211 protein-coding genes, 1 other RNA gene and 3 pseudogenes (1 of these 215 cut by a window edge) are annotated in these 230,686 nt (G+C 59.8%); 89 read left to right on the top strand and 126 right to left on the bottom strand.

Annotated features, from left to right (window positions below):
- From AK821_RS09605 to AK821_RS30140, 7 genes and pseudogenes are all read right to left on the bottom strand, one after another.
- Positions 1–225, bottom strand: a pseudogene (locus AK821_RS09605) (putrescine ABC transporter permease PotH); the annotation flags it as partial.
- Entirely contained in the window at positions 222–1,364 is a 1,143-nt protein-coding gene (locus AK821_RS09610; protein WP_038358978.1) for an ABC transporter ATP-binding protein, read from the bottom strand. The pseudogene AK821_RS09605 and the gene AK821_RS09610, both read right to left, overlap by 4 nt.
- Positions 1,365–1,430: 66 nt before the next feature.
- Complete coding sequence (locus AK821_RS09615) at positions 1,431–2,528, bottom strand: polyamine ABC transporter substrate-binding protein (protein ID WP_064389460.1); 1,098 nt, start codon at positions 2,526–2,528, stop codon at positions 1,431–1,433.
- Positions 2,529–2,714: 186 nt separating this feature from the next.
- On the bottom strand, positions 2,715–3,827 hold the full coding sequence (locus tag AK821_RS09620) for a polyamine ABC transporter substrate-binding protein (RefSeq protein WP_064389461.1): 1,113 nt from the start codon (positions 3,825–3,827) through the stop codon (positions 2,715–2,717).
- Positions 3,828–3,998: 171 nt separating this feature from the next.
- The gene (locus tag AK821_RS09625) at positions 3,999–5,363 is read right to left on the bottom strand and encodes an aspartate aminotransferase family protein (protein WP_064389462.1); all 1,365 of its coding nucleotides are present in this window, start codon (positions 5,361–5,363) and stop codon (positions 3,999–4,001) included.
- 57 nt (positions 5,364–5,420) lie between these two features.
- Positions 5,421–6,779 carry a glutamine synthetase family protein gene (locus AK821_RS09630; RefSeq protein ID WP_007913846.1) on the bottom strand — a complete coding sequence of 453 codons (1,359 nt, stop codon included), beginning with the start codon at positions 6,777–6,779 and terminating at the stop codon, positions 5,421–5,423.
- Between the two features lie 95 nt (positions 6,780–6,874).
- Positions 6,875–7,231, bottom strand: a complete 357-nt coding sequence (locus AK821_RS30140) for a glutamine amidotransferase (RefSeq protein WP_152974151.1) — start codon at positions 7,229–7,231, stop codon at positions 6,875–6,877.
- Between the two features lie 278 nt (positions 7,232–7,509).
- On the opposite strand from AK821_RS30140, the gene AK821_RS09635 reads away from it, so the two are divergent.
- Both AK821_RS09635 and AK821_RS09640 read left to right on the top strand, forming a co-directional pair.
- Positions 7,510–8,886 (top strand): glutamine synthetase family protein, encoded by a 1,377-nt coding sequence (locus tag AK821_RS09635; RefSeq protein ID WP_007913842.1) that lies wholly within the window; start codon positions 7,510–7,512, stop codon positions 8,884–8,886.
- Positions 8,887–9,114: 228 nt separating this feature from the next.
- Positions 9,115–9,741: a TetR/AcrR family transcriptional regulator gene (locus AK821_RS09640; protein ID WP_064389463.1), complete on the top strand. Its 627-nt coding sequence runs from the start codon at positions 9,115–9,117 to the stop codon at positions 9,739–9,741.
- A 160-nt stretch (positions 9,742–9,901) separates the two neighbouring features.
- On the opposite strand, the gene AK821_RS09645 is transcribed toward AK821_RS09640, so the two are convergent.
- The 8 genes from AK821_RS09645 to AK821_RS09680 form a co-directional block, all read right to left on the bottom strand.
- On the bottom strand, positions 9,902–10,117 hold the full coding sequence (locus tag AK821_RS09645; protein ID WP_003229256.1) for a TOBE domain-containing protein: 216 nt from the start codon (positions 10,115–10,117) through the stop codon (positions 9,902–9,904).
- 27 nt (positions 10,118–10,144) lie between these two features.
- Positions 10,145–10,951, bottom strand: coding sequence for an aliphatic sulfonates ABC transporter ATP-binding protein (gene ssuB / locus AK821_RS09650; protein WP_007913838.1), 807 nt, complete (start codon positions 10,949–10,951; stop codon positions 10,145–10,147).
- Positions 10,948–11,730: an aliphatic sulfonate ABC transporter permease SsuC gene (gene ssuC, locus AK821_RS09655; RefSeq protein ID WP_003229260.1), complete on the bottom strand. Its 783-nt coding sequence runs from the start codon at positions 11,728–11,730 to the stop codon at positions 10,948–10,950. The genes ssuB and ssuC overlap by 4 nt, the downstream gene beginning before the upstream one ends.
- An 8-nt stretch (positions 11,731–11,738) precedes the next feature.
- Positions 11,739–12,887 carry an FMNH2-dependent alkanesulfonate monooxygenase gene (ssuD, locus tag AK821_RS09660; protein WP_064389464.1) on the bottom strand — a complete coding sequence of 383 codons (1,149 nt, stop codon included), beginning with the start codon at positions 12,885–12,887 and terminating at the stop codon, positions 11,739–11,741.
- Positions 12,888–12,912: 25 nt separating this feature from the next.
- Entirely contained in the window at positions 12,913–13,893 is a 981-nt protein-coding gene (locus AK821_RS09665) for a sulfonate ABC transporter substrate-binding protein (RefSeq protein WP_064389465.1), read from the bottom strand.
- A gap of 90 nt (positions 13,894–13,983) precedes the next feature.
- A complete protein-coding gene (gene ssuE / locus AK821_RS09670) occupies positions 13,984–14,577 on the bottom strand; it encodes an NADPH-dependent FMN reductase (protein WP_064389466.1) in 594 nt (197 codons plus the stop codon).
- 309 nt (positions 14,578–14,886) lie between these two features.
- Positions 14,887–15,525 (bottom strand): peroxiredoxin, encoded by a 639-nt coding sequence (locus AK821_RS09675; protein WP_064389467.1) that lies wholly within the window; start codon positions 15,523–15,525, stop codon positions 14,887–14,889.
- 297 nt (positions 15,526–15,822) lie between these two features.
- On the bottom strand, positions 15,823–17,166 hold the full coding sequence (locus AK821_RS09680; RefSeq protein WP_064389468.1) for an OprD family porin: 1,344 nt from the start codon (positions 17,164–17,166) through the stop codon (positions 15,823–15,825).
- 367 nt (positions 17,167–17,533) lie between these two features.
- On the opposite strand from AK821_RS09680, the gene tauA reads away from it, so the two are divergent.
- Positions 17,534–18,520 carry a taurine ABC transporter substrate-binding protein gene (gene tauA / locus AK821_RS09685; protein WP_064389469.1) on the top strand — a complete coding sequence of 329 codons (987 nt, stop codon included), beginning with the start codon at positions 17,534–17,536 and terminating at the stop codon, positions 18,518–18,520.
- Positions 18,521–18,649: 129 nt separating this feature from the next.
- Here the strand turns inward: tauA and argA are convergent, their stop codons facing one another.
- Complete coding sequence (gene argA, locus AK821_RS09690) at positions 18,650–19,948, bottom strand: amino-acid N-acetyltransferase (protein ID WP_064389470.1); 1,299 nt, start codon at positions 19,946–19,948, stop codon at positions 18,650–18,652.
- Between the two features lie 253 nt (positions 19,949–20,201).
- Positions 20,202–21,347, bottom strand: a complete 1,146-nt coding sequence (gene argE, locus AK821_RS09695) for an acetylornithine deacetylase (protein WP_064389471.1) — start codon at positions 21,345–21,347, stop codon at positions 20,202–20,204.
- Positions 21,348–21,503: 156 nt separating this feature from the next.
- Here argE and AK821_RS09700 point away from each other — a divergent pair, with 156 nt between their 5' ends.
- Positions 21,504–22,874, top strand: coding sequence for a CYTH domain-containing protein (locus tag AK821_RS09700; RefSeq protein ID WP_064389472.1), 1,371 nt, complete (start codon positions 21,504–21,506; stop codon positions 22,872–22,874).
- A gap of 122 nt (positions 22,875–22,996) precedes the next feature.
- Here AK821_RS09700 and AK821_RS09705 read toward each other — a convergent pair whose 3' ends face one another.
- Complete coding sequence (locus AK821_RS09705; RefSeq protein ID WP_064389473.1) at positions 22,997–23,461, bottom strand: Lrp/AsnC family transcriptional regulator; 465 nt, start codon at positions 23,459–23,461, stop codon at positions 22,997–22,999.
- A gap of 126 nt (positions 23,462–23,587) precedes the next feature.
- Here AK821_RS09705 and AK821_RS09710 point away from each other — a divergent pair, with 126 nt between their 5' ends.
- The 3 genes from AK821_RS09710 (at position 23,588) to AK821_RS09720 (ending at position 26,190) form a co-directional block, all read left to right on the top strand.
- The gene (locus AK821_RS09710) at positions 23,588–23,926 is read left to right on the top strand and encodes a hypothetical protein (protein ID WP_064389474.1); all 339 of its coding nucleotides are present in this window, start codon (positions 23,588–23,590) and stop codon (positions 23,924–23,926) included.
- 92 nt (positions 23,927–24,018) lie between these two features.
- Positions 24,019–25,803 carry a GspE/PulE family protein gene (locus AK821_RS09715; protein ID WP_064389475.1) on the top strand — a complete coding sequence of 595 codons (1,785 nt, stop codon included), beginning with the start codon at positions 24,019–24,021 and terminating at the stop codon, positions 25,801–25,803.
- A gap of 66 nt (positions 25,804–25,869) precedes the next feature.
- The gene (locus AK821_RS09720) at positions 25,870–26,190 is read left to right on the top strand and encodes a DUF2388 domain-containing protein (protein WP_171057234.1); all 321 of its coding nucleotides are present in this window, start codon (positions 25,870–25,872) and stop codon (positions 26,188–26,190) included.
- A 189-nt stretch (positions 26,191–26,379) separates the two neighbouring features.
- Here AK821_RS09720 and gcvP read toward each other — a convergent pair whose 3' ends face one another.
- The 10 genes from gcvP to AK821_RS09770 form a co-directional block, all read right to left on the bottom strand.
- A complete protein-coding gene (gcvP, locus tag AK821_RS09725) occupies positions 26,380–29,253 on the bottom strand; it encodes an aminomethyl-transferring glycine dehydrogenase (RefSeq protein ID WP_064389476.1) in 2,874 nt (957 codons plus the stop codon).
- 249 nt (positions 29,254–29,502) lie between these two features.
- On the bottom strand, positions 29,503–29,886 hold the full coding sequence (gcvH, locus tag AK821_RS09730) for a glycine cleavage system protein GcvH (RefSeq protein ID WP_064389477.1): 384 nt from the start codon (positions 29,884–29,886) through the stop codon (positions 29,503–29,505).
- Between the two features lie 50 nt (positions 29,887–29,936).
- On the bottom strand, positions 29,937–31,019 hold the full coding sequence (gcvT, locus tag AK821_RS09735) for a glycine cleavage system aminomethyltransferase GcvT (RefSeq protein ID WP_064389478.1): 1,083 nt from the start codon (positions 31,017–31,019) through the stop codon (positions 29,937–29,939).
- Positions 31,020–31,175: 156 nt separating this feature from the next.
- Complete coding sequence (locus tag AK821_RS09740; RefSeq protein ID WP_064389479.1) at positions 31,176–32,792, bottom strand: ABC transporter permease; 1,617 nt, start codon at positions 32,790–32,792, stop codon at positions 31,176–31,178.
- 164 nt (positions 32,793–32,956) lie between these two features.
- A complete protein-coding gene (locus tag AK821_RS09745; RefSeq protein WP_064389480.1) occupies positions 32,957–33,961 on the bottom strand; it encodes an extracellular solute-binding protein in 1,005 nt (334 codons plus the stop codon).
- A gap of 221 nt (positions 33,962–34,182) precedes the next feature.
- A complete protein-coding gene (locus tag AK821_RS09750; RefSeq protein WP_177330947.1) occupies positions 34,183–35,400 on the bottom strand; it encodes a 2-octaprenyl-3-methyl-6-methoxy-1,4-benzoquinol hydroxylase in 1,218 nt (405 codons plus the stop codon).
- A 9-nt stretch (positions 35,401–35,409) separates the two neighbouring features.
- Entirely contained in the window at positions 35,410–35,895 is a 486-nt protein-coding gene (locus AK821_RS09755) for a DUF4442 domain-containing protein (RefSeq protein WP_064389482.1), read from the bottom strand.
- The gene (gene ubiH / locus AK821_RS09760; RefSeq protein WP_064389483.1) at positions 35,888–37,075 is read right to left on the bottom strand and encodes a 2-octaprenyl-6-methoxyphenyl hydroxylase; all 1,188 of its coding nucleotides are present in this window, start codon (positions 37,073–37,075) and stop codon (positions 35,888–35,890) included. The genes AK821_RS09755 and ubiH overlap by 8 nt, the downstream gene beginning before the upstream one ends.
- On the bottom strand, positions 37,072–38,406 hold the full coding sequence (gene pepP / locus AK821_RS09765) for a Xaa-Pro aminopeptidase (RefSeq protein ID WP_064389484.1): 1,335 nt from the start codon (positions 38,404–38,406) through the stop codon (positions 37,072–37,074). The genes ubiH and pepP overlap by 4 nt, the downstream gene beginning before the upstream one ends.
- 27 nt (positions 38,407–38,433) lie before the next feature.
- Complete coding sequence (locus AK821_RS09770) at positions 38,434–38,994, bottom strand: YecA/YgfB family protein (RefSeq protein WP_007911199.1); 561 nt, start codon at positions 38,992–38,994, stop codon at positions 38,434–38,436.
- A 130-nt stretch (positions 38,995–39,124) separates the two neighbouring features.
- On the opposite strand from AK821_RS09770, the gene AK821_RS09775 reads away from it, so the two are divergent.
- From AK821_RS09775 to AK821_RS09790, 4 genes are all read left to right on the top strand, one after another.
- Positions 39,125–39,334: a TIGR02449 family protein gene (locus tag AK821_RS09775; RefSeq protein WP_007911197.1), complete on the top strand. Its 210-nt coding sequence runs from the start codon at positions 39,125–39,127 to the stop codon at positions 39,332–39,334.
- Complete coding sequence (locus AK821_RS09780; protein WP_034151990.1) at positions 39,331–39,648, top strand: cell division protein ZapA; 318 nt, start codon at positions 39,331–39,333, stop codon at positions 39,646–39,648. The genes AK821_RS09775 and AK821_RS09780 overlap by 4 nt, the downstream gene beginning before the upstream one ends.
- Before the next feature lie 30 nt (positions 39,649–39,678).
- A non-coding RNA gene (gene ssrS / locus AK821_RS09785) (6S RNA) lies at positions 39,679–39,857 on the top strand.
- A gap of 79 nt (positions 39,858–39,936) precedes the next feature.
- Positions 39,937–40,542, top strand: a complete 606-nt coding sequence (locus AK821_RS09790; protein ID WP_064389485.1) for a 5-formyltetrahydrofolate cyclo-ligase — start codon at positions 39,937–39,939, stop codon at positions 40,540–40,542.
- A 36-nt stretch (positions 40,543–40,578) separates the two neighbouring features.
- Here AK821_RS09790 and AK821_RS30905 read toward each other — a convergent pair whose 3' ends face one another.
- Positions 40,579–40,734, bottom strand: coding sequence for a hypothetical protein (locus AK821_RS30905; RefSeq protein ID WP_163005287.1), 156 nt, complete (start codon positions 40,732–40,734; stop codon positions 40,579–40,581).
- Between the two features lie 197 nt (positions 40,735–40,931).
- Here AK821_RS30905 and AK821_RS09795 point away from each other — a divergent pair, with 197 nt between their 5' ends.
- Positions 40,932–41,381 carry an EVE domain-containing protein gene (locus AK821_RS09795; protein WP_064389486.1) on the top strand — a complete coding sequence of 150 codons (450 nt, stop codon included), beginning with the start codon at positions 40,932–40,934 and terminating at the stop codon, positions 41,379–41,381.
- A gap of 93 nt (positions 41,382–41,474) precedes the next feature.
- On the opposite strand, the gene AK821_RS09800 is transcribed toward AK821_RS09795, so the two are convergent.
- Entirely contained in the window at positions 41,475–41,882 is a 408-nt protein-coding gene (locus tag AK821_RS09800; protein ID WP_026000663.1) for a flagellar basal body-associated protein FliL, read from the bottom strand.
- 150 nt (positions 41,883–42,032) lie between these two features.
- Here AK821_RS09800 and AK821_RS09805 point away from each other — a divergent pair, with 150 nt between their 5' ends.
- On the top strand, positions 42,033–43,010 hold the full coding sequence (locus tag AK821_RS09805; protein ID WP_064389487.1) for an NADPH:quinone oxidoreductase family protein: 978 nt from the start codon (positions 42,033–42,035) through the stop codon (positions 43,008–43,010).
- A gap of 18 nt (positions 43,011–43,028) precedes the next feature.
- Here the strand turns inward: AK821_RS09805 and AK821_RS09810 are convergent, their stop codons facing one another.
- On the bottom strand, positions 43,029–43,658 hold the full coding sequence (locus AK821_RS09810; RefSeq protein WP_064389488.1) for a flagellar basal body-associated protein FliL: 630 nt from the start codon (positions 43,656–43,658) through the stop codon (positions 43,029–43,031).
- Between the two features lie 225 nt (positions 43,659–43,883).
- Here AK821_RS09810 and glpT point away from each other — a divergent pair, with 225 nt between their 5' ends.
- Complete coding sequence (gene glpT / locus AK821_RS09815; RefSeq protein ID WP_064389489.1) at positions 43,884–45,233, top strand: glycerol-3-phosphate transporter; 1,350 nt, start codon at positions 43,884–43,886, stop codon at positions 45,231–45,233.
- On the opposite strand, the gene AK821_RS09820 is transcribed toward glpT, so the two are convergent.
- The 7 genes from AK821_RS09820 to AK821_RS09850 form a co-directional block, all read right to left on the bottom strand.
- A complete protein-coding gene (locus tag AK821_RS09820) occupies positions 45,209–45,877 on the bottom strand; it encodes a gamma-glutamylcyclotransferase (protein ID WP_064389490.1) in 669 nt (222 codons plus the stop codon). The genes glpT and AK821_RS09820 overlap by 25 nt on opposite strands.
- A gap of 209 nt (positions 45,878–46,086) precedes the next feature.
- Positions 46,087–47,055 carry a CDP-6-deoxy-delta-3,4-glucoseen reductase gene (locus AK821_RS09825; RefSeq protein WP_064389491.1) on the bottom strand — a complete coding sequence of 323 codons (969 nt, stop codon included), beginning with the start codon at positions 47,053–47,055 and terminating at the stop codon, positions 46,087–46,089.
- Positions 47,055–48,521: a 4-hydroxy-3-polyprenylbenzoate decarboxylase gene (gene ubiD / locus AK821_RS09830; RefSeq protein WP_034151998.1), complete on the bottom strand. Its 1,467-nt coding sequence runs from the start codon at positions 48,519–48,521 to the stop codon at positions 47,055–47,057. The genes AK821_RS09825 and ubiD overlap by 1 nt, the downstream gene beginning before the upstream one ends.
- A 69-nt stretch (positions 48,522–48,590) precedes the next feature.
- Positions 48,591–50,588: an acyltransferase family protein gene (locus tag AK821_RS09835; protein WP_064389492.1), complete on the bottom strand. Its 1,998-nt coding sequence runs from the start codon at positions 50,586–50,588 to the stop codon at positions 48,591–48,593.
- A gap of 196 nt (positions 50,589–50,784) precedes the next feature.
- Entirely contained in the window at positions 50,785–52,044 is a 1,260-nt protein-coding gene (rho, locus tag AK821_RS09840) for a transcription termination factor Rho (RefSeq protein WP_003229334.1), read from the bottom strand.
- A gap of 248 nt (positions 52,045–52,292) precedes the next feature.
- A complete protein-coding gene (gene trxA, locus AK821_RS09845; protein ID WP_064389493.1) occupies positions 52,293–52,622 on the bottom strand; it encodes a thioredoxin TrxA in 330 nt (109 codons plus the stop codon).
- A 120-nt stretch (positions 52,623–52,742) separates the two neighbouring features.
- Entirely contained in the window at positions 52,743–53,450 is a 708-nt protein-coding gene (locus AK821_RS09850; RefSeq protein ID WP_064389494.1) for a FadR/GntR family transcriptional regulator, read from the bottom strand.
- Positions 53,451–53,706: 256 nt separating this feature from the next.
- Here AK821_RS09850 and AK821_RS09855 point away from each other — a divergent pair, with 256 nt between their 5' ends.
- The 5 genes from AK821_RS09855 (at position 53,707) to ppx (ending at position 58,295) form a co-directional block, all read left to right on the top strand.
- Positions 53,707–54,492, top strand: coding sequence for a transporter substrate-binding domain-containing protein (locus AK821_RS09855; RefSeq protein ID WP_064389495.1), 786 nt, complete (start codon positions 53,707–53,709; stop codon positions 54,490–54,492).
- A 21-nt stretch (positions 54,493–54,513) separates the two neighbouring features.
- Entirely contained in the window at positions 54,514–55,188 is a 675-nt protein-coding gene (locus tag AK821_RS09860) for an amino acid ABC transporter permease (protein WP_064389496.1), read from the top strand.
- Positions 55,185–55,835 (top strand): amino acid ABC transporter permease, encoded by a 651-nt coding sequence (locus AK821_RS09865; RefSeq protein ID WP_064389497.1) that lies wholly within the window; start codon positions 55,185–55,187, stop codon positions 55,833–55,835. Before AK821_RS09860 ends, AK821_RS09865 begins: the two co-directional genes overlap by 4 nt.
- A complete protein-coding gene (locus AK821_RS09870) occupies positions 55,822–56,559 on the top strand; it encodes an amino acid ABC transporter ATP-binding protein (protein ID WP_064389498.1) in 738 nt (245 codons plus the stop codon). The genes AK821_RS09865 and AK821_RS09870 overlap by 14 nt, the downstream gene beginning before the upstream one ends.
- Before the next feature lie 233 nt (positions 56,560–56,792).
- On the top strand, positions 56,793–58,295 hold the full coding sequence (gene ppx / locus AK821_RS09875) for an exopolyphosphatase (RefSeq protein WP_064389499.1): 1,503 nt from the start codon (positions 56,793–56,795) through the stop codon (positions 58,293–58,295).
- A gap of 353 nt (positions 58,296–58,648) precedes the next feature.
- Here the strand turns inward: ppx and ppk1 are convergent, their stop codons facing one another.
- Together ppk1 and hemB are read right to left on the bottom strand one after the other, a co-directional pair.
- Entirely contained in the window at positions 58,649–60,874 is a 2,226-nt protein-coding gene (gene ppk1 / locus AK821_RS09880; protein WP_064389500.1) for a polyphosphate kinase 1, read from the bottom strand.
- 18 nt (positions 60,875–60,892) lie between these two features.
- Positions 60,893–61,906, bottom strand: a complete 1,014-nt coding sequence (gene hemB, locus AK821_RS09885) for a porphobilinogen synthase (RefSeq protein WP_064389501.1) — start codon at positions 61,904–61,906, stop codon at positions 60,893–60,895.
- A gap of 207 nt (positions 61,907–62,113) precedes the next feature.
- Between hemB and AK821_RS09890 the strand changes: the two genes are divergently transcribed.
- A complete protein-coding gene (locus AK821_RS09890; protein WP_064389502.1) occupies positions 62,114–62,764 on the top strand; it encodes a DedA family protein in 651 nt (216 codons plus the stop codon).
- Here the strand turns inward: AK821_RS09890 and AK821_RS09895 are convergent.
- Entirely contained in the window at positions 62,745–63,980 is a 1,236-nt protein-coding gene (locus tag AK821_RS09895; protein ID WP_064389503.1) for a sterol desaturase family protein, read from the bottom strand. The two genes, AK821_RS09890 and AK821_RS09895, sit on opposite strands and share 20 nt — an antisense overlap.
- Positions 63,981–64,095: 115 nt before the next feature.
- Here AK821_RS09895 and elbB point away from each other — a divergent pair, with 115 nt between their 5' ends.
- Positions 64,096–64,764: an isoprenoid biosynthesis glyoxalase ElbB gene (elbB, locus tag AK821_RS09900; protein ID WP_038359087.1), complete on the top strand. Its 669-nt coding sequence runs from the start codon at positions 64,096–64,098 to the stop codon at positions 64,762–64,764.
- Positions 64,765–64,881: 117 nt separating this feature from the next.
- Here the strand turns inward: elbB and AK821_RS09905 are convergent, their stop codons facing one another.
- The 3 genes from AK821_RS09905 to AK821_RS09915 all read right to left on the bottom strand — a co-directional run bounded on the left by AK821_RS09905 (position 64,882) and on the right by AK821_RS09915 (position 68,339).
- Positions 64,882–65,337: a YaiI/YqxD family protein gene (locus AK821_RS09905; RefSeq protein WP_064389504.1), complete on the bottom strand. Its 456-nt coding sequence runs from the start codon at positions 65,335–65,337 to the stop codon at positions 64,882–64,884.
- A gap of 131 nt (positions 65,338–65,468) precedes the next feature.
- Positions 65,469–67,364: an FTR1 family protein gene (locus AK821_RS09910; protein ID WP_064389505.1), complete on the bottom strand. Its 1,896-nt coding sequence runs from the start codon at positions 67,362–67,364 to the stop codon at positions 65,469–65,471.
- A 75-nt stretch (positions 67,365–67,439) separates the two neighbouring features.
- A complete protein-coding gene (locus AK821_RS09915; RefSeq protein WP_064389506.1) occupies positions 67,440–68,339 on the bottom strand; it encodes a LysR family transcriptional regulator in 900 nt (299 codons plus the stop codon).
- Between the two features lie 172 nt (positions 68,340–68,511).
- Between AK821_RS09915 and AK821_RS09920 the strand changes: the two genes are divergently transcribed.
- The 4 genes from AK821_RS09920 to AK821_RS09935 all read left to right on the top strand — a co-directional run bounded on the left by AK821_RS09920 (position 68,512) and on the right by AK821_RS09935 (position 71,767).
- Positions 68,512–69,906, top strand: a complete 1,395-nt coding sequence (locus tag AK821_RS09920) for a COG3014 family protein (protein ID WP_064389776.1) — start codon at positions 68,512–68,514, stop codon at positions 69,904–69,906.
- Between the two features lie 110 nt (positions 69,907–70,016).
- Positions 70,017–70,397, top strand: coding sequence for a YcfL family protein (locus AK821_RS09925; RefSeq protein ID WP_064389777.1), 381 nt, complete (start codon positions 70,017–70,019; stop codon positions 70,395–70,397).
- Positions 70,398–70,432: 35 nt separating this feature from the next.
- A complete protein-coding gene (lpoB, locus tag AK821_RS09930; RefSeq protein WP_064389507.1) occupies positions 70,433–71,020 on the top strand; it encodes a penicillin-binding protein activator LpoB in 588 nt (195 codons plus the stop codon).
- A 3-nt stretch (positions 71,021–71,023) separates the two neighbouring features.
- Complete coding sequence (locus AK821_RS09935; protein ID WP_064389508.1) at positions 71,024–71,767, top strand: penicillin-binding protein activator LpoB; 744 nt, start codon at positions 71,024–71,026, stop codon at positions 71,765–71,767.
- A gap of 60 nt (positions 71,768–71,827) precedes the next feature.
- On the opposite strand, the gene rhtB is transcribed toward AK821_RS09935, so the two are convergent.
- The 3 genes from rhtB to AK821_RS09950 all read right to left on the bottom strand — a co-directional run bounded on the left by rhtB (position 71,828) and on the right by AK821_RS09950 (position 75,118).
- Positions 71,828–72,460, bottom strand: coding sequence for a homoserine/homoserine lactone efflux protein (gene rhtB, locus AK821_RS09940; protein ID WP_034152015.1), 633 nt, complete (start codon positions 72,458–72,460; stop codon positions 71,828–71,830).
- A 166-nt stretch (positions 72,461–72,626) separates the two neighbouring features.
- Positions 72,627–73,208: a mechanosensitive ion channel family protein gene (locus AK821_RS09945; protein WP_016985893.1), complete on the bottom strand. Its 582-nt coding sequence runs from the start codon at positions 73,206–73,208 to the stop codon at positions 72,627–72,629.
- Positions 73,208–75,118, bottom strand: coding sequence for an ATP-binding cassette domain-containing protein (locus AK821_RS09950; RefSeq protein ID WP_038359116.1), 1,911 nt, complete (start codon positions 75,116–75,118; stop codon positions 73,208–73,210). The genes AK821_RS09945 and AK821_RS09950 overlap by 1 nt, the downstream gene beginning before the upstream one ends.
- Before the next feature lie 50 nt (positions 75,119–75,168).
- Here AK821_RS09950 and AK821_RS09955 point away from each other — a divergent pair, with 50 nt between their 5' ends.
- A complete protein-coding gene (locus AK821_RS09955; protein ID WP_064389509.1) occupies positions 75,169–75,630 on the top strand; it encodes a TIGR02444 family protein in 462 nt (153 codons plus the stop codon).
- Here AK821_RS09955 and AK821_RS09960 read toward each other — a convergent pair.
- Positions 75,627–76,820 carry an AlgP family protein gene (locus tag AK821_RS09960; RefSeq protein ID WP_064389510.1) on the bottom strand — a complete coding sequence of 398 codons (1,194 nt, stop codon included), beginning with the start codon at positions 76,818–76,820 and terminating at the stop codon, positions 75,627–75,629. The two genes, AK821_RS09955 and AK821_RS09960, sit on opposite strands and share 4 nt — an antisense overlap.
- Before the next feature lie 192 nt (positions 76,821–77,012).
- On the opposite strand from AK821_RS09960, the gene AK821_RS09965 reads away from it, so the two are divergent.
- On the top strand, positions 77,013–77,678 hold the full coding sequence (locus AK821_RS09965; protein WP_064389511.1) for an FKBP-type peptidyl-prolyl cis-trans isomerase: 666 nt from the start codon (positions 77,013–77,015) through the stop codon (positions 77,676–77,678).
- 59 nt (positions 77,679–77,737) lie between these two features.
- On the opposite strand, the gene AK821_RS09970 is transcribed toward AK821_RS09965, so the two are convergent.
- From AK821_RS09970 to AK821_RS31390, 8 genes and pseudogenes are all read right to left on the bottom strand, one after another.
- Complete coding sequence (locus AK821_RS09970; RefSeq protein WP_064389512.1) at positions 77,738–78,196, bottom strand: Rsd/AlgQ family anti-sigma factor; 459 nt, start codon at positions 78,194–78,196, stop codon at positions 77,738–77,740.
- Between the two features lie 183 nt (positions 78,197–78,379).
- Entirely contained in the window at positions 78,380–78,931 is a 552-nt protein-coding gene (locus AK821_RS09975; protein ID WP_064389513.1) for a disulfide bond formation protein B, read from the bottom strand.
- Positions 78,932–79,151: 220 nt separating this feature from the next.
- Positions 79,152–80,390 carry a heme biosynthesis protein HemY gene (locus AK821_RS09980; protein ID WP_064389514.1) on the bottom strand — a complete coding sequence of 413 codons (1,239 nt, stop codon included), beginning with the start codon at positions 80,388–80,390 and terminating at the stop codon, positions 79,152–79,154.
- On the bottom strand, positions 80,387–81,529 hold the full coding sequence (locus AK821_RS09985) for a uroporphyrinogen-III C-methyltransferase (RefSeq protein ID WP_064389515.1): 1,143 nt from the start codon (positions 81,527–81,529) through the stop codon (positions 80,387–80,389). The genes AK821_RS09980 and AK821_RS09985 overlap by 4 nt, the downstream gene beginning before the upstream one ends.
- A 16-nt stretch (positions 81,530–81,545) precedes the next feature.
- Positions 81,546–82,307 carry a uroporphyrinogen-III synthase gene (locus AK821_RS09990; RefSeq protein ID WP_064389516.1) on the bottom strand — a complete coding sequence of 254 codons (762 nt, stop codon included), beginning with the start codon at positions 82,305–82,307 and terminating at the stop codon, positions 81,546–81,548.
- Entirely contained in the window at positions 82,304–83,245 is a 942-nt protein-coding gene (hemC, locus tag AK821_RS09995; protein WP_064389517.1) for a hydroxymethylbilane synthase, read from the bottom strand. The genes AK821_RS09990 and hemC overlap by 4 nt, the downstream gene beginning before the upstream one ends.
- 138 nt (positions 83,246–83,383) lie before the next feature.
- Positions 83,384–84,130 (bottom strand): LytR/AlgR family response regulator transcription factor, encoded by a 747-nt coding sequence (locus AK821_RS10000; protein WP_007911111.1) that lies wholly within the window; start codon positions 84,128–84,130, stop codon positions 83,384–83,386.
- Positions 84,127–84,360: pseudogene (locus AK821_RS31390) on the bottom strand (sensor histidine kinase); the annotation flags it as partial. The gene AK821_RS10000 and the pseudogene AK821_RS31390, both read right to left, overlap by 4 nt.
- 242 nt (positions 84,361–84,602) lie before the next feature.
- Between AK821_RS31390 and argH the strand changes: the two are divergent.
- Positions 84,603–85,997, top strand: coding sequence for an argininosuccinate lyase (argH, locus tag AK821_RS10005; RefSeq protein ID WP_064389518.1), 1,395 nt, complete (start codon positions 84,603–84,605; stop codon positions 85,995–85,997).
- Between the two features lie 107 nt (positions 85,998–86,104).
- Here argH and AK821_RS10010 read toward each other — a convergent pair whose 3' ends face one another.
- Positions 86,105–86,764 (bottom strand): glutathione S-transferase family protein, encoded by a 660-nt coding sequence (locus tag AK821_RS10010; RefSeq protein ID WP_064389519.1) that lies wholly within the window; start codon positions 86,762–86,764, stop codon positions 86,105–86,107.
- Between the two features lie 123 nt (positions 86,765–86,887).
- Here AK821_RS10010 and AK821_RS10015 point away from each other — a divergent pair, with 123 nt between their 5' ends.
- The 3 genes from AK821_RS10015 (at position 86,888) to AK821_RS10025 (ending at position 90,697) form a co-directional block, all read left to right on the top strand.
- A complete protein-coding gene (locus tag AK821_RS10015; protein WP_038359149.1) occupies positions 86,888–87,172 on the top strand; it encodes a hypothetical protein in 285 nt (94 codons plus the stop codon).
- A 253-nt stretch (positions 87,173–87,425) separates the two neighbouring features.
- Positions 87,426–87,671, top strand: a complete 246-nt coding sequence (locus AK821_RS10020) for a TIGR02647 family protein (RefSeq protein WP_008084565.1) — start codon at positions 87,426–87,428, stop codon at positions 87,669–87,671.
- A gap of 182 nt (positions 87,672–87,853) precedes the next feature.
- Entirely contained in the window at positions 87,854–90,697 is a 2,844-nt protein-coding gene (locus AK821_RS10025) for a class I adenylate cyclase (RefSeq protein WP_064389520.1), read from the top strand.
- A gap of 7 nt (positions 90,698–90,704) precedes the next feature.
- Here AK821_RS10025 and rnk read toward each other — a convergent pair whose 3' ends face one another.
- The 3 genes from rnk to cyaY all read right to left on the bottom strand — a co-directional run bounded on the left by rnk (position 90,705) and on the right by cyaY (position 91,904).
- Complete coding sequence (rnk, locus tag AK821_RS10030) at positions 90,705–91,124, bottom strand: nucleoside diphosphate kinase regulator (RefSeq protein WP_053124969.1); 420 nt, start codon at positions 91,122–91,124, stop codon at positions 90,705–90,707.
- A gap of 221 nt (positions 91,125–91,345) precedes the next feature.
- Positions 91,346–91,567, bottom strand: a complete 222-nt coding sequence (locus AK821_RS29420; protein WP_082355427.1) for a DUF1289 domain-containing protein — start codon at positions 91,565–91,567, stop codon at positions 91,346–91,348.
- Positions 91,568–91,571: 4 nt separating this feature from the next.
- On the bottom strand, positions 91,572–91,904 hold the full coding sequence (gene cyaY / locus AK821_RS10035; RefSeq protein WP_007911100.1) for an iron donor protein CyaY: 333 nt from the start codon (positions 91,902–91,904) through the stop codon (positions 91,572–91,574).
- A gap of 328 nt (positions 91,905–92,232) precedes the next feature.
- Here cyaY and lptM point away from each other — a divergent pair, with 328 nt between their 5' ends.
- The 6 genes from lptM to AK821_RS10060 are packed head-to-tail and all read left to right on the top strand — an operon-like array spanning position 92,233 to position 96,839.
- Positions 92,233–92,406 carry an LPS translocon maturation chaperone LptM gene (gene lptM / locus AK821_RS29425; RefSeq protein ID WP_007911098.1) on the top strand — a complete coding sequence of 58 codons (174 nt, stop codon included), beginning with the start codon at positions 92,233–92,235 and terminating at the stop codon, positions 92,404–92,406.
- 9 nt (positions 92,407–92,415) lie between these two features.
- The gene (lysA, locus tag AK821_RS10040) at positions 92,416–93,663 is read left to right on the top strand and encodes a diaminopimelate decarboxylase (RefSeq protein ID WP_064389521.1); all 1,248 of its coding nucleotides are present in this window, start codon (positions 92,416–92,418) and stop codon (positions 93,661–93,663) included.
- Between the two features lie 3 nt (positions 93,664–93,666).
- Complete coding sequence (dapF, locus tag AK821_RS10045) at positions 93,667–94,497, top strand: diaminopimelate epimerase (RefSeq protein ID WP_064389522.1); 831 nt, start codon at positions 93,667–93,669, stop codon at positions 94,495–94,497.
- A 13-nt stretch (positions 94,498–94,510) separates the two neighbouring features.
- Entirely contained in the window at positions 94,511–95,236 is a 726-nt protein-coding gene (locus tag AK821_RS10050; RefSeq protein ID WP_064389523.1) for a DUF484 family protein, read from the top strand.
- Positions 95,237–95,238: 2 nt separating this feature from the next.
- Positions 95,239–96,138: a tyrosine recombinase XerC gene (xerC, locus tag AK821_RS10055; protein ID WP_064389524.1), complete on the top strand. Its 900-nt coding sequence runs from the start codon at positions 95,239–95,241 to the stop codon at positions 96,136–96,138.
- The gene (locus AK821_RS10060) at positions 96,135–96,839 is read left to right on the top strand and encodes an HAD family hydrolase (RefSeq protein ID WP_064389525.1); all 705 of its coding nucleotides are present in this window, start codon (positions 96,135–96,137) and stop codon (positions 96,837–96,839) included. The genes xerC and AK821_RS10060 overlap by 4 nt, the downstream gene beginning before the upstream one ends.
- 196 nt (positions 96,840–97,035) lie before the next feature.
- Here AK821_RS10060 and sutA read toward each other — a convergent pair whose 3' ends face one another.
- The 4 genes from sutA to glnK all read right to left on the bottom strand — a co-directional run bounded on the left by sutA (position 97,036) and on the right by glnK (position 99,821).
- Entirely contained in the window at positions 97,036–97,362 is a 327-nt protein-coding gene (gene sutA / locus AK821_RS10065; protein WP_007920420.1) for a transcriptional regulator SutA, read from the bottom strand.
- A 102-nt stretch (positions 97,363–97,464) separates the two neighbouring features.
- Positions 97,465–97,890, bottom strand: a complete 426-nt coding sequence (locus tag AK821_RS10070; protein ID WP_064389526.1) for a secondary thiamine-phosphate synthase enzyme YjbQ — start codon at positions 97,888–97,890, stop codon at positions 97,465–97,467.
- Positions 97,891–98,106: 216 nt separating this feature from the next.
- Complete coding sequence (locus tag AK821_RS10075; protein WP_064389527.1) at positions 98,107–99,444, bottom strand: ammonium transporter; 1,338 nt, start codon at positions 99,442–99,444, stop codon at positions 98,107–98,109.
- Between the two features lie 38 nt (positions 99,445–99,482).
- On the bottom strand, positions 99,483–99,821 hold the full coding sequence (gene glnK / locus AK821_RS10080) for a P-II family nitrogen regulator (RefSeq protein ID WP_002555808.1): 339 nt from the start codon (positions 99,819–99,821) through the stop codon (positions 99,483–99,485).
- A 413-nt stretch (positions 99,822–100,234) separates the two neighbouring features.
- On the opposite strand from glnK, the gene AK821_RS10085 reads away from it, so the two are divergent.
- On the top strand, positions 100,235–100,495 hold the full coding sequence (locus tag AK821_RS10085; RefSeq protein WP_064389528.1) for an accessory factor UbiK family protein: 261 nt from the start codon (positions 100,235–100,237) through the stop codon (positions 100,493–100,495).
- A 963-nt stretch (positions 100,496–101,458) separates the two neighbouring features.
- Positions 101,459–102,952 carry a YifB family Mg chelatase-like AAA ATPase gene (locus AK821_RS10090; RefSeq protein WP_064389529.1) on the top strand — a complete coding sequence of 498 codons (1,494 nt, stop codon included), beginning with the start codon at positions 101,459–101,461 and terminating at the stop codon, positions 102,950–102,952.
- On the opposite strand, the gene AK821_RS10095 is transcribed toward AK821_RS10090, so the two are convergent.
- Positions 102,949–104,163, bottom strand: coding sequence for an aldose 1-epimerase family protein (locus tag AK821_RS10095; RefSeq protein ID WP_064389530.1), 1,215 nt, complete (start codon positions 104,161–104,163; stop codon positions 102,949–102,951). The two genes, AK821_RS10090 and AK821_RS10095, sit on opposite strands and share 4 nt — an antisense overlap.
- A 267-nt stretch (positions 104,164–104,430) precedes the next feature.
- Between AK821_RS10095 and AK821_RS10100 the strand changes: the two genes are divergently transcribed.
- The 11 genes from AK821_RS10100 to AK821_RS10150 are packed head-to-tail and all read left to right on the top strand — an operon-like array spanning position 104,431 to position 120,820.
- Positions 104,431–105,801, top strand: a complete 1,371-nt coding sequence (locus AK821_RS10100) for an SrfA family protein (RefSeq protein WP_064389531.1) — start codon at positions 104,431–104,433, stop codon at positions 105,799–105,801.
- A gap of 17 nt (positions 105,802–105,818) precedes the next feature.
- Positions 105,819–108,878, top strand: a complete 3,060-nt coding sequence (locus AK821_RS10105) for a virulence factor SrfB (protein WP_064389532.1) — start codon at positions 105,819–105,821, stop codon at positions 108,876–108,878.
- Positions 108,875–111,589: a putative virulence factor gene (locus tag AK821_RS10110; protein ID WP_064389533.1), complete on the top strand. Its 2,715-nt coding sequence runs from the start codon at positions 108,875–108,877 to the stop codon at positions 111,587–111,589. The genes AK821_RS10105 and AK821_RS10110 overlap by 4 nt, the downstream gene beginning before the upstream one ends.
- A gap of 3 nt (positions 111,590–111,592) precedes the next feature.
- Positions 111,593–112,612, top strand: coding sequence for a hypothetical protein (locus AK821_RS10115; protein ID WP_064389534.1), 1,020 nt, complete (start codon positions 111,593–111,595; stop codon positions 112,610–112,612).
- Entirely contained in the window at positions 112,612–114,603 is a 1,992-nt protein-coding gene (locus tag AK821_RS10120) for a vWA domain-containing protein (protein ID WP_177330945.1), read from the top strand. The genes AK821_RS10115 and AK821_RS10120 overlap by 1 nt, the downstream gene beginning before the upstream one ends.
- A gap of 10 nt (positions 114,604–114,613) precedes the next feature.
- On the top strand, positions 114,614–115,330 hold the full coding sequence (locus tag AK821_RS10125; protein WP_064389535.1) for an ABC transporter ATP-binding protein: 717 nt from the start codon (positions 114,614–114,616) through the stop codon (positions 115,328–115,330).
- A complete protein-coding gene (locus AK821_RS10130; protein ID WP_064389536.1) occupies positions 115,314–116,537 on the top strand; it encodes an ABC transporter permease in 1,224 nt (407 codons plus the stop codon). The genes AK821_RS10125 and AK821_RS10130 overlap by 17 nt, the downstream gene beginning before the upstream one ends.
- The gene (locus tag AK821_RS10135) at positions 116,527–118,071 is read left to right on the top strand and encodes an SUMF1/EgtB/PvdO family nonheme iron enzyme (protein WP_064389537.1); all 1,545 of its coding nucleotides are present in this window, start codon (positions 116,527–116,529) and stop codon (positions 118,069–118,071) included. The genes AK821_RS10130 and AK821_RS10135 overlap by 11 nt, the downstream gene beginning before the upstream one ends.
- A gap of 36 nt (positions 118,072–118,107) precedes the next feature.
- The gene (locus AK821_RS10140; RefSeq protein ID WP_064389538.1) at positions 118,108–118,839 is read left to right on the top strand and encodes a hypothetical protein; all 732 of its coding nucleotides are present in this window, start codon (positions 118,108–118,110) and stop codon (positions 118,837–118,839) included.
- Positions 118,840–118,843: 4 nt separating this feature from the next.
- Positions 118,844–119,350, top strand: coding sequence for a hypothetical protein (locus AK821_RS10145; RefSeq protein ID WP_064389539.1), 507 nt, complete (start codon positions 118,844–118,846; stop codon positions 119,348–119,350).
- Between the two features lie 57 nt (positions 119,351–119,407).
- Positions 119,408–120,820: a vWA domain-containing protein gene (locus AK821_RS10150; protein WP_064389540.1), complete on the top strand. Its 1,413-nt coding sequence runs from the start codon at positions 119,408–119,410 to the stop codon at positions 120,818–120,820.
- Between the two features lie 106 nt (positions 120,821–120,926).
- On the opposite strand, the gene AK821_RS10155 is transcribed toward AK821_RS10150, so the two are convergent.
- A complete protein-coding gene (locus AK821_RS10155) occupies positions 120,927–122,903 on the bottom strand; it encodes a methyl-accepting chemotaxis protein (RefSeq protein WP_064389541.1) in 1,977 nt (658 codons plus the stop codon).
- Positions 122,904–123,092: 189 nt separating this feature from the next.
- Positions 123,093–124,013, bottom strand: coding sequence for a LysR substrate-binding domain-containing protein (locus AK821_RS10160; protein ID WP_064389542.1), 921 nt, complete (start codon positions 124,011–124,013; stop codon positions 123,093–123,095).
- Between the two features lie 158 nt (positions 124,014–124,171).
- Between AK821_RS10160 and AK821_RS10165 the strand changes: the two genes are divergently transcribed.
- Positions 124,172–125,569: a NorM family multidrug efflux MATE transporter gene (locus tag AK821_RS10165; RefSeq protein WP_064389543.1), complete on the top strand. Its 1,398-nt coding sequence runs from the start codon at positions 124,172–124,174 to the stop codon at positions 125,567–125,569.
- A 107-nt stretch (positions 125,570–125,676) separates the two neighbouring features.
- Here the strand turns inward: AK821_RS10165 and AK821_RS10170 are convergent, their stop codons facing one another.
- Positions 125,677–127,350 (bottom strand): putative bifunctional diguanylate cyclase/phosphodiesterase, encoded by a 1,674-nt coding sequence (locus AK821_RS10170; RefSeq protein ID WP_064389544.1) that lies wholly within the window; start codon positions 127,348–127,350, stop codon positions 125,677–125,679.
- A 263-nt stretch (positions 127,351–127,613) separates the two neighbouring features.
- On the opposite strand from AK821_RS10170, the gene rep reads away from it, so the two are divergent.
- Together rep and AK821_RS10180 are read left to right on the top strand one after the other, a co-directional pair.
- On the top strand, positions 127,614–129,623 hold the full coding sequence (gene rep, locus AK821_RS10175) for a DNA helicase Rep (RefSeq protein ID WP_064389545.1): 2,010 nt from the start codon (positions 127,614–127,616) through the stop codon (positions 129,621–129,623).
- Between the two features lie 59 nt (positions 129,624–129,682).
- Positions 129,683–130,255, top strand: a complete 573-nt coding sequence (locus AK821_RS10180) for a xanthine phosphoribosyltransferase (RefSeq protein ID WP_034152041.1) — start codon at positions 129,683–129,685, stop codon at positions 130,253–130,255.
- Between the two features lie 128 nt (positions 130,256–130,383).
- Here the strand turns inward: AK821_RS10180 and AK821_RS10185 are convergent, their stop codons facing one another.
- The 6 genes from AK821_RS10185 to dadA form a co-directional block, all read right to left on the bottom strand.
- Positions 130,384–132,306, bottom strand: a complete 1,923-nt coding sequence (locus AK821_RS10185) for an acetyl-CoA hydrolase/transferase C-terminal domain-containing protein (protein ID WP_064389546.1) — start codon at positions 132,304–132,306, stop codon at positions 130,384–130,386.
- Positions 132,307–132,637: 331 nt separating this feature from the next.
- Positions 132,638–133,051: a c-type cytochrome gene (locus AK821_RS10190; protein WP_064389547.1), complete on the bottom strand. Its 414-nt coding sequence runs from the start codon at positions 133,049–133,051 to the stop codon at positions 132,638–132,640.
- Between the two features lie 181 nt (positions 133,052–133,232).
- Positions 133,233–133,781 (bottom strand): cupin domain-containing protein, encoded by a 549-nt coding sequence (locus tag AK821_RS10195; protein ID WP_007920393.1) that lies wholly within the window; start codon positions 133,779–133,781, stop codon positions 133,233–133,235.
- An 88-nt stretch (positions 133,782–133,869) separates the two neighbouring features.
- Entirely contained in the window at positions 133,870–134,943 is a 1,074-nt protein-coding gene (alr, locus tag AK821_RS10200) for an alanine racemase (RefSeq protein WP_064389548.1), read from the bottom strand.
- 94 nt (positions 134,944–135,037) lie between these two features.
- The gene (locus AK821_RS10205) at positions 135,038–135,391 is read right to left on the bottom strand and encodes a RidA family protein (RefSeq protein ID WP_008086784.1); all 354 of its coding nucleotides are present in this window, start codon (positions 135,389–135,391) and stop codon (positions 135,038–135,040) included.
- Entirely contained in the window at positions 135,363–136,667 is a 1,305-nt protein-coding gene (gene dadA / locus AK821_RS10210; protein WP_064389549.1) for a D-amino acid dehydrogenase, read from the bottom strand. The genes AK821_RS10205 and dadA overlap by 29 nt, the downstream gene beginning before the upstream one ends.
- A 156-nt stretch (positions 136,668–136,823) precedes the next feature.
- On the opposite strand from dadA, the gene AK821_RS10215 reads away from it, so the two are divergent.
- Positions 136,824–137,312, top strand: a complete 489-nt coding sequence (locus tag AK821_RS10215; protein WP_003177284.1) for an Lrp/AsnC ligand binding domain-containing protein — start codon at positions 136,824–136,826, stop codon at positions 137,310–137,312.
- A 119-nt stretch (positions 137,313–137,431) separates the two neighbouring features.
- Here AK821_RS10215 and AK821_RS10220 read toward each other — a convergent pair whose 3' ends face one another.
- Positions 137,432–137,785 carry a YkgJ family cysteine cluster protein gene (locus AK821_RS10220; RefSeq protein WP_064389779.1) on the bottom strand — a complete coding sequence of 118 codons (354 nt, stop codon included), beginning with the start codon at positions 137,783–137,785 and terminating at the stop codon, positions 137,432–137,434.
- 148 nt (positions 137,786–137,933) lie between these two features.
- Between AK821_RS10220 and AK821_RS10225 the strand changes: the two genes are divergently transcribed.
- Complete coding sequence (locus tag AK821_RS10225; protein WP_064389550.1) at positions 137,934–139,244, top strand: NAD(P)/FAD-dependent oxidoreductase; 1,311 nt, start codon at positions 137,934–137,936, stop codon at positions 139,242–139,244.
- 116 nt (positions 139,245–139,360) lie between these two features.
- Here the strand turns inward: AK821_RS10225 and AK821_RS10230 are convergent, their stop codons facing one another.
- Positions 139,361–139,606: a DUF1127 domain-containing protein gene (locus AK821_RS10230; protein ID WP_064389551.1), complete on the bottom strand. Its 246-nt coding sequence runs from the start codon at positions 139,604–139,606 to the stop codon at positions 139,361–139,363.
- A 179-nt stretch (positions 139,607–139,785) separates the two neighbouring features.
- Between AK821_RS10230 and AK821_RS10235 the strand changes: the two genes are divergently transcribed.
- Both AK821_RS10235 and AK821_RS10240 read left to right on the top strand, forming a co-directional pair.
- Positions 139,786–141,207 (top strand): aminotransferase-like domain-containing protein, encoded by a 1,422-nt coding sequence (locus tag AK821_RS10235; protein WP_064389552.1) that lies wholly within the window; start codon positions 139,786–139,788, stop codon positions 141,205–141,207.
- A gap of 60 nt (positions 141,208–141,267) precedes the next feature.
- A complete protein-coding gene (locus AK821_RS10240) occupies positions 141,268–142,836 on the top strand; it encodes a phospholipase D family protein (RefSeq protein ID WP_064389553.1) in 1,569 nt (522 codons plus the stop codon).
- Between the two features lie 86 nt (positions 142,837–142,922).
- Here the strand turns inward: AK821_RS10240 and AK821_RS10245 are convergent, their stop codons facing one another.
- Positions 142,923–144,068 carry an MFS transporter gene (locus AK821_RS10245; RefSeq protein WP_064389554.1) on the bottom strand — a complete coding sequence of 382 codons (1,146 nt, stop codon included), beginning with the start codon at positions 144,066–144,068 and terminating at the stop codon, positions 142,923–142,925.
- A gap of 191 nt (positions 144,069–144,259) precedes the next feature.
- Positions 144,260–145,753 carry an aldehyde dehydrogenase gene (locus tag AK821_RS10250; RefSeq protein WP_016985821.1) on the bottom strand — a complete coding sequence of 498 codons (1,494 nt, stop codon included), beginning with the start codon at positions 145,751–145,753 and terminating at the stop codon, positions 144,260–144,262.
- A 239-nt stretch (positions 145,754–145,992) separates the two neighbouring features.
- Between AK821_RS10250 and AK821_RS10255 the strand changes: the two genes are divergently transcribed.
- Positions 145,993–146,355 (top strand): cupin domain-containing protein, encoded by a 363-nt coding sequence (locus AK821_RS10255; RefSeq protein ID WP_064389555.1) that lies wholly within the window; start codon positions 145,993–145,995, stop codon positions 146,353–146,355.
- Positions 146,356–146,535: 180 nt separating this feature from the next.
- Here the strand turns inward: AK821_RS10255 and rpmG are convergent, their stop codons facing one another.
- Positions 146,536–146,691, bottom strand: a complete 156-nt coding sequence (gene rpmG / locus AK821_RS10260; protein WP_003177274.1) for a 50S ribosomal protein L33 — start codon at positions 146,689–146,691, stop codon at positions 146,536–146,538.
- 11 nt (positions 146,692–146,702) lie between these two features.
- Entirely contained in the window at positions 146,703–146,936 is a 234-nt protein-coding gene (rpmB, locus tag AK821_RS10265; RefSeq protein ID WP_007920377.1) for a 50S ribosomal protein L28, read from the bottom strand.
- A 448-nt stretch (positions 146,937–147,384) separates the two neighbouring features.
- Here rpmB and AK821_RS10270 point away from each other — a divergent pair, with 448 nt between their 5' ends.
- Positions 147,385–148,971, top strand: coding sequence for an ABC transporter substrate-binding protein (locus AK821_RS10270; protein WP_064389556.1), 1,587 nt, complete (start codon positions 147,385–147,387; stop codon positions 148,969–148,971).
- Between the two features lie 133 nt (positions 148,972–149,104).
- Here AK821_RS10270 and radC read toward each other — a convergent pair whose 3' ends face one another.
- Positions 149,105–149,779 carry a RadC family protein gene (radC, locus tag AK821_RS10275; RefSeq protein WP_064389557.1) on the bottom strand — a complete coding sequence of 225 codons (675 nt, stop codon included), beginning with the start codon at positions 149,777–149,779 and terminating at the stop codon, positions 149,105–149,107.
- Positions 149,780–149,913: 134 nt separating this feature from the next.
- Between radC and coaBC the strand changes: the two genes are divergently transcribed.
- The 7 genes and pseudogenes from coaBC to AK821_RS10310 all read left to right on the top strand — a co-directional run bounded on the left by coaBC (position 149,914) and on the right by AK821_RS10310 (position 155,588).
- A complete protein-coding gene (coaBC, locus tag AK821_RS10280) occupies positions 149,914–151,122 on the top strand; it encodes a bifunctional phosphopantothenoylcysteine decarboxylase/phosphopantothenate--cysteine ligase CoaBC (RefSeq protein ID WP_064389558.1) in 1,209 nt (402 codons plus the stop codon).
- A 5-nt stretch (positions 151,123–151,127) separates the two neighbouring features.
- Positions 151,128–151,583, top strand: coding sequence for a dUTP diphosphatase (gene dut, locus AK821_RS10285; protein ID WP_016985816.1), 456 nt, complete (start codon positions 151,128–151,130; stop codon positions 151,581–151,583).
- Between the two features lie 324 nt (positions 151,584–151,907).
- Positions 151,908–153,284 (top strand): annotated as a pseudogene (locus AK821_RS10290) (phosphomannomutase/phosphoglucomutase); the annotation flags it as partial.
- 17 nt (positions 153,285–153,301) lie between these two features.
- Positions 153,302–154,207 carry an acetylglutamate kinase gene (gene argB / locus AK821_RS10295; RefSeq protein ID WP_064389560.1) on the top strand — a complete coding sequence of 302 codons (906 nt, stop codon included), beginning with the start codon at positions 153,302–153,304 and terminating at the stop codon, positions 154,205–154,207.
- Between the two features lie 208 nt (positions 154,208–154,415).
- Entirely contained in the window at positions 154,416–154,628 is a 213-nt protein-coding gene (locus tag AK821_RS10300) for a hypothetical protein (RefSeq protein WP_064389561.1), read from the top strand.
- 17 nt (positions 154,629–154,645) lie between these two features.
- Positions 154,646–155,218 (top strand): hypothetical protein, encoded by a 573-nt coding sequence (locus AK821_RS10305; protein ID WP_064389562.1) that lies wholly within the window; start codon positions 154,646–154,648, stop codon positions 155,216–155,218.
- Positions 155,205–155,588: a hypothetical protein gene (locus tag AK821_RS10310; protein ID WP_064389563.1), complete on the top strand. Its 384-nt coding sequence runs from the start codon at positions 155,205–155,207 to the stop codon at positions 155,586–155,588. Before AK821_RS10305 ends, AK821_RS10310 begins: the two co-directional genes overlap by 14 nt.
- 103 nt (positions 155,589–155,691) lie before the next feature.
- Here the strand turns inward: AK821_RS10310 and pyrE are convergent, their stop codons facing one another.
- Complete coding sequence (gene pyrE, locus AK821_RS10315; RefSeq protein WP_008078597.1) at positions 155,692–156,336, bottom strand: orotate phosphoribosyltransferase; 645 nt, start codon at positions 156,334–156,336, stop codon at positions 155,692–155,694.
- An 82-nt stretch (positions 156,337–156,418) separates the two neighbouring features.
- Here pyrE and AK821_RS10320 point away from each other — a divergent pair, with 82 nt between their 5' ends.
- Positions 156,419–157,198, top strand: coding sequence for an exodeoxyribonuclease III (locus AK821_RS10320; RefSeq protein WP_016772543.1), 780 nt, complete (start codon positions 156,419–156,421; stop codon positions 157,196–157,198).
- 80 nt (positions 157,199–157,278) lie between these two features.
- Here the strand turns inward: AK821_RS10320 and gltS are convergent, their stop codons facing one another.
- From gltS to rph, 3 genes are all read right to left on the bottom strand, one after another.
- On the bottom strand, positions 157,279–158,487 hold the full coding sequence (gltS, locus tag AK821_RS10325) for a sodium/glutamate symporter (RefSeq protein ID WP_064389564.1): 1,209 nt from the start codon (positions 158,485–158,487) through the stop codon (positions 157,279–157,281).
- Between the two features lie 378 nt (positions 158,488–158,865).
- On the bottom strand, positions 158,866–159,234 hold the full coding sequence (locus tag AK821_RS10330; RefSeq protein ID WP_064389565.1) for a DUF4870 domain-containing protein: 369 nt from the start codon (positions 159,232–159,234) through the stop codon (positions 158,866–158,868).
- A 28-nt stretch (positions 159,235–159,262) separates the two neighbouring features.
- Positions 159,263–159,985: a ribonuclease PH gene (gene rph, locus AK821_RS10335; protein WP_064389566.1), complete on the bottom strand. Its 723-nt coding sequence runs from the start codon at positions 159,983–159,985 to the stop codon at positions 159,263–159,265.
- Positions 159,986–160,255: 270 nt separating this feature from the next.
- On the opposite strand from rph, the gene AK821_RS10340 reads away from it, so the two are divergent.
- The 6 genes from AK821_RS10340 to AK821_RS10365 all read left to right on the top strand — a co-directional run bounded on the left by AK821_RS10340 (position 160,256) and on the right by AK821_RS10365 (position 165,558).
- Positions 160,256–161,119, top strand: a complete 864-nt coding sequence (locus tag AK821_RS10340; protein WP_064389567.1) for a YicC/YloC family endoribonuclease — start codon at positions 160,256–160,258, stop codon at positions 161,117–161,119.
- 12 nt (positions 161,120–161,131) lie between these two features.
- Positions 161,132–161,752: a guanylate kinase gene (gene gmk / locus AK821_RS10345; RefSeq protein ID WP_053125052.1), complete on the top strand. Its 621-nt coding sequence runs from the start codon at positions 161,132–161,134 to the stop codon at positions 161,750–161,752.
- A 167-nt stretch (positions 161,753–161,919) separates the two neighbouring features.
- Positions 161,920–162,183 carry a DNA-directed RNA polymerase subunit omega gene (gene rpoZ, locus AK821_RS10350; RefSeq protein ID WP_016985812.1) on the top strand — a complete coding sequence of 88 codons (264 nt, stop codon included), beginning with the start codon at positions 161,920–161,922 and terminating at the stop codon, positions 162,181–162,183.
- Between the two features lie 57 nt (positions 162,184–162,240).
- Positions 162,241–164,346, top strand: a complete 2,106-nt coding sequence (spoT, locus tag AK821_RS10355) for a bifunctional GTP diphosphokinase/guanosine-3',5'-bis pyrophosphate 3'-pyrophosphohydrolase (RefSeq protein ID WP_064389568.1) — start codon at positions 162,241–162,243, stop codon at positions 164,344–164,346.
- 24 nt (positions 164,347–164,370) lie between these two features.
- Positions 164,371–164,751 (top strand): RidA family protein, encoded by a 381-nt coding sequence (locus tag AK821_RS10360; protein ID WP_003229509.1) that lies wholly within the window; start codon positions 164,371–164,373, stop codon positions 164,749–164,751.
- A 66-nt stretch (positions 164,752–164,817) separates the two neighbouring features.
- Positions 164,818–165,558, top strand: a complete 741-nt coding sequence (locus AK821_RS10365; RefSeq protein ID WP_064389569.1) for a hypothetical protein — start codon at positions 164,818–164,820, stop codon at positions 165,556–165,558.
- A gap of 139 nt (positions 165,559–165,697) precedes the next feature.
- On the opposite strand, the gene AK821_RS10370 is transcribed toward AK821_RS10365, so the two are convergent.
- The gene (locus AK821_RS10370; protein ID WP_064389570.1) at positions 165,698–166,555 is read right to left on the bottom strand and encodes an SDR family oxidoreductase; all 858 of its coding nucleotides are present in this window, start codon (positions 166,553–166,555) and stop codon (positions 165,698–165,700) included.
- A gap of 189 nt (positions 166,556–166,744) precedes the next feature.
- Between AK821_RS10370 and exbB the strand changes: the two genes are divergently transcribed.
- From exbB to AK821_RS10400, 6 genes are all read left to right on the top strand, one after another.
- Positions 166,745–167,731: a tonB-system energizer ExbB gene (exbB, locus tag AK821_RS10375; RefSeq protein ID WP_064389571.1), complete on the top strand. Its 987-nt coding sequence runs from the start codon at positions 166,745–166,747 to the stop codon at positions 167,729–167,731.
- Between the two features lie 6 nt (positions 167,732–167,737).
- Positions 167,738–168,166: a TonB system transport protein ExbD gene (gene exbD, locus AK821_RS10380; RefSeq protein ID WP_064389572.1), complete on the top strand. Its 429-nt coding sequence runs from the start codon at positions 167,738–167,740 to the stop codon at positions 168,164–168,166.
- A complete protein-coding gene (locus AK821_RS10385; RefSeq protein WP_064389573.1) occupies positions 168,163–168,909 on the top strand; it encodes an energy transducer TonB family protein in 747 nt (248 codons plus the stop codon). Before exbD ends, AK821_RS10385 begins: the two co-directional genes overlap by 4 nt.
- A 183-nt stretch (positions 168,910–169,092) precedes the next feature.
- Positions 169,093–170,022: a hydrogen peroxide-inducible genes activator gene (locus AK821_RS10390; RefSeq protein ID WP_007920331.1), complete on the top strand. Its 930-nt coding sequence runs from the start codon at positions 169,093–169,095 to the stop codon at positions 170,020–170,022.
- 9 nt (positions 170,023–170,031) lie between these two features.
- The gene (gene recG / locus AK821_RS10395) at positions 170,032–172,107 is read left to right on the top strand and encodes an ATP-dependent DNA helicase RecG (RefSeq protein WP_064389574.1); all 2,076 of its coding nucleotides are present in this window, start codon (positions 170,032–170,034) and stop codon (positions 172,105–172,107) included.
- Positions 172,108–172,186: 79 nt separating this feature from the next.
- A complete protein-coding gene (locus AK821_RS10400) occupies positions 172,187–173,587 on the top strand; it encodes an aminoacyl-tRNA deacylase and HDOD domain-containing protein (RefSeq protein WP_016985804.1) in 1,401 nt (466 codons plus the stop codon).
- A 96-nt stretch (positions 173,588–173,683) separates the two neighbouring features.
- Here AK821_RS10400 and AK821_RS10405 read toward each other — a convergent pair whose 3' ends face one another.
- Positions 173,684–174,067, bottom strand: a complete 384-nt coding sequence (locus AK821_RS10405) for a helicase (protein WP_064389575.1) — start codon at positions 174,065–174,067, stop codon at positions 173,684–173,686.
- A 532-nt stretch (positions 174,068–174,599) separates the two neighbouring features.
- On the opposite strand from AK821_RS10405, the gene AK821_RS10410 reads away from it, so the two are divergent.
- A complete protein-coding gene (locus AK821_RS10410) occupies positions 174,600–174,971 on the top strand; it encodes a DUF6124 family protein (protein ID WP_064389576.1) in 372 nt (123 codons plus the stop codon).
- Between the two features lie 162 nt (positions 174,972–175,133).
- Here AK821_RS10410 and AK821_RS10415 read toward each other — a convergent pair whose 3' ends face one another.
- The 27 genes from AK821_RS10415 to tssA form a co-directional block, all read right to left on the bottom strand.
- On the bottom strand, positions 175,134–177,764 hold the full coding sequence (locus tag AK821_RS10415; RefSeq protein WP_064389577.1) for a T6SS phospholipase effector Tle1-like catalytic domain-containing protein: 2,631 nt from the start codon (positions 177,762–177,764) through the stop codon (positions 175,134–175,136).
- On the bottom strand, positions 177,749–178,264 hold the full coding sequence (locus tag AK821_RS29430) for a DUF3304 domain-containing protein (protein ID WP_082355433.1): 516 nt from the start codon (positions 178,262–178,264) through the stop codon (positions 177,749–177,751). Before AK821_RS29430 ends, AK821_RS10415 begins: the two co-directional genes overlap by 16 nt.
- Positions 178,265–178,430: 166 nt before the next feature.
- On the bottom strand, positions 178,431–178,988 hold the full coding sequence (locus AK821_RS29435) for a DUF3304 domain-containing protein (RefSeq protein ID WP_082355428.1): 558 nt from the start codon (positions 178,986–178,988) through the stop codon (positions 178,431–178,433).
- Positions 178,973–179,530: a DUF3304 domain-containing protein gene (locus tag AK821_RS29440; protein WP_082355429.1), complete on the bottom strand. Its 558-nt coding sequence runs from the start codon at positions 179,528–179,530 to the stop codon at positions 178,973–178,975. The genes AK821_RS29435 and AK821_RS29440 overlap by 16 nt, the downstream gene beginning before the upstream one ends.
- Positions 179,515–180,072 (bottom strand): DUF3304 domain-containing protein, encoded by a 558-nt coding sequence (locus AK821_RS29445; RefSeq protein WP_082355430.1) that lies wholly within the window; start codon positions 180,070–180,072, stop codon positions 179,515–179,517. Before AK821_RS29445 ends, AK821_RS29440 begins: the two co-directional genes overlap by 16 nt.
- Positions 180,072–180,878, bottom strand: coding sequence for a DUF4123 domain-containing protein (locus AK821_RS10425; RefSeq protein WP_064389579.1), 807 nt, complete (start codon positions 180,876–180,878; stop codon positions 180,072–180,074). Before AK821_RS10425 ends, AK821_RS29445 begins: the two co-directional genes overlap by 1 nt.
- 11 nt (positions 180,879–180,889) lie before the next feature.
- On the bottom strand, positions 180,890–182,968 hold the full coding sequence (locus tag AK821_RS10430) for a type VI secretion system Vgr family protein (protein ID WP_064389580.1): 2,079 nt from the start codon (positions 182,966–182,968) through the stop codon (positions 180,890–180,892).
- A 28-nt stretch (positions 182,969–182,996) separates the two neighbouring features.
- Positions 182,997–183,998, bottom strand: coding sequence for a serine/threonine-protein kinase (locus AK821_RS10435; protein ID WP_064389581.1), 1,002 nt, complete (start codon positions 183,996–183,998; stop codon positions 182,997–182,999).
- Entirely contained in the window at positions 183,995–184,723 is a 729-nt protein-coding gene (locus AK821_RS10440) for a PP2C family protein-serine/threonine phosphatase (protein WP_064389582.1), read from the bottom strand. Before AK821_RS10440 ends, AK821_RS10435 begins: the two co-directional genes overlap by 4 nt.
- The gene (gene tssM, locus AK821_RS10445; RefSeq protein WP_064389583.1) at positions 184,723–188,262 is read right to left on the bottom strand and encodes a type VI secretion system membrane subunit TssM; all 3,540 of its coding nucleotides are present in this window, start codon (positions 188,260–188,262) and stop codon (positions 184,723–184,725) included. Before tssM ends, AK821_RS10440 begins: the two co-directional genes overlap by 1 nt.
- 13 nt (positions 188,263–188,275) lie before the next feature.
- Positions 188,276–189,151, bottom strand: coding sequence for a type IVB secretion system protein IcmH/DotU (icmH, locus tag AK821_RS10450; protein WP_064389584.1), 876 nt, complete (start codon positions 189,149–189,151; stop codon positions 188,276–188,278).
- Positions 189,152–189,156: 5 nt separating this feature from the next.
- Entirely contained in the window at positions 189,157–190,488 is a 1,332-nt protein-coding gene (gene tssK, locus AK821_RS10455; RefSeq protein ID WP_064389585.1) for a type VI secretion system baseplate subunit TssK, read from the bottom strand.
- Positions 190,489–190,490: 2 nt separating this feature from the next.
- Positions 190,491–190,991, bottom strand: a complete 501-nt coding sequence (gene tssJ, locus AK821_RS10460) for a type VI secretion system lipoprotein TssJ (RefSeq protein ID WP_064389586.1) — start codon at positions 190,989–190,991, stop codon at positions 190,491–190,493.
- A gap of 5 nt (positions 190,992–190,996) precedes the next feature.
- Positions 190,997–192,193: a type VI secretion system-associated FHA domain protein TagH gene (gene tagH, locus AK821_RS10465; protein WP_064389587.1), complete on the bottom strand. Its 1,197-nt coding sequence runs from the start codon at positions 192,191–192,193 to the stop codon at positions 190,997–190,999.
- Positions 192,194–192,211: 18 nt separating this feature from the next.
- Complete coding sequence (locus AK821_RS10470) at positions 192,212–192,352, bottom strand: hypothetical protein (protein WP_003229566.1); 141 nt, start codon at positions 192,350–192,352, stop codon at positions 192,212–192,214.
- Positions 192,353–192,445: 93 nt separating this feature from the next.
- Positions 192,446–193,966 carry a sigma-54 interaction domain-containing protein gene (locus tag AK821_RS10475; protein ID WP_064389588.1) on the bottom strand — a complete coding sequence of 507 codons (1,521 nt, stop codon included), beginning with the start codon at positions 193,964–193,966 and terminating at the stop codon, positions 192,446–192,448.
- A 10-nt stretch (positions 193,967–193,976) separates the two neighbouring features.
- Complete coding sequence (gene tssH / locus AK821_RS10480) at positions 193,977–196,634, bottom strand: type VI secretion system ATPase TssH (RefSeq protein WP_064389589.1); 2,658 nt, start codon at positions 196,632–196,634, stop codon at positions 193,977–193,979.
- Between the two features lie 11 nt (positions 196,635–196,645).
- Complete coding sequence (gene tssG / locus AK821_RS10485) at positions 196,646–197,653, bottom strand: type VI secretion system baseplate subunit TssG (protein WP_064389590.1); 1,008 nt, start codon at positions 197,651–197,653, stop codon at positions 196,646–196,648.
- The gene (gene tssF, locus AK821_RS10490; RefSeq protein ID WP_064389591.1) at positions 197,617–199,404 is read right to left on the bottom strand and encodes a type VI secretion system baseplate subunit TssF; all 1,788 of its coding nucleotides are present in this window, start codon (positions 199,402–199,404) and stop codon (positions 197,617–197,619) included. The genes tssG and tssF overlap by 37 nt, the downstream gene beginning before the upstream one ends.
- A 27-nt stretch (positions 199,405–199,431) precedes the next feature.
- Positions 199,432–199,857: a hypothetical protein gene (locus AK821_RS10495; RefSeq protein WP_236708303.1), complete on the bottom strand. Its 426-nt coding sequence runs from the start codon at positions 199,855–199,857 to the stop codon at positions 199,432–199,434.
- A gap of 83 nt (positions 199,858–199,940) precedes the next feature.
- Entirely contained in the window at positions 199,941–200,297 is a 357-nt protein-coding gene (locus tag AK821_RS10500) for a hypothetical protein (RefSeq protein ID WP_236708304.1), read from the bottom strand.
- Between the two features lie 5 nt (positions 200,298–200,302).
- Positions 200,303–200,956 carry a hypothetical protein gene (locus AK821_RS10505; RefSeq protein ID WP_064389593.1) on the bottom strand — a complete coding sequence of 218 codons (654 nt, stop codon included), beginning with the start codon at positions 200,954–200,956 and terminating at the stop codon, positions 200,303–200,305.
- 1 nt (position 200,957) lies between these two features.
- The gene (locus tag AK821_RS10510) at positions 200,958–201,482 is read right to left on the bottom strand and encodes a PAAR domain-containing protein (protein ID WP_064389594.1); all 525 of its coding nucleotides are present in this window, start codon (positions 201,480–201,482) and stop codon (positions 200,958–200,960) included.
- 11 nt (positions 201,483–201,493) lie between these two features.
- Positions 201,494–201,901, bottom strand: coding sequence for a type VI secretion system baseplate subunit TssE (tssE, locus tag AK821_RS10515; RefSeq protein WP_064389595.1), 408 nt, complete (start codon positions 201,899–201,901; stop codon positions 201,494–201,496).
- 9 nt (positions 201,902–201,910) lie between these two features.
- Complete coding sequence (gene tssC, locus AK821_RS10520; RefSeq protein WP_016772499.1) at positions 201,911–203,386, bottom strand: type VI secretion system contractile sheath large subunit; 1,476 nt, start codon at positions 203,384–203,386, stop codon at positions 201,911–201,913.
- Positions 203,387–203,411: 25 nt separating this feature from the next.
- Complete coding sequence (gene tssB / locus AK821_RS10525) at positions 203,412–203,915, bottom strand: type VI secretion system contractile sheath small subunit (protein ID WP_003229587.1); 504 nt, start codon at positions 203,913–203,915, stop codon at positions 203,412–203,414.
- 32 nt (positions 203,916–203,947) lie between these two features.
- Complete coding sequence (tssA, locus tag AK821_RS10530; protein ID WP_064389596.1) at positions 203,948–205,510, bottom strand: type VI secretion system protein TssA; 1,563 nt, start codon at positions 205,508–205,510, stop codon at positions 203,948–203,950.
- Positions 205,511–206,224: 714 nt separating this feature from the next.
- Between tssA and tssI the strand changes: the two genes are divergently transcribed.
- Genes tssI through AK821_RS30910 form a run of 3 tightly spaced genes read left to right on the top strand, consistent with a single transcriptional unit; the run spans position 206,225 to position 211,329 of the window.
- Positions 206,225–209,572, top strand: coding sequence for a type VI secretion system tip protein TssI/VgrG (tssI, locus tag AK821_RS10535; RefSeq protein ID WP_064389597.1), 3,348 nt, complete (start codon positions 206,225–206,227; stop codon positions 209,570–209,572).
- On the top strand, positions 209,565–210,236 hold the full coding sequence (locus AK821_RS10540; RefSeq protein WP_064389598.1) for a DUF2931 family protein: 672 nt from the start codon (positions 209,565–209,567) through the stop codon (positions 210,234–210,236). The genes tssI and AK821_RS10540 overlap by 8 nt, the downstream gene beginning before the upstream one ends.
- A gap of 13 nt (positions 210,237–210,249) precedes the next feature.
- A complete protein-coding gene (locus tag AK821_RS30910; protein WP_177330944.1) occupies positions 210,250–211,329 on the top strand; it encodes a hypothetical protein in 1,080 nt (359 codons plus the stop codon).
- A gap of 96 nt (positions 211,330–211,425) precedes the next feature.
- Here AK821_RS30910 and AK821_RS10550 read toward each other — a convergent pair whose 3' ends face one another.
- The 3 genes from AK821_RS10550 to AK821_RS10560 all read right to left on the bottom strand — a co-directional run bounded on the left by AK821_RS10550 (position 211,426) and on the right by AK821_RS10560 (position 213,228).
- Positions 211,426–211,701 carry an HU family DNA-binding protein gene (locus tag AK821_RS10550; RefSeq protein ID WP_003213368.1) on the bottom strand — a complete coding sequence of 92 codons (276 nt, stop codon included), beginning with the start codon at positions 211,699–211,701 and terminating at the stop codon, positions 211,426–211,428.
- A gap of 190 nt (positions 211,702–211,891) precedes the next feature.
- A complete protein-coding gene (locus tag AK821_RS10555; protein WP_064389599.1) occupies positions 211,892–213,040 on the bottom strand; it encodes an NAD(P)/FAD-dependent oxidoreductase in 1,149 nt (382 codons plus the stop codon).
- Between the two features lie 20 nt (positions 213,041–213,060).
- On the bottom strand, positions 213,061–213,228 hold the full coding sequence (locus tag AK821_RS10560; RefSeq protein ID WP_007954349.1) for a rubredoxin: 168 nt from the start codon (positions 213,226–213,228) through the stop codon (positions 213,061–213,063).
- Between the two features lie 201 nt (positions 213,229–213,429).
- On the opposite strand from AK821_RS10560, the gene AK821_RS10565 reads away from it, so the two are divergent.
- A complete protein-coding gene (locus AK821_RS10565) occupies positions 213,430–213,990 on the top strand; it encodes a chorismate--pyruvate lyase family protein (protein WP_064389600.1) in 561 nt (186 codons plus the stop codon).
- Positions 213,990–214,880, top strand: a complete 891-nt coding sequence (ubiA, locus tag AK821_RS10570) for a 4-hydroxybenzoate octaprenyltransferase (protein WP_008078760.1) — start codon at positions 213,990–213,992, stop codon at positions 214,878–214,880. The genes AK821_RS10565 and ubiA overlap by 1 nt, the downstream gene beginning before the upstream one ends.
- 112 nt (positions 214,881–214,992) lie before the next feature.
- Here the strand turns inward: ubiA and AK821_RS10575 are convergent, their stop codons facing one another.
- On the bottom strand, positions 214,993–215,376 hold the full coding sequence (locus tag AK821_RS10575) for a COG4315 family predicted lipoprotein (protein WP_064389601.1): 384 nt from the start codon (positions 215,374–215,376) through the stop codon (positions 214,993–214,995).
- Positions 215,377–215,527: 151 nt separating this feature from the next.
- Between AK821_RS10575 and phoB the strand changes: the two genes are divergently transcribed.
- From phoB to AK821_RS10590, 3 genes are all read left to right on the top strand, one after another.
- On the top strand, positions 215,528–216,217 hold the full coding sequence (phoB, locus tag AK821_RS10580; protein WP_007896474.1) for a phosphate regulon transcriptional regulator PhoB: 690 nt from the start codon (positions 215,528–215,530) through the stop codon (positions 216,215–216,217).
- A gap of 137 nt (positions 216,218–216,354) precedes the next feature.
- Entirely contained in the window at positions 216,355–217,641 is a 1,287-nt protein-coding gene (gene phoR / locus AK821_RS10585) for a phosphate regulon sensor histidine kinase PhoR (RefSeq protein WP_236427349.1), read from the top strand.
- A gap of 110 nt (positions 217,642–217,751) precedes the next feature.
- Positions 217,752–219,092, top strand: coding sequence for a hemolysin family protein (locus AK821_RS10590; RefSeq protein ID WP_064389603.1), 1,341 nt, complete (start codon positions 217,752–217,754; stop codon positions 219,090–219,092).
- A 110-nt stretch (positions 219,093–219,202) separates the two neighbouring features.
- Here AK821_RS10590 and AK821_RS10595 read toward each other — a convergent pair whose 3' ends face one another.
- The 8 genes from AK821_RS10595 to AK821_RS10630 all read right to left on the bottom strand — a co-directional run bounded on the left by AK821_RS10595 (position 219,203) and on the right by AK821_RS10630 (position 229,946).
- Positions 219,203–220,099, bottom strand: coding sequence for a peptidoglycan DD-metalloendopeptidase family protein (locus AK821_RS10595; RefSeq protein ID WP_064389604.1), 897 nt, complete (start codon positions 220,097–220,099; stop codon positions 219,203–219,205).
- A 188-nt stretch (positions 220,100–220,287) separates the two neighbouring features.
- Complete coding sequence (locus AK821_RS10600) at positions 220,288–221,244, bottom strand: response regulator (protein WP_064389605.1); 957 nt, start codon at positions 221,242–221,244, stop codon at positions 220,288–220,290.
- A 177-nt stretch (positions 221,245–221,421) separates the two neighbouring features.
- Complete coding sequence (gene phoU, locus AK821_RS10605) at positions 221,422–222,183, bottom strand: phosphate signaling complex protein PhoU (RefSeq protein ID WP_016985766.1); 762 nt, start codon at positions 222,181–222,183, stop codon at positions 221,422–221,424.
- Positions 222,184–222,254: 71 nt separating this feature from the next.
- The gene (gene pstB, locus AK821_RS10610; RefSeq protein ID WP_042561817.1) at positions 222,255–223,088 is read right to left on the bottom strand and encodes a phosphate ABC transporter ATP-binding protein PstB; all 834 of its coding nucleotides are present in this window, start codon (positions 223,086–223,088) and stop codon (positions 222,255–222,257) included.
- 183 nt (positions 223,089–223,271) lie between these two features.
- Positions 223,272–224,942 (bottom strand): phosphate ABC transporter permease PstA, encoded by a 1,671-nt coding sequence (gene pstA, locus AK821_RS10615; RefSeq protein ID WP_038359375.1) that lies wholly within the window; start codon positions 224,940–224,942, stop codon positions 223,272–223,274.
- A gap of 16 nt (positions 224,943–224,958) precedes the next feature.
- The gene (locus tag AK821_RS10620; protein ID WP_064389606.1) at positions 224,959–227,241 is read right to left on the bottom strand and encodes an ABC transporter permease subunit; all 2,283 of its coding nucleotides are present in this window, start codon (positions 227,239–227,241) and stop codon (positions 224,959–224,961) included.
- A gap of 173 nt (positions 227,242–227,414) precedes the next feature.
- Positions 227,415–228,413 (bottom strand): phosphate ABC transporter substrate-binding protein PstS, encoded by a 999-nt coding sequence (locus AK821_RS10625; RefSeq protein WP_007920246.1) that lies wholly within the window; start codon positions 228,411–228,413, stop codon positions 227,415–227,417.
- A gap of 234 nt (positions 228,414–228,647) precedes the next feature.
- Complete coding sequence (locus AK821_RS10630; protein ID WP_064389607.1) at positions 228,648–229,946, bottom strand: MFS transporter; 1,299 nt, start codon at positions 229,944–229,946, stop codon at positions 228,648–228,650.
- 376 nt (positions 229,947–230,322) lie between these two features.
- Between AK821_RS10630 and AK821_RS10635 the strand changes: the two genes are divergently transcribed.
- On the top strand, positions 230,323–230,686 hold the 5' portion of the coding sequence (locus AK821_RS10635; RefSeq protein WP_003229628.1) for an acyl-CoA thioesterase. The gene runs 41 nt beyond the window's last position; only the first 364 of its 405 coding nucleotides appear in the window; its start codon is at positions 230,323–230,325; the stop codon falls past the right edge of the window.

Genomic DNA, 230,686 nt, shown 5'->3' on the forward strand with positions numbered 1-230,686 from the left:
GCGGTGGCCAAGTTGCGGCAGCCGCTGCGACTGCTGCTCGCGGTGCGGGCAGATCTCGGTGTACGGCGGGATGGCCACGTCGGCTTCGGCGAAGCTGATCTTCAGGACGATGAAGAACGGCAGCATGAAGAACAGGAACAGCCAGATGAACGGGACCCCGATGACCAGTTGGCGGCCATTGGGGATTATTCGGTTGATGCGGCGTTTGAATTTGCGCATGTTCATGAGCGAAGTACCACGCCGCTGTCGTCTTCCCACCACACGTAAACCTGATCACCCCAGGTCGGACGCGCGCCACGGCGCTCGGCATTGGCAACGAACGACTGCACCAGTTTGCCGCTCGGCAATTCGACGTAGAACACCGAGTGACCGCCGAGGTAGGCGATGTCGTGGACCTTGCCGCTCGACCAGTTGTATTCGCAGGTCGGTTGGTCGGCGGTGACCAGCAGCTTCTCCGGACGGATCGCGTAGGTTACGGACTTGTCCTGCACCGAGGTGCTGATGCCGTGGCCGACGTAGATCTGCCGGTCGAGGTCCTTGCAGGTGATGGTCGCGTGGCCTTCGGCGTCGTCGATCACTTCGCCTTCGAAGATGTTGACGTTGCCGATGAATTCGCAGACCAGACGGCTGGTCGGGGTTTCGTAGATGTCGATCGGGCTGCCGATCTGGGCGATCCAGCCCAGGTGCATGATCGCGATGCGCTCGGCCATGGTCATGGCCTCTTCCTGGTCGTGGGTCACCATCACGCAGGTCACCCCCACGCGCTCGATGATTTCCACCAGTTCCAGCTGCATCTGCGAACGCAGTTTCTTGTCGAGTGCGCCCATCGGTTCGTCGAGCAGCAGCAGCTTCGGCCGCTTGGCCAGCGAACGCGCCAGTGCCACACGCTGACGCTGACCACCGGACAGTTGATGCGGCTTGCGCTTGGCGTACTGGCTCATCTGCACCAGCTTGAGCATTTCGGCCACTCGCGCATCGACTTCAAACGCCGGAATCTTGTCCTGCTTGAGGCCGAAGGCGATGTTCTGCGCCACGGTCATGTGCGGGAACAAGGCGTACGACTGGAACATCATGTTGATCGGTCGTTCGTACGGCGGCATGTCGGTGATGTCGACGCCGTCGAGGAAAATGCGCCCCTCCGTGGGCCGTTCGAACCCTGCCAGCATCCGCAGCAGAGTGGATTTGCCCGATCCCGAACCGCCGAGCAAGGCGAAAATCTCGCCTTTCTTGATTTCCAGGGACACATCGTCCACGGCAATCGTCTCGTCGAACTTCTTCGTGACCCGGTCGATCTTGACCAACACCTGTTTCGGTGTCTGGTCGCCCTCGAGGGCTTTCTTATAGGCGCCGGAGGCAACTGCCATTTACGAAACTCCCAGATAAAAACAATGCAGTCCGCCCCGCAAGGCGAACCCAGGATAGTGTGTGCCTTACATCCCCGACTTGACCTTGGTCCAGCTGCGGGTCATCAGGCGCTGAATGTTCGGTGGCAACTCGGTCGACACATAAGCCTTGTCGATAACGGCCTGCGGCGGATACACCGACGCATCGGTGCGGATGGATTGTTCCATCAACTTGTCCGAACCCGGGTTGGGGTTGGCATAACCGACGTAATCACTGACCTGAGCGATCACCTCAGGTTTCAGCAGATAGTTGATGAAGGCGTGGGCCTCCTTCACGTTCGACGAATCCTTCGGAATCGCCAGCATGTCGAACCACAATGCGCCGCCCTCTTTCGGCACCGTGTAGGCAATGTTCACGCCCTTCTTGGCTTCGGCTGCGCGGTTCTTCGCCTGGAAGATATCGCCGGAGAAACCGATGGCTACGCAGATGTCGCCGTTGGCCAGATCACCGATGTATTTCGAGGAATGGAAGTAGGTCACGTAAGGACGCACCGCGAGCAACTTGTCAGTGGCCTTTTCGTAGTCCTCGGGGTTGGTGCTGTTGGCATTCAGGCCCAGATAGTTGAGCACGGTCGGCATCATCTCATCCGCTGAATCGAGGAATGCCACGCCACAGCTTTGCAGCTTCTTGATGTTCTCGGGCTCGAACAAAACGCCCCACGAATCGATCTTGTCGACACCCAAAACGGCCTTCACTTTATCGACGTTGTAACCGATGCCGTTGGTTCCCCACAGGTACGGCACGGCGTACAGATTGCCCGGATCGTTCTGCTCCAGACGCTTGAGCAGCGCCGGGTCGAGATTGGAATAATTGGGCAGCTGCGAGCGGTCGAGCTTCTGGAACGCGCCCGCCTTGATCTGCTTGCCGAGGAAGTGGTTCGACGGCACGACCACGTCGTAACCGGTACGCCCGGCCAGCAACTTGCCTTCAAGGGTTTCATTGGAATCAAAGACGTCATAGACCGGTTTGATTCCGGTGGCTTTCTGGAAGTCCGCCAGGGTCGTCTCGCCGATGTAATCGGACCAGTTATAAATATGCACCGTACCGGCGGCCTGGGCTCCGACAGCAATCGTCAGGCCGGCAGTGGCCAGCAGGGCTTTGCGCAAAGAAGAAAAAATAGGCAAGTGGAGGTCCTCTAAATTAGTTGGGCCCAAGTTGCCCCGCGCTGCATGACAGCCATGGCTGCCCGGCAACAAAACCGGCGCGCAACTTACCCTCGAAAAACCGTTCCAGCAAAACTTTCTGTCATTTAATTGTCCCGCTGGCCATCGTCACGGAGACGATGGCCAGCGGTTGCGGCTTCAAACGGCTTATTTGCCGGATTTGATCTTGGTCCAACTGCGAGTGATCAGACGCAAGGTCGCTGCATCCTGATCGCTGATCGCATACAGCTGTTTCTTCACTTCCGCCGAAGGGTAAATGCTCGGATCGCTGGTGATGTCTTTGTCCACCAATGGCGTTGCCGCCTTGTTGCCGTTCGGGAAACGTACGGCGTTGGTGATCTCGGCCATCACTTCCGGCTGCAGCAGATAGTTCATGAACTTGTAAGCGGCTTCGACGTTTTCGGCATCCTTGGGAATGGCGACCATGTCATAGAACGTACCGGCACCTTCCTTCGGAATGGTGTAAGCCAGTTTGACCTTGTCACCGGCCTCCTTGGCGCGGGTCTTGGACTGTTCCAGGTCACCCGAATAACCGACGGCGACGCAGATGTTGCCGTTGGCCAGATCGGAGATGTATTTGGACGAGTGGAAATACGCAACCGATGGGCGAACCTTGAGGAACAGGTCTTCGGCGGCTTTCAGATCAGCCTTGTCCTTGCTGTTGGTCGGCTTGCCCAGGTAGTGCAAGGCCGCCGGAATCATTTCGGTCGGAGCGTCGAGGAAGCTCACGCCGCAGCTTTTGAGTTTTTCGATATTCTCGGGTTTGAACACGATGTCCCAGGAATCGATCTTGTCGATGCCCAGTGCAGCCTTGACCTTCTCCGGGTTGTAGCCAATGCCGATCGAGCCCCACATGTACGGGAAGGCGTGTTTGTTGCCTTGGTCGCTGGCATCGCCAACCGCTTTGAGCAGGTCTTCGTCGAGGTTCTTCCAGTTCGGCAACTTGGACTTGTCCAGTTCCTGATACACGCCAGCCTTGATCTGCTTGGCCAGGAAGTTGTTGGAAGGCACCACCACGTCATACCCGGATTTGCCCGCCAGCAGTTTGGCTTCGAGGGTTTCGTTGCTGTCGAAAACGTCGTAGACGACTTTGATGCCCGACTCTTTCTCGAACTTGGCCACGGTGTCCGGAGCGATGTAGTCCGACCAGTTGTAGACGTGCAACACCTTGTCGTCCGCCTGAACCGCACCCGCCATCATGCCCGCCACGGACAGCGCGAGAAGTGTCTTGCCAGCAAGCTTTTTGCCTAATGCCTTCATGCGTAATGCTCCAAATTTTCTTTTTTTGAACCACTTTGTTCAGCGGCCGAACCCGGGCAACTGGAACCGCGGCTAGTCTGGCAAGATCCGGGGCGGTCTTTCAAGAAAAGACCAGCCTTTCTGACAGCTTTGAGCGAGAGCGCCGCAGCTCCCTCGCTCAGAGCCTAGCACTTAGCCCTGCAACGCACTGAGGGTCAGATCCAGGCATTTGCGTGCCTTTGTAACCAGCTCATCGATCTCCGCTTTGCTGATCACCAGCGGCGGCGCGATGATCATGGTGTCGCCCACAGCGCGCATGATCAGGCCGTTGTCGAAGCAGAACTGGCGGCAGATCATGCCGACGCCCTTGCCTTCGTAACGCTTGCGCGTGGCCTTGTCCTGCACCAGCTCGATCGCGCCCAACAGACCGACCCCGCGAACTTCACCCACCAACGGGTGATCGTTCAGTTCCCGCAGACGTTTCTGCAAATACGGTGCCGTTTCGTTGTGCGCGTTCTCGATAATTTTTTCGTCGCGCAGAATGCGGATGTTTTCCAGACCCCCCGCTGCAGCCACCGGGTGACCGGAGTAGGTGAAGCCGTGGTTGAAATCGCCGCCCTCGTTGAGCACCGCAACAACGGTGTCGCGCACGATCAGGCCACCCATCGGGATGTAACCGGAGGTCAGGCCTTTGGCGATGGTCATCATGTCGGGTTTGAGGTCGTAGAAATCGCTACCGAACCACTCACCGGTACGGCCGAAACCGCAGATCACTTCGTCCGCGACGAACAGGATGTCGTACTTGGCGAGGATTTCCTTGATGCGCGGCCAGTAGGTGTCTGGCGGAATGATCACGCCGCCGGCGCCCTGGATCGGCTCGGCAATAAAGGCACCGACGTTGTCCACGCCGACTTCGAGAATCTTTTCTTCCAGCTGATTGGCTGCCCAGATGCCGAATTCTTCCGGGGACATGTCGCCGCCTTCAGCGAACCAGTACGGCTGCGCGATGTGGACGATGCCCGGGATCGGCAAGTCGCCTTGTTCGTGCATATACGTCATGCCACCGAGGCTCGCGCCGGCCACGGTCGAACCGTGATAACCGTTCTTGCGGCTGATGATGACTTTTTTGTTCGGCTGGCCCTTGATCGCCCAGTAGTGGCGAACCATGCGCAGCATGGTGTCGTTGCCTTCGGAGCCGGAACCGGTGAAGAACACGTGGTTCATGCCTTCTGGCGCGACGTCGGCAATCGACTTGGCCAGTTCCAGCGCCGGCGGGTGCGCGGTCTGGAAGAACAGGTTGTAGTACGGCAGTTCGCGCATCTGTTTGGCGGCCGCGTCGGCCAGCTCATCGCGACCATAACCGATGGCCACACACCACAGACCGGCCATGCCGTCGAGGATCTTGTTGCCTTCGCTGTCCCACAGGTAAACGCCCTTGGCGTTGGTGATGATCCGCGGGCCTTTCTCTTTCAGCTGCTTGAAGTCGCTGAACGGGGCCAGGTGGTGATCATTGCTGAGTGCTTGCCACTCGCGGGTTTGCGGGTTGTTGCTGGTCATGCCAATTCTCCTTGTTATCGGTGAAGGCGCGGCTTTTTGAGGGCCGCGCCTGGCGTATCAGACGGCGAAGAGCAGGTACTCACGCTCCCAGGAACTGATCACGCGCTTGAAGTTTTCATGCTCGGCCCGTTTTACCGCGACGTAGCCAGTGATGAAGGTTTTGCCCAGGTACTTCTCGATGGTCGCGCTGTTTTCCATGCGCTCCAGCGCATCTTCGATGGTCAACGGCAGGCGCAGGTTGCGGCGTTCATAACCACGACCCACCACTGGCGCGCTCGGGTTGAGGCCTTCGACCATGCCGATGTAACCGCAGAGCAGGCTCGCGGCGATCGCCAGGTAGGGGTTGGCGTCAGCGCCCGGCAGGCGGTTCTCGACACGGCGGTTCTGCGGGCCGGCATCCGGTACACGCAGGCCCACGGTGCGGTTTTCTTCGCCCCACTCGACGTTCACCGGTGCCGAGGTGTCCGGCAGGAAGCGGCGGAACGAGTTGACGTTCGGCGCGAACAACGGCAACAGCTCAGGAATCAGCTTCTGCAGGCCACCGATGTGGTGCAGGAACAGCTGGCTCATGGTGCCGTCTTCATTAGAGAAAACGTTTTTGCCGGTCTCGATGTCGATGATGCTCTGGTGCAAGTGCATCGCACTGCCCGGCTCGCCGGTCATCGGCTTGGCCATAAAGGTCGCGGCCACGTCGTGCTTGAGCGCGGCTTCGCGCATGGTGCGTTTGAACACCAGAATCTGGTCGGCCAGCGACAGTGCATCGCCGTGACGGAAGTTGATTTCCATCTGCGCCGTGCCGTCTTCGTGGATCAGCGTGTCGAGGTCCAGTTCCTGCAGTTCGCACCAGTCGTAGACGTCTTCGAACAGCGGATCGAATTCGTTCGCCGCTTCAATCGAGAACGACTGACGACCGATTTCCGGACGGCCCGAGCGGCCAATCGGCGGCTGCAACGGATAGTCAGGGTCGTCGCTGCGCTTGGTCAGGTAAAACTCCATTTCCGGCGCCACGATCGGCTGCCAGCCTTTGTCGGCATAGAGTTTGAGGACTTTCTTGAGGACGTTGCGCGGCGACAGCTCGATCGGGTTGCCTTGCTTGTCGTAGGTGTCGTGGATCACTTGCGCGGTTGGCTCGATGGCCCACGGCACCATGTACACGGCGTTCTGGTCGGGGCGGCAGATCATGTCGATGTCGGCCGGGTCGAGCAGTTCGTAATAGATGTCGTCTTCGACGTAGTCGCCGGTCACGGTCTGCAACAGCACGCTCTCGGGCAGGCGCATGCCTTTTTCGGCGATGAACTTGTTGGTCGGCGAAATCTTGCCCCGGGTGATACCGGTCAAGTCGGCGATCATGCATTCGACTTCTGTGATCTTGTGGTCTTTCAACCAATCGGTGAGCTGGTCGAGGTTGTTACTCATAAATGCCTCTGGGCTGAGTCTCCTGACAGGATGTCAGGCAAAGTTTGACGCTTTGAGCGTCGCGTTAAAGGGGGGCTTGCTCGCGCAGTACCGGCTTACGCCTGGCACCGCGCATAGACAATGAAAGAGGAGCTTACCTGCCCTTTACGCTGGCGTTGCATTTCCTGTGCACACTCAAGGCGTGCAGAATCACGAGCACGGCTGGGCAATCGGCACAGGCTTTGAGGGTTAAAGCGATCTATATTGGAAGGGGACGCCATAAACAGGATGCTTTCCCGTACGTCCAGAATATCGGACGCTGGCGCTTGAACGGCCATGGACGGGAACATCGTCGGCAACTGGCAAGCCATGCTGGCTGCGCTACGGACGGATTTGTCGCCACTGATGTGATAAGCATGCAGACCGGACTGTTGCGAGCAGTCGGTGATGCCGATTAACGGCAGGCGAGACATGAAGCACCCCGGTATTATTGCTGTTATGGGTTTGATCGGAGCTTAGCCTTGTTCATTTTTTTACACAACACCCCCGTAAAAAATACAACACGGCCTGCTCAAGCCCGCGGGTGCACAGTCTTCCAAGGACAAAAAAACGCCCGAAAGTGCCCCATAAATGCCCTCGCAGCGCTTTTTTAGGGCAAAAAAGGCCTCGCTTGACTTCGGCAGGCCGTTCGGGTTGACTGAAACCAGAAAAGATCAATGATTGATATTTTTAACAACAAAGGTGTTGCATCATGTCGGTACCCCCGCGTGCCGTTCAGCTTAACGAAGCGAACGCGTTCCTTAAGGAACATCCTGAGGTTCTGTACGTTGACCTTCTGATTGCGGATATGAATGGTGTGGTGCGCGGCAAGCGCATTGAACGCACCAGCCTCCACAAGGTTTACGAGAAAGGCATCAACCTGCCGGCCTCTCTATTTGCTCTGGATATCAACGGTTCAACGGTGGAAAGCACCGGCCTGGGCCTGGACATCGGCGATGCCGATCGTATCTGCTATCCCATCCCCGATACCCTGTGCAACGAGCCATGGCAGAAGCGCCCGACCGCGCAACTGTTGATGACCATGCACGAACTCGAAGGCGACCCATTCTTCGCCGATCCGCGCGAAGTGCTCCGTCAAGTTGTTGCAAAGTTTGACGAGCTGGGCTTGACCATCTGCGCGGCCTTCGAACTTGAGTTCTACCTGATCGACCAGGAAAACGTGAACGGCCGTCCGCAGCCGCCACGCTCGCCAATCTCCGGTAAACGCCCGCACTCGACTCAGGTCTATCTCATCGACGACCTCGACGAATACGTCGACTGCCTCCAGGACATTCTGGAAGGCGCGAAAGAGCAAGGCATCCCGGCCGACGCCATCGTCAAGGAAAGTGCCCCGGCGCAGTTCGAAGTGAACCTGCACCACGTCGCTGACCCGATCAAGGCGTGCGACTACGCGGTACTGCTCAAGCGCCTGATCAAGAACATCGCTTACGACCATGAGATGGACACCACCTTCATGGCCAAGCCGTACCCGGGCCAGGCAGGTAATGGTCTGCACGTACACATTTCGATTCTGGATAAAGAAGGCAAAAACATTTTTGCCAGCGAGGATCCCGAGCAGAACGCCGCGCTGCGTCACGCGATCGGCGGTGTGCTCGAGACCCTGCCCGCGCAGATGGCTTTCCTCTGCCCGAACGTTAACTCCTACCGTCGTTTCGGCGCACAGTTCTACGTGCCGAACTCGCCGTGCTGGGGCCTGGACAACCGCACCGTGGCGATTCGCGTACCGACCGGCTCGTCCGATGCCGTGCGTATCGAACACCGCGTGGCCGGTGCCGATGCCAACCCGTACCTGCTGATGGCTTCGGTACTGGCCGGCGTGCACCACGGTCTGACCAACAAGATCGAGCCGGGCGCGCCTGTCGAAGGCAACAGCTACGAGCAGAACGAGCAAAGCCTGCCGAACAACCTGCGCGATGCTTTGCGCGAGCTGGACGACAGCGAGGTGATGGCCAAGTACATCGATCCGAAGTACATCGATATCTTCGTCGCCTGCAAGGAAAGCGAGCTGGAGGAGTTTGAACACTCCATCTCCGACCTTGAGTACAACTGGTATCTGCATACCGTTTAAGCGGATTGCAGCTTCAGGAAAAACGCCGTTGGCTGATTCAGCCAACGGCGTTTTTTTATGGCCGCCTGCGGCGGATCGCTGGCAAGCCAGCTCCCACAGGGATTTTCTGCGCACATAAATCCCGGTTCACTGAAGATCACTGTGGGAGCTGGCTTGCCAGCGATGGCGGCCGACAAGACAACACACGACCCGGCTCGTACAATGCCCGCTGCCCCGCAGGAGACTTCCATGACGCGTCCCGCCCCCGTCCGCAAACCCCGTGCCCGCAGCCAGGCGCGCATCGCTTCGCTACTCGACGCCGCACGCACGCTGCTGGCCGCCGAGGGCGTGGCCAGTCTGTCGATCTATAGCGTCGCCGAGCGTGCGCAGATCCCGCCCTCCTCCGTGTACCACTTCTTCGCCAGCGTCCCTGCGTTGCTCGAAGCACTGACGGCGGATGTACACGCCGCGTTCCGCGCTTGCCTGCAAGCACCGATCGATCATGAGGCCCTGCGTGACTGGCGCGATCTGTCGCGACTGGTCGAACAGCGCATGCTGGAGATCTACGATGAAGACGCCGCCGCGCGGCAGTTGATCCTCGCGCAACACGGTTTGACCGAGGTGACCCAGGCTGACCGCCAGCATGACATTGAGCTGGGCGACCTGATGCACAAGCTGTTCGATCATCACTTCGAGTTGCCGAGGCTGCCGGAGGATGTCGATGTGTTTGCCTTGGCGATGGAGCTGGGTGACCGGGTTTATGCGCGTTCGGTGCAGCAGCACGGGCAGATCACGCCGCGCATGGCCGAGGAAGGGATGCGGGTGTTTGATGCCTACATTGGGCTGTATCTGCCGCCGTATCTACCCAAGCGCTGAGCCATGATCGTTCCCACGCTCTGCGTGGGAATGCAGCCCGTGACGCTCCGCGTCACTGGACGCGGAGCGTCCCAAGAGGCATTCCCACGCGGAGCATGGGAACGATCACAAAAAACCCCGGAGGGCTCACGCCCTCCGGGGTTGTTTTTTACTCACCGGCTTACAACTTGGCGATCGACACCTCGGTGGACTTCACAAAGGCGATCACTTCGCTGCCGACCACCAGTTCAAGCTCTTTGACCGAGCGGGTGGTGATCACCGAAGTGACGATGCCCGAAGCGGTCTGCACGTCGATTTCCGACAGCACGTCACCGAGGACGATTTCCTTGATCGAGCCTTTGAACTGGTTACGGACGTTGATGGCTTTGATAGTCATGGCAATGATTCCTGTCGTTTGCTTGAGTTATTGAGCCCAACGCAGTTGCGTAGGCAGTGGTGAAACAGGTTCCGGCGCCGGCGGTTCGCCGGGCAGGGAAAGAACACGGTTAAGCACTTCGGTTTCCAGCGCTGCAAGACGATGCGAACCACGTACCCGTGGGCGCGGCAGTTCCACATGCAGATCAAGGCCGACTTCGCCGTCCTCGATCAGAATCACCCGGTCGGCAATCGCCACCGCTTCGCTGACGTCGTGGGTCACCAGCAGCACGGTGAAGCCGTGTTGCTGCCAGAGACGTTCGATCAGTTGCTGCATTTCAATGCGCGTCAGCGCGTCCAGTGCGCCGAGCGGTTCGTCGAGCAACAGCAGGCGCGGTTGATGGATCAGCGCGCGTGCCAGTGCGACGCGTTGCTTCTGCCCGCCGGACAACGCCGCCGGCCACTCATTGGCGCGATCTGCCAGCCCCACCGCGTCCAGTGCTTCGAGAGCTTTCGGACGCCAGTTGCCTTTAAGGCCGAGGCCGACGTTGTCAATGATCTTCTTCCACGGCAGCAGACGCGCTTCCTGGAACATCAATCGGGTGTCTTCCCGCGCATCGCTGAGCGGCGCAGAACCGGCCAGCAAGTCGCCGCCAGTCGGTTGATCGAGGCCGGCGAGCAAGCGCAGCAAAGTACTTTTGCCGCAACCACTGCGCCCGACCACAGCGACGAATTGCCCCGCCGGAATGTGCAGATCGATGTCACGCAGCACTTGCCGCGCGCCGAAGGTTTTCTGCAGGTTGCGCACGGCCAGCGGTATCCCGCGCAGCAGGCGTGGAGGTTGTTGAGCGGTCATGCTGCACCTCCTTTGGCAACCTGATACGCCGGGTGCCAGCGCAGCCACACACGTTCAAGTCCACGGGCCGCAAGGTCGGCGAGTTTGCCGAGCACCGCGTAAAGCAGGATCGCCAGCACCACCACGTCGGTCTGCAAAAACTCCCGGGCGTTCATCGCCAGATAGCCGATGCCGGAGCTGGCGGAAATGGTTTCAGCGACGATCAGCGTCAACCACATAAAGCCCAGGGCAAAACGCACGCCGACCAGAATCGAAGGCAGCGCGCCCGGCAAAATCACTTGCCAGAACAGGCTGAAACCGGAGAGGCCATAACTGCGCGCCATCTCCACCAACGCCGGATCGACGTTGCGGATGCCGTGATAGGTGTTGAGGTAGATCGGGAACAGCGTGCCCAACGCCACCAGAAAAATCTTCGCCGACTCGTCGATGCCGAACCACAGGATCACCAACGGAATCAGCGCCAGGTGCGGCACGTTGCGGATCATCTGCACCGAGCTGTCGAGCAGGCGTTCGCCCCATTTCGACAGGCCGGTGATGAAACCCAGGACCAGACCGATGCTGCCGCCGATGGTGAAACCGAGTGCCGCGCGCCAGCCGCTGATCGCCAAGTGCGTCCAGATTTCACCGCTGCGCACCAGGCTCACGCCGGCTTCGATCACCGCCACCGGTGCCGGCAGAATCCGTGTCGACAACCAACCCGCCGACACCGACAACTGCCACACCGCCAGCAACAACACCGGCAACGCCCAAGGCGCGAGGCTGTGGATGATTTTCTTCATGGCGCGCCTCAGCTCTGCGACGCGGCTTTGGGAAGAATGTCGTTGGCAACCATCTCGCCGAACGGGCTGACATAACCGGCGCTTTTCGGCAGTTCCGGACGCTCGATGTCGAGGTGCGGGAACAGCAGTTCGGCGACGCGATACGACTCTTCGAGGTGTGGATAACCAGAGAAGATGAAGGTGTCGATGCCAAGATCGGCGTATTCCTTCACGCGCGCTGCCACGGTCGGGCCATCGCCAACCAGCGCCGTACCGGCACCACCGCGTACCAGGCCAACACCGGCCCACAGGTTCGGGCTGACTTCGAGGTTGTCGCGGCTGCCACCGTGCAGCGCGGCCATACGTTGCTGGCCGACCGAATCGAAACGCGCCAGCGAGGCTTGAGCGCGGGCGATGGTGTCGTCGTCCAGGTGCGAGATCAGCCGATCCGCCGCTTGCCACGCTTCAGCGTTGGTTTCGCGAACGATCACGTGCAGTCGAATACCGAAGCGCACGGTGCGGCCGAGCTTGGCGGCTTTGGCGCGCACTTGGGCAATCTTCTCGGCCACCGCGGCTGGCGGCTCGCCCCAGGTCAGGACCATTTCCACTTGTTCGGCGGCCAGATCTTGCGCCGCTTCCGAGGAACCACCGAAGTACAACGGCGGACGCGGCTGCTGGATCGGCGGATAGAGCAATTTCGCGCCCCTCCCCCCGATGGGCCGACCGGCGTAATCGACGGGTTCGCCTTCGAGCACACGACGCCAGAGGCGGGGGAATTCCACCGAGGCCTGATAACGCTCTTCGTGGCTGAGAAACAAACCGTCACCGGCCAATTCTTCCGGGTCACCGCCAGTCACCAGGTTGAACAGCGCACGCCCGCCAGACAGACGATCCAGCGTGGCTGCCTGCCGCGCTGCCACCGTCGGGGAAATGATCCCGGGGCGCAGGGCAACGAGGAATTTCGGGCGCTGGGGCCCCGGGATCAGCGCCGCGGCCACCAGCCACGAGTCGTCACAGGAACGGCCGGTCGGAATCAGCACGCCGCCGAACCCCAGACGATCCGCCGCTTGCGCGACCTGTTGCAGATAACCGTGGTCGACGGCGCGAGCGCCTTCGGCGGTGCCAAGGTAATGGCCGTCGCCGTGGGTAGGCAGGAACCAGAAGATATTGAGGCTCATGGAGTGGTCTCCTTAGGAATTCGAGTTACTGGGCTTGGGTGGCCGAGCTTTGGGCCACAGCGGCCGGTGGTGTCCAGATCACATCCTTGATGCTCAGCGGCTTGGGAATCAGCTTGAGCTGGAAGAACGTGTCAGCGATTTTCTGCTGCGCGGCGACCACTTCCGGGGTCAGGAACAGCGCGCCGTAGCCCTGGCGTTTCACCGAGGTCAGGGTGATGTCCGCCGGCAGGCCGAGCAGTGGCGCGACTTGCTGGGTCACGTCTTCAGGATTGGCTTTCGACCACTCGCCGACCGCACGCACTTCTTCCACGAGAGTCTTGATCACCTGAGGATTTTTCTCTGCGTAAGGCTTGGTCGCGAGATAGAACTGATGGTTGTCGACGATGCCTTTGCCGTCGCGCAGGGTGTGCGCTTGCAGTTGTTTCTCGGCGGCGGCCTGGTACGGATCCCAGATAACCCAGGCGTCGACGCTGCCACGTTCGAACGCAGCGCGGGCGTCGGCCGGCGGCAGGAATACGGTTTGGATGTCGCTGTATTTGAGTCCGGCGTCTTCCAGCGCACGCACCAGCAGGTAGTGGACGTTGGAGCCTTTGTTCAGGGCGACTTTCTTGCCTTTGAGATCGGCTACCGATTTGATCGGCGAGTCTTTCGGCACAAGGATCGCTTCGCTGTTTGGCGCTGGCGGTTCGTAGGCGACGTAAAGCAGATCGGCGCCAGCAGCCTGAGCGAACACCGGCGGGGTTTCGCCGGTAACACCGAAGTCGATGGAGCCGACGTTCAGGCCTTCAAGCAGTTGCGGGCCGCCGGGGAATTCAGTCCATTGCACGTCGACGCCTTGAGCGGCCAGACGTTTTTCCAAAGTGCCCTTGGCTTTGAGCAGCACCAGCGTGCCGTACTTCTGGTAACCGATCCGAAGGGTCTCGGCTTGAGCTTGAGTGATGGCGCCGAAGGTGACAGCCGCAGCAAACAGAGCGACCAGACCACGACGCAAAAATACAGTGCGCATAGCGCTCTCCTTTTTGCTGTTGGGTTTTGGCTGCACCTGCTTAACCGTTAGCGGCTGAGTAAGGTGAAGTACATCAAATGCGGGTGAGGCTTAAATGCTCCAGCGAGCACTCAACAAACGTTCGTTCAACAGACCCGGTTCCAGCGGTTTCGGCCGGCGGGCCATGGCGCCGACAAACTGGTCCAGCGCTTCATGCAGACGCTGCTCCAGCGCTGGTGCCAGTTGTGCTGCGGCACTGCCTTCGCCGTACGCAATCTGGCTGTCCTCGGCGAAAATCCCCTGGAGCATTTCCTGGGCTTTCAACGCCGACAGCACAGGCTTGAGGGCGTAATCGACCACCAGCATGTGGGCGATGCTGCCGCCGGTGGCCATCGGCAAGACAATCTTGTGATTCAGGGCGCGCTCGGGCAGCAGATCCAGCAGCGTTTTCAATGCGCCGGAGAACGACGCTTTGTAAACCGGTGTGGCGATCAACAGGCCGTCGGCGTTTTCAATCTGTTGCAGCAGGTCGAGCACCTTCGGGCTGTCGAAGCGGGCGTGGAGCAGATCTTCGGCCGGGAAATCCCGAATCTGATAACTCACCACTTCCACGCCTTGCGCCTGCAACCAGCGTTGCGAGCGTTCCAGCAGCACCCCGGAACGGGAGCGCAGGCTGGGACTGCCACCGAGTGAGACGACCAGCATTGAGACAATTCCTTAAGCGTTACAGGCGATTCGCGGGTTGCGATCTCGCTTCGATGGGAGTGACCTTACCAGCTGATTTATATATCCATAAATCATATTTATTCATTTGGTTATTCGTTTTGGAGATATGTATTTCAACAAACTGCGGGCGAAAAAAAAGGCCGTCGAAACGGCCTGAAATCCCCTGCATCGTGGTTCCGTGTTGACTGGACTAACGCCTTCGCGAGCAGGCTCACTCCTACATTTGGAATCCGCTCCCCTGTAGGAGTGAGCCTGCTCGCGAAAGCGGTGGTGGCTACACCGCAGATTTCACTTGTTCGGCTGTGGCGTCAGGCGCAGGTACGGCTTCACCGCGCGATAGCCCTTCGGAAAGCGCTGCTTGATCTCATCTTCATCCTTGAGCGAAGGCACAATCACCACCTCTTCACCGTCCTGCCAGTTGGCCGGCGTGGCAACCTTGTAGTTGTCGGTGAGCTGCAGCGAATCGATCACCCGCAAGATCTCGTGGAAGTTGCGCCCGGTGCTCGCCGGGTAAGTAATGGTCAGGCGAACCTTCTTGTTCGGATCGATGACGAACAGCGAACGCACGGTCAGCGTGTCATTGGCGTTCGGGTGGATCAGGTCATACAGATCCGAAACCTTGCGATCGGCATCGGCCAGGATCGGGAAGTTGACGATGGTGTTCTGGGTTTCGTTGATGTCTTCGATCCACTTGTGGTGTGAATCCACCGGGTCGACCGACAAGGCGATGGCTTTGACGCCGCGCTTGGAGAATTCATCTTTGAGTTTGGCGGTGAAGCCCAGCTCGGTGGTGCACACCGGGGTGAAGTCTGCCGGGTGGGAGAACAGCACGCCCCAGCTATCGCCCAGCCACTCGTGAAAACGAATCTTGCCGGCGCTGGAATCCTGTTCGAAGTCGGGGGCGATGTCGCCGAGTCTGAGGCTCATGGTGCTGCTCCTGATGAGGTATTGGAGAACTCAACTGTAGCTCGGGATTTGCCATCATGAAAAAGAATAAATAAATAGATATCTAGATCATAAATGAATATTAAACATCTGTTCACTGGACGCCCGGCGGCATCCCGACGAACATCGGCCGCAAGGTTCGAGAAGGCCTTGAGTTGCTGTAAAGAGGGGAATTTCGGGGAGGGCTTACGGGGGTGAGCCTGACTCGAAAACGCAAAAGCCCCGTCCGGCGCGATGCCGGACGGGGCTTTTTTTACATCAACGAATCGAGACGCGCTATTACAGCAGCGGGATCGAGTAGCTGACGATCAGGCGGTTTTCGTCCTGCGAACGGGTGCTCGGCAGATCGGTGCGCCATACAGCGTTTTTCCACATCAGACCGACGTTCTTGAACGGACCTTCCGGTACGACGTAACCGATGGTGAAGTCGCGTTCCCACTCGGAGCTGTTCGAACCGTTCTCACGACCGTTGGTGCCAACGGTATCGATCGAATCGCCTTTGAGGTAAACCACACCGGCGGTCAGGCCAGGTACGCCAACTTTAGCGAAGTCATACGAGTAGCGAGCCTGCCAGGTTTTTTCGCCGGCACGACCGAACTTCTGGATCTGCATGTCGGTGATGGTGTAGTTCGACGAACCGTCGCCCTGGTTCAGCCAAGGGAAGTCGCTGCTGCCATTGGAAACCTGGTAACCGCCACCGAAGGTGTGGCCTTCAACGGTGTACAGGAACAGGCCGCTGTACAGGTTGTTGTCGACTTCACCGCGACCGTTACGCACGCCGGTGTAGTTACCGGTGCTGTAGTAGGCTGGATCGGTACCGTTTTTGCCGTCATCGGAGCTGTTGAAGTAACGGAAATCGGATTTCAGTACGCCCGGGCCGATTGCCCAGTTGTGAACCAGACCCAGGAAGTGCTGCTTGTAGAAGTCTTCCAGGTTGCCGTAGTAGTACTGGGCAGTCAGGTCTTTGGTGATCTTGTAGTCACCACCGGCGTAGATGAACTTGTTGCTGTCACGGAAACCGGTACCACGGGTGTTTGCACCGCTGATGGACAGGTTTTCGTTGTTGCTGGAGTTACGACCTTTCACAGCTTCGATCTGACCGCCGACCAGAGTCAGGTCCTTGATTTCGCCGGAAGTGATCTGGCCACCCTGCCAGGTTTGTGGCAGCAGACGACCGTCGTTGGTGACGATTACCGGGTTCTTCGGCTGCAGAGTGCCGAGCTTCAGTTCAGTCTGGGAGATCTTGGCTTTGGCAGTCAGACCCAGGCTGGAGAAGTTGTCCACGGCTTTACCGTTGGATTCGCTCGGGAACACAGTGCCGCCGTAAGCGGTACCGCTGTTGCCGTTGGTGCCGCCGCCCGAATCCAGACGCACGCCCAGCAGGCCGATGGCGTCGATACCGAAGCCGACGGTGCCTTGGGTGTAGCCGGAGATGAAACGCAGATCGAAGCCTTGGCCCCACTCTTCGTTCTTGTTCGGGCCAGTGCCGTCGCGGTTGTCGGTGTTGATGTAGAAGTTACGCAGCCCCAGAGTTGCCTTGCTGTCTTCGATGAAACCGGCGGCGCCTGCCTGCTGCGCCAAAACCCCTACGGCCACAGCCAGGGCCAAGGTGGACTTGTTCATGTAAAGCTCCTCTCGTTTCTAATTTTTGTGTTCCTGGTCCCGGGTCTATTGCCCTGGATCCTAAGATGCGCGATTAGCGCCAGACCGTGACCGACAAGTCAATCGTAACTATGTATGTCTACGACCAAGGTCTAATCGCAGTGATTTGGTCCCTGCAGATTACTGATTTCCCGTTAACCAAAAAAAGAATTATTTAATTCTTTTTAATACCATTCGAGTATATGGCCCATTAATGGCCACCTGCAGCGGGATACAGGATATCGGCTACTAAGCTCATTCCTAAATGGTATTTGTTAGCCTTTTTTTAGATCGATTAGCTTTGGCGTATTCAAATCACGTCAAACCCTATCCAAAAGGCGACGCCATCATGGCCAAACGCGCACTATCGAGTCAATTTGTTACAGTTTGTGTATCGGCGATATTTTCTTTTTCCGCACAGGCAGCCAACCTCACCATTGGCTACCAAACCGGTATCGACCCGAGCAAAGTCCCGCAGGCTGACGGTGTCTACGAGAAAACCATTGGCGAGAAGATCGACTGGCGTCGTTTCAACAGCGGCCCGGAAGTTGTGACAGCCATTGCTTCGGGCGACGTGCAGATCGGCAATCTCGGTTCCAGCCCGTTGGCGGCGGCGGCCTCGCGTAATCTGCCGATCGTGGCGTTCATTGTTTCGGCGCAGATCAACGCCGCCGAAGCACTGGTGGTGCGCAATGGCAGCGGCATCAATACCCCGCAGGATCTGGTCGGCAAGACCATCGCCACACCGTTCGTTTCCACCTCCCATTACAGCCTGCTCGGTGCCCTGAAGCATTGGGGTCTGGACGCTTCGAAAGTCAAAGTGGTGAACCTGCAACCCGCAGAGATCGCCGCAGCGTGGAAGCGCGGCGATATTGACGGGGCATTTGTCTGGTCGCCAGCGCTGGGTGAAATTCGCAAGACCGGCAAGACCCTGACCGATGCGGCGCAGGTCGGTCAGTGGGGCGCGCCGACCTTCGAAGTCTGGGTGGCTCGCAAGGATTTTGCCGAGAAGCATCCAGAGGTTGTAGCAAAGTTTGCCAAGGTCACGCTGGACTCGTTTGCTGATTACGCGGCGCACAAAGACAGCTGGACGGCTGACTCGGTGCCTGTACAGAAAATCGCCAAACTGACCGGTGCCAATGCCGCCGACGTGCCGGAATTGCTTGCCGGTTCCGCATTCCCGGATGCCAACGCACAACAAACCACGGCGCTGCTGGACGGCGGCACGGCGAAGGCGATTGGCGAAACGGCAAAGTTTTTGAAGGAACAGGGCAAGGTTGAAACGGTGCTGCCGGACTACTCACCGTACGTAAGCGCGAAGTTCATCACCGAGTAATTGATCGTTCCCGCGCTCTGCGTGGGAATGCAGCCCGGGACGCTCCGCGTCCCATCAAAAGCCGAACGCGGAGCGTCCGTTGAGGCATTCCCACGCAGAGCGTGGGAACGATCGAATGGACCAACTCGGTTAGAGGGTTTTTTCGAAGATCTTCGAGTTACGCTGATAGTTGTACAGCGACGCCCGCGCCGCTGGCAGGCGCTCGACACTGCTTGGCTCGAACCCACGCTCGCGGAACCAGTGCGCAGTACGCGTGGTGAGCACGAACAAGGTTTTCAAGCCCTGCGCCCGTGCACGGGTTTCGATGCGTTCCAGCAGTTCATCGCCGCGACCGCCATGGCGATACTCCGGATTCACCGCCAGGCATGCCAGCTCACCGGCATCGGAATCGGCAATCTGATACAGCGCCGCGCAGGCGATGATCATGCCTTCACGCTCGACCACGCTGAACTGCTCGATCTCGCGCTCCAGCACTTCGCGCGAACGACGCACCAGAATCCCCTGCTCTTCCAGCGGGCTGATCAGGTCGAGCAAGCCGCCGACGTCTTCAATCGCCGCCTCGCGGACCAATTCGAATTGTTCTTGCGCCACCAACGTACCGCCACCGTCACGGGTGAACAGCTCGGTCAGCAGCGCGCCGTCTTCGGCGTAACTGACGATATGGCTGCGCGCCACGCCGCCACGGCAAGCTTCGGCTGCAGCATCGAGCAATTCCGCCTGATAGTTGCTGCCCAAGCGCTGCAAATGCGCCGGCACTTGTTGCGGACGCAGTTCGCGCACCAGTTTGCCGTTCTCGTCGATCAGGCCGAGGTCGGCGCCGAACAGCAGCAGCTTGTCGGCGCCCAGATCGATGGCAGCGCGGGTGGCGACGTCTTCGCAGGCCAGGTTGAAGATCTCACCGGTCGGCGAGTAGCCCAACGGCGACAGCAGCACGATCGAGCGCTCGTCGAGCAAACGGTTGATGCCTTTGCGGTCGACCCGGCGCACTTCGCCGGTGTGGTGATAGTCGACGCCTTCCAGCACGCCGATCGGCCGCGCCGTGACGAGGTTGCCGCTGGCCACGCGCAGACGCGAGCCCTGCATCGGCGACGAGGCCATGTCCATCGACAGCCGCGCTTCGATGGCGATGCGCAGCTGACCAACCGCATCGATCACACATTCCAGCGTAGCGGCATCGGTGATGCGCATGCCGTGGTGGTAATGCGGGGTCAGGCCACGAGCAGCGAGGCGGGTTTCGATCTGCGGGCGCGAACCGTGCACCAGCACCAAACGCACGCCAAGGCTGTGCAGCAGGACGATGTCGTGGACGATGTTGCCGAAATTCGGATGTTCGACGCCGTCGCCGGGCAGCATGACGACGAAGGTGCAGTCGCGGTGGGCATTGATGTAAGGAGATGCGTGGCGAAGCCAATTGACGTATTCGGGCATGAACCTGGGCCTGTAATAAATAGCAGCCTAAAAAGGGGCGAAACGGAAAACTCACAGCGGGCTGATGGTTATCGTCGGAACAGGCTTGGCGACACGCGCGCTCTCCTCATGAATACGGGTTGGATTCCCACTAATTTAACGACTTGCCCCTGTAGGAGCTGCCGCAGGCTCGGGCCGCGATCGGACGATCTTTTGATCTTCTGAAACAAAAGCAAAAGATCGCAGCCTTCGGCAGCTCCTACAAGGGATGCGTTCAATTCTTCAGGCAGTAATGTTCAATCAGTTGCCGTAATAGATGCACGGTAGGCTGCAAACGTGACATTTCAAGGTATTCGCCGGGCTGATGCGCGCAGGCGATGTCGCCGGGGCCGAGCACGATGGTTTCGCAGCCAAGGCGCTGAAGATAGGGCGCTTCGGTGCCAAACGCTACTGCTTCGGCGCTGTGACCGGTGAGCTTTTCGGCGATGCGCACCAGTTCAGCGTCTTCGGCTTGCTCGAACGGCGGCACTTCCGGGAACAATGGTTTGTAGTCGATTTTCACCTGATGCCGCTCGGCCACCGGGTTGAGCTTGCGCAGAATCTCCGCGCGCAGGACTTTCGGGTCCATCCCCGGCAACGGCCGCAGGTCGAATTCCAGCGAGCACTGGCCGCAGATGCGGTTCGGGTTGTCACCGCCATGGATGCAACCGAAGTTCATCGTCGGTTGCGGCACGCTGAACTGCGGATTGTTGAATTCACGCTGCCACAGCAGGCGCAGGCCGCGCAGTTCGCCAATCGCATCGTGCATCGCTTCGAGGGCGCTATGACCCAGGCGCGGATCCGACGAATGGCCGCTCTGCCCGAGAATGTCGATGCGCTCCATCATGATGCCTTTGTGCATGCGGATCGGCTTGAGCCCGGTCGGCTCGCCGATCACCGCCGCACGGCCCAGCGGACGCCCGGCCTCGGCCAGCGCGCGGGCGCCGGACATCGAGCTTTCTTCATCGCAGGTGGCGAGGATCAACAGCGGTTGCTTGAACGGTTGATCGAGCAGCGGCAACACCGCTTCGATGATCAGCGCGAAAAAGCCTTTCATGTCGCAACTGCCCAGGCCGACCCAGCGGCCATCGACTTCGGTGAGCTTCAGCGGGTCGGTCTGCCACAACGCATCGTCGTACGGCACCGTGTCGCTGTGCCCGGCCAGCACCAGCCCGCCGGGGCCGCTGCCGAAACTGGCAAGCAGGTTGAATTTGCCGGGGCTGACCTGCTGGATATCGCAGCTGAAACCCAGATCGCCCAGCCAACCGGCGAGCAAATCGATCACCGCCCGATTGGATTGATCTAGGTTCGGTTGGGTACAGCTGACCGACGGCGCGGCGATCAGCGCCGCGAACTGGTCTTGCATGGACGGCAAAGGCATCGCTGACTCCAACTCCCGATTTGAAGTCCATCATAGAACCATCCGGCGTCAGGAATAAACCGCCGCAGGGCGTAGGACGAATCAGTCCTGTACACTGCACGGCCTTGGCAGCCACATATTCCCCCGGCTGCGCTCCCGATCCTGGATTTTCCGGCCATGCAGAAAGAAACCGAAATCAAACTCCGCGTCAGCCGCGAAACCCTCGCCGCCCTGCGCGAGCACCCGTTACTGAAGAAACGCAACAAAAGTGGCTGGGAACGCCGTGAGTTGATGAACCAGTACTTCGACACGCCCGAGCGCGATCTGGCCCAGGCGAAAGTCGCCCTGCGCCTGCGCAAGGACGGTGACGAAGTGATTCAGACCCTCAAGACCCGTGGCCAGAGCGTCGCCGGTCTGTCCGAGCGTAACGAATACGACTGGAAGTTGCCGAAAGCCAAGCTCGACGTGAAGAAACTCGACGGCGAATGCTGGCCCGAGTCGCTGGCCGAGCTGGACAAGAAAACCCTGAAGCCGATCTTCACCACCGATTTCGTCCGCGAACGCGCCGAAATCGCCTGGGGCCGTGGCAAGACGAAAGTGGTCATCGAAGCCGCGCTGGACCTCGGTCACGTTGTGGTCGGCAAGCAGAAAGAAGAAATCTGCGAGCTGGAACTGGAATTGCGCGAAGGCGAGCCCGCCGCGCTGCTGGAGCTCGCCGCTGAACTGGCTGAAACCCTGGCACTGATGCCGTGCGACATCAGCAAGGCTGAGCGCGGCTATCGTCTGTACGACGCCAACAGCTACTCGCTGAGCCTGCCGGCGCCGGAGTTGACCGCAGAAACCCAGCTCGACGACGCCTTCGCCGCACTGAGCTGGCACTTGCTCGGCAGCAGTCAGCGTCTGGCGGAACAGTATCGTTTCAATGGTCACTGGCGCCTGTTGCTCGACTGGGTCGAGAATCTCGCGGAAATGCGCGCCCTGCTCAGCAGCCTCGGCCAGGCCGCACCGCGTCAGTCGACCCACGACTTGCGCGTTGCTCTGGATGCGTTGCTGGAAGACTGGCGCCCGCTGGTACAGGCCGGTATCGAAGACGAAGACGTGCGCAAAGCTGCCCCAGAGCAGTTCCTCGAAGAACTCGAAGACCCGCGCTGGGGCCTGTTCTCGCTGAACACTTCGCGCTGGTTGCTGGCTCGCACCTGGACCGCCGAGCGCAACGTGCGTGGCAACCGTCAGGGCGGCGCGCAGTTGCACAGCTGGCTCCCGCGCACCTTGGGCGAAGAAGCGACGGCCCTGCAGTTGCAGCGTTATCAGCAGCAGCCGGAAGATCTGGCCGAACAACTGCCGCGTATCGAGCGCATTCAGGTCTGGCTGCATCACGCCCGTAACGTGCTGGAGATCCCGGAAATGGATCGTCTGTACGGTGAACTGAACAAGCTGGCGCAACTGGCCAACGAGCCGACGATCACTGACGAACTGCTCGACGCACGCAAGCAGCAGGCGATTGCGGTTTACCAGAATCGCGCGTGGAAAATGCTCCTGCGCATGTAACACCTCTGTGATGATCGTTCCCATGCTCTGCGTGGGAATGCAGCCCGGGACGCTCCGCGTCCCAAAGCGGACGCAGAGCGTCCATTGAGGCATTCCCACGCGGAGCGTGGGAACGATCAGGGTCAGACCGGGAGACTGGTGGTGGATTTGATCTCCGACAGCGCCACAATCGAATTCACTTCCTGAATCCCCGGCACCAGCGACAGTTTCTCGAAGAAGAACCGTTCATACGCCTCAATGTCCGCCGCGACAATCCGCAACAAAAAATCCACCGCGCCCATCAGCACGTAACACTCCAGCACCTCCGGAAACCCGCGAATCGCTTCGGTGAACTCGGTGAAGTTCGAACGCCCATGCGCGTTGAGTTTGATCTCGGCAAAGATCTGCGTGTTGAGGCCAATCTTCTTGCGATCAAGCAAGGTCACCTGAACGCGAATGATCCCCTCCTCCTTCATCCGCTGAATCCGCCGCCAGCACGGCGATTGCGACAGGCCCACCTGCTCGGCGATCTGTGCGCTGGACAGCGAAGCGTCCTCTTGCAGCAAGGCGAGAATCTTGCGGTCGTAGCTGTCCAGCTCGCTGTGCATATAAAAACCTCTAATGGAATATTCTGCGAATTGATCCAGTCGATCATTCGCCAATAACGCCGATCATAGCCAAGAAATACCCCGCACCTAATGTAAAAATTCCTCCAGAGATTTTGGAGACTCCTCATGCCGCACCTCGAAGCCGTCACCACCACGCCCACCCGCGCCGACGTCTGGAACGTCAGCAACGCCCATTGCCTGGCGCAGTATCAAATCCTCGCCGAGGCTGAGCCGGATCTGCTGGTGCGCGTGCTCAATCTGTTCGCCTTGCAATTCCTTACACCCGAGCAGGTCAACGTGCAGCGGATGGACGACGTGATGTCGATCGACCTGGTCATGGGCGGTTTGAGCTGGCATCGCGCACAAGTGATCGCGGAAAAACTTCGTAACCTGATCAGTGTTTGCTCGGTGAACCTGCAAAACGCCGACAGCGCTTGGGACGCCCCTGCGCAAGCCGCTGGCTGACAAATCCGGCAACGCCTTCGTCGGGTAGTGGCCCAACGGTCAGCGGGGCCGCGACTATCCTTTTGCGCACTGTCGCTCAAAAGGAAGCCCGCATGTCCGTTCAACTCGCCACTCAGGACCGCTGGCTGGAACTCAATGATGTGTTGCGTGAACTGGTCGCCCAAGGCTTTATCGGCCAGGACGCTGCAGAGCAGGCGCTGAATGCTCGCCGCCGCCACGCCGCCCATGGCCAGATGCACCCGCTGGAATTCATCGCCAGCCAGCAGCTCGACGACCTCAGCCGTCCGGGCAAACACCTCGACCTGGAAAGCCTGACCCTGTGGCTGGCGCAGCAGGCCGGCCAGCCGTATTTGCGTATCGACCCGTTGAAAATCAACGTCGCCGCAATCACCCCGCTGATGTCTTACGCCTTCGCGCAACGGCACAGGATTCTCGCGATAGCGGTTGACCGCGATTCGGTGACCGTGGCCAGTGCCCAGCCCTACGTCACCGCTTGGGAAGCCGATCTGACTCACGTGTTGAAACTGCCGATCAAACGGGTTGTGGCCAACCCGGCGGATATCCAGCGTTTCAGCGTCGAGTTTTTCCGCCTGGCAAAATCGGTCAGCGGCGCCAGCAGTGCCGACGCCCAGGGCGGCAACCTCGGCAACTTCGAACAACTGCTTAACCTCGGCGCCAGCGATCAGGAGCCAGATGCCAACGACGCGCACATCGTCAATATCGTCGACTGGCTGTTCCAGTACGCCTTCCAGCAACGCGCCAGCGATATCCACATCGAACCACGGCGCGAGCAAGGCACGGTGCGGTTTCGTATCGACGGCGTGCTGCACAACGTTTATCAATTCCCGCCGCAGGTGACCATGGCGATTGTCAGTCGCCTGAAAAGCCTCGGCCGAATGAATGTCGCCGAGAAGCGCAAACCCCAGGACGGCCGGGTCAAAACCAAGACTCCAGACGGCGGCGAAGTCGAGCTGCGCCTGTCGACGTTGCCCACTGCGTTCGGCGAAAAAATGGTCATGCGGATTTTCGATCCGGACGTGCTGCTCAAGGATTTCGACCAACTGGGTTTCAGCGCCGATGACCTGCGGCGCTGGCAGGACATGACCCGTCAGCCCAACGGCATCATTCTGGTCACCGGGCCAACCGGTTCGGGTAAAACCACCACGCTGTACACCACGCTGAAAAAACTGGCGACGCCAGAAGTGAACCTCTGCACGATCGAAGACCCGATCGAAATGGTCGAGCCGGCGTTCAACCAGATGCAGGTGCAGCACAACATCGACCTGAGCTTCGCCGCCGGCGTGCGTGCGTTGATGCGGCAAGACCCGGACATCATCATGATCGGCGAGATCCGCGACCTCGAAACCGCCGAAATGGCCATTCAGGCCGCGCTCACCGGGCACTTGGTGCTGTCGACTTTGCACACCAACGACGCCCCCAGTGCGATCAGTCGCCTGCTCGAACTCGGCGTACCGCATTACCTGATCAAGGCCACCGTGCTCGGGGTCATGGCTCAGCGTCTGGTGCGCACCCTGTGTCCGTACTGCAAGGCACCGTTGAATCTCGAAGAGCCAGACTGGCAAACCTTGACCCGCCCTTGGCAGGCACCGCTGCCGAGCAATGCGCAACGCGCCATAGGCTGCCTCGAATGCCGCGACACCGGCTATCACGGCCGCGCCGGGGTCTATGAAATCATGCAACTGAGCGACAGCCTCAAGGCGTTCATCACCCCGGACACCGATCTCACGGCAATCCGCCGCCAGGCGTTCAAGGAAGGCATGCGCAGCCTGCGCCTGTCCGGTGCGCAGAAAGTCGCGGCTGGGCTGACGACGGTTGAGGAGGTGCTGCGGGTGACGCCGCAGAGTGAGCTGAAATAGCTCGTCACGGAACTGGATCGGGGGATTGGCAATCCAACGCCACAGTTAACCCCCAGGAGTCATCTCATCATGCGTCTCAAACTTGCTGTCGCCACACTGGCCTTGCTGTCCCTTCCCGTTGGTTCGGCCATGGCGGACAGCTTTTGGCGTAACGTCATCTCGTCCGGTGCCACCACCGGTTCGACCTACCTGACCTTCAAGGATCACAAGCTGATCATCGCTGCCCAGGACGACGCCGGCAGTTTCGTCGCCAGTGACGGCGGCATTCGTGGGCCGTATCTGGAAGCAGCGATGCAGAAAGTCCGCGCCGACAATCCGGGCCTGCAGGCGACGGATATGGAATTGGCCAATGCGATTCTGGCGAAGAACGCCGTGGCTTCCGAGTAAGCCTTTCGCCGAAGCACAAATGCCGCTCATATGAGCGGCATTTTTTTGCCCGGATTTCAGATTCACCACAATCCCTTGTAGGAGTGAGCCTGCTCGCGATAGCGGTGAATCAGTCACCGGAGAATTTGCCTGATACACCGCTATCGCGAGCAGGCTCACTCCTACAGGGGAACTGTGTAAACCTGAGTATCAGCGGTAATCGTCCACCGGGACGCAGGCGCAAAACAGGTTGCGGTCACCGTAAACGTTATCGACCCGATTCACCGCCGGCCAATACTTGTGCGCCTTGGTGTGCGCATCCGGGGTGATGCCTTGCTCGATGCTGTAGGGCCGCTCCCACACGCCGGTGACATCCGCCAAGGTATGCGGCGCGCGTTTCAGCGGGTTGTCTTCGGCCGGCCAATTGCCGTTCTGCACTTCGGTGATTTCTGCACGAATGCTCAACATGGCGCCGATAAACCGGTCCAGTTCAGCCTTCGATTCGCTCTCGGTCGGTTCGACCATCAACGTCCCCGGCACCGGGAAGGACATGGTCGGCGCATGGAAACCGTAATCCATCAAGCGCTTGGCGACGTCCTCCTCACTGATTCCGGTCAGCGCCTTCAATGGCCGCAAATCGAGAATGCATTCATGCGCGACCCGGCCGTTGCGCCCGGTGTACAGCACCGGGAACGCACCGGATAAATGCTGCGCCAGGTAATTCGCCGCGAGAATCGCCACCTCGCTGGCGTCAGCCAATTGCGGCCCCATCATGGCGATGTACATCCAGCTGATCGGCAGAATGCTCGCACTGCCCCACGGCGCCGCACTGACCGCCGTGTTCTGCGCTTGTGGCCCGTCAATCGGCACCACCGGGTGATTGGCCACGAAAGGCGCCAGATGCGCGCGAATACCGATCGGCCCCATGCCCGGGCCGCCACCACCATGGGGAATGCAGAAGGTCTTGTGCAAATTCATGTGCGACACGTCAGCGCCAATGTCCGCCGGCCGCGCCAACCCGACCTGCGCGTTGAGGTTGGCGCCGTCCATGTACACCTGACCGCCATGCTGGTGGATAACGTCGCAGATTTCGCTGATGCCCTCCTCGTACACGCCGTGGGTCGACGGATAGGTTGCCATCAGGCACGACAGTTTTGCCCCGGCCTCCGCTGCCTTGGCTTTCAAGTCATCAAGATCAACGTTGCCGGCCTCGTCGCACTCGACGATCACCACCCGTAACCCGACCATTTGCGCCGAGGCCGGGTTGGTGCCGTGGGCCGACGACGGAATCAGGCACACATCGCGCCCGCCCTGCTGGCGGCTCTCGTGGTATTTGCGAATCGCCAGCAGTCCGGCGTATTCGCCCTGCGCACCGGAATTGGGCTGCATGCAGATCGCATCGAATCCGGTGATCGCGCACAACCAGCGCTCCAGCTCTTCGATCATCAGCGTGTAGCCGACGGCTTGCTCGCGCGGCACGAACGGATGCAGGTTGGCGAATTGCGGCCAGGTGATCGGGATCATTTCGCTGGTGGCGTTGAGTTTCATGGTGCAGGAGCCCAGCGGGATCATCGACTGATTGAGTGCCAGATCCTTGTTTTCCAGTTGTTTGAGGTAGCGCAGCATCTCGGTTTCGCTGTGATGGGCGTTGAAGACCGGATGGCGCAGGTAGGGTGTTTTGCGCTGGAGGCTGTCGGGGATGCCGGAAACAAGCGCTTCAGCATCAAGTTCGTCGACGTTCAATCCATGATCGGCACCGAGCAGCACATCGAACAGCTTGGCCACGGTGCTCTCATCGCACGTCTCATCGAGACTCAGCCCCACTCGACCGCGCCCGAGTACTCTCAGATTGATCTGGGCAGCTTGAGCGCTTTCGATGACCGCCGTTTGCGCACCGCCGACGTCCAGCGTCAGCGTGTCGAAAAACTGCGCATTGAACCGGTTGATGCCTTTTCGCTCAAGTCCCGCCGCCAGAATACAGGTGAGCCGGTGCACCCGCTGAGCGATGCGTTTCAGACCTTCCGGCCCGTGGTATACCGCGTAGAAACTGGCGATATTGGCCAGCAGCACCTGCGCCGTGCAGATGTTCGAATTGGCCTTCTCGCGGCGGATATGTTGCTCGCGGGTTTGCAGGGCCATGCGCAGCGCCACATTGCCCCGGGCGTCCTTCGACACGCCGATGATCCGCCCGGGAATCGCCCGTTTGTATTCCTCACGGCTGGCGAAGAACGCCGCATGCGGGCCGCCGTAGCCCATCGGCACGCCAAAGCGCTGGGACGAACCGAACACTACATCGGCGCCCAGTTCGCCCGGTGGTGTCAGCAACAGCAAACTCAATAAATCGGTCGCGACACAGGCCAGCGCCTGCTGCGCATGCAAGTGATCGATCAACGGCCGCAGATCGCGGATCTCGCCGTGAGTGTCGGGATACTGCAACAACGCACCGAACACCTGATGCTGTTTCAAGTTATCCACAGCGTCGATAATCAGCTCGAAGCCGAAACCTTCCGCGCGGGTCTGCACCACGGAAATGGTTTGCGGATGACAGTTCTCATCGACGAAAAACAGATTGCTCTTCGACTTCGCCACACGCTTGGCCAGCGCCATCGCTTCCGCCGCTGCCGTGGCTTCATCGAGCAGCGAGGCGTTGGCCAACTCCAGACCTGTGAGGTCGATGGTCAGTTGCTGAAAATTCAGCAGCGCTTCGAGCCGGCCCTGGGCGATTTCCGGTTGATAGGGTGTGTACGCGGTGTACCAGCCGGGATTTTCCAGCACATTGCGCAGGATAACGGTCGGGGTGAGGGTGCCGTGGTAGCCCATGCCGATCAGGCTGGTCCAGACCTGATTCTGCTCGGCGTAACCACGCAGCTTGGCCAGTGCGGCTTGTTCATCCAGCGCCGGTGGCAAATCCAGTGCGCGATTGAAGCGAATGCCCGGCGGCACGGTCTGTTCGATCAGTTCGACGCGGCTGCCGAGGCCGAGACTGTCGAGCATCGCTTGTTGCTCGGCGGCATCGGGGCCGAGGTGGCGGCGCAGGAAGGCATCAGGGTCGCGTAACTGGCTCAGGGACGGCAACTGGGACATGACGGGCTCTCTCTTGGCTGGCGCTCGGCGTCAATGCAACACGGTCAAACCAGCATAGCAGCCGATGTGGCAACCCATTTTCAGTGCACCGCATACCCCTGTGGAGTGAGCCTGCTCGCGATAGCGTTCCTTCAGACACCTTAAGGCTGACTGACCCACCGCTATCGCGAGCAGGCTCACTCCTACAGGGGATTGCATCGTGCATGAAAAAGCCCCGACGGGTCGGGGCTTTGCGGTGTTGCTTAATGCTTACTCGCCGATGGCAGCCTTGTAAGCGGCAGCATCCAGCAGCTTGTCCAGCTCGGCCTTGTCGCTTGGCTTGAGCTTGAAGATCCACGCGCCGTACGGGTCGGAGTTCAGCAGTTCCGGGGAGCCACCCAGCTCTTCGTTGACCGCGATGACTTCACCGCTGATCGGCGAATAGATGTCGGACGCGGCTTTCACCGATTCAACCACACCGGCTTGATCTTCAGCGGCGAAGACTTTGCCGACTTCGGTCAGCTCGACGAACACCACGTCGCCCAGCGCTTCCTGCGCGTGATCGCTGATGCCCACGGTGACGGTGCCATCGGCTTCCAGACGTGCCCATTCATGACTTTCGGCAAAACGCAGTTCAGCGGGGATATTGCTCATCTTCGGTGTCCTCGGGAATTGGGTCAGCGGTCATGCCCGCCGGAAAAAGGTTAGATCAAAGTTTTGCCATGGCGTACGAAGGTCGGTTTGACCACCCGTACCGGGTACCACTTGCCACGGATTTCCACTTCGGCGCGGTCGGCAGTAGCCATTGGAACACGCGCCAGGGCAATCGATTTGCTTAGCGTAGGAGAGAAACTACCACTGGTGATCTCCCCTTCGCCAACATCGGCGATGCGAACCACCTGATGGGCGCGCAAAACACCGCGCTCTTCCAGCACCAGACCAACCAGTTTGTGCGCAACCCCGGCGGCTTTTTCCGCCTCAACGGCAGCGCGGCCAATGAACTGGCGCGAGGCCGGTTCCCAGGCAATGCTCCAGGCCATGTTCGAGGCCAGCGGCGAGACGTCTTGATGAATGTCCTGACCGTAAAGGTTCATCCCGGCTTCCACCCGCAGGGTGTCGCGGGCACCGAGGCCGATCGGCGAAATGCCGGCGCCGACCAGGTCGTTGAAGAACCCCGGCGCCTGACTGGCGGGCAGACAGATTTCCAGGCCATCCTCACCGGTGTAGCCGGTACGGGCGATGAACCAGTCGCCGTCGGTGTAGCCTTCGAAGGGTTTGAGGTGCTGGATCAGCGTGGCGCGAGACTGGGTCACCAGTTCGGCAATCTTGTGCCGGGCCTGCGGGCCTTGAATGGCGAGCATCGCCAGCTCGGAGCGCTCGTGCAGTTGCACGTCGTAATCGCCGCGCTGCGCGTTCATCCATGCCAGATCCTGATCGCGGGTGGAGGCGTTGAACACCAGACGATAAGCGTCGTCGAGGCGGTAGACGATCATGTCATCGACGATGCCGCCGCGCTCATTGAGCATGGTGCTGTACAACGCACGCCCGGGGCGGTGCAGGCGGTCGACATCGTTGGCCAGCAAATGCTGCAGCCAGGTTTTGGCCTGGGAGCCGGTGACATCGATCACGGTCATGTGGGATACATCGAATACCCCGCAATCGCGGCGCACTTCGTGGTGCTCCTCGACCTGCGAGCCGTAATGCAGTGGCATGTCCCAACCGCCAAAATCGACCATCTTCGCGCCGAGGGCGAGATGCAGGTCATACAGAGGCGTACGCTGTCCCATGGGTTTCTCCTTCCGGGCGTGGCGAGGGTGCGGACAGCCGCTGCACGGGATGAAAGCCTTGATATACAAGGCTCTCAGCCGATCCCAGCGAACCGGTCTGTCAGACGAACCGCACCGAATGCCGCGCATTGTAGCCGCATGATTGAGGACTGACGACTAAGTGTTTCGGTGCGCCGAGCGGCGGATCAGGCCGATGACCGGCAACAAGCCAACCAGAACCAGGGTCAGCGCCGGCAACGAAGCCCGCGCCCATTCGCCTTCGCTGGTCATTTCAAAGATCCGCACCGCCAGCGTATCCCAGCCAAACGGGCGCATCAGCAGGGTCGCGGGCATTTCCTTGAGCACATCGACGAACACCAGCAACGCCGCGCTTAACGTGCCGGGCAACAACAGTGGCAGATACACTTTGAAAAACAGTCGCGGCCCACTGACACCGAGGCTACGTGCTGCTTCAGGCAAAGATGGCCGTATACGCGCCAGACTATTTTCCAGCGGGCCGTATGCGACCGCGATAAAGCGCACCAGATACGCCATCAGCAACGCCGCCAGACTGCCCAGCAGTAACGGTTTTCCGCTGCCACCGAGCCAGCCGGAAAGCGGGATGACCAGTTCGCGATCCAGATAACTGAAGGCGAGCATGATCGAAACCGCCAGCACCGAGCCCGGCAGGGCGTAACCGAGATTGGCCAGGCCTACGCCGGAGTCGATCGCCGGCGTAGGCGCCAGTCGCCGGGCGAAGGCCAGCAACAACGCGACGCTGACGGTAATCAACGCCGCCATGCCACCCAGATAGAGGGTGTGCAGGATCAGCCCGGCATAGCGCTCATCCAGGTCGAAACGTCCACGCTGCCAGAACCAGACAATCAGTTGCAGCATCGGAATCACGAAGGCGCAGGCGAAGACCAGCCCGCACCAGCTCATCGCTGCGAGCGCCTTGAATCCGCGTAGGTGATACAGCGCTTTCACCCGAGGCCGCTCGTTGCTCGCCCGGTTGGCGCCGCGCGCACGACGTTCGCCATACAGCACCAGCATCACCACCAGCAGCAACAGACTGGCCAGTTGCGCCGCGCTCGACAGGCTGAAGAAGCCGTACCAGGTTTTGTAGATCGCGGTGGTGAAGGTGTCGAAGTTGAACACCGACACCGCACCGAAATCAGCGAGTGTTTCCATCAGCGCCAGCGCCACACCGGCGCCAATGGCCGGGCGTGCCATCGGCAACGCTACGCGCCAGAAGGCTTGCCACGGCGATTGACCGAGCACCCGTGCGGCTTCCATCAAGCCTTTGCCTTGCGCAAGAAACGCAGTACGCGCCAGCAAGTAGACGTAGGGATAGAAAACCAGCACCAGCACGATAATCACCCCGCCAGTGGAGCGCACCCGTGGCAGGCGCAAGCCAGTGCCGAACCATTCCCTGAGCAGGGTTTGCACCGGGCCGGCGAAATCCAGCAGACCGACGAAGACAAAGGCCAGCACATACGCGGGAATGGCGAAGGGCAGCATCAGCGCCCAGTCGAGCCAGCGCCGCCCGGGGAATTCGCAGAGGCTGGTGAGCCAGGCCAGGCTGACGCCGAGCAGCGTCACGCCGACGCCGACGCCGAGTACCAGAGTCAGCGTGTTGCCGAGCAGACGCGGCATCTGGGTTTGCCACAGGTGCGACCAGATTTGTTGGTCGATGGTCTGCCAGGACAGCAGCAGAACGCTCAGCGGCAACAGCACCAGCGCGGCAATGGCGAAGACGATGGGGTACCAGCGGCGTTGGGCGGGGTGGGCCAAGGAAACAGTCTCGTTCAAATGATTGTGCCCACGCTCTGCGTGGGCACACATCCTGTGACGCTCTGCGTCACGCTGTCGGCGGCACGACGCAGAGCGTCGATGGATGCATTCCCACGCAGAGCGTGGGAACGATCAGTGTCGCGTGGCGCAGTATAAACGCCGAGTCAGTTCCAACCCGCCCGATCCATCATCCGGATCGCTTCAGCCTGACGCTTGCCCGCCACTTCAACCGGCAACGTATCGGCAACAAACTTGCCCCACGCCGCCACTTCTTCCGAAGGCGCCACCGCCGGGTTGGCCGGGAACTCCTGGTTCACGTCAGCAAAAATCTTCTGCGCCTCAGGCGTGGTCATCCATTCAACCAGCGCCTTGGCCGCTTCCGGGTGCGGCGCATGCTTGGTCAGGCCGATGCCCGACAGGTTCACGTGCACACCGCGATCGGCCTGGTTCGGCCAGAACAGTTTCACCGGCAGCTCCGGCTTCTGCTTGTGCAGGCGACCGTAGTAGTAAGTGTTGACGATGCCGACGTCGCACTGCCCGGCATTGATCGCTTCGAGCACAGCGACGTCATCGGAGAACACATCAGTGGACAGGTTGTTGACCCAGCCCTTGAGGATTTTTTCGGTCTTCTCGGCGCCATGGACTTCGATCATGGTCGCGGTCAGCGACTGGTTGTAGACCTTCTTCGCCGTGCGCAGACACAGGCGCCCTTCCCAGTTCTTGTCGGCCAGCGCTTCGTAGGTGGTCAGTTCGCCCGGCTTCACGCGTTCGGTGGAGTAAGCGATGGTCCGCGCGCGCAGGCTCAGGCCGGTCCACGCATGGCTGGATGAGCGATATTGCAGAGGAATGTTGGCGTCGATGGTTTTCGAGGTGAACGGCTGGAGGATGCCCATTTGCTCGGCCTGCCAGAGGTTGCCGGCATCCACGGTGAGCAGCAGGTCGGCGGTGGCGCTTTCACCTTCGGCTTTGATGCGCTGCATCAGCGGCGCTTCCTTGTCGGTGATGAACTTGATCTTCACCCCGGTCTTGGCGGTGTAGGCATCGAACACCGGTTTGATCAGCTCATCGATGCGCGACGAGTAAACCACCACCTCATCAGCGGCCTGGGCCGTTGTACTGCCGATCAGGGTCAGGGCCATTGCGGTCAGAAGACGCTTGGGTGCCAACATGGGAGTGGTCTCTCGGTCGGGAAATGTGGGCCAAATGATAAGGACTCACATTTACCACCTCAATCGAACTCTTTTTGAAGGAGTTACCAGATGTTGCACAGTTTGAAAATTGTGGTGCCTGGACAGGCGCCATCGCGAGCAGCCTCACTCCTACATTTGAAATGCGCTCCCCTGTAGGAGTGAGCCTGCTCGCGATGAGGCCATCAGCAGCAACGAAATGATCAAGGTTTGGCGAGGGCCGGAAGATCCCCGGTCAACCCGAGGGCTTCACGCACAAACAGCGCCTTCGCCTCCGGCATCTGCTCCACCAGCTTCAACCCGGCATTGCGCAACCAGCGCACCGGCAACGGATCCGCCTGAAACAGCCGCTCAAACCCTTCCATCGCCGCCATCAGCGCGAGGTTGTGCGGCATGCGCCGACGCTCGTAACGGCTCAGCACCTTCACATCGGCCAAACGCTCACCGCGCTCTGCCGCTTGCAACAGCACTTCGGCCAGCACCGCCGCATCAAGGAAACCAAGGTTCACACCTTGCCCTGCCAACGGGTGAATGGTGTGCGCCGCATCGCCGATCAACGCCAGGCCTTCAGCCACATAACGTTTGGCATGACGCTGACGCAGCGGCACGCACAAGCGCGGATCAGCGCTGATGACTTCGCCGAGACGCCCCTCAAAGGCGCGCTCCAGCTCACGGCAGAAATCCGCTTCCTCCAGCACCATCAAACGCTCGGCTTCACTCGGTGTGGTGGACCAGACGATCGAACACCAATCCTGCTGCCCGTCACGCTCCAGCGGCAGAAACGCCAATGGCCCGTGATCGGTGAAGCGCTGCCACGCGGTCATCTGATGCGGCTTGCTGCTACGCACACTGGTAACGATGGCGTGATGCAGGTAATCCCACTCACGCGTCGCCACGCCAGTCAGGCGTCGCACGGCCGAGTTGGCGCCGTCAGCGGCAATCACCAGCGGTGCGCGCAGCTGACGACCATCGGCCAGCGTCAGCAGCCAGTCATCGCCCGAACGGCGCATCTGTTCCAGCCGCGCATTGGCGAGCATGCCCAGATCGCAATCGTGCAAACGGTCAAGCAAGGCGTCCTGCACCACGCGGTTTTCGACGATGTGGCCAAGCACTTCGGCATGCACGCTGCTCGCCGAAAAATGAATCTGCCCGGTGCCGCTGCCGTCCCACACATGCATGTCGGTGTACGGGCTGCTGCGCCGAGCGGCGATGCCATCCCACACGCCGAGGCGTTCGAGAATCCGCTGGCTGGCCGCTGACAGGGCGCTAACCCGCGGTTCAAAAGCAGCTTCGGCGTCGAACGGTTTGACGCTCAGCGGGCTGCCGTCGAGCAGCAGGACTTCCAGCCCGCTGTCCTGCAACGCCAACGCCAGGGCGCTGCCGACCATTCCGGCTCCGACAATCAGCAGATCTGCGCGCATGTCCATGCTTTAAGCCTGTCTCGCTTGCGGCTTGAGCCGCACGTAAAGGGGTTTACCGACCCGCGCCCCCAGATTGCCGGCGCCGTCATGGATGTCGACCTGCAACTGCGGCAGGGATTTCTCGCCCCTGGCGGCCCGCCGGGGCACCTCGTCGAGCAAGGTCTCGTCGATATTGAAGCGGGCGAACACCGGGCCTTTGCCCGGCGCAATGAAATCGATGTCGGCGGCCTTGTCCCAGACGATGTATTTCGAGCCAAGGTTTTCCATGAGCATCAGCATGAAGAACGGATCGACCATCGAATACAGGCTGCCGCCGAACTGGGTGCCGACGTAGTTGCGGTTGTACCAGCCGAGGCCCATCGACACTTGAACGTCGCGGAAGTCATCGCTGATGTGCCGGACGCGTACACCGGCGCCAAGGTACGGCGGGTAGAACGTCATGACCCAGCGCATCAGTCGCGCCTTGCCAAATTTGGCGGTCAACCACTTAAGCATCCGGACGCGTTCCCAAACCCATGGCCTGACGCGCAAACCAGCGCTTGGCCGGCGGCAACAGGTCGAGACCGAGCAAGCCGATATTACGGCCCAGCGAAACCAGCGGCTGCGTGCTGCCGAACAGGCGCGTGACCTGATCGGAAAAACCGACGGTAAGGTCCTGATCAAGACGCTGACGCTCGCGATACGCCTGCAACGTGGCGAAGTCGCCCAGCGGTTTGTCGCTGGCCAGCAGCGCAGCGGCCAAGGCATCGGCGTCACGTAGCGACAGGTTGAAACCCTGCCCCGCTATCGGGTGCAGGCTATGCGCGGCATTACCGAGCACGGCCAGATGCGAACGCACTTGTTCTTCGGCCTCGACCAGCGTCAATGGATACAAATGCCGCGCACCAACCTGTTTCAGCGCGCCGAGGCGGTAACCGAACACGCCCTGCAATTCGCTGAGGAAATCACGCTCGCTCAAGTCAGCCAAACGCTGCGCGTCCATGCCCAAACGGGTCCAGACCAAGGCGCAGCGGTTTTCCGGCAGCGGCAACAGCGCCATCGGCCCTTCGTCGGTGAAACGCTCGAAAGCCATGCCGTTGTGCGCTTCGCTCGGGGTGATGTTGGCGATCAGCGCGCTCTGGTTGTAAGGACGCTGGCGCACGTTGATGCCCAACTGCTCGCGCAATCCGGAGCGACCGCCATCGGCGAGCACTGCAAGGTCGCATTCGAGGGTGGTTTCATCGTTGAGGGTCAGGCGATAGCCGTCGGGCAACGGTTCCATGCGCGTGACTTCCGCCGGGCAGCGCCAACTGATCACGTCTTTATCGACGTGCTGCCACAAGCAATGGCCGAGCCAAGCGTTTTCCACCACATAACCGAGCGCCGGCACGCCCTCTTCCATCGCCGACAAACGCGCGGTGGAGAAGCGGCCACGGTCGGAGACGTGAATCTGTTTGATCGGTTCGGCACGGCGGGAGATTTCCTGCCACACGCCCAACCGTTGATAAATCTGTCGCGAGCCGAAGGACAGCGCCGACGAACGTGCGTCGTAGCTCGGCTGCCAACTGTCACCGGGGGCGAACGGCTCGATCAGCACGATTTTCCAGCCGCGCGCCTTGGCCCCGGCCTGCAAGGCCAACGCCAGACTGGCGCCGACCAGACCGCCACCGATGATTGCCAGATTGACTCGACTCATGCCGCGTGTGTCCTTGCTTGTGCCATCAGCGCTTCGATGTCGGCGACGGTTTTCGGTACGCCGGTGGTGAGGATTTCACAGCCTGTCTTGGTCACCACCACGTCGTCCTCGATACGCACGCCAATGCCGCGCCATTTCTTCGCGACGTTTTGATTGTCCGGGGCGATGTAGATGCCCGGCTCCACCGTCAGCGCCATGCCGACTTCCAGCACGCGCCATTCGCCGCCGACCTTGTACTCGCCGACGTCGTGAACATCCATGCCCAGCCAGTGGCCGGCGCGGTGCATGTAAAAGGCTTTGTAGGCTTCGCTGGCGATCAACTCGTCGACCTCGCCCTGCAACAAACCGAGTTTCACCAGCCCTGAGGTGATCACCCGGACAGTAGCCTCGTGCGCCTGATTCCAGTGCTTGTTCGGGGCGATTTCGGCGAACGCGGCTTCTTGCGAGGCCAGCACCAATTCGTAGATCGCTTTCTGCTCAGGCGAAAACTTGCCGTTGACCGGCCAAGTGCGGGTGATGTCGCTGGCGTAGCAGTCGATTTCGCAACCGGCGTCGATCAGCACCAGATCGCCATCCTTGAGCAGCGCGTCATTCTGCTGGTAATGCAGGATGCAGCTGTTGCGCCCGGCGGCGACGATCGAACCGTAGGCCGGCATTTTCGCCCCGCCCTTGCGGAATTCGTAATCGAGCTCGGCTTCGAGGCTGTACTCGTAGAGCCCGGCCCGACTGGCCTGCATAGCGCGAATATGCGCCTGCGCCGAGATCCGTGCGGCTTCGCGCATCACCTTCACTTCTGCCGCCGATTTATACAGGCGCATGTCGTGCAGCAGATGATCCAGCGCAACGAATTCGTTCGGCGGCTGGGCACCGAGGTGCGCCTTGGAGCGGATCACGTTGATCCAGTCCATCAGATGCCGGTCGAATTCGGGGTTGCTGCCCATCGCCGAATACACCCGGTCGCGGCCTTCGATCAGGCCCGGGAGAATGTCGTCGATGTCGGTGATCGGGAAGGCGTCGTCGGCGCCGAAGTCGCGGATCGCACCCTCTTGTCCTGCGCGCAAGCCGTCCCACAATTCGCGTTCGGCGTTGCGTTCACGGCAGAACAGCACGTATTCACCATGCTCGCGGCCGGGCATCAAGACGATGACGGCTTGCGGCTCGGGAAACCCGCTGAGGTACTGAAAGTCGCTGTCCTGACGGTAGACGTGCTCGACGTCGCGGTTGCGTATCGCCACCGCGGCGGCCGGCAGGATCGCGATGCTGTTGGGTTCCATCTGCGCCATCAGGGCCTTGCGGCGACGGCTGTATTCCGCTTTGGGGATATGGGTCATGGGCAGATGGCTTTCCCTGGCACGCGATTAATGCAGCGACGGCTTGGCGGCTGGCGGCACGTCGGCTTTCTTGGTTTCCGAGAACAGCAGCAACGGCGCGACGCGCAGGTACTCCATGACTTCCATGTAGTCGGTCTCGCCGTCTTCGGATTCCTCGAGGGCGTCTTGCACCTGGGAAATGGCGGCCAGATCCTGCAACACTTCGGTGGCTTCAGTGCTGAGCATGCTGCTGTCGCGGCAGTTCAGGCCGAAACCGCTGAGGAAGCCCTGGCACCACTCGCCCAGTGCAGCGGCGCGGTCGGCCAGCGGTGCGTCATCGGTCGGCAGCAGCAGAACGACGGTAACGTCGTCGCCGGTCAGCTCGCCTTTGACCATCTCTTGCAGGCCGATCAGGGCGTTGCGGACGTTGTCCTGGATATCGCCTTCGAGCAGTTCGGCGGCGTCGATCAACCAGCCTTCGTTATCGAAGCCGGCACCGGCGCAGCTGCGTCCGAGCAGTACGCCATGCAGTTCGGCAGGCGAGACGTTGTGGCCGCTGGAGGTCAGCAGGGTGGCAAAGGCTTGGTACGGGGAATTCGCAATGGTCATGGGCAGCTAGGCGCCAGACGGCGCTATGTCTAGAATGAAGGCCTTGTATCCTACATCGACAGACTCGCCAAGACTATTAAAGGCTGTCCGCCAGCTATCCCATCAGACAGACTCCAACTCAGTGGACACAATGGAAGACACCGACCTGCAAGCGCTGATGGCCAGACTCGAACTGCTGATTGGTCGAGTCGAGCAACTAAAGAGTCAAAACGCACTCTTACTAGCTCAGGAAAAAACCTGGCGCGAGGAACGCGCTCACCTCATTGAAAAAAACGAAATCGCCCGGCGTAAGGTCGAATCGATGATTTCGCGCCTCAAGGCCCTGGAGCAAGACTCATGAGTTCAAGCAATAGCGTCACCGTGCAGATCCTCGATAAAGAGTATTCGATCATCTGCCCGCAGGAAGAACGCAGCAATCTGGTCAGTGCCGCGCGCTACCTGGATGGCAAGATGCGCGAGATCCGCAGCAGCGGCAAAGTCATCGGCGCCGACCGTATCGCCGTGATGGCCGCGCTGAACATCACCCACGACCTCTTGCACAAAGAAGAGCGCCCGGACATCCAGGCCAGCGGTTCGACCCGTGAACAGGTGCGCGACTTGCTTGATCGTGTCGATCTGGTGCTCGCCGACGATCAGAACACCACCAAGGGCTGATTCGACTGGCCGCTTGCGGTATACTCGCGGCACTCCCTGGGGTGCTTGCCAGTTGACGATGTCCCTGAGCCGATTCGCACTACCCTGGAAGTTGCACGTTGGGCTGGTGTGCATGTCCGCTAGACGGAAAGCCTTAAAGTCTACTGCATCTTCCACCTTGAACTTTCGGGTTCAAGGGCTAAGTTGACAGCGGTTCATCCGGGGAGCCTGATTCGAATCCGATGTCGGTGAAAACCGCCATCGGATTTTTTATGCGTACGTTTTCGTCCAACCTGCCGAAGCCGAACCATGACCGAACCCGCGCTGCTGCCCCGCCCGCAACTCCGCCGCCTGCTGCGCAAGGCACGCCGCGCACTGAGCAAAAGCGAACAACGCCAGGCCGCCAAAGGCCTGTATCGGCAACTGGCGCAAGACCCGCATTTTCGCCGGGCCAAACATATCTCTCTGTATCTGCCCACCGACGGTGAAATCGATCCGCGCCTGCTGCTGCGTGAAGCGCAGCGTCGGGGCAAGGCCACCTATCTGCCGGTGCTCAGCGCCTGGCCGCGTACCAAAATGGTCTTTCAGCGCATCCGCCCCGGCGAGAAACTCCAACCCAACCGCTTCCGGATTCTCGAGCCACGGGCCAATCTGGCGCAGCAACGCAAGGTCTGGGCGCTGGATCTGGTGTTGTTGCCACTGGTGGGTTTTGACGATGTCGGCGGGCGACTGGGGATGGGCGGCGGTTTCTATGATCGCAGCCTGGCGTATCTGGCGCGGCGCAAAAGCTGGCGCAAGCCGACGCTGCTGGGTCTGGCCCATGAATGCCAGAAAGTCGAACGCTTGGCGCAGGCAAGCTGGGATGTACCGTTACAAGGCACGGTCAGCGACAAGGCGTGGTATTTCGCGGGATAGGACGCCGCGCAGAACAGCGGCGTCGAGAATGCAGTTTCAGCGCTTGAACGCGGTCGACTGTTGCACCTGTTGCGCGATTTCAATCGGCGCGTCGGCCTTGTTCGACCAAAGGCTCTGCGCGTAACCGGTAGTCACGACGCCCAGGCCAAACAAAATTACCAAAGTCCATAGTAGATCCGGTTTGCGTTTCATCGATTGCCCCCCTCAAGGCACATCATCACGATGACAGCAGCGGTTTCCGTTCGTAGGCCGTGCAGCAGCGTCAAGCTTTAAAGGCCGGCATTTTGCGACAACGTGAACCTCTGCGCAAACGCTGACGTCAACCGACCGTCGGTTTGTCATAAAATTGCCCGACAACCTGCCCAATGACCGTTTCAGGAGCACACGACATGGCCTATTGGCTGATGAAATCCGAACCCGACGAACTTTCGATCAAAGGTCTGGAAAAGCTCGGCAAAGCGCGCTGGGACGGGGTTCGCAACTATCAGGCGCGCAATTTCCTGCGGGCGATGGCGGTGGGCGATGAGTTCTTTTTCTACCATTCCAGCTGCCCGGAGCCGGGAATTGCCGGGATTGGCAAAATAGTCGAAGCGGCGTACCCGGATCCCACCGCACTGGAGCCGGAGAGTCATTACTTCGATCCCAAGGCTACCCCGGAGAAAAATGCCTGGAGTGCGATTGACGTTGAACACGTCGAGACGTTTGCGCGGGTGTTGAAGCTGGATTATCTGAAGCAGCAGACGGCGCTGGCGCAGATGCCGTTAGTGCAGAAGGGGTCGCGGTTGTCGGTGATGCCGGTCACACCCGAGCAGTGGGCGGCGGTGATTGCCCTGCGCTGACGCGCAAAAAGATCGCAGCCTTCGGCAGCTCCTACAGGGAACCGCATTCCAATGTAGGAGCTGCCGAAGGCTGCGATCTTTTGACTTTAATGCTTATTGAATGATCAGGTTATTGAACAACAGATCTTCAACCACCGGTTTGCCGGTCTCGTCATTCATCACTTGCTGGGTCTGCTTCAGCGCTTCCTGACGCAGCTTCTCTTTACCTTCGATGCTGCCCATCGCCTCGGTGGTCTGCTGCGTGAACAGCGCCACCAGTTGATTGCGGATCAACGGTTCGTTGGCCTTGACCAGTTTGCTCGCCTCTTCGCCGGTCACGCGCAAGGCCACGTCAGCCTTGTAAACCTTGAGCTTCGGCGTGCCATCGAGCCCGTAATTACCCACGAACGGCGGGCTCAGGGTGATATAGCTCACCTTTGGCGCTTCACCTTCTTTGGCTTCTTCGGCCAGCGCTGCCACAGGCAGAGACAGGGCCAGCAACAACATGATCCACGCTTTCACAATTCGCTCCTTTTCCGGTTTGCGGCCTAGCATAACGACCCGCCGCGCAAGCACAAGCTTATGGCTGACTATCAGGGCCGGGCATGCTCGTTGACCCGTTGACTGACACACCTACACTTATCGGCCATCACTCCCAAAGGAATAGCCCTGATGAAAGCCGTGCTGTGCAAAGCCTTCGGCCCTGCCGAATCGCTGGTGCTGGAAGAGGTCGCCAGCCCCGCCCCGAAGAAGAACGAAATCCTGCTGGACGTGCACGCCGCCGGGGTCAACTTCCCGGACACGCTGATCATCGAGGGCAAGTACCAGTTCAAACCGCCCTTCCCGTTCTCGCCAGGTGGCGAAGCGGCTGGCGTGGTGCGCGAAGTCGGGGAAAAGGTCAGCCACCTCAAGGTCGGCGACCGCGTCATGGCCCTGACCGGTTGGGGCAGCTTTGCCGAACAGGTCGCGGTGCCGGGCTATAACGTGCTGCCGATTCCGCCGTCGATGGACTTCAACACTGCCGCCGCCTTCAGCATGACCTACGGCACTTCGATGCACGCGCTCAAGCAGCGCGCCAACCTGCAACCGGGCGAAACCTTGCTGGTGCTCGGCGCATCCGGCGGCGTCGGCTTGGCGGCGGTGGAGATCGGCAAAGCCATGGGCGCCCGCGTGATTGCCGCCGCCAGCAGCGCGGAAAAACTCGCCATAGCCAAAGCTGCCGGCGCCGATGAGCTGATCAACTACAGCGAATCGAACCTCAAGGACGAAATCAAACGCCTCACCGACGGCCAGGGTGCCGACGTGATTTACGATCCGGTCGGCGGTGATCTGTTCGACCAGGCCATCCGCGCCATTGCCTGGAATGGTCGCCTGCTGGTGGTCGGCTTCGCCAGCGGGCGCATCCCGGAACTGCCGGTCAACCTTGCTCTGCTCAAGGGCGCGGCAGTGCTCGGCGTGTTCTGGGGCTCCTTCGCCCAGCGCCAGCCGCAGGACAACGCGGCGAACTTCCAGCAGTTGTTCGGCTGGTTCGCCGAGGGCAAGTTGAAACCGCTGGTGTCGCAGGTCTATCCATTGAGCGATGCGGCGCAGGCGATCAATGATCTTGGGCAGCGCAAGGCTGTGGGTAAGGTTGTGGTCCAGGTTCGCTAATCAAAAGACCAAAACGCTTCAATTGCCGGGCGACCCCGCAACATCGCCCGGCATCAGTTGCTCCTGCACCTTCTCACTACGCGACTCAATCAACTGCCCCTTGTCGTCGAAGTGCAAAACAATCAGCCAGTCATAAACATCCACCGGCCATTTCGGCTGGCCGATCAGTGCCGGGCCGTTGCCGCCGAATGCGGCTATGAGTTTGTTGATATGGCCATGGTGCCAGGCGATCAGCACGGTTTTCGCCTGATTGTCCTTGCGTAGCAGGCTGACCAGTTTGTCGACGTCGTTATTGGCGAATGGCTGTTCGATGGGCAGTTGCAGGCGTTGCGCCAGCGGCATCAGCGTCTGACGGGGACGGATGCTTTGCGCGCTGTCAGCGGTGGCGATCAGGCGTTGCGGGGTCAGTGTTTCGTCGCGCAGTTTCAGCGCAGTGAAATAGTCGGCGTAGGCGGCAGCGCGCTGTTGACCTTGGGCATTGAGCTCTCGGCCCACGTCCGGTTTTTCCGCATGACGGACGATCAGCACGGTGACATTGCGCAGCCCCGATCCGCCAGATCCCTGAGCAAAACTCAGCGCCAGAACCGAAACGGTAACGGCGACCACCATCAGCAATCGGGGCAATAACCTGCGAATCATCGGGGCCATCATTTATCTCTGCGCGATCAGTCGGTGGATTGATCGCGAGTCTAAGACACAACGCCTCGACCACTACAAAAACGCCGCGTTCTTACAGCTGAGCGACAGGTTCGTAAAAGAACGCGCGACTTCCAACATTTTCCGCTATTTGCTCGATGCGAACCGGTGCTATTTTCGGTAACGAAACTGTAACATTCGCATCCGCAGTCAAAACAAGAAATCTGGAGCTCTTGAATGTTTGCTTTCTTTCGTCCTGCCGCACATCAGGCTCCATTGCCTGAAGAAAAAATAGACAGCACGTACCGACGCCTGCGCTGGCAGATCTTCGCCGGTATTTTCATCGGTTACGCGGGTTACTACCTGCTGCGCAAAAACTTCTCCCTGGCCATGCCGTACCTGATCGACGAAGGCTACAGCCGCGGTGATCTGGGTCTGGCGATGTCGGCCATCGCCATCGCGTATGGCTTGTCGAAATTCCTCATGGGCCTGGTGTCCGACCGTTCCAATCCGCGCTTCTTTCTGCCGTTCGGCCTGCTGGTCTCGGCGGGGGTAATGTTCGTGTTCGGTTTCGCGCCTTGGGCGACGTCCAGCGTGACCATGATGTTCATCCTGCTGTTCATCAACGGCTGGGCCCAAGGCATGGGTTGGCCGCCAAGTGGGCGGACCATGGTGCACTGGTGGTCGCAGAAGGAACGGGGCGGCGTGGTGTCCGTGTGGAACGTGGCGCACAACGTCGGCGGCGGCCTGATCGGCCCGTTGTTCCTGATTGGCATGGGCCTGTTCAACGACTGGCACGCCGCCTTCTACGTACCGGCAGCCGTGGCGCTGGGCGTAGCGGTATTTGCGTTCATCACCATGCGCGACACCCCACAATCGGTTGGCCTGCCGCCGATCGAGAAGTACAAGAACGATTACCCGGAAGGCTACGATTCCAGCCACGAAGACGAATTCAGCGCCAAGGAAATCTTCGTCAAATACGTGCTGCGCAACAAAATGCTCTGGTACATCGCGCTGGCCAACGTTTTCGTTTATCTGCTGCGCTACGGCGTGCTGGACTGGGCGCCGACCTACCTGAAGGAAGCCAAGGGTTTCACCGTGGATAAAACCTCGTGGGCCTATTTCTTCTACGAGTGGGCGGGTATTCCGGGCACGCTGCTGTGCGGCTGGATGTCGGACAAGATCTTCCGTGGCAACCGTGGCCTGACCGGCATGGTGTTCATGGCGCTGGTGACCGTTGCGACGCTGGTTTACTGGCTGAATCCGGCCGGCAACCCGATGGTCGACATGATCGCCCTGCTGTCGATCGGCTTCCTGATCTACGGCCCGGTGATGTTGATCGGCTTGCAAGCGCTGGAGCTGGCACCGAAGAAAGCCGCTGGCACTGCTGCGGGTTTCACCGGTCTGTTCGGTTATCTGGGGGGTTCGGTCGCGGCCAGTGCGGCGATGGGCTACACCGTGGACCATTTCGGCTGGGACGGTGGTTTCGTGCTACTGGTGGGCGCTTGCCTGCTGGCGATGGCCTTCCTGGCCCCGACCCTGCGACACAAGAATGTCGCGAGTCAGAGTCGTGAAGCGGTCGCTTGATCGCTTGATGATTTACAGCGCTTGAGCCGCGCCTCCAGATTGCGGTCTGGCATGGCGTGGCTGCGCAGGGCGTGTGCGGTCTGCTCGACATAATCGCGAGTGGTGCCGTAACGCCCGCTGGCGCTTTCGAACACCTGGCTCAGCACGTGATCCGGCAAGTTGCCGGCATAGCTGGGCAGGTGTCGCTCCAACACAAATCCCAAGGCCTGCACCTGGCTACCATCGGCGAGACGGCAGTTGAGCCAGTGTGGCCGATAGGATGGCACCGGCATCTCGCGTTTCCACAGCGCGTACAGCGCAGCGTCGAGATTGTCTTCCGGCAAGCGATAAGCGAAGCCACTGCACGAACCGCCGCGATCCAGACCAAACACCAGCCCCGGCATTTCCGGGGTACCCCGGTGCTCGTGCGACCACAGATACAAGCCGCGATGGTAGCCGTGCACACGTCCGCGCACGCGCTCCACCGCCGAACACTCAGGCCGCCAGATCAACGAACCATAGGCGAACAGCCACACCGGCCCGCCCTTGTGGCGCGCCATGGTCGATTGCATGGAAGCGAGAAGTTGTTCGTGCGTCAGCTGCGGCCCAAGATCGAGCCGCGGAGGGTAATTCAAATTCAGAAAAGCGTTTTCAATGGCGCTCATGGCGAATAGCGTTCAGCTCCCCGCGGGTAAAGAATTACTTAATAGAACGCACCGCTGTAACAATAAGGCACATATGTTTTAAGGCAATTTAAGTGCCATGGCACAGTTCTTAATTGATTGCCTGATTGATATATAACCTAGCGGTATTTATGCAATTACATAAATACCGATCGGCTATATAGAGAGTTATAACGGCTCAAGAGCGCGGCTCAAGAGCGCGGCGCGTAGGCAAATACATCGGCGCGCATTTGATGAGCGTCCATCCCCGCCTCAACCAATGCGTCCAGCGTGCCGTAGACCATCGCCGGCGAGCCGCTGGCGTAGACGTGCAAGGGTTTCAGATCGGGGAAGTCTTCACAGACCGCCTCGTGCAACATGCCGCAGCGCCCTTCCCAGCTGCATTGATCGCTGACGATCTTGTGCAGGAACAGGTTGGGCAACTTCAGCCATTCGTCCCAATGTTCGATTTCATAGAAGTCTTCCGGACGGCGCACGCCCCAGTACAGATGCACGGGATGCTTGAAGCCATTGGCGCGGCAGTGTTCGATCAGCGCGTGAATCTGCCCCATCCCGGTGCCAGCGGCAACCAGTACCAGCGGCCCGTCAGGCAACTCGGCCAGATGGGTGTCGCCGAACGGCAGCTCGACACGCACCATGGCGTTGCGTTGCAGCTGTTCAATCAGGCTCAGTGCACTGGCTTCGCGCGCCAACACGTGGATTTCCAGATCACGCCCGCCGTGCGGTGCCGAGGCCATGGAGAACGCCGACTTTTCGCCGCTCTCGCGTTCGATCATCAAGTATTGTCCAGCGTGATAACGCGGTGGCTTGCCCGCCGGCGCACGCAGGCGCACGCGCCAGGTATCGCCACCGACGTCCCGGCATTCAATGACCTGACACGACAGGCTGCGCACTGGCAGTTCTCCCAGCGCGAGCACGCCATCCCACAGCAGGATGCAGTCTTCCAGCGGCTCGGCTATGCAAGTGTAGAACTCGCCGTGGTCATGCACCTTGCCGGCCTGTTCGACGCGCCCTTCAACCAGCAGCGCCGCACACACGTGACAATTGCCGTTGCGGCAGCTTTGCGGGCATTCGTAGCCCAGGCGCCGCGCACCATCGAGAATCCGCTCACCGGGCTGTATCTCGAGCACTGCTCCGGAGGGCTGCAGGGTTACACGCATCAATCTATTCCTAACTGATTCCAGATGGCATCGATCCGTTGGGTGACGGCGTCGTCCTTGACGATCACACGGCCCCACTCGCGAGTGGTTTCACCCGGCCACTTGTGGGTAGCATCGAGGCCCATTTTCGAACCCAGGCCAGAAATCGGCGAGGCGAAGTCGAGGTAGTCGATCGGCGTGTTATCGATCATCACCGTGTCGCGCTTGGGGTCCATGCGCGTGGTGATGGCCCAGATCACGTCGTTCCAGTCGCGGGCATTGATATCGTCGTCGGTGACGATAACGAACTTGGTGTACATGAACTGTCGCAAAAACGACCAGACACCGAGCATCACGCGCTTGGCATGCCCCGGATACGACTTCTTCATGGTCACGATGGCCATGCGGTACGAGCAGCCTTCCGGCGGCAGGTAGAAGTCAGTGATCTCCGGGAACTGCTTCTGCAGGATCGGCACGAACACTTCGTTCAGCGCTACACCGAGAATCGCCGGTTCATCTGGCGGACGGCCGGTGTAGGTGCTGTGGTAGATCGGCTTGATCCGGTGGGTGATGCGTTCGACGGTGAACACCGGGAAGCTGTCGACTTCGTTGTAGTAGCCAGTGTGGTCGCCGTACGGGCCTTCGTCAGCCATTTCGCCGGGATGGATCACGCCTTCGAGGATGATCTCGGCAGTGGCCGGCACTTGCAGGTCGTTGCCACGGCACTTGACCAGTTCGGTGCGATTACCGCGCAACAGGCCGGCGAAAGCGTATTCGGAGAGGCTGTCCGGCACCGGCGTCACGGCGCCGAGAATGGTCGCCGGATCCGCGCCGAGGGCCACGGACACCGGGAACGGCTGCCCCGGATGCTTCTCGCACCATTCGCGATAGTCCAGCGCGCCGCCACGGTGGCTGAGCCAGCGCATGATCACCTTGTTGCGGCCGATCACTTGCTGACGGTAGATACCGAGGTTCTGGCGTTCCTTGTTCGGGCCTTTGGTGACGGTCAGGCCCCAAGTGATCAGCGGACCGACGTCGCCAGGCCAGCAGGTCTGTACCGGCAGCATCGCCAGGTCGACGTCGTCGCCCTCGATGACCACTTCCTGGCACACCGCATCTTTAACGACTTTCGGCGCCATCGAGATGATCTTGCGGAAGATCGGTAGCTTCGACCACGCATCTTTCAAGCCCTTCGGCGGCTCGGGTTCCTTGAGGAACGCCAGCAGCTTGCCGATTTCGCGCAACTCGCTGACCGACTCGGCGCCCATGCCCATGGCCACCCGTTCAGGCGTGCCGAACAGGTTGCCGAGCACCGGAATGTCGTAGCCGGTTGGCTTCTCGAACAGCAGCGCCGGGCCCTTGGCCCGCAGCGTGCGGTCACACACCTCAGTCATCTCCAGCACCGGCGAGACGGGAATCTGGATGCGTTTCAACTCTCCGCGCTGCTCAAGCTGCTGCACGAAATCCCGAAGATCCTTGAATTTCATTGACGATGGCACCCTCAAAATAGGCGTACATCCTACCTGCTCTGCAGCCCTGTGGCAGCCTGTCGCTGCTTACTTGGCTGCATTCGTCCAGGCCTTGCCGGGGTTTTCCCGGCTCTGCAGGTTGATGAACAACGGTTCCATGATCGGTGCTACCAGCCGCGCGCCAACCTCCGAGAGGTGATTGTCGTCGGTGTACAGCGAGTAGCCCTCGAGTTCGGCGTGACACAGACCGCGCTCATCACACAGCCGTGGTGCCGGGTCGACCACATGCACCGCCGGGTCTTTGCCCAACTCAGCGAACAACTGACTGATGAACACCTGACGTTCGTGGTGGACGGCAACCTGTTGGCCAACGCCCTCGACCGAACGATCCAGCATCGCCAGTCGCGTCAGGCGATACGGCGGGCTGAACGGCTGTAACGGCGCCTCTTTGACCAGCCAGACGCGATGTCCGCTGGCACGTAATTGTGCAACCCGCGCACGCAGGCCATCGGCCAGACGCTGCTCGGCCGCCGCACGATCGTAACGACCGTCGGGAGTTCTCAAGACGTGGCCCAGGTCGCCATTGGCGTCACCATAGATGTACAGACTCCAGCGCGCGACCAGCACCACATCGCTGACGGTTTTCTCTTTCAGCGCCTGCTCGATGCGGCGGTTGAAATGCGCACACACCGGACCATGCTCCAGACCCTCCACCGGAATGCAGCCGGGGGAACTGGCGAGAATCACGCTGACATCGTGAGCCTTCGCACCGTCGTCGAACACCGGAATCAGCGCCGTCGCATGACTGTCGCCCCAGACCATCGCCTGCGCAGGCAGATTGGCAACGCCAAAATGACAGAACAACTTGTCGTCGGGCGTCTTGTCGTCCGCCAGACAGGCCATCAACTCCGGCCGCCAATCGTGACCTCGGGCGTATTGCAGGGCCTGATCAGACAGGCGCCACGGCAAGCCATCGGTCCAGCGCAGGGTTTGTCCGGCCAGCGCCAGCACCAGCACACCCAGAGCACCGGCGAGCAGAATCGGCCGACGACCGGCGAGCAACCGACGCTCGCGGAACGGCGTTTCGATGAATTTCCACGACAGGTAACCCAGCACCAGCGTCAGCAGGATCAGGCCGGCGCTGTCCAGCGCACTGGTCTCTTCGATACTGGCGTAGCTGGAGAATACGAACACCGGCCAGTGCCACAAGTACCAGGAATAGGAGATCAGGCCGAAACCGACCATCACTTTGCTGCTCAGAAATTGACCAACCACCGTCTCGCGATGACCGTTGGCAAAAATCAGCAGCACCACGCCGAGTACCGGCAGCAGCGCCGCCGCACCCGGGAATGGCGTGGCATTGTCGTAGCCGAACACCGCCAGCAGGATCAGGCCCATGCCGAGCAGGCTCAGCCATTGCGCGGCCATTGGTTTCAGGCACCAGGCGTGCTTCGGCGCGACCGCCAGCATGGCCCCGGCCAACAGTTCCCAAGCGCGCATCGGCAGCAGAAAGAAAGCTTTCTCAGGATGGTGACTGACCGCCCAGACGCTCAGGCCGAAGGACACCAGCAGTACGCCAAACAGCGCCAGCCGCCAGTGTTTCAAGCGGCTCGACAGCAAGGTCAGCAACAGCGGGAAGATAATGTAGAACTGCTCTTCAACCGCCAGCGACCAAGTGTGCAACATCGGTTTGAGATCAGAGGCAACGTCGAAATAGCCGTCCTGACGCATGAACAGGATGTTCGAGACGAACAGCACTTGATAGCGCACCGAGCGCCCCAGCTCTTCGTAATCCTTGGGCGCCATCAGGAACCAGCCCACCGCCAGCACCGCAATGATCATCGCAAACAGCGCTGGCAGAATCCGCCGCGCACGGCGTGCCCAGAATTCGACAAAGCTGAAACGCCCAGCCTGACGCTGGTTCCAGATGATCGAGGTGATGAGGTAGCCGGAAATCACGAAGAATACGTCCACGCCGACAAAACCGCCGGTAAACCCCGGGACGCCAAAGTGGAACAGCACCACGGCGATGACCGCGACTGCCCGCAAGCCGTCGATATCCCTTCGATAAGCGAGTGTGCTCATAAATCTTTAATGCCAATCAATTGGTTATTATTTGTACAGCCTGATTCTCTTGTCTGGAAACGGTCACGTACGCTGTTGCCCATTCTGCAAGGCACAGACCTTACCAGATCGCTAACGTCCCATTGCCCGGACAAAATCCACGCAAAAAAATGGCGCCCCCGTGGGGACGCCATTTTTACCGGCTCAGCCTGCGATGTTACTTGCGCTTCATCGACAGGAAGAACTCGTCGTTGGTCTTGGTCGTTTTCAGCTTGTCGACCAGGAACTCGATGGCAGCAACTTCGTCCATCGGGTGCAGCAGCTTGCGCAGAATCCACATGCGCTGCAGCTCGTCGTCAGCCGTCAGCAACTCTTCGCGGCGGGTGCCGGAGCGGTTGATGTTGATGGCCGGGAACACGCGCTTCTCGGCGATCTTGCGATCCAGAGGCAGTTCCATGTTGCCTGTACCCTTGAACTCTTCGTAGATCACTTCGTCCATCTTCGAGCCGGTTTCAACCAGCGCGGTGGCGATAATGGTCAGCGAGCCGCCTTCTTCGATGTTACGTGCCGCACCGAAGAAACGCTTTGGCTTCTCGAGAGCGTGAGCATCGACACCACCGGTCAGTACCTTGCCGGAGCTCGGGATCACGGTGTTGTAGGCACGGGCCAGACGGGTGATGGAGTCGAGCAGGATCACCACGTCTTTCTTGTGTTCGACCAGGCGCTTGGCCTTCTCGATCACCATTTCGGCCACTTGCACGTGACGGGTCGGCGGCTCGTCGAAAGTCGAGGCAACCACTTCGCCGCGCACGGTGCGCTGCATTTCGGTCACTTCTTCCGGACGCTCGTCGATCAGCAGCACGATCAGGTGAACTTCAGGGTTGTTACGTGCGATGTTCGCCGCGATGTTCTGCAGCATGATCGTCTTACCGGCTTTCGGCGGTGCAACGATCAGACCGCGCTGACCTTTGCCGATCGGAGCGCACAGATCGATCACACGACCGGTCAAGTCTTCGGTGGAACCGTTACCGGCTTCCATCTTCATGCGTACGGTCGGGAACAGCGGAGTCAGGTTCTCGAAAAGAATCTTGTTTTTCGCGTTCTCGGGACGATCGAAGTTGATCGTGTCGACCTTGAGCAGGGCGAAATACCGCTCGCCTTCCTTCGGAGGGCGGATCTTGCCAACGATGGTGTCACCGGTGCGCAAGTTGAAGCGGCGGATCTGGCTTGGCGAGACGTAGATGTCGTCCGGGCCAGCCAGGTAGGAAGCGTCAGCGGAGCGCAGGAAGCCGAAGCCGTCCTGGAGAATCTCCAGCACGCCATCACCGGAGATTTCCTCGCCGCTTTTCGCGTGCTTTTTCAGCAGGGAGAAAATCACGTCCTGCTTGCGCGAACGGGCCATATTTTCTATGCCCATCTGTTCGGCCAATTCGAGCAGTTCGGTAATCGGCTTTTGCTTGAGTTCAGTCAGATTCATATAGGAATGACGTAATCATTTATGGAGGGGGGAAATTAAGCTTTTGGCTTAATGAGGCCGCGCCGCGGAGAAGGCGACAGGATCGCGTACTTATTCGAAAAGGAGTGCGTCGGCGACGGCTAGCAGGGGGCAGTGGAGAAACCAGTGCGGGGCCGAATGTACCACCTGAGTTTCAGAGCGTCTAGCCCTGAATACGCAAAAAGCCCCGCAATTTGCGAGGCTTTTTTTCGGGCACTTTACAGCGACGCTTAGATGTTGGCGTCGAGGAAAGCAGCCAGTTGCGACTTCGACAGGGCGCCGACTTTGGTCGCAGCGACATCACCGTTCTTGAACAGCATCAAGGTCGGGATACCACGTACGCCATGCTTGGCCGGGGTTTCCTGGTTCTCGTCGATGTTCAGTTTGGCAACGGTCAGCTTGCCTTTGTAAGTCTCGGCAATCTCGTCCAGAACCGGAGCGATCATTTTGCAAGGACCGCACCATTCAGCCCAGTAATCGACCAGGACAGCGCCTTCGGCCTTGAGGACGTCAACGTCGAAGCTAGCGTCGGTGACGTGTTTGATAAGATCGCTGCTCATGGAATTCTCCAGGTTGTAAGCAAAAAAACGTGGCCCATCATAGCCGCCCTTCCCCTGTTCAGGAAGCCGCAGTTGATTGAGTCTTGCTATGGCACTCGATGAGTCTGGGTATAGCTCAAGTCACGCCGTGGCGGGGGCAATGAAGGAGATTCCAGTGCGCAGGGCCGCGTTGCGCACGTGTTCCTGCATGGCTTTCTGCGCAGCACCCGACGCCCGGCGCGCGAGGGCGCGGAGGATCTTGCGGTGTTCCTGCCAGGTTTCCATGGCGCGTTCGGCACGGATGAACGGTAGTTTCTGGCTTTCCAGGAACATCTCGGCGCTGGCCGTGAGGATGCTCAGCATCGCTTGATTGCCGCTGGCCAGCAGGATCCGTCGGTGGAACTCGAAGTCGAGTTTCGCCGCAGCCTCAAAGTCGCCAGCCTTCAATTGCTCGCGCATGGCCGCGACATTGTCTTCCAGCGCATCCAGATCGAACGTGCTCAAGGTCACCGCAGCCAGTCCTGCGGCAAACCCTTCCAGCGCATAGCGTAATTGAAAGATGTCCAGCGGCGATGCCTGCGCCGCAAACGACCACCCCGGCGCGCTATCGCCGCGCGACAACTCCACTGGCGACTGCACGAACACGCCTTTGCCCGGCTGGATACTGACCACGCCCAGCGCACTCAGCGACGATAGCGCTTCACGCAACGACGCCCGGCTGACGCCCAATTGCAGCGCCAGATCCCGTTGCGACGGCAAGGCATCGCCCGCGCCGAAGCCCTGTTCGCTGATCAGTTTGCGGATCGCTTGCAGCGCCACTTCGGGTACTGCACGGGAAATCGAGTTCATGGTTTTTCAGACGCACCGAGCCAATGTGCGGCTAGTTGTAAAGCTATTCGCCGAGTCCGGCAAGTCGTGCCCCAGCAGGGTTCGGTGTTGCGTACCGATGCGCGATAGCAGTGCGAAAAACAACCTGACTGTTCAGACCAGTAAGACCGAAGAAAGCCGCTGAATCTGCGGCCTGCCGGGATGAAAATCGGCTATTGGCACGGCGCATGCTCTGTCCCAACGCAGAAATCACTTCCCGCCGATCCGGAGATTTGCCATGACCCTGCGTTACCGCGCCCTCCTCGCCGCCCTGTTTTCCAGCCTGTTGCTTAGCCAGATCCCCGCCCACGCCGACGGCCTCGACGACGTGGTCAAACGCGGCACGCTGAAAGTCGCCGTGCCGCAGGACTTCCCGCCATTCGGCTCGGTCGGTCCGGACATGAAGCCCCGCGGTCTGGACATCGACACGGCGAAACTGCTGGCCGACCAGCTCAAGGTCAAACTTGAACTGACCCCGGTCAACAGCACCAACCGAATCCCGTTCCTGACCACCGGCAAGGTCGACCTGGTGATTTCCAGCCTCGGCAAAAACCCTGAGCGCGAAAAAGTCATCGACTTCTCCCGCGCCTACGCCCCGTTCTACCTTGCGGTATTCGGCCCACCAGACGCCGCCATTACCAGCCTCGACGACCTCAAGGGCAAGACCATCAGCGTCACCCGTGGCGCCATCGAGGACATCGAACTGAGCAAAGTCGCCCCCGAAGGCGTGACCATCAAACGCTTCGAAGACAACAACTCGACCATTGCCGCCTACCTCGCCGGCCAAGTCGACCTGATCGCCAGCGGCAACGTGGTCATGGTCGCGATCAGCGAAAAGAACCCGAAACGTGTGCCGGCGCTGAAAGTGAAGCTCAAGGATTCGCCGGTCTACGTCGGCGTCAACAAGAACGAAACGGCGCTGCTGGCCAAGGTCAACGACATTCTGACCACCGCCAAGGCTGACGGCGCACTGGAAAAGAATTCACAGACCTGGCTGAAAGAGCCGCTGCCGGCCGATCTCTGATCGACTGCGCGGGAGACCTTCATGGCTTATCAGTTCGATTTCATGCCGGTGGTGGAAAACACCGACCTGTTGCTGCGCGGGGCGCTGTTTACCCTTGAGCTGACGGCCATTGGCGCGTTGCTTGGGGTGGGCGTCGGGATTGTCGGGGCGTTGGTGCGGGCGTGGAACATCCGCCCGTTCTCGGCAATTTTCGGCGTCTACGTCGAGTTGATCCGCAACACGCCGTTTCTGGTGCAGTTGTTCTTCATCTTCTTCGGCCTGCCGTCGCTGGGCGTGCAGATTTCCGAGTGGCAAGCGGCGGTGCTGGCGATGGTGATCAACCTTGGCGCCTATTCGACCGAGATCATCCGTGCGGGTATTCAAGCAATCCCCCGCGGACAGCTGGAAGCCGCAGCGGCGCTGGCGATGACGCGCTTCGAGGCGTTCCGTCATGTGGTTCTGCTGCCGGCACTGGGCAAGGTCTGGCCGGCGCTGAGTAGTCAGATCATCATCGTCATGCTCGGCTCGGCGGTGTGCTCGCAGATCGCCACCGAAGAACTCAGCTTCGCTGCCAACTTCATTCAGTCGCGCAACTTCCGCGCCTTTGAAACCTACGCGCTGACCACACTGATCTACCTGTGCATGGCACTGCTGATCCGCCAGTTGCTCAACTGGATCGGTCGCCGCTACATCAGTCGAAGCGGGAGCCGCACATGAGCGATTTCACCTTCTGGGACATCCTGCGCAACCTGCTCACCGGCCTGCAATGGACGCTGGCATTGTCACTGGTGGCGTTTATCGGCGGCGGGATCGTCGGGTTGCTGATCCTGATCATGCGCATTTCGAAAAGCCCTGTGCCGAGCAGCATTGCCCGCACCTGGATCGAACTGTTCCAAGGCACGCCGCTGCTGATGCAACTGTTTCTGGTGTTCTTCGGCGTGGCGTTGGCCGGGATCGAAATTTCGCCGTGGATGGCCGCAGCGATTGCCCTGACCTTGTTCACCAGTGCCTATCTGGCGGAGATCTGGCGCGGTTGCGTCGAGTCGATCTCCAATGGCCAGTGGGAGGCATCGGCGAGCCTGGCACTCAATCCTTTGGAGCAACTGCGCTACGTGATCCTGCCGCAAGCGCTGCGCATTGCCGTGGCGCCGACCGTGGGTTTCTCGGTGCAAGTGGTCAAAGGCACCGCCGTGACCTCGATCATCGGCTTCACCGAGCTGACCAAGACCGGCGGCATGCTCGCCAACGCTACGTTTGAACCGTTCATGGTCTACGGCCTCGTCGCCCTCGGCTACTTCCTGCTCTGCTACCCCTTGTCCCTCAGTGCGCGCTACCTGGAAAGGAGACTGCATGCCTCTGCTTAGAATTTCCGCCCTGCATAAATACTACGGCGATCACCACGTGCTAAAAGGCATCGACCTCAGCGTCGAGGAAGGCCAGGTGGTGGCGATCATCGGCCGCAGCGGCTCGGGCAAATCCACCCTGCTGCGCACCCTCAATGGCCTGGAGTCAATCAACGACGGCGTGATCGAAGTCGATGGCGAATACCTCGACGCCGCCCGCGCCGACCTGCGCAGCTTGCGGCAGAAGGTCGGCATGGTCTTTCAGCAGTTCAACCTGTTCCCGCACCTGACCGTGGGTGAAAACGTCATGCTCGCGCCGCAAGTGGTGCAGAAAGTGCCGAAGGCCAAAGCGGCGGAACTGGCTCTCGAGATGCTGGAGCGGGTCGGTCTGGGCGAGAAATTCGATGCCTTCCCGGATCGGCTGTCCGGCGGCCAGCAACAGCGCGTGGCGATTGCCCGGGCACTGGCGATGTCGCCGAAGGTTTTGCTGTGCGACGAGATCACCTCGGCGCTCGACCCGGAACTGGTCAATGAAGTGCTTAGCGTGGTTCGGCAATTGGCCAGGGAAGGCATGACGCTGATCATGGTCACCCACGAAATGCGCTTTGCCCGCGAGGTGGGAGACAAATTGGTGTTCATGCATCATGGCAAGGTGCATGAGGTGGGGGATCCGAAAGTGTTGTTTGCCAACCCGCAGACGGCGGAGCTGGCGAACTTTATTAGCACCGTCGAAGCGACAGCCTGAATCTGCCTCATCCTGATCGTTCCCACGCTCCGCGTGGGAATGCAGCCAGGGACGCTCCGCGTCCCAAAAGCGGACGCAGAGCGTCCGGTGAGGCATTCCCACGCAGAGCGTGGGAACGATCAGGCTGCGGCCTCAAGACTTTCTGCGCTGAATCAACGGTTTGAACCATGCGCGTTGGCGCCAGCGTTTGATCGTGGCACGATGTCGAGGTTATCGACCGAGACCCCCTGACCATGCCGCAATCCCAAGCCAAGAATCTGTCCCTGATCGCCGCAATCGACCTGGGCTCCAACAGCTTTCACATGGTCGTGGCCAAGGCCCAGAACGGCGAAATCCGCATTCTCGAGCGCCTCGGCGAGAAGGTTCAGCTGGCCGCCGGCATCGACGATGAGCGCAAGCTCAACGAAGAATCGATGCAGCGCGGGCTCGATTGCCTCAAGCGCTTTGCCCAACTGATCAACGGTATGCCGCTGGGCGCCGTGCGTATCGTTGGCACCAACGCCTTGCGGGAAGCGCGCAACCGCCTCGAATTCATCCACCGCGCCGAAGAAATCCTCGGCCACCCGGTGGAAGTCATCTCCGGCCGTGAAGAGGCGCGCCTGATCTACCTCGGCGTCTCGCACACCCTCGCCGACACTCCGGGCAAACGCCTGGTGGCCGACATCGGCGGCGGCAGTACCGAATTCATCATCGGCCAGCGCTTCGAGCCGCTGCTGCGCGAAAGCCTGCAAATGGGCTGCGTCAGCTTCACCCAGCGCTATTTCAAGGACGGCAAGATCACCCCGGCCCGCTATGCCCAGGCGTACACGGCGGCGCGGCTGGAGATCATGAGCATCGAACACGCCCTGCACCGGCTGACCTGGGATGAAGCCATCGGCTCCTCGGGCACCATCCGCGCGATCGGCCTGGCGCTGAAGGCCGGCGGCCATGGCACTGGCGAAGTGAACGCCGAAGGTCTGGCCTGGCTCAAGCGTCGCCTGTTCAAGCTCGGTGATGTCGACAAGATCGATTTCGAAGGCATCAAACCGGATCGCCGGACCATTTTCCCGGCGGGCCTGGCGATTCTCGAAGCCATTTTCGATGCCCTCGAGCTGCAACGCATGGATCACTGCGACGGCGCGCTCCGTGAAGGCGTACTTTACGATCTGCTCGGCCGCCATCATCACGAAGACGTGCGCGAACGCACCCTGACCTCGCTGATGGAGCGCTACCACGTCGATCTGGAACAGGCGGCGCGAGTCGAGCGCAAAGCCTTGCACGCGTTTGATCAGGTCGCGGCGGACTGGGAACTGGATGACGGTATCTGGCGCGAACTCCTCGGCTGGGCAGCGAAAGTGCACGAAGTCGGCCTCGACATTGCCCACTATCATTACCACAAGCACGGCGCTTACCTGATCGAGCACTCCGACCTCGCCGGCTTCTCCCGCGAAGACCAACAGATGCTCGCGCTATTGGTGCGCGGCCATCGCCGCAACATTCCCAAGGACAAGTTTGCCGACTTCGGTGATGACGGTGACAAGCTGATTCGCCTGTGCGTGCTGCTGCGCTTTGCGATCCTGTTCCACCACATTCGTGGCACGCAGGCGATGCCGCAGGTGGTGTTGCGCGCGAAGGGCAACAACCTGGATGTGGAATTCCCGGAGAACTGGCTGGATGAGAATCAGCTGACTCAGGCGGATTTCGGTCTCGAAGCGGATTGGCTGACACGGGTGGGCATCGTCCTCACCGTCCACTGATACACCGCAAATCCGCCCTGTAGGAGCTGCCGCAGGCTGCGATCTTTTGATCTTGTTTCTACAGGATCAAGATCAAAAGATCGCAGCCTTCGGCAGCTCCTACAGGTGTGTGGATGACAGGTACAAAAAAGGCGATCCATGGGGATCGCCTTTTTTATTGGGTTTGTTTGAGATGGGGGGCGGGCCTGCCCCCTCACCCCAGCCCACTCCCGAGGTAGAGGGAGCTGATTTGAGGGCTGTTCAAACCTGAGTTCGTCTCGATTTCTCAGGTCGGCGTATAGCGCAAGACACCTCGGTCAGTCCCCTCTCCCTCTGGGAGAGGGTTAGGGTGAGGGGCTTTTGACTTCAAGGCCTCAACTGCTCACCGGCAAGATCGGGCTACCCAAGCGTTCCAGCAACGTCGCCTGCGCGCTGCGCGGGTTCTGGTTGCCGGTTGGCGTGTTGCGGATGTAACGGCCATCCGATTGCAGGCTCCAGCTGTGGGTGTTGTCGGTCAGGTACAGCTCCAGCTCTTTCTTCACGCGGGTCAGCAGTTTCTTGCCTTCGACCGGGAAGCAAGTCTCGACGCGCTTGTCGAGGTTGCGTTCCATCCAGTCGGCGCTGGAGAGGAACATCTGCTCTTCACCGCCATTGAGGAAATAGAACACGCGGGTGTGTTCCAGGAAGCGACCAATGATCGAGCGCACATGAATGTTGTGCGAAACCCCGGCAATCCCCGGGCGCAGACAGCACATGCCGCGCACCACCAGATCGATGCGCACACCGGACTGGCTGGCCTTGTACAGCGCGCGGATGATCTTCGGATCGGTCAGCGAGTTGAACTTGGCGATGATGTGCGCCGGTTTGCCTTCGACGGCGAACTGGGTCTCGCGGGCAATCATGTCGAGCATGCCCTTTTTCAGGGTAAACGGCGCATGCAGCAGCTTTTTCATGCGCAGGGTCTTGCCCATGCCGATCAACTGGCTGAACAGTTTGCCGACGTCTTCGCACAAGGCATCGTCAGAGGTCAGCAAACTGTAGTCGGTGTACAGCTTGGCGTTACCGGCGTGGTAGTTACCGGTGCCGAGGTGCGCGTAGCGGACGATCTCGCCGGCCTCGCGACGCAGGATCAGCATCATCTTGGCGTGGGTCTTGAAGCCGACCACGCCGTAGATCACCACCGCACCGGCCGCCTGCAGACGGCTGGCCAGTTGCAGGTTGGATTCTTCGTCGAACCGCGCGCGCAGCTCGATGACCGCCGTCACTTCCTTGCCGTTACGCGCGGCATCCACCAGCGCATCGACGATCTCGGAGTTGGCGCCGGAGCGGTACAGGGTCTGGCGCACAGCGAGAACGTGCGGGTCTTTTGCGGCTTGGCGCAGCAGGTCGACCACCGGGGTGAACGACTCGAAGGGGTGCAGCAAGAGGATGTCCTGCTTGCTGACCACACTGAAGATGTTTTCGCTGTTCTGCAGCAGTTTCGGAATCTGCGGGGTGAACGGCGTGTATTGCAGCTCCGGGTGGCTGTCCAGGCCGGTGATGCTGAACAGCCGCGTCAGGTTGACCGGGCCGTTGACCTGATACAGCTCGCTCTCGCTCAGGTTGAACTGTTTGAGCAAGTAGTCCGAGAGATGTTTCGGGCAAGTGTCAGCGACTTCCAGACGCACCGCATCACCGTAGCGACGCGAGAACAACTCGCCACGCAGCGCGCGGGCCAGGTCTTCGACATCTTCGGAGTCGAGCGCCAGATCGGCGTTTCGGGTCAGACGGAACTGGTAGCAGCCCTTCACCTTCATGCCCTGGAACAGGTCATCGGCGTGAGCGTGGATCATCGACGACAGGAACACATAGTTGTCGCCCGGGCCGCCGACTTCTTCCGGCACCTTGATGATCCGTGGCAGCAGGCGCGGTGCCGGGATGATCGCCAGACCGGAATCGCGACCGAAGGCGTCGATGCCTTCCAGCTCGACGATGAAGTTCAGGCTCTTGTTCACCAGCAACGGGAACGGGTGCGTCGGGTCGAGGCCGATCGGGGTGATGATCGGCGCAATCTCGTCGCGGAAATAGCGGCGTACCCAGGTCTTGAGTTTGACCGTCCAGTTACGGCGACGGATGAAGCGCACCTGATGTTTTTCCAGCTCCGGCAGCAGAATGTCATTGAGGATTGCGTACTGGCGGTCAACGTGGCCGTGGACCAGCTCGCTGATCCGCGCCAGTGCTTGATGCGGTTGCAGGCCATCGGCACCGGCCTGTTCACGGGCGAAGGTGATCTGTTTTTTCAGGCCGGCCACGCGAATTTCGAAGAATTCATCCAGGTTGCTGGAGAAAATCAGCAGGAATTTCAGCCGCTCCAGCAATGGATAGGACTCGTCCAGTGCTTGTTCCAGCACGCGGATGTTGAACTGCAATTGCGAAAGCTCACGGTGGATATACAGGCTGCTGTCATCCAGACCGGGAATGGCAATCGCCGGCACCGCCACAGCGGTTTCGGCCACCGGCGCGGATGGCGCTGGCTCCAGTTCCGGCGGGGTTTCAGTGATTTGCTCGACCACCGGTTGAGCTTCTTTTACGGCAACTTCAGTGAGTCCTTCGGTATTCATGGAATGTTCCTGGGAGGGCTATTTCTGCTCTCGTAACAATTGAGCGGCACGAACGGCAAAGTAAGTCAGGATGCCATCTGCACCGGCACGTTTAAAGGCGGTCAGTGATTCGAGAATCACCGCTTCGCTCAACCAGCCATTCTGGATCGCTGCCATGTGCATGGCGTATTCGCCACTGACCTGATAGACGAAGGTCGGCACTTTGAAGGCATCTTTTACCCGGAAAAGAATATCCAGATACGGCATGCCGGGTTTGACCATGACCATGTCCGCGCCTTCAGACAAGTCCGCACCGACTTCGTGCAACGCTTCGTCGCTGTTGGCCGGATCCATCTGATAAGAGGCTTTGTTGGCCTTGCCGAGGTTAGAGGCCGAACCCACGGCATCGCGGAACGGCCCGTAGTAGGCGCTGGCGTACTTGGCCGAATAAGCCATGATCCGCACGTTGACGTGGCCAGCGATTTCCAGCGCTTCGCGAATGGCCTGGATGCGACCGTCCATCATGTCCGACGGCGCGACGACCTGGGCGCCGGCTTCAGCATGGGACAAGGCCTGACGGACCAGTGCATCAACGGTGATGTCGTTCTGCACGTAGCCTTCGTCGTCGAGGATGCCGTCCTGACCGTGGGTGGTGAACGGATCGAGCGCAACGTCGGTGATCACCCCCAGCTCCGGAAAGCGCTCACGCAGGGCGCGGGTAGCGCGCTGGGCAATGCCTTCGGGGTTCCACGCTTCGGCAGCGTCGAGGGATTTCAATTCGGCAGGAGTTACCGGGAACAATGCCAGCGCCGGAATCCCCAGCTCGACCCACTTGGCGGCTTCTTCGAGCAGCAAATCGATGCTCAAGCGCTCTACCCCGGGCATCGAGGCCACGGCTTCGCGGCGGTTTTCACCGTCGAGCACGAATACCGGCAGGATCAGATCGTCGACCGTCAGCACATTTTCCCGGACCAGCCGACGCGAAAAATCATCACGGCGATTACGACGCAGGCGCGTTGCAGGGAACAGACGGTTGGCTGGGGTAAAGCTCACGGCAGACTCCTGAGCCCGCGCAAACGGGCGAGCGTGACAGTTATAGACGGCCATTATGACGAACAGATGACAGTTGTGTGAGGTCCGCGACATGTAGCCGCATTCCATTCTCAGTGTAGGAATTGTTCACGTCGAGACACATTTGGACACTTTCATGAATGTGTCCGAAGGGTTAGGCTGCGCGTTCATTTCGCCAGCACCCAGACAATGCTCCAACAATTTCTGCATGACTTTGGCTACTTTGCCTTGTTTCTCGGCACGTTCTTCGAAGGCGAAACCATTCTGGTGCTCGCAGGCTTCCTCGCGTTCCGTGGATACATGGACATCAATATTGTGGTGGTCGTGGCGTTCTTCGGCAGCTATGCCGGCGATCAGCTGTGGTACTTCATGGGGCGCAAGCACGGGCGCAAATTGCTCGCGCGCAAACCACGCTGGCAGATGATGGGCGACCGCGCGCTGGAACACATTCGCAGGCATCCGGATATCTGGGTGCTGAGCTTCCGCTTCGTCTATGGCCTGCGCACGGTGATGCCGGTGGCGATCGGCCTGTCGGGTTATCCGCCGGGACGTTACCTGCTGCTGAACGGCATTGGCGCGGCGATCTGGGCCACCGCGCTGGCCGCTGCGGCTTACCACTTCGGCGCGGTGCTGGAAGGCATGCTCGGCAGTATCAAAAAATATGAGCTGTGGGTGCTCGGTGCGTTGCTGGTGCTGGGCGTCGGCCTGTGGCTGCGTCGGCGCTTCAAGAATGCCCGTCTGGCGAAACAGGTTTACGCCGACGAGCAAGCAGCAAAAGCCTTGCAACTGCAGCAAGCCGAACAGGCAAAAACCGCCGACCCTAAGACGCCAGCCGAATAACGCACTGGCGACTCACGTACAGCCCGCCAACACTGAGCAGGCTGTAACCGAGCAGGCCCGCCCCCATCAGCGGGCTGGCCGGCCAAAGCCCGACCAGCGGCGCCAGCCACAGCAGCGGCACGTTCAACCCCAGCCGCAACAGTTCGACCTTCAGCGCCCACGGGCGATTCTCCAGGGCCACGCCCAACGCAAACACCCCGAAAGCCACCGCGCCCCAGCCGAGTAACAGCGCGGCCGTCGGCAGGCTACGCTCCAGGTTCATCAGATAACTGCCCAGCGCGATGTAGACGCAAAACTGCAGCGCCACATACCACTGCAGGCGCCGCTCGAGCGGCACGTCGAATTTGCGGAATCGAGCCAGATCCGGCTTGCTCATCGGGTACTTCGCCGCCACGTCCGCCGGCCGCCAACCGGTGCGCATGAACCAGATCCGCAGCTTGTCCCACGGGCGCTCGGCCCGGCGTGCGTCATCCCACAATTGCGCATAAAACTGCAGGTTGGCCCACAGCGGATTCCAGCTCGCCAATGGCGTGGTCACACCGAAAATCACCGGTTCGTTATCGTCCTCTTCCTGAAACGTGCCGAACAACCGGTCCCAAAGAATGAACACCCCGCCGTAGTTGCGATCCATGTAGAGAGCGTTCTGTGCATGGTGAGCCCGATGATTGGATGGCGTAACGAAGCACCACTCGAACCAGCCGAGCTTGGGAATGTGCCTGGTGTGCACCCAGAATTGATACAGCAGGTTGAGCGCCGCGACGCTGACAAACACCAGCAGCGGCACGCCAAGCAACGCCATCGGCAGGTAGAAAACCCAGCCGAGCAGAAACCCGGTGCTGGTCTGGCGCAACGCGGTGGAGAGGTTGTACTCCTCGCTCTGGTGATGCACCGAATGCGCGGCCCAGAGGATGTTGCGCTCATGCCCCATGCGGTGCAGCCAGTAATAGCAGAAGTCGTAGAGGACGAACGCAAACACCCAGACCCAGAAGCGGTCCGTCGGCAGCCTGAGCCAGGCCAGATGTTCCAGGGCAAACGCGTACGTGAGCAGCCCGACACCTTTGGTCAGCAACCCGGTGGTGGTCGACAACACACCGGTGCTGATGCTGTTCACCGCGTCCGCCAGGCGATAGTTGCTGACCCCGCGCCAGCGGTCGGCAATCAGTTCAACCGCGATCAACACGAGGAAAAACGGCACCGCATACAGAATGAAGTCCATGACGCGCCCTGAATGAAGTCTTGAGGACTGATCCTAGGTGTAGCCGCCCATTAACCCTATGGCAACGCGCGACAATTTAGTGGACATTTAGCGCCATGAATCTGGAGAGAAAACCATGAGCAAAAAAGTTGCAGTGATCCTGTCCGGCAGTGGCGTATACGACGGCGCCGAGATCCATGAGAGCGTCATCACCCTGCTGCGCCTCGACCAACGCGGCGCCCAGGTGCAGTGCTTCGCCCCGAACATCGCGCAATTGCATGTGATCAACCACCTGACCGGCGAAGAAATGCCCGAGTCGCGCAATGTGCTGGTGGAATCGGCGCGGATTGCCCGTGGCAACATCAAGGACATCCGCGAGGCCGACGTTGACGACTTCGACGCACTGATCGTGCCCGGCGGCTTTGGTGCGGCGAAAAACCTGTCCAACTTTGCCGTCGAAGGCGCTGGCTGCAGCGTGCAGCCTGAAGTGCTGGCGCTGGCGGAGGCATTCGCCGAAGCAGGCAAACCAGTGGGCCTGATGTGCATCTCGCCGGCATTGGCCGCGAAGATCTACGGCCCGGGCGTGACCTGCACCATCGGCAACGATGCCGACACCGCCACGGCGATGAACAAGATGGGCGCGACCCACGAAGATTGCGCGGTGACCGAGATCATTGAAGACAAGGCGCGCAAACTGGTGACGACCCCGGCTTACATGCTGGCGCAGAACATCAGCGAGGCTGCTTCGGGGATCAACAAACTGGTCGACCGAGTATTAGAGCTGACCCACGAAAATGACGCCTGACACGGTCTATTGTAGGAGTGAGCCTGCTCGCGATGGCGGTGTGTCAGGCAACATATCTGTTGAATGATCGACCGCTATCGCGAGCAGGCTCACTCCTACAAGGGATTTGTGTGGGGCTCAGGTGTTGCGGGCCAGGCGCGTGAGGATCCGGTCCAGCGCATTGGCAAACGCCTGCTTTTCGCGGTCGCCAAACGGCGCGGGGCCGCCGCTCATCTGGCCTTGCTCACGCAGGTCGGTGAACAGGTTGCGCACTGCCAGCCGTTCACCCATGTTCTGCGCATCGAACTCCTTGCCGCGCGGGTCGAGCGCCGCCACGCCCTTCTTCACCAGCCGATCGGCCAGCGGGATATCGCTGCAGATCACCAGTTCCCCCGGCACCGCGTGTTCGACCAGATAATCGTCCGCCGCATCCGGCCCGCTCGGCACCACGATCAGCTTGACGATGGCCAGCCCCGGCTTGATCTGCGGCTGCCCGGCCACCATTACCACTTCGAACTGGCGCTTGAGGGCGAACTTCACCACCAGATCCTTCGCCGCCCGAGGGCAAGCGTCGGCATCGATCCATACACGCATTTTTTTACTCCAAAAAATTCGCGAGCAAGTCGAATGTGAGCACCGTCACTCCCACAGGTTACGCGCAAACCCTGTGGGAGTGACGGTGCGACGATTCGACTTGCTCGCGAATGTGAGCGCAGCGAATGCTGTTAAGCGGCTACCCGCCGCTTCTCAGCCACCCAACTACGCCCATACAACACAACAATCGCCACAATCGCCACGGCCTGCGCCGTCAACGAATACGCATCGGCATGAATCCCCAGCCAGTCAAACTCAAAGAACGCCACTGGCCGCGTGCCGAAGATCCCGGCCTCCTGCAACGCCTTCACGCCATGCCCGGCGAACCCCACCGACAATGCGCACAGCAACGCCGCGTTGATGCTGAAGAACAGCGTCAGCGGCAGTTTCGCCGAGCCACGCAGGATCACCCACGCCAGTCCGACCAGCAGCACCAGCGCCGTCGCGCCACCGGCGAGCACCGCGTCATGCCCGGCCGGGCCGGCCTGCAGCCACAGGGTTTCGTAGAACAGGATCACCTCGAACAACTCGCGGTACACCGAGAAGAACGCCAGAATCGCAAAGCCGAAGCGTCCGCCACCGCCGACCAGACTGCTCTTGATGTAATCCTGCCAAGCCGCTGCATGGCGACGGTCGTGCATCCACACGCCAAGCCACAGCACCATCACACTGGCGAACAGCGCCGTCGCGCCTTCCAGCAGCTCACGCTGCGAGCCGCTGACATCGATGACATACGCTGCCAACGCCCAGGTGCCGAGGCCGGCCAACAGCGCCAAACCCCAACCGACGTTGACACTGCGCACCGCCGATTGCTGACCGGTATTGCGCAGGAAGGCAAGGATAGCCGCCAGCACCAGAATCGCTTCCAGGCCTTCGCGCAGCAAAATCAGCAGACCGGAGATGTAGCTGAGCGACCAGCTCAAGCCATCGCTGCCCAACAGGCCGGCGGACTCTTTCAGCTTGGCCTTGGCCGCGTCCAGACGCTGCTCGGCCTGCTCGACGGGCAAACCGTCCTGCAATGACTGCCGGTACGCCATCAACGACTTCTCAGTGTCCTTGCGCACGTTGGCATCGACGTTATCCAGCGAACTCTCGACCAGTTCGAAGCCTTCCAGATACGCCGCCACCGACAGGTCGTAGGCCTGATCGTGCTCGCCGGCGCGGTAGGCGGCAAGGCTCTTGTCCAGTGTCGCTGCGGTGTAGTCGAGCAACTGCGCCGGGCCACGCTTGACCTGCGGCGGTTGCGCCCGTTGTGCACGAAAGGTCGCGGCGGCGGGCATACCTTCGGCGGCCAGCACTTCGGCTGGGGTCTGGCGGGCCAGATCGGCGATGTTGTAGGTCTTCTCGGATTTGGCGGCCGCAGCCTCGGCGCTGAAGCCCGCGATGTAGGTGGCCAGATCCCAACGCTGACGATCATCGAGCTGGTCGGCAAACGCCGGCATGTCAGTGCCTTCGACACCTTGGCCGAGGGTGTTGTAGATCGCATAAAGGCTCAGATGGTCCATCCGCGCAGCGTCACGCAGATTGGCCGGCGCCGGCGTCATGCCCAGGCCTGCCGGGCCGTCGCCGACACCGCTGGCGCCGTGGCACACCGAGCAATTCTGCGCATAGAGCGGCGCGCCACGGGTGGGATCCGGAGTGATGATCGGCGCTTGGCTGACTTCATACGCCACCGCCAGTTGCGCGCCCAGTTGCCGCGCCTGACGGGCGACTTGCGCACCGTCCTGCTTGGCGGTGATGGCAGCGTGCAAGACACTCACGCCCTGTTCCAGCGCGGCTTTTTCAGGATTGCCCGGCATGCCCGCGATCAGGCTTTGCAGCGCTTGGGTGAACTCCAGTTGCTCACGGTATTCGGCATCATCGACGACTGTTCCAGCCTCGACCGTCGGCGGGTAATCCGCGCTGATGTAATCAAGCAGGTGCAGCGCTTGCGGAGCGCCTTCCACGGTATCGGCCAGCAGGTTGAAGCTGCTCAGCGCGCACAGCGGGAACACCAGCCAGGCCAGGAATCGGGACGAGGCAATCATGAACAGTTCTCAAATGGAAATGCGAAGTTACATATTGTTCACTTCGCAGGCGTTTCCCTCAAGCTTTGTCGGCATTCAGCGTAAAGGTGCCGTGAGATTGCGGTAATGCTCAGCCATGAATTCGACGAAAACCTTTACCTTGAGCGCAACGTGGCGGGCGTGGGGATACAGCGCGTAATAGTGCCGCTGGCCGAGGCTGCAATCCGGCAGGATGTGCACCAGACGTCCGCTCAACAAGTCGTCCTGCACCGTAGCCCGGGTGAACGCGGCAATACCGACGCCAGCCAGTGCGGCGGCGTGCAGCGAGCTGATCGAATCGGTTTTGAAGCGACCTTGGGGATTGACTGGTGTGGTTGCGCCATGGGAATCAGTCAGCAACCAATCGCTTCCAGCAGTGAATCCCAGCATCTGATGTTCCGCCAATTCGCGTATCTGTCGCACCAAACCATGCCGAGCCACGTAGGCCGGCGAAGCCACCAGCAGCATCGGCGACACCGTCAGCAATCGCGCCACCAGCGATGAATCCTCCAGCGCCCCGCAAATGCGCAGGGCCACATCGAAGCCCTCGGCAATCAGATCGACAAAACGGTCATCGCAGGACAAATCGACTTCAATTTCGGGATAGCGCTGCTGAAACGCCGGCAACCAGTTGGCCAGTTCCAGCGTACCGATGACCATGGGTGCGCTGATACGCAAAACGCCGCTGGGGCTTTCATGGGCTTGCGCCACGGCGACGGCGGCCTGATCGAGGCGCTCGAGAATGTCCACGCACGCGGCGTAATACTGCTGGCCCGCGGTGGTCAGGCTGAAGCGTCGGGTGTTGCGATTGATCAGCCGCGTGCCGAGTTCAGCTTCCAACTGCTGCAACTGCCGGGAGATGGTCGAGTGCGTGGTGTCGAGCCGTTCGGCAGCGGCGCTGAAACCGTGACACTCGACGATGCAACGGAACGCACGCATGGCCAGCAGTTGATTCATCAGGGCACCGGTTTGAATTGAGCAGCGGGGGCGCAAGCCTAGCTCAACCAGTGCTGGCCTGGCACCTGACAGGCCGCGCAGAAGCTGTGCAAAACAGCCAAGCACATTGCCACCACTGATCCTTATAATGCGCCACATCAGCCCCTTTGCGCCCAAGGAAGAAGCCACCGTCATGCGTCACTGCCTGCTGTTGACTGTGCTGCTCAGCATCGTTGCGCAACTCAACGGATGCGCCGCTTACCGCAATTACGACCTGGAAATGCAGCAAACCACCGATCAACTGATGATGGGCAATGTCGATGCCGCGCTGTACCTGATCGAGTGGAACAACCCGTGGGAATCCAAGGATCTGCTCTATTACTTCGAAAAAGGCGCGGTCCTCAGCCTCGGCAGCTTGCTGCCCGAGAGCCAGATGGCCTGGCGCAGTGCTGACCAGATGATTGCCCAGCGCGAAGACGCCGTGCCTTCCGCACCGATGAAATTCCTCGGTCAATTAGGCCGGGAAATGGGCGTCATGTTGGTCAATGACAAACTGCAGCGCTACGACGGTTATGACTACGAAAAGGTCATGCTGACCACGCAAATGGCCCTCAACCAATTGTCCGTCAACGACTTCGAAGGCGCCCGGACCGACATCAAGAAAACCCACGAGCGCGAAGCACTGATCGCCCGAGCGCGCGAGCACCAGTACGACGAAGCCGAAGAGCTAGCCAAGGCACAGGGCATCAAGGTGCATTACAAGGACCTGCGGGGCTACCCGGTGACCACCCTTGATGCGCCGTCGGTCATCGAATTGAAAAACGGTTACCAGAGTGCGTTCAGCCATTATCTGGCCGGTTTCACCTATGAGGCCTTGGGCGAGCGTGATCTGGCTGCACCGGGCTATCGGCAAGCCATCGAACTGCGCCCCAACGTACCTTTTCTCGAGCAAGCATTGCGCAATCTCGACAAACCGCCGGCGCAGGCTGACGAAAGCGACGTGTTGATCGTGGTGCAAAGTGGCCTGGCCCCTGCCCGCGCCTCGGTCAAAGTACTGATTCCAGTGCAGCTCAATGAAACCCTGGTCATCGAGGCACCGATTTCCTTTCCGGTGATGGTGCCGGACACGGTCACGCCGTCTTTCGACTCGATCAAGGTCGATGCGCGCAAACGCCCCTTGAGCCTCATCAACAGCGTTACCGACATGGCGACGCGCACCTTGCGTGATGACATGCCCGATATCATTGAATCGGCGCGGTTCCGCGCCAATATGGCGGCCGTCGGCCAAGCTTCTTACAACACCCAAAACCCCACCAAGGCCTCACTGGTCGTGACCGAAAAAGATTTATTCGAAGAGGCGGATACCCGCACCTGGCGCACCCTGCCCGATAAGACCCTGGTAGCGCGACTGCGCCTGAAAAAGGGCAACCACACCATCAATGCGCCCAATGCTGCCGGTACGCTGACCGTTCGCATTGATCGTGATCACCAGGTCATCAACCTGCGGGCATTCGGCGACCGGTTATTTATCATCGGCACGGCTTACGTACCGCCGACAGCGGCGGTGTCGGACCTGAAAGGGAAATGACTCAAGTCGTGCGTTGGCGCTTGAAGAAAATCGGGCAGACCGTCAATCTGCCGAGCATCGGCGTGTGCCCCGTCACCCGCCTCGGACAACCTCAAGAACGGAGTCTTTGCATGCGCTTCAAACTCATCGCGGTGGCGGCCTTCGCCTTGCTGACCAGCGGTTGCGCAACGCCTCCACCGTCACCCCCGGCCCCGGGCAGCGCGGCGAGCAAAGTGGTGGCGATGGGCGAGCTGAAGAACATTGCGGTCGGTAACATGCGCGTCGCCCGGGAAAACGGCTTCATGACCGTTGGCGTGCAATTGAACAACACCGACAAGCGCAACAAGACCTTCTATTACCGTTTCGCCTGGCTCAGTGCTGAAGGCTTTCCAGTCGCCGACGATGAAGTCTGGAAACCCCAGTTGATCTACGGCGGACAGAACAGCTTCCTCCAGAGCATCGCTCCCACCCCGAAAGCCGTGGACTTTCGTCTGGAACTCCAGACGCCTTGAACCCGACGCCCTATTTCGTTCCAGAGAGCACTCCCATGTTTGCACGCGTCTCCTGCCTCGCCGTTTTCGCCTTGCTGGTCTCCGGTTGTGTCGACAACTCGCCAACCCTGGGCAGCAGCAATATCAGTTACGGCGACCCCAGAGCGGTTGAAACCGTCACCAACGAGTTCGGCTCCACCGACCTGCAGATGATCGCCGAGTCGATGACTCGCTCGCTGGCCCAGTCCGGGGTTCTGCAGGGCCGTCCGGTGGTTCAGGTCTACGACGTGATGAACAAGACCAGCGAATACATCGACACCCGCGAAATAACCACCAGCATCAAGACTCAGTTGATGAAATCCGGGGTGGCCCGCTTCGCCAGCGACAACACCGCGATGCAAAGCCAGATCGATCAGCTCAAGCTGCAAAACCAGAGCGGCCTGTACAAGAAGAGCACCGTGGCCAAGACTGGCAACATGATCGCCGCCAAATACCGGCTTGAAGGTTCGATCAGCTCGATCGTCAAGCGCAGCAGCGATTACAAGGACGTCTTCTACAAATTCAGCCTGCAACTGATCGATGTCGAAAGCGGTCTGGCCGAATGGATGGACGAAAAAGAAATCCGCAAAACCACGGAGCGTTGATCGATGCGCACATGGATTGGCCTGTTGGCCCTGGCTTGCGCGTTCAGCGTGCAGGCGGCCCCGAAAGTTGCTGTTGCCGACCTGGCGTACGAAGAACGCGTGGAGCAATACATTCACACCATCTCGGCGCAGAGCAATCACCAGGAGAGTTATTACGGCGCCAGCGGCTCGTCCAGCTATGAAGAATACGAGACGCCCAACAGCTACATCCAGCAGACCGAATTGCGCCGGTTCACCGGCGACATCAAAGGCGAAATCCTCCGTACCGGCATGTTCCAGTTGATCCAAGGCAAGCCGTACACGGCGTCGTCCAAGGGCGATGTCTACGACGTGATCAAGCGGATCAAGGCTGGCAGCTACAAGGGCGCCGACTATGTGCTCTTCGGCACGGTGTCCGACATCGACTTCACTCAGGACATGAACGAGCTGGCGAACACCGACAGCTATTCGGCGGTACTGGCCCTGACACTGGTCGCGGACTTCAGCCTGATCAATACCAAGACCTACGAAATCATCTCGGCCTTCACCGCGATGGGTGAAGCGCAGGACACCAAACTGGTGAACAGCCGGGACATCCATGTGTCGCTGAACCGTCCACGGGTAGTCCGTGACGTGTCCAAGGCCTTGGGTGAGGATGTCGCCGGGCAATTGAGCCAGCAGCTCGGCGGTGGCAGTTACGAACCATCGCGCGAGCCGGCTCAGCGCAACAACCTGCCGCCAGATACGGCGCCGGTGATTTTGCGCTGAGTAACTCGCAGGCAATAAAAAGGCGACCTCGGGAGGTCGCCTTTTTTGTGCCTGTGGGGTTTACGCGGCGGCTTTGCGCAACGTCGCCATAAACGCCGCCGCGCCGATGAACAGCCCGGCAAACGTGCGGTTCATGCGTTTCTGCTGCTGCGGTGTGCGCAACAGACGCAAGACCTTCGACGCCAGACCGGTGTAACCGGCCATCACAATCAGGTCGACACAGACCATGGTCACGCCGATCACCACGTACTGAATCAACAGCGGTGCATGCGGGTTGATGAACTGCGGCAGCACCGCGAGCATGAACACCAACGCCTTGGGGTTGCTGATGTTGACCAGAAAGCCACGGAACACCAGCGCCAGCGGCTTGCCGATCGGCCGCACCGCCGCGTCATCGCTCATGTCCATGGGCAGCGCGCGCCATTGCTTGATGGCCAGATACACCAGGTAGGCGACGCCGAACCATTTGATCGCGTGGAAGGCCGTGGCCGAAGCGGTGAGGATCGCGCCAACGCCGGCGCCGACAATCGCAATCTGTACAGCCAGACCGATTTGCAGACCGAGCGCATTCCAGTAGCCGCGCCAGAACCCGTATTGCAGACCGCTGGACATCGACGCAATGGCGCCAGCACCCGGGGAAAGGCTGATCACCCAGCAGGCGGCAAAAAACGCCAGCCATGTTTGAAGCTCCATCGCACACCTCACATCTGAATCGTGACAGACGCTCAAGCTAATGCGGATTGGGCCTAAAAGCAAAAAATCGCAGCCTGCGGCAGCTCCTACATGGGAATGCGATCCTTGTAGGAGCTGCCGCAGGCTCGGGCCGCGATCGGACGATCTTTTGATCTTGCTTTAAGACTTACTTCTCAAACCCGCTGGAAGGAAACACATCCGTCCCGCGCCAACGCCGCACCGAGCGCTGGAAGAACAAGCTGTTCGGCACCTGCACCATCGCGCTGCCAGTCCCCAACTCTTCCGCCTCGATCAACGTGGTGTAGAGCAGATTGATCGCCACCACTCGCCCCTTCACGCCCGGCTTGTCGGTGGTGTCCACCAACTCAACGATATCGCCCAGGCGAAACGGCCCGACCGTGAAGATCAGAATCGCGCAGAGCAAATTCGACAGCACACTCCACATCGCGAAGAACGCGACCGCCGCCACCGCGACGAAACCCGACAACGCCGTCCACAACACCGTGGCCGAGACGCCGAGGCGCTCCAGGACGAAGATCAGCGCACTGCCCATGATCAGCCAGCGCAGCACTCCACGCAGCGGCATCAGCAATTGCGGCGGGAACGGATAGCGCTCACCCAGTCGGGTCAGGCCTTTGGCGACAAAGCGCTGGGTGAGATAGCCGGCCAGCAGGATCAGCAGAATCTGCACCGTAAACCAGATCGGCTCGACCCACACCGCCGGCAGCGGCAGCTTGAACGCTTCCATCAGGACAGCGCCTCCAGCTCCGCCTGCATGCTTTCCAGCACCTCGAGGGCTTCCATCCACGCTTCTTCCAGCTCGCCTTCGCGAACCTTCAGCTTGGCCTGTTCGGCCAGCAGATCACGCAACTCGTTCTTGCGCGCCGGCTCGTAGATGTCGCTGTCGCCGAGGCTGGCATCGACCTTGGCAAGCTTCTCGTGGAGCTTGCCCAGTTCGGCTTCGAGCTTGTCGGCCTCGCGCTTGTGCGGCGCCAGTTGCTGACGCAACGCCGCAGCGGCCTGACGCTGGGCCTTCTTGTCGGTCTTGTCCGGGTTCACCGGAGTATTACTGACAGGGGCATTGCGCTGACGGTATTCCACCAGCCAGCGTGCGTAGTCTTCGAGGTCGCCATCGAACTCCTCGACCTTGCCGTCAGCGACCAGGTAGAAATTGTCGGTGGTGCTCTTGAGCAAGTGCCGATCGTGAGACACCACCAACACTGCGCCGCTGAATTCCTGCAATGCCATGGTCAGCGCCAGGCGCATTTCCAGGTCGAGGTGGTTGGTCGGTTCGTCGAGCAGCAGCAGGTTCGGCCGTTCCCAGGCGATCAGCGCCAAGGCCAGTCGGGCCTTTTCGCCACCGGAGAAATTCAGCACCGGTTCGTCGATGCGTGCGCCACGGAAATCGAAACCACCGAGGAAGTCGCGCAGGGTCTGCTCGCGCTCGGTCGGCGCCAGACGCTGCAAATGCAGCAACGGGCTGGCCTTGGCGTCCAGCGAATCGAGCTGATGCTGAGCGAAGTAACCGACCACGGTGTTCTCGCCACGGGTCAGGCGCCCGCCCAGCGGAGACAGCTCGCCGGCAAGGTTCTTGATCAGGGTCGATTTACCCGCGCCGTTCGGGCCGAGCAGGCCGATCCGCGCACCCGGGGTCAGTTGCAGCTTGACCTTCTCCAGGATGGTTTTGTCGCCGTAACCCAGACGCGCATCGGACAGGTCGATCAGCGGGCTGGAGATCTTGGTCGACTCGCGGAAGACGAAGTCGAACGGCGAGTCGACGTGGGCGGCCGACAGTTCTTCCATCCGCTCCAGGGCCTTGATCCGGCTCTGCGCCTGACGGGCCTTGGTCGCTTGCGCCTTGAAGCGGGCGATGTAGCTTTCCATGTGCGCACGTTGCGCCTGCTGCTTCTCGTAGGCCTGTTGCTGTTGGGCCAGACGCTCGGCTCGGGCGCGTTCGAACGCGGTATAGCCGCCGCGATAGAGGGTGATTTTGCGCTGATCGACATGCGCCACGTGATCGACGACTTCGTCAAGGAAGTCGCGGTCGTGGGAGATCAGCAGCAAGGTGCCCGGGTAGCTTTTCAGCCACTCTTCGAGCCAGATGATCGCGTCGAGGTCCAAGTGGTTGGTCGGCTCGTCGAGCAGCAACAGATCCGACGGGCACATCAGCGCTTGCGCCAGGTTCAGACGCATGCGCCAGCCACCGGAGAAATCCCCGACCTGACGATCCATCTGTTCGTTGGTGAAACCCAGGCCGGCGAGCAACTTGCGCGCCCGCGCATCGGCGGTGTAACCGTCGGCACTGTCGAGTTCCGAGTGCAGGCGGGCCTGAGCGGCACCGTCGTGCGCCGCTTCGGCAGCGGCGAGGTCACGTTGCACCTCGCGTAGACGCAGGTCGCCATCGAGCACATAGTCGACGGCAAGACGCTCGAGCGTCTCGATTTCCTGGCGCATGTGAGCGATGCGCCAGTCAGCCGGCAGGAAGCAATCACCCGAGTCCGGGTGCAGTTCACCCCGAATCAAGGCGAACAGGCTCGATTTGCCGGCGCCGTTGGCACCGATGAGGCCGGCTTTGTGGCCGGCGTGCAGGGTCAGCTCGGCGTCTTCTAGCAGACGTTGCGGGCCACGCTGTAAAGTCAGGTTCTGAAGTCGGATCATAATGGCGGCGGAGTCTACCAGCTTCGCTCACAACTGGCGCGAGTAGCACGATGTCCTCTGACCTGTGGAGCTTTTCCCTTGCCACCTACGCCCGACCGGGCGTGGAAGACGCCTGCCTGCAACTGCAAACGGCGGGCGCCAATGTGTGCCTGCTGCTGTGCGGTTTATGGCTGGAGCAGCGCGCAGTGACTTGCGATGAACAACGCGTTCGCCAGCTTCAGGCGCTGACCGAACCGTGGGATATCGATGTGGTGCAGCCGCTGCGAACACTGCGCATGCAATGGAAATCGCGTGCGGCGGATGATGCGGTGGTGAAAGGCATGCGCGAGCAGATCAAGTCACTCGAGCTGGAAGCTGAGCGAGCATTGCTGTCACGGCTTGAAGGTGTGGCGCAGGAATGGACGCGAAACGACGCAGGTTCGATCACCTGGCTTGAAGGCTTGGCCGGCACTGCAGCCAACCCGAACCGCGACGCGCTGCAAGTGCTGCGCGTCGCGGCGACCGGCACTTAGGAAGCGCTGGTCGGGTTATTGCTGACGCTCGACGCAGCGGCTGGCGATGGCGCAGTCGAAGGGGTCGAGGTAGTCGCGGCTGGAGCAGGTGCCGATGGCGCAGCCGAGGTTGTCGGTGCGGCAGGCTTGGCGGCAGGCGCGGTAGCCGGTTTGGCGGCAGCTGGTTTGGCAGCGGCTGGCTTTTTAACGGCTGGTTTTGCAGCTGGCTTGGCGGCTGGTTTCGCAGCAGCAGGCTTGGCAGCAGCAGTCGCTGGTTTGGCAGCAGCGGCCGGTTTAGCGGCTGGCTTGGCTGCCGGTTTGGCGGCAGCTTTCACGGCTGGTTTTGCAGCCGGTTTTGCAGCAGCTTTGGCTGGCGCTTTTGCAGCAGGTTTGGCTGCAGCTGGTTTAGCGGCAGCGGTTTTAGCAGCAGGTTTTGCAACCGCTTTGGCAGCTGGTTTAGCGGCGGTTTTCGCTGGAGCAGCTTTGGCTGCGGCTGGCTTCGCAGCTGGTTTAGCAGCGGCGGCACGGGTAGCCGGCTTGGCAGCGGCAGTGCGCGCAGCAGGTTTTGCCGCTGTGGTTTTAGCTGCTGGTTTTGCAGCGCTCGCCGCAGCAGGTTTCTTCGCTGCAGGTTTTGCAGCCGCTTTAACAGCTGGTTTTGCAGCGGCTTTCACCGGTACTTTTGCAGCGGGCTTGGCAGCGGTTTTAGCAGCAGCTTTTGCAGCAGGCTTGGCCGCCGCAGTTTTCGCTGGAGCTTTGGCTGCAGCAGGTTTGGCCGCGGCTTTCTTCGCCGGTGCCGCTGCTGGTTTGGCCGAGCGAGTCGACAATACTTTGCCCACGGCTTCTTGAACGCGGCCCACGCCCTGCGCCAGTTTCAGGCTTTCCTGGGCATCGCGCTTGAGTTGCAGGATGTAGCTGCGGGTGTCGGACTGACGATCTTTCAAGGCATCGAGCAGGTCTTCGAGTTCTTTCACTGCGCCCTTGGCTTTGGTCTGTGCCTTGGCTTTACCGGCAGCAGCTGCGTCCTGCAATTTGGTGCGGGATTTGTGCAGTTTTTCCTGCGCCTTGCCGCGTTGCTTTTCCAGTTTGGCGAGCAGTTTTTCAGCATCAGCCAAGGCTTGCGAGCAAGCGTTTTCCAAATGCTCGAGCAAGCTGCCCGAGAGTTGTTGGAGTAAGTGCAACGGAGTATTTACAGGCTTCTTGGTGGCCGACATGGTTTACCTCCTGGCTGACGTGAGTGCGGCTCATACTAGACCTCTGCAGTTACCGCCGCTAGGGCATCTTGACAGTATCGATTGCGTTGCGTTGCACCGAAGTGAAAATGTTCTGCGCGAAGGCAAAAGCAGTTCACCGTTGCAGACGTTCGCGCTGGCATAATCCACCGCATCTCAGGACGGAGAGTGCCCATGTCGCGCTACCTTTTTTTATCCCTCTGCATGGTTTTTTCGGCAGCCCACGCCGACGAAAAAACCACCGCGAATGACGCTCATGATCTGGCCTACAGCCTCGGTGCAAGCCTGGGCGAACGGTTGCGTCAGGAAGTGCCACAATTGCAGATTCAGGCATTGATCGAAGGCTTGCAGCAAGCCTATCAGGGCAAGCCACTGGCACTGAGCGAAGCTCGCATCGAACAGATCCTCGCCGATCACGAGTCGCAGAATGCCGAGCGTTCTTCGCAACCTTCGAGCGACGCCGCGATGGAAAACGAACAGCGTTTTCTCACCACCGAAAAAGCCAAACCGGGTGTGAAGGAATTGGCTGACGGCATCCTGCTGACCGAGCTGGCACCAGGCACCGGGGCCAAGGCCGGCCCGGATGGAAAAGTGCAGGTGTTGTATACAGGTCGCCTGCCTGATGGCACGGTGTTCGATCAAAACACCCAGCCGCAATGGTTCAACCTCGACAGCGTGATTGCCGGTTGGCGCACTGCATTGCAAAACATGCCGGTGGGGGCGAAATGGCGCTTGGTGATTCCTTCGGATCAGGCCTATGGCGCCGACGGTGCCGGTGACCTGATCGCGCCTTTCACGCCGCTGGTGTTCGAGGTGGAATTGCGCGGCGCGACGAGTTGATCAGGCAATAAAAAACGGTGCGCTTTCGGGCGCACCGTTTTTTTTATCAGCGTTCGGGATCAGGCCTGAACCGGATCTTCTTCCTTGTGTGCTGTGTGCAGCACTTCAATCAAACAATCTTCGAGTTCGAAGCGCTCGTGCAGCAGGCCACCGAGCTCTTTGAATTTCTCGGCAACGCATTTGCCTTCATCGCACAGATCGTTGAACGCGAGCAGCTTCTCGGTGATGACATCGATACGCGGATAGATCGTATCGGCAAGTTCAAGGCCGCGCTTGTCGTTGAACGCCTTGGCTTCGCCAGTCAGCTGTTCGTAGATTTCGAAGTGCCCTGCCGAGACGTAATCGACCAGCACGCCGCAGAATTCCTGCAAAGGCTTGCGGCTCTCGGACAGCGACTCAGGCTGCGCACCGAGCTTGTCGTAGGCACCGATCAGATCTTCACGCTCCTGCAACCAGCGGTCGATCAGCAGATGAACTCCACCCCAGCGTTCCTGAGCATTCTGACAACTTTCGAGCATGGCGATCTCTCTTCCCTTGTGGGTCATGCTGCTCTACACCCGCGCCCCTCTTTTGATGTTGGCTTGGGGGTCGGCCGGGCAGAGCGTCATCGAGCAACATAAATCCAATGACACGTGCGGGCCAGATTATGCCCGCACGCCTATGGCTTCAAGGTACGCAGGAGATAAAGTTCATACAAGTGTTTAATCCCTGATCGGCCTGCGGTGCGACGCTTCGCCGCTGAGCGGTTGTTGCAGAGCGTTCCAGACCAGTCGTATCAGTTGGTAAAACGCCAGAATCGACATTGCCACAAAAAACAGCAGACTCCATTCAGGGATGCTCAGGTCGAACAGCGTCCAGGAAATTTCCACACAATCGGCGGTGCCGCTCACCATGCGCAGGACCGCGCACAACCAGGGCATGTTGCTGAAGAATGTCTCGGGAGCAGGCGAACATTCGACCAGTTGTAGCACCGAATCGCTCTGCATCAACACCTGCCGCCAGGCCGCCGCCGTACCTCCGAGGCTCGCGCAAAGCGCAAACACCCAGTAGAGCGAGAGACCGGCACGTCGCGGTCCATGTACCGCCGCCAGACCACAGCAGACGGTCAGCAGTGTCATGCACAGTCGCTGAACCAGGCACAGGCTGCACGGCACCAGCCCAACCGCGTATTCAAGGTAATAGGAAGCTCCCAGGGCGACAGCCCCCGCAGTGAAAGCAATGAAAAACAAGGAGCGTGAGCAGGCCAACGACATGGCTTTTCCGTAACAGTAGAGACAGGCAGTTACGGTAGAGGAAAGCGCGTCGGCCTTTCAAGGCAGGCAGCTGCCGACACTTCACCAGAGGTGTAGGGAAATCCCGACAGGCAAGAGAGGAATTGATGTAGGACGCTGTAGGACTTTGCCTGGGACGCGTCTTGGCGAGGATTTTTCTGTCATCCGGTGCAGGAGGGAGCACGCCCCTCCCCCTGTTATTTCATGCATGAACCGGAACCGGCAATGGCGCGGCCAGAAGACGCTCATCGAGCAGGCCAAGGCCCTCTTGAAACAGTTGATTACTGCGTTCGGTATCGCCGAGCTGTGCAAGCAGGCGTGCCAGCTCTGCACAGGCTTCGGGATTACGCTGTACGCGCAGGCTGCTTTCCAGATAGTCCCGAGCCTTGCCCCACAAACTGGTTTGCAGGCACAGACGTCCCAGGGTCAACAGCAGGCTTGGATCGGCCGGGTGTTCCTTGAGCCAGCCTTCCGCCGTTTGCAACTGGCGCGCCGGATCGCTGCCGCGCACCAGACCATAAAGACGCGCCAGATGACTGTCGTACCTGCGCTTGATAGCGGTTCGCAGCACTTCCTCCGCTTCGACCTGAGCGCCCAGCTGACGTAGCTGTTCCGCATACGCCAACACCAGCGGCGGCTCCTGACGCTGCGCCGAGGTGAGCTGTTCCCATGCGCGCTTGAGCGACTGCAGCCCTACCGTCCCGTCCTCCTCGCGATGCGCCGCCAGCGAAAGGTTCTCACCCCAGGCACGACGCTCCAGTTCAGTCAGTTCTGCTGGCGGCAGGACTTTATCCTTGCGCAGCTCCGGCAACAGACGGATCACCGACGACCACTCACCGCGCTGTTGATGCAAGCGCTGCAACTGACGCAACGTCTGCGCATTGCGCGGGTGGCGCTCATGCATCGCCTGCAGCGTGACCAGCGCACCATCGGTATCACCGCGATCGGTCTGCAACTGCGCATGACTCAAGGCAATCGCCAACTCGGCTTGCGGCTGACGTTCCAGTGCACGCTCCAGCAAGTGATCGCACTCTTCGTAATTACCCTGCTCGTTGGCCGCACGTGCAGCGCCAAGGTAGTACAAAAGCGGTTGGCGCTCGGCTTCAGCTGCGCGAGACAAATGCCGCTGCGCGCTGGCCCAACGGCCTTCCGCCAGATCCAGTTGACCGTGCTCGATGGCCACCTGCACGCGACGACTGCGATTGCGCCGCGACCATGGATTGACCACGCCGCTGGAGGTCATGACCAGTTCGACCAGCGCCTTGATGCCCCAGATCAGCAGCCACAACACCGCGATCACCGCGAGTGTCGCCCACAAGCTCGCTTCATAGCGCAAGCTCTGGTAAGCGATCAACACGTAACCGGAATGCTGCGCCACGGCAAAACCCAACGCCGCCGTCGCCGCGATCACCAGAAACACGATTACATACAGGCGTTTCATGGCGTGGCCTCCTGCGCGGTGTTGGCGGCAGGTTTGGCGAACGGTTTCACCGACTCTTCAGCATTGACGTTACGTCGCTCCAGATATGCCTGCACCGCACTCAGGGTGCCAGCCAGATCCGGGGTATTGACCGTGACCGGTTCCTTGCTCAGCTCGGCGACCTGCTCCAGCATCACTTTGCTTTGCGGGTTGTCCGGATTGAAATTGCCTTTGAGCACATCCCGCGCCTCGGCCAGCGCCTGGGTGTAGACCGGCGCCTGACCATTCAGGGCTGCCCACTGCGCCTGCTCAAGCGCCAGGCTCAAGGCCAGGCGCACCTGACTCAGGCTCTGCCCGGCCAGCAGCGGTCGCACATTCTTGTCAGCGTTGAAATCGATGCGGATGTAGCGCGAAACCTGATCCCACCATTGCGCCCAGCGACTGGCGCCATCGCCATCGGCGGTCAGGCCCAGCAGCGATTCACCACGATCCTTGTACTCCGGCGCCAGCTCGGTGAGGTCGATGACCTGATCGCGCAACGCGCCGAGGCGCAGGAACAGACCGGTGCGATCCGGTTGTGCCGTGCTGCGCAAAGCGACGAGGGTTTTCGCCACTTGCTCGCGAGCGGCAAACGAGCCGGGGTCATTCTGTTCACGAAGGATTTCATCCGCGCCTTGCACCAAGGCCTGTGCGCTGCTGATGTCCTGCAATGCCGAAAGACGCAGGCTGGCCAGACGCAACAAGTGCTCGGCCTCGGCCAGACGCCAGTCCTTGCGGCTGGCCCCCAGCACTGTTTCCAGACGCTGATTGAGGCGCTGCTGATCACCCTGAAGCTGCGTCACCAGACGCTGGCGCTCGGCAAGTTCATCGGCGCCCGGCAACTGCGCGAGGCGCTCGGTCAGACGCTGTTCATTGAGCTTCAGGCTCTGCGCCTGATCGTTCAATGCCTGCACTTCACCGGACTGCTGTTGCGTGTTGGTCTGCAGGTGGCGCCCCTGCCAGACACCCCAGCCCCCGATCGCGACGCCGGCAGCGCCGAGCAACAGGGCGACGATGGCCAGTCCATTGCCTCGGCGCGGCTCTGTGGCCGGCGGTGGGGTTTCAACCTGGGCGTCGATCACAGGCTGGACATCATCTTTAGGCAAGGCTGTTTCGCTCACGTATCCATCCTTTGCATTAGAAAACGGGCTGGGGACGTTCCCGCAGCGCCGTCAGCAAAGCCGCGGCACTCGCGCCGCGGCAATCCACAACTGTTTGAGCCCCGGCGGCACGTGCCAGCTCGGCGACCCTTGGGCTTGGAACAAACAACGGCAACTGCGCAATGCTCGACCAGGCATCGCCGGCCATCTGCTGCAAGTGCTCGAAACCCTGTCCACTGCTGACCACCAGCCCGTTCAAGCGTTCCGCTTCAATCCGCCGCGACAGCTCCTGCGGCGGATAGGCTGGCAGGTCACGTCGATACAATTCCAGATACTCGACACTAGCACCAAGCGCACGCAGGCGCTCGGCGAGTAGCTCGCGACCGCCCTCGCCGCGCAGGATCAATACCTGCGCACCGGGCTGACTGACGGCCTCACGCAGACGCGGTAATTGCAGCAATGCTTCGCTGTCATCGCCGGCGGCCGGGAAGTTCGCGTCCAGACCATGATCGCTAAGAATCTGCGCAGTTGCCGCGCCGACGCTGAACCACGGCATCGCCAGCGAAGACGAATTACCGAGCAGATCCAGCGCAATGCGAGCCGCCGGTTTGCTGACCACGACTACCGCTTTGCAACCCGGCAACCGCGCAATCGCCTGACGGATTTTCGCAGAGACCGGCAGCGGAACAATGTCCAGAAGCGGCAAACAGCTACTGAAAATCCCCTGCTCGGCCAACGTCTGCGCCAGCGCCGCACAGTCCTCCGCAGGGCGCGTCAGCAGCAGGCGCCAACCGGTCACTCGTGACCTGCCTCGCCGTAGACCGCTTTGAGAATATCGGCAGCACCCTGGCGCAACAGGTCTTCGGCAACCTGCACACCGAGCGCTTCGGCCTCGGCGCGTGGTGCCCGGGCTTCTGCGCTGAGCAGCTTGCCACCGCTCGGCTCACCGACCAGACCGCGCAACCACAACTGCTCGCCTTCGAGCACGGCGTAGCAGGCGATCGGCACTTGGCAGCCGCCATTCAAATGTTTGTTGAGGGCACGCTCGGCGGTGACGCGCGACGTGGTATCGGCGTGGTGCAGCGGCGCGAGCAAGGCGTGGATTTCAGTGTCGGCACTGCGGCATTCGATGCCGACCGCGCCCTGACCACCGGCCGGCAGGCTGTCATCGACGCTGATCGCCGAGGTGATGCGATCTTCAAAACCGAGACGGATCAGGCCGGCCGCCGCAAGGATGATCGCGTCGTACTCACCGGCATCGAGCTTGGCCAGACGGGTGTTGACGTTGCCGCGCAGGAAGCGGATCTCAAGATCCGGGCGGCGCGTCAGCAATTGCGCCTGACGACGCAGGCTCGAGGTACCGACGATGGCGCCGGCAGGCAACGCGTCGAGGCTGGCATAGGTATTGGAAACGAAGGCATCGCGCGGGTCTTCACGTTCGCAGATGCAGAACAGACCGAGGCCTTCCGGGAAGTCCATCGGCACGTCTTTCATCGAATGCACGGCGATGTCGGCTTGGTTTTCCAGCAGTGCGGTTTCCAGTTCCTTGACGAACAGGCCCTTGCCGCCGATCTTCGACAATGGCGAATCGAGCAGCTTGTCGCCGCGACTGACCATGGGCACCAGCGTCACCAACAGGCCCGGGTGGGCCGCTTCCAGACGGGCTTTGACGTATTCGGCCTGCCAGAGGGCCAGCGCACTTTTACGGGTGGCGATGCGGATTTCGCGAGAGGACATGGATCAATCCGTACTGAATAGATACGGCGGATAATAACAGCTCAGCCAAATCCACTTTGACTTGAATCAGAGTCGGCGCGGCCTCCCTGGCCTGCAATGCCCGGTGAAAAGAAGTTCGAAGCACCGGAAAATACCGGGCTACAGGCCCTGCATCATTTTGCGCACACCGGCGACATGCCGACGGCTAACGATCAGCGCATCGCCATTGAGCCCTTTGAGGAACAACTGGAAATGCCCCAGCGGCGTACGTTGCAGACGTTCGATGCGGTCGCGGGCGACCAGGGCGTTGCGGTGGATACGCACAAAGCGCTCGCCGAACTCGTCTTCCAGCGCCTTCAGCGGTTCGTCCAGCAGCACTTCACCGGCCTCGTGGCGCAAGGTCACGTATTTATGGTCCGCAATGAAATAGACCACCTGATCCAGCGGGATCAGTTCGATACCTTTGCGGGTGCGGGCGCTGATGTGGCTGCGCGGGCCGGTGCCGCTTTCGGCAGCGGGACGGGTCAGGGCCGAGAGTTGCGCCCGGTTGGGACGTTCAGCCCGTTTCAGGGCGTCATGCAGATGTTCGGTTCGCACGGGTTTCACCACATAGCCCACGGCGCTGGCCTGCAGGGCTTCCACGGCAAATTCATCGGGGCTGGTGCAAAACACCACGGCGGGCGGCGTTTCTCGTTCGCACAGACGGGCAGCAACCTGCAGGCCATCGAGGCCTGGCATGCGGATATCGAGCAGCACGATATCCGGCTTGTGGCTGTCGATCAGTGCCAACGCCTCCTCGCCATTCGTGGCGCTGGGCTCCAGAACTGTATAACCCTCGAGCTCGCTCACCATTCGGCTGAGGCGCTCGCGAGCCAGTGGTTCGTCATCAACGATCAGGACATTCATATTGCGCTGGATTCCTGCGTGAGTCTCGCACAAGGATAGCGTAGACAGGTGAAGTGACGTCCGTCACCGCGATCCACGCTAAGACTAGCCCGAGCGCCAAAAAGTGCCGTACGTCGGCCAGCAATATTTGCCAGTGTCCGGTTCGTACCGCTCGAAGCCCGCCGTTTCTCGCGTTTTTCACGGGGATTGCCGAAGGACAATTGCACCCACCCCCTCTTCTTATAGTCGGCGGTCAGACCTTTGCGCGATCCGCAGTCACGCCGACCCTTATGTCCTACTGTAGACGCTCGTCGGAACGACATTGCTCAATCGAAAAATATCCTTGCGCAAATCCGCCGGGGGCAGCGCCGACTATGGCCGAGCCAATGAGAAAAAAACGTATCGACCGGTGTCAGCGACAGTCCGGGCAACCCTGTTATTATCCGCGCCAGCGTTTCACGCCTTTTTTCTTCAAGCCGATACGAGCGAATTCATGAGCACTGACAAGACCAATCAGTCCTGGGGCGGCCGCTTCAGTGAACCCGTCGACGCCTTCGTCGCCCGCTTCACCGCCTCCGTCACTTTCGACCAGCGCCTGTATCGCCACGACATCATGGGCTCGATCGCCCACGCCACCATGCTGGCCAAGGTCGGCGTGCTGACCGATGCCGAGCGCGACAGCATCATTGATGGCCTGAAGACCATTCAGGGCGAAATCGAGGCCGGCCAGTTCGACTGGCGCATCGATCTCGAAGACGTGCACATGAACATCGAGGCGCGCCTGACCGATCGCATCGGCGTCACCGGCAAGAAGCTGCACACCGGGCGCAGCCGTAACGATCAGGTGGCCACCGACATCCGCCTGTGGCTGCGCGACGAAATCGACCTGATCCTCGCCGAAATCACCCGCCTGCAAAAAGGCCTGCTGGAACAAGCCGAGCGCGAAGCCGCGAGCATCATGCCCGGCTTCACCCACTTGCAGACCGCGCAGCCAGTGACCTTCGGGCACCACATGCTGGCCTGGTTCGAAATGCTCAGCCGCGACTACGAGCGTCTGGTCGACTGCCGCAAGCGCACCAACCGCATGCCACTGGGCAGTGCTGCGCTGGCCGGCACCACCTACCCGATCGACCGCGAATACACCGCGCAACTGCTGGGTTTCGATGCTGTGGGCGGCAACTCGCTGGACAACGTTTCCGATCGCGACTTCGCCATCGAATTCTGCTCGGCCGCGAGCATCGCGATGATGCACTTGTCGCGTTTCTCCGAAGAGCTGGTGCTGTGGACCAGCGCGCAATTCCAGTTCAGCGATCGGCCGGACCGTTTCTGCACCGGCAGCTCGATCATGCCGCAAAAGAAAAACCCTGACGTGCCAGAGCTGGTGCGCGGCAAGACCGGCCGTGTGTTCGGCGCACTGATGGGCCTGCTGACCTTGATGAAGGGCCAACCGCTGGCCTACAACAAGGACAACCAGGAAGACAAAGAGCCGCTGTTCGACGCTGCCGATACGCTGCGCGACTCGCTGCGGGCCTTCGCCGACATGATTCCGGCGATCAAACCGAAGCACGCGATCATGCGTGAAGCAGCGCTACGTGGTTTCTCCACCGCGACCGATCTGGCGGACTATCTGGTGCGTCGTGGCTTGCCGTTCCGTGATTGCCACGAGATCGTTGGCCACGCCGTGAAATACGGCGTGGACACTGGCAAGGATCTGGCCGAGATGAGCCTGGAAGAACTGCGCCAGTTCAGCGACCAGATCGAGCAGGACGTGTTTGCCGTGCTGACCCTGGAAGGCTCGGTGAATGCCCGTGACCATATCGGCGGCACTGCGCCGGCGCAGGTCAAAGCGGCTGTGGTGCGCGGTCAGGCCCTGATCGCTAGCCGCTAACAGCCAAAAGCCAAAAGCATCGCGAGCAGGCTCACTCCTACATTGGAATGCGTTCCCCTGCAGGAGTGAGCCTGCTCGCGATAGCTGCCTTCAACTCACTACAAACCTCACTTCTTGGCAGCGATCATCGCCAAAAACGCCGGCATCGCCGCTTCCTTGTCCGCCGCAATCTTCTGCACATGCGGATTCTGCTCAAGCTTCTCCAGCAATGCTTTCGCCTGCGGCATCTCTGCCAGCAAATCAATCCCGAACAGCTTCTGCCCGACCGCACAGGCCAGCGGTACGCTGTAGAGGAAGTACAAATCGGCAATGCTCAGGCTGTCGCCCGCCACGTACGGGGCGAATTTGCCGTGCCGGCCCAGCGCCGCAAAACCCAGCTGCAATTCAGTCTTGGTCTTTTCCTTGATCGCCTCCGGCAGGCTGATGCCGAAAAATGCTTCGCCATAACAGGCACGCCCCGGCAACTCGATGTACAGCTCGATTTCCTTGGCGATCGCCAGCACCTGCGCGCGCTCGAACGGATCGCTCGGCAGCAGCGGCGTGCCTTTCTGGGTCTGTTCGAGGTATTCGAGAATGATCGCGGTCTCGTTAATGAAACCGGCGTCCACGCCCAGCACCGGTACTTTGCCGCGCGGGCTGATGGCCAGTGATTCCGGGGTCGGTGTCGGGTAGAACGTGACCTCTTCGAACGGCAGGCCTTTTTCCAGCAGCGCCAGTTTGACCATGTTGTAGTAGTTGCTGACTGAGAATCCGTAGAGCTTGAGCATCACATAGCCTCCAGGCCGTGCGGGGTGGGCAGTGCCTGTTTATAGATCGCCGGGGCAAATCCCGCCAGCAGCATCACGCCGCTGAATGCGGGTAAACTGGCGCCTTTCCATGAGGAGCCTGCCATGAGCGAGCCGACAGACATCGACAACGACGAAGAAGAGTTCACCGAGGCTACTTTGATCGAAGCCATCGAGAACCAGATCGAAAGCGACAACCCACCAGCAGCCAAAGCGACTTTCAACAAGCTGACACTGGTGGGTGTGGAGCGCGAAGAGATCCTCAATCTGATGGCGCATGTGCTGGCCTACGAGATTGACGCGATGCTTGATGAAGACCGTGCATTTGATACCGAATGGTACGAAGCGGCGTTGCGTGCATTGCCGGAATTACCGCCAGAAAAGCAGTAAGCCCCGATCCTGTAGGAGTGAGCCTGCTCGCGATAGCGTCCTGTCAGTGAAGACTATGCTGACAGGCACTCCGCTATCGCGAGCAGGCTCACTCTACAATGTTTGTAACGTATCCATCCAGCCAACTCCCGGGCCCCGACTACACTGGAATCCGCCTCAAGACAAAATCCCTGATCTGAGCACTGGACATGCCGCAAAAGCGGGTTCACCTTAGGGGCGCTGTCGTCCAATTCCTAGAAAGTCTGGAGTCCTTATGTCGCTTACCCCTGAGTTGGTTGCCGAACTGGAAGTCCTCGCACTCTTTCCCCTGGACAGTTCCCAGGAAGGTTTGAAAATTCATCAGACCGCTGCCCCGAAACATATTTCTGCCGCCAAACGCCTCTTTGAAAAAGACCTGACCGATCAGCCCGATGGCGGTTATCTGACCAGCCTCGGTCGCGACGCCGCACAAAATGTGCAAACCGTGCTGACCATTCTGAGAGAGCAGGAAACCGCCTGATCCTCCCCGACTTTGCCCACGGGAACTCCTGCCACGGGATTTCCGCGGGCCTGCCCGGTCGCTCGCGATAGAAATCTGACGTCAAAAACAAATTCAGCTTAAAAGTCCCGCTGCGCTAAGGCTAAACTGCCTGACATTCCGAGACCCTCTACGTCCGAGCCTGCGAGCCGGTTTGAGCTGACATGACGCGCACCCACGAAATCCGCCCTGACCTGGACGAAGGTATCGACCGCAAGGTCCTCAGCCAGCTGCGCGCACGCTTTCTCAAACTCAATGAAGGCCGCCTCGGCCGCGCCCTTGAAGGCCTGTCGACACGCCAACAGAGCGTGTTGACGCTGTTGCCGCTGTTCTTCCACGTCAACCATCCGCTGCTGCCGGGTTATGTCTCGGGCAGTACACCGGCCGGAGTGTCCAATTACGAGCCGGACGCCGATGCGCTTGTCGAAGCTCAGCGCCTGACCCGTTCGTTTTCCTACAAGCCGCGCCATGGCAGCAATCCGCCGCGACCGATTCATGGCCTTTTCCTGATGGGCAGCCTTGGCACGCTGGCGCAGGCCGATCAAAGCGACATGGACGTGTGGGTTTGCCACGCGCCAGACCTAGGCGAAAACGAACTCGCCGAACTGAGCAAAAAATGTCAGTTGCTCGAAATCTGGGCGGCCAGCCAAGGTGCCGAAGCGCATTTCTTTCTCATCGACCCGGTGCGCTTCGTCAAAGGCGAACGCGACACCCAGCTCAGCTCGGAAAACTGCGGAACCACTCAGCACTATCTGCTACTGGACGAGTTCTACCGCACGGCGATCTGGCTGGCCGGGCGCACGCCGATCTGGTGGCTGGTGCCGGTCTACGAAGAAACCGCCTACGACCAATACACCCACACGTTGCTGTCGAAGCGTTTTATTCGGGCCGACGAAACCCTCGACCTCGGCCACTTGGCGACGATTCCGCCGGGCGAGTTCATTGGCGCCGGCCTGTGGCAATTGTTCAAGGGCATCGAGTCACCCTACAAATCGGTACTCAAACTGCTGCTGACCGAGGTCTACGCCAGCGAACACCCGCGCGTGCAGTGCCTGAGCCTGCGCTTCAAGAAAGCTGTGTTCGCCAATCAGCTCGATCTCGACGAGCTGGACCCGTACATGGTCGTGTACCGGCGCATCGAGGAATATCTGACTGCGCGCAATGAGCCGGAACGTCTGGAACTGGTGCGCCGCGCGCTGTACCTGAAGGTCAACCGCAAGCTCACCGGCAACAGCCGCACCCAAAGCTGGCAGCGTTCATTGCTGGAAAGGCTGGCCAGTGAATGGCATTGGGATCAGCGCCAACTCGCCCTGCTCGATAGCCGCAGCCAGTGGAAAGTCCGTCAAGTCAGCGCCGAGCGCCGCGCGCTGGTCAACGAACTGAATTACAGCTACCGCTTCCTGACCCAGTTCGCCCGTACCGAGCAGACTGTCAGCCTGATCAACAAGCGCGATCTCAACGTCCTCGGTCGCCGTCTCTACGCTGCGTTCGAACGCAAGGCCGACAAGGTCGAGTTCATCAATCCCGGTATCGCCCCGGATCTGGCTGAAGATACTTTGACCCTGGTGCAGTCGCGCAATAAAAAGGAACCGGGGCAAACTCAGTGGGGCCTCTACAACGGCAGCCTGACCGCGCTGGAGTGGGAACACTTCGCACCGATCAAGCGCAGTCGCGAGCTGCTCGAACTGCTGACCTGGTGCCACCGCAACGGCGTGATCGACAGCAGCACGCGACTGGCTCTGCATCCCGGCAACAGCGACCTGAGCGAGTTCGAGCTGTTCAACCTGCTCGGCAGCCTGCAGCAGTGCATCGCCCTGCCCTTGGCCACCGTGGCCGAAGAGCCGTTGCTGCGGGCCGCCGTGCCGAGTGAAGTGCTGATGCTGGTCAACGTCGGCGTCGACCCGCTCAAGCATCACCGCGACCTGAATATCCTGATGACCACCGAGCGCACTGACTCATTGAGCTACGCCGGTGTGCGCGAAAACCTCGTGCTGACGCTCGATCAGGTCACGCTCAACAGCTGGAACGAGGTGTTGGTCAACCGTTTCGACGGGCCTCACGCTTTGCTCGACTGCCTGCGCGACTACCTCAACAATCTGCCACGCGGACCGTTGCAGCCCTCGCTGAAAGTGCGCTGCTTCTGCCACAACCGCGCGCAATTCATCGCCCGCCGCGTCGAGGAAATCGTCGACACCGCGCAAAACCTGCTGCTCAGTGATTTGAACCACCGCTATTTGATTCAGGTGCAGCAGCACTATCACGTTTTGGAGTTGGTGCCGGGCCAGGTCAACCATGTCGCCCTCGCCACCCTGCCGGCGTTGCTGGATTACCTCGGTGAAGAGCAGCCGCGCTACAGCCCGCTGCATCTGGACCCGATGGCGCTGGAAGAACACGACCTCGCGCTGATCCTGCCGATGGGCCAGCCGGAATGCATTCAGGTGTTCTACCGGATCACCGAGCAGCAGGCCGAGCTGTACGTGCTGGATGAATTCAACGCGCTGTGGCAGCAGCATTTGCCGTACCACGACGAGCAGAGTCTGCTGGTGCCGCTGCAGCGTTTCCTGCAATCGATCCTGTTCCGCCGCGAAGCGGTGCTACCGATGGATGGCAGCGCGGAGGTGCGCCTCGACACTTTGTATTACCAGTTATTGCCTTCCGGCCAAGGGCGCGCACGACGAGTGGAAGTGCGACCAGCACCGCAGACGCCCGTGAACAAGCCGTTCTACGACGTGCAGGCGATCGTCGGCAAAGCCACACCGGGCGAAGTGCAGGTCACTTTGTATTGCAATCAACGGGAATTCAGCGAGCTGGAGCATGGCGACCAGCTGTTCAGCGTGGTCGCCCGGGAGATCGTCGAGCAGCGCCGCGAAAGCGAACGCTATCGCTGCTACATCACCGACCTCGACCTTTCGGGCCTGCTCGGTGATGGGCAGAGCTCAAGCAATCTGTATCTGCGCTACAAGGCTGACCTGGAGCGCGCCCTGAACGAGGCGCTCGAACAGGTCTGAGGCGGGGTTACTCGGGGAAGGCGCCACCGTTGGCCGGCTGCGACTCGACTTCGAGCAGGGTCAGCTTGAGGGTCTTGCCACCTGGAGCCGGCCAGTCGATGTGCTGACCGACTTTCAGGCCCAGCAGTGCGCTGCCGACGGGCGCCAGAATGGAGATCTTGCCTTCATCGGCGTTGGCATCCTTGGGGTAGACCAGCGTCAGGTGGTAATCCTTGCCACTGCCTTCTTCGCGGCAATGCACACGGGAATTCATGGTCACGACATCAGCGGGCACTTCATCGTGGCCGACCACGGTATCGGCGCGGTCCAGCTCGGTTTGCAGCGCAATCACGCCCGGCGCAGCCTGGTCTTTCTCGTTCAGGTTGTCGATCAGGCGCTCCAGACGTTGCACGTCCAGACGGGTAAGGGTGATGGAAGGTGCGGTCATGATCCGGGCAGACTCCTTTCTTCTGCACACAAAAAAAGCAAAACCCCGCCAAAAAAGACGGGGTTTTCACCAGGCCTCGATGGGTTGAGGCGTGTTCGGACACTATCACAGCTCAAAAAATATACAAGTCATCCACCCGGCCACCCCTGTAGGAGCTGCCGCAGGCTGCGATCTTTGCTTCTAAAGATTAAAGATCAAAAGATCGCAGCCTTCGGCAGCTCCTACATTGAGGAGTCGCGTCGGTCTGCGGCCTGAGCGCAGATGACCCGGCGGCGCTCGTCGTCCGCCGAGCGCCATTCGCGTATGTCTTCGACATGGCGGAAGCAGCCGAGGCAGACCTTTTGCTCGTCCAGTCGGCACACGCCGCTGCACGGCGAAGGCACTGCCGCGCTGACATTGCTGTAAAGCGGCTTCGGTGGACGAACGGGAGCGGTATCAGTCACGGAATCACAGACCTTCGAAATCGAATTCGGCGCCGGCCTGTTGCTTGACGATGCGCTCGAGCATTTCGCCCAGTTGCTCTTCGCTCTTGTCGCACATCCAGCGCTCGCTTTCTTCGTCGTAGTCGAAGTGGAAACCACCGGACACCGCCGCCAGCCACAGCTGACGCAGCGGCTCCTGACGGCTGAAGATCAGCTGCGAGCCGTTTTCGAACTTGACGGTGAGCACACCGGCCGAGTTCTCCATGTCGATATCCAGGTCGCTTTCATCAAAGATGTCTTCCAGTTTTTCCTGGGTTTCATCGACCAGATCGTGGAAACGGGCTTCGGACAAACTCATTGCGGCAACCTCAAAAAATGTCTGATCAGGCTCAAGCGCCGAAAGATACGGACGCTGCCGGCCGATTGCAAAGATTAACGACCAAGCACCCTGCCCCACGCCTGACACCCAACCCTTGTAGGAGTGAGGCTGCTCGCGATAGCGGTGTGTCAGTCAACATATATGTATCTGACACTCCGCTATCAGGAGCAGGCTCACTCCTACAGGAGATTGCGGCGGTTCGGGCAGCTTTGGGCAAGCCCCGCCGGACGGGAACCCCCTCGCATAGGCAAGCTGCCGGGTGGCCGGTATACTCCGGCGCAATTAACGCATTTTCAAGGATTTCGCCATGAAGCGCCTGATCTCTTCCCTTGCTGCGCTCGTCGCGGTTGCCTGCCTCGTTTCGGCCTGTGGTCAAAAAGGCCCGCTGTACCTGCCGGATGACGATCAGGACCCGGCCGAGCAAGCCCAGTCTTCGCAGAAGCAACCGTCCAAAGCACACAAGCACGACGTTTACCAATAAGGGATCGCCATGGACGCTTTTAACTACCGTGGCGGGGAACTGTTCGCGGAAGGTGTGGCGCTGTCCGCCATTGCCGATCGCTTCGGCACGCCTACTTATGTTTACTCGCGCGCACACATCGAAGCCCAGTATCTGGCTTACGCCGATGCCTTGGCCGGCATGCCGCACCTGGTCTGCTTTGCGGTCAAAGCCAACTCCAACCTCGGCGTGCTGAATGTCCTGGCCCGTCTCGGCGCCGGTTTCGACATCGTTTCCCGTGGCGAGTTGGAGCGCGTACTGGCTGCTGGCGGCAGCGCTGACAAGATCGTCTTCTCCGGTGTCGGCAAGACCCGTGACGACATGCGTCGCGCACTGGAAGTCGGCGTGCACTGCTTCAACGTCGAATCCACCGACGAGCTGGAACGCCTGCAAGTGGTCGCCGCCGAGCTGGGCGTTCGCGCCCCGGTATCGCTGCGGGTGAACCCGGACGTCGATGCCGGCACCCACCCGTACATTTCCACCGGTCTCAAAGAGAACAAGTTCGGCATCGCCATTGCTGACGCCGAAGACGTGTACGTGCGTGCCGCGCATCTGCCGAACCTGGAAGTGGTTGGCGTCGACTGCCACATCGGTTCGCAACTGACCACGCTGCCACCGTTCCTCGATGCCCTCGACCGTCTGCTGGATCTGGTCGATCGTCTCGGCGATTGCGGCATTCACCTGCGCCACATCGATCTCGGTGGTGGTTTGGGCGTGCGTTATCGCGATGAAGAGCCGCCATTGGCTGCCGATTACATCAAAGCCGTGCGCGAGCGTCTGAACGGTCGTGATCTGGCGCTGGTGTTCGAGCCAGGCCGTTTCATCGTTGCCAACGCCGGCGTGCTGCTGACTCAGGTCGAGTACCTCAAGCACACCGAACACAAAGACTTCGCCATCGTCGACGCAGCGATGAACGACCTGATCCGCCCGGCGCTGTATCAGGCGTGGATGGACGTTACGGCGGTCAAACCGCGTGACACCGCTGCGCGCAAATACGACATCGTTGGCCCGATCTGCGAAACCGGGGACTTCCTCGCCAAGGATCGCGAATTGGCCTTGGCCGAAGGCGATCTGCTGGCCGTGCATTCGGCCGGTGCCTACGGTTTTGTGATGAGCTCCAACTACAACACTCGCGGCCGCGCCGCCGAAGTGCTGGTAGATGGCGATCAGGTTTTTGAAGTGCGCCGCCGCGAAACCGTGGCCGAGCTGTTTGCCGGCGAAAGCCTGCTGCCGGAGTAACCCATGCTGCTGCGTTTTACTAAAATGCACGGCTTGGGCAATGACTTCATGGTTCTCGACCTGGTCAGCCAGCACGCGCATATTCAGCCAAAGCACGCCAAGCAATGGGGCGACCGCCACACCGGCATCGGTTTCGACCAGCTGCTGATCGTCGAGGCGCCGAGCAACCCGGACGTGGATTTCCGTTACCGGATTTTCAACTCCGACGGCTCGGAAGTTGAGCAGTGCGGCAACGGCGCGCGCTGCTTTGCGCGCTTCGTGCTCGACAAGCGTCTGACCGCGAAACGGCAGATCCGCGTCGAGACCAAGGGCGGCATCATCGAACTGGACGTGCGTAACGACGGCCAGATCGGCGTGAACATGGGCGCCCCGCGTCTGGTGCCAGCGGATATTCCGTTCGACGCGCCAGCGCAAGCCATCAGCTACCAGCTGGAAGTCGACGGCACCACGGTCGAACTGGCCGCCGTGTCGATGGGCAACCCTCACGCAGTGCTGCGCGTGCAGGACATCAACAGCGCACCGGTGCATGAACTGGGGCCGAAAATCGAACACCATCCGCGCTTCCCCGCGCGAGTGAATGTTGGTTTTCTCCAGGTCATCGACCGCAACCGCGCGCAACTGCGCGTCTGGGAACGTGGCGCCGGGGAAACCCAGGCCTGCGGCACCGGCGCGTGTGCAGCGGCTGTCGCTGCGATCAGCCAGGGGTGGATGGATTCGCCACTATTGATCGACCTGCCAGGCGGGCGTCTGTCCATTGAATGGGCGGGCCCTGGCCAACCGGTGCTGATGACCGGTCCGGCAGTGCGTGTATACGAAGGACAAGTACGTCTTTGAGTGAGCAGAAACCATGACCGATAAGCCTCAGGTACCCGCCCGACAGTCCGACGAATCAGCGTCCGAGAGCCTGGAGGCGGCAGCGGTTGCCGCATACCTCGAGGCGCATCCGGACTTCTTCGTCGAGCACGAAGAACTGCTGCCTGCACTGCGCATTCCGCACCAGCGTGGCGATACCGTTTCGTTGGTTGAGCGGCAGATGACCATTCTGCGCGACCGCAACATCGAGATGCGTCATCGCCTCTCGCAGTTGATGGACGTCGCCCGCGACAACGATCGCCTGTTCGACAAGACCCGTCGCCTCATTCTTTCCTTGATGGATGCCAGCAGCCTCGAAGACGTGGTGATCAGCGTCGAAGACAGTCTGCGCCAGGACTTTCAGGTGCCTTTTGTCAGCCTGATCCTGCTCGGGGACAACCCGGCGCCGGTCGGTCGTTGGGTGACCCACGCCGACGCCCAAGTCGCTATCGGCGGTCTGCTCACCGAAGGCAAAAGCGTCAGCGGCACCCTGCGCGAGCACGAGCTGGATTTCCTCTTCGGCGAAGAACAGCGCAAGCAGATCGGTTCCACTGCCGTCGTTGCGGTCAGCCATCAGGGTATCCATGGCATTCTGGCAATCGCCAGCCGTGATCCGCAGCACTACAAGAGTTCGGTCGGCACGCTGTTCTTGAGCTACATCGCCGAAGTCATGGGCCGCGTGCTGCCACGGGTCAACAGCTCCCTGCGCTCGGTACGCTGAACATGGAACGACAACTGGACGCTTACTGCGAACATCTGCGCAGTGAGCGGCAGGTGTCGCCGCACACACTGTCGGCCTACCGCCGCGACCTCGATAAAGTCCTCGGCTGGTGCATCAAACAGAACATCGGCAGCTGGGCAGCGCTGGATATTCAGCGTTTGCGCAGCCTGATAGCCCGCTTGCATGCGCAGGGCCAGTCTTCGCGCAGTCTCGCCCGATTGCTTTCGGCGGTGCGCGGGCTCTATCACTATCTGAATCGCGAAGGACTTTGCGACCATGATCCGGCGACCGGTCTGGCGCCGCCGAAAGGCGAGCGCCGCCTGCCGAAAACCCTCGATACCGACCGTGCGCTGCAGTTGCTTGAAGGTGCGGTCGAAGATGATTTTCTCGCACGGCGCGATCAGGCGATTCTGGAATTGTTCTACTCCTCCGGCCTGCGCCTTTCCGAACTGACCGGGCTCAATCTCGATCAGCTCGACCTCGCCGATGGCATGGTTCAAGTCCTCGGCAAGGGCAGCAAGACCCGACTGCTACCGGTGGGCAAAAAGGCCCGCGAAGCGCTCGCACAATGGCTGCCATTGCGGGCCATGACCAATCCGGCGGACGACGCTGTATTCGTCAGCCAGCAAGGTCGACGCCTCGGTCCACGAGCGATTCAGGTGCGGGTCAAACTGGCCGGTGAGCGTGAACTGGGGCAAAACCTGCACCCGCACATGCTGCGGCACTCCTTCGCCAGCCATTTGCTGGAGTCCTCGCAAGATCTGCGCGCCGTGCAGGAATTGCTCGGCCACTCGGACATCAAGACCACGCAGATCTACACCCACCTGGACTTCCAGCACTTGGCGGCGGTCTACGACAGCGCCCATCCACGGGCCAAACGCATGAAAGGCGACGATTCATGAGTATCCAGTTGATCACCTTCGACCTCGACGACACCCTCTGGGACACCGCGCCAGTGATCGTCAGCGCCGAAGCGGTATTGCGCGAATGGCTGAGCGAACATGCGCCGAATCTCGGCGCGGTGCCGGTGGAGCATTTGTGGGCGATTCGTGAGCAAGTGCTGGCCAATGAGCCGGGGCTGAAACATCGGATCAGCGCGCTGCGTCGGCGGGTGTTGTTTCATGCGATGGAAGACGCTGGGTACGCCCATGACGAAGCCACCGACCTGGCAGACAAGGGTTTTGAAGTGTTTCTGCATGCGCGGCATCAGATCGAAGTTTTTCCTGAAGTCGAGCCAGTGCTGGAAATTCTCGCCAATGATTACGCGCTTGGCGTAGTCACCAATGGCAATGCCGATGTGCGGCGATTGGGCCTGGCGGATTACTTCAAGTTTGCGCTGTGTGCGGAAGATATCGGCATCGCCAAGCCGGATGCGCGGTTGTTCCACGAGGCCTTGCAGCGCGGGGGCGCTACAGCCGAAACCGCTGTGCATATCGGCGATCATCCGGGTGATGACATTGCCGGGGCGCAGCAGGCGGGGTTGCGGGCGATCTGGTTTAACCCGGCGGGCAAGGTCTGGGAAGCGGAGCGCTTGCCGGATGCTGAAATCCGTAGCCTGACTGACTTGCCAGCCGTACTCGCGCGCTGGAATGCCCAGCACTGACCCTAAATTCACCTCATCCCCTGTGGGAGCTGGCTTGCCAGCGATGAGGCCAGCACATTCAACATCAATGTTGTCTGACAGGCCGCCATCGCTGGCAAGCCAGCTCCCACAGGGTCTGCCTCGTCTTCAAATGTTTATCCAGGCATGAAAAAGCCCGCAGCGACGGCGGGCTTTTTCAGCAAGCAAGCGGCACGCCTCAGATAGGGCGGCTACCGTACTTGTTGTCCGGCTTCTTCGGAGGATCGGCGACCACATTGGCCTCCACTTCCTGAACCTTGCCGCCGCGAGACAGGAATTCTTCCATGGCCTTGGCCAGGGCGTCGCGCTCCTTGTTCTTGGCTTCAATGCTCGGCAACTCGTCTACCGACACCGCAGCCTTGGCTTTGCCTTTGGCAGCCGGGGCCGGCGTATCGTCGCCGCCATCGTCATCGGCAACGTCTTCCGCTGCCGCTTCCAGGCCTTCCTCGGCCTCGTCTTCGTCGCCTACTTCGAGGTCGTCGTTTTCCAGATCATCGTCGCTCATGTTCTACCTCATGACTTGCGAAAAGCAGATTAGTTATAGACCAGCTTTGGCAACTGTCGAAAGTCGCCGTTAAAAAATCAGTAACCATTGATGACCAACGGTTTACGCCCCATCACCGTGCAAGGTGGCGAGGACTTTTCGAGCACCGCCATGATCACGGTGCTCGCCCAGATAAACGCCTTGCCAGGTCCCCAGTGCCAGACGGCCTGCCGAAACCGGCAGACTGACCTGGCAACCAAGCACGCTGGCCTTGAAGTGCGCCGGGAGGTCGTCCAGGCCTTCGTCGTTATGCTCATAGCCGTCTGTTCCTTGTGGGATCAGACGATTGAAAAATCGTTCGAAGTCGCGACGGACCGCCGGATCGGCGTTCTCGTTGATGGTCAACGACGCCGAGGTATGCTGCAGCCACAAATGCAACAGACCGACCCGGCACTCCCTGAGTTCAGGCAGCCCCGCGAGTAACTCGTCCGTTACCAGATGAAAGCCCCGGGGCCGTGCCCGCAGGGTTATCAGAGTCTGTTGCCACATACAGTTCTCCGCACGTTCGGGGCGCATTCTAGCGCGCTCTGGGAAAAAACAAAGGCCCTAATATTCGCTCAATGATGTAAGCCATTGGCCGGTGAAAAACCGCCGTCGTAAACACGACTAAAGGCGTACGAAAAATCCTTTCAGCTTCTCTCTCAATGACAAATTCCAGACAAAAAAATGCCCGGCGAACCGGGCAAGTTTTTTTGATGCGCGTACTTACAGGTTGTAGCCGCGTTCGTTGTGTTGTGCCAGATCGAGACCGACCGACTCTTCTTCCTCGGTCACACGCAGACCCATCACGGCGTCCAGGACTTTGAGGATGATGAAGGTGACGATCGCGGTGTAGATCACCGTGAAGCCCACGCCTTTGACCTGAATCCACACTTGCGCACCGATATCGGTAACGGTGCCGAAGCCACCCTGAGCGGGAGCTGCAAACACACCGGTCAGAATCGCACCGAGGATACCGCCGATACCGTGCACGCCGAACGCGTCCAGGGAATCGTCATAACCGAGTTTGCGTTTCAGGGTGGTGGCGCAGAAGAAGCACACCACACCTGCGGCCAGACCGATCACCAGTGCGCCCATCGGGCCCACGGTGCCGGCTGCCGGAGTGATCGCCACCAGACCGGCAACCACACCCGAGGCGATGCCCAGTGCGCTTGGCTTGCCGTGGGTGACCCACTCGGCAAACATCCAGCCCAGCGCGGCCGCAGCGGTAGCGATTTGAGTGACCAGCATCGCCATGCCGGCGGTGCCGTTGGCCGCCGCTGCGGAACCGGCGTTGAAGCCGAACCAGCCGACCCACAGCATCGCCGCGCCCATCAGGGTGTAACCGAGGTTGTGCGGAGCCATCGGGGTGGTCGGGAAGCCTTTACGCTTGCCCAACACCAGGCAGGCAATCAGGCCGGCCACACCAGCGTTGATGTGCACCACGGTGCCGCCCGCGAAGTCGAGCACGCCCCAGTCCCACATCAGGCCGCCGTTGCCGGACCAGACCATGTGCGCGATCGGTGCATATACCAGGGTGAACCAGATAGCCATAAAGATCAGCATCGCGGAGAACTTCATCCGCTCGGCGAACGCACCGACGATCAGCGCCGGGGTGATGATCGCGAAGGTCATCTGGAAGGTGATGAACACCGCCTCAGGGAACAACGCCGCAGGACCAGTCAGGCTCGAAGGCGTGACACCGGCGAGGAACGCCTTGCCCATGCCGCCGAAGAACGAGTTGAAATTGACGACGCCCTGCTCCATACCGGTGGTGTCGAACGCAATGCTGTAGCCATAAATGACCCACAGGATGCTGATCAGACCGGTAATGGCGAAGCACTGCATCATCACGGAAAGAATGTTTTTCGAGCGAACCATGCCGCCGTAGAACAGCGCCAGGCCGGGGATGGTCATGAACAGCACAAGTGCCGTCGAGGTGAGCATCCAGGCAGTGTCGCCGGAATTGAGGACCGGGGCCGCCACTTCGTCTGCCGCCATTGCAAGGCTTGGCATTACGATAGACAACAGGGCTCCTAGCCCTGCGAATTTACGCAGAGTCATATTGTTTTCTCCTGGGGCGTTGGGGTTTGTGGCGGCGTTTAAATCGCGTCGGTATCGGTTTCGCCGGTACGGATGCGAATCGCCTGTTCCAGATTGACCACGAAGATCTTGCCGTCACCGATCTTGCCGGTGTTGGCCGCTTTGGTTATCGCCTCGATAACCCGATCCAGATCCTTGTCGTCGATGGCCACGTCGATTTTCACCTTGGGCAGAAAATCGACCACATATTCCGCGCCGCGATACAGCTCGGTGTGACCCTTCTGCCGGCCGAAGCCTTTGACTTCAGTAACGGTAATGCCCTGCACGCCGATTTCGGACAGCGACTCGCGCACGTCGTCCAACTTGAACGGCTTGATGATGGCAGTGACTAGCTTCATGAAACTCTCTCCCGAATTGGTGGACTTGCCCCAGGAAAACAAACCCGACTCAAGTCTAAGCGCAGTGCCTGGCTTTGTAACGCATCGTCGGCCGTACCTGCCCGACTGACGCCAGCTAACCGCTGCCGACGAAACTCCCCGCTCCGTCTGCCGCACTGCATTCGTCACAGCGACTGCATCAGTGCATGGGTCGAAGGTGACTAAGCAGAAACCTTGCCATCTCGCCAAAATCCCCTGATTTCAAGCCCTTGGCCGCTGCTGCAAGCCGTCCCGTGCAAAACGCTATCCGGATACGCACAACAACGGTGCGTCGCCGTCCGTCCGCCTGCGCGAAAAGCGTGCATCCCTGACCGCGAGATTGACTATAGACACTGCGTGATACACTGCCGGCCATTGTTCCCAGGACATCCAACATGCTCGCGCCCAAAGCCTTCCTCGCCGCCCTGAGCGGCCCCGCCTCCCGCCTCTTCAGCGGCGACACCCCTCTGCCGAAAGCCGAAATCGAAAGCCAGTTCAAGATGCTGCTGCAAAGCGCCTTCAGCAAACTCGACCTGGTCAGCCGTGAAGAGTTTGATAGCCAGATGGTTGTGTTGGCGCGCACTCGCGCACGCCTCGAGAGCCTTGAAGCCAAGGTTGCCGAGATGGAAGCGAAGCTGACGCCGCCAGCCGAATAACCCCGCAATTCCCTGTGGGAGCTAGCCTGCTAGCGATTGAAGGTCGGCACGACCTTCCCGTTCTTGGCAAACATTCGAAGTATGTATGTCGAAAGGCCAATAAAACCGCTCCTGCCGAGGCAGGAGCGGTTTCCGTCAGATCAATCCTTACAACGAATTATTCCAACGGTCTCGCAGAATCTCGTACAGGCGAAAAGCCCATAACGCGATACTGACGAGGCGCCACATATGTTTAAGAAACTTAGACATACTTTGGCCCTCCTTGCGTGGGGCCAAACCTCCGATGCACTTTCCGGCGTACGAACACCTTCGGGACTACACACGAGTGTGTCCGCCAAGGCGGCCGGGTGTGGGCTCCCCAAGATCAGCACCGGCACGGGTCTCAAACCGTGTCGAGGAACATGAATTTTTTACGCTCCCGGCCACACTTTGCGAACACTCGATGAGTGGGCATCGTCACGGCGAATGGTATTCGCTGTCCGGCCGTGGCATTTAAACAAGTTGTATCAAGTCGTTATCATGTACCGGCAAACCGATGTCGGTCCTCGAATCTTTTAATCGATTGATTGGCTGAAATTTCAATGATGCTTGCGCCACCGGTCAAATATGCATAATCTCGGGAAACACGAGTGTGTCCGCAAAGGATGCGCAGGCCTTGGCCTCACCGAAGCCTGCATATAAAAAACCGCCTTCTCAAGGCGGTTTTTTTTCGTCTCGATTTTTATGGGGCATGACCCATAATCCACGTTTACCTCACGGAGGCCACTGCGAAGCATCCATGTGAAAGCACCGAACTATTTGCGGAGTGCCTACGCCGACCATGAGCTAGCCAGCTCAAATGTCCGCCTCCGGCAACATCCAGTGAAAGTTTGCCCTTAAAACTGTCCGACCAACGCCCTCTCCCCAGACTACCCTTCAAAAACCCGCAGGAAGCGGCTCCCCGATTCAGCTCAAGGAACGACCATGTCCCTCTCCATCGTCCACAGTCGCGCCCAGATTGGCGTGGAAGCCCCCGCTGTCACCGTCGAAGTCCATCTGGCCAACGGTCTGCCGTCGCTGACCATGGTCGGCCTGCCCGAGGCAGCGGTGAAGGAGAGCAAGGATCGGGTGCGCAGCGCGATCATCAATTCCGGGCTGCAGTTTCCGGCGCGGCGGAGCACTTTGAATCTGGCGCCGGCGGATCTGCCCAAGGATGGCGGGCGGTTTGATCTGGCGATTGCCTTGGGAGTTCTGTCGGCGAGTGTGCAGGTGCCGTGTCTGACGCTGGATGATGTGGAATGTCTGGGAGAGTTGGCATTGTCCGGAGCAGTGCGGCCGGTGCGCGGGGTGCTACCGGCAGCATTGGCGGCGCGCAAGGCGGGGCGTGCGCTGGTGGTGCCGCGAGCGAATGCCGAGGAGGCCTGCCTGGCTTCGGGGTTGAAGGTGTTTGCGGTGGATCATCTGCTCGAGGCGGTGGCGCATTTCAATGGGCATACGCCGGTTGAGCCCTATGTATCCGATGGATTGATGCACGCCAGCAAGCCTTATCCCGACTTGAATGAAGTGCAAGGGCAAGTAGCGGCCAAACGAGCGTTGCTGATTGCTGCTGCGGGTGCCCATAACTTGTTGTTCAGCGGGCCGCCGGGGACGGGTAAGACATTGTTGGCGAGTCGCCTGCCGGGGCTGTTGCCGCCGCTGGCCGAGAGTGAAGCACTGGAGGTGGCGGCGATTCAGTCAGTCGCCAGTGGCGCCCCGCTGACCCATTGGCCGCAGCGCCCCTTCCGTCAACCGCACCACTCGGCATCAGGGCCGGCACTCGTTGGTGGCAGCTCGAAACCACAACCCGGCGAAATCACCCTCGCCCACCATGGTGTGCTGTTTCTCGATGAATTGCCGGAGTTTGATCGCAAGGTTCTGGAGGTTTTAAGGGAGCCTTTGGAGTCGGGATTCATCGTGATCGCCCGGGCCAAGGATCGCGTGCGTTTTCCCGCGCGCTTTCAACTGGTCGCAGCGATGAACCCCTGCCCCTGTGGATATCTGGGCGAGCCGAGCGGCAAATGCTCGTGCACACCGGACATGGTGCAGCGCTATCGCAACAAGCTGTCTGGACCGTTACTGGACCGGATTGATTTGCATCTGACGGTGGCGCGGGAGGCAACGGCATTGAACCCAGCGATTAAGCCCGGCGAGGACAGCGCCAGCGCTGCCGCATTGGTGGCCGAGGCGCGGGAGCGCCAGCAAAAGCGCCAAGGCTGTGCCAATGCGTTTCTCGATCTGCCGGGTTTGAAGCAGTACTGCAAGTTATCCACAGCCGACGAAGCCTGGTTGGAGTCGGCCTGTGAGCGTTTAACGCTATCCCTACGCTCGGCCCATCGCCTGCTCAAGGTCGCCCGGACACTGGCAGACCTTGAGCAAGTCGATGCAATCAAACGCGAACACTTGGCCGAAGCGCTGCAATACCGGCCAGCGACACCTTAATGCTCGGTCAGATCAACCAGCGGCATCTGCCGCACTTCGGTGTCGCGTCCGGCCTGAATTTCGGTCACACGCTTCAAAGCGTTATCCACAGCACCTTTGTCCGCGAGCAGGCTGTAGCTGATCTGGAACTGTTTGTGTTCTTTGGGTGCGATAGTCGGCACCAAACTCAACGGCCGCTGATAACGACGGTTGTAGGAAAAACTGGTCCCTGGTTCAAGACCCGTGACGTAGCCCTGCCCTTGGGTATCGGTGTTTTTCCACAAGGAAAACACCGGCAGCTGTTGAGTATTGAAGCCAACAGAAACACCCAGGCTACCCGCCTTGTTATGCAAAACGGTGAGGGTCTGACCCTTGGCATCCGCGTAGGGCACGACGTTGTAAACCGTCTCGTCGTAATCCTTGGTTGGCCCGCGATACGTCTGCCAGTCGGCCAATTCGGCCTTGGCCTTGTCGTTAAATGGCGAGACCTGTTTGACCGGTGCCGCAAACCGGGCGCCTTGCTCAAGAAACGGCGTACTGAAGTTACTGTGATACAGCGCCTGATATTCCTTCGGATAGTCGCCATTGTTGGTCAGCGAATCGTTCAGCGCGAACGCTGTGCTGCCCGGCACCGTGACCAGTTCGGTCACTACAGAGAAATCGACCTTCTTGAACGCCTGCTCTTTCAGCTCGCCACGCAGGCTGATGGCGTACGGCGGTTTTTCGTCGATGTGCAGGGTGACCTTGCTGGCCGGGATGTTCGCGGCGCGACCGTGCAGGGTCAGCAGCTCACCGTTGTCCATGCCCGGATGGCCGACCCATTCGTAACCACAGCGGGTCACCAGCTCGTTGAAGCCTTCCAGCCAACCCAGACCGCCACGGCCATTGAGCTCGATAAAGGCCGGATTGACCACGTCCTTGACCGGCGAATCCCAGCCCATGCGCACAGCGCCGACCGTGGCCTGCAAGACATTCATGCCGCGGGTCGGCACCACCGAGAGCTTCATCGTGCCGTTATCGATGTCGACAATGCTTACACCCTCCTGTCGACCGCCGTGCAGGGTGCGCAGGGTCACGGAGAAGGCTTTGTCGGTTTTGACGCCCAGTTGCTCGCTGGTAATGGACCAGTTTTGCGCGGGCTTGTCGGTGTCGAGCAGGACGTAATCCCAAGCCATGGCCTGGGAAGCCGCCGCCATCGTAGCGAGGGCAACAGCGAGTTTGAGCGAAGTCATGAGCGTGCCTTTTATTGGATTTGTAGGTTTTTTATAGCGCTGATGAATCGTTTCAGCAAGCGTAAAAAACCCTTATCCATGCCGCCCTTCCGTCACTGGTAAAATAATCCCGAGCGAGGTTGGCATTCTTCAGCTAGCCTCGTTCGGTTTTGGCCTATCGGCTGATTGACGGCGACATCATAATGACATTAAGGTCGCCAGCTAAATGCAGGAGCAAGGCACAGGCAGTTCCGCCTGTCATTGCGCAACGGAACATATGGAGTATGGATGCGCGGGGCACTACTACGCAGCGGTAAGAGCGGTTCATTCACTGCCTTGGGCGAAACAGGCCAACCGGTTTACCGGGCGGCGCTGCAGTTGCGCGAAGCAATTCGCCGCAAGAATCCCGACCTGGTCGATCACCTGGCCATTCCTCAGAGCGATGAACTCGGCAACCAGATCGACTGGTACAGCGGCCTCGACGGTGATGTGATCCCGTGGAGCAGCGCGACCGAAGAAGAGCGCGCGCCTGCCCGTCGCCAACTTGAAGCCTTGAAAACTGCCCTCGAAGAATTGAGCCAGCGTTTCCTCGGCACTGACTCGGACGAGCCGCAGCAAGGCGACAAAGCCGTGTTCGGCAAGTTGCTCAAGCGCGTCATCCATTTCCCCGACGAAAACTTCGTTTATCTGGTGCAAGGCAAACCCGTGCTGACCTTCTGGGGTTTCGAGCACGCCGGCGCCGATCGCAACCGTGATCCGCTGCACTGCCTCTATCAGGTTCCGCCAGTTTTCACCTTGCCTCCCGAAACGCCAGCGCCGGTAGCGGCCCCGATCACGCCGGTGGTTCCGGTCGTGACGCGCCCATGGTGGCGACGCTGGTGGTGGTGGCTGTTGCTGCTGCCGTTACTGTTGCTGCTGTTGTGGCTGTTGCTCGGTTTGCGTGGCTGCGTGCCGATTCCACTGGTGGCCGTCGACTTGCTGCCCGAGGGCGTCGTGCCCGTAGAAAGACAGGTTGAACCACTGCCCGTCGGCACCGCGACCACGCTCAATGGCGTCCCGGTGAACGGCACTGCCGCGAGCATCGACACCGGCGCAGCCGTGCTCGGTACAGAGGGCACACAAGGGGCAGAAGTCCCGGCGCTCGACGGCAACGAACCAGCCGCAGAGAACGCAGGCGTGAGCCAGGATCCGGCGGCCGAAACGCCTGCCAATGCTGCGCAAAACCCGACTGCGCCACCTGCCCCAACACAGGCAGAGGCTGACAAAGCCGCCGCAGCCAAAGCAGGCCCGGCCCTGAGCATTCCGCCCGACGCCGCTGACGGCGCCGCCAATTTCCTCGATGGCCAATACCGCGCCGGCGCTGGCATTCAAGACCGCCGCACCGGCAAACCGCTGCGCCTGGAATACCAGTTCAAGGACGGCAAGGGCGAAGTGACGGTGCATCAGGCCGATGGCTCGAAATGCAGCGGCCCGGTCGCCGCCTCCATGAAGGGCGGCAGCCTCGCCATCGACAGTCAGGGCCAGGCCGTTTGCGGCGATGGCAGCACCTACGACATGCCCAAGGTCAACTGCCGCAAGGGAGCGACTACGGTCGCCGATTGCACTGGCGGTTATGGCAAAGATCAATTCCCCATGTCCATGCGGCAGATGGGCGAATAAGCACGGAATAACGCGAAATGTTGCCTGAAGTCACCCAGTTCGAAGACACCGTCACGCTCGTCAGCGACACCGGCATCCAGTTCATGGATTTCGCCCTGCGCCTGGACCCTCGCAAGGAACCGGCGGGCGAGTTCGCTCAGATGATCAGCGGGCTGGTGTGCCGGGTGATGTACAACGAAGAGAAAGACTTCTACTTCTACGAGCCCGAACCGGAAAAGATCGAGAAGGCCAAACCGGCGTTCAGCCTCGACATGAAAAGCAGCCTCGACCTGCTCAACGGCGTCTGGCTGCCGATCCCGTTTTTCCGCTTCATGCCGCCGCACCGCTTTGACGAAGGTCCGAGCAACTGGTCGCGCATGCGCCTGGTCAAACTCGACTCGCCCGACATCGACGGCAATACCCATCGCCTGACCATGGCCTTCGACAGCCGCGTGATGCCCAAGCGTGACGGCACCGCCTACCTTGCGCCAAACGAAGAAGACATCAGCTCCGGCGTGTCTTTCAAACTGGCGACCAAGGCCAGTGAGACCCGCTGGTTCCTCGCTCAGCCGTGGGTCAACGAATGGTTGCTCGAGCTGTTCAACGAGGGCAACAGCCATCGCTCGCGTGAAGAACTCGACATCGACATTCGCGCCAACCATCACCTGGCGCATTACCTCAACGTGCTGAGCCTGCTGGGCAAGCCGTCAACCGCGATGCAGTCGACGGCGCGGCCGAAAGTCGATATTCCAGAGCTCAAAGTGGTCGCCAACGACAGCAACGGTCAGCCGATCCTGGTCGATCTGGTACTCGACGTCGGCAACTCGCGCACCTGCGGCATCCTCATCGAAAACCACGGTCAGGCCGGCTCTGGGCTCAAGCACAACTACGTGCTGGAACTGCGCGACCTGATCACCCCGGAACACACCTACAACCAGCCGTTCGAAAGCCGTGTCGAATTCGCCCAGGCGAACTTCGGCAAGGACCATTGCTCGGTCAAAAGTGGTCGGCACGACGCATTCCAGTGGGCGACGATCGCCCGCGTCGGTAACGAGGCCGGACGTCTGGCCAGCCGCCGCCGCGGCACCGAAGGCTCGACGGGCCTGTCGAGTCCGAAACGTTATCTGTGGGACGAAAAGGCTTACGCGCCGGGCTGGCGTTTCAACTGCTCGTACGTCAAGACCGACAACGAGCCCTACGCCACTGCCGCGCCGTTTTCACACCTGATCAACGAAACCGGCGAAGCGCTTTACAGCCTCGACGAAGATGACCGTTTGCCGGTGTTCATGCCGCGTTATTCGCGCAGTTCGCTGATGACCTTCATGCTCGCCGAAGTGCTGGCGCAGGCGCTGTCGCAAATCAACAGCCCGGCCCAGCGCTCGCGTCAGGGCCACACTCGCTCGCCGCGTCAGCTCAACAGCATCACCCTGACCGTGCCACCGGGGATGCCCCAAGCCGAGCGCAGCATTCTCAACGAGCGGATGTTGCAGGCCATCGGCCTGGTGTGGAAAAGCCTCGGCTGGCACGCCGGCGAAGAGGATCCACACGAAAAAGAAGGCGTCAGCCCGCGCACGCCGATCCCGAGCATTCGCGTCGAATGGGACGAAGCGTCCTGCGGCCAGTTGGTCTACCTGTACACCGAGGTCAACGAGAACTTCGCTGGTCACCCGGAGGAGTTCTTCGACACCATCGCCCGGCCTGACAAGACCGACCGCGAGCGCATCACGCTGGCGACCATCGATATCGGCGGCGGCACCACCGACCTGGTCATCACCGATTACCGCCTCGACCGCGCCGGCAATACCGGCAGCGGCAGCAACGTGCACATCGTGCCCGAGCAGCGTTTTCGCGACGGTTTCAAAGTGGCCGGTGACGACATTCTGCTCGACGTGATTCAGGACTTCATTCTGCCGAGCTTCGAAAAAGCCCTGCAGAACGCCGGGGTGAAAGCGCCGGACTCGTTGATGTCACGGCTGTGTGGCGACGAATCGGTCAGCGCGCAGGACGTGATCCTGCGCCAGCAACTGAACCTGCAAGTGTTCTCGCCCCTCGGCCTGGCGTTGCTCAAGGCCTACGAACACTACGATCCGCAAGTCCCGCAGGAAGTCACGCCGCAGAGCTATCGGCAGTTGCTCGGCGATCATGCGATCAGCCAGACCGTGCTCGAATACGTGAATGCCGCCGTGCGCCGCGATGTTGGCGGGCAGAGCAATTTCGATCTGTACGAAGCGCAGATCAGCTTCGATCTGCAAAAGCTGCACGCCGCGTTCCTCAACGATCAGATCAACATCACCAAGATCCTCGGTGCACTGTGTGAAGTGGTCGCCCAGTACCCGTGCGACGTCTTGCTGCTGACGGGCCGGCCATCGCGCCTGCCGGGCATTCAGGCGTTTATCCGCAAGGTCTTGCCGCTGCCTCCGGGGCGCATTCTGGCCCTGCAGAATTACCGCACCGGCGGCTGGTACCCGTTCCACAAGAACGGCCGCATCGACGACCCGAAAAGTACCGCATCGGTCGGCGCCATGCTCTGCCTGCTGTGCGCCAACCACAGCGTGCCGAACTTCTACTTCCGCTCTTCGGCGCTGAAACCGTACTCGACGGTCAAGCACATTGGCGTGATCGACCTGAACAATGTGATCAAGGATGCCGACGTGCTGTACCGCGACATCCAGTCAGAAGACTACAAGATCAAGTTGCCGGAAATCGGCGCGGGCGATGACGCCGACACGCCACAGCTGGAAATGCGTGGCGATCTGCGTCTGGGCTTCCGCCAATTGGCGGCTGATCGCTGGTCGGCCTCGCCGTTGTACACCTTGCGTTTCACCAAGACGGGGCGAGAGAAGTTCTCCCGTGCGATCGGTGAAAACGGTAGCGCGCCGCTGCTCAAGGTGCGCTTCGAGGTGAAGAGCGCCGACCAATACACGAAAAAACAGGATCTGGTCAGCGACCGCCTCTCGGTGCGGGCCATCGAATCCAACAGTAGCAACGTCAGCTTCAACCCGCGCAGCGACCTCGAGCTGGAACTCAACACCATGCTCGACGCCGGCCTGAGCGAGACCAAGTACTGGCTCGACAGTGGAAGTGTGAAACGCAAATGAACGACCTGACCCCCGAGCAACGCCAGCTCTCTGCCCAATGGGCTGCGGTTTACGAAGGTGCCGGTCAGGCACTGGACTGGATTGACCAGACGCGCGGCAACGCGCCACGTCTGGACAGCGAAGCCGACAACCTGAACATCCGCCTGCATCGCGCCCGCAACCTGGCCCACAGCCTCGGTCGCGTGGCCTGCACGCCGATGACCATCGGCTTTTTCGGTTTGTCCCAGGCCGGCAAGTCCTACCTGATTTCAGCGTTGGCGGCGGGTCAGAACGGCAAACTGGAGACCGACTACGGTGGCCAGCGCCTGGACTTCATCCGCCACATCAACCCGGTCGGTGGCGGCAAGGAAGCGACCGGTCTGGTGACGCGCTTCAGTCGTCGCGCCACACCGAGCCAGGACCCACAGTTCCCGGTGGAGCTGACGCTGTTCAAGGAAATCGAGCTGGCGAAGATTCTTGCCAACTCCTGGTTCAAGGACTTCGACCTTGAGCGGATTTCCTACGAGATCGACGAAGAACGCATCCAGCGCGTCCTGAAACCTTTCGAAGGCCGCGAAAACGGGCCGCTGCAACCGGGCGTCAACGCCGACGATCTGGTATCGCTGTGGGATTACCTGCGGGACAACTTCCGCAATTCGGTGAAAAAACTCGAACACCTGTACTGGCCGAAAGCCCTGCAACTGGCGCCACGCCTGAATTATCAGGAGCGTGCCGAGCTGTTCGCCATTCTCTGGGGCGAGCAACGCGAGCTGACCCGCGTGTATCAACAACTGTCCGGCGCGCTGCACAAGCTCGGCCTGCCCGAGACCGTGTTCGCGCCGCTGAAAGCCTTGGTGACGTTCGAGAACGACACCTACAGCCAGCGCGACAGCATCATGAACGTCGACATTCTCGAGCGCTTCGGCAGCCCGGCGGATTTGCCGGTCGACGTGCGCCCACAAGTCGGCGGACGCCTGCAAAACAGTCAGGGCATTCCGGTCGCGCAGCTGGCGGCGTTGACCGCCGAGATGACCTTCGGCCTGATCGAGCCGCCGGCGGACGACATCGTCAATCAAGTCGACCTGCTCGACTTCCCCGGTTATCGCGGACGCAAGAAACTCCACGAGATTGCCGACTCCAGCGACCCGGAATCGGCGACCAAGGACAACTCGGTTTCGCAGTTGATTCTGCGCGGCAAGGTCGCCTACCTGTTCGAACGCTACACCGACAATCAGGAAATGAACGCGCTGGTGGTCTGCACCGGCTCGACCAAGCAGAGTGACGTCAACGACGTCGGCCCGGTGCTGACACGCTGGATCGAAAAGACTCAGGGCGCCGATGCCGCTGAGCGCAGCAAACGCGCGACCGGACTGATCTGGGCACTGACCATGCTCGACCTGCGGGTGACCAACTCGCTGAGCCTGACCGCCGATCAATACGACGAGAGCTGGAACGGCATGGTCAAACTGACCATGCTCGAGCGCTTCGGCAGCCTCAACTGGATGAACGACTGGGCTGGCACGCCGTTCCAGAACACCTTCCTGGTGCGCAAACCGCGGATGGACGCGGCGTTTATCGTGCAGGACGCCAGCGGTGCCGAAGCCGGCCTCAACAGTAACTATCAAAGCCGCGTCGAAGCGCTGGGCAGCAGCTTCGCCAGCAACGCGCTGGTGTGCAAACACGTCGCCAATCCGGCCGAAGCCTGGACGGAAATGCTCAAAGATGATGACGGTGGTATCAGTTATTTCAGCAACAGTTTCACCAAAGTGGCCAATATTGAATTCAAGCTGCAACGCATCCGTGAGCAGCTCGACCAATGCCTTGAAGGCCTGACCACTCACGGCCTCAGCACTTGGTATCACGCCGACGGCGACGGCGCGGCGGCGGCCAAGAAAGTCCAGGCGCAGATGATTCTGTCCGGTCTGGGTCGACGCCCGGCGGTGCTCGGCGAGTTGATCGATCAGCTCGACATGAGCAGCGAAGAAGTGCGCGACCTGTACCTCAGCGGCGTCTACGAAACTGACGAAGAGCCGACCGCCAGCGATGAGCCGGTCAGCACCCCGCCGAGCCAGAGCCTGTACGGCAACGACGCCGGTTTCGATTTCGACTTCGGCGGCGACCTCGGGCAGGACAGTGTGCCCGTTAGCAGCAAAACCAGCAGCGCCGCGCCGGAACTGCAAAGCAATGAACACCGCTTTGCCAAAGCGGCGTTCAAAGCCTGGATCGCCCATTTGCGCGAACTCACCACCCGGCAAAGTCTGCTCAACCTGCTGGGTCTGGAAAAAGCGCTGCTCGAGGCCGTGGTCGATGAATTGATCACCGCCGGCTACCGCCATGATTTGCCGGGCCAACTCAGCCGCGCCGTACTCAAACGCGCGCAAAGCGGCGCGCGACGCGATCAACTGGTCGAGCGCCAGGTACTGGAAGTGCAGCGCGTGCTGCGCGATTTCGTTTCCTGGTTTGGCTACATCCAGAAACCTGTGAGCGAGCGCCCGAACAGTCGGGCCGGTGCCAAGGCGCCGCTGTTTTCGTTCTATACCGACATCGGCCCGGGACAAGTTCCGGTGCTGCCGGCACAGCCGTCGAATCAGGCGCAGCTGTTTCTCGGCGACTGGCTCTCGGGCCTGGCCTACATCACGCTGGACAACGCCGGCCATGGTGCCGGTCGCGAAATCACCCCTGAACAGAACGAACGGCTGGGCCAAGTGCTCACCGCTTTCGCAGCGAGATAAGCAATGCCAATTCGTGTCGACCTGCTCGCGTTAGAGCCCAATGCCCCTGGCCGTGCCTGCCTGACCGTAAAAAAATGGACAGGCGCCGAGCAACAGCTGGAGTTTTCCATTCAGCGTAACCAGGACAGTTTCTATCTCCAGGAAGGACAAGTCTGGAGCAACAACCCGTTCTGGTTTCAGGTGGCGCGTTTCGACGTTGCCGCCAGCGGTGAAGCGCTGGAAGCCCAGGTTGGCCCGGAAGTCGTCGACCCGTTGCTGGAAGGTGGCGCCAATTCGCAATTTCGCATTGAACTGCGCGAGCAGGGGCCGGGGCATACCGACGTTGGCGTGGTTCGACCGGGCGTCGGGCTATTGCCTTCCACCGCCGGCGGTGAAACCCGCTCGACTTACGGCGCTGCGCAACTGAGTACGCCGAAAGCTCCGGAACCCGAGATTCCCGAGTTGCCTGAGCTGGTACTGCCTGACCTCGAGGCGCCCGTTGAACCTGAGCCGATTACCCCTGAGCCTCTCTACACCCCGCCGCCAGCACCGGTAAAGAAGAGCAACAAAGGTTTGATCGGTCTGCTCATCGTGCTGTTGCTGCTGATCGCCGCAGCCGTCGGTTTCTGGCTGATGAAACGTGCCCCGGAACCTGCCGCTCCGGCGGTCGCCACGACGCCGCCGGCGAGTGCCGATGCCGCGGCCTGCACCCTGGAAAGCATGAACAGCCTGCCCGAGCTGACGTTCGTCCAGACCTGCATCAAGGCTGCCCCCGACAGCGCCAAGCTGCTGGAGATCATCAACCAGGCCAAGGCCGGCAAACACTGCGGTGTCGCCCAGCGCCTGTACGCCAACCGCGCCCAGGCCGGTGACGCTCTGATCGCCAACGCTTACGCCCACGAATACGATCCGAAGTACCTGAAAGCCAGCGATTGCTTCCCTACAGCGGACAACGCCACCGCTGCTTACTGGTACGAAACGATCCTGACGCAAGATCCGAATAATGCCGAAGCCAAGCAGCGTTTCGAGGAGTTGCAGAAGTGATGCGCACCTCCATGAATCGTTTCCTGCTCAGCGGTGCCGCGCTGCTCGCACTGTGCATCGGCTCGCTGGCCCAGGCCGATGACAAACCGTTGATTCAGGCCGGCAAAAAAACCCTGTTCCAGCGTGTGCTCACCACCCCGGGCTGCAAGATCAGCCCGACGGCGGGCGGTGCGGCCGGCAACGAGCAACCGGTGTTCAGCCGTTTCTACGTCTACGAGCGCGCCCAGGCGAGCAACGCCGAGTGGCTGAAAGTCGGCCCCGACAGTTACGGCAAAACCATCGGCTGGCTGCCCGCCAGTTGCACCACTGACTGGAAAATGCAGCTGACCCTGGCCTTCACCAACCCGGCCAACCGCGACCGACTGCTGTTTTTCAAAGAACGCGCCACGGTCGAAGGTATCCTTGATGCGCCGGATCCGGTGAGCAAAGTCGCCCCACTGCGGGCCACGCTGAAGAAAGGCCAGCAGGCCCCCGGCGTGCTGGCCGAAGAACCTGAATACTTCGTCGACCTGCAAAAGCAGTTCTACCTGCTGCCGGTGCTCAGCGGCGAAGAAGTCATGACCGAAGCGGGTTTCCGCACGCGCCTGCTCAATGTCGCATCGGTCAGCAAAGCCGAGGCAAAAGACACCAAAGGTGTCGCTGCTGGCGGCGCGTCCGGCGGCAAGGAAGCCGAAGACAAGGCCACCAGCCAACTGAAGGAATTCAGTGCGGCGGTGGTGTTTGTCATCGACTCGACGATTTCCATGGACCCGTACATCGACCGCACCCGTGAGGCGATCCGCAAGGTCTATCAGCAGATCGAATCGCAGAACCTCGGCAAACAAGTGAAGTTCGGCCTCGTTGCTTTCCGCTCCAGCACCGATGCGGTGCCGGGCCTGGAATACACCACGAAGATGTATGCCGACCCGACCAAGGTGAAGGACAGCGCGGACTTCCTCGCCAAGGTCGCCGACCTCAAGCAGGCCAAGGTTTCCAGCAGCAGTTTCGACGAAGATGCCTACGCCGGTGTGATGCACAGTATCGACAAGGTCGACTGGAGCCAGTTCGGCGCGCGTTACGTGGTACTGATCACCGATGCCGGCGCCATCGAAGGCGACGACAAACTGTCGAAAACCGGTTTGAGCGCTGCCCAGGTCCGCCTCGAAGCCACCAATCCGGGCGTGGCGATTTACACCCTGCACCTGAAAACGCCGGCGGGGATCAAAGACCACGCCAAAGCCGAAGCGCAGTACCAGAACCTGTCGACGTACCCGGGCACCAGCACCTCGCTTTACTACCCGGTCAACGCTGGCGACATTCAGGAGTTCGGGCGCAAGGTCGACACCCTCGCCGCCGCCATCACCTCACAGGTAAAAGCCGCCTACATGGGCGAAGATGCCATCGGCAGCGCGGCGAACGCCAAGCAGGATCCGGCCGAGAAGAAGATGCTCGACGATGCGGCCCTGATCGGCCACGCCATGCAACTGGCGTATCTGGGCGAGAAGACCAACAGCAAGGCCCCGCCGGTATTCAAGGCGTGGATCACCGACCGCGACCTGATCAAGCAGAACATCCCGACCACCGACGTGCGCGTGCTACTGACCAAATCCCAGCTCAGCGACTTGAGCGATGTGATGAAGCAGATCCTCGACGCGGCCAACGAAGGCCTGATTTCGCCGACGGAAATGTTCGATCGCCTGCGCTCGGTTGCCGCGACCATGGGCGCCGACCCCAATCAGCTCAAACAGAATGGCAATGCCAAACTGGCGGACATGGGTGTGCTCGGCGAGTACCTCGAAGACCTGCCGTACCAGAGCGAAGTGTTGAACCTCGACGAAGAGACCTGGAAGAGCTGGGACGGTCTGGCGCAAGAGAAATTCATCCGCACGCTCAACACCAAACTGCGCCACTACCAGCGCTACAACGCTGACGTCGACCGTTGGGTGGCATTGGCCAAGGACAGCGATGCGCGGGATAACGTGTATCCCGTGCCTCTGGAAATGATGCCCTGACGAGACGCTGATGCTCGATATCAAGAACCTGCTGGTGCGCCGCGGTGCGGGCGCACTGGCGCATCACGTGCGTCTGCCGCAATTGCAGGTCGGTGCCGGGGAAATCCTCGCCATCACCGGCGAGAGTGGCAGCGGCAAAAGCACGCTGCTCGAAGCCATCGGCCTGTTGCTCGCGCCGGTCGAGCTCGAACGCTTTCGCCTGGGCAAAACAACGTCGGCCACACAACCGGCGCAGGACATTGCCCGCCTGCTGGCCAGCGATGATCAGCCCGGACTGGCGGCGGTGCGTTCGCGGGATTTGGGCTTCATTTTGCAAAGTGGCGGCTTGCTGCCGTTCCTGAGTGTGCGCGACAACATCAGCCTGCCACGTCGCTTGCTGGGGATGCGGGCACAAAGCGCCCACATCGACCACGCGGTCGAGGTGCTGCGCCTGCAGGGTTTGCTGGATAAGAAGCCACACGCTTTGTCGATCGGTGAACGTCAGCGAGTCGCCTGCGTGCGCGCGATTGCCCATGAACCGCTGCTGCTGTTGGCGGACGAGCCGACCGCCGCTCTCGATCCGCACAGCGCCCGACGCTTGTTCGAATTGTTGCTGAGCCTGGTCTCGAGCATGGGCTTGAGCGCCCTGGTGGTTTCCCATGATTGGGCGTTGCTCAAGGATTTCGGTTTGCCACGGCTCGGCGCCATCAGCCGTCAGGGAGAGACACTGTTTGAACCGATGGACTGAGCGCCTGCGCTTGCTGACCACACTGGCCCTGCAAGACCTCTGGCACGACCGCAAGGTGTCGCTGTGCATCGCCGCCTCGCTGGTGGCGGTGATTGCGCCGCTGTTGCTGTTGTTCGGGCTCAAGCACGGCGTGGTCAGCCAGTTGCAGGATGAATTACTGCGTGACCCGCGCAATCTTGAAGTGAAGATGCTCAGCAATGGCAACTACGACAGTGCCTGGATCGAGCGCCTGCGCCAGCGTCCGGAAACCGGATTTGCCCTCGGCCAGACGCGCTCGCTGAATACTCAGGCGGACTTGTTTGTCGGCCTGCAAAAGTTTGTCGAAGGCGCGGAAATCATCGCCACCGAACCCGGCGACCCGCAACTGAACCTGCCGCAATTCAACCCGCTCGGCAATCAAGTGATTCTCAGCGCCCGCGCCGCACAACGCTTGCAGGCCAAGGCTGGTGACCGTGTGCAACTGCGGGTGCTGCGTCGGCTGGAAGGCGTCAACGAGCGCGGCGAAATCAGCTTGAGCGTCCTCGCCGTGCTGGATGGCGCACGCTTCGGTCGCGCCGCCGGTTTTGTCGCGCCGCCGCTGCTGCTGGATCTCGAACGCTTTCGCGACGGCTATCAGGTCGCGGCGTTCGGCATCGCCACCGGCAAGCCGCAAGGCAATCTGCAACCGCTGTATGCCCGGGCCCGCGTGTATGCGCGTGACATCGATCAGGTCGCACCGCTGGAGCGCTGGCTCAACGAACAGCACATCGAAACCTCGAGCCGACTGGCCGATATCGACAACGTCAAAGCGATCAACCATGTACTGGGTTTGATCTTCGGCGTGATTGCTTTGGCGGCGCTGATCGGCTGCGTCGCGTCGATGGTCGGGGCCTTTCTCGCCAACATCGACCGCAAGCGCAAAAGCCTCGCGGTACTGCGCCTGCTGGGTTTCAACCGGGCGGCAGTCGGCGGCTTCGTGATCACCCAGGCGCTGCTGCTGAGCCTCGCCGGTTATCTCGGCGGGTTGGGGTTTTACGCCATCGGCAGCCATTTGTTCGACTACTTGCTCGGCAGCAGTCAGGCCACCGGCACGTTCGTTTGCCACATCACTTTCTGGCATGGCCTCGCTGCCCTGCTTCTGACCTTTCTGGTCGCTGCACTGGTGGCCGTGATCGGCGCCGTGCGAGCCATCAGCATCCAACCTGCGGAGAGTCTGCGTGAGCTATAAACGTTTTGGCTTGCTGTTGCCCCTGAGCCTGGGCTACCTGCTCGACGCCTCGGCGGCGGGCTGGGAAGAGAAGTATTACAACCCGATGCCCGAGGCCAGCGACGTCGTCCTGCCGATGCCGTGCGAGGGCTCGATGGTGTTTCGCAAGGTGTTCATTCCGGTCGCCGGGCCGCTCGATGACTACCCGATCAACATCGGTCAGGACGGCGCCGAGTACGGCTATGTCGAACAGACTCGGCCGACCTTCATCGCCGGCAGTTTTACCGGCGGCAAGAGCGATAAATCCCGTTACTACCTGATGGCCAAGTACGAGATGAGTCAGCTGCAATACGCCGCGCTGCCCGAAGAACCCTGCCCCACCGCCGCGACCAAAATGCGCCTGCCGCAAGTCGCCGTGAGCTGGGTGCAAGCCATCGATGCCGCCGACAAGTACAACCTGTGGCTGCGCAAGAACGCCGCCGACAAGTTGCCGAAAGAAGACGGCGTGCTGGGCTTTCTGCGCTTGCCGACCGAGGTCGAGTGGGAGTTCGCCGCCCGTGGCGGACTGGAAGTCGGCGCTGCGGAATTCCGCGACACGCACTATCCGATGCCCGAAGGCATCAACGCCTATGAGTGGTTCGCCGGCGCGCAGTCGTCCAACGGCAAACTGCAACTGACCGGCCTGCAAAAACCCAACCCTCTGGGCTTGCACGACATGCTCGGCAACGTCGACGAGATGATGTTCGAGCCGTTTCGCCTGAACAAACTCGACCGCCAGCACGGCCAGGCTGGCGGTTATGTAGTGCGCGGCGGTAACTACCTGACCGCGCAGGCCGACCTGCGCACTGCGCTGCGCAAGGAACAGCCGTACTACAACGCCGAGGGCCAGGTGAAGAACAAAACCTCCGGTCTGCGTCTGGTGATGGTCTCACCGACCCTCACATCGCGTGAACGCGTCGCCAGTATCGAAAGCAGCTGGAAGAAGCTCGGCACCGGCAGCAAGGAAACCGAATCGGCCGATAAAGGCACGGTGCAATCTCTGAATAATCTGGCCTCGGGCGTCGAAGACAAGGCGCTCAAGGAAAAACTCCAGGCCCTGGAAAACCAGTTGCGTGCGAGCAATCAGCAGCAGGAAGAAACCCGCGATCAGGCAATTCGCGCCAGCCTCAACCTCGGCGCGTTCCTCTGCACCAAGATGCTCGATGACGGCCAGTACGTGGATTTCCTGCAGAAAAACTACAAGCTCAACTGCGAGTCCGCCGACAAGGACGCCAGTTGCGACATGCGCAAGGGCAAGCTCGACGAGCAGAAGGATCGCCTGCACAAACTCAGCCGTTACTACGCCAGCAGCCTGGTGGAATCGGCGACGTTGTATGGCCAGCCGCTGCTTGAAGCACAGGTGCCGGTGATGGAAGAAATCATCACCCGCAACAAACAGCTGCAAGACCTCAAACCTTATTTGCGCACGCACTGGGCCAATCAGAAGACCTTCCTGCAAAAGCAGAAGATCGACACCGACGCCTGGCTCAGCAGCTGCAAAACCGTATCCCAATAACAACGCACCACAACACTGTCATCAAGGAGCTTCACCATGTCGCGCAGCCTCTGGACTCGCTTCAAGCTACAAATCGCTTTCGTTGTCACCGGCAGCCTGCTGCTGACCGGTTGCGCCAATACTGGCAGCTCGATGCTCGGTGGCAGCGACGGTGCTGACCCACGTCTGACCCAAGGCAGTGACGCGCAGTTCTTCAGCAAGTCCGGTTACCAGGCCTGTGCCGTGGGTGCTGGCGTCGGTATCCTCGGTTGCGCGCTGTCCAACAGCAGCAACAAGGCTGTTTGCGCCATCGCCGCCGGTATCACCGCGTGTGGCGTGGCCATGGGCGCCAACTACTATCTGGATCAGCGTCGCAGCGAATACTCCGACACCACGACTCGTCTGGCGAAGATGAACAGCGATGTCGAGCAGGACACGCAAAATGTGGTTGCCCGTACCGCGACCGCGCAACAGGTGATCAACGACGATCAGGCACGCATCGCCCAGATCAAGAAAGACATCGCCAGCAAGAAGGTCGACAAGACCAAGGCCCAGGCGCAAATCGCCGAGATCGATCAGAACATCGCGCGTCTGCGCAAAGACCTCGGCAACATGCGCACCAAGGTCACCGAGTACACCAAAGTGGCTGACGCCGAACGTGCTCAGGGTGCCAGCGCCGAGATGAAGCAGGTGGACGTGAACATCCTGAAAATGAACGAGAAAGTCGCGGCCCTGCAGAAGGAAGTCGACGGTCTCTACAGCCAGCGCTCCGCGATCACTCTGGGCTAAGCACATGACGCTAAAACAGCTGGCGGTCCTGACCGCCATCCTGGCGTTGGGCGGTTGCGCCACCAAGCCGGGCGAATGCGATGCGACCAATCGCGACAGCAGCATGCTGACCAAGATGAACTGTGACTACTCCGGTGGTTACAGCGATCAGGTCAAGCAGAAGGAGCAGGCGCTGACCGAGTCGCGTCAGCAGAACGCGATGTTCCGCCAGGTCTACCAGAACATCCAGGCCCAGCAACTGAACACCAAACTCGATCTGGCCAGCCAGCAGAAATCCCAGGCTGAGCTCAACCAGTCACTGGGCAAGTTGCTGACTTCGCTCAAGGGCCGACGCGGTAATGAAGGCTCGGTGCAGAAGCAGATTGCCGATCTCGAGCAGCAGCTCAAGGCCTCGCAGGCAGCGCCAACCGCCAAGGCTTCACCGGCGGCGCTGGCAGCCAAGCAGGAACAGCTGAAAACGTTGCAGAAGAAGGTCAATCAGTTGCAGTTCAGTCTCGGTTACGAAGAGTAACTGTTCACCCCGCAGGCCTGCCGTCGCCGGCCTGCAGCTTTTTCAGGAATCGTCGTCATGCAGCGGGTCATCAGGGATGCGCACGCCACACCGGAGGGGATGAGTGCGCTGCAGGCCAAAGTCGCCCTCATTCAAAAACACTTTCCGCCGACCACCGCGAGCCTGTTCGCCATCCCCCGGATGGGCAGTGGCGAGGTGCTGGAATGGTGGACCGAACTGGGTGGCCAGCCCACGCCCTATGCCGAGCTCAATGAGGACGCGCAGCGACGCTTGCTGCAAACCTATGAGGTGCGCCAGACCGCCCTCGAACAACTGGCCGACGAATTGCAAAAACGCGGGCAGCCAAGTGTCGCGGATGATCTGCGCAGCCTGCTCGGCAGCCCGGAGCTGGACAAGCTCTACAGCCTCAACGGTGAGCCGCTGGTGGTGCGCTGGAACCAGCGACCGCCGCGTCCGATCGTGCCGCCGGTGGTGCCGCCCGTGCCGTTGGCGCCGGTAGTGCCACCTTCGCGCCGTGGCTGGTGGATCGCCGCTGCCTTACTGGCGCTGTTGTTGCTGCTACTGGCGTTGTGGCTGTGGTGGTTCCTGCACCGTGAACCGGTCGTCGTCGCGGTGCCACCGGCAGCACCGATCGTGGCGCCCGTGGAACAACCGGTAGAGCCGGTGCCCGAGCCTGTCGTGGAGCCGGAACCTGTTCCAGAACCAGAACCCGAGCCGGAACCTGTTCCGGTACCTGAACCCGCACCCGTTGCGCCGCCAAAACCGGTGGTAGTCGCCCCGCCGCCACCGACACTGGACAACTTCGCCTGCCGTAAAAAAGCACCGAATGCGGTGGTCCCGCAATTCGTCGTGGTTCTCGATACATCAGGGTCGATGGAGCTCAACATCAAAGCGGTGAAGGCTGACGAAGACTGGTTTTTTGGCAACAATCTCAACAAGTACATGGACCCCAACCGGACCCTGCAAATCTTCGAGAAGCCGAGCCGCATGAATGTGGCTCAGGATTCGCTGGCAGGAATGATCAACGCGCTGGATCCGAAGATCGATACGCGCCTGATCACCTTCGCCGGTTGCGAAAGCACGCCGGACCAAGGGGTGTTCAAATTCGGCGATCGTCAGCGCCTGATCAACGGGATCCGCGGCCTGGTGCCCAACGAAGGCACACCGTTGGCCGATAGCCTGGCCAAAGCGGCGAGCACCGTGGACGGGCGTAACAATGACGCGGTGATCGTAATGTTTGTCGACGGTGAGGACGGTTGCCAGAAAGACGTCTGCGCAGTGTCCCGACGCATTGCCCAAGAGCAGCCGCGGTTGCGAGTCAACGTGGTGAACATCGGCGCTGGCGGACCTTCGCAGTGCATTGCGAAAAACACCGGAGGCCGGGTTTACTCAAGCACCAACGCGGCCGAACTGGCCAAGCAGTTGAAACTGGCGAGCAAGGAAGTTTCGAGCAACGCCAAATGTAACTGACAGCGTGTAGGAGCTGCGGCACGCTGCGATCTTTTGATCTTGCTTTTCAGAATCAAAAGATCGCAGCCTCGTTGCACTCGTCAGCTCCTACAAGGGCATCGGCGCATCAACGGAAACGATCAACCTCGGAACGCAGATCCGCCGCCAACTTCTCCAGCTCTTTGGCGGTGACTGCAAGGTTCGACACCACCTCACGCTGCTCACTGTTCGCCAAGGCAATGCTCTGCAAGTTGCTGCTGAGCAACGTCGCGGTGCTGCTCTGTTCCTGGGTCGCCGTAGTGATCGCGGCAAACTGCTGACCCGCCGAGCGGCTCTGCTCATCGATGCGTGCCAGCGCCGAGGCAACATTGGCGTTACGCGACAGACCTTCCTGCATCAGCACATTGCCCTGCTCCATGGTGCTGATCGCGTTGCCGGTTTCCTGCTGGATGCTGTGAATCATGCTGGAAATTTCATCGGTCGCCTGACGGGTACGCGAAGCCAGGCTGCGCACTTCATCGGCCACCACAGCGAAGCCGCGACCTTGTTCACCGGCACGTGCCGCTTCAATCGCAGCGTTGAGCGCCAGCAGGTTGGTCTGCTCGGCAATCGAGGTGATAACCCCGACGATACCGCCGATTTCCTGCGACCGCTGGCCGAGGGTGTTGATCACCGTGGCGGTGCTGTTCAGCGCGCCAGCGATTTGCTCCAGCGAGGACGATGCCTCTTCCATCGAGCTGCGGCCAATCTGCGTCTGCTGGGCGTTTTCCTGCGCCAGACGCTGGGTCGCGCCCATGTTGTCGGCAATGTTCAGCGAGGTCGCGCTGAACTCTTCCACCGCACCGGCCATGCTGGTGATTTCGCCAGACTGCTGCTCCATGCCTTCGTAGGCACCGCCGGACAAACCGGACAAGGCTTGAGCACGGCTGTTGACCTCTTCCGACGAGCGACGGATGTGCTCGACCATCGTCGACAAGGCTTGGCTCATCTGGTTGAACGCGCGGGACAGCTGACCGATCTCGTCATTGCTCGACACGTTCAGGCGCACGCTCAGATCACCGGCACCCAAGGCTTCGGCCTGACGTACCAGATCGCTCAGTGGCGCCAGCTTGCTGCGCAGCAACCAGACCACCGAACCGACCGCCAGCAACATCGCCAGCAAGCTGCCAATGGCCAGTTGCGTACCGACGCTCCAGGTCACCGCGCGAATCTCGGCTTTCGGCATGCTCGCCACCACCGACCACGGGCCACCGTCGAACGGCACCGCTACACTGTAGAAATCCTCGGACTTGTCACCCCAGAACTGACCTTTGCCCGGCGATTTCGCCAGATCCTTGATCACTGGAATCGCTTGATCAAGCGCCTGTACACCTGCCGGTGCAACCAGCCATTTGCTCTGCTCATCGAGCAGCGCCAGCGAACCGGTCTGCCCGATGCGGAAACGCTTGAGGTTGTCGAACTGGGCGTTCTGCGCGTCGGTGTAATCGAAACCAACGAACAGCACCGCAATCACCTTGCCGCTGCCGTCGCGCACCGGGGTGTATTGGGTCATGTAGGAACGATCGAACAGCAACGCACGGCCAACATAGCTCTGCCCCGCCATCAACTTCGCGTACGCCGGGTGAGCGTGGTCAAGCAAGGTGCCGATGGCGCGGGTGCCATCCTGTTTGGTCAGCGAGGTGCTGACCCGCACAAAGTCTTCACCACTGCGTACGAACAGCGTGGCGACACCGGCCGTCATCTGCTTGAACTCGTCGACTTCCTTGAAGTTGTTGTTCAGCACTTCGCTGCCCAGATGCAGGCCCGGGGTCTGCGTGCCGGCGACTGTCACCGGCTCACTTGGGTGAATGCTCAAGCCCGCGCTGAAGCGCTTCTCGAACAACCCGCTCAAGCGCTGGGTGCTTTCACGCAGCGTGCCGTGGAAGGTGCTCAGTTGGTCGGCCAGCAGCCGCGCCTCACTGGCCAGATGTTCTTCACGGGTGGCGAGGTTGGCCGAGTCCAGCGAACGCAGGGCGAACACCGTACTGCCACTGATGACTATCGCCAGTATCACAGCGAGCGCGAGGCCCAGCTGCGAGGCGATCCGAGCGCGAGGTTGAGACATGGACAGCTCCTGGCCGAGCTACCGGATCCTCCCTGATCGCAGCCAATGCTCGGAAATTTTTTAATAATGGGGGTGACCTCATGAAACCGGCACGACGGTTCCATCTGCTCGTAGTCGGCGGCAAAGCCGAATACTTGAGCGCATTGCGAGGGTATGGCGTAAGGCCGGCATTGTGGCGGCTCGAACGTTTCAGCTCAAGCGCGTAACCGCCGGCAGCTCCATGGCGCGGACTTCGCCTTGCAGGAAGTCGCTTAGACGGCGCAAACGTTCACCTCCCGGACGGGTCTTTGGCCACACCAGGTAATAATTCAGTCCGCTGGCGACCGCCGTCGGCCACGGCAGACTCAGGCGTCCTTGCGCGACATCCTCGGCAACCATCAACAGATCGCCCATCGACACACCGTAGCCGCGCGCCGCTGCGATCATGCCCAGCTCGAGGGTATCGAACACCTGGCCGCCCTTGAGTGAAACCTGATCGGACAGCCCCATGTGCTCCAGCCAACTGCGCCAGTCACGACGATCCGGGGTCGGATGGAGCAATTCGGTGGACGCCAGCCGGGCCAGATCCCACGGCTGATCATTGAGCAGGTTCGGCGCACCCACCGGGATCAGCTCTTCAGGAAATAACAGGCTGGCCTCCCAGTCGGGTGGAAAATGCCCGTCACTCAGCAGCACCGCGCAATCGAACGGCTCATCGTTGAAGTCCACCGAATCGACATCCATCCAGGCGCTGGTCAGTTGCACTTCGTTGCCTGGTTGCAGGTGGCGGAAACGACTGAGTCGCGCCAGCAACCAACGCATGGTCAGGGTCGACGGCGCTTTCATGCGCAGGATGTCATCTTCAGCGCGCAAGGTATTACAGGCCCGCTCCAGGGCTGCGAAGCCTTCACGGATGCCCGGCAACAGCAAACGGGCCGACTCGGTGAGCTGCAAATGGCGACCGCTGCGGTGAAACAGCTTGCAGGCAAAGTGATCTTCGAGCGTGCGAATGTGCCGACTCACCGCACTCTGGGTGATCGACAACTCCTCGGCCGCACGCGTGAACGAGCTGTGCCGCGCGGCGGCTTCGAATGCACGCAGGGCATACAACGGAGGAAGTCGACGGGACATGCACAAGGCTCCTGCAGCGGGATACAGCGAAATGGACAGTTTCTACTCAGGATGAGTATTACTCATGCGACTCATCCTTTTTATCCCTTTGTGCAATAAATGCCAAACGCCGAGAATCGACGCTCTCCTGCTCCCTCTGAAATCGACTGGTGATGACCATGCAGCATCCTGTGCGTACCGAACTCTGGGCCATTCTGCGGCTGGCAGGGCCGTTGATCGCTTCACAGTTGGCGCACATGCTGATGGTGCTGACTGACACCCTGATGATGGCGCGCCTCAGCCCGGAAGCGTTGGCCGGTGGCGGTCTCGGTGCGGCGAGCTATTCATTTGTGTCGATTTTCTGCATTGGCGTGATTGCGGCTGTCGGCACGCTGGTGGCGATTCGCAAGGGCGCCGGCGACATCATTGGTGCAGCGCGGCTGACCCAAGCCGGTTTGTGGCTGGCGTGGCTGATGGCGTTGGGCGCCGGGTTACTGCTGTGGAACCTGAAACCGGTGTTGCTGCTGTTCGGCCAGACCGAAACCAACGTCAACGCCGCCGGGCAATTCCTCATCGCCCTGCCCTTTGCCCTGCCTGGCTATCTGAGTTTCATGGCTTTGCGCGGCTTCACCAGTGCGATTGGCCGGGCGACGCCGGTGATGGTTATCAGCCTGGCCGGCACGGTGGCCAACTTCCTGCTCAATTACGCGCTGATCACCGGCATGTTCGGTCTGCCGAAAATGGGTCTGACGGGCATCGGACTGGTCACGGCGATCGTCGCCAATTGCATGGCACTCGCGTTGGCGTGGCACATCCGCCGGCACCCGGCGTATGACGCTTATCCGCTGCGCGCGGGCCTGTCACGGCCGAACCGGCAGTACCTGAAAGAGCTGTGGCGCCTCGGCCTGCCAATCGGCGGCACCTACGCGGTGGAAGTCGGTTTGTTCGCATTTGCGGCGTTGTGCATGGGCACCATGGGCAGCACGCAATTGGGCGCGCACCAGATTGCTCTGCAAATCGTTTCGGTGGCGTTCATGGTGCCGGCGGGCATGTCGTATGCGATCACCATGCGTGTCGGCCAGCATTACGGCGCCGGGCAATTGAGCGATGCGCGGATGTCCGGACGGGTCGGGATCGTCTTCGGCGCCGTGGTGATGCTGGGGTTTGCGATGGTGTTCTGGCTGCTGCCGAATCAGTTGGTCGGGTTGTTCCTCGATCACAATGATCCGGCGTTTGCCGAGGTGATTCGTCTGGCGGTGAGCCTGTTGGCAGTGGCGGCATGGTTCGAGTTGTTTGATGGCACGCAGACGATCGCGATGGGCTGCATTCGTGGACTCAAGGATGCGAAGACCACGTTTCTGGTCGGGCTCGCTTGCTATTGGCTGATTGGTGCGCCGGCGGCGTGGTGGATGGCGTTCCATTTGAACTGGGGGCCGACGGGTGTCTGGTGGGGATTGGCGCTGGGTCTGGCGTGCGCGGCGGTGAGTTTGACGCTGGCGTTCGAGTGGAAGATGAAGCGGATGATTCGGCTGGAGCCTGCGCCCTCGAGCCCTTACACAGTCGCCCAGACTGACTGAGATCCCTTGTAGGAGTGAGCCTGCTCGCGATAGCGCTGTATCAGTCAGTGCATGATTATCTGACATACCGCTATCGCGAGCAGGCTCACTCCTACAGGGTTATGCGTTCAACTGACGATTTCCAGGGCTGACTGCTGGCTTGAGCCGAAGGTCAGATATTCAACCAGTTCCGCCAGCGGCAACGGCCGGCTGATCAGATAACCCTGCACCTGATCGCAACCAAAGCCGCGCAGCAGTTCCAGCTGTTCCGGCGTCTCGACCCCCTCCGCCACCACTTCCAGATGCAGGTTGTGCGCGAGATTGATCATCGCGTGCACCAGTTTGCGGTTCTCCTCGCGCTGCTCCATGCCGCCGACAAAGCTCTTGTCGATCTTCAGCAAGGTGATCGGCAAGCTGTTGAGGTGCACGAACGAGGAAAACCCGGTGCCGAAATCATCCAGCGAAAAACGCACACCGAGGCGGCCCAAAGCATCCATGGTCTGCTTGACCAGATCGCTGCGGCGCATCACCGCGGTTTCGGTCAGTTCGAATTCCAGCCACTGCGCTTCAACACCGCGTTCAGCGATCAAGCGGCTGAGGGTCGGCAACAACTGGCTGTCCTGAAACTGCCGGAACGACAGGTTGATCGCCATGTGCAGCGCCGGCAATCCGCGTTCGCGCAGCGCCTGCATATCACGCAGGGCCCGGGAAATCACCCAGTAACCCAACGGCACAATCAGCCCGCTCTGTTCGGCCAACGGCACGAATTCGCTGGGCGGCAGCAAGCCACGCTCGCCATGACGCCAGCGCACCAAGGCCTCGAGGCCGACAATCTGGCCGTCCTCAAGATTCAACCGTGGCTGGTAATGCAGCTCCAGTTCATCGCGACGCAACGCCCGGCGCAGCTCGCTTTCGAGGTCGGCCATGCTCCGTGCATTGCGGTTGATGCGTTCGTTGAAGATATGAAAGGTGCAGCCCTGCGTGCTCTTGGCCTGCTGCATGGCGATGTGCGCATGCCACATCAGCGGGTCGGCCCCGGCCTGTGCGCGAGCATGGGCGATGCCGAGGCTGGAGCCGATCAGCAGGCTTTCGCCATCGACCCAATACGGTTCGGCGAGCGCTTCGGTAATGCGTTCGGCCATCCACTCGGCGCGTTGCGGCGCGCGGCGGGTATCAATCAACAGGGCGAATTCGTCACTGCCCAGCCGCGCCAGTTGATCGCCGGCCTCCAGCTGACTTTTCAACCGTGCGACCACTTGCAGGATCAAGCGATCGCCGGCCTGATGGCCAAGGGCGTCATTGGCATGGCGGAAGTTGTCGAGATCGAGATGGCCGAGGGCCAGGCCACGACCGTCGTTTTCCGCGAGGCGCGCCGCAAGCAAGGTCTGAAAACCCTGTCGGTTGGCGATGCCGGTCAGCGGATCCTGTTCGGCGAGGCGCTGCAGGGTGTTTTCGAGAACGCCGCGTTCGCGCACATGGCGCAGGCAACGGCGCAGCATGCCGGCGTCAAGGGCGTCGAACACCAGCCAGTCACTGACGCCAACCGGCGCGGTGTCCGGTTCGTGTTCCAGCAGCAATACCGTCGGCAGGCTGCAACGACCGGGTGCCGGTTGCAACGCCGGAATCGTCAACAACACCGCGTGGCGGTTGTCTTCGAACAAACTGCTGACCGACTCCCAGCTCGGGGCGCTGATCAGCACCGCCGCGCTGCCCATTGGAGCCAGACACTCACGCAATAACGCTGTCCACGCTGGCTCTTCGGCCAGTAGCAGCAAACGCAAGGGTTCGACAGGCGTAGACAAGCTAGCTCCCTAGACTCTGCAATGATGTGGGCGGGGGCATTATGCCGTTGCTATGACCAATGACCAAATGACAACGGTTATCGAAACGTTATTTTGTGTCACGAATGAGTACATTAGCCGCAAAATCACCGCGCATCCTCCGCGAAAGTAACAAAACCGGCAAATTTGAATCGCGTGGTACGTCACAAGTCGGACAGAGCAGCACAAATCTCTGAGCCTGTTAAAATGCCGGCCCATTTCGTCAACGACTCCCGAATTTTCGTATGTCCCGACTCAATCCCCGGCAGCAAGAAGCCGTGAACTACGTCGGCGGCCCTCTATTGGTGCTCGCCGGTGCTGGCTCCGGCAAGACCAGCGTGATCACGCGCAAAATCGCGCACCTGATCCAGAACTGCGGCATCCGCGCCCAGTACATCGTCGCCATGACCTTTACCAACAAGGCCGCGCGCGAGATGAAAGAGCGGGTCGGCACCTTGCTGCGGGCCGGCGAAGGGCGTGGGCTGACGGTCTGCACCTTCCACAACCTCGGTCTGAACATCATCCGCAAGGAACACGCGCGGCTGGGCTACAAACCCGGTTTCTCGATCTTTGACGAGACCGATGTAAAAGCGCTGATGACCGACATCATGCAGAAGGAATACGCGGGCGAAGACGGCGTCGACGAGATCAAGAACATGATCGGCGCCTGGAAAAACGACCTGATCCTGCCGCCTCAGGCGCTGGATAACGCGCGTAATCCCAAGGAACAGAATGCCGCCATCGTCTACACCCACTATCAGCGCACGCTGAAAGCGTTCAACGCGGTGGACTTCGACGACCTGATCCTGCTGCCGGTAAAACTCTTCGAGGAACATGCCGACATTCTCGAAAAGTGGCAGAACAAGGTGCGTTACCTGCTGGTCGACGAATACCAGGACACCAACGCCAGCCAGTATCTGCTGGTAAAAATGCTCATCGGCAAGCGCAACCAGTTCACCGTGGTAGGCGACGACGACCAGTCGATCTACGCCTGGCGTGGCGCGCGGCCGGAAAACCTGATGTTGCTCAAGGACGACTATCCGTCCTTGAAAGTGGTGATGCTCGAACAGAACTATCGCTCGACCAGTCGCATCCTGCGCTGCGCCAACGTGCTGATCTCGAACAACCCGCACGAATTCGAAAAGCAGCTGTGGAGCGAGATGGGCCACGGCGACGAGATCCGCGTGATCCGCTGCCGCAACGAGGACGCCGAAGCCGAGCGCGTGGCCATGGAAATCCTCAGCCTGCACTTGCGCACCGACCGCCCGTACAGCGATTTTGCGATTCTCTATCGCGGTAACTATCAGGCCAAGCTGATCGAGCTGAAGTTGCAGCATCACCAGGTGCCGTACCGCTTGAGCGGCGGTAACAGCTTCTTCGGCCGCCAGGAAGTGAAAGACCTGATGGCCTACTTCCGCCTGATCGTCAACCCGGATGACGACAATGCCTTCCTGCGGGTGATCAACGTGCCGCGCCGGGAAATCGGCTCGACCACTTTGGAAAAACTCGGCAACTACGCCACCGAACGCAAGATCTCGATGTACGCCGCCACCGACGAAATCGGTCTCGGCGAGCATCTGGACAGCCGCTTCACCGATCGTCTGTCGCGCTTCAAGCGCTTCATGGACAAGGTCCGCGAGCAATGCGCCGGCGAAGACCCGATCTCGGCGCTGCGCAGCATGGTCATGGACATCGACTATGAGAACTGGCTGCGTACCAACAGCTCCAGCGACAAGGCTGCCGACTATCGGATGAGCAACGTCTGGTTCCTGATCGAGGCGTTGAAAAACACCCTCGAGAAGGACGAAGAAGGCGAAATGACCGTCGAGGACGCCATCGGCAAACTGGTCCTGCGCGACATGCTCGAACGTCAGCAGGAAGAGGAAGACGGTGCCGAAGGCGTGCAGATGATGACGCTGCATGCGTCCAAGGGTCTGGAATTTCCTTACGTGTTCATCATGGGCATGGAAGAGGAAATTCTCCCCCACCGCTCCAGCATCGAAGCCGACACCATCGAAGAAGAACGCCGCCTGGCCTATGTGGGCATCACCCGCGCGCGCCAGACCCTGGCCTTCACCTTCGCCGCCAAGCGCAAGCAGTACGGCGAGATCATCGACTGCGCGCCGAGCCGCTTCCTCGATGAGCTGCCGCCGGACGATCTGGCCTGGGAAGGCAACGACGACACACCGACCGAAGTCAAAGTCGTGCGCGGCAACAGCGCATTGGCTGATATACGCGCGATGTTAAAGCGCTAGAATTGACCACTTTTTTTACTAGACCTTCGGCGCACAAAGCGCCAAAAGAGGACAGCTTCATGGAAGCATTGCAGCAGAAAATCCGCGAACAAGGCATCGTGCTTTCCGACCAGGTCCTGAAGGTCGACGCCTTCCTGAACCACCAGATCGACCCGGCCCTGATGAAGCTGATCGGCGACGAATTCGCCTCGCTGTTCAAGGATTCGGGCATCACCAAGATCGTCACCATCGAAGCCTCGGGCATCGCTCCGGCGATCATGACCGGTCTGAACCTCGGCGTGCCGGTGATCTTCGCCCGCAAGCAACAGTCCCTGACCCTGACTGAAAACCTGCTGTCGGCGACCGTTTACTCGTTCACCAAAAAGACCGAAAGCACCGTGGCCATCTCGCCGCGCCACCTGACCAGCAGCGACCGCGTGCTGATCATCGACGACTTTTTGGCCAACGGTAAGGCATCGCAGGCGCTGATCTCGATCATCAAGCAAGCCGGCGCGACCGTTGCCGGTCTGGGCATCGTCATCGAGAAGTCGTTCCAGGGCGGCCGCGCCGAACTGGATTCGCAGGGCTATCGCGTTGAATCGCTGGCCCGGGTGAAATCGCTGACGGGTGGCGTGGTCACCTTCATCGAATAAGCCACACCGCAATACCCCTGTGGGAGCGAGCCTGCTCGCGAATGCTTAGGGTCAGTCGACATCTTGATTGACTGATACACCGCTTTCGCGAGCAGGCTCGCTCCCACAGTGGGTTTTGCGGTGGGCAGTTACTGCGCGGTGGCCTTCAAACCTGTGAGGAGCAGGCGTTGGAACAGGTCTTCTTTCAGGCCTTCCGGGTTTGTCAGTTGCATGCGCTCAAGGTGCTCGGGATATAGCGATGCCTCTGGTGCATCGAGGGCAGCCTTGCCCAGTTCGAGGATCTCGGTGAGTTTGAATTTGCTCTTCAGCCAGTTCAGCGCCCGCAGCAAATCCCGTTCAATCGCGGTGAAATCACAGCCCAGCGGGTACTCCGGAAACAGGTTCGGATGCCGCGCGGCAATCGCCTGCAAACGCTGCGGCGTGTTGTCGGCGAAGCGTGGGTCGAGGCGGAAATCCTTCGGCAGCTTGCCGACTTTTTGCGCTTGTTCGATAAGTCCCTGCTGGAAGCGTGAGTCGCTGATGTTCAGCAGCGACTCGATCACCACGGCGTCGGATTTGCCGCGCAGATCGGCAATGCCGTATTCGGTCACGACGATATCGCGCAGATGCCGTGGGATCGTGCAGTGGCCGTACTCCCAAACGATGTTGGAACTGACATCGCCACCCGACTCGCGCCAGCTGCGCAGAATCAGAATCGAACGGGCATCGTGCAGCGCATGCCCCTGCGCCACGAAGTTGTACTGCCCGCCGACACCGCTGAGCACTCGTCCGTCTTCCAGTTGATCCGCCACACCGGCGCCGAGCAGAGTCATGGTGAACACGGTGTTGATGAACCGCGCATCGAGGCGTTGCAAGCGCTTGAGTTCTTCCTGCCCATACAGCTCGTTGATGTAGCTGATGCGGGTCATGTTGAATTCGAGGCGCTTGCTCTGCGGCAGCTCGCGCAGGCGCTCGTAGAAACTGCGCGGGCCGAGAAAGAACCCGCCGTGCACCGAGATGCCGTCAATCTGCGCGGCCTCGTCGAGGGTGCCGGCGTTGGCCTGTTCCTGGGTCGGCACATCGGGATAAACCTTGCGCCGAATGATCCCGGCATCCGCCAGCACCAGCAGGCCATTGACGAACATTTCGCTGCAACCGTACAGGCCTTTGGCGAACGGGCCGGTGCCGCCCTCACGGTGGATCAGTTGCGCCCATTGGCTAAGGTTGATGTCATCGAGCAACGCCTGATAACCGACGTTATCCGCCTGACGTGCGAGCAGCGCGGCGGTCAGCGCATCGCCCATCGAACCGATACCAATCTGCAACGTGCCGCCGTCGCGCACCAGCGTACTGGCGTGCACACCAATGAAATGATCCTGAAAGCCCACCGGCATGTTCGGCGTAGAAAACAGCGTGCTGCTGTCCTTTGCATCGATCAGCAGGTCGAAGGTGTCGATGTCGACCTCGGCATCGCCGGGCATGTAGGGCAGATCGGTGTGCACCTGGCCAACCAGCAGAATGGTCTCGCCCGCGTCGCGGCGCTTGGCGATCATCGGCAACAGGTCGAGGGTGATGTCCGGGTTGCAGCTCAGGCTCAGTCGATCCGGATGTTCGCTGCTGCTGGCGAGCAACTGCGCCACCAGGTTCAGCCCGGCAGCGTTGATGTCACGGGCGGCATGACTGTAATTGCTGCTGACGTAATCCTGCTGAGCCGGCGCGCTGTTGAGCAGGCTGCCGGGTTGCATGAAGAATTGTTCGATGCGGATGTTCGCGGGCAGGCTGTCGCGGTGCAGGTCGGCGAGGAAATCGAATTCCGGGTAGTCACCGAAGACACGTTCGACGAAGGGTTCGATGAAGCGCTTTTGCAAACCGTCGCCCAGTGCAGGGCGGCCAAGACACAGCGCGGTGTAGATCGTCAGCTGCCGCTCGGGCAGGCCTTTGATCCGCCGGTACAGCGCGTTGACGAAGTGATTGGGTTTGCCCAGGCCAAGCGGCATGCCCATGTGGATATGCGCCGGCAAGCGCGCCAGCACGTCGTCCACTGCTTGTTCGATCGAACACAACTGCACCATCTGAAGCCTCCTGCCCGTTCCGTGAATAGGGGTAGACCGAGCTTGCCTTGAGTTTGCTGCAAAGAACAGCTTCAGATTGCCCTCACCCTAACCCTCTCCCAGAGGTAGAGGGGACTGATTGGGGGTTGCTGTGAAGATACGCCGACGTGAAAGTGATGTGCTGAATCCATAATCGCTAAGGTCTTTCAGGTCGATGTATAACGCCAGACACCGCGGTCGGCCCCCTCTCCCTCCGGGAGAGGGCTGGGCGGGCGGCGTTCCGATGAGGGGCTCTTGAATCGCAGGCACAAAAAAACCGTCCGAAGACGGTTTTTTTCATCAGAAGCGCGGCTTATTTCAGACCGGACATCTTCTCGATCGCGCCCTTCAGGTCAGCATCGGTGCAATCGGCACAGGTGCCTTTTGGCGGCATGGCGTTGATGCCGGTGATGGCCTTGGCCAGGATGCCGTCGAGGCCGCCCTGGTGATCGGCGCGCTCCTTCCAGGCGGCGGTGTCACCGATTTTCGGCGCGCCCAACAGGCCAGAACCATGGCAAGCGTTGCAATGTTTGGCAATGATTGAGTCTGGAGTCTTGGCATCACCGCCGCCGGCAGTCGCAGCCACTTCCATCCCTTTGCATTCCTGCCCTTGGACACACACCTGGCCGACCGGCTCTAGGCGTTTGGCAATGTCGTCATTCGTCGCAGCTTGAGCGCTGACAGCCCAGAGGGCCAGTACGGTTGCTGGTGCAGCCAGCATTTTCATAATTAGATTCACGCGTTCACCCTCAATGGTGGCTATTCACGCCTGCGGCCACGGTTCGCAGGCGGGCGCAAGTATAGCGGGTAGCCCGCCACACTGAAACAACCCCATAGTCGAAGGGGTTATACCGCACGGTAGAAAAACTGTTCGGATGCCTTTGCCATCATGGCTTGGCACCTCTTTGTTAAAAATTCGCCGGCGTGGCTGCGCTGATTAGTCGCGCAGGCGCGTCGAACGGATTACGAAAACGATGCGGCTTGGTACTTTCAAAGTAGTAGCTGTCGCCGGCTTCGAGAATAAAAGTTTCCAGACCCACCACCAGTTCCAGACGACCTTCCACCAGAATCCCGGTTTCCTCGCCTTCATGGGTGAGCATTTCCTCGCCGGTATCTGCGCCCGGCGGATAGATTTCATTGAGGAAGGCGATGGCGCGACTGGGGTGCGCGCGGCCGACCAGTTTCATGGTCACGGCGCCGTCGGAAATGTCGATCAGCTCGTTGGCCTTGTAGACGATCTGGGTCGGGACTTCTTGCAGAATTTCTTCGGAAAAGAACTCGACCATGGACATGGGAATGCCGCCCAGTACCTTTCTCAGCGAACTGATCGAAGGACTGACGCTGTTCTTTTCGATCATCGAAATGGTGCTGTTGGTGACGCCCGCGCGTTTGGCGAGTTCACGCTGGGAAAGCCCTTTGAGCTTGCGGATCGATTGCAGTCGTTCACCGACGTCCAAGGCGCGAGCCTCCTGATGTTGTAAGAATATTGAGCGTTATCATGGCGACAGCGTTCAGTATTTACAACACTTGACCCCCGCAGCAGCCTTAACCCTCGGAATAGAGCCTTGGCACCCGACGCAGGTTGCAGAAGATCTGGTACGGAATCGTGTCGGCCCACTGCGCCACTTCGCTGGCGAGAATGTTTTTGCCCCACAGCTCGACGGTGGAACCGAGGTCGGCTTCCGGCACATCCGTCAGGTCGATGCAGAGCATGTCCATCGACACGCGACCGAGAATGCGACTGCGTTTGCCCGCCACTAATACCGGCGTGCCGGTCGGCGCCTGACGCGGGTAGCCGTCGGCGTAACCCATGGCGACCACGCCGATGCGCATTGGTTTGTCGGTGATGAACTTGGCGCCGTAACCCACCGGTTCGCCGGCCGGCAGCTCACGCACGCAGATGACTTTCGACTCCAGGGTCATCACCGGTTGCAGACGATCGGCAACGGCGTTGGCTTCTTCGAACGGGGTCGCGCCGTACAGCATGATGCCCGGGCGCACCCAGTCGCTGTGAATCTGCGGCCAACCGAGCACGGCCGGCGAGTTGCGCAAGCTGACTTCCGCCGCCAGGCCCTGACGCGCCGTCTCAAACACCGCGACCTGTTCGGCGCTGCTCTGTGCGTGCAGTTCATCGGCGCGGGCGAAGTGGCTCATCAAGACGATTTTCGCCACTTTGCCACTGGCCAGCAGACGCTGATAAGCCGCCGGATAATCCTTCGGATGCAGGCCAACACGGTGCATGCCCGAATCGAGCTTCAACCACACGGTGATCGGCTTGCTCAGCGTCGCCTGCTCAATTGCTTCGAGCTGCCACAGCGAATGCACCACGGTCCACAAATCATGCTCGACGATCAACGCCAGCTCATCGGCTTCGAAGATGCCTTCGAGCAACAACACCGGGGCCTTGATGCCGGCCGCGCGCAGCTCCAGCGCTTCCTCGATGCAGGCCACCGCGAAACCATCGGCCTCGGCTTCCAGCGCCTGTGCGCAACGCACCGCGCCATGCCCGTAGGCATCGGCCTTGATCACCGCGAGCGCCCTGGCGCCGGTGACTTCGCGGGCAATTCGGTAGTTGTGGCGCAGGGCTTCTAGGTCGATCAGGGCACGGGCAGGACGCATGGCGGCAGACTTCTAGGCGGTCATGGGAAGAAAAACCGGCGCCGACTGACGACGTGAACCGCCAACAGCGCCGGGAGAGGGATCTTTACAACGGTTACGGCAGTGCGGCGACGATAGAAATTTCTACCAGAATGCTCGGCTTGGCCATTTTCGCTTCGACGGTGGCACGGGCCGGGGCAGCGCCTTTTGGCAGCCACTGATCCCACACCGAGTTCATCCCGGCGAAGTGCTCATCGATGCCGTTCAGGTAGATCGTCGCCGACAACAGGTGTTGCTTGTCGGTGCCGGCCAGATCAAGCAAACGCTCGATGTTGGCCAGTACGTCGCGGGTCTGCTGTTCAATCCCGGCGTCGAAGTCGTCGCCGACCTGCCCCGCCAGATACACGGTGCCGTTGTGGCTGACGATCTGACTCATGCGCTCATTGGTGAGCTGGCGCTGGATTGACATGTTTTGCGGACTCCTGAATTTTGTTGCCGTAACGGGAAATATCGAGGCCTTCGGCGCTGATCTGTGGCTTTTTCTTCGCCATCAGGTCGGCCAGCAAACGACCGGAACCGCACGCCATGGTCCAACCGAGGGTGCCGTGACCGGTGTTGAGGAACAGGTTCTTGAACGGCGTGGCGCCGACGATCGGCGTGCCGTCCGGGGTGGTCGGACGCAGGCCGGTCCAGAAACTCGCCTCGGCCAGATTACCGCCCTGAGGATAAAGGTCGTTGACGATCATCTCCAGGGTTTCACGTCGACGCGGGTTCAGCGACAGGTCAAAACCGGCGATCTCGGCCATGCCGCCAACGCGGATGCGGTTGTCGAAACGGGTGATCGCGACCTTGTAGGTCTCGTCGAGAATAGTCGAGGTCGGGGCCATCGCCGGGTTGGTGATCGGCACGGTCAGCGAGTAACCCTTGAGCGGATACACCGGAGCCTTGATGCCCAGCGGCTTGAGCAGTTGTGGCGAGTAGCTGCCGAGCGCCAGCACGTAGCGGTCAGCGGTTTCCAGCTTGCCGTCGATCCACACACCGTTGATGCGATCACCGGCGTAGTCGAGTTTCTGAATGTCCTGGCCAAAGCGGAATTCCACACCGAGTTTCACCGCCATTTCGGCGAGACGCGTGGTGAACATCTGGCAGTCGCCAGTCTGGTCGTTCGGCAGGCGCAGGGCACCGGCGAGGATGTCAGTAACGCCCGCCAGTGCCGGCTCAACGCGGGCAATGCCGGCGCGATCGAGGACTTCAAACGGCACACCGGACTCTTTCAGCACGGCGATGTCTTTGGCGGCGCCATCAAGCTGCGCCTGAGTGCGGAACAGCTGAGTTGTGCCGAGGCTGCGGCCTTCATAGGCGATGCCGGTTTCAGCGCGCAGTTCGTCGAGGCAGTCGCGGCTGTACTCGGACAGACGCACCATGCGCTCCTTGTTTACCGCGTAACGATTGGCGGTGCAGTTGCGCAGCATCTGCGCCATCCACAGGTACTGGTCGATGTCGGCAGTGGCCTTGATCGCGAGAGGGGCGTGACGTTGCAGCAGCCACTTGATCGCCTTCAGCGGTACGCCCGGCGCAGCCCACGGCGAGGCATAGCCCGGCGAGACCTGGCCGGCGTTGGCGAAACTGGTCTCCATGGCCGCAGCGGGCTGCCGGTCGACTACCACCACTTCAAACCCGGCACGGGCCAGATAGTAAGCACTGGCGGTACCGATGACGCCGCTACCCAAGACCATTACGCGCATTTTTGTTTCCCTCATCGCGGCGGGGCCGCGCACGTCTGTTGTTAGAGCAATGATGCGCGCAGTGTAAAAAAGAAATGCCAGTGCTTTTCACTATATAAGCGCCTATATTTGGCGACAATTCTCGGCAAAAACCCTTTTCACGGAGGCGCATCCCCTATGCGTACCAACACTCAGACCAAACGTGAGCTGGACAAGATCGACCGCAACATCTTGCGGATCCTGCAGGCGGACGGGCGGATTTCCTTTACCGAACTGGGCGAAAAGGTCGGGCTCTCGACCACGCCGTGCACCGAGCGCGTGCGGCGTCTGGAGCGCGAAGGGATCATCATGGGCTACAACGCCCGGCTGAATCCGCAGCACTTGAAGGGTAGCTTGCTGGTGTTCGTCGAGATCAGCCTCGACTACAAATCCGGCGACACCTTCGAGGAGTTCCGCCGCGCGGTGCTGAAGTTGCCGCACGTGCTGGAATGTCATTTGGTGTCAGGGGATTTCGACTATCTGGTGAAGGCGCGGATTTCCGAGATGGCCTCGTACCGCAAGCTGCTGGGCGACATTCTGCTGAAGCTGCCGCATGTGCGGGAGTCGAAGAGTTATATCGTCATGGAAGAAGTGAAAGAGAGCCTGAGCCTTCCCATTCCAGACTGAAGATTGCCGGGCCTGACCCCGGCCCTATCGCGAGCAGGCTCACTCCTACATTTGGAATGCGTACCCTTGTAGGAGTGAGCCTGCTCGCGATGGCGTCGACTCGGTCCCGAGTGAACCCTTCAAACCAACACCTGCCGATTCGCCGCCATGTACTCGAAAATCTGCTTCTCCACCCGTGGATGAATCAGCTCCACCGGCCGCCGCTCATTCGGGCAAGGCAAGGTTTTGGTCGTACCGAACAACCGGCAAATCAACGGCCGCTCTTCATACACCGTGCAGCCATTCGGGCCCAGATGCACACAGTTCAACTCTTCCATCGCCGCATCCTGCTCGGCGCGGGTCTTGCGCGGCAGGCGGGCCATTTCTTCCGGCGAGGTGGTCACCGGGCCGCAGCAGTCGTGGCAGCCGGGCACGCACTCGAATGAGGGGATCTGCTGGCGCAAGGTGCGGATTTTCTGGCTGTTGCAGCTCATCGAAGCGGTGACCAAGTTGAAATAGACGGCAATTGTGCCGCAAAAGCCCTGATCCAGACACCGCAGGCCGACCAGTGTTGCCCACGTTCGGGCGTGCGGCTTATGCTCCGTCAAATTTTCTCGACACCTTAGCCGTTGGATGACGCCCATGACTGCCCGCGCCTTCACCTCCGCGAGCCAACCCCACGTTGCCTCCTACTACGCCGCCAGCAGCCTGCCGCAGCCCGATCATCCGCTGCTGCAAGGCGAGGTAGTGGCCGACGTCTGCGTGGTCGGCGGCGGTTTTTCCGGGTTGAATACGGCACTGGAACTGGCCGAACGCGGCCTCAGCGTGGTGCTACTGGAGGCGCATAAAATCGGCTGGGGCGCCAGCGGACGTAATGGCGGACAGTTGATTCGCGGGGTCGGCCATGGTCTCGATCAGTTCGCCAATGTCATCGGCAGCGACGGCGTACGCGAGATGAAACTGATGGGCCTGGAAGCGGTGGAAATCGTTCGTCAGCGTGTCGAACGTTTTCAGATTGCCTGCGACCTGACCTGGGGCTACTGCGACCTTGCCAACAAACCCGCTGACCTTGAGGGTTTTGCCGAAGACGCCGAAGAGTTGCGCAGCCTCGGTTATCGCTACGAAACCCGTTTGCTGCAAGCCCACGAAATGCACACGGTGGTCGGCTCCAAGCGCTATGTCGGTGGTTTGATAGATATGGGTTCAGGACATCTGCATCCGCTGAATCTCGCGTTGGGCGAAGCAGCGGCGGCGCAGCAATTGGGCGTCAAACTGTTTGAACACTCGGCAGTGACGCGTATCGATTACGGCCCCGAAGTCAAAGTCCATACAGCCCAGGGTTCGGTGCGCGCCAGGACCCTCGTGCTCGGCTGCAACGCGTATCTCAATGATCTGAACCCGCAACTCAGCGGCAAGGTCCTGCCGGCCGGCAGCTACATCATCGCCACCGAACCGTTGAGCGAAGAAAAGGCGCACAACCTGCTGCCGCAGAACATGGCGGTCTGCGACCAGCGTGTCGCGCTGGATTACTACCGGCTCTCGGCGGATCGTCGTTTGCTTTTTGGTGGCGCCTGCCATTACTCGGGACGTGATCCGAAAGATATCGCCGCATACATGCAGCCGAAGATGCTCGAAGTGTTCCCGCAACTCGCTGGCGTGAAGATCGATTATCAGTGGGGCGGGATGATCGGCATCGGCGCCAACCGTTTGCCGCAGATCGGCCGGCTCACGGACCAGCCGAACGTGTATTACGCCCAGGCCTATTCAGGCCACGGGGTGAATGCCACGCACTTGGCGGGCAAGTTGCTCGCCGAGGCGATCAGCGGGCAGCACAGCGGCGGGTTTGACCTGTTTGCCAGGGTGCCGCACATCACCTTCCCGGGCGGCAGGCATTTGCGTTCGCCATTGTTGGCGTTGGGGATGTTGTGGCATCGCCTCAAAGAGTTGGTCTGATGTCTTTGCAGTGAATTGAAGGCCCTATCGCGAGCAGGCTCACTCCTACAGTTGAAATGCGTTCCCCTGTAGGAGTGAGCCTGCTCGCGATGAGGCCCGAAAAGACCCTACAGATCTCAGATCCGCCAGAACGGCTTCAACCCCTCCTCCAGCGCCTGCTCACGCGTCAGCCCGATGTCCTTGAGCTGATCCGTCGTCAGCGCCAGCAATGCCTTGCGCGTGTGCAGACGATGCCACAACAGACCCCAGCGACTCAGGCCGGAGGGAGCGTTGCGCATGATCTCATTGCGCGCACGATCCTTCTGCCCTGCCGCCAGTTCCTGGCTGTGTAACGTCAGCCGCACATCGCTCAAGCCGTTCATTTTTGTCGCTCCTGTTTACTTGGGTAGCCAGAGATTCCATGATGCGCGGGTCGGCAAAAGCATTACAGATTCAACACACCTGTATTAACTCCATACAGATTTGCTGCTTCCGAGTCTGAATTGTCGATTTGTGACGCATCTGTACTGGTTTAACGAATCAACTGCATCGAGGCAGTGCCATGACCCTGTATGTGAACCTCGCCGAACTGCTCGGCACGCGCATCGAACAAGGCTTCTATCGTCCAGGTGACCGGTTGCCATCGGTGCGCGCCTTGAGCGTAGAACATGGTGTCAGCCTGAGCACGGTGCAGCAGGCTTATCGCATGCTCGAAGACAGCGGCCTGGCCACGCCGAAACCCAAGTCCGGCTATTTCGTCCCGGTCGGGCGCGAGTTGCCGGAACTGCCCGCCGTCGGCCGTCCGGCGCAGCGTCCGGTGGAAATCTCGCAGTGGGATCAGGTGCTGGAGCTGATTCGCGCGGTGCCGCGCAAGGACGTCGTGCAACTGGGGCGCGGCATGCCCGACATCAGCTCGCCGACGATGAAACCGCTGTTGCGCGGGCTGGCGCGGATCAGCCGCCGCCAGGACATGCCCGGCCTGTATTACGACAACATCCACGGCACCCTCGAACTGCGTGAACAGATCGCCCGATTGATGCTCGATTCCGGCTGCCAGTTGAGTCCCAGCGATCTGGTGGTCACCACCGGGTGCCACGAAGCGCTGTCCACCAGCATCCACGCGATCTGCGAGCCGGGCGACATCGTCGCGGTCGATTCGCCGAGCTTCCACGGGGCCATGCAAACGCTCAAAGGTCTGGGCATGAAAGCCCTGGAAATCCCCACCGACCCGCTCACCGGCATCAGCCTCGAAGCGCTGGAACTGGCGCTGGAGCAATGGCCGATCAAGGTCATCCAGCTCACCCCGAACTGCAATAACCCGCTCGGCTACATCATGCCGGAGTCGCGTAAACGCGCCCTGCTCAACCTCGCTCAACGCTTCGACGTGGCGATCATCGAAGACGATGTGTATGGCGAACTGGCCTACACCTACCCGCGTCCGCGCACGATCAAATCCTTCGACGAAGATGGCCGCGTGCTGCTGTGCAGTTCGTTTTCCAAGACCCTGGCGCCAGGGCTGCGGATTGGCTGGGTTGCACCGGGCCGTTATCTGGAGCGTGTGCTGCACATGAAATACATCAGCACCGGATCCACCGCCCCGCAACCGCAGATCGCCATTGCCGAATTTCTCAAGTCCGGCCATTTCGAACCGCATTTGCGACGGATGCGCACGCAATACCAGCGCAATCGCGACATGATGATCGATTGGGTCACGCGCTATTTCCCGGCGGGCACGCGCGCCAGCCGCCCGCAAGGCAGCTTCATGCTGTGGGTCGAATTGCCGGAGGGCTTCGATACCTTGAAACTGAATCGTGCGCTGCATGATCAAGGCGTACAGATTGCCGTCGGCAGTATCTTTTCCGCTTCGGGCAAGTACCGCAATTGCTTGCGGATGAACTACGCTGCGAAACCGACAGCGCAGATCGAAGAAGCCGTGCGCAAGGTCGGTGCGATGGCCATTCAACTGCTCGCCGAAGCCGACTGACCTTTTTCCAGAGACCAGCGTCCATATGCCGACCTCAGCCGCCAACCGGAACGATCCTACGTGAGCTTCAGACAGCCCCTACTCGCTTTGCTGTTATTCACCTCGTTCCTCAGCGGCTGCGCCAGCCTCGATGTGCCGCGCGAGCCGAGCGAGGCCTTGCCGGCGTCCGGCTCCAGTTTTGGCCGCTCGATCCAGGCCCAGGCGGCGCCCTATCAGGGCCGCTCCGGTTTCCGCCTGCTATCCAACAGCACCGAATCCTTCACCGCCCGCGCCGAGTTGATCCGCCATGCGCAGGTCAGCCTCGATTTGCAGTACTACATCGTTCACGACGGCATCAGCACGCGGATGCTGGTGGACGAATTGCTCAAGGCCGCCGACCGCGGCGTGCGTGTGCGCATCTTGCTCGACGACACCACCAGCGACGGCCTGGACCAGATCATCGCCACGCTGGCGGCGCATCCGCAGATTCAGATCAGACTGTTCAATCCGCTGCATCTGGGGCGCAGCACCGGCGTCACGCGCGCGGCTGGACGTTTGTTCAACCTGTCGCTGCAACATCGACGCATGCATAACAAGTTGTGGCTGGCGGACAACAGCGCAGCCATCGTCGGCGGGCGCAATCTGGGTGATGAGTATTTCGATGCCGAGCCGAATCTGAATTTCACCGACATCGACATGCTCAGCGTCGGCCCGGTTGCCGAGCAGCTCGGACACAGCTTCGATCAATACTGGAACAGCGCCCTGAGCAAACCGATCGACGAATTCCTCTCCAGCAAACCAACCGCCAAAGATCTGCAGAACACCCGCACGCGTTTGGAAGAATCCCTGGAAGAAACGCGCAAACAGAATCACGCGCTGTATCAGCAGTTGATGACCTTCACCACCGAGCCGCGCATGGACATCTGGCGCAAGGAGCTGATCTGGGCGTGGAACCAGGCGCTGTGGGATGCGCCAAGCAAGGTGCTGGCCAAAGGCGAGCCGGATCCGCAGTTGCTGCTGACCACGCAACTGGCGCCGGAGCTTAGGGGTGTCAGCAAAGAACTGATCATGATCTCGGCGTACTTCGTACCAGGCCAGCCAGGGTTGGTGTATCTGACGGGACGCGCCGATGCCGGCGTTACCGTGAGTCTGCTGACCAATTCGCTGGAAGCCACTGACGTGCCAGCGGTGCACGGCGGCTATGCGCCGTATCGCAAAGCGTTGCTGGAGCACGGTGTGAAACTGTATGAACTGCGACGCCAGCCTGGGGATAACTATGGCAGCGGGCCGCATGTGTTTTACAGCAAGTCGTTTCGCGGCTCGGATTCCAGTTTGCATAGCAAGGCGATGATCTTCGATCGGCAGAAATCGTTCATTGGCTCGTTCAACTTTGATCCCCGCTCGGTATTGTGGAACACCGAAGTCGGCGTGTTGGTCGACAGCCCTGAGCTGGCCGAACATGTTCGCGAACTGGCCTTGCAGGGTATGGCGCCAGCGCTGAGTTATGAGGCGAAATTGCAGGATGGTCAGATTGTCTGGGTTACCGAAGACAACGGCCAGATGCATACGCTAACCAAGGAGCCGGGGAGTTGGTGGCGACGGTTTAATGCGTGGTTCAGCACCACGGTCGGCCTGGAGCGCATGCTTTAAAAAGCAAAAGATCGCAGCCTTCGGCAGCTCCTACAGTTTGAAATGCATTCCCCTGTAGGAGCTGCCGAAGGCTGCGATCTTTTGATCTACGCAGGTTCTGTCACCGGGCCGAATGCCCCTTGGCGCAACAGCAATATCACCAACCCAAACGCCCCTATCGCCATCAACAGCGGCAGCGCATGCCCGTTGATCCACTGACTGCCCGCCCCCGCCGCCAGCGGCCCGATCAGACAACCGACGCCCCAGAGCTGCGCGATATGCGCATTCGCCCGCACCAACGCATCGTCGCGATAACGTTCGCCAATCAGAATCAACGACAAGGTGAACAAACCACCAGCACTGGCGCCGAACAACACCCACAGCGGCCAGATCAGCAATGTATCGAGTAACAGCGGAATCGCCAGACTCGACAGCATCAGCACCACCGCACAGCCGGCAAACAGCGTGCGCCGCGACAGATAATCGGCCAACGCACCAATCGGCAATTGCAGCAGCGCATCGCCGACCACCACGGTACTGACCATCGCCAAGGCGATTTCGGCAGTGAAGCCCTGTTGCAGGCAATACACCGGCAGCAACGTCAGGATCATCGCTTCGAACGCGGCAAACAACGACACCGCCCAGGCAATCGCTGGCAGCTCGCGGGCGAAGCCCCACAGGTCGCGGAACGTCACGCTGCTTGCCTCACTGCTCGGCGCGCCGCTGCGACCGAGTAACAGCAACGGTGAAACCAGCAGCAAACCGACACCGACCCAAAAGCCATAATCATGTTCGGTGCCAAGCGCGCCCAACAAAAGCGGGCCGCAGAGCTGGCTCAATGCATAACTGCTGCCATACAGCGCCACCAGTCGCCCGCGCCAATGTTCAACCACCAGTTGATTGATCCAGCTCTCGCCGAGGATGAACACGATGGTGAGGATCACCCCGATCATCAGGCGCAATACCAGCCAGATCGGGTAACTTGGCAACAGCGCCAGCAGGCCGATCGATAGCGCCCCGGCCCACAGGCACAGGCGCATCAGGTTGGCCGTGCCAAAGCGTGCCGCCAGATGGCTGGAAATCTTCGCGCCCAACAACACGCCAATCGCCGGCATCGCTGCCATTACACCGATGGCGAAGGAACCGTAACCCCAGCCTTCCAGGCGCAACGACACCAACGGCATGCTGACCCCCAGGGCCAGACCGACACTCAAGACAGACGCCAACACGGCGAAATACGTCGCCCACCGCATGCTCCACGCTCCTGTGGATAATTATTTTTAGAGGCCACATCAAACAAATGTGGGAGCGAGCCTGCTCGCGAATGCGGCTGCACATTCAGCACATGGGCTGACTGATACACCGCTTTCGCGAGCAGGCTCGCTCCCACAGGGATCTGCCTCGTTTGGAGGATCTGCTCTTGCGAACAGACCCTCCTAACGGCTTACAGCTTGATCCACGTCGCCTTCAGCTCGGTGTACTTGTCGAACGCGTGCAGCGACTTGTCGCGACCGTTGCCCGACTGCTTGAAACCACCAAACGGTGCGGTCATGTCACCGCCGTCGTACTGGTTGACCCATACGCTGCCGGCGCGCAGTGCCTTGGCGGTCAGGTGCGCCTTGGAGATGTCCTGCGTCCAGACTGCTGCCGCCAAGCCGTAGGGCGTGTCGTTGGCGATTTGGATGGCTTCCTCGGCGGTATCGAAAGCGATCACCGACAGTACCGGACCGAAGATCTCTTCCTGAGCGATCTTCATCGCGTTGCTCACACCGTCGAAAATCGTCGGTTCAACATACGTACCACCAGTTTCCTGAAGGATGCGCTTGCCGCCGGCCACCAGTTTGGCGCCATCGGTGTGACCGGATTCGATGTACGACAGCACGGTGTTCATCTGCTGGGTATCGACCAGCGCGCCCACATTGGTCGCCGGATCCAGCGGATTGCCCGGTTTCCAGGTTTTCAGCGCCTCGATCACCATCGGCAGGAATGTGTCCTTGATCGAACGCTCGACCAGCAGACGCGAACCGGCGGTGCAGACTTCGCCCTGGTTGAAGGCGATGGCGCTGGCGGCGGATTCAGCGGCAGCTTGCAGATCCGGCGCATCGGCAAAGACGATGTTCGGGCTCTTGCCACCGGCTTCGAGCCAGACGCGCTTCATGTTCGATTCGCCGGAGTAGATCATCAGTTGCTTGGCGATCTTGGTCGAACCGGTGAACACCAGCGTGTCGACATCGTTATGCAGAGCCAGCGCCTTGCCAACGGTGTGGCCGTAGCCCGGCAGCACATTGAGCACGCCCTTCGGAATGCCAGCTTCAACCGCCAGTGCAGCGATGCGGATGGCGGTCAGCGGGGATTTTTCCGATGGCTTGAGAATCACCGAGTTACCGGTCGACAGCGCCGGGCCGAGTTTCCAGCAGGCCATCATCAGCGGAAAGTTCCACGGCACGATGGCGCCGACCACGCCTACCGGCTCGCGGGTTACCAGACCCAGTTGGTCGTGCGGCGTAGCGGCGACTTCGTCATAGATCTTGTCGATCGCTTCACCGCTCCAGCTCAGCGCCTGCGCCGCGCCCGGAACGTCGATGTACAGTGAGTCGCTGATGGGCTTGCCCATGTCGAGGGTTTCGAGCAGGGCCAGTTCTTCGGCGTGCTGCTTCAGCAGGCCGGCAAAACGGATCATGGTGGCTTTGCGTTTGGTCGGCGCCAGGCGCGACCACACGCCGGAATTAAAAGTGGCGCGGGCGTTTTCCACGGCGCGCTGGGCGTCGGCGGCGTCACAGCTGGCAATTTTGCCGAGCAGACGGCCATCGACCGGGCTGATGCACTCGAAGGTCTCGCCGGAGACGGCGTCGGTGTATTCGCCATTGAGGTAGGCGCGGCCTTCGATTTTCAGGTCGCGGGCGCGTTGTTCCCAGTCGGCACGAGTCAGGGTGGTCATTTCGAGTGTCCTCCGCTTGTTGAATACGAGCGCCGCGCGATCTTCGCCAGCGTCCTCAGGAATTCTGCCCGTCCAGCCGGTTTTTCGGCCAGAGGCACCCGCCACCCTAAACCAGCGGCCGGGGTTGTTTCAATATATTTGACATAAGGTGGCCATACGGCCTTGCGGTGTTGATTTTAATCAACATAGACTTTGGCCCTTTCCAGCCAATCGCGCCGTATTCACAGGGGATAACAACAATGAACATCCAGAACGTCGTCGACATCAGCCTGACCAGCAGCGAAGCCGAACGCTATCGCCCGGACCCGGCCAAAGTGCTCAAGGGTGACCCTGAACAGGCCGTGTTCCATCAATACGACAGCCCTTGTGGGCAGATGGGCGTTGGCGTGTGGGAAGGCGCGGTTGGGCAGTGGACGGTGAATTACACCGAGCACGAATACTGCGAGATTTTGCAGGGGGTTTCGGTGCTGCGTGATGGTGAGGGCAATGCCAAGACGTTGCGCGTTGGCGACCGGTTTGTGATTCCGGCGGGGTTTCGTGGCACTTGGGAAGTGCTGGAGGCTTGCCGCAAGGTCTATGTGATCTTTGAACAGAAGGCTTGAGGATTTTCGCTGGCTGATTCGGCCCTATCGCGAGCAGGCTCACTCCTACAGGTGACCGCATTCCAATGTAGGAGTGAGCCTGCTCGCGAAGGGGCCAGAACAGGAAACCCCAAATCCGAGGCAACAAAAAAGGCCCGTATCGTGAGATACGGGCCTTTTTCGTAAGTCAGGAAAAATCAATTACTTGATTTTGCCTTCCTTGTAGATCACGTGCTTGCGAACAACCGGATCATATTTCTTGATCTCGATTTTGTCCGGGGTAGTACGCTTGTTCTTGTCGGTAGTGTAGAAGTGACCAGTACCGGCGCTCGAGATCAAACGAATCAATTCACGCATGATTAGCTCCCTTAAATCTTGCCATCGCGGCGAAGTTCGGCGAGCACGACAGTGATGCCACGCTTGTCGATGATACGCATGCCTTTGGCAGATACGCGCAGACGCACAAAACGTTTCTCTTCTTCAACCCAGAAGCGGTGATGCTGCAGGTTCGGCAGGAAACGACGACGGGTTTTGTTGTTTGCGTGGGAAATGTTATTCCCAGTCACCGGACCCTTACCGGTAACTTGACATACTCTCGACATGCCTCAGCCCTCTAAAACCACATGCCCAACCCGGCATGGGTTGGCCGCTTAATCTCTCAGTCATTTGGCGCCAGGCGCCGCGTTTCTTTAGAGGTCTTACCGGCTACACCTACAGTGAAGGAACCGGGCCCCTAGAAAAGAGCGCTGCTTTATACCAGAAAGACCGGGGTGCAACAACATTCGGTGTGAAATCAATCGGTAAAAAGGCGCTTTTTCGGTCTGCGAACGCTTTGGATAAAGGCCGGCATCGATTTTTACCACTCGTCGCAGAAAGTCGCCCAAGCAGGCGTTTCAGACTTTTTGCGAAGCACCGCGGTCTGAAAAACGGCCATCACTGTGCCCTTAAAATGCAAAAAGGGGATAGTCATTTGTAATCCAGCCCTCTAGGGTAGGCCTTTTCCAGACTGCACTTGCAGATGGGCCTTCGATCTGTAAAAGGAAACCGACCATGCGCCTCGCTGCCCTACCCCTGTTGCTCGCCCCGCTCCTGCTGAGCCCCCTGGCCCAAGCCGCCGCGCTGAGCGTCTGCACCGAGGCCAGCCCGGAAGGGTTCGACGTGGTGCAATACAACTCGCTGACCACCACCAACGCCTCGGCCGACGTGCTGATGAACCGTCTGGTGGACTTCGACACCGCCAGCGGCAAAGTCGTACCAAGCCTGGCCGATAGCTGGGAAGTCAGCACCGATGGCCTGACTTACCTGTTCAAGCTGCACCCGCAGGTGAAATTTCACACGACCGATTACTTCAAGCCGAGCCGCGAGCTGACCGCCGAAGACGTCAAATTCAGCTTCGACCGCATGCTCGACCCGGCCAACCCGTGGCACAAAGTCGCCCAGAGCGGTTTCCCGCACGCACAGTCGATGCAGTTGCCGGCGCTGATCAAGAAGATCGACGCACTCGATCCGCTGACCGTGCGCTTCACCCTTGATCATCCGGATTCGACGTTCCTCGCCACACTGAGCATGGGCTTCGCCTCGATCTATTCCGCCGAATACGCCGACAAACTGATGAAGGCCGGCGCGACCGACAAGCTCAACAGCCAGCCTATCGGCACTGGTCCGTTCGTGTTCACCCGTTTCCAGAAAGACGCAGCGATTCGTTACAAGGCCAATCCGGACTACTTCGGCGGCAAACCTTCGGTGGATCCGTTGATCTTCGCCATCACCCCGGACGCCAACGTGCGCCTGCAAAAGCTGCGGCGCAATGAATGCCAGATCGCCCTGTCACCGAAGCCACTCGACGTACAGGCCGCGCTGAAAGAACCGACGCTGAAAGTCGAAAAGACTGACGCGTTCATGACCGCATTCGTCGGCATCAACAGCCAGCATCCGCCGCTGGACAAACCCGAAGTGCGTCAGGCGATCAACCTCGCCTTCGACAAGGCCAACTACATCAAAGCCGTGTTTGAAGACACCGCCGAAGCCGCCAACGGCCCTTACCCGCCGAACACCTGGAGTTACGCGAAGAACCTGCCGGGTTACCCGCACGATGTCGCCAAAGCCAAGGCATTGCTGGCCAAGGCCGGGTTGAAGGACGGTTTCCAGACCACCATCTGGACGCGCCCGTCGGGCAGCCTGCTCAACCCAAACCCGAGCCTGGGCGCGCAGATGCTGCAGTCGGATCTGGCGGAAATCGGCATTCAGGCGGAAATCCGCGTGATCGAGTGGGGCGAGCTGATTCGTCGCGCCAAGGCCGGCGAGCATGATTTGCTGTTCATGGGCTGGGCCGGCGACAACGGCGACCCGGACAACTTCCTCACGCCGCAGTTTTCCTGCGCAGCGGTCAAATCGGGCACCAACTTTGCGCGCTACTGCAATGCCGATCTGGACAAGCTGATCAGCGCTGGCAAGACCACCAGCGAGCAAGGCGTACGGACCAAACTGTATGAACAGGCGCAGACGCAGATTCAGCAGCAGGCGTTGTGGTTGCCGCTGGCGCATCCGACGGCTTACGCACTGACGCGTAAAGACGTACAGGGTTACTCGGTGAGCCCGTTTGGAAGGCAGGACTACTCCAAGGTCAACCTGAAATAACCTGCCTTACACATAACCTGTAGGAGTGAGCCTGCTCGCGATGGCGTCATTTCAGTCAACCCATTCGGTGACTGGAAAATTGCTATCGCGAGCAGGCTCACTCCCACAGTGGTTTAGCGTTTGTTCCTGAGAGTTACATCCAGCCACACTCCGCCATCGACAGCGGCTCACCATCGCCGATGATGAAGTGATCGAGCACGCGCACATCAATCATCTCCAGCGTTTTTTGCAAGCGCTTGGTCAGCAGCCGATCCGCCTGACTTGGGTCAGTGTTGCCCGACGGATGGTTGTGGCAGAGGATCAATGCCGCCGCGTTATTGGCCAAACATCGCTTCACAACCTCACGGGGATGCACGCTGGTGTTGTCGATGGAGCCGCGAAACAGTGTCTCGAACGTGAGCACTTGATGTTTGGAGTCGAGAAACAGGCAACCAAACACCTCATGCGGTTCGTGACGCAGCATCGCTTTCAGATAATCGCGAACGACCTGAGGGTTTTCCAGGGCTGGTTTTTGCCGTGATTTCTCAGCCAGATGCCGCCTGTTCATCTCTTGAGCCGCTTGCAGCTGTGCAAACTTCGCAGGCCCAAGCCCCAATTGCTTGCTGAATGCGTCCTGATCGGCCTCAAGCAGTAAACGCAGGCTGCCGAATTGAGTCAGCAGATTGCGCGCCAGATCCACAGCACTTAATCCGGGCAGTCCGGTGCGCAGAAAAATGGCCAATAACTCAGCGTCCGAGAGGCTCGCTGCCCCATGCTCCAATAACCTTTCCCGCGGCCGTTCCGCCGCAGGCCAATCGCGAATACTCATACACATTCCCTGTCTGTGGGCGCCGCTGTTCCGTAGCGGTCGCTGTGATATCGTAGCCCATCTTTTTTGTGGTCGATTCAACCCTGGGGAGGGGGCATCGCACCGCAGTCATCAACGAAATGAAAGGCAGACCTATGCAGCGGCTGTATCGGAAACGCATCGTTCTGGGCGTCGGCGGCGGCATCGCGGCCTACAAGAGCGCCGATCTGGTTCGTCGCCTGATCGACCAGGGCGCCGAAGTGCGTGTGGTCATGACCCACGGCGGCGCCGAATTCATCACCCCGCTGACCATGCAGGCGCTGTCCGGCCACCCGGTTCACCTCGACTTGCTCGACCCGGCCGCCGAAGCCGCGATGGGCCACATCGAGCTGGCCAAGTGGGCCGATCTGGTGCTGATCGCCCCGGCCACCGCCGACCTGCTCGCGCGTCTGGCGCAAGGCATCGCCAACGACTTGCTGACCACCCTGGTGCTGGCCACCGACGCTGTGGTCGCTGTCGCGCCGGCAATGAATCAGGCGATGTGGCGCGATCCGGCGACCCAGGCCAACCTGCAACTCCTGCAAAGCCGTGGCCTGAAGACCTTCGGTCCGGCCTCGGGCAGTCAGGCCTGTGGCGACGTCGGCATGGGCCGCATGATGGAAGCCACCGATCTGGCGCAATGCGCGGCAGACTGCTTCCAGCGTCAGGCACTGACCGGCAAACACGTGGTGATCACCGCCGGCCCGACCCAGGAAAACATCGACCCGGTGCGCTACATCACCAACCACAGCTCCGGGAAAATGGGCTTTGCCCTCGCCGAAGCAGCGGTTGAAGCCGGCGCCCGTGTGACCTTGATCAGCGGCCCGGTGCACCTGCCGACCCCGGACCGCGTCACGCGCATCGACGTGGTCAGCGCCCGCGACATGCTCGCGGCGTGTGAATCGGCGATCCCGTGCGACGTGTTTATCGCCTCGGCAGCCGTTGCGGACTACCGCCCGGAAGTCGTCGCCCCGCAAAAACTCAAGAAAGATCCTACGAGCGGTGACGGCTTCGTCCTGCAAATGGTGCGTAACCCAGACATCCTGGCCACCATCGCGACCCGTCCCGACCGTCCGTTCAGTGTCGGCTTTGCCGCCGAGACCGAACACCTGCTCGACTACGCTGCACGCAAGCTGAAGGACAAGAATCTCGATTTGATCGTCGCCAACGACGTCGCCAACCCGAGCATCGGTTTCAACAGCGAAGAAAACGCCTGCAGCGTGATTGACCGTGAGCTGCATGCCACGGTTTTCGCCCAGACCAGCAAGAGCAAGATCGCTCGCCAACTGGTCACTTTTATCGCCGAACGTCTGAACCAGGTTTAATTTACATGCACGCTTTGCAAGCCAAGATCCTCGACCCACGCATCGGCACCGAATTCCCGCTGCCGCAATACGCCACTCCGGGCTCCGCCGGCCTCGACCTGCGCGCCATGCTGGAACAGGACATCGTGATCAAACCGGGTGAAACCGTGCTGATCCCCACCGGGCTGTCGGTTTACATCGGCGACCCGAACCTCGCCGCGCTGATCCTGCCGCGCTCGGGCATGGGCCATAAGCACGGCATCGTGCTGGGCAACCTCGTCGGTCTGATCGACTCCGATTACCAGGGCCCGCTGATGGTGTCGTGCTGGAACCGTGGCCAGACCGATTTCACCATGACCGTCGGCGAACGTCTGGCGCAACTGGTGCTGGTACCGGTGGTGCAGGCGCACTTCGAAATGGTTGAAGAGTTCGTCGAAACCGAACGCGGCACCGGTGGTTTCGGCCACACCGGCACCAAATAACCGGCGTCATCGTCTGTAGGAGCTGCCGAAGGCTGCGATCTTTTGATTTGGTTTTCTACGATCAAGACCAAAGATCGCAGCCTGCGGCAGCTCCTACAGGGGGAAATTTCAGGCAGATCGGCTGAAAGGTTTACCGCCGTAAATCAAGGTTTTGCCGGCCGAAAGCCACGCCAGCCGAGGCGTCATGGCCCTTTCATACCACGAACTCTCTGTGGAAAACGCCGTCATACCCTTCAGTTTGAGCCTGCCGTCGAACGATTCGTCGGTCTGTCCCGCCACTTTCGAGATGGAGCATTTCCGTAGATGAGCACCCCAGCCAAGATTGCCCCGAAGCTGCCCGACAGCATTTTCCGCGCTTATGACATTCGCGGCACCGTGCCGGAATTCCTCAATGCCGAAACCGCTTACTGGATCGGCCGCGCCATCGGTTCGCAGAGCCTCGCCCAAGGCGAGCCAAATGTGTCCGTCGGTCGCGATGGCCGCCTGTCCGGCCCCGAGCTGGTGGCAGAGCTGATCCGCGGTATCGCCGAGAGTGGCTGCCACGTCAGTGATGTGGGCCTGGTGCCGACACCGGCGCTGTACTACGCCGCCAACGTGTTGGCCGGCAAGTCCGGGGTGATGCTCACCGGCAGCCACAACCCGTCGAACTACAACGGCTTCAAGATCGTCATCGCCGGCGACACCCTCGCCAACGAACAGATTCAGGCCCTGCACGAGCGCCTCAAGACCAACAACCTGAGCAGCGGCGCGGGCAGCGTCACCCAGGTCGAAATCCTCGACCGCTACAACACCGAAATCGTCCAGGACATCAAACTGGCCCGGCGCATGAAAGTCGTGGTCGACTGCGGCAACGGCGCGGCCGGCGTGATCGCCCCGCAACTGATCGAAGCGCTGAACTGCGAAGTCATCCCGCTGTTCTGCGAAGTCGATGGCAACTTCCCGAATCACCACCCGGATCCGGGCAAGCCTGAGAACCTCGTCGACCTGATCGCCAAGGTCAAGGAAACCAACGCCGACATCGGCCTGGCCTTCGACGGCGACGGCGACCGTGTCGGCGTGGTGACCAACACCGGCAGCATCGTCTACCCCGATCGCCTGCTGATGCTGTTCGCCCGTGACGTGGTGGCGCGCAACCCGGACGCGGAAATCATCTTCGACGTCAAATGCACCCGTCGTCTGGTGCCGCTGATCAAGGAATACGGTGGTCGGCCGCTAATGTGGAAGACCGGTCATTCGTTGATCAAAAAGAAAATGAAACAATCCGGTGCGCTCTTGGCCGGCGAAATGAGCGGACACATCTTCTTCAAGGAGCGCTGGTTCGGTTTCGACGACGGTATCTACAGCGCTGCACGGCTGCTGGAGATCCTCAGCAAGGAAAAATCCACTGCGGAAGAGCTGTTTGCGACCTTCCCGAACGATATTTCTACGCCGGAAATCAATATCCATGTGACCGAAGAGAGCAAATTCAGCATCATTGATGCACTGCACGACGCACAGTGGGGTCCAGGCGCTGACCTGACCACCATTGACGGTGTGCGAGTCGATTACGCCAAAGGCTGGGGCCTGGTGCGCGCCTCCAACACCACACCGGTGCTGGTGCTGCGCTTCGAGGCCGATGACGAGGCTGAATTGCAACGTATCAAGGATGTGTTCCACGCCCAACTGAAACGCGTTGCACCTGATCTCCAACTACCGTTCTGATCCACCCGGAGCCCTGAATGACCCTCGAACGCGATGCCGCCGCCAACACTGCCAAGGTCCTGTCCGAAGCGCTGCCTTACATCCGACGTTATGTCGGCAAGACCCTGGTGATCAAATACGGCGGCAACGCGATGGAAAGCGAGGAGCTGAAAACCGGCTTCGCCCGCGACATCGTGCTGATGAAAGCCGTGGGCATCAACCCGGTGGTCGTGCACGGTGGCGGCCCGCAGATCGGTGATCTGCTCAAGCGCCTGTCGATCGAGAGCCACTTCGTCGATGGCATGCGCGTCACCGACGCGGCGACCATGGACGTGGTGGAAATGGTGTTGGGCGGCCAGGTCAACAAAAGCATCGTCAACCTGATCAACCGCCACGGCGGCAGCGCCATCGGCCTGACCGGTAAAGACGCCGAGCTGATTCGTGCGAAGAAGCTCACCGTCACCCGCCAGACCCCGGAGATGACCCAGCCGGAAATCATCGACATCGGCCACGTTGGCGAAGTCATCGGGATCAACACCGACTTGCTCAACCTGTTGGTCAAAGGTGATTTCATCCCGGTGATCGCGCCGATCGGCGTCGGCGCCAACGGCGAGTCGTACAACATCAACGCCGACCTGGTGGCAGGCAAAGTTGCCGAAGCGCTGAAAGCCGAAAAGCTGATGCTGTTGACCAACATCGCCGGCCTGATGGACAAGTCGGGCACTGTGTTGACCGGCCTGAGCACCCAGCAAGTCGACGACCTGATCGCCGACGGCACGATCTACGGCGGCATGCTGCCGAAAATCCGTTGCGCGCTGGAAGCAGTTCAGGGCGGCGTGGGCAGCTCGCTGATCATCGACGGTCGCGTGCCAAACGCGATCCTGCTGGAAATCTTCACTGACACTGGTGTGGGTACGTTGATTAGTAATCGCAAGCGTCCTTGATCGGTAATTGCTGAAAGCAAAAGATCGCAGCCTGCGGCAGCTCCTACATAAGCGAATTTCGTTTGTATGAAATTTCTGTAGGAGCTGACGAAGTCTGCGATCTTTTTTGTGCGCGCAAGACACGTCCGACACAACTCAGCGAAACGTCCGACATCCCCTCCTAACAAATCTCCCTAGGATCTTCCCTTCATCCACCGGAGATTTACCCATGCAAAAAGATAGCGTTCCTTACGGCAGTGACATTTCGGCTGGCACCTACGCCTGCGTGGACTGCGGCCGAGAGTATTCAGGCCCTTCGCAAAAATCGATGCCGCCCTGCCCCGACTTCACGGAAGCCTCGCACCCGCTCAAGGGCTGGAAAGTCCTCAGCGGCCAAGGCGATGCGCCACAGGATCCATACCCGCAAACCAGCGAAAAATAACTCGGAGCGCCTGAGCCATGCAGATCTCGTTCACGATTGATGCCGCTGCTTTCGAGCTGGAACAAAAGGAACCGGTCAAGAAAACCTTGCGCATTGGCGACGCTGAAATCACCCACGCCTTGCAGCGCATTGCCAAGGCCAGCCTGACCGAATACCTGAAAATGCTGGTCGAAGGCGGCATGCCCAGCCGGGCTGACGAGGCCAAGCAGGATCGTCTGCTCTACCTGATTCAGAGCTACTTCGGGCAAACATTGCCGACCGAATCGCAGATCTCGACGATCTTTCAGCTAACCCAAAGCCAAAGCAAAACCCTGTTGAAAAACACCGTGTCACGCTTTCGTAACCAGCTCGACGACATCCTGCAACACAGCATGCGTGCGGTGATCGAGACGGCCGAACGCGCGCAAACCGTGTTTTTGGTGGTCATCAGTTCGGATGTGATTCGCGATGAGCTGAACATGCTTATCACTCAGAACGAGCCCACTTTCAAACCCATCACCAAACGTAAGGGCAGCGCCGGGCAGTTCGAGATCAGCGAGGATAGCCACGCCTTACTCTGCACGACGCTGGGGCTCAATGCCGTTCAATGACATCGTCGCGGTCAGTGGTTTGCTGCTGACCCTGACCACCTTCCTGTTCAATCTGGCGTGGCCAGCGCTCAGCGAAGCTTTGGCGCTGGATGAATACCAGTCGGGGCCGCTGAACCGAAAACGCAGTCGAGGGAAAGTACGGACGGCGTTTTATTCGCGGGCGCTGCCGCTGACGTGCGCGTTTGTGGCGTTGTTTTACGTCAATCTACCGGCCGCTGTAGGCATTGTCCGCAGCAGCAAACTGGATCTGTGGGATTTTGATGTGGATCGGACGTTGTACGTGATGGTGGTACTGGCGCTGCTGGCATTTGCGCTGATCAATGCGGGATTAACCGTGAAACTGATCAGAAAATGGCGAAACCTGCGTTAAGTCGAATCCCCTGTAGGAGCTGCCGAAGGCTGCGATCTTTTGATTTTGTTTTTTAAGATCAAAAGATCGCAGCCTTCGGCAGCTCCTACAGAATGATGTCGTATCAGACGCCGAACTGGGCGCGGTACGCTTCCACCGCCGGCAAGTGCTGCTTGAGCTGCGGATCATCGGCGAGGAATTCCAGCACCTGATTCAGCGAAACAATGCTGATCACCGGGATACCGAAGTCACGCTCGACTTCCTGGATCGCCGACAACTCACCGTTGCCACGCTCCTGACGGTTCAGGGCAATCAGCACTCCAGCGGCCTTGGCGCCGTCCTGGGAAGCGATGATCTGCATCACTTCACGGATCGCGGTGCCTGCGGTGATCACGTCGTCGATGATCAACACATCGCCGGTCAGCGGCGCGCCGACCAGGCTGCCACCTTCGCCGTGAGCCTTGGCTTCCTTACGGTTGAAGCACCATGGCAGGTCACGGTCGTGATGCTCGGCCAGCGCCACAGCTGTGGTCGCTGCCAACGGGATGCCTTTGTAGGCCGGGCCAAACAGAACGTCGAAAGGAATGCCGCTCTCGGCAATGGCTGCAGCGTAGAAACGCCCCAGCTGCGCCAGGGCCGAACCCGAGTTGAACAGGCCGGCGTTGAAGAAGTAAGGACTGGTGCGCCCGGACTTCAGGGTGAACTCACCGAAGCGCAAAACGCCGCGATCGATGGCAAAACGAATGAAATCGCGCTGATACGCTTGCATGAAAAAAACCCCAAATACCACGGATTTAGCTAATTAGCTTGACGCCGTGTATCATACACGCACGCGATTTTTGGGGCCATTTATGCGGATCATCAGTGTGAACGTCAATGGTATTCAGGCGGCAGTCGAGCGCGGTTTGCTCAGTTGGCTGCAAGCTCAGAATGCCGACGTCATCTGCCTGCAGGACACCCGTGCCTCCGCCTTTGAACTGGATGACCCAGCCTTCCAACTGGATGGCTACTTCCTTTATGCCTGCGATGCTGAAGTCCCTGCCCAAGGTGGCGTGGCTTTGTATTCGCGGTTGCAACCGAAGGCTGTCATCAGCGGTCTCGGTTTCGAGACGGCCGACCGCTACGGGCGCTACCTGCAAGCAGATTTCGACAAAGTCAGTATTGCCACCTTGCTGTTTCCTTCGGGGATGAACGGCGATGAGGACTTGAACCAGAAGTTCAAGCTCATGGACGACTTCGGCAAATACCTGGACAAACAGCGACGCAAACGTCGCGAGTACATTTATTGTGGCTCGCTGTATGTTGCGCAGCAGAAGCTCGACATCAAGAACTGGCGCGACAGCCAGCAATCACCGGGCTTCCTGGCGCCAGAGCGCGCCTGGATGGACGAGATTGTCGGCAACATGGGCTACGTCGATGCCTTGCGCGAAGTCAGCCGTGAAGGCGACCAGTACAGCTGGTGGCCGGACAACGAGCAGGCCGAGATGCTCAATCTGGGCTGGCGCTTCGACTACCAGATCCTGACCCCGGGCTTGCGGCGCTCCGTGCGCAGTGCACGCCTGCCGCGTCAGCCACGGTTTTCGCAACATGCGCCGCTGATCGTCGACTACGACTGGACGCTGACCATCTAGGTGTCGATTCGCAGATAAAAAATGCCCGTATCGCAAGATACGGGCATTTTTTTGTACGGCTGCTCGAAACGAATCCGAACTCAGACCGCCGCGAAGAATGGCAGGGCCAGATACAGCTTGATCACAATGACATTGATGATGTCGATGAAGAACGCGCCCACCATCGGCACCACCAAAAAGGCAATCTGCGAGGGGCCGTAGCGCTGCGTCACTGCCTGCATGTTGGCAATCGCGGTTGGTGTGGCCCCGAGGCCGAAACCGCAATGTCCAGCGGCCAGAACGGCGGCATCGTAGTTGCTGCCCATCACCCGGAACGTCACGAGGATCGCGAAGAGCGCCATGACCAGTGCCTGCACCGCCAGAATGATGAAAATCGGCAAGGCCAGGGCTGCCAGATCCCACAATTTCAGTGACATCAGGGCAATCGCCAAAAACAACGAAAGACTAACGTTACCGAGCACCGAGACTTCACGCTCGAACACCTGATACAGGCCAAGTGCTGAAAGGCCGTTGCGCAGCACCACACCGACGAACAGCACACAGACGAACGTCGGCAGCTCGAATGCGGTTCCCTGCAGCAGGCCATTCAACAGATTGCCAGCCAACAGGCTGATGGCAATCAACGCCAACGTTTCGATGAACGAAAAGGGTGTGATCGAGCGTTCTTTATTCGGCTGCTCAAAACCTTTTGGCAGGCGCGGCGCTTCCTGTTGATTGCAGCCGGGCACTGTCACGCGCTTGATCAGTAAACGAGCAACTGGTCCTCCGATCAACCCACCCAGCACCAGACCGAACGTCGCGGAGGCCATTGCCAGCTCGGAGGCGGAAGCCAGACCGTACTTCTCGCTGAACACCGTCCCCCATGCCGCACCGGTACCGTGACCGCCCGCCAGGGTAATCGAGCCTGTCAACAGCCCCATCAAAGGGTCGAGCCCAAGCAGGGTGGCCAAGCCGATACCCATCGCATTCTGCACCACCAACAGCCCGGTGACTGCCAGCAGGAATATCCCCACGATGCGCCCGCCTTTCTTCAGGCTGGCAAAGTCCGCACTCAAACCGATGGGGGCGAAAAAAGCCAGCATCAAAGGCGTTTGAAGGGAAGTATCGAAGCGCACTTCAATATCGAATGTTCGTAGCAGCAATAAAATCAAGGCAACCAACAGGCCACCCGCTACCGGCTCAGGAATATTGTAACTACGCATGAAACCAACACGTGTAACGAGTCCGCGCCCCAGCAGAAGTACCATGGAGGCGGCCACTAGCGTTCCGTAAAAATCAAGCTGAATCATTGGGATCATTTTGGCTAATTATTCAGAGGCGAACTTTTTACCTGGACACGCCTCATGAACCGGCTGATTGTCTCAACACCGATTACTATGAAATTCAAGAACCTTCGATGGCTTGAACATGTCGAAATATTTCAGGAGAAATATAACGCCTGGCAACTTTAACAACCGTCAAAAGCCGTTGCCAAGGGCCTTGGCAAGCACTGGGGCCTGCAGTTGTGACTAAATATGTAACTTTGGAGTTTATAGATAACCCAAACTACCAGTCATCGCCACCAGAAAAATCCTACATACAAAAGTCGGAAATATTAGTTGTAGAAATAAAAATGCCCTGACATTTCAGGGCATTTTTTTAATCATTGCGAACGGCGATCAAGTTATCTATTTGACCAACCGCCAGGTAAACGGATAACGATACGGAAACCCTTCGTTAGCCTTCACACCGGCAATGATCGTCAAGATCAGCGCGCCAATGGCCAACAGGCCAAACAGGAAGAAGCCAATAATCAGCACCATCAGCAGGAAACAAATCGCCGAAGCAATCGCCACAGTGATCTGAAAATTCAGCGCTTCCTTGCCCTGCGCATCGATGAACGGGTCCGTCTCGCGCTTCATCTGCCACAGGATCAGCGGCCCGATCAACGTGCCGAACGGAATCCAGATCCCCAGCAAGGCGGACAAGTGACAAAACATCGCCCATTGGCGAACCTCGTGGCTCGGCTTGGGCAGCAGCTCTTGTTCATCACTCATCGCGAACTCCTTGCGGTTATGAATCGGTTCAGTCAGCCAGTGCGGATTTTTGCAGTTCGAAGATTTCGTTCATGCCTTGCTTGGCCAGTTCCAGCATGGCGTTGAGGTCTTCAGGCTGGAACGGTGCGCCTTCGGCGGTGCCCTGCACTTCGATGAAACCACCGGTGCTGGTCATCACGACGTTGAGGTCGGTCTCGGCAGCGGAGTCTTCAAGATAGTCCAGATCCAGTACCGCTTCGCCCTGATACATGCCGACGGACACTGCGCCGATCATTTGTTTGAGCGGATCACCGCCTTTCAGGCCGCCACGCTTCTTGATCACTTTCAGCGCATCGACCAGCGCAACCATGGCGCCGGTGATCGACGCGGTGCGAGTACCGCCGTCAGCCTGGATCACGTCGCAGTCGACGTACAGCGTGACGTCGCCCAGCTTGGACATGTCCAGCGCCGCGCGCAACGAGCGGCCGATCAGACGCTGGATTTCCAGGGTGCGACCGCCCTGCTTGCCACGGCTGGCTTCGCGCTGGTTACGCTCGCCGGTGGCGCGCGGCAGCATGCCGTACTCGGCAGTCAACCAACCCTGACCCTGACCTTTGAGGAAACGCGGCACGCCGTTTTCCACGCTGACGGTGCAGATGACTTTGGTATCACCGAATTCGACCAGTACAGATCCCTCGGCGTGTTTGGTGTAGTTGCGGGTAATGCGGATCGAGCGGAGCTGATCGGCAGCGCGACCACTTGGACGTTTCATAGGGAATACCTGTACGGGGGACGGAAAACTGCCGAGCATTATAGAGCGGCGCACCGCAACTGGGCACTTGTTAAAAATGCCGACTGCCGACCGAGCCACCTGAAACACGCATTACCGACGGGCTGCAGCCCTTTGTCACACCGTGTGTTTGGGCGCATTCGCCGCACTGCGCTACAATCCTGCGCCTTTGCTGCCAGTCGGCATGAATTCATTGATATCGCGCTTGCGGAACCCTGGTTTCGCGCCGATCTGCATTGCGAGGTTACCGCCATGGTGCACAGCATGACCGCCTTCGCCCGCGTCGAGAAAGCCGGCGCCCAGGGCACCCTGAGCTGGGAACTGCGCTCGGTCAACAGCCGCTATCTGGAACCGCACCTGCGTCTGCCGGAATCGTTTCGCGACCTCGAAGGCGCAGTGCGCGAAGCACTGCGTCAGGGCCTGTCGCGGGGAAAACTGGAGTGCACGTTGCGCTTCACTGAAGAAAGCACCGGCAAGGCGCTGCAAGTTGATCGCGAACGCGCCGCGCAACTGGTCGCCGCCGCCGAAACCATCGCCGGCCTGATCAAGAACCCGGCAGCACTGAACCCGCTGGAAGTGCTGGCCTGGCCCGGCGTGCTGGTCGGTGATGCGACGGATCCACAGGCGTTGAACGCCGAGGCGCTGGCGCTGTTCAATCAAGGTCTGAAAGAGCTGAAGGCTGGCCGCGAGCGCGAAGGCGCGGAGTTGGCACGTTTGATCAACGAGCGTCTGACCTCTATCGAAGAAGACGTCGTGACCCTGCGTGAGCTGGTGCCGCAAATGCTTGCAACCCAGCGCCAGAAAGTCCTCGACCGTTTCACCGACATGAAAGCCGAGCTGGATCCGCAGCGTCTGGAGCAGGAAATGGTCATGCTCGCGCAAAAGAGCGACGTGGCTGAAGAACTGGATCGCCTGAGCACCCACATCATCGAAGTCCGCCGCGTGCTCAAGTCCGGCGGAGCCGCCGGGCGTCGCCTCGACTTCCTGATGCAGGAGCTCAACCGCGAAGCCAACACACTGGGCTCCAAGGCCTTCGATCCGCGCAGCACCCAAGCCGCCGTCAACCTCAAGGTGTTGATCGAGCAGATGCGCGAACAAGTGCAGAATATTGAGTAAGGCAACCCCGACATGACCCACAGCACCGGCACCCTGTACATCATTTCCGCCCCCTCGGGCGCGGGCAAGAGCAGTCTGGTCAAGGCTTTGACCGACGCCAACGCGGAGATCCGCGTTTCGGTTTCGCACACCACGCGCGCCATGCGCCCGGGCGAAGTCGACGGCGTGAACTACCACTTCGTGACGCGCGAAGCGTTTGTGAAGATGGGCGAACACGGCGATTTTCTTGAGCGCGCCGAAGTTTTCGGCAACCTCTACGGCACCTCGCAAAGCCACCTGCAGCAAACCCTCGATGCCGGCCACGACCTGATTCTGGAAATCGACTGGCAAGGCGCCGAGCAAGTGCGCAAGCTGATGCCGCAGGCGCGTTCGATCTTCATTCTGCCGCCCTCGCTGCAAGCGCTGCATTCGCGCCTGACCAACCGTGGCCAGGACAGCGACGAGATCATCGACGGCCGCATGCGTGAAGCGGTCAGCGAAATGAGCCACTACGTCGACTATGACTACCTGATCATCAACGACGATTTCGCTCACGCGCTGGATGATCTGAAGGCAATTTTCCGCGCCAATCAGCTCATTCAGAAGCGCCAGCAGCAGCTTCACGGCAAATTGCTGGCCGAATTGCTTGGTTAATCAGCACTTCCCAAAACGCCTGCAAGCGCTTTACATTGGCACTTGCAGCGCGTTGAAGAGCCTGGTTAAAAAATCAGCGCTTCCCTAATCGCTGGTGATTTTTTAAACTGTTGAGTCCGCTCGCCCAACCGGGCAGCGCGCATATTGCATTCGCTCCGAGGAATACCATGGCCCGCGTAACCGTTGAAGACTGCCTGAACCACGTGGAAAACCGTTTTGAGCTGGTCATGCTCTCTACCAAACGTGCCCGTCAACTGGCCACCGGCGGCAAAGAGCCACTGGTTCAGTGGGAAAACGACAAGCCTACCGTTGTAGCGCTGCGTGAAATCGCTGAAGGCCTGATGAGCTACGAGTTCATCGCCGAGCAGGAAATCGTCCAGGACGAGCCGCTGTTCGCAGCGTTCGAGGACGAGTCCAACGAGGCCGTCTAAGCCTATGCCTGGTCGACGTAGCACGGCGCGGGATCACAGCTTGCGGCAGGAATTATCATGCCGAGCATAGACGCCCTCGCCGATCGCTTATCGACCTACCTCGGCAATGACCAGGTCAACCTGGTCCGCCGAGCGTATTTCTACGCCGAACAAGCCCATGACGGTCAACGCCGTCGCAGCGGCGAGGCGTATGTCACGCATCCTCTTGCCGTGGCCAATATTCTTGCCGACATGCACATGGATCATCAGAGCCTGATGGCCGCGATGCTGCATGACGTGATCGAAGACACCGGTATCGCCAAGGAAGCGCTGCAAGCGCAGTTCGGTGAAACCGTGGCTGAACTGGTCGACGGGGTCAGCAAACTGACCCAGATGAATTTCGAGACCAAGGCCGAAGCCCAAGCCGAAAACTTCCAGAAAATGGCCATGGCCATGGCGCGCGACATTCGCGTGATCCTGGTCAAGCTCGCCGACCGCCTGCACAACATGCGCACGCTGGAAGTGCTGTCCGGCGAAAAACGCCGGCGGATCGCCAAGGAAACCCTCGAAATCTACGCGCCCATTGCCAACCGGCTGGGCATGCATGCGATCCGCATTGAATTCGAAGACCTCGGCTTCAAGGCCATGCACCCGATGCGTTCCGCGCGGATCTACCAGGCGGTCAAACGCGCCCGGGGCAACCGCAAGGAAATCGTCAACAAGATCGAAGAATCCCTTGGCCATTGCCTTGCCATCGACGGCATCCAGGGCGAAGTCAGCGGTCGGCAGAAACACCTCTACGGCATCTACAAGAAAATGCGCGGCAAGCGTCGGGCCTTCAACGAGATCATGGACGTCTACGCGTTCCGGATCATCGTCGACAAGGTCGATACCTGCTACCGCGTGCTGGGCGCTGTACATAATTTGTACAAACCGTTACCGGGGCGCTTCAAGGATTACATCGCGATCCCCAAGGCCAACGGCTATCAGTCGCTGCACACCACGCTGTTCGGCATGCACGGCGTACCGATCGAGATCCAGATCCGTACCCGCGAAATGGAAGAGATGGCCAACAACGGCATCGCTGCCCATTGGCTGTACAAGTCCAGCGGTGACGAGCAGCCGAAAGGCACCCACGCCCGCGCCCGCCAATGGGTCAAAGGCGTGCTGGAAATGCAGCAACGTGCCGGCAACTCGCTGGAATTCATCGAAAGTGTGAAGATCGACCTGTTCCCGGACGAGGTCTACGTGTTCACGCCCAAAGGCCGGATCATGGAGCTGCCGAAAGGCTCCACGGCAGTCGACTTTGCTTACGCGGTACACACCGACGTCGGCAACAGCTGCATTGCCTGCCGGATCAACCGTCGTCTCGCACCGCTGTCCGAACCGCTGCAAAGCGGCTCCACGGTCGAGATCGTCAGCGCTCCCGGCGCCCGACCGAATCCGGCGTGGCTCAACTTTGTGGTCACCGGCAAGGCACGTACACACATTCGCCATGCGCTGAAACTGCAGCGTCGCTCCGAATCCATCAGCCTCGGCGAACGCCTGCTGAACAAGGTGCTCAACGGTTTCGACAGTTCGCTGGAGAAGATCCCGACCGAACGCGTCAAGGCGATGCTCACCGAATACCGCCTCGAATTGATCGAAGACCTGCTCGAAGACATTGGCCTGGGCAACCGCATGGCCTATGTCGTCGCCCGCCGCCTGCTCGGCGAAGGCGAGCAGTTGCCAAGCCCGGAAGGCCCGCTGGCGATTCGCGGCACCGAAGGCCTGGTGCTCAGCTACGCCAAGTGCTGCACGCCGATCCCGGGCGACCCGATTGTCGGGCACCTGTCCGCGGGCAAAGGCATGGTCGTGCACCTGGACAACTGCCGCAACATCAGCGAAATCAGGCACAACCCGGAAAAATGCATCCAGCTCTCGTGGGCCAAGGATGTCACCGGCGAATTCAACGTCGAACTGCGTGTCGAGCTGGAACACCAGCGCGGCCTGATCGCCCTGCTCGCCAGCAGCGTCAACGCAGCCGACGGCAATATCGAGAAAATCAGCATGGATGAACGCGATGGTCGCATCAGCGTTGTCCAGTTGGTGGTCAGCGTCCACGACCGTGTGCACCTGGCCCGCGTGATCAAGAAGCTGCGCGCCTTGACCGGGGTGATCCGTATCACCCGCATGCGTGCATAACTCAACCATTACAAGGAGTCATACATGACCAAGACTGTTATCACCAGCGACAAGGCCCCGGCCGCCATCGGCACTTACTCCCAGGCGATCAAGGCAGGCAACACCGTGTACATGTCGGGTCAGATTCCTCTGGACCCAAAAACCATGGAACTGGTTGAAGGCTTCGAAGCGCAGACCGTCCAGGTGTTCGAGAACCTCAAAGCCGTGGCTGAAGCTGCTGGCGGTTCGTTCAAGGACATCGTCAAACTGAACATCTTCCTCACCGACCTGAGCCACTTCGCCAAGGTCAACGAGATCATGGGCAAGTACTTCGACCAGCCATACCCGGCCCGCGCCGCCATCGGCGTGGCTGCCCTGCCAAAGGGTTCGCAGGTTGAAATGGATGCCATTCTGGTCATCGAGTGATGCGCACGGCGCGGCCTCCAAAGCCGCGCCGACTGCTGCAAGAAAAGGTTTTGAAAGGATTCCACCATGCGCAAAGCGCTAGCTTTCCCGCTGCTCGCCATTTTCCTCGGCGGCTGCGCCAGCAACCCTGCCGACCGTGACATCAGCGGCACCTGGATCAACCAGGTGGCGATCGATGCCGCAGCCAAGGGCGGCCCCCTGCGCGAAGCGCTTCAGGCTTACGGCCCGAACCTTGAGTGGGACGTCAACACCAAGGCCAGTCAGGCCCGCTACACCAACGGTTTTGAGAACGTCGAAGGACGGCTGCTGGGTGAGAAATCCGGCGCCTGGAAAGTCGACTTCTATGGCAGCTCCGCCAGTGAGCTGAAACGCGACGGCGGGCAACTGCAGCAAGCCGCCGGCGAGAACGAACCCGAGCAAGTTTTCGACCGTGCACAGATTGCGGTGCCGGAAGGCGCACCGATCGGTGCCAGTTTCGAACGTGCGCTGTATTCGGCGTATCTGGGCGGTGACTGGAAAATCACCAGCGGTCAGGGTGAAGGCAGCACCGTGCAATTCCAGGCGGATGGCCAAGTCTCCGGTTTGCCGGGAGCCGACCGTTATGCTTTGTGCCTGGCGGGCGACTGCGCGTCGATGAGCAATGGCAACGACAGCATGTGGCTGCAACAGAACGGTCAGGGCAATAACTGGATCTTTGTGCGCAAGGGCAAAGAGCTGGAAATTCTCCAGGCAGTGAATGCCGCGTTGGCGGATGAACAACCACAGTTCACAGCCGGTGAGCGCAAGTGGTTGCTCGAGAAGCAGTAATCCACCTCTGAAACCGCAGACATCCCCTGTAGGAGTGAGCCTGCTCGCGATAACGGTGTAACAGTCAGCACAAGTGTTGAATGTTATGGCCCCATCGCGAGCAGGCTCACTCCTACAGTTGTTTTGTGTTGTCAGGAAGTCAGCATTTACCTTCAAGGATCGCGGCATAACCTTCGCGATAGCTTGGGTAAGTTGGCCTCCAGCCCAATGCCTTCACCCGCGCATTGCTGCAGCGCTTGCTGCCCGTGCGCCGAACGCTGGCGTCATCCGCCCACTCGGTCACACCCAGATACTCACGCAGCCAACCGACCACCTCCGCCAACGGTGCCGGCGCGTCGTCGACACCGATATAGAAATCATCCAGCTTCAGGCCCTGACGATCCTTCTCCAGCAGAAACGCCAGCAACCCGGCCGCGTCATCGGCATGAATCCGGTTGCCATAGAGCGGCGGTTCAACCTCCACGCGATAACCACGACGCACTTGAGTCAGCAGCCATTCGCGGCCCGGGCCGTAAATGCCGGTCAGACGCAGGATGCTCGCCGGGATACCGCTATTGAGGGCAACTTGCTCCGCTTCCAGCATCAGTCGTCCTGAATAACCGGCGGCGATTGTTGCCGATGTCTCGTCAACCCACTCGCCGCCCTGCTGCCCGTACACGCTGCTGCTGGAAACGAACACCAGGCGCTCGGGGACTTGCCCGTAGTCATCCAGCCAGCTCAGCACATTCTGCAAACCCTGCACGTAAGCGGCGCGATAACCGGCCTCATCGTGATCAGTTGCCGCTGCGCAATACACCAGATAATCCACCGCCCCTACTGGCCAGGTCGCAGGGCAGTCTTCGTTGAACAGGTCACCGGCAACGCCGATGACACCGTCAGGCAGTTTCGAAACGTCCCGGCGCAAGCCATGAACTTCCCAGCCAGCCGCCAGCAATTGCTTGGCCAGACGACTGCCGACATCACCACAACCGGCAATCAAAACAGAAGGCGCGGACATCAAAAAACTCCCATCGCAAAGGCATAGACTAGCGCCGGCAAAGGACGAGCGGCTAGCAATGCAGGAAAAAAAGATACTCTATTACTTTTGTTAACAAGAATTACTTGCAATAATGCAGGCCACTTTTGTTCTCGGCCTTACGAGGCCTGGAAGAGCACTAAACGTTTTTCTATCTCAGGTCCGGCCAGCATGACACGTAATCAAATCCCCGCTTCGCCAACCAAACGACCTCGCGCCTGGAGCGCGGTGGCGGCTCTGCTGCTCAGTCTGATGCTGGCACCGACTGCCGCGTTCGCCGATGCAACTGCACCGTCCCAGCCAGCTGCAAATACCACACAGGATGTGCCAAGAAACCCTGATGGTAGCGTCGACACCTCCTCACTGCCGCCAGAAGTTCAAGAGTCTCTGGCCAAGTTCGGCGAGGCGGCCAAGCAGTTTGATCCGCAGGAGATGGAAGACAACAACAGCCTGGGCATGGCCCACGACCTGTCGCCGTGGGGCATGTACCAGAACGCAGACATCATCGTGAAAATCGTGATGATCGGTCTGGCCATCGCTTCCATCATCACCTGGACCATCTGGATTGCCAAAGGCTTCGAGCTGATGGGCGCCAAGCGTCGTCTGCGTGGTGAAATCGCCGCCCTGAAAAAAGCCACCACCCTTAAAGAAGCCAGCGCCACGGCCGGCAAGGAAGGCACCCTCGCCAACTTGCTGGTGCACGACGCGCTCGAAGAGATGCGCCTGTCGGTCAACAGCCGCGAGAAAGAAGGCATCAAGGAACGCGTGAGCTTCCGGCTCGAGCGCCTCGTAGCAGCCTGCGGTCGCAACATGAGCAGCGGCACCGGCGTCCTCGCCACCATCGGTTCTACCGCGCCGTTCGTCGGTCTGTTCGGCACCGTATGGGGCATCATGAACTCCTTCATCGGCATCGCCAAAACCCAGACCACCAACCTCGCCGTTGTGGCACCGGGCATTGCAGAAGCACTGTTGGCCACCGCGCTGGGCCTGGTTGCCGCGATTCCAGCCGTGGTGATCTACAACGTGTTCGCCCGCTCCATCGCCGGTTACAAGGCGCAGGTTTCCGACGCATCGGCAGAAGTGCTGCTGCTGGTCAGCCGCGACCTCGACCACCAGCCTGAGCGCAGCTCGCAGCCGCACATGGTCAAAGTGGGGTAATCGGCCATGGGCCTGCATTTGAAAGAAGGCGCAGACGACGATCTGGCCGAGAACCACGAAATCAACGTCACGCCTTTCATCGACGTGATGCTGGTGCTGTTGATCATCTTCATGGTGGCTGCTCCGTTGGCCACCGTGGACATCAAAGTCGACCTGCCTGCCTCGACCGCCAAACCGGCGCCGCGGCCAGAGAAACCGGTGTTCCTCAGCGTCAAAGCTGACCAACGCCTGTACATCGGCGAAGACGAAGTGACGCCGGAAACCCTCGGCGCCTTCCTCGACGCCAAGACTCAGGGCAAGAAAGACACCACCATCTTCTTCCAGGCCGATAAAGGCGTGGATTACGGCGACCTCATGAGCGTGATGGACAAGCTGCGCAGCGCCGGTTACCTGAAGGTCGGCCTGGTCGGACTTGAGACGGCAGCCAAGAAATGATCACGACGCGCCATAAGCTGACGCGTTACAGCGGTAGCCTGGCCGTGGTGCTGGGCGTTCACGCGCTGGCCATCGCGCTGGCGCTGAACTGGACCGCCCGTCCGCCCATCGAATTGCCGCCGCAGGCAATGATGGTCGAACTGGCACCGGTTCCGGCCCCGCCACCGCCTGCACCGCCGAAAGTCGTCACACCGCCGCAACCACCGGCTCCGGTTGAAGAGCTGCCGATTCCGAAACTGGCTGAAGCACCGAAGGCAGAAATCGCGGTGCCGAAACCCAAACCGAAGCCAAAGCCTAAACCGCCGAAGCCGATCGAGAAGAAGCTGCCCGATCCACCGAAGGAAAAACCTTCCGAGGAGAAACCGGCCGACACGCAACCGACTCAGGCGCCGACGGAGAAATCCGCCCAGCCTGCGCCGGGTCCGTCGCCTGCTCAGATGGCTGCCAAGGCCAGTTGGCAAGGCACCCTGCTTGCGCATTTGGCGAAGTACAAAAAGTACCCGCAAAGTGCACAGATGCGTGGCAAGGAAGGCTTGAACCGCTTGCGCTTCGTGGTGGATGCCGAAGGTAACGTGTTGTCGTTCGAACTGGTGGGCCGCTCCGGCAACGCCGATCTGGACCGGGCCACCCTGGAAATGATCCGCCGCGCCCAACCGCTGCCCAAGCCGCCGGCCGACATGTTGAACAATGGCTCGATCGAAATTGTGGCGCCGTTTGTTTACTCGCTGGAACGCCGCCGCTAAGTAGCAAGATCAAAAGATCGCAGCCTTCGGCAGCTCCTACATTGGAATGCATTTCCCTGTAGGAGCTGCCGAAGGCTGCGATCTTTTGCTTTTTGCAGTAGTCGCATTGAGCGCTCAGTCTGATAACGTGCGTCTATCGATTGCAGCCGGTATGCTTGGCCCGCATCTTCATGGACGCTTGCTATGACCCTCACAGAATTACGCTACATCGTTACCCTCGCCCAAGAGCAGCATTTCGGCCACGCCGCCGAACGTTGCCACGTCAGCCAGCCGACCCTTTCGGTGGGCGTGAAAAAGCTTGAAGACGAACTCGGTGTGCTGATTTTCGAGCGCAGCAAAAGCGCCGTGCGCCTGACCCCGGTCGGCGAAGGCATCGTCGCCCAGGCGCAGAAAGTCCTCGAGCAAGCGCAAGGCATCCGCGAACTGGCCCAAGCCGGCAAGAACCAGCTGACCGCACCGCTGAAAGTCGGCGCGATCTACACCGTCGGCCCGTACCTGTTCCCGCACCTGATTCCACAACTGCACCGGGTCGCCCCGCAGATGCCGTTGTACATCGAAGAAAACTTCACCCACGTGCTGCGCGACAAACTGCGCAACGGCGAACTCGACGCGATCATCATCGCCCTGCCGTTCAACGAAGCCGACGTGCTGACCCTGCCGCTGTACGACGAGCCGTTCTACGTGCTCATGCCGGCCCAGCACCCGTGGACGCAAAAAGAAACCATCGACGCCGGCCTGCTCAACGACAAGAGCCTGCTGCTGCTCGGTGAAGGCCACTGCTTCCGCGATCAAGTGCTGGAAGCCTGCCCGACCCTGACCAAGGGCAACGACGGCGCCAAGCACACCACGGTCGAATCCAGCTCGCTGGAAACCATTCGCCACATGGTTGCGTCCGGTCTGGGCATTTCGATCCTGCCGTTGTCGGCGGTCGACAGCCATCACTACGCCCCCGGCGTGATCGAAGTGCGGCCGCTGTCGCCACCGGTGCCGTTCCGCACCGTGGCCATCGCCTGGCGCGCGAGCTTCCCACGGCCGAAAGCCATCGAGATCCTCGCCGACTCCATTCGCCTGTGTTCGGTGGCCAAGCCAGCGGCACCGGTTACGGCCGGTTAAGCGAGCGTCATGACGGAGCTGTCGCAAGTGTCGGTGACGGCACTCAAGGGTGTCGGCGAAGCCATGGCCGAGAAACTGGCCAAGGTCGGTCTGGAGAATCTTCAGGACGTGCTGTTCCACCTGCCGCTGCGTTATCAGGATCGCACCCGCGTGGTGCCGATCGGCGCCTTGCGACCGGGGCAGGACGCCGTGGTCGAAGGCACCGTCAGCGGCGCCGACGTGGTCATGGGCCGCCGCCGCAGCCTCGTCGTGCGTTTGCAGGACGGCACCGGCGGTCTCAGTCTGCGCTTCTATCATTTCAGCAACGCGCAGAAAGAAGGCCTCAAGCGCGGCACGCGGGTGCGCTGCTACGGCGAAGCCCGGCCCGGCGCGTCAGGGCTGGAGATCTACCACCCGGAATACCGCGCCATCACTGGCGACGAACCGCCGCCGGTCGATGAAACCCTGACCCCGGTCTACCCGCTGACCGAAGGCCTGACCCAAGCGCGTCTGCGCCAGTTGTGCCTGCAGACGCTGACCATGCTCAAGCCAGACACCCTGCCTGACTGGCTACCGACCGAACTGGCGCGCGACTACCAACTGGCGCCGCTGGCCGCTGCGCTCCGCTATCTGCCCCCCCCCCCCGCCGATGCCGACGTCGACGAACTCGCCCTCGGTCATCACTGGGCCCAGCATCGCCTCGCGTTTGAAGAACTGCTGACCCATCAACTGTCGCAACAGCGTCTGCGCGAAAGCATGCGTTCACTGCGCGCGCCGGCGATGCCGAAAGCGAAAAAGCTGCCGCCGAAGTATCTGGCCAACCTCGGCTTCAACCCGACCGGCGCGCAACAGCGCGTCGGTAACGAAATCGCCTACGACCTCAGTCAGCACGAACCGATGCTGCGGCTGATTCAGGGCGACGTGGGCGCCGGTAAAACCGTGGTCGCCGCCCTCGCTGCATTGCAAGCGCTGGAGGCTGGCTATCAAGTCGCATTGATGGCGCCGACCGAGATCCTCGCCGAACAGCACTTCATCACCTTCAAGCGCTGGCTCGAACCGTTGGGCATTGAAGTCGCGTGGCTGGCCGGCAAGCTCAAGGGCAAGAACCGCGTCGCCGCGCTGGAACAGATCGCCAGCGGCACGCCGATGGTGGTCGGCACCCACGCGCTGTTCCAGGACGAAGTGCAGTTCAAGACCCTCGCGCTGGTGATCATCGACGAACAGCACCGCTTCGGCGTGCAACAGCGTCTGGCGCTGCGGCAGAAAGGCGTCGGCGGGCGCATGTGCCCGCCCCAACTGATCATGACCGCCACGCCGATCCCACGGACGCTGGCGATGAGCGCCTACGCCGACCTCGACACCTCGATCCTCGACGAACTGCCGCCCGGTCGAACCCCGGTCAACACCGTGCTGGTCACCGACACCCGCCGCGTCGAAGTCATCGAACGCGTGCGCGGTGCCTGCGCCGAAGGTCGTCAGGCCTATTGGGTGTGCACACTGATTGAAGAGTCGGAGGAGCTGACCTGTCAGGCCGCCGAGACCACGTTTGAAGACCTCACTCTTGCCCTCGGCGAGCTGAAAGTCGGCCTGATCCACGGGCGCATGAAGCCCGTCGAGAAGGCCGCCGTCATGGCCGAATTCAAGGCTGGCAACCTGCAACTGCTGGTCGCCACCACAGTGATCGAAGTCGGCGTCGACGTGCCCAACGCCAGCCTGATGATCATCGAAAACCCCGAACGCCTCGGCCTTGCGCAACTGCACCAATTGCGTGGACGTGTGGGTCGGGGCAGCGCCGCCAGCCATTGCGTGCTGCTCTACCATCCGCCGCTGTCGCAGATCGGTCGCCAGCGCCTGGGCATCATGCGCGAGACCAACGACGGCTTCGTCATCGCCGAAAAAGACCTCGAACTGCGCGGCCCCGGCGAAATGCTCGGTACCCGCCAGACCGGCCTGCTGCAATTCAAGGTTGCCGACCTGATGCGCGACGCCGACCTGCTGCCCGCCGTCCGCGACGCCGCGCAAGCCCTGCTGGAACGCTGGCCAACCCACGTCAGCCCATTACTCGATCGCTGGTTGCGTCACGGGCAGCAATACGGCCAAGTGTGAGCACCGTCGCAGTTTCTGACAGATCGTTCTGACCAAGCTGGTTATACTCCTGCCATTGTTTCAAAAACGGATACAGATCATGACCGAAGCCGCTCTCGCCCCCGAATCCCCGCACGCGCCGTCTGTCATTCGGCTGCTGCTAGGCAAGCTGGGCATCGCCTACGAAGAAGTGCTCGACCACCACGGCCTCAATGCTTCGCGCAAGGTACAAGCCGTGTTGCTGGACGACGCCGTCGGCGCGCTGATGGTGCTGTTTCCGCAGAGCCAATTGCTCGACCTCAATCGCCTCGCCGAACTGACGGGCCGGCGCCTCACCGCCGTGTCGACCGAACGCCTGGAAAAGATGCTCGGCAAACACAGCCTGAGCCTGCTGCCGGGCCTGCCGGCGCTGACCAGTTCGCCGTGCCTGTATGAAGAAAGCCTGCTGCGTGAGCCGAAGTTGCTGATCAACTCCGGTGAGCCGGGCCTGCTGCTGGAGATCGCCAGCGAAGACTTCAAGACCATGCTGACCAAGGCCAGCGCCGCCAACTTCGGCGAAGCACTGAGCAGCATTCGCCCGAACCTCGACCGCCCGGACGATGACCGCGAGGAAATCACCCAGGCCGTACAAGCGTTCACTGCACGCCGGATTCAGCAGCGTCTGGAAGCGACCATCGAGATTCCACCGCTGGCCGAAACCGCACAAAAAATCATCAAACTGCGCGTCGACCCCAACGCCACCATCGACGACATCACTGGCGTGGTTGAAACCGACCCGGCGCTGGCCGCGCAAGTGGTGAGCTGGGCGGCATCGCCGTACTACGCCTCGCCGGGCAAGATTCGTTCGGTGGAAGACGCAATCGTCCGCGTGCTGGGTTTCGATCTGGTGATCAATCTGGCGCTGGGCCTGGCCCTCGGCAAGACCCTGAGCCTGCCCAAAGACCACCCGCAACACACCACGCCGTACTGGCAGCAATCGATCTACACCGCCGCCGTCATCGAAGGCCTGACCCGCGCCATGCCGCGCGCCCAGCGCCCGGAAGCCGGCCTGACGTATCTGGCCGGTCTGCTGCACAACTTCGGTTACCTGCTGCTGGCCCACGTGTTCCCGCCGCACTTCTCGCTGATCTGCCGCCACCTGGAGGTCAACCCGCACCTGTGCCACAGCTACATCGAGCAACACCTGCTCGGTATCAGCCGTGAACAGATCGGCTCATGGCTGATGCGCTACTGGGACATGCCCGACGAGTTGGCCACCGCCCTGCGCTTCCAGCACGACCCAAGCTACGACGGCGCCTACGCCGAATACCCGAACCTCGTCTGCCTGGCCGTACGCCTGCTGCGTAGCCGCGGCATCGGCTCCGGCCCGGATGAAGATATTCCGGATGCCCTGCTCGAACGCGTCGGCCTGACTCGCGACAAAGCCAACGACGTCGTCAGCAAAGTCCTCGAAGCCGAAGTCCTCCTGCGCGAACTGGCCTCGCAGTTCAGCCAGGCCTAAACGCAATCGCGAGCAGGCTCACTCCTACAAGATTTAGGTAATCCCTGTAGGAGTGAGCCTGCTCGCGATGAATCCACCACGGTCCAACTGACCGCATCAAGCCTTAGGCTTAGCCTTCCTCGGCACCAAATACTTCATCAACCCCTGAAACCACATCACCAGCGCCGGATTGCCCTTGAGCTGGATCGACTTGTCCTGAATCCCCTGCATAAACGCCAACTGCTTGTTCTTCGCCTGCATCGTCGCAAAGCCATAACCGGCATCTTTAAACGCAATCGCAAACGCCGGCTCCGCCACCACCCCAGACTTGCTGGTAATGCGCTGATTCTTCACCACGAAATGCCGCGCCACTTTCCCATCCAGCGTCTGTAGCTGAAACACCAGATCCTTGTCACCCAACTGCTGCTGGAACGCAGGATTTGTCCGGCTGGCCTTACCCATCAACAAACCCATCATCCACAGAAGAAAACGAAATTTCATGCGCACAGCCTCAAAAGGAAAATGAACGGCCGGGGCAGTGTAAGGGATTCGGACGATAACGCCAGTATCTGACTCTATTGGAAGAGGATGCAGACCATTTCCCGCACGATGACCGCCAAGTCACGATTCAGCGCTCGCCTACTGATCGCCCTTCCTACACCTGTTGAAACAAATCCCTGTAGGAGCTGCCGAAGGCTGCGATCTTTTGATCTTAAACCCTGCAACCCAATGGGAAATTTCCTGCAAAGCGCCGGGATACCCATGAACTAAGCAGGTTCGCGGATCGTCGATAGCCTCTGTGTGTCGCCGCAAAATCGGTGACTCGGACGTGCAAGTCCGGTTCAGGTGCACATTCCTTGATGGCATTTCGCCGAGCCTTTTCCTATGCTCGCGAATCGTTATGGCGGCTGTGCGTCGGAGACCTTAGGGTCTGCCGGGTTCCTGAACCGGTCTTGCACACCAACGCACAGCTGCCACCTATTCGAAGTGCATAGCGATTGGTGTCGGCCTCATAACTTCAGGAAGCTGCACCATGATCAAACCAACACCCAATCCCCCCGAATCCCCAGACATATCGCCCTACGAATCCCTGGAATCAAAGAAATTCCACGAAGCCGCCGAACGCGCCCTCGACCACCACTTCAAACCGCCCATCGAACCACACCCCAAACGCGAAACCGGCCTCTTCAGCCTCTCCCCCGGCACCGACGCCGAAGCCCTCATGGCCAACGCCTCCGAAGACCTCCTGTCCATCAGCGTCATCGCCTGCGACCTAGCCGACGACCTCCACGGCTCACGCCGCTCGGTTGCACTGGCCCTGAGCAGAATGGCGGATGGAGTGCGATTGATGGTGGAAGGAACACTCGACCACATCGAAGTGCGGAGCGTGACGGCTAAGTCGTAGCGGGAATTTTGGATAAAAAAAAGGGGACGTTAAGTCCCCTTTCCATCGACTCTCGGAAAGCCAATGGTCATTTCAAAAGTCGTGAAACCAGCGGCATTCGAAATGCTTTTTTGCTAACCAAAGAGGGCGGCTCATATCAAGCCGCCCTCTATGCTTTCGCAATTACACCTTCTTCTCAGACGACTTCAAATTGCTGGCCTGTTCGGCCACCAAGTCCATCCAGCCACCGGGCTTGTCTTCATCATTAGCGGCTTTTGCCACCATACCGGCCAATGAACCGAAGTCCTTCTTACGAGCAGCTTCGGCTGCTTCAACCGCTTGATGGGCAACCAGGATTTTCTGTAGCGCAGGCGTGTTGGCAGTGGCTTCGCTCAACGGTTTTAGCGGAGGCAAGGCTGCGACTTTTGCAACCATGTCACCTGGTTCTTTCGTGAACGCACGTATCGAGTCGACGCTATTGAGCATTGGCAGTGCAATCCCTGTAAGCGGATCGAATGCGCTGATTTCTGGTAGCTCCGACATAGCTACACCCACTTTGCCGCTCAGCACTGGAAGCGCGAGCGACGGCAGGAACAGCCCCAACAGCATGCGAGGGTCTTTTTTCTTGATACTCAAACCCACACTCGCGACAGCAATACCGAGCCCAATCACCCTGCCCGCAGTAGCCAGCAGAGACAGTTGTTTGTTCGACTCGTTATCAAAATGCACCAGCCGGATGCGGAAGTAGTCAGTAAATGGCTCGCGGGGTACGATTCCGGATGTGTTCATAAACCAAGCACGAGAGTCGTGAACCTGATCGTCAAAGAGCGCTACAAGATCTTCCTGACCCGCTCTAGGCTTGTTCGGTGAGCTGAACATTTTTTCATAGCGAGCCGTACCCTCTTTATAGAGGTATGCATATTCCTCTGCTTCATCCTCTTCGTTAATCAGGTACACCGTGCCGCCAAGCAACATATCGATTACGGCGACGTCAGTATGACCATCACCGACCAAGCCCCATTCTCTTCGATAATCATGACGGAACTCCGCTGCGGCACCTAGCAACTGTCGATGATCTAGCGGTGGTTCAAACACCTTTTCCCAGCGAGCGTTTTTATACTTTTCCTCACCGACAATTTGAATATTCTGCTGATGCTCTTTTTCCTGTTCTGCTGTGTAGATTGGTGTCGGCTTGCCCAATATAGGCGCAGAAGTTTCTGCGACGTGGCGTTTTTCCAGAGCTTCCCAAGCATCAATCTGAGCCTGTGGCATATCTGGAGCAGCATTTTTGAAGAATGACTGTTTCTCCACACCACCAGCATATCGATCAATTCGCCAACCAGTGATCAGCGCGTGCTCACGCTTCATCATCTCTTCCAACGGACCGCTTTGGCCTTGAGCCTGCCATGCGTTGAAGCGCTTGATTAGCGTATCGGAGATTAAAAAATCGCCCTCAAGTTCTTTGGGTAACTTTCTCCATTTGTCATGAACGCCCTCCTGCAGCACTGTTTCTGGAACCGTCAATGGTGCGCCGGCCATGAACGCTTCAGCGTACATGTGCTGCAAAGAGATTTGCGATAAGACATGATCTGATCCAGCAGTTGCCTTGCCCTGATCATTTGGCGCATACCCACCCCCTACATCGGAATGGACCCCTGGGTAAATATACTCAACTGTGCCTGGTCGATAACTTGAAGCTTTGCTTTTATCACGACTACCATCTGCTGATTTCGGGCGGCGACGTATTGAATCTAGCGGAAAGCTAGCCCGCTGCTCGTGACCAGAAACCAAATGAACACAACGTTTTAGATAAGAACAGTCATCAGGCAGGGCTGTGCTTGCACATGAGGATGTTGCCTCATCAGGAAGACGCATCGTGCCGTCAGCCCAGTCCATATGTCCCGCTGCAAATGGAACGCTATCGGCAAGCCCAACCGCAGCTACTGTGTCAAAAACACCAAGGAAGTTTATCGATATTGGAAGTCCCGCAAAACGGTACTCAGCTCCACCACTTTCACTTTCGCAACGAACGAGTGTCTGTAACCAATTAACAAAAGTACGGGCCTCTGCAGCGCCTCGAGAAAATCCATAAACATACAGGCGCATAGCCAAGATATGCGGCTTTTCTCCAGAGTCCTCACGTTTTTTCAGCTTCTCCTCAAGTCCCTGAATTTCTTTCCGCAATATTGCTTCGCGTTTTTGTTCTCCGCTTTCGAACAGGCCCAAACCGAATGTGTTTTTATAACCATTCGTCGCCATGTCCTTCAGCATGCCTTTTGTTTTTTCAATAGGTAGTCTTTCTTTATCCAGAGTAAACTGCAACGCATCAATCAGTCGGGTAAGTGCCCAGTTAATACGATTCTCACCGCCGCTCGCACCCACTAGCCCGCTATTATCTGGCACGAATTCTTCTACATCTGGAAATACAGTACCAACACCTGGACAGTAATACTTGAAAAATCCATTCTCTACCAGATCATCGTCTGCCCCCAAGCTCGCATGAAAAAGGCGCGCGACATTACTTCGAGAATTGGGAGTGGATGAGCCGTCCGCTTGATCGTTATTATTGGTACCGTCGAAAGCGAATGTTATATGTAGCGTCTTACAGCAGGGCGCACCACTATTGGCCTCCCCCTTTTCCTGAGCAAGTTTACGTTGCTGATTACCGAAAGCGCGTTCGTCTTTTTTTTGCAGTTGTATATTCTTCGTCACTTGGCCTGGTTCATTTGGCATTCGACGGGAAAGAGGAAATGCCGGAGCGACTAAAGCACTATCTGGCGAAGGGGCATCCGGCCCCATTAGTGATTCGAACATGTTGCTGGCTCCTTAACTTTAAAGTACGCCTTGTCTGGATAATTTGGATGTGACGGCGCAAAACAAGTCGTGGACACTTTCACCTGATCACACGGTAAAAAATGAACCTGCAACGCACAAAGCTTCTCTGCATACTTCGGAATTTCAACCGTTTCAGTATGATGAGAGTAGCCAGCTCTATGCCGAGCTAGTGCCTCTTTTTTTATTTGTCCATACTGGTCCCGCTCGATCGGACCGTCGGGGTTCGGATCTTTTTCCCACTCAATGACTGCTCTTACTTTCGGATTCCACTGAACAGGCAGCACGCCACAGCAGACTTCAGCTCCTCCGCCAGAATTTGGCGGAATGCTGGGACCACCCGCTCCATTAATACTAAAGCGAGTTATTTGTGCGGAGGTATGGTTATAGCCAGTAACCGGTGCAGACACCACCTCAGGACCAGCATTGCAGGCGACAACCGCTAGCATGCTGCACGCGACAACCAATGATCGCCATATCATTTTGGCGCTAAACTTTTTAGTCTTAGAACATATCCCTTGAACAACATTCTTTCGCTTCGAACCAGCACTTAAACGCATTCTTTTAAATACAACATCTAAAATTAACATACCTTAATCGCCTCCATGTTATTCGGGTATCTTGCAGAAAAAAACAAAATATATTGCCTTAAAGGTGAGGACATTTCATCGTCTCCTTGATGCCGAAATACCCTTGATCGGGATAGTTTGGGTGCTTAGGTGTAAAACAGGTTGTAGAAACACTCACCTGATCACAAGGCAAAAAATGAACCTGTATCGCACAGAAATCGATACCATATTTTGGTATTTCAACTGTCGCCTCATGATGAGAGTAATGGGCAGCATGCCGCTGATAGTCCTCCTTATCAAACTGTCCATATTTATCGCGTTTTATCAATTCTCGTGGATTAGGATCCTTCTCCCACTCGATGGTGGCTCGAAGGCCTGGATACCATTGAGCAGGAAGCACGCCGCAACAGACTTGAGTTGCACCACCTTGAAATGCTGAAACAGGGTGCCCCCCGGCTCCGTTTACACTGAATCGATTGATAGCAGCTGATGTATGGTTGAAACCTGTTACAGGCGTTGACACCATCTCCGGAGCTGTATGGCAACCGCACAAACTTAGCAAACTCATTGACAGTAAGAATCTAATACCTCGCAAAGCTCCAAGACAGCTCTCTAAGATGTTCAAGAAACGGGACATTTATCCGTCTCCTTGACTTCGAAATAGGCTTTATCGGGATAACTCGGATGCTCTGGAAGAAAACAAGTAGTAGAAACCCTCACTCGATCGCACGGTAGGAAATGCACTTGCAATGCGCACACCTCTTCAGCGTACTTAGGAATTCCAACTTTCGCAGTATGATGCGAGTAACCAAGAGCATGACGAATCCTGGACTCCTTTGTTATTTGACCGAACAGATCACGTTCCACGTTTCCGTAAGGTTCTGGATCTTTATCCCACTCGATTTCCGCACTCAGCATGGGGTTCCACTGGACAGGCAGTAAACCGCAGCAAACTTCAGCGCCCCCGCCACTATTTGGTGGAGTCCTGGGGCCGCCAGCGCCATTGATACTGAATCGCATAATTTCTGCAGGCGTGTGGTTATAGCCAGTAACAGATGCACTCACCATTTCAGGCCCTGAGTGACAACCACACAGACCTAAAAAAATTACGCACAGTGAAAATCTGAGACCACGTAGCAGCCCTAGGAAAGTCTCAGAGATACTCAAGAAGTCGGACATGTACCCGTTTCCTTAATTTGAAAATACGCTTTGTCAGGATAGTTTGGGCGACTCGGGGAAAGGCAAGAAGTAGACACCCTTACTTCATCACAAGGAAGAAAGTGGACCTGCAGCGCGCAAACATTCTCGGAATATTCAGGAATTTCAATAATCGCCGAATGATGCGAAAAATTAACGGAGTGGTTCGCGTACGCGACTTTATCAATTTGACCAAACTTATCCCGCTGAACCTCTCCATACGGATCTGGGTCTTTGTCCCATTCGATTCTGGCTTGGAGTCCGGGCGTCCACTTCAAGGGAAGTATGCTGCAGCACACTTCATTTCCACCGCCCTGATTCGGCGGGATTCGTGGCCCACCAGCATCATTGATGGTGAACCTCATAATCTCTGCGGATGTATGGTTGAAGCCTTTGACCGGAGCACTCACCATCTCCGGCCCACCACGACACCCACTCAACGCCAATACCCCCAGCAAAACCCCCCCACAGGCCGCCCCGGAAGACATCGCCCCCCGCACCGACCCACGCGCAATCGCATTCATCAAATCAACGCCTTCGGCGGCTCATCGATCACAAACGATGAGTTCTCCACCAACCACTGTTCAATAAACGGCTCGCGCTCCTCCGGCTCTTTCAAACCCTTCTGATTCGCCGCCAACTGGCTGCGATACAAGTGCCGGATCAAACTCTCGTTACGACTCAAGCCATAGTTCTGGGGCACTGCGCAGCGATCGACCCGGTAGGCATCCGCTTCTGTCCACGCGAGCAGGTTGGCCACTTGTGGGTGATCGAACATCACCGGGCCGGCGGCGGGTATTTGGGCGTGGCGGACGTAGTTGCCGGGCAGGCTTTGCGCTTGTTGGTCGCGGTCGAGCCAGTGCCAGGAGATGACGGCGGCGTGGAAGGCGTTGCTTTGTACCGGGGTCAGGGTTTCGGTTACCGGCAGCAACATGCGCGGGTCGTAGTAGCGCAACACGCCTTCGGAACGGCCTTGGTTCCATTGGGCTTGAAGGAAGCCGCGCAGGTGATCGGCGAGCGCTTCGAATTGCCATGGGCTGAATACGACGACGACATGTTTATTGCAGTCGACGCCGTTGATGAAGGTTTTCAACCAGTCGCGTTGGCCGATGTCGACGCGCAGCAGCAACGGGCCGAAGTCGGCGATGGCGACCTCGGGGGTGTTTTCAAACAGCTTGGCCAGTTTTGCCGCGTCGGGCTGTTCGGCGAGCTGTTGCAGCAGCGGGTAGTCGAGGCTGGTGGCGTCGACCAGCACGTCGAGGTGCTGCTGTTTGAGTTGTTGGGCGTTGACCCATAACTCGTCGAGCCAGCGCGCATTGCTTGTGTTCATGAAGTCGTCCTTTATCGTGCGGCCAGGGCTTGAGCGTTACGTTTGGCCCGGGCCAGACATTCCTTGCACACCGGTGGTGGCGGCAGCGGTGCGTTCGGCAGCGCCTGTGGCGGTACGGCGCCGGCGATGTCCTTGTCGGCAGCACCCGGCAATATCGGCGGCTTGATGCCAATGCCAGTACCCGACCCAGCCGAGCCGCCAGCATTGATCTTGATCACCGGCCCAACCACCGTCACCCCACCGCCATCAAGCTTGATAAAGCTCCCACCCCCAAGAATGGTCAGCTCCGTCCCCGCCTCAATAACAATCTTGTCCCCAGCCTTGAGGTGAATCTCTTTCCCCACGCTGGTGAGCTGCGCCGTGCCCAGCTTCACATGCTGGTTCTGCCCAATCGTCAGGTGATCATCCAGCTTCGCTTCAATCTTTCGGTCGGCAATCGTGGTGCGGTGTTCCTCGGCCTTGAGCTCGGTGTAAGTGTTCTTCACCACCGTGTCGTGACGTTCATTGCCGACCCGAATCTTCTGATCGTGCTCTACGTTTTCATCCCAATCGCGCTGGGCATGGATGTAGATCTGCTCTGCACCTTTCTTGTCTTCAATGCGCAGTTCGTTGTAACCGCCGCCGCCCGGGGAGCTGAGGGTTTTGAACACGCTACGAGTCTTGTTCGCCGGCAGTGCGTACGGCACCGGGTTTTCCTTGTGGTACAGGCAACCGGTCACCAGCGGCTGGTCGGGATCGCCTTCGAGGAAGGTGACGAGGACTTCCATACCGATGCGCGGGATGCTGATGGCGCCGTAGCGGTCGCCGGCCCAGGAGCTGGAGACGCGCAGCCAGCAGCTGGTTTTGTCGTCGGCCTGGCCTTCGCGGTCCCAGTGGAATTGCACTTTGATGCGGCCGTACTGGTCGCAGTGGATTTCTTCACCTTTGGGGCCGGTGACCATGGCGGTCTGGCTGCCGAGCACGCGCGGTTTCGGGTGTTCGAGGGCCGGACGGTAGAACACGTCCCACGGGGTGGCGAGGAAGGTGTTGCGGTAGCCCTGGTGGAAGTCGTCCTTGTTGTCGGTGGTGTCGCTGGTCACACCTTCTTCGAGGACTTGCGGCTGTTTGCCTTCGTGGAAGATTTCGGTGAGCAGCCACAGGTCGTTCCACTCGCTGCGCGGGTGGTCGGACATGGCCATGAAGTGCCCGCTGACCAGTTTGGTCTGGTCGCCGCGACCTTCGGCCTGACGGTAGTCGGCGCGGTGGCGTTCGAGGGCGCGTTGGCTGAGGAACTTGCCACGGGCGCGGTCGATGAAGCGGCCCGGGTAGTCGTAGTCTTCGAGATCCGGTTCGCTGTCTTCGCTGTCGGCAGCGACGTCGGGTCTGTACGCCGCTTCCATTTGCAGGCGCGGTTTTTCAAAGTCGTAGTCGCGGCGCGTGGTGCGGCTGGTGCGGGTTTCCAGGCGCAGTCTGAAACCTTTGATCACCGGTTCTTCGGCAACCATGCCGCTGCCCTGCACGTAGGCCGTTGGCTGGCCGAGGTCGGGGAACACGGTCTGATCATCGCCGAACACCAGCAAGTGTCCTTTGTCGCTGTGCTGGAAGTGGTAGTGAATACCTTCCTCTTCGCACAGGCGCTGGACGAAGTGCAGGTCAGTTTCGTCGTACTGCACGCAGTAGTCGCGATCCGGACACGGTTGGCTGAGCTGGAAGCTGTAGGCGTTGCCCTTGATCCCGTGTTCATCGAGGATCAGCGCGATGATTTTCGGCGCCGACATCTGCTGATAGATGCGTTGGTTGGTGCGGTGATGCAGGTATTGCAGTTGCGGCACCATCGACACTTTGTAGCGGGTCAGGCGCTTGCCGGCATCGCCTTGGGCGACGCGGTAGATCTGCCCGTGAATGCCACTACCCTGCGGATCGAACGCCAGAAAGGCCTGCTTGTGCAGGAGCTTTTCCAGGTCCAGATCAGGGTTTTCGCTGACCAGTTCCAGGTCGAAACGAAACGGCTGGCTGATGCCTTCGGTGCCGGTGAACGACAGCACTTGCAGGTCGCCGACGTAGTCTTCGACCTTGAGGCTGAAGTGGGTTTCGTTAGCTGGGTTGAACATAAAGTGCTCCCTGTTCGAATGTCATCCGTTACGCCCGAAGTCGCAGACGTTGCAGCCAGGACGAAGTGGCGCCCAAGGCGTCACGCAATTGTTGGGCAGTGATGGTGCGTGCTGCCGGGTCGAAGCTCAGCGCGGTTTGCAGCGCTGGCCAACAGTGTTTCGGTAAGTTCGCCGGCGCGTGCAACTCGCGCTCCAGGTGCTCGTCGCGAGCCTGGGTCGAGGGCAAGCGGCGGAACGGGTGTTTGCCGCCAGCCAGTTCGTAGATCACGCAGGCCACGCCGTACACGTCCGCGCTGGCCGACAACGGTTGGCCCTCAAGCAGTTCGGGGGCGGCGTAGCCCGGGGTCCAGGCGTTGAAACGTTCGCGGCTCAGGTGCGGCAGGCCGGGCATCACGCCCTCCTCTGCCTGGCCCAAACCGAAGTCAAAGAGGCGCAAGCCGTCTTCGCTGAGCATGACGTTGCTCGGCTTCATGTCACCGTGCAGCACGCCGCGACCGTGGGCGTAGGCCAGCGTGTCGAGCAGCGGCAGGACGATGTCGCGCAGTTCTTGCCACGGCAGGCCGAGGGGCCGCTCGCAAAGCAGTTTGTCCAGGGTCAGGCCACGCATGTATTCCATGGTGATGAAGGCCCGCTGGCAGTCGGTGTCGACTTCAAAGGTGTGCGCACGCACGACATTGTCGTGGCGCAGGCGTCGGGTCAGGGCGAACTCGCTGTAGAGCAAGGCACTGGCGTCCGGCGATTCGGCAAATTCTTCGCTGAGGATTTTCAGCGCTATGTAAGGGTCGGGATCGCCGAACTGTTCGTGCAGCAGATCCCGCGCCCGGTAAACGGCGCCCATGCCACCGGCCCCGAGCAGACGCTCGAGGTGGTAGCGACCGGCGAGTACATCCGGCAGTGCACCGATGCTGGCCTTGGTCGGCGCCAGCAAAGGCTCTGCTTTGTTTTCCTTGGCGAAGGCGAAGTAGGTCAGGTTGTTGGCCTGCTCTTCGCTCATCAACAAGTCATCGATGGGTGATTCGATCTTGGTCATTGGCGGATCACCACGGCTGTCAGGTTGTCGCGCGCGGCGCCACGCAGGGCGCCGTCGAACAAACGTTCCAGCGCCACGTGCGGCGCGCTGAGGCTGAGGGCGGTGCCGAGGGCATCGCTGCTCAGGCCCTGATACAAACCATCGCTGCAGAGCAAAAAAGCATCGCCCGGATAGACCTCAAGTTCGAGGACATCCAGGGTCAGTTGTTCGGCAGCGCCGACGGCTCGGGTCAAGGCCTGAGCCGCCGGGTGTGCCGCCGCTTGTTCGACGCTCATTTGCTGTTCGTCGATCAGTTGCTGTTGCAGCGAATGGTCTTTGGACAGCTGATACAGCCGCTGCCCACGCCACATGTAGCAACGGCTGTCGCCGGCCCAGATGCAGGCCGCGCGATTGCCTTCCACCAGCAGCGCCACGACGGTGCTGCCCATGATGCTGTCGTGACGCCCGGCGGTGACCGTCAACTCCTGCCCCAAACGCCGGTTCAGCCAGTGCAGGCACTGGCGGATGGCTTTGAGGCGTTCGTCGAAGTCCTCGTGTTGCGGCAGCTCAGCCAGGCTGGCGACGATCAACTGGCTGGCGATGTCGCCACCCTGATGACCGCCCATGCCGTCCGCGACCACCCACAGCCCCTGCTGTGGCGAGTCGAGGAAGGCATCTTCGTTGCGCGCCCGCACCTTGCCCGGGTCGGTACGCGCCGCGCTGCGCCAGGCACTGGCCACCAGCATCAGAGCTGCACCGGCATACGGAAGGTGCGCAGCACGCCCATGTCGAACGGGTTCGGCGTGCGCTGGCTGCTCAGCAGGTAGTTGGCGCGCAGGCCACCCACGTCCGCTTTCAGCACCAGCACGTCGCGACCGGTCAGGTACTCGGTCTGCATCAGATCGAACAGACGGAACAGCGACCATGGGCCAGAGTTCTTCTCGATACCGATCGGGCGCCCGGCCATCTTGTCCATGACCAGACTGGTGCGACCGTCTTCAGCATCGGTCGGCCATTTGAAGGTCATTGGCAGGATCGGGCCGTGGCGGTATTCCATGGTCTTGTCGCCGAACTTGAACTCGGAACGGCTGACCGCCGGATCGAGCGTGTACGGCTCCAGTTTGAACTGCACGGTCGGTTCGGCCGGGTTGATCGAGAAGAAGCTCTGACGAATCGTCAGCGCTGCCGCCATCTGATCGAGGTAGACCTTGGACACCGGCAGGCTGTGACCGTCGACGCTGCGCATGCGGTAGTTGCCCGGATCGCCGCTGACGAACGGACGCATGTAGCTGTCGAAGAAGCGGTCAACGATGCCTTGAGCCTTGAAGAACTCGCGGAAGTCGCTGATCGCCACATCGCTGGTGCTGCTGGCGCTGAACGGATAACGCTTGCTGATGGTTTTGCCATACACGCTGTACAGCTCGTTCTGATACCGACCGTTCAGGTATTGGTAAGCATCGTTGAGCACCAGGCGCCACGAGTCTTCGGCCAGCACGTTGAACCACACGCTCAGTGGACGCGGCAGGCGACCGGAAGCGGCGCGCAGGTTGGTCAGCGCATCACGCTGGCCGCTCATGCGGGTTTTCGCCAGTTCGAACGCGGCTTGTTCCGGCGTGCTGGAACGGGCCAGGCCGGACAGTTGCAGTTGCAGGTCGTTGAGCGCGTTGAACGCTGGCGTCAGGTCAGCGCCCGGGCCGTTGTTGTCATCAAGCAGGCGATGCAGCGGTTCGAAGCGACGCTGTAGCGACTTCTTCGCGGTGTCCGGCAGGCTCTTCGCAACGCTCAGGGCCGAAGCCTTGTCCGCCACGGCCGACGCCAGTTTGCCGACTTTACCCAGTTTGCCTTTCTGCCCTGCCAACGCATCAGCGGCATCACCGGCTTCATCCACAGGATCAGCGGCTGCCTCGAAGCGGGTGTTCTCGCGTACTTCGGTCAACAGCGCCAGCACCGGCGAGTTGGCCGAGGTCAGGCCTGCCAGTTGCTCGGCGCCTTCACCGGCGTCGCTGATCGGCGGCAGTGCCACCTGGCCAACGGCTTCGCTCCAGTAGTTGGCGTAGTCGCGGAAGTACAGTTGCTCCAGCTCGACCATCAGGCGACGCAAGTCCATGTCGCTGATGCCGGCGCCTTCGCCCAGCACCCAGTTGTCACGCAGGATATCGGTGACCAGCGTTGCGCCCTGTACCGAGAAATACTGCTGATAACCGGACTGTGTGTAGAAACCCGGGATCACGTATTCGGTGCCGATAAACAGCGAACCTTGCGGGCCGAGGTGTTGGCTGAAACGGTATTCCGGCAGGTTGCGCGCCTGCTCGCGGAGCATGCGGTAAACCACGGTGGCCAGCGACTCGCTGCGCAATACCTGACGCGCCTGCGTGACCAACTGGTCGTTCAGCGGGTAGATAAACGGCTGCTTCAGCAGGCGTTCGAGGTGCGCATTCAGACCGTTTTGCACCGCAGTGTTGCCGGTGTAGCGCTGCGACCAGTCAGTGGCAACCCAGTCCTTGAGCCAGACGGCATCGCGACGGTCTTTCATGTTCAACATCAGGTACGCGCGCAGGCTGTTGAGCAGCTTTTCGCGATCCTTCATGTTGGCGCGGATCTGCCCTTCGAGCATGGTCGCTACCCGTGGCAACAGTTGCTTTTCAAGCTCGCGCTCGTAAGCCTCTTTGACCACTGGATTGACGTCTTCGCCTTGATACAGACCACCACGTTCGTGATAGGAAACGTCGCCCTTCTTCGGGAACGCCTGCGTTGCGGCGTAGCTGGTGTCGAGGGTTTTCAGCACGCCCATGGCGTCATCACGCGGCGTCAAGGCGCTGCGCTGCTGTGTCCAGTTCTGTGCCAGATTGCGCAGGTTTTCCAGACGCTCGTAGTTGGCCGAGAAACCGCCCGCCCAGAGCATGCCGAACAGCGCCAATGCCGCCAGTGCGCCGACGTACAGCGCCCGCTGGCCCCAATGAATGCGGCTGCGTTCGCGCTTGTCCAGACCGGCCAGATCGGCCTCGGGGAAAATCACCCGGCTGAGCAAGTGATGGATGAAACGCGAACGACCGCTGCGCAGGGTCGGCAGCACACCGGCGTTCATGCCGAGGCTGGCGCCGATGCCGGCGGTGGTCGAGTCCATTTCCTGGGTCAGGTGCGGCGCGCTGGTCAGGTAGAACCCACGCAGTTGCGTGGCACGCTGATAGCGGTTGCCGGTGAACGCCATGTCGACGAACAGGCACAGGCGCTCGCCGATCAGTCCCAGTTGATGCGGGAAGTCGAGGATGCGGCCACGGCGCTGCGTGTCGCGCTCGGAGTGCATGCGCATGATCACTTGGCTGTTGAGGCGACGCAGCAGTTCTTCGAACTCGTTGCGCAGCACAGCCACGTCGGTGCCGACCTGATCCTTGCGGAAACTGGTTCCGAGCACTTGATCGCTTTCTTCGCGGGTCAGTTGATCGAAGAACTCGTCGAAGCCGAGCAGCTTGTCAGCCTTGCTCAGGACCAGATACACCGGCACATCGACGTGCAATTTCTGATGCACATCCTGCAGACGACCACGCACTTGGCGTGCCAGGGTATCGATGTCCTGCTCACTGCCGCCGAGCAGGGTTTCCACCGGAATGGTCACCAGCACGCCGTTCAGCGGACGGCCGCGACGACGTTTGCGCAGCAGCTCCAGCAAGGTCGTCCAGGCACTGCCGTCGACTTCCACATCCGGTTGCGTGGTGTAACGCCCGGCGGTGTCGATCAGCACACCGTGGTCGGCGAAATACCAGTCGCAATGACGGGTGCCGAGGGTGTCGCGGGTCAGCTTGCGGTCGATCTTGTTGATCGGGAATTCCAGACCGGAAAAGTCCAGCAGGCTGGTCTTGCCCGAGGCTTGCGGACCGATCAGCAGATACCACGGCAAGTCGCTGCGCCAGCGTTCGCTGCGGCCGCGATACAGGCTCGAGGTCTTCAGGGTTTTCAGCGCGTCTTTGAAGCGCGCCTTCAACTCTTTCTGCTCGTCGTCGATCAGCTCTTCGCGGCGGATGCGATCCTGGCCGTCTTCGCTTTCTTCGTCGGCTTTCTTGCGGATACCCGCGCGCCAGCTGACGAAGACCATGGTCAGGCCCCAGATCAGGAACAGCACGGCAATGGTCAGCAAGCGGGCGGTCGAACCTTCCCAGAACTTGTAATCATCGACCGCCAACAACGGGCCGACGAACCACACCAGCAGCGCCACGAACAGCACCAGCAGCAGGGTCCAGACCCAGGTCTGGCGCAGGAAGGCGCCGACTTTCTTGAAAAACTTTTTCATCACACGTCCCTGTTTACGGCTGCGACTGCGGTTGGACCGCGGCTGGATCAAGCGGCTGATAAGGTTGCAGAACGGTGTCGCGCTGCTCGCCCAAGACCCAGGCGAAACCCGAATACATCACCACCAGGCAGACGACAGTGAACAACACCACCATCCAGGCCGGCACGATGCGCACCAGGTTGCGGCGCTGATCGTCGAGGCCTTCCCAGTGCGGCGACAACTCACGCGGCACGTCGCCACGCAACTGACGGATTTGCCGGTACAGAGCGTCGCGGATGCCTTCGAGTTCGAGCATGCCGCGTGCCTGCACGCGGTACTTGCCTTCGAAACCGAGAGACAGGCACAAATACATCAATTCGAGCATCGGCAAGTGCTTGACCGGGTTCTTCGACAGTCGATCGAGCAACTGGAAGAACTTCTCGCCACCGAAGGTTTCGTTGTGGAAGCTGCTCAGCAGGCTCATCTGCGACCACTCGCTTTCGTTGCCCCACGGTGTGGTCACGACGGCTTCGTCGACCACGGTGCAGAGCACGTAACGCGCGGCCATCACCTGGCTGCTTTCGGCGCCGTTGTGCAGGGCGCGCACTTCAAACAGCTTGAGCCCGGCGGTCAGGCGCTCGTTGAGCGCGTAGAGATCTTCACGGGTTTCACTGTGCTTGAGGCGCACCACTTCCGAAAGCAACTCGGACGAGGCTGCCACCAGCGAATTGAGGCTGATGTTGAACGCTTCCGCCGGACGCAGGCGCGCGGCGTAGATCATGCGTTCTTCCAGTTGCTCGAAGCGCGGTGGCGCGGCGAAGTCGGTCAGCGGACTCGACGCCGGTCCGTGGCCTTGACGATCGAGCAGGACGGTTTTGTCGTCCTGGTTGTAATCCGTTTCCTTGATCATGTCGGTCAGTTCCTGATGGCCCAGAATTTCAGTTCAAGCTCGGCAAATTCGCCGGACACGTGGAACGCGAAACCGCCGGAGCGCTCGAGTTGTGCCAGGTCTTCGGAACTGAGTTCGAGGATGAAATAGGTTTTGTTCGAATGGAACGCGATCTGCCGTGGGGCCACCGGCAACGGTTTGACCTTGATCCCCGGCAAGTGCAGGTTGACCAGTTGGCGGATACGCTCCACCGGGCCGACCTTGAGGTGCGCCGGCAAGCGATGGCGCAGTTCTTCGGAGTCGCAGTTGGCACTCGCTGCCAGCACGAACGAGGCCGAGCCGAGCAGTTTGTGGTCGTGCAACGGCGACACGATGATGCCGTACTGACGCGCTTGCAGGATCAGTTCGATGGCGTGCTGTTCGAGCACCATCGACAGTACCTGACGAATCGCTTCCATCAGTTTGCGGAAGCTGCCGCCCTGATCGGCGTGGGAGTAGCGGCTGTCCAGACGCGGACGTTTGCTCTCGCCGGAGAAGGTCGCCAGATCGCCGAGCATGGTCAGCAGCGTGCGGTACAACTCTTCCGGGTGCACCTGCTCCAGCCCGAGGTAGTGGCGCAGCAGCAGTTCGGTGCGGTTGATCAGTTGCAGCATCATGAAGTCGCCGACTTCCGCGCCGCCAACCTTGCCGTTGGAGCGAATCCGTTCGGCAATGGTGTCGCCCCGGTGGCTGAGCATGCTGATGACTTCTTTCAGGCACGACAGCAGATAGCTGGAGGCGTGGGCCTGAATGTAGGTCGGGACGAAATCCGGATCGAGGCTGATCACGCCGTCGGGCGTGGTGTCGAGCACGTCGCAGATCTTCAGCTTCACGTAGGCCTGATCGCTCTGCTGCTCGCCGAGCAACAGTTTGAAGTCCGGACGACCGCAGCTGACCTGGCTGGCAGAATCGTCGCCGGCGTTGGAGTCGGCCACTTCGGCGTCGTACGCGGTGTAACGCGCGAGCACGTCGGACTGCTCCGGACGGCGCGACTCGATGTGGTTGCCGGTGACCAGCGGCAGCGCCAGATAGATCGGCGTGTTGCCGGTGTTCGGTGGCACGTCCAGCGCCAGCGGCTCGGTGTTGCCACCGAGTTCGAACAGGCTGCCGTCCGGCAGAATCCCCGAGGCTTCACTGATCACCAGTTTGCCCATGTTGAGGAACTGCAAGTCGATCTCCAGATTGAGGAAACCCCAGGTGTAGCCACCCAGCAATTGCGTGCGGGTTTTCATCTGGTGATCGTAGTAGCGATCGTTGTGCTGGAAGTGCTGCGGACGCAGCAGCATGCCTTCCTGCCAAATGACTTTATGGGTATTCATGGTCAGTCATCCGCCTTGGCGAGCACTTGATTGGTGTTACGGATGCCGGACTGGTCCAGAGTCAGATCGACTTCGGTAACTTCCAACGGAGTGATCTGCACCGTGTGGCGCCATTGGGTTTCCGGCAAGTCGCGGTAAGCGGCAAGAACGCCGACATAAAGGCTGCCCTCTTCCACCTTGAGTTTCAGTTCCACGGTTTCGCCCGGGCGCAGTTCGAGTTCTTCACTGGCCACCAGATCCGGGTTGAGGGATTCCTTGGCGCGCTCGTAGAGGCTGAAGAAGTCAGCGTTCTCGAAGGTCACCGGGTGCTTGAGCTCGAACAGACGCACCACCACCGGCGATGGGCGGCCGTTGAGGTCGAGGTTCAACTGATCGCTGCCGGTCAGTTTCAGGTTGATCTTGGTTACTTTCGAGTACGGCGACAGCGACGAGCAACCGGCGAGCAACACCAGCACGGTGAGCGCAGTCAGCGTCTTGAAAAAAGCGGTCGAGCGGCGAGACATGCGCATCATCCTTGGTGGTCGGTGTGGAGGGTGGAGATCAGGCGGATCTGTTCTTCGTAGGCCTGGGCGAAGTCGCGGGCCAGCAGACGCTCGCTCCAGTCATCGTCCTGACGCAGCGCCTGGTGATAACGGCCGAACGCTCTCCAGCGCCCGCCAGACGTGGCGATCAATGGCTTGCTGTCGCGCTCGAAACGCAGGGTCAGTTGCTCCGGCGAAAAGTGCTCCAGGGTGCCGCGCACGGCGGCGCGGCTGGCGGTCAGCAGTGCAACCTGATGCGCCTGCAGATCGCGGAAGGCACGGGAGATCGCCTGCTCGGCCGGCAGATGTCCGGGCTTGCTTGGCTGCAACAGAATCTGCAGCGCTTCACTCGGATCGACGGCGAATTTCAGCGGATTCTTGTTGGTGCCTTGCACGGTGGTCTGGGCCAGACGCAGTTCGTTTTTCAGCTCCGAACGGGTGCGCAGGCTCTGCTGCAAACCGCCGATGCTTTGGCGCAGCAAGCGTGCAGCATTCAAGGCCAGGGCTTCGCGCTCGTCGTGGCTGAGGCCTTTGACGTCCACACCCAGCGCCGCACCGAAGTGCTCCCAGAAACCTTCGCTTTGACGCTCGACGGCTTTCGGTGCCGGAGCGGGCTCAGGTTCGGCGGGCGCGGCGATCAGCTCCGGCACCATCAGGCTTTCCATGTCGATGCGCGCGTAGTCGGCGCGTTGACGGGAGTCTTCCGGCTTGGTGTTCGGCGCCAGCAGTTCGTCGATTTCCGAGTACACGCGCTCTTGCTGTTCGAGGGCATTGAGCGGGTCGAGATCGAGAAACGCGTCGTCCGGGATGATGCTGCCCGCGGCGCGCGGACGCCCGGCTTCACCGTCGAAAGTCGCCGGGTCGCGTACCAGACGTGCACGTATCTCGAAGTCACCGAGCACGTAGGTGCTGCCGTGCTCGATACGCACCGGTTCGCCTTTGTGCAGGCGTGCGCCGCTGTCACCGTCCTGCACACCGTTGCTGCTGGTGTCGGTCAGAAAGAACGTGCCTTCGCGGTAGCTGACAATCGCGTGGTGATTGGACAGGTGACGCTTGCGGTCAGGGATGATCCAGTCGCAGTCCTCGCCCCGCCCGATCACGCCGCCGGCCTGTTTAAAGGTCTTCTGGCACAACTCGGTGGGCACGAACTGCTTGGTGTTCAGCATTTCGAAAACCAATTCCATGTTTGATGCTCCTTGCGGTCACTTGCCGCGATTGACCGCTTGCGGATCACCCAACGGGCGATAGTCGTTGTCGTTGAATTTGTAATTGCCGCTACAGCCGCCAAGGCCGCATAGAACGACGAGGGTCAGCAGGACAGCGTGCCAGTGACGAACAGACATCAGAGGGTCTCCAGGTGTAGACAAAGCACAAAGCGCCGACCCTCGCGGGCGGCGCTGAAATTGATTTTTGAGGTGAAATCGATGAGCGTTTGCCTAGCCATCGAAATCCCCCAGATTGATGTTCAGACGACCGAGCCGGTACAGCAGCGTGCGCCGGGGCAAGCCCAGTTCGCGGGCCGCGAGGGTCTGGTTGCCGTCGTTTTTGCGCAGGCAATCGAGCAGCAAGGTGCGCTCGACCTGCTCCAGGCGTTCGCGCAGATTCAGGTGGCTGTTGTCTTCCAGCATCGGTTCCAGGCGCAGGGAAAAATGCTCGGCGAGCAACTCGCCGCCTTCGCACAGCAACACCGCACGTTCGACCAACGCCTTGAGTTCGCGGACGTTGCCGGGGAAGGTGTAACCGCCCAGATGCTCCAGCGCTGCATCCGACCAGCGCACCGGATCACGCTGCAAATACGTGCAGGTCTTGTCGGCGAAATGCTGGGCCAGTTCGAGGATGTCGCCTTCGCGCTGACGCAGCGCCGGCAACTCGATCGGGAATTGCGCGAGGCGGTAGTACAAGTCCTCGCGGAATTTGCCTTCGCTGACCAAAGTCGACAGATCGCGGTGAGTGGCAGCGATGATGCGTACGTCGATCTTGTGCGTGTCGTTGGAACCCAGCGGACGGATCTCGCCTTCCTGCAACACGCGCAAAATCTTCGCTTGCAACGACAGCGGCATGTCGCCGATTTCATCGAGCAACAGCGTGCCACCATTGGCCGCATCAAACAGACCCGCACGGTCGCGGTCGGCGCCGGTGAAGGCACCTTTGCGATAGCCGAACAGCTCGCTTTCCAGCAGGTTTTCCGGGACCGCTGCGCAGTTCTGCACTATGAACGCCTGAGACCGACGCGGGCCGCAATCGTGAATCGCCCGGGCGACGACTTCCTTGCCAGTGCCGGTTTCACCGCGCAGCAACACGGTGTACGGGCTGTGCAGCACTTTGCTGATCAGCGAATGGGTCTGGCGCATCGCCGCGCTTTTACCGATCAAGCCGTAGCCACTGATGCTAGGTACGCTGCGCGCCACCGTGGCCGTTTCCGCCAGCGGCTGACGCAGGCGTTGCAACAAATGCAATTGGCCAAGCACGAACGAGCCGAGCTGGCCGAGGGAATCGGCAAAGCCTTGCAGGTTGGTGCGACGACGACTGGCACACAGCAGCAGACCTTCGACTGCCTTGTGCTGGTTGACCAGCGGCACGCACAGCAACGACTGCCACGGCGAAGCCGCTGCCGGCAGAAAACTGGTTTCGTGCAAGCTGCCGCTCAAGTCGTCGAGGCACACCACGCGGTTCTGGCACAGGGCGAACTGCAGCAGTTGTTCACCGTTGTAATCCGCCGGCAGGCTCGCCGCTTCACGCGGTTGCAGGGCGCCGTCGAGGCATTCGGCGTTCATCCCCAGGCAGGTGTGGGTGGCGTCGAGCAAATACAGCTGCGTCAATTCGCAACCGCTCAGCTCGGCCAGACCGCGCACAAAGTCACCCAGCAACGCAGCACCGTCCGCCGCCCGCGACAGACTGGCGAACTGCGCCAGCAACGCTTCGGCATAGACCAGTGGCTGCGGGACCTGAGTGAACATCACACCCACCTCAGGCGAACTCGCACGTCACGCTGGCTTCACCATCGAGCGTGGCATGTACACGCTTGAGGCTTTCGCCGGTGGCCATGGCGTCGAGCAAACGATCCGCCACCAGCGGCAGCACGTGTTGATCGAGCAGATGGTCGATCAGACGCGCGCCGCTGTCGCTTTGCGTGCAACGCTCGGACAGGTGATCGACGAGGTTCTGACACCAGCTGAAATCCAGCTGACGACGGTTGAGGCGCTCGCCGAGACGACCGAGTTTGATCTCGATCAGTTCGCGCAGCACCGGGCCGCCGACCGGGTAGTACGGCACCACTTTCATTCGCGCCAGCAGCGCCGGTTTGAAGTGTTTGCTAAGGACCGGGCGAATGGTTTCTTCGAGGACTTCAGCGGTTGGGCGTGCGCCGTTCTCGCAGAGATCGCTGATCTTGTCGCTACCGAGGTTCGAGGTCATCAGGATCAACGTGTTGCGGAAGTCGATCTCGCGACCTTCACCGTCGTTGGCCACGCCTTTGTCGAAGATCTGGTAGAACAGGTTGAGCACGTCCGGATCAGCCTTTTCGACTTCATCGAGCAACACCACCGAATACGGTTTCTGGCGCACGGCTTCGGTGAGCATGCCGCCCTCGCCGTAACCGACGTAGCCCGGTGGCGCGCCGATCAGGCGGGAAACGGTGTGCTTCTCCTGGAATTCGGACATGTTGATGGTGGTGATGAAACGATCACCGCCGTACAGCAAGTCAGCCAGGGCCAGTGCGGTTTCGGTTTTACCCACGCCGCTCGGGCCGACCAGCAGGAACACGCCGACTGGCGCATCAGGTTTGTTCAGGCCGGCAGCGGTGGCGCGCATCGAGCGATCCAGTGCGTGTACGGCTTGTTCCTGACCGCGAATGCGCGTGCGCAGGTCGGTGGCAAAACTGGCGACTTTGGCGTTGTGTTCGCGGGCCAGTTGCGCCAATGGCACGCCGGTCCAGGCGCTGATCACTTCGGCAACCAGACGCGGGCACACTTCGAAACTGACCAGACGCTCTTTGACCTGAGCGGCAGTCAGGGCGCTGTGGGTTTCGTTGAGCTGCGCCTCGAGCGCTTCGACGCTTTGGCCTTCTTCGACTTCGGCGGCAACGGTTTCGATCACGGTGCCTTCGGCGTCTTCTTCAACGGTGACCACTGGCTCGACCGCCGCAGCTTCGCGAGCCTTGGCCAGTTGCTGACGCAGATCCAGCAGGCGCTCGGCCAGTTGCTTCTGCTCAGTCCACAGGGTTTCCAGCGCAACCATTTCGTCTTCGGCTTCGTCGAGACGTGCTTCCAGTGCATCCAGCGCCTCGTGGTCGATCAGCAGACCGGCTTCGGCATCGCGGCGCCGGGCCTGACGCTGACGGCCACCTTCAGCCAGTTCGCCACGCAGGCGCGCGAGGCTTTCCGGCGCGGCGGCGAGGCTGATGCGTACGCGAGCGCAAGCGGTGTCGAGAACGTCGACAGCTTTGTCCGGCAGTTGCCGGCCAGCCAGATAACGTGCGGACAATTCCGCCGCCGAAACCACCGCATCATCACGCAGGTAGATGCCGTGGCTCTTCTCGTAAACCTGGGCCAGACCACGGAGGATGGTCACCGCTTCGCTGACGGTCGGTTCGTGCAGTTGCACCGGCTGGAAACGACGGGCCAGCGCCGGGTCTTTCTCGAAGTATTTCTTGTACTCAGCCCAGGTGGTCGCGGCGATGGTGCGCAGTTCGCCACGGGCCAGTGCCGGCTTCAACAAGTTGGCCGCATCGGAACCGCCGGCATTGCCGCCCGCGCCGATCAGGGTGTGGGCTTCGTCGATGAACAGAATGATCGGTTTCGGCGAGGCTTTGACTTCGTCGATCACGCCTTTGAGGCGACGTTCGAACTCACCTTTGACGCTGGCGCCGGCCTGCAGCAAGCCCATGTCCAGCGACAGCAGCTCAACGCCTTTGAGCACTTGCGGCACTTCACCGGCGGCGATGCGCGACGCCAGACCTTCGACGATGGCGGTTTTACCCACGCCAGCTTCACCGACCACAATCGGGTTGTTCTTGCGGCGACGGGCGAGGATGTCGACCATCTGCCGGATCGCGCCGTCACGGCACAGCACCGGGTCGAGTTTGCCGTCGCGGGCCTGTTGCGTCAGGTTGTGGGTGAAACGCTGCAGCAGCGATTCGCCCTGTGCGGCCGGTTTGCCATTGGCCGCCGGTTGCTCTTTTTGCGACAGGGCAAACTCCTTCAGGCGATCAATGTTCAGCTTGGCGAGCAGCGGCTGATAGCGGCTGCCGGCGTAGCGCATCGGATTGCGCAGCAGCGCAAGGATCAGCGCGGCGTCTTCGACCTGGGTCTGGCCCAGTTCGAGGTTGGCCACCAGCAGCGCGTCTTGCAGCCACTGCACCAGTTCCGGGGCGAACACCGGGTTACGCGAAGCGCTGTGTTCGACGCGCGATTGCAGCGCGGCGCTGAGTTCACCGGCGTCGACGTCTGCATCCTGCAGTGCGCGCGACAACAAGCCATTCGGGCGCTCGAGCAGGCCGAGCATCAAATCTTCGACGAGGATCTTGCTGCCGCCACGGGCCACGCAACGCTCGGCGGAACGTTCCAGATCACGACGGGTTTCGGCGTCCAGCGCCTGGATGAGTTGTTGCAGGTCTACGTTGATCATGGCTCACGTCCTTAATGAATTTTGCTGCCCAGGGTCACCACGCCGTCCGCTTTTTCGCGGCCCAGCCAGCTGGTCCAACCGAGGCGACAGGCGTTCTGCTCACCGATGCGCAGTTCGCGGATTTCTTCCTGGCGCAGAACCAGGCGGATGTCGTAATCGAGCGGGTCACGCAAGGTGAACCGCACCAGCGCGCAGAGCGGCTGGTAACCGAAACCGATCGGCAGGAATTCATGGAATCGCTGCCAGTCGAGTTCGGTGATGTGAATGCGGAATTTGCCGCTGCGGTCGCGCACGTGTTCGCCGAGCACCAGGTCTTCACCGAGCAGGCTGTTGGCACGGCCCAATCGATTGCGCTGCTCTTCGAGAATTTCCACTCGGCGCTCGATGCACTGCTCGATGACCAGGTCTTCGTGCTTGAAGTAGTAACGCAGCACGGCTTCGATCAGCGCCGCCGAGTGCGCCCGCAAGCTGAGCAAGCCGAGGTACGGCAGCAGGCGTTTCCAGTTGAGTTCCTTGGCCTTGCGAATCTCGTCGCCGCCCAGGCCGATCAGCGCAAACAGCTGCGCCGAGAACGGGTCGAGCGCGCCGCTCTGGAAGCTCGCACGATAGCGATACTTGCGCCAGATCGGCAGCATCAGCCGTTGCAGGCGATGGTGGAACAAGTCGAGGAAATTGCGCGTCGGGTTGCCGTCCTCGCTGTCGCCCAGGGCTTGTTCACCGTAGAACGCCGGCAGCGGCGAGCCGGAACCGACCAGGCCGATCAGGTTGAAACGCATGCGCGCGCGCATCTGCCCGTGTTCTTCGAAGAACTCGACGCGATCGACGTCGCTGCGCGGAAAGCCCAGGCTCGGGTTGGCCTGAAACTCGACCTGATCGTACAGATCGTCTTCGCTCAGATGCGGGTGTGCTTCGCGCAGCCGGTCGATCACCAGCAGCACGGCCTGAAACAGCGAGTACTCGCGTATTACCTTGGTCAGCCCGCTTAAAGCAGGGGCTGCAGGCCCATACGTGGTGTCCATTGGTACACCTCTCCCTGTGTGCTTTTTACGCGCAGCTCATGGAATGAATTGAGACTGGCGTAAAGCGCGAAAAACTCGTTAAGAACCGAAGCGAAAACGAACAGGTCGCCTTCGCCGATATACCCTTCCGGGTCGATGGTCAGTTCGGTGCGCAAACCACGCACCGGCAAGCCACGGTGCAAGCGGTCGACGTGGTGATGCTTGATGTGCTTGAGGCCGCCGAGCAGGCGTTTGCTGACCTTCTCCGCGTGCTGGTCGTAGTAACGCGGCAAGTCGTAGGTTTCGAGAATCACCTTCAACGCATTGACGTCGGCCAGCGACAGATAGTTAAGCGACATGTTGCTGATCAGCTTCCACAGGAAGTCACGGTTCAGCGGTGGCGCGAAGCTCGACGTGGCCGGGGTAATGTTGCGGAAACTCAAGAACTCCGGCGTCTCTTCGCAGGCCATGCAGATGTCGCCAAGCTTGAGCTTGCGCGGCAGGTTCTGGTTGGTGCAGATCAGCTCGATCGACAGGGTTTCGTGGGCTTCGGTGTGGCGGATGCCGAAGCTCAGGTATGTGTCGAGGCCATCGTGCAACAGCGAAGAACGCTGGCGAATGCTGTAGTGCGGACGGCTGTTGGGCACGTCGAAACTCGGGTCGTGCTCGAAGGATTCGAACGGCACGTATTCCTGATAACCGAGGCCGCCGGGCTTCCAACCAGTCACGGTTTCCACCGAGAACACGCCGCAGTTTTCCAGATCGAATTCCGCCGGCAGTAACAGGTATTCGTCCTGCTTGCCGTCGAGGCGGATCGGCAGCGCGTCGTGGGCGAACAGGTTGGCAATCGGCGTGCAAAACAGCTTCACGTTATCCAGCGTCGGGCGCATGCGCATGATGCCGCTCTTGCGGATATCGAAGCGCAATTCAAGGCCGCGCATCTGCTTCAGCGTGTCTTCCGGCAGCGCATTGAGGATGTCCAGACCGTTGACGTCGACGAACAGGAACTTGTCCTGGAAGGCGAAGTATTCCTGGAGATAGCGATAGCCACGGAAGGTGTTGAGCGGATACGGGATCAACGCTTCTTCTTCGGCAAAGCCCACCGGTTTGACCCGATCACCCGGAATTTTGAACGCCATCGGCTTGCCGCTAACGCCATCAATCGGTTTGCCGGCACCGTCGAGCGGGATCAGTTCGATGCCTTCGAGGTTGCGCAGCAGGCTCAGGTAGAGCATCTGGCTGATGTAGCGCTCACCGGCAAAGTGCAAACGCAGCTTGCTCAGTTCCAGCTCACCGAGGTGTCCGTCGGCACTCATTTCCAGACGCAGGCTGAGCAGCGAGCCGTCGCCCTTCACCGAGTAGTTCAGCGCAGCCAGATCCAGTGGCAACACTTCGGTCGGGTAGCAGGTGCGGAAGCGGCAACGCACGTCTTCGATCGGCTTGCTTTCAATCGGCGTATCGCGCTCGACCCGCAACGCCGGCCCGGATCGCTTGAGCGGATCGAACTGCAAAATGCTGAACGCCGGCAGCGGGCGCATGTAGTTCGGCCACAGCAATTGCATCAGCGAATGGCTGAGCTCCGGCAACTCGTCATCAAGCTTCTGGCGCAGACGCCCAGTCAGAAACGCAAAGCCTTCGAGCAACCGCTCCACGTCCGGATCCCGCCCGGCCTGCCCCAGATACGGTGCCAACGCCGGACTACGCTCGGCGAAACGGCGACCGAGTTGGCGCAGTGCGGTGAGTTCGCTTTGGTAGTAGTGGTTAAAGGACACGGGTTACCTGCCTGGTAGTGGAACTCATCAAAAAAATATCCTGTAGAGCGCGACTGTCAGCCCGGACACGAAATAACCTGCGACGAGCAGGTACGGTAAAAAAGCGAGCCAAGCGAACATCATCGGTAATCCGGAAAGCTCCCCCAAAAGCAACAGAACCAGCCCGCCGATAATCCAGGGTGTCGCATAAAACGGGATGAACATCAGTGGCGCCCACAAGACCTTCTTCAGAATCTCTTGCTCAGTTACTTTGCTGAGCGCTCGCGTTGCCCATGTGGCAAAAACGAAGTACGCCGGAATGCCGAACCCAAGGACGTAGATCATCAGGAACTGCTTCCAGTTGGAGACCTGCGAGTACCCCGCAAACCAATCAACGATCGTTAGAACCACGAGCAAGACCATCGGTCCGCAGAGCGCGGCCACCAGAAATCTGTGCAGGCTCGGAGTGATCACTTGCACACACCTAAGGCAGGACGCTGTCCATCGCGATAGGCAAACGCTTTTGGCCCCCGGATTTGCGAACTCATGGGAGGTCGTTACTTCGCTTTCGCTTTATCGGAACTAAGAACTTTTCGCTCTTGAATAAAAATAGCGCCCTCACCCTCAAAAAACAGAACATTGTCAGCAGTGAATGGCTCGCTATTCTCATCTCCAAACTTCAGCCAGCCTTCATCCCATAATGACCCATCATCATTTCGGATCTGGATAAAATAATAAGGCCGTTCGGGCTTTGTGATTTCTATAAACTGTCCGCCATCGGCTCCACCGCGCCAATGAGCGTTCGGGTACTCGCTCAACAGACGCGGCTTATCTTTTGAAAAATCCATAAAATATATTCCAACAAATAATGCCAAAAAAGAAAGCGCACCCATGAACATTAGAAAACGCTTCACCCAAATCAATCTTTTATCTCCAGAGCGTCAGTGCTGTACACGTAATTCAGATCCGGTTTAACCGCCTGAAAATCTTCCATATAATCTTTAGGAATGACGGCAAAATAAGGTCTGCTCGGTGCACCGAGATTGAGACTGTCGACTAAATCGGCAACGAAGGTCATGCAGTTATGGTCTGTCAGGTTGTAGGGCTTCCTATCCAGAGCCTTGTTTTCCTTCAATTTATTGTTCAGCCAAGTTTCGGCGTCAGAATATGCAGCTCCGCGGAGCACCACCCCAGATACATTGCCGGACTGTCCAAATGCTACGGCCATTTTTCTCAAGGTTTTCTTCAGTGACTGCTCAGTAATCGCGCCTGCCTTAATCGTAACGTCAGGCACCGCGCGAACCCTGACGACGCCAGGGGGGCCCTCCTCCCCTTGATACCGTCCATATTCTCCATACATCGTCTTTCCAGTTTTACCGTTGACAATCAAAACACCAGCATGCCCTAGATTCGGAACCTCGCCACTGAGCCCTAGCATTTCGACATGAATCTTGTAGTCTGGAAATACGACTGGAATTACGAAGTCGTGATCACTCACCAGATAAATTTGAACCGGCGTTTTATCCTTGGCGGGTGTCGTCGCAAAAGTTGCTACTTTTACAGCTTGAGGCATCTCACTCTCCCCTGACCAGCCAATTTGGCTTAGCTGAAATTTCGATGTTCTGCACGCTCCCCTTAGTTCCTAACGACTTGGAAAAACCCGCATCATCAGTTACACCATGGATTTCCGAACCATCTTCGAGAGTGGCTGTATAAGCCATATTTTTAAGTGGCTGACCAGATACTGGGTCCATTAGTTGGACGCGGACATTGAATCCAAATATCTCCAAAGGAACTGGCGGCACAAACGGCGCCGGAGAGTGCGAATTCCCGATAATTACCGTCGAAGATCCAGCCGTAACCTTGTTGCCGTGGGAGCCCACAGAATCAACAGTGACAGCAGACTTGCCGTTGATTTTTACCGTCGTGGCCAGATCGCCGACCATCGCACCACCACACGCAGAGGCATCACCTTCACGGGCGGCCGCGAGGCCGTCGAAGAACACGTCGCCGGAACCGGCGGCGATCGGGTTGGTACCGTGGCCAGGAAGTGGGCAAGCGGTGGGGTCGGATACGCGTGCTGCAGGTTTGCCAGACATCGGGGATCTCCTTAGGTGACCTTCACTTGTCCGCTGCCATCCAGGCGCGCGGAAAAACTGACCTGACGCTTGAACCCTTCAACTTCCAGCAGGCCTTCGATACTGAAGGCCAGGCGCAGTTGATCGTGGTCACGCGGCAGGGAAATGACACGCACGTTGCTCAGGCGTGGCTCGTAGGCTTCGATGAAGTTTTCGATGGCCAGACGGGCCTGACTCAGGGAGTCGTGCAGGCTCAGGCGCATGTCATTGAGATCGGGCAACCCGTAGTCGGACAGCGTTTGCACGCTGCCGGCCCGGGTGCTGAGCATTTTGGCCAGATGGGCAGCCACAGACGCCATGGCTGAAGCTTCGAGGCTTCTGCCCTTGCGCTGTTCCGCATCGCCATTGAGGCGTTCGAAAAGACTGCCGTATCCGTCCATGAGTCGCTCTTACTCTTTGTCCAGCTTGCCAACCAGCGACAGGGTGAAATCGGCCCCCATGTACTTGAAGTGCGGACGCACGTTCAAGCTCACGCGGTACCAGCCCGGCTCGCCTTCAACGTCGCTGACGATCACTTGCGCAGCGCGCAGCGGACGACGGCCACGGACTTCGGCGCTCGGGTTTTCCTGGTCGGCAACGTACTGACGGATCCACTTGTTCAGTTCCAGCTCGAGGTCGGTACGCTCTTTCCACGAACCGAGTTGCTCGCGCTGCAGCACTTTCAAGTAGTGAGCCAGGCGGTTGACGATCATCATGTACGGCAGTTGGGTGCCGAGCTTGTAGTTCAGCTCTGCGGCCTTGCCTTCTGCACTGATGCCGAAGAACTTCGGCTTCTGCACCGAGCTGGCGGAGAAGAACGCCGCGTTGTCGGAGCCTTTACGCATGGTCAGGGAGATGAAGCCTTCCTCGGCCAGTTCGTATTCACGACGGTCGGAAACCAGTACTTCGGTAGGAATCTTGGTTTCGATTTCGCCCATGCTTTCGAAGTGGTGCAACGGCAGATCTTCAACCGCGCCACCGCTCTGTGGGCCGATGATGTTCGGGCACCAGCGGAATTTGGCGAAGCTGTCGGTCAGCTTGGTACCGAATGCGTAAGCGGTGTTGCCCCACAGGTAGTGCTCGTGGCTGTTGGCAACGGTTTCCTTGTACACGAACGATTTCACCGGGTTTTCTTCCGGATCGTACGGGTTACGCAGCAGGAAACGTGGCACGGTCAGGCCAACGTAGCGGGAGTCTTCCGAGGTACGGAAGCTCTGCCATTTGGCGAATTGCGGGCCTTCGAAGTGGTCTTTCAGATCTTTCAGATCCGGCAGGCCGGTGAAGCTTTCCAGGCCGAAGAATTTCGGGCCGGCCGCAGCAATGAACGGCGCGTGCGACATGCACGAAACGCTGGCCACGTACTGCATCAGCTTGACGTCTGGCGAGCTTGGCGACATGTAGTAGTTAGCGATGATCGCGCCCACAGGCTGACCACCGAACTGGCCGTATTCAGCGGTGTAGATGTGCTTGTACAGGCCCGACTGCATGACTTCCGGCGAATCTTCGAAATCGTCCAGCAGGTCTTCTTTCGAGACGTTGAGGATTTCGATTTTGATGTTTTCGCGGAAGTTGGTGCGGTCGACCAGCAACTGCAGACCACGCCACGAGGATTCCAGCGCCTGGAAGTCCGGGTGGTGCAGGATTTCGTCCATCTGACGGCTGAGCTTGGCATCGATCTCGGCGATCATGCGGTCAACCATGGCCTTCTTGACCGGCTCACCGTTGTTCTGCGGCTTGAGCAGTTCTTCGATGAACGCCGACACACCGCGCTTGGCGATATCGTAGGCTTCGTCGTCCGGAGTCAGACGGGTTTCGGCGATGATGCTGTCGAGAATGCTGTATTCGCCGCTGGCGGCGCTCTTCTCTTGTGCTGCGCTAGTGCTCATTGTGTTGGCTTCCTTGGCTGGAGTCTCAGGCGTCCGGGGCTGCGGCGTTCAGGCCCAGCTCACCGAGTACGCGACCGCGGGATTCGTCGTCGGCGAGCACGCCTTCGATGGCTTTACGGAACGCAGGTGCGTTACCCAGCGGGCCTTTGAGGGCCACCAGCGCATCGCGCAGTTCCATCAGTTTTTTCAGCTCAGGCACTTGCTCGACCAGGCTGGCCGGGTTGAAGTCCTTCATCGAATTGACGCGCAGTTGCACAGCCAGCTCGTCGGCCTCGCCATCTTCCTGCAGACGGTTCGGCACGCTCAGCGTCAGACCCAGTTCTTGCTTGGCCAACACTTCGTCGAAGGTCATCTTGTCGATGCTGATCGGCTTGCGATCTTCGATTTTGCGATCGTCCTTGCGGTGGGTGTAGTCACCGATTGCCAGCAGCTTCAGCGGCAGTTCAATCTCTTCCTGAGCACCGCCGGTGGCGGGTTTGAAGGTGACGTTGATGCGTTCCTTGGGGGCTACCGAGCCTTCTTTGGCCATGGCTTTTCTCCTTGCGGTTGTGGCCCTGGGGCCTATTCGAGTACCACTTCGAGATCGAGGTGGCACAGCCTGCGATAAATCTCTTCCTTGCGTTCACGTACGGCATGGTTCTGCGGCAACAACTCGCAGCAACTGTGCAGCAGGTGCAGCACTTCCAATGCAAGATCGGGCTCCCAGGCGTGCAGGCCTGAGTCCTGTAATGTCTGATCGAGGGTTTCCAGCTGGTTCTTGGCCAGTTCGTATTTCTTGGCCATGAAGCACAGTCGGGCGAGCGCGAACTGCCAGAAGAAGCGTTCGCGGCCACCGTGAGCGGATTGCAAACCCTGCTTGAGCGTCTGCACGGCAGGCTTCAGGCCTTCCTTGCGCAGCAGCGGCAAGACTTCTTCGAGGGCTTTTTCCCAGGCCGGCTGGGTTTCGACGTTTTCGCTTTCGACCTTGCGCGGCGCACTCGCGCTTTGCAGGTGCGGCATGACGTTGGCGGCGATCCACGCCCGGGTGGACGGATCGGCAAACGGCGCGCCGTCATGGAAGCGCAACTCGACAATGCCGGGCAGACGCTGAATCAAAAGCGCGAAGTGGATCTCCACTTCGCGCATTGCCAACTCGGCGTTGAGGTTCTGGAGACATTCCCAGACCATCCTCTGGCCATCGAACCAGAACGGCGCCTTCGCCAGGCTCGCCTCCAGTTCCACCAGCAGGTCGGCGTATTTACCCTGATCGAAACGGTCCTGGTAGAGCTTGAGTTTTTCCAGCGGCAGGCCGCGCAGCACGGTGATCTGCTCAGCGTTGCGCTCGGGCACCGCGTCGATGGTCATCCACAGCAGCGTGCGGTTCAGACGCAGGGCGCGCAGGTCGGTGGCTTTCTGTTTGAGCCACCATGCGCACAACGGCCGAGCGCTTTCCTGCTGGGCGCGCAGAGCTTTATGGGCGTCTCGTTCGTTGTCGATCGGTGCGCCGGGGGTGAGCAACTGGCTCGCAGCCTGTTTGACCTGCGCCACTGCCGCACCGACCACACCGGGGGCCGGCTGATTGTCGGCCGCGCGCTGGATCATGGTTTTCAGGCGACGGGAGATCGGCAGCAACAGCGGCGAATCATCGCCCAAGTGCTCAGCACACGCCGCTTCGAGACCGGACAGGTGCTCGGAGAGCTGCCGGAACATCGGCAACTGTTCCTTGATCGCGATGTTTTCAGTGATGACCTGCTCAAGGCGCGGCACCAGCCAGCCAATGGCGGCGGCACGGGTACGGGCTTTGAGCGGGTGAACGTCGGCCCAGTTGTTTTCCGACAGATGGTGCAGCAACCCGAGGCCGGCGAGCAGTCCGGGGAAGGATTCGCGCTGGTACAGCGACCATGTCAGCCAGGCGCCGACACGCAAATCCTTGGATTGGGTACGCAACAGATTTTCGCTGTTTTCGCGAATTTTCAGCCAGTCGATCTGCCCGCTTTCGTGCATCGACGAGGCTTTGGCCAGCTCGCTTTCCAGGGCCTCGAATTCGCTCGAGAAACGAACGTCTTCGCCCGCGAAATTCTCTTTGGAAACAGAGACTTTAGCGAGTTCGAGGTAATGGGCGGAAAGTTTGCTTGAGTAGGACATCCATGGCCTTTATTAAGGATTACAGTCAGGCGCCTGTTGGAATAACCGCGGCGCGGGACAGTATCGAAGAGCGGTGCAGCGACTCATCCAATTGAGATGTGCTCTTTCAAGTGGGCGCATCGTAATCACAATGATGGCCACTAGCAAGCATCTGATTAAACAACAAGACGAAGTGTTCATTGGGGCCTGTAGGAGATTGCCCTATATGTCGCAAGGGAATCCCTGAGAGTCATTTATATTCGCCGCATTTTCCTATCCCCCGCCAAAACCTTGAGCTAGAGGGCTCTGTTCCTCCGAAAAGGCATCTTGCCGCTTGCCCACCCCAATACACGGCGGCAAGCATGACAACTCTTGAAAAAAATAGAAGTAGGACTCTTCCTAAAATTCATCGGCTTCTTTGAACAATTCGGCGAAGACAATGACATATGGGAAAAGTGCCATCAATTTGATGGCAAATTACTTTGTGAAACTTTCAGCAGGCCGGAAACACTGCACATTCGTGCTAATTCAATAGTTATCGAACTCTCCCTCCTAAGTCATTTCCTTCAATTCATACAACACCTTACAACCCGGAAGACTCTGACAAATGTCAGAGACGGTTCTTACATCAATTTATTTCCCCCGCAGCTAGCGTGCCTTGGCAAATTTTTTACGCGTGGCGATCAGGGACGATCAAACACCGCGCATCGACTCATTTTGCTTAAGGACAAGCGTATGTTCAGCACGGGCAGTTGCGCGCCTTTTACCCTGCAGATTCCCGGAGTTCGCCACGACTTCAAGGTGCTCGCATTTGATGGTGATGAAGCCATCAGCTGCCTGTACGCCATCCGGGTCGAACTGATCAGTGAACAAGCGAATATCGATCTGGAAGGCCTGCTCAGTCAGCCAGCATTTCTGCAATTCGGGTTCAACAACGAAGGTATTCATGGGCGCATTGAAGATGTGCGGGTCGGTGAAAGCGGAAAACGCCTGACCCACTATGAGCTGAAGCTAGTGCCTGCCTTGCATTATTTGCAGTTCAGTCATGACCAGAGGATTTTCCAGCAGCGTACGGTGCCGCAGATCATCGCGCAGGTGCTCCAAAAGCACGGTATTCAAGGTGATGCGTTCACTTTTCATGTCACCCCGAACCCGCCACGCGACTATTGCACTCAGTACGCGGAAAGCGACTTTGAATTTATCCAGAGGCTGTGCGCTGAAGACGGGATCGCCTGGCATCACCAGCATTCGGCGGACGGCCATTTGCTGGTGTTCACCGATGACCGGGTGTTTCTCCCCAAGTTGGCCGCGCTGCCATATCTGCAGAAATCCGGCATGGTGGCCGAGCATCAGGTTATCAGCCGATTCTGGGTGCGCAACAGTACGCGCACGAGCACCGTCACCCGTCGTGACTACGACCTGAAACGCCCGAGCCTGTTGCTTGAAAGCAGCTTCACCGCCGGATTCACTCCAACGCTGGAGGACTACTTTTATCCGCTGCTGATCGAGAACGAAAGGCGCGGCAAGCAAATTGCTCGGCAGGCACTCGAGCGCCACCGTAGCGATTACGAACTGGGCGACGGCGAAAGCGATCAGACGAATCTGCGTTGTGGCCACCTGTTTGAGCTGACCGGACACCCGCGTAAAAAGTGCAACGACCTGTGGCTTTTGCTCAGCGTCAGCCATGAAGGCCGACAGCCACAAGTGCTTGAGGAGTTCGGCCCCAGCGACGTCAAAACCGCCGATGGTTTCACCCAAGGCTACCGAAATCGCTTTAGCGTGATTCCCGCTGAGGTGGTTTTCCGGCCACCGCTGCCTGCACCACGCCGCCCGCTGGTGATCCAGACCGCACGGGTCACCGGCCCCGAAGACGAAGAGATTTACTGCGATGAGTTAGGTCGCGTGAAGATCGAACTTCCCTGGGATCGCAAAGAACTCAACAGTGAGCGCAGCAGTTGCTGGGTACGCGTGGCGAGCAGTTGGGCCGGAGATCATTTTGGAGCCGTGACCATTCCGCGGGTCGGCATGGAAGTCGTGGTGTCCTTTTTGGAGGGTGACCCGGACAAACCGCTGATCACCGGGTGTGTGGCCAACAGAGTTACCACGCCGCCCTACTCTTTACCCGACCACAAAACCAGAACCGTCTTGCGCAGCGAAAGCTCGCCGCGCAATGGCGGCTACAATGAACTGTCGATTGAAGATCGCGCCGGACAGGAACTGATCTACCTGCGCGCGCAACGCGACATGGCACAGAAAATCGGCAATAGCCTTCAACTGGAAGTGGGCAACGAACGCCGCGAAACCATCAATGGCAGCAGTTACACCCAGGCTGGAAAGTCTCTCGACATCGAGGCCGGCCAGCAAGTGCACCTGAAGGCCGGCGCCAGTGTGGTGCTGGATGCCGGCGCCAGCATCACGCTGAAAGCCGGCGGCCATCACCTAGTGATCGATGCGGGCGGCATTTTCAGCAGCACGGAAATCGAAACGGGCCGCAAGCCACACGACAGTGAAGCCCCCCATCTGCTGCTGCCTGGACTGGATAGCGCATTACGCGTTGCGCCAGCGGTAAACGCGCGTGCAGAGGAAGAGCTCGAGGAAGAGGAGGAAGAAGTCGACCTGGACGATGAGACGCCGGGGGGAATTACTCTGCGTATCGGCGTGTTTTTCGATGGCACCGGGAATAACAAGGACAACAGCGAGACGGTCGCCGCGTGCTACGCCGCAGACGCCAATCTCGCGGAAGCGGCTGCAGAGATCCAGCAGCACTGCGCCACCTACGGTTACGACGGAAACGGGAGTTCGCCGGACAACAGTTATGGAAATGATGCGAGCAATATTGTGCGGCTGTATGAGCTGTATACGGATCATTCCTTCGAAACACTGTCGGAGAAAACGAGAAACGCCTCTTTGCGCGTGTACATCGAAGGTATTGGCACAACAGCTGACGCAGGTGACTCACTTTACGCACAAGCGACAGGCCGAGGAGAGACTGGCGTATCAGCTCGTGTGGAGCAGAGCCCTGAAAAAATTATCGGTCAAGTGCGCTCACTGATCGGTAAGAATCCCAATCTACTTATAGAAAAGATCGAGTTCGATATTTTCGGCTTCAGTCGTGGTGCCGCCGCGGCTCGACACTTTGCAAATGAGGTTCTCAAAGGCGAGCGCAGTATTCTCGCAGATGCGCTTCCAGCAGGTTCTCCGGCACTCTCAAGCACCTTTGACTGGCGTCCGCAATCGAGCATCAGCATCAATTTCATTGGTCTGTTTGACACCGTTGCAGCAATCGCCAACCCATGGCTGTTCGATTTTACCGGCGCTAACAGCAGAAACTCCGGACTCGATTTAAAGCTGCCTGATGGTTGCGCCAACAAAGTAGTCCATCTGGTTGCGCGCGATGAATATCGCGAGAACTTTGCACTCAACAGCCTGGGCGACATCGATCTGGTTTTGCCCGGCGCTCACTCGGATCTGGGCGGCGGCTACTTGCCCAGAGCCAAGGAAAAACTTCTGCTGAGCAACCCGATCACCAGCACTATCAGCCGAGACAAGGACGCGACCCGCAGTGCAGCCTATGTTGCTGCCGAGAAAGAAGCATTTGCCTGGTTTGCAAAAGGCGTCATCGATGAGGACCTCCCGGGCAGTCATTTGCGCGTGGATTTTTGGGAAAGAGCCGTTACTCAATCAACAGCAAATGGTAGATCAAGCCCGGATCCTCAAAAGCGGGTTTACGCGGCGACCAGCATTGAGCGGCCAGTACATAGCGAGCTGTCGCTGGTGTATCTGCGCATCATGCGTGAGCTTGCGGTCAGAGCAAATGTGCCGTTCAAGGTCATCCCAGATACGCCGAATCTGAATCTGCCCGAAGAGTTGGTCCCCATTCACAGGAAGCTCCAGTCCTACGCCTTGGGCGAGTCTCCCGTCGAAGGCCTGACTATCAAAGAAAGGTCATTGTTACGTAGCCGCTATATACATCTCTCTGCTCACTGGAATGCGGCCAAGGGCTTGAACAGCAGCGACTTGAATATTGTTTTCATCAACCGACCAACCAAGAACAACCAACGAGTGGTGCACCCCCATGAATGACTTCACTCGACCTATCAGGAAAACAATGTACTTCCTTCTAGGCATATTATTGGCCGGCTGCGGACTAGACGTCTCCCAAGCTGCGGACAAGCATCCATGGTTCCTTGGCTTTGGAGCACCGGACTACATGGAGGTCTGGATTGAAACCGCCGATGTGGTGGATATTCGAGAGCGAGTATTCCGACGTGCCGGAGCCGGGATTGCTTCGGTAAGAGCTCCCGCTGATAACAAAGGCACGCCCGCAGGGTGGCCAGAAAACCCCGGAAGTGGCGCAGGACGGGATATCACCGGCGCCGACCTGCCCCGCTTGATCTACGTACGATGGCAATCCCTGGCCGAACCTCAAACCTATGAGGCTTACATCACCATTTCCGAATCGGCTCGGGAAATCATGCGAAAGCCGGAAAAAGCTTTCTGCAGGGCTGATGGAAAATGGATCACGGACTACCGCGATAACATGGGTATTGGCTTGGCACCCGGCGGTATTGCAAAGGTCTGGCTAGGGGCCGCTTGCCTCGAGTCTGTCGAGATTACTCGGGTCGAAGGGAGTGTAATGAAGGTAGGCCCGTATCAAGGAAAAAACGAGGGGCGGTACGCACTGTCTCTATCACCTGAATCTAAAGCCTACATCGAAAAATTCGGCATTCCCTTCGGGAGCTGGTAAGGAGCATTACCTCATGGAATTGAAACCGCTGTTGTTCGCAGCGCTGATGTGGCTTCCCGTTACCCACGCATCCGCAGACACCTCGCCACTGGACGGTCATTACTACCTGTCTGGTGCCATGGAAATGGCCGCCGAGTTGCTGTTGCGTAAGGACGGCACTTTTTCTGCTGGTATCGCCTACGGATCGGCTGGCGGTGTCGCCAAGGGAAACTGGTATGTCGAGGAAAACACTCTCATGCTGGAGCAAGAGCCTGCTGCCCAGCCAGCAAAGAAGCTTTCCTACAATCTTTCACGCGAGAGAACTCTGGTCGAACTCAAGGAATATGCCGACAGAGAAAAAAATGAGTTGGCTAAAGAGAGCTACGTTTTAGAGCTACGGTACGATCACCAGCCTCCGCCGCCGCCCCTGAAGCCCGTGATGGTCAGTCTTGAGTTCAATTCAGGCCCACCGGGTCAATTGCTCTTGAACTCGAATCAACAAACAGACCTCTGGTTTCCTTACGATCACCAGAGAACGCTGAAAAAAATTGGCTTTGGCACAGATCCTAATCGTGGAGCTTATCAATGGTTCGATGTCGCGGGGGACAGCCGAGCCTTCAACATTGGCTGGAAGAAACGAAAAAACCAGCCCTTAACGTTCGAACAACCAATCGGATTTGATCTGGCGACCACCAGCCAATATCTGACTCCAGAAGAGCGAGAACGAGTTGACCATAACTATTGGTTGACGTTTTATCACTTCGATCCGGTCTCACCACCTGCGATCCATCCAGTGGAAGTTCATTGGCAATTCGAAGACGGTTCGACGTTGAAGGAGGTTTGGACAGACTCGCAGCAAAACACGCTGACAGTGCCGTTTTCCCCAAACAACGCATTGGCGAAAATCGGCTTACATACACAAAATTCTCCTGATGAAATCGAGTGGTTCACCGTCATGCCGAAAACTAGATGGGCGACGCTGGACTGGCAAGCCTATCCTGACCCTGCCAACGGCGATCTTTCTGTGTTGTTCAAAGATCTGCAATTGGCCGTTGAGCCAAATTGCCTGGCAGTGGATTTTGGCAACGGCAAAGCCTGCTTCCGCCGCCAATAACCTGGCTTGCAGCCACAAAAAATGGGCACCCGACCGCAATCGGTGTGCCCATTTTTTATTACGGTGTTCCCCCGCTATTCAGGGGATCCGCCGCAATTATGGATTAACGCTGTCTTTCAACGACTTGCCTGGCTTGAACGCAACGGTGTTGCTGGCCTTGATTTTCACCGGTTCGCCGGTTTGCGGGTTTTTGCCGGTGCGGGCGCCGCGGTGGCGTTGCAGGAAGGTGCCGAAGCCGACCAGCGTCACGCTGTCCTTGCGGTGCAGAGCGCCGGTGATTTCTTCGAGAACGGCGTTGAGTACGCGGTTGGCCTGTTCTTTGGTCAGATCTGCTTTTTCAGCGATTGCAGCGGCGAGTTCTGGTTTACGCATTAGTGAAGCCCCTTTGACGGTTTTTTGTTGTTATGTCCGTGCTGTTCTCGTTGGAACAGCGCCCAAGGCGCCGCAGGCTCTACTCTGCGGCAGACGGGAGTGAGAATGGCACGCGGATACCGGCGGCGCCAGTCTCCCCGCGACCTTTGTAGGGGCAAAAGCGGGGTGATTCCGACAGAACGACCGGTATTTACGCCAGCAAGGCCGGAAGCTGTTTGTTCAGGGCGAGTTTTTCCATCACCGCGGCGCCGGTCAGCACGTAGCCAAGCAACTGACCGTCGGCGCTGTGGCACAGCGCCTTGATGTCGGTGCCCTGCCCTTCGATTGTCCAAACACCTTCGCTACCGCGTGGCGGTGGCGAAACCACCAAGGGACAAACCGGGGTTTTCACAGTAATCGGCATCGGGCCGTAGCTTACCGCCGCAGGGTTTCCAGCCAGGGTTTGTGCCAGCGCTCGCGCACAGCTCATGAGGGGCATCACGTACAACAGATTCAGCCCGTCGACTTCCGCGCAGTCACCCAGGGCGTAGATATTGGCGTGAGAAGTCTTCAGGTGACGATCGACGACGACACCACGGTTGACCTGTACGCCGGCGGCTGCCGCCAGATCGATGCGTGGACGCAGGCCGATCGCCGACACCACCACGTCGCACGGGATGACTTGACCGTCGGACAGATGCGCTTCCAGACCGTCAGCGACTTTTTGCAGGTGGGTCAGCACCGGGCCAAGATGGAATTTCGCACCAATGCTTTCCAACCCTGCCTGCAACGCTGCCGCAGCCGCTGGGTGCAGCAGAGTCGGCATGACTTGTTCGCACGGTGCAACCAGTTGCACGTCGTAGCCACCGAGGATCAGGTCGTTGGCGAATTCACAGCCGATCAGGCCGGCGCCCAGCAGCAGCACCCGGCGCTTGCCCGCCGCAGCGGCACGGAAACGCGCATAGTCTTCGAGGTCATTGATCGGGAACACCAGATCGCTGCCATCGCCTTCAATCGGCACGCGCACGGTTTCTGCGCCCCAGGCGAGGATCAGATCACGGTAATAAACCGCTTCTTCGCCGATCCATAGGCGTTTATGGCCAGCGTCGATGCCGCTGATGCGCGTATGAGTGCGCACCTCGGCCTTCAACTGCTCGGCCATGGCGCCCGGCTCGGCCATGCTCAGACCATCGGCGTCCTTGTTCTTGCCGAAACCGGTAGAGAGCATCGGTTTGGAGTAAGAGCGGCCGTCATCGGCAGTGATCAGCAGCAGCGGGGTTTCGCTATCAAGCTTGCGAAACTCGCGGGCCAGGTTGTAGCCCGCAAGCCCGGTGCCAATGATTACGACAGGCGCGCTCATGCCTTACTCCCTTGTTTTGCTTAGTTGATTTCGATCATTTCAAAGTCCATCTTGCCGACGCCGCAGTCCGGGCACAGCCAGTCTTCCGGCACGTCCTGCCACAGGGTGCCCGGCGCAATGCCGTCATCCGGCCAGCCGTCGGCTTCGTTGTAGATCAGGCCGCAGACCACACATTGCCACTTTTTCATTCAGGTACTTCCTCAGGGTTCAGGCTTATTGCCGGCGCGGATAGTCGATGGGTGTTGCGCTGCCATCCGGCTCAGGGCGTTTTGTACTGATGGAGCCGGGCAGATGCAAGCCTGTTCGGCGCAATGGCACCCCGGATCAATCAATGTCGCTGCCCGCCATGGTAAGCTCGGCGCCTCATTTGCGGCCAATAATGACTCATTGTGCAACAGACAAATTCCGGCCCGGCCCCGCTCTGGCTGACTCAAAACCGACTGACGCCTCTCCCCGATTCGCTGACGCTGGACTGGTTGTTCGACGAAGGCTCCCTGACCCGCCGACTCACGCGTTTGTCCAACGATGGCTTCAGCGTCACGCCATTGTTCGAGGGCTGGGACACCCTGCGCGCCGACGAATGCGCTGCGCTGGATCTGGCCGAAGGCAGCGAGGGCTGGGTGCGCGAAGTGTATTTGCGCGGCCACGGCGAAGCCTGGGTCTTCGCCCGTAGCGTGGCCTCGCGCGCCGCTCTGCAGGGCGACGGTTTGCACATGGACGAACTGGGCAGTCGCTCGCTGGGCGAACTGCTGTTTTGTGATCAGGCGTTCCAGCGCCGCGCCCTCGAAGTTTGCCACTACCCTGAAGAATGGTTGCCGCAGGCCGCCAAAGCGCCCGGTTTATGGGGACGTCGCTCCCGGTTCGACCGTGGCGCGCTGAGCGTACTGGTGGCGGAAATCTTTCTGCCGAGCCTGTGGAGCGCCGCCGGCGCCCATCCGGAGAACTGCTGATGTATCAAAGCCTGCTCAAGTCCCTGAACCGCTTGAACCCGCGCGCGTGGGATTTCATTCAGTTGACGCGCATGGACAAGCCGATCGGCATCTATCTGCTGCTGTGGCCGACGCTGTGGGCGTTGTGGATTGCCGGCAAAGGCTCGCCGTCGTTGGCCAACGTGGTGATTTTCGTCCTCGGCGTGGTGCTGACCCGCGCCGGTGGCTGCGTGATCAATGACTGGGCGGATCGCAAGGTCGACGGCCACGTCAAACGCACCGCACAACGGCCTTTAGCTGCGGGCAGAATCAGTTCGAAAGAAGCCTTGGTGTTCTTCGCGCTGTTGATGGGTGTGAGTTTTCTGCTGGTGCTGTGCACCAACGCACCGACCATCTGGCTGTCGCTGGGCGGTCTGGCGCTGGCGTTCACTTATCCGTTCATGAAGCGCTACACCTATTACCCGCAAGTGGTGCTGGGCGCGGCGTTCTCCTGGGGCATGCCAATGGCGTTCACCGCCGAAACCGGCGAGCTGCCGGCGGCGGCGTGGCTGCTGTGGATCGCCAACCTGCTGTGGACGGTGGGTTACGACACCTATTACGCGATGACTGATCGCGATGACGATTTGAAGATCGGCGTGAAATCGACGGCGATTCTGTTTGGCGAAGCGGATCGGGTGATCATCCTGAGTTTGCAGGCGCTGTCGCTGGGCTGTCTGTTGCTGGCGGGGTCGAAGTTCGAGTTGGGCGTCTGGTTCCATCTCGGCTTGCTGGTGGCTGCCGGGTGTTATGCGTGGGAGTTCTGGTACACCCGTGATCGCGACCGGATGCGCTGCTTCAAGGCGTTCTTGCACAACCATTGGGCCGGGTTGGCGATATTCGTCGGGATCGTGCTGGATTACGCGTTGCGCTAAGCGCAAATCAAAGTAGGAGTGAGCCTGCTCGCGATAGCGGTGTGTCAGAAACGAAAATGCTGACTGACACACCGCTATCGCGAGCAGGCTCACTCCTACAGGGGGACCGCGTTTATTTGGCTTTGGCGACTTTCCACGCGCCGTCCATTTTGCCGTCACCGGTCATGTCACCGGCTTTCTTGTCCATCACGAAGGTGTACAGCGGCATGCCTTGGTAAGCCCATTGCATTGAGCCGTCGTCACGCTTGATCACCGTCCAGTCGCCCATCGACTTATCGCCGGCCTCAGCCTTCAACGGCGGCCAATTCGCAGCGCATTTGTCGTTACAAGCGGATTTTCCGGCGGAGTCCTTGGCGAAGGTATACAGGGTCATGCCCTTGTGATCGGTGTACATGCCGTCCTTCTCCATCGCGGGATCCGCGGCCAGTGCAAATCCAGGCAGAGTAAGCGCAGCAGCCATCAACAAGGCTTTGAAAGAAACAGTCATTTGAGTCATGGAAACCTTCTTTTGTGGTTGTCAGGATTCGGACTAAGAGCTTAGTTCAGGATTCGTCCAATCGCCGCCGGACTAAAATACTGTCACACGACTGCAATAATTCCGTTATCTAATGCGGCGCAAGACAGTTAAATGACAAGAGGATTAAGGCATGGTTGGCAGGAGCATTCTGATCGTCGACGACGAAGCGCCCATTCGCGAAATGATCGCCGTTGCGTTGGAAATGGCCGGCTATGACTGCCTCGAGGCAGAGAACTCGCAGCAGGCACACGCCATCATCGTCGACCGCAAGCCGGACCTGATCCTGCTCGACTGGATGCTGCCCGGCACCTCCGGCATCGAACTGGCCCGCCGCTTGAAACGCGATGAGCTGACCGGGGACATCCCGATCATCATGCTCACCGCCAAGGGCGAAGAGGACAACAAGATCCAGGGTCTGGAAGTCGGCGCCGACGACTACATCACCAAACCGTTTTCCCCGCGTGAACTGGTTGCCCGTCTCAAAGCGGTGCTGCGCCGCGCCGGTCCGACCGACGGCGAAGCGCCGATCGAAGTCGGCGGCCTGCTGCTCGACCCGATCAGCCACCGCGTGACCATCGACGGCAAACCCGCCGAGATGGGCCCGACCGAATACCGTCTGCTGCAATTCTTCATGACCCACCAGGAACGCGCCTACACCCGTGGCCAGTTGCTCGATCAGGTCTGGGGCGGCAACGTCTACGTTGAAGAGCGCACCGTCGACGTGCACATCCGCCGCCTGCGCAAGGCCCTCGGCGACGCCTACGAAAATCTGGTACAAACCGTGCGCGGTACCGGCTACCGGTTTTCCACCAAGGCATAAAAAAGCAGCTGCAAGCTTCTAGCTATAAGCGGCAAGTAAAAGCCGATCCGCTTTAGCTTGAAGCTTGCGGCTTGAAACTCGAAGCTGCGTAAGGACGCTCCGTGAATCAAAACTGGCATGGCACCCTGATTCGCCACATGCTGTTGCTGGTCACCGCTTGCCTGGTGATCGGCCTGATCACCGGCTATTACGGCTGGAGCCTCGCGGCGGGACTGGGGATTTATCTGGGCTGGACGCTCAAGCAATTGCTGCGGCTGCACGAGTGGCTGCGTCAGCACCAACCCGATGAAGCACCGCCCGACGGCTATGGCCTGTGGGGCGAAGTGTTCGACAGCATCTACCACCTGCAACGCCGCGACCAACGCGTGCGCGGGCGCCTGCAGGCGGTGATCGACCGGGTGCAGGAGTCCACCGCAGCGCTGAAAGACGCGGTGATCATGCTCGACAGCGACGGCAACCTGGAATGGTGGAACCGCGCTGCTGAAACCCTGCTCGGCCTCAAGACCCCGCAAGACAGTGGTCAACCGGTAACCAACCTGGTGCGGCATCCGCGCTTCAAGGAATATTTCGAGCAGGACAGCTACGCCGAACCGCTGGAAATCCCCTCGCCGACCAATGATCGCGTACGCATTCAGCTGTACCTGACCCGCTACGGCAACAACGAGCACTTGATGCTGGTGCGCGACGTTACGCGCATCCATCAGCTGGAGCAGATGCGCAAAGACTTCATCGCCAACGTCTCCCACGAATTGCGCACACCGCTAACGGTGATCTGCGGCTATCTGGAAACCCTGCTCGACAACGTCGAGGAAGTGAATCCGCGCTGGAGCCGCGCCCTGCAGCAAATGCAACAACAGGGCGGGCGCATGCAGACGCTGCTCAACGATTTGTTGTTGCTGGCGAAACTGGAAGCCACCGATTACCCGTCGGACAACCAACCCGTGCAGGTCGACACCTTGCTGCAATCGATCAAAAGCGATGCGCAGCAATTGTCCGGCTCGAAGAATCAACGCATCACCCTCGAAGCCGACGCCGGCCTCCTGCTCAAGGGTAGCGAGGCGGAATTGCGCAGCGCGTTTTCCAATCTGGTGTTCAACGCCGTGAAGTACACCCCGGCCGAGGGCAACATCCGCATTCGCTGGTGGGGCGACGATCAGGGCGCACACCTGAGCGTGCAGGATTCCGGGATCGGCATCGACAGCAAACATCTGCCGCGCCTGACCGAACGCTTCTACCGCGTCGACTCCAGCCGCAACTCCAACACCGGCGGCACCGGCCTTGGCCTGGCCATCGTCAAACACGTGTTACTGCGCCACCGCGCGCGCATGGAGATCAGCAGCGTGCCCGGTCATGGCAGCACCTTCACCTGCCATTTCGCCCCGGCGCAAGTGGCCAGCGCACGGGCGATCAGCACCGCTGAGTAATGTCGCACTAGGCAATCGCCAGGTCAGCCGCTACATTGGCTGACTTGTGCCTGCCTTTCAGGCGCGACTTTTCTCTCTTTTGAATCACACGGAACCCGCAAAACTCCATCATGGACCCTTCCCCTGGCTTGTCCCTCGCAACAATATTCGCCGATTTCGGCATGATTCTTTTTGCTCTGATCCTGGTTTTGCTCAACGGCTTCTTCGTTGCGGCGGAATTCGCCATGGTCAAACTGCGCTCGACCCGGGTCGAGGCCATCGCTGATCAGAACGGCTGGCGCGGACATATCCTGCGCACCGTGCACAGTCAGCTCGATGCGTACCTCTCGGCGTGTCAACTCGGTATTACTCTTGCCTCCCTCGGCCTCGGCTGGGTCGGTGAGCCGGCGTTTGCGCACATTCTCGAGCCGCTGCTGAGTGCGGTCGGCGTGCAGTCGCCAGAGATCATCAAGGGCGTATCGTTCTTCACTGCGTTCTTCATCATTTCCTACCTGCACATCGTGGTCGGCGAACTGGCCCCGAAATCCTGGGCGATCCGCAAACCCGAGCTGCTGTCGCTGTGGACGGCGGTGCCGCTGTATCTGTTCTACTGGGCGATGTACCCGGCGATCTACCTGCTCAATGCCAGCGCCAACGCGATTCTGCGCATCGCCGGCCAAGGCGAACCCGGCCCGCACCACGAACACCATTACAGCCGCGAAGAACTGAAACTGATCCTGCACTCCAGCCGTGGCCAGGATCCGAGCGATCAGGGCATGCGCGTATTGGCCTCGGCAGTCGAGATGGGCGAGCTGGAAGTGGTCGACTGGGCCAACTCCCGCGAAGACCTGATCACCCTCGAATTCAACGCGCCGCTGAAAGAAATCCTGGCGATGTTCCGTCGCCACAAGTTCAGCCGTTATCCGGTGTACGACAGCGAGCGCCAGGAGTTCGTCGGCCTGCTGCACATCAAGGATCTGCTGCTGGAACTGGCGGCACTGGACCACATTCCCGAGTCGTTCAACCTGGCCGAGCTGACCCGTCCGCTGGAGCGCGTGTCGCGGCATATGCCGCTGTCGCAGTTGCTGGAGCAGTTCCGCAAGGGCGGCTCGCACTTCGCCGTGGTCGAGGAGGCTGACGGCAACATCATCGGCTACCTGACCATGGAAGACGTGCTGGAGGTGCTGGTCGGCGACATTCAGGACGAACACCGCAAGGCTGAGCGCGGGATCCTCGCCTATCAGCCGGGCAAGCTTTTGGTTCGCGGTGATACGCCGCTGTTCAAGGTGGAACGCCTGCTGGGCATCGACCTTGACCACATTGAAGCGGAAACCCTTGCCGGACTGATCTACGAAACCCTGAAACGGGTGCCGGAAGAGGAAGAAGTGCTGGAAGTCGAAGGTCTGCGCATCATCATCAAGAAGATGAAAGGGCCGAAGATTGTGCTGGCGAAGGTGTTGATGCTGGATTGAGTGCAATGCGGGTGACCGCATTGCCTGTTAAAAGATCGCAGCCTTCGGCAGCTCCTACAGGGGATCGCATTCCAATGTAGGAGCTGCCGAAGGCTGCGATCTTTTGCTGTTTACTGCTTGCCCAGCGCAAAGTTGGGCAAGGCCCCCAGCGGCTGGTTGAACTGATACGGAATCGACACCAGCCCCTCGCCAGTATTGCGCTGCACGACAAAGTGCAGGTGCGGGCCGCTGCTGTTGCCGGTATTACCGGACAGCGCCAACGGACTGCCCACCGCTACCCGTTGCCCTTCGCGCACGCTCACCGAGCCTTGCTTGAGGTGCAGGTACACGCCCATGGTGCCGTCGTCGTGCAGCACCCGCACGAAATTGCCGGAGGCATCATTGCCGCGCCCGCTCTGCGCGTTTTCGGTTTTCACCACCACCCCCGCCCGCGCGGCAATGATCGGCGTGCCCACCGGCATGGCGATGTCCATCGCATACTTGTTCTTCGGCCCATAGTGGCTGTACTGGCCGTTGGCGCCCTGACTCAGACGAAACGGTCCGCCACGCCATGGCAGTGGGTAGCGATAGCCCTGCGCGGTGCCTGTGGGGTCGCCGAGGGAATAATGGAACTGCGGCGTATACACCAACGGTTTGCCACCGCTAATCGCCGTCAGCAGGGCCAGACGCGTATTGCTGCGCGCGGGAAGCACCCGGCGGATGGTTTGTGCCGGCGCGCCGCGGACGTTACTCATCCCGGTAAACGCCAGCGCCACCTCGACCGGTGCATACAGATCGTTGCGCACGAACACCACGTCAGTGCCCTTCTGTTTTTTGATGTCGAGATAGACCTGCCGCTCGAGGCGCTCGACCATGCGGTCCTGAAAAACGAACACCTGCGAGCCTTTGCTCGGCCGGTCACTGTACGAGACCACGCCGTTGGCATCGGTGGATTTGTAAATGGTCATGGCCACAGCCGAGGTGGAGGCCATGAAAAGACCACAGAAAAACAGCAGGCGCGCGAGCATGGGCGAGAGTCTGTCGAAAGGAAGGCCTGGAAATGAGCCTAGCAGGTGAAGCAGACCAGGCTAGTCGACAGATGTTTCAATTTGCCCAGCGCACAAAGCAAAAGATCGCAGCCTTCGGCAGCTCCTACAGGGAAAATGCATTCCAATGTAGGAGCTGCCGAAGGCTGCGATCTTTTCACAGACGCCGATTACGCGCCCGGAACGAAGTGCTTCTGCGCGGTGCCGCGAGCGATCAGGCGGGAGATGTAGTCGAGCTTCTGCGCGTCCTGATCGACGAAACGGAAGGTCAGTTGCAGCCAGTCGCTGTCCGGTTTCGGCTCAAACGCGACGACGGCGTGCAGGTAGCCATTGAGGCGGGCAATCTCGGCGTTGTCGCCCTGCTCCAGATCGAGCACAGCGCTATCGAGGATCTGCGGCAGGGTCTCGGTGCGTTTCACCACCAGCAACGCTTCCTTGATGCTCAGCGCTTTGATCACGCATTGCTGAGTACCGCTTGGCAGACGCAACTGACCTTGACCACGGCCACTGGCCGGCGCCGACGCGGCGACTGGCGCCTTGACCGGTGGGCTATTGAGCAGACCACGCGATGGCGCAGCGGCGGGCGCAGGAGCGGCAGCGACAGGCTTGGCAAACGGGTTGACCGCTGCGGCCGCTGGCGCACCACCGACCACGGCAGGCTTGCCGCCAGTCAATGCGCTCAGCGAATCGTTGCCGAACGCCGAGTTCATTTTGGTCGGCGCACTGTTCATCAGGGTGTCGAGCTTGCCGACCTTGTTCAGCGCCTGTTTGACCTTGGTCAGCAGTTGCTCGTTGGTGAACGGCTTGCTGACGTAGCCGGAAACGCCGGCCTGAATCGCCTGCACGACGTTTTCCTTGTCGCCACGGCTGGTCACCATGACGAATGGCATGGTCTTGAGGTTGTCTTGCTCGCGGCACCAGGTCAGCAGTTCGAGACCGGACATTTCCGGCATTTCCCAGTCGCACAGGACCAGGTCGAAGGCTTCCCTGGCCAGCATGGCCTGGGCCTTTTTACCGTTGACGGCGTCCTCGGTGCGGATCCCCGGGAAGTAATTACGCAGGCACTTTTTCACCAGGTCACGAATGAACGAAGCATCGTCCACGACCAACACACTGATCTTGCTCATCCAACACCCCTATTAAAATCCCGGCAAGCATAACGCTGGCTGATGGCACATTGCCACAACTCTTCAGTCACGCCGGGACTTTTCGTTCGCGGGTGCTGCTTTTTAATTCGAATCTGCCCATGAAAAGCACAAACAAAAACGCCCGGCCAAAGGGCCGGGCGCTTTTCTCAGGCAATCTTACTTATCGTCAGCATTGCCCGGAACATTAGCGGTTTCGCCGCTTGTGCCTTCAACTTCTTCCTTCATGCGCTTGAGGCCCATGTGGCGCACGTCGGTGCCGCGCACCAGGTAAATGACCAATTCGGAGATATTGCGCGCGTGGTCGCCGATACGCTCCAGCGAACGCAGCACCCAGATGATGCTCAAGACCCGCGAGATAGAGCGCGGGTCTTCCATCATGTAGGTCGCCAGCTCGCGCAGGGCGGTCTTGTATTCGCGGTCGATGATCTTGTCGTATTGCGCCACCGACAACGCCAGATCGGCGTCGAAACGGGCAAACGCGTCCAGTGCATCGCGAACCATGTTGCGCACCTGGTCGCCAATGTGGCGAACCTCGACGTAACCGCGCGGCGCTTCGCCCTCTTCGCACAGCTGAATCGCACGACGAGCGATTTTGGTCGCCTCGTCACCGATGCGCTCAAGGTCGATCACCGACTTGGAAATGCTGATGATCAAACGCAGGTCGGACGCCGCAGGCTGACGACGGGCCAGAATGCGCAGGCATTCTTCGTCGATGTTGCGTTCCATCTGGTTGATCTGGTCATCGATCTCGCGCACCTGCTGAGCCAGGCCGGAGTCAGCTTCGATCAGCGCGGTCACCGCGTCGTTGACCTGCTTCTCGACCAGCCCGCCCATGGCCAGGAGGTGGCTGCGCACTTCCTCAAGCTCAGCGTTGAACTGCGCGGAGATGTGATGGGTAAGGCCTTCTTTACTAATCATGTTGGCGTCCTTGGAGCGTCCGGTAAGGTGCGGTGGGCCGCAGCGTCAATTCTGTGAATAACCCGCAACTGTCAGCCATAACGACCGGTGATGTAGTCTTCGGTCTGCTTCTTCGCCGGATTGGTGAACAGGGTATCGGTGTCGCCGAATTCCACCAGTTTGCCCATGTACATGAACGCCGTGTAGTCGGACACCCGCGCGGCCTGTTGCATGTTGTGGGTCACGATGACAATGGTGAACTTGGACTTCAGCTCGTAGATCAGCTCTTCGACTTTCAGCGTCGAGATCGGGTCGAGGGCCGAGCACGGCTCATCGAGCAGCAGCACTTCCGGCTCAACCGCGATGGTGCGGGCGATGACCAGACGCTGTTGCTGACCACCGGACAGGCCGAGAGCCGACTCATGCAGGCGATCTTTGACTTCGTCCCACAGCGCCGCACCTTTCAACGCCCACTCGACCGCTTCGTCGAGGATGCGCTTCTTGTTGATGCCTTGGATGCGCAGACCGTAGACGACGTTTTCGTAGATGGTTTTCGGGAACGGGTTGGGCTTCTGAAACACCATGCCGACGCGACGACGCAGCTCAGCCACGTCTTCGCCCTTGCGATAGATGTTGTTGCCGTACAGGTTGATCGCGCCTTCGACGCGGCAGCCGTCAACCAGGTCGTTCATGCGGTTGAAGGTGCGCAGCAAGGTCGACTTGCCGCAGCCGGACGGACCGATGAAGGCGGTTACGCGCTGTTTCGGGATGTTCATGCTGACGTCGAACAGCGCTTGTTTCTCGCCGTAGTACAGGCTCAGGCCGGGTACTTCGATGGCCACGGTTTCCTGTTCGAGGTTCAGGCTCTGCTTGTCGCGGCCCAGGGCAGACATGTTGATGCCGTGGGTATGTGTTTCGTGCTGCATGGGAGGCTCCCTGTGCTAACAAATTCGGTTTGTTGAACCGCTGGCCTAGCCAGCGCGTAACGCAAATTCAGTGTTTGTCGCGGCCCTTGTGGGAGCTGGCTTGCCAGCGATGGCATCACCGCGGTGTAACTGAAACACCGCGTCGCCTGCATCGCTGGCAAGCCAGCTCCCACAGGGTTTGTGTTAACTGTCCAAAGCTTTGTATTTTTCACGCAGGTGGTTACGGATATACACCGCCGAAAGGTTCAACGTGGCGATCACCAACACCAGCAACAGCGCGGTGGCGTACACCAGCGGACGCGCCGCTTCGACGTTCGGGCTCTGGAAGCCGACGTCATAGATGTGGAAGCCCAGGTGCATGATCTTCTGGTCCAGGTGCAGGTACGGGTAGTTGCCGTCCACCGGCAGCGACGGCGCCAGTTTCACCACACCCACCAGCATCAGCGGCGCCACTTCACCGGCGGCGCGAGCCACGGCGAGGATCATGCCGGTCATCATTGCCGGGCTGGCCATCGGGATGACGATCTTCCACAAGGTTTCAGCCTTGGTCGCGCCGAGGGCCAACGAGCCTTCACGTACGGTACGCGGGATACGCGCCAGACCTTCCTCGGTCGCCACAATCACCACCGGCACCGCCAGCAGCGCCAGGGTCAACGAGGCCCAAAGCAGACCCGGGGTACCGAAGGTCGGCGCTGGCAGTGCTTCCGGGAAGAACAAGCGGTCGACTGAACCACCGAGTACGTAAACGAAGAAGCCCAGACCGAACACGCCGTAAACGATCGCCGGTACGCCGGCGAGGTTGTTCACCGCGATACGGATGATCCGCGTCAGGGTGTTCTGCTTGGCGTATTCGCGCAGGTACACCGCCGCCAGCACGCCGAACGGGGTGACGATCATCGCCATGATCAACGTCATCATCACGGTGCCGAAGATCGCCGGGAAAATACCGCCTTCGGTGTTCGCTTCACGCGGGTCGTCCGAAAGGAATTCCCAGATCTTGCTGAAGTAGAAACCGACTTTGGTAAAGGTGCTCATCGCGTTTGGCTGGTAGGCGTGAACCACTTTGCCCAGACCGATTTCAATCTCTTTGCCGTTGGCATCGCGAGCGGTCAAGGCATCGCGGTTGAACTGCGCATGCAGATCGGCCAGACGTGCTTCGATGTCCTGATAACGCGCATTCAGTTCGGCGCGCTCGGATTCCATGTCCGCTTGCGCGGTGGCGTCGAGCTTGCCTTCCAGTTCCAGTTTGCGACCGTGCAGACGGATGCGTTCCAGCCCTGCGTTGATCGCACCGATGTCGGTTTTTTCCAGCGACTTCAGTTGTGCCGCCAGACCGTTCACCCGGTTGATCCGCGCCTGCAGCTCAGGCCATGCAGCTTCGCCCTCGGCGATGACCTTGCCGTCCTGTTTGACGTTGACCAGGTAGCCGTAGAAGTTGCCCCACTCGCGACGCTCGATCGCCATCAACTCGGGCGGCGTGGTCTGGTTGGTCAGCCACTCGCCGACAATCCAGGTGAAGTCGTTGCCGTTCAGGTCACGGTTGCCGACCTTGATCAGCTCGCGGGTCATGAATTCCGGGCCTTCATCCGGCACCGGCAAACCGGCGCTCTTCAGACGGGCACGGGGCACTTCTTCTTTCTGTACCACTTCACCGATGACCAGGTGATTGGCCTGGCCCGGTACGTCGTAATTGGCATGGACCAGGTCCGCCGGCCAGAAGTGACCCAGACCGCGCACGGCAATCACGGCCAACAGGCCAATGGTCATGATGACCGCGATGGACACCGCGCCACCGCTGATCCAGACGCCCGGGGCGCCGCTCTTGAACCATCCTTTCAGGGAGTTCTGTTTCACAGACTTCTACCTTTGCTTAAAGCGACGAGTATTTCTTGCGCAGACGCTGACGAATCAGTTCTGCCAGGGTGTTCATGACGAAGGTGAACAACAGCAACACCAGCGCCGAGAGGAACAGCACGCGATAGTGGCTGCCGCCGACTTCCGACTCGGGCATTTCCACCGCGACGTTGGCGGCCAGGGTACGCAAGCCTTCGAACAGGTTCATTTCCATGACCGGGGTGTTACCGGTGGCCATCAGCACGATCATGGTTTCGCCGACCGCACGGCCCATGCCGATCATCAGCGCCGAGAAGATCCCCGGACTGGCGGTCAGGATCACCACGCGGGTCATGGTCTGCCACGGTGTGGCACCGAGGGCCAGCGAGCCGAGGGTCAGGCCGCGCGGCACACTGAACACGGCGTCTTCAGCAATCGAGTAGATGTTCGGGATCACCGCAAAGCCCATGGCCAGACCTACCACCAAGGCGTTGCGCTGGTCGTAGGTGATGCCCAGGTCGTGGGAGATCCACATGCGCATGTCACCGCCAAAGAACCAGTTCTCCATGAACGGGCTCATGTACAGCGACAGCCAGCCCACAAACAGAATCACTGGAATCAGCAGCGCACTTTCCCAGCCATCCGGGACTTTCAGGCGGATCGATTCAGGCAGACGGCTGAAGGTGAAACCAGCGACCAGAATGCCGATCGGCAGCAACATCAAAAGACTGAAGATGCCCGGCAGATGCCCTTCGACATACGGCGCGAGGAACAAGCCAGCGAAGAAGCCGAGGATCACCGTCGGCATCGCTTCCATCAACTCGATCACCGGTTTGACCTTGCGGCGCATGCCTGGGGCCATGAAGTACGCGGTGTAGATCGCAGCAGCGACGGCCAGTGGCGCGGCCAGCAGCATCGCGTAGAACGCGGCTTTCAGGGTGCCGAAGGTCAGTGGCGAGAGGCTCAGTTTCGGTTCGAAATCGGTATTGGCCGCCGTCGATTGCCAGACGTATTTAGGTTCGTCGTAGTTCTCGTACCAGACCTTGCTCCACAGCGCGCTCCACGATACTTCCGGGTGCGGGTTGTCGAGCAGCAACGGTTGCAGCTTGCCGTCGGCTTCGACGATCACGCGGTTGGCGCGTGGCGACAGACCGAACAGGCCTTGGCCTTCGACCACCTGATCGACGAGCAAGGTGCGGTGCGCGGTGCTGTGGAACACGCCGAGCTTGCCGCTGGCATCCAGCGCGAGGAAGCCTTTGCGACGTTCTTCGGCGGAGATTTCAACAATCGGCGTGCTGCCCATCTGGAAGGTGCGGATCTGCTTCAGGCGCAACTCACCGTCGGTGTCGCGGGCCATGAACCACTGCGCCAGACCACCCTTGGAGTCGCCGACGATCAGCGAAATACCACCGACCAGTTGCGCGGTCGCAGTGACTTCGGCATCAGCGTTTTCCAGCAGTTTGTAGCGACCATTGAGGCTCTTGTCGCGCAGGCTGAACACGTCAGCCTGAGCGCGACCGTTGACCACGTACAGCCACTGTTGGCGCGGGTCGACGAAGATGTTTTTCACCGGCTCGGTCATCTGCGGCAGATCGATACGCTTCTGCTCGTTGGTGACTTCGCCGGTCATCATGTTTTCTTCGCTGGTCAGCGACAGCACATTGAGTTGCGAGCCGGTCGAGCCGACCAGCATCAGGGTCGTGTCGGAGGCGTTGAGGCTGACATGCTCAAGCGCGCCGCCGGCTTCGTTCAGCGCGATTGGTGCCTCGCCGTACGGGTATTCGATGGCCGGGCTGATGGTTTTCTTGCCATCGGGGTAGCTGACTTTATAGGTGTGACGGAACACCAGCGCCTGGCCGTTGGACAGGCCCACGGCCACCAGCGGATGGCCCGGCTGGTCTTCACCAATGGAGGTCACGGTGGCGCCGACGGGTACCGGCAGATCGACGCGCTTCAGTTCAGCGCCACTGTCGATATCAAAGAACAATGCCTGACCTTTGTCGGAAACACGCATGGCCACCTGATTCTGCTCTTCGAGCGAAATCATCAGCGGCTTGCCGGCGTCCTGCATCCAGGCCGGGGTGATCGAGTCTTTCGCGGTCAGGTCGGCACCCTGGAACAGCGGCGCAACCACGTAGGCGAGGAAGAAAAAGATCAGGGTAATGGCTGCCAGCACCGCGAGACCGCCAACGAGGACGTACCAGCGAGTGAAGCGATCCTTGAGCGCGCGAATGCGGCGCTTGCGTTGCAGCTCAGGCGTATTGAAATCAATGCGCTTGGGAGGATTAGTAGTCATTTGGGAATTGGCCAGATCATTCATGCGCTCACCCTAGCGATCCTGTATGACAGAAAGATGACAATGCAGTGACGCAGCAAATCCACCGCCAGCGGGACTGGCAGAGGATCAAAAATTTGAGGTGTGGAAAAGGCCGGCCTGCGTGCAGATCCGGCCTTTTACCTGAGTCCGGTGGGGTTCACCCTGGACTCAATTTGTTACTTCTTTGCGACAGCGCCGCCTTCCTGCAGACCCAGGTCAGCCAGTGCTTTTGCAGCAACCTTGGCTGGCAGTGGGATGTAACCGTCTTTCACCACAACTTCCTGGCCCTGTTTCGACAGCACCAGTTTCACGAACTCGGCTTCCAGCGGAGCCAGAGGCTTGTTCGGGGCTTTGTTGACGTAAACGTAGAGGAAGCGCGACAGCGGGTACTTGCCGTTCAGGGCGTTTTCTTCGGTGTCTTCGATGAAGTCAGTGCTGCCTTTCTTGGCCAATGGCACGGTTTTCACGCTGGCGGTCTTGTAACCGATACCCGAGTAACCGATGCCGTTCAGCGAAGAGCTGATCGACTGCACGACCGAAGCGGAACCTGGTTGTTCGTTGACGTTCGGTTTGTAGTCGCCTTTGCACAGGGCTTCTTCTTTGAAGTAGCCGTAGGTGCCGGATACCGAGTTACGGCCGAACAGCTGAACCGGCTTGTTGGCCAGGTCGCCGGTCACACCCAGTTCGCCCCAGGTTTTCACATCGGCTTTGGCGCCGCACAGACGGGTCGACGAGAAGATCGCGTCAACCTGTTCCATGGTCAGGTGCTGGATCGGGTTGTCCTTGTGCACGAATACAGCCAGGGCATCCACGGCAACCGGGATAGCGGTTGGCTTGTAGCCGTACTTCTGCTCGAAGGCCGCCAGTTCGGTGTCCTTCATCTTGCGGCTCATCGGGCCCAGGTTGGAGGTGCCTTCAGTCAGCGCAGGTGGCGCAGTGGCGGAGCCAGCGGCCTGAATCTGGATGTTGACGTTCGGGTATTCTTTTTTGTAGTTCTCAGCCCAGAGGGTCATGAGGTTGGCCAGGGTATCGGAGCCGACGCTGGACAGGTTGCCCGACACACCAGTGGTCTTGGTGTAGCTCGGGATAGCAGGGTCAACAGCGGCAACCGCGTTGGCAGTCGCAACGCCAGCAGCGACAAAAGTCATTGCCGCCATCAAACGCTTCAGTTTCATGCCTTACTCCTAGCAGATAGGGTGTGTTAAGTCGGGGCCAAGTATCAGCAGGCCGTGTGAACACTCTATGGCTGAAATATGACAATTGGATGAAAGGCCATTATTCGGGTTTTTGCAGGATGATTCGTGTTGCCCCCATCGCGAGCAGGCTCACTCCTACACTTGAAATGCGTTCCAAATGTAGGAGTGAGCCTGCTCGCGATGGCGTCAGAACATCTGATGCAGAATCCTGGATCAGCGCCCCTTCTTCCACAGCCACGCCCCGACCAGAATCCCCATCGCGCACAGCACCGCTACATAGTAGGCAGGCCCCATCGCGCTTTCTTTCAGCAACAGACTGACCACCATCGGCGTCAACCCGCCGAAGATCGCGTAAGCCACGTTGTACGAGAACGACAACCCGCTGAAGCGCACCACCGGCGGGAAGGCCTTAACCATCACATATGGCACCGCACCAATGGTGCCGACCAGAAAACCGGTCAATGCGTACAGCGGGAACAGCCAGTTCGGGTGATCGGCGAGGCTGTGATAGAAGGTCCAGGAGCTGATCAGCAACCCCAGGCAACCGAACACAAATACGCGGCCGGCACCAAAGCGATCCGCCAGTGCGCCGGAAATGACGCAGCCGATGCTCAGAAAGACGATCGCCAGACTGTTTGACTGCAGCGACTCGGTCGGCGTGAAGTGATAGACCGTTTGCAGCACGGTCGGGGTCATCAGAATGACCACGACGATGCCAGCGGAAAGCAGCCAGGTGAGCAGCATCGAGATCGCAATCGCCCCGCGATGATCACGCAGCACGGCGCGCAGTGGCACTTCTTCTGCCAAGGCTTTACGCAGTTGCAACTCGGCGAACACAGGGGTTTCGTGCAACCAGCGGCGCAGGTAGACCGAGAACAGGCCGAATACGCCGCCCAGCAGAAATGGAATCCGCCAGGCGTAATCAGAAACTTCCGCCGGCGTATAAATGCTGTTGATTGCCGTGGCCACCAGCGAGCCGAGCAGAATACCGGCGGTCAGGCCACTGGTGAGCGTGCCGCAGGCGTAGCCCATGTGTTTTTGCGGTACGTGTTCGGAAACGAAGACCCAGGCGCCCGGCACTTCACCGCCAATCGCCGCGCCTTGAATTACGCGCATCAATAGAAGAAGGATCGGCGCCCACATGCCGATCTGTGCATACGTTGGCAGCAGACCCATGATCAGGGTCGGCACGGCCATCATGAAAATGCTCAGAGTGAACATCTTCTTGCGCCCCAGCAGATCGCCGAAGTGCGCCATGACGATGCCGCCCAGCGGCCGAGCCAGATAGCCGGCGGCAAAGATGCCGAAGGTCTGCATCAGGCGCAGCCACTCGGGCATGTCGGCCGGGAAGAACAGCTTGCCGACCACGGTGGCGAAGAAAACGAAGATGATGAAATCGTAGAACTCCAGCGCGCCACCGAGGGCAGACAGCGACAGAGTCTTGTAGTCATTGCGGGTCAACGGTCGTGCGGGTTGCTCGGGCTGCGCGAGGCTCGAAGGCGCTGTGGTCATGGCAAGGGCTTCTCTTATAGTCGGATCTGCCGCCACAACAACGCTGGCGGTGGCTTGGGCAGGTTCGGCACCATAGCAAATTGTTCGAAAAAGCACATAGAGGCGCGTATTTGACGGTCGAAATGAGAACCGGACGGTCGTCGCGGAGTCTACCGACCGATATACTCGCAACCTGCTCCGGTTTGTAAGGGGTTGCTGTGCGAAAACGTCGTTGGCCCGGCCTTTGCTCGGGATTAGCCGGTTTCGCAGAGTTTCTCCTTCAGGCGCCTTATGGAAAACGTGACGAACGTAGTATGTTCGGTGCTGAATCGTTTTTCCTGAAGACGGCTACCACCAGCAATACCAACAAGAGTCACGGGTCAGAGGCACCCCCGGCATGATAGAGCTCGAACAAGAAGATCCGATCCCGCAAGGCGACCTGGCCTTGCAAATCACCGCACTCCCGCGCGAAACCAACGGCTTTGGCGATATTTTCGGCGGCTGGCTGGTAGCGCAGATGGATTTGGCCGGCACCGCAATGGCCAGCCGTGTCGCCGGTGGCCGCGTCGCCACCGTGGCCATCGACCGCATGGCGTTCCTTGTGCCTGTGGCAGTCGGCGCGCAATTGTCCTTTTATACCCAGACCCTGGAAATCGGCCGCAGCTCGATCCAGATGATGGTCGAAGTGTGGAGCGACGACCCGCTGTCCAGCGAGTGGCGTAAAGTGACCGAAGCCGTGTTTGTCTTCGTCGCCATCGACG

The sequence above is a fragment of the Pseudomonas sp. RIT-PI-r genome (genome assembly GCF_001297015.1).
In the GTDB taxonomy this organism is placed as follows: domain Bacteria; phylum Pseudomonadota; class Gammaproteobacteria; order Pseudomonadales; family Pseudomonadaceae; genus Aquipseudomonas.

Coding starts and splice junctions, on each gene's coding strand:
- gcvH (WP_064389477.1), bottom strand. CDS start 29,886: ATGAGCAATATCCCCGCTGAACTGCGTTTTGCCGAAAGTCATGAATGG.
- AK821_RS10245 (WP_064389554.1), bottom strand. CDS start 144,068: ATGCGGTGGGCGACGTATTTCGCCGTGTTGGCGTCTGTCTTGAGTGTC.
- AK821_RS10320 (WP_016772543.1), top strand. CDS start 156,419: ATGCGGATCATCAGTGTGAACGTCAATGGTATTCAGGCGGCAGTCGAG.
- rep (WP_064389545.1), top strand. CDS start 127,614: ATGTCCCGACTCAATCCCCGGCAGCAAGAAGCCGTGAACTACGTCGGC.
- AK821_RS10475 (WP_064389588.1), bottom strand. CDS start 193,966: ATGTTCACTCAGGTCCCGCAGCCACTGGTCTATGCCGAAGCGTTGCTG.
- alr (WP_064389548.1), bottom strand. CDS start 134,943: ATGCGTCCTGCCCGTGCCCTGATCGACCTAGAAGCCCTGCGCCACAAC.
- AK821_RS10505 (WP_064389593.1), bottom strand. CDS start 200,956: ATGCCTCAAGCTGTAAAAGTAGCAACTTTTGCGACGACACCCGCCAAG.
- AK821_RS09980 (WP_064389514.1), bottom strand. CDS start 80,390: ATGAAACGCCTGTATGTAATCGTGTTTCTGGTGATCGCGGCGACGGCG.
- AK821_RS10415 (WP_064389577.1), bottom strand. CDS start 177,764: ATGTTCGAATCACTAATGGGGCCGGATGCCCCTTCGCCAGATAGTGCT.
- hemC (WP_064389517.1), bottom strand. CDS start 83,245: ATGTCCTCTCGCGAAATCCGCATCGCCACCCGTAAAAGTGCGCTGGCC.
- argE (WP_064389471.1), bottom strand. CDS start 21,347: ATGCCTTTGCCGTCCATGCAAGACCAGTTCGCGGCGCTGATCGCCGCG.
- exbB (WP_064389571.1), top strand. CDS start 166,745: ATGACACGTAATCAAATCCCCGCTTCGCCAACCAAACGACCTCGCGCC.
- tssH (WP_064389589.1), bottom strand. CDS start 196,634: ATGATCAACGTAGACCTGCAACAACTCATCCAGGCGCTGGACGCCGAA.
- AK821_RS09960 (WP_064389510.1), bottom strand. CDS start 76,820: ATGTCGGCCACCAAGAAGCCTGTAAATACTCCGTTGCACTTACTCCAA.
- tssK (WP_064389585.1), bottom strand. CDS start 190,488: ATGAATACCCATAAAGTCATTTGGCAGGAAGGCATGCTGCTGCGTCCG.
- AK821_RS10010 (WP_064389519.1), bottom strand. CDS start 86,764: ATGCTCAAGCTCTACGGATTCTCAGTCAGCAACTACTACAACATGGTC.
- AK821_RS10550 (WP_003213368.1), bottom strand. CDS start 211,701: ATGCGTAAACCAGAACTCGCCGCTGCAATCGCTGAAAAAGCAGATCTG.
- AK821_RS09675 (WP_064389467.1), bottom strand. CDS start 15,525: ATGAGCCTCAGACTCGGCGACATCGCCCCCGACTTCGAACAGGATTCC.
- AK821_RS10050 (WP_064389523.1), top strand. CDS start 94,511: ATGACCGATAAGCCTCAGGTACCCGCCCGACAGTCCGACGAATCAGCG.
- gcvT (WP_064389478.1), bottom strand. CDS start 31,019: ATGGGACAGCGTACGCCTCTGTATGACCTGCATCTCGCCCTCGGCGCG.
- AK821_RS09860 (WP_064389496.1), top strand. CDS start 54,514: ATGGCTTATCAGTTCGATTTCATGCCGGTGGTGGAAAACACCGACCTG.
- tssG (WP_064389590.1), bottom strand. CDS start 197,653: ATGGACACCACGTATGGGCCTGCAGCCCCTGCTTTAAGCGGGCTGACC.
- AK821_RS09770 (WP_007911199.1), bottom strand. CDS start 38,994: ATGACCATTGCGAATTCCCCGTACCAAGCCTTTGCCACCCTGCTGACC.
- AK821_RS10430 (WP_064389580.1), bottom strand. CDS start 182,968: ATGTTCAACCCAGCTAACGAAACCCACTTCAGCCTCAAGGTCGAAGAC.
- pepP (WP_064389484.1), bottom strand. CDS start 38,406: ATGACCCATATCCCCAAAGCGGAATACAGCCGTCGCCGCAAGGCCCTG.
- AK821_RS09710 (WP_064389474.1), top strand. CDS start 23,588: ATGCCGCACCTCGAAGCCGTCACCACCACGCCCACCCGCGCCGACGTC.
- phoR (WP_236427349.1), top strand. CDS start 216,355: ATGCTGTTGCTGGTCACCGCTTGCCTGGTGATCGGCCTGATCACCGGC.
- AK821_RS10015 (WP_038359149.1), top strand. CDS start 86,888: ATGAGCGAGCCGACAGACATCGACAACGACGAAGAAGAGTTCACCGAG.
- AK821_RS10110 (WP_064389533.1), top strand. CDS start 108,875: ATGAACGACCTGACCCCCGAGCAACGCCAGCTCTCTGCCCAATGGGCT.
- AK821_RS09945 (WP_016985893.1), bottom strand. CDS start 73,208: ATGGAAGCGTTCAAGCTGCCGCTGCCGGCGGTGTGGGTCGAGCCGATC.
- AK821_RS09635 (WP_007913842.1), top strand. CDS start 7,510: ATGTCGGTACCCCCGCGTGCCGTTCAGCTTAACGAAGCGAACGCGTTC.
- AK821_RS09755 (WP_064389482.1), bottom strand. CDS start 35,895: ATGCTTAAGTGGTTGACCGCCAAATTTGGCAAGGCGCGACTGATGCGC.
- AK821_RS10600 (WP_064389605.1), bottom strand. CDS start 221,244: ATGAGCAAGATCAGTGTGTTGGTCGTGGACGATGCTTCGTTCATTCGT.
- tssJ (WP_064389586.1), bottom strand. CDS start 190,991: ATGTCTCGCCGCTCGACCGCTTTTTTCAAGACGCTGACTGCGCTCACC.
- tssA (WP_064389596.1), bottom strand. CDS start 205,510: ATGTCCTACTCAAGCAAACTTTCCGCCCATTACCTCGAACTCGCTAAA.
- AK821_RS10330 (WP_064389565.1), bottom strand. CDS start 159,234: ATGAGTGATGAACAAGAGCTGCTGCCCAAGCCGAGCCACGAGGTTCGC.
- AK821_RS09855 (WP_064389495.1), top strand. CDS start 53,707: ATGACCCTGCGTTACCGCGCCCTCCTCGCCGCCCTGTTTTCCAGCCTG.
- AK821_RS10440 (WP_064389582.1), bottom strand. CDS start 184,723: ATGCTGGTGGCCAGTGCCTGGCGCAGCGCGGCGCGTACCGACCCGGGC.
- spoT (WP_064389568.1), top strand. CDS start 162,241: ATGCCGAGCATAGACGCCCTCGCCGATCGCTTATCGACCTACCTCGGC.
- AK821_RS10115 (WP_064389534.1), top strand. CDS start 111,593: ATGCCAATTCGTGTCGACCTGCTCGCGTTAGAGCCCAATGCCCCTGGC.
- AK821_RS09955 (WP_064389509.1), top strand. CDS start 75,169: ATGTCCTCTGACCTGTGGAGCTTTTCCCTTGCCACCTACGCCCGACCG.
- AK821_RS10595 (WP_064389604.1), bottom strand. CDS start 220,099: ATGCTCGCGCGCCTGCTGTTTTTCTGTGGTCTTTTCATGGCCTCCACC.
- AK821_RS09775 (WP_007911197.1), top strand. CDS start 39,125: ATGGAAGACACCGACCTGCAAGCGCTGATGGCCAGACTCGAACTGCTG.
- AK821_RS10215 (WP_003177284.1), top strand. CDS start 136,824: ATGCGTACCAACACTCAGACCAAACGTGAGCTGGACAAGATCGACCGC.
- tssC (WP_016772499.1), bottom strand. CDS start 203,386: ATGAGCACTAGCGCAGCACAAGAGAAGAGCGCCGCCAGCGGCGAATAC.
- AK821_RS10225 (WP_064389550.1), top strand. CDS start 137,934: ATGACTGCCCGCGCCTTCACCTCCGCGAGCCAACCCCACGTTGCCTCC.
- AK821_RS09625 (WP_064389462.1), bottom strand. CDS start 5,363: ATGACCAGCAACAACCCGCAAACCCGCGAGTGGCAAGCACTCAGCAAT.
- AK821_RS09915 (WP_064389506.1), bottom strand. CDS start 68,339: ATGAATCAACTGCTGGCCATGCGTGCGTTCCGTTGCATCGTCGAGTGT.
- ubiA (WP_008078760.1), top strand. CDS start 213,990: ATGTATCAAAGCCTGCTCAAGTCCCTGAACCGCTTGAACCCGCGCGCG.
- AK821_RS09890 (WP_064389502.1), top strand. CDS start 62,114: ATGCTCCAACAATTTCTGCATGACTTTGGCTACTTTGCCTTGTTTCTC.
- AK821_RS30140 (WP_152974151.1), bottom strand. CDS start 7,231: ATGTCTCGCCTGCCGTTAATCGGCATCACCGACTGCTCGCAACAGTCC.
- AK821_RS09825 (WP_064389491.1), bottom strand. CDS start 47,055: ATGCGTGTAACCCTGCAGCCCTCCGGAGCAGTGCTCGAGATACAGCCC.
- AK821_RS10435 (WP_064389581.1), bottom strand. CDS start 183,998: ATGACCAAGATCGAATCACCCATCGATGACTTGTTGATGAGCGAAGAG.
- rpoZ (WP_016985812.1), top strand. CDS start 161,920: ATGGCCCGCGTAACCGTTGAAGACTGCCTGAACCACGTGGAAAACCGT.
- gltS (WP_064389564.1), bottom strand. CDS start 158,487: ATGATTCAGCTTGATTTTTACGGAACGCTAGTGGCCGCCTCCATGGTA.
- AK821_RS09715 (WP_064389475.1), top strand. CDS start 24,019: ATGTCCGTTCAACTCGCCACTCAGGACCGCTGGCTGGAACTCAATGAT.
- rpmB (WP_007920377.1), bottom strand. CDS start 146,936: ATGTCGAGAGTATGTCAAGTTACCGGTAAGGGTCCGGTGACTGGGAAT.
- AK821_RS10510 (WP_064389594.1), bottom strand. CDS start 201,482: ATGTCTGGCAAACCTGCAGCACGCGTATCCGACCCCACCGCTTGCCCA.
- AK821_RS10000 (WP_007911111.1), bottom strand. CDS start 84,130: ATGAATGTCCTGATCGTTGATGACGAACCACTGGCTCGCGAGCGCCTC.
- AK821_RS10095 (WP_064389530.1), bottom strand. CDS start 104,163: ATGACTTCGCTCAAACTCGCTGTTGCCCTCGCTACGATGGCGGCGGCT.
- phoU (WP_016985766.1), bottom strand. CDS start 222,183: ATGATTAGTAAAGAAGGCCTTACCCATCACATCTCCGCGCAGTTCAAC.
- ppk1 (WP_064389500.1), bottom strand. CDS start 60,874: ATGAATACCGAAGGACTCACTGAAGTTGCCGTAAAAGAAGCTCAACCG.
- ppx (WP_064389499.1), top strand. CDS start 56,793: ATGCCGCAATCCCAAGCCAAGAATCTGTCCCTGATCGCCGCAATCGAC.
- AK821_RS09680 (WP_064389468.1), bottom strand. CDS start 17,166: ATGAACAAGTCCACCTTGGCCCTGGCTGTGGCCGTAGGGGTTTTGGCG.
- AK821_RS09935 (WP_064389508.1), top strand. CDS start 71,024: ATGCGCACATGGATTGGCCTGTTGGCCCTGGCTTGCGCGTTCAGCGTG.
- AK821_RS10620 (WP_064389606.1), bottom strand. CDS start 227,241: ATGAATGATCTGGCCAATTCCCAAATGACTACTAATCCTCCCAAGCGC.
- argH (WP_064389518.1), top strand. CDS start 84,603: ATGAGCACTGACAAGACCAATCAGTCCTGGGGCGGCCGCTTCAGTGAA.
- AK821_RS09850 (WP_064389494.1), bottom strand. CDS start 53,450: ATGAACTCGATTTCCCGTGCAGTACCCGAAGTGGCGCTGCAAGCGATC.
- dapF (WP_064389522.1), top strand. CDS start 93,667: ATGCTGCTGCGTTTTACTAAAATGCACGGCTTGGGCAATGACTTCATG.
- ssuE (WP_064389466.1), bottom strand. CDS start 14,577: ATGCTGGTCGTCTCACTCGGTGGCAGTCCCAGCCTGCGCTCCCGTTCC.
- AK821_RS10590 (WP_064389603.1), top strand. CDS start 217,752: ATGGACCCTTCCCCTGGCTTGTCCCTCGCAACAATATTCGCCGATTTC.
- AK821_RS10105 (WP_064389532.1), top strand. CDS start 105,819: ATGTTGCCTGAAGTCACCCAGTTCGAAGACACCGTCACGCTCGTCAGC.
- AK821_RS09645 (WP_003229256.1), bottom strand. CDS start 10,117: ATGACTATCAAAGCCATCAACGTCCGTAACCAGTTCAAAGGCTCGATC.
- AK821_RS10310 (WP_064389563.1), top strand. CDS start 155,205: ATGCCGTTCAATGACATCGTCGCGGTCAGTGGTTTGCTGCTGACCCTG.
- AK821_RS09865 (WP_064389497.1), top strand. CDS start 55,185: ATGAGCGATTTCACCTTCTGGGACATCCTGCGCAACCTGCTCACCGGC.
- AK821_RS09795 (WP_064389486.1), top strand. CDS start 40,932: ATGGCCTATTGGCTGATGAAATCCGAACCCGACGAACTTTCGATCAAA.
- coaBC (WP_064389558.1), top strand. CDS start 149,914: ATGCAGCGGCTGTATCGGAAACGCATCGTTCTGGGCGTCGGCGGCGGC.
- AK821_RS10270 (WP_064389556.1), top strand. CDS start 147,385: ATGCGCCTCGCTGCCCTACCCCTGTTGCTCGCCCCGCTCCTGCTGAGC.
- ssuB (WP_007913838.1), bottom strand. CDS start 10,951: ATGACCGCTCAACAACCTCCACGCCTGCTGCGCGGGATACCGCTGGCC.
- AK821_RS09895 (WP_064389503.1), bottom strand. CDS start 63,980: ATGGACTTCATTCTGTATGCGGTGCCGTTTTTCCTCGTGTTGATCGCG.
- AK821_RS09920 (WP_064389776.1), top strand. CDS start 68,512: ATGCGTCACTGCCTGCTGTTGACTGTGCTGCTCAGCATCGTTGCGCAA.
- AK821_RS29440 (WP_082355429.1), bottom strand. CDS start 179,530: ATGTCCGACTTCTTGAGTATCTCTGAGACTTTCCTAGGGCTGCTACGT.
- AK821_RS10255 (WP_064389555.1), top strand. CDS start 145,993: ATGAACATCCAGAACGTCGTCGACATCAGCCTGACCAGCAGCGAAGCC.
- AK821_RS09780 (WP_034151990.1), top strand. CDS start 39,331: ATGAGTTCAAGCAATAGCGTCACCGTGCAGATCCTCGATAAAGAGTAT.
- AK821_RS10160 (WP_064389542.1), bottom strand. CDS start 124,013: ATGTCCCGTCGACTTCCTCCGTTGTATGCCCTGCGTGCATTCGAAGCC.
- AK821_RS09620 (WP_064389461.1), bottom strand. CDS start 3,827: ATGAAGGCATTAGGCAAAAAGCTTGCTGGCAAGACACTTCTCGCGCTG.
- cyaY (WP_007911100.1), bottom strand. CDS start 91,904: ATGAGTTTGTCCGAAGCCCGTTTCCACGATCTGGTCGATGAAACCCAG.
- AK821_RS10370 (WP_064389570.1), bottom strand. CDS start 166,555: ATGTCCGCGCCTTCTGTTTTGATTGCCGGTTGTGGTGATGTCGGCAGT.
- lpoB (WP_064389507.1), top strand. CDS start 70,433: ATGTTTGCACGCGTCTCCTGCCTCGCCGTTTTCGCCTTGCTGGTCTCC.
- AK821_RS10560 (WP_007954349.1), bottom strand. CDS start 213,228: ATGAAAAAGTGGCAATGTGTGGTCTGCGGCCTGATCTACAACGAAGCC.
- AK821_RS09820 (WP_064389490.1), bottom strand. CDS start 45,877: ATGAGCGCCATTGAAAACGCTTTTCTGAATTTGAATTACCCTCCGCGG.
- AK821_RS10165 (WP_064389543.1), top strand. CDS start 124,172: ATGCAGCATCCTGTGCGTACCGAACTCTGGGCCATTCTGCGGCTGGCA.
- AK821_RS29430 (WP_082355433.1), bottom strand. CDS start 178,264: ATGATATGGCGATCATTGGTTGTCGCGTGCAGCATGCTAGCGGTTGTC.
- AK821_RS10180 (WP_034152041.1), top strand. CDS start 129,683: ATGGAAGCATTGCAGCAGAAAATCCGCGAACAAGGCATCGTGCTTTCC.
- AK821_RS09630 (WP_007913846.1), bottom strand. CDS start 6,779: ATGAGTAACAACCTCGACCAGCTCACCGATTGGTTGAAAGACCACAAG.
- glnK (WP_002555808.1), bottom strand. CDS start 99,821: ATGAAGCTAGTCACTGCCATCATCAAGCCGTTCAAGTTGGACGACGTG.
- AK821_RS09745 (WP_064389480.1), bottom strand. CDS start 33,961: ATGTTGGCACCCAAGCGTCTTCTGACCGCAATGGCCCTGACCCTGATC.
- AK821_RS10305 (WP_064389562.1), top strand. CDS start 154,646: ATGCAGATCTCGTTCACGATTGATGCCGCTGCTTTCGAGCTGGAACAA.
- AK821_RS10385 (WP_064389573.1), top strand. CDS start 168,163: ATGATCACGACGCGCCATAAGCTGACGCGTTACAGCGGTAGCCTGGCC.
- icmH (WP_064389584.1), bottom strand. CDS start 189,151: ATGATCAAGGAAACGGATTACAACCAGGACGACAAAACCGTCCTGCTC.
- AK821_RS30905 (WP_163005287.1), bottom strand. CDS start 40,734: ATGAAACGCAAACCGGATCTACTATGGACTTTGGTAATTTTGTTTGGC.
- pyrE (WP_008078597.1), bottom strand. CDS start 156,336: ATGCAAGCGTATCAGCGCGATTTCATTCGTTTTGCCATCGATCGCGGC.
- AK821_RS10340 (WP_064389567.1), top strand. CDS start 160,256: ATGGTGCACAGCATGACCGCCTTCGCCCGCGTCGAGAAAGCCGGCGCC.
- AK821_RS10400 (WP_016985804.1), top strand. CDS start 172,187: ATGACCGAAGCCGCTCTCGCCCCCGAATCCCCGCACGCGCCGTCTGTC.
- AK821_RS10630 (WP_064389607.1), bottom strand. CDS start 229,946: ATGACCACAGCGCCTTCGAGCCTCGCGCAGCCCGAGCAACCCGCACGA.
- dadA (WP_064389549.1), bottom strand. CDS start 136,667: ATGCGCGTAATGGTCTTGGGTAGCGGCGTCATCGGTACCGCCAGTGCT.
- AK821_RS10625 (WP_007920246.1), bottom strand. CDS start 228,413: ATGAAACTGAAGCGTTTGATGGCGGCAATGACTTTTGTCGCTGCTGGC.
- ssuD (WP_064389464.1), bottom strand. CDS start 12,887: ATGAGCCTCAATATCTTCTGGTTCCTGCCTACCCACGGCGACGGCCAT.
- AK821_RS10360 (WP_003229509.1), top strand. CDS start 164,371: ATGACCAAGACTGTTATCACCAGCGACAAGGCCCCGGCCGCCATCGGC.
- AK821_RS09970 (WP_064389512.1), bottom strand. CDS start 78,196: ATGCTCGAAAGTTGTCAGAATGCTCAGGAACGCTGGGGTGGAGTTCAT.
- rho (WP_003229334.1), bottom strand. CDS start 52,044: ATGAATCTGACTGAACTCAAGCAAAAGCCGATTACCGAACTGCTCGAA.
- tauA (WP_064389469.1), top strand. CDS start 17,534: ATGGCCAAACGCGCACTATCGAGTCAATTTGTTACAGTTTGTGTATCG.
- AK821_RS09950 (WP_038359116.1), bottom strand. CDS start 75,118: ATGATCCGACTTCAGAACCTGACTTTACAGCGTGGCCCGCAACGTCTG.
- AK821_RS10145 (WP_064389539.1), top strand. CDS start 118,844: ATGACGCTAAAACAGCTGGCGGTCCTGACCGCCATCCTGGCGTTGGGC.
- AK821_RS09610 (WP_038358978.1), bottom strand. CDS start 1,364: ATGGCAGTTGCCTCCGGCGCCTATAAGAAAGCCCTCGAGGGCGACCAG.
- AK821_RS10155 (WP_064389541.1), bottom strand. CDS start 122,903: ATGTCTCAACCTCGCGCTCGGATCGCCTCGCAGCTGGGCCTCGCGCTC.
- gmk (WP_053125052.1), top strand. CDS start 161,132: ATGACCCACAGCACCGGCACCCTGTACATCATTTCCGCCCCCTCGGGC.
- AK821_RS10410 (WP_064389576.1), top strand. CDS start 174,600: ATGATCAAACCAACACCCAATCCCCCCGAATCCCCAGACATATCGCCC.
- rhtB (WP_034152015.1), bottom strand. CDS start 72,460: ATGGAGCTTCAAACATGGCTGGCGTTTTTTGCCGCCTGCTGGGTGATC.
- xerC (WP_064389524.1), top strand. CDS start 95,239: ATGGAACGACAACTGGACGCTTACTGCGAACATCTGCGCAGTGAGCGG.
- AK821_RS29435 (WP_082355428.1), bottom strand. CDS start 178,988: ATGTCCCGTTTCTTGAACATCTTAGAGAGCTGTCTTGGAGCTTTGCGA.
- rph (WP_064389566.1), bottom strand. CDS start 159,985: ATGAAACGTCCAAGTGGTCGCGCTGCCGATCAGCTCCGCTCGATCCGC.
- tssI (WP_064389597.1), top strand. CDS start 206,225: ATGTTCAGCACGGGCAGTTGCGCGCCTTTTACCCTGCAGATTCCCGGA.
- AK821_RS09910 (WP_064389505.1), bottom strand. CDS start 67,364: ATGATTGCCTCGTCCCGATTCCTGGCCTGGCTGGTGTTCCCGCTGTGC.
- AK821_RS09905 (WP_064389504.1), bottom strand. CDS start 65,337: ATGCGTGTATGGATCGATGCCGACGCTTGCCCTCGGGCGGCGAAGGAT.
- gcvP (WP_064389476.1), bottom strand. CDS start 29,253: ATGTCCCAGTTGCCGTCCCTGAGCCAGTTACGCGACCCTGATGCCTTC.
- AK821_RS10300 (WP_064389561.1), top strand. CDS start 154,416: ATGCAAAAAGATAGCGTTCCTTACGGCAGTGACATTTCGGCTGGCACC.
- AK821_RS09810 (WP_064389488.1), bottom strand. CDS start 43,658: ATGGCCCCGATGATTCGCAGGTTATTGCCCCGATTGCTGATGGTGGTC.
- tssB (WP_003229587.1), bottom strand. CDS start 203,915: ATGGCCAAAGAAGGCTCGGTAGCCCCCAAGGAACGCATCAACGTCACC.
- AK821_RS09975 (WP_064389513.1), bottom strand. CDS start 78,931: ATGTCGTTGGCCTGCTCACGCTCCTTGTTTTTCATTGCTTTCACTGCG.
- ssuC (WP_003229260.1), bottom strand. CDS start 11,730: ATGAAGAAAATCATCCACAGCCTCGCGCCTTGGGCGTTGCCGGTGTTG.
- elbB (WP_038359087.1), top strand. CDS start 64,096: ATGAGCAAAAAAGTTGCAGTGATCCTGTCCGGCAGTGGCGTATACGAC.
- AK821_RS10100 (WP_064389531.1), top strand. CDS start 104,431: ATGCGCGGGGCACTACTACGCAGCGGTAAGAGCGGTTCATTCACTGCC.
- AK821_RS10150 (WP_064389540.1), top strand. CDS start 119,408: ATGCAGCGGGTCATCAGGGATGCGCACGCCACACCGGAGGGGATGAGT.
- AK821_RS29445 (WP_082355430.1), bottom strand. CDS start 180,072: ATGAATGCGATTGCGCGTGGGTCGGTGCGGGGGGCGATGTCTTCCGGG.
- ubiD (WP_034151998.1), bottom strand. CDS start 48,521: ATGAAATTCAAGGATCTTCGGGATTTCGTGCAGCAGCTTGAGCAGCGC.
- lysA (WP_064389521.1), top strand. CDS start 92,416: ATGGACGCTTTTAACTACCGTGGCGGGGAACTGTTCGCGGAAGGTGTG.
- AK821_RS09705 (WP_064389473.1), bottom strand. CDS start 23,461: ATGCACAGCGAGCTGGACAGCTACGACCGCAAGATTCTCGCCTTGCTG.
- AK821_RS10555 (WP_064389599.1), bottom strand. CDS start 213,040: ATGAGCGCGCCTGTCGTAATCATTGGCACCGGGCTTGCGGGCTACAAC.
- lptM (WP_007911098.1), top strand. CDS start 92,233: ATGAAGCGCCTGATCTCTTCCCTTGCTGCGCTCGTCGCGGTTGCCTGC.
- AK821_RS09700 (WP_064389472.1), top strand. CDS start 21,504: ATGCAGAAAGAAACCGAAATCAAACTCCGCGTCAGCCGCGAAACCCTC.
- AK821_RS10365 (WP_064389569.1), top strand. CDS start 164,818: ATGCGCAAAGCGCTAGCTTTCCCGCTGCTCGCCATTTTCCTCGGCGGC.
- AK821_RS10470 (WP_003229566.1), bottom strand. CDS start 192,352: ATGTCTGTTCGTCACTGGCACGCTGTCCTGCTGACCCTCGTCGTTCTA.
- glpT (WP_064389489.1), top strand. CDS start 43,884: ATGTTTGCTTTCTTTCGTCCTGCCGCACATCAGGCTCCATTGCCTGAA.
- AK821_RS10250 (WP_016985821.1), bottom strand. CDS start 145,753: ATGACCACCCTGACTCGTGCCGACTGGGAACAACGCGCCCGCGACCTG.
- AK821_RS09925 (WP_064389777.1), top strand. CDS start 70,017: ATGCGCTTCAAACTCATCGCGGTGGCGGCCTTCGCCTTGCTGACCAGC.
- AK821_RS10025 (WP_064389520.1), top strand. CDS start 87,854: ATGACGCGCACCCACGAAATCCGCCCTGACCTGGACGAAGGTATCGAC.
- AK821_RS10075 (WP_064389527.1), bottom strand. CDS start 99,444: ATGACTCTGCGTAAATTCGCAGGGCTAGGAGCCCTGTTGTCTATCGTA.
- tssM (WP_064389583.1), bottom strand. CDS start 188,262: ATGAAAAAGTTTTTCAAGAAAGTCGGCGCCTTCCTGCGCCAGACCTGG.
- AK821_RS10205 (WP_008086784.1), bottom strand. CDS start 135,391: ATGTCAATCCAGCGCCAGCTCACCAATGAGCGCATGAGTCAGATCGTC.
- AK821_RS09640 (WP_064389463.1), top strand. CDS start 9,115: ATGACGCGTCCCGCCCCCGTCCGCAAACCCCGTGCCCGCAGCCAGGCG.
- tssE (WP_064389595.1), bottom strand. CDS start 201,901: ATGGACGGATACGGCAGTCTTTTCGAACGCCTCAATGGCGATGCGGAA.
- AK821_RS09870 (WP_064389498.1), top strand. CDS start 55,822: ATGCCTCTGCTTAGAATTTCCGCCCTGCATAAATACTACGGCGATCAC.
- phoB (WP_007896474.1), top strand. CDS start 215,528: ATGGTTGGCAGGAGCATTCTGATCGTCGACGACGAAGCGCCCATTCGC.
- AK821_RS10140 (WP_064389538.1), top strand. CDS start 118,108: ATGTCGCGCAGCCTCTGGACTCGCTTCAAGCTACAAATCGCTTTCGTT.
- AK821_RS09665 (WP_064389465.1), bottom strand. CDS start 13,893: ATGCGCACTGTATTTTTGCGTCGTGGTCTGGTCGCTCTGTTTGCTGCG.
- AK821_RS30910 (WP_177330944.1), top strand. CDS start 210,250: ATGGAATTGAAACCGCTGTTGTTCGCAGCGCTGATGTGGCTTCCCGTT.
- argA (WP_064389470.1), bottom strand. CDS start 19,948: ATGCCCGAATACGTCAATTGGCTTCGCCACGCATCTCCTTACATCAAT.
- AK821_RS09965 (WP_064389511.1), top strand. CDS start 77,013: ATGTCGCGCTACCTTTTTTTATCCCTCTGCATGGTTTTTTCGGCAGCC.
- AK821_RS10390 (WP_007920331.1), top strand. CDS start 169,093: ATGACCCTCACAGAATTACGCTACATCGTTACCCTCGCCCAAGAGCAG.
- rnk (WP_053124969.1), bottom strand. CDS start 91,124: ATGACCGCACCTTCCATCACCCTTACCCGTCTGGACGTGCAACGTCTG.
- pstB (WP_042561817.1), bottom strand. CDS start 223,088: ATGCAGCACGAAACACATACCCACGGCATCAACATGTCTGCCCTGGGC.
- AK821_RS10220 (WP_064389779.1), bottom strand. CDS start 137,785: ATGAGCTGCAACAGCCAGAAAATCCGCACCTTGCGCCAGCAGATCCCC.
- trxA (WP_064389493.1), bottom strand. CDS start 52,622: ATGAGCAGCGATCTTATCAAACACGTCACCGACGCTAGCTTCGACGTT.
- AK821_RS10060 (WP_064389525.1), top strand. CDS start 96,135: ATGAGTATCCAGTTGATCACCTTCGACCTCGACGACACCCTCTGGGAC.
- AK821_RS10120 (WP_177330945.1), top strand. CDS start 112,612: ATGCGCACCTCCATGAATCGTTTCCTGCTCAGCGGTGCCGCGCTGCTC.
- AK821_RS10070 (WP_064389526.1), bottom strand. CDS start 97,890: ATGTGGCAACAGACTCTGATAACCCTGCGGGCACGGCCCCGGGGCTTT.
- AK821_RS10090 (WP_064389529.1), top strand. CDS start 101,459: ATGTCCCTCTCCATCGTCCACAGTCGCGCCCAGATTGGCGTGGAAGCC.
- AK821_RS10540 (WP_064389598.1), top strand. CDS start 209,565: ATGAATGACTTCACTCGACCTATCAGGAAAACAATGTACTTCCTTCTA.
- rpmG (WP_003177274.1), bottom strand. CDS start 146,691: ATGCGTGAATTGATTCGTTTGATCTCGAGCGCCGGTACTGGTCACTTC.
- AK821_RS09750 (WP_177330947.1), bottom strand. CDS start 35,400: ATGCGCGCAGATCTGCTGATTGTCGGAGCCGGAATGGTCGGCAGCGCC.
- AK821_RS09835 (WP_064389492.1), bottom strand. CDS start 50,588: ATGAGCACACTCGCTTATCGAAGGGATATCGACGGCTTGCGGGCAGTC.
- tagH (WP_064389587.1), bottom strand. CDS start 192,193: ATGGAATTGGTTTTCGAAATGCTGAACACCAAGCAGTTCGTGCCCACC.
- AK821_RS10190 (WP_064389547.1), bottom strand. CDS start 133,051: ATGAAAATGCTGGCTGCACCAGCAACCGTACTGGCCCTCTGGGCTGTC.
- recG (WP_064389574.1), top strand. CDS start 170,032: ATGACGGAGCTGTCGCAAGTGTCGGTGACGGCACTCAAGGGTGTCGGC.
- AK821_RS10405 (WP_064389575.1), bottom strand. CDS start 174,067: ATGAAATTTCGTTTTCTTCTGTGGATGATGGGTTTGTTGATGGGTAAG.
- AK821_RS09790 (WP_064389485.1), top strand. CDS start 39,937: ATGACCGAACCCGCGCTGCTGCCCCGCCCGCAACTCCGCCGCCTGCTG.
- AK821_RS09805 (WP_064389487.1), top strand. CDS start 42,033: ATGAAAGCCGTGCTGTGCAAAGCCTTCGGCCCTGCCGAATCGCTGGTG.
- radC (WP_064389557.1), bottom strand. CDS start 149,779: ATGAGTATTCGCGATTGGCCTGCGGCGGAACGGCCGCGGGAAAGGTTA.
- sutA (WP_007920420.1), bottom strand. CDS start 97,362: ATGAGCGACGATGATCTGGAAAACGACGACCTCGAAGTAGGCGACGAA.
- dut (WP_016985816.1), top strand. CDS start 151,128: ATGCACGCTTTGCAAGCCAAGATCCTCGACCCACGCATCGGCACCGAA.
- AK821_RS10125 (WP_064389535.1), top strand. CDS start 114,614: ATGCTCGATATCAAGAACCTGCTGGTGCGCCGCGGTGCGGGCGCACTG.
- AK821_RS10085 (WP_064389528.1), top strand. CDS start 100,235: ATGCTCGCGCCCAAAGCCTTCCTCGCCGCCCTGAGCGGCCCCGCCTCC.
- AK821_RS10185 (WP_064389546.1), bottom strand. CDS start 132,306: ATGGTGCAGTTGTGTTCGATCGAACAAGCAGTGGACGACGTGCTGGCG.
- ubiH (WP_064389483.1), bottom strand. CDS start 37,075: ATGAGTCGAGTCAATCTGGCAATCATCGGTGGCGGTCTGGTCGGCGCC.
- AK821_RS10425 (WP_064389579.1), bottom strand. CDS start 180,878: ATGAACACAAGCAATGCGCGCTGGCTCGACGAGTTATGGGTCAACGCC.
- AK821_RS10230 (WP_064389551.1), bottom strand. CDS start 139,606: ATGAACGGCTTGAGCGATGTGCGGCTGACGTTACACAGCCAGGAACTG.
- AK821_RS10020 (WP_008084565.1), top strand. CDS start 87,426: ATGTCGCTTACCCCTGAGTTGGTTGCCGAACTGGAAGTCCTCGCACTC.
- AK821_RS10575 (WP_064389601.1), bottom strand. CDS start 215,376: ATGACTCAAATGACTGTTTCTTTCAAAGCCTTGTTGATGGCTGCTGCG.
- AK821_RS10235 (WP_064389552.1), top strand. CDS start 139,786: ATGACCCTGTATGTGAACCTCGCCGAACTGCTCGGCACGCGCATCGAA.
- argB (WP_064389560.1), top strand. CDS start 153,302: ATGACCCTCGAACGCGATGCCGCCGCCAACACTGCCAAGGTCCTGTCC.
- exbD (WP_064389572.1), top strand. CDS start 167,738: ATGGGCCTGCATTTGAAAGAAGGCGCAGACGACGATCTGGCCGAGAAC.